Raw genomic sequence first — 230,686 nt, 5'->3', positions numbered from 1 at the left:
TTAATCTTGGTAGCGGCAAAGATAAAATGATCCGCTTTCTGATATACCCTGGTAACCTTTAACGCTCAATATAGAGATTTAAAAACAGCACCCTGCGTCCAATATATTGACGATTGATGCCTTACGTTCATAAACGATTTGATACCCATCCAGATCCTGGGCATTGAAAGTTTCAGTCAAAAGCCCCAATTACTTGCCTGTCCTTCCCTTTGTAACGTCTTTTCTTACTGAAAGCATATTATATTTTTTTCAAAAGAACGTTCAAAATAATGGATTTGGACCGCTTTTAATTTGATTGATAAGTTCACCAAACAACGCTTCGGTACTTCCACGTTTACTTCGAGAAGCAGACTGGCCAGCCCAGAGCGAAATAATATCGGCGATTCCGGCGGATTTGCCAAAATCTCTGAGAGCTGAGGTTAAACTGTTCTGATAAGTGTAATACGGAATAGTCAGTCCTGAATTTTTGAGTTCTTTCATGAAACTGTTCCTTACTCCCCTTGCCCATTTCCCTGTAAATGCCCTGGTAAGTTCAGTGGAGATATCAGTTGAGTTGAGTATACTTTCCTTGTAAACTTCGCTGGCTGCACTTTCCTCTGCCGCGATAAAATAACTGCCCAGTTGTGCACCTGCTGCGCCAAGGGCAAAAACCGCTTTAATCGTCCGTTGGTCGAAAATTCCCCCGGCAGCAATCACGGGAACCTTCACCGCATCCACTATTTGCGGAACAAGTGATAGCAGCCCGACCTGCGGCAGAGATTCATCCTCTAAAAAACCTCCCCTGTGTCCCCCGGCCTCAATACCCTGCGCTACGATAGCATCCATTCCTGCTTTATCCAGTATCGTTGCTTCCTTGATGCTCGTTGCCGTTCCAATCACTTTGATACCCTTTTGTTTTAGCTTTAACGTTACGTCCGCATCTGGTACGCCAAAAGTAAAGCTAACAACCGGCACCTGTTCATCCAGAAGGATACCGATCTGGTCAAGGTGATTATAGAACCGGTAAGAGGAAATTGGCTTACGTTCAAACGGTAAATTATATCCCTTATGGAGCGTTTCGAGATAGTTCTCCATTTTTTCAATATCGTCTACACTTACTTTAGCTGCCAGCGAATGAGCGAAGAGATTTACAGCGAAAGGCCTATGGGTTTTAGATTTTGTCTCTCTAATCAGGTCCAATGTTTTTTCCGGTGATAATCCCCCCAATGGGAGGCAACCCAGCCCACCTGCATTCGCCACTGCCGCCACCATCGCAGGGGTGGATACCCCCAGCATAGGTGCCTGAATGATTGGATAACTAATATCCAGTATTTGTTTAAGATTTTTCATAAATTACATCACAAGCTTAACTGTTAATTGGCTTAAATATTATTCTGCTACCAGAATAACATTGATGTAAAGCTACTTAAACCTTAATGTAACACCACCTGTATAAGTTATATCATTACCATTAATCTTTGCAAACTATTCTGATACTAAAAGTGGTTTGGAAAACCTATCTTTTCCAAATAGGTATGTAGATTATTTCTTTACATTTAGCCTGATTTTTTAGCCGACCCGAATGTTTAAACTTTTAGAACACTACCTCAAAAGCATCGCGGATATTGATCAGCGTTCGCTGGATACTATTTTCAGCAAGTTCAGCCTGATTAAGACCAGTCGCAACCAGATATTGCTAGATTACGATGAAGTTTGCAAAAACCATTACTTCGTAAACAAGGGAGGCGTCAGGGTTTATACCGTTACCCGTGAAGGTTGCGAAAGTATCCGTTATTTTGCGCTCCAAGGGGAATTCGGTACCGCCTTGCCCAGCTTAATTGAACAAAAGCCTGCATTCGAATACCTGCAAACCATTGAAAAGTCAGAACTATTAACAATCAGCAGAGCAGATTTTTATTTATTGGTAGACCAAATTCCAGCATTTGCGCTCGTATATCGCAGGATATTGGAAAAGGGTTTTATCGTAGCTCAGAAAAGAATATATGGATTTCAGGGTTTAACTGCCATGGAAAAAGTAATCTGGATAAAAAGCCATCAACCACGCTTTTTACTCAGAGTTTCAAATAAAATGGCAGCCTCCTATCTTGGCATGTCTCCATCTACGCTGAGTAGAATTAAGGCGAAGCTTTAAAAACGTTGACCTGGAGCAACGTTTTTAGAGGGAACATCAAGCTATCTTTGTAAAAAAAAGGTTCGCATGAAATCAATTATATATATTGCTTTGCTCTCATTTGTAGTGTCTAAGTCCTTCGGACAGGTCAAATCAGGCAATGGCTCGTTATTTCTGGTAAAAACGGAGCAAATAACATTAGAGACAGCTCTTCAGCTTACTCATATGGCAAGGGCGAAAGCCACCCAGCTAGGTAAAGAAGTTGCAGTGGCAGTTCTGGATGCAGATGGGCAGACGATTGTTCTCAGCCGCGGTGAAGGTGTCGGCGTACATAATACTGAAGCAGCAAGGCGAAAAGCATTTACCGCAGCCTCAACAAAAACTGCGACACTTGTTCTAGCTAGAAATGCAAAATCCAACGCCGATACAGAAAACCTGACCAGTCTGGGAGAACTTCTATTATTGGGCGGGGGACTTCCACTTTATCATGACGGCAAAGTAATCGGTGCAATTGGTATCGCAGGCGGAGGAAGCCCAGAAAATGACGATCTTATAGGAAGATCCGCCAGCATTCCGCAAGCTGACATTACAGCCAGATAGTAATTTCAATAAAAAAAACAAAAAAATAAGCATATGAAAAAAATGATTTTAGGATTGTTGCTTGGCTTAACCCTAAGCTTTGCCCACGCACAGGCGCCAGAATATCGCCTCTCCAGTCATATCCTGGATATTTCTACCGGGCTGCCCGCAGAAAATGTTCCTGTTAAATTAGAAAAATTAAATCGGGATACTAATGAGTGGGCATTGATAGATCAGAAGAAAACAGATAAAAATGGCAGGATCGGGAATTTTCTGCAAGAAACCAAAACCGACAAAGGAATATACCGGTTGACATTTTTGATAGCAGACTATTTTGCAGGTAAAGACACGAAAAGTTTTTATCCTTTTATTGAAGTCGTTTTTGAAATCAAAGATGATAACCACTACCATGTGCCGATCACCTTATCTCCATACGGATACAGTACCTACAGAGGCAACTAACATCCTGATTGAAAAAAATATGAGCTGAACTTTTTAAACATACACGGCAACTTTAAAGTAACTAGATACGGACTTTTGACTATTCTCAACTTATCTTCATGATCAAAGATCCAGCACAATTCATGGAAAGCAGCTTAATTTTCCAGTGGAGTTAACGGGTTACGTTTTGTATCAGCAAACGCGTGATATTAGGGAAGCATCAATGATAGGCCAATAACGGATTGAGGCAGTTGAAGACTAAATAATGTACAAAGATAACCACCTAACGCTGATTATACTTCGAAAAGCTTTTGTAATCCTTGCCAACCCTATATTTAGATCACTACTCTAAAATCATCAAAAACTAAAGAAGCATTGATATATTTAATAAATTTGATTTGAAGAGAATCACCAATCATCGGTTCTAAATGGTCCTGCGGGCAGTCCAGATTTGTTGATCAGGACAGCATCCGGGAAGTTGGCCCAGGCATACCTCGCCGCCACCGGAATTTTTACCTCACTGCTCATTAGAACTACTTTCCCATTTACAATAGTGGCAGAAGCGGGATAAAAAACCCGATCATTGCCAGCAATGGAAAATGCCCCATTTGCTCCACTGGCTTTCAACACCAGATTTTGGCCGAAATCGAAGCTTAATATCAATTCATTCTTGTTTTTCCTCATTGACTTAAATACAGGACCGGAAAAATCGACTTGCTTTCCATAAGTTTTGGCCAAGGCAATAAGCGCTAATCTCTTACCCACATCCTGCTTATTTTTTGGGTGAATGTCCTGTTCATCACCAATATCAGCCGTTACGGCCATCGCTGTAAAGGGCAGTCTCGAGGCATTTAGCTGCGCTTCGCGAAGTAGTGGCCAGGAAGTTGGGTCTCCCTCACCCCTTCCATAACCCGCAAGTTGGGCAAAATAAAATGGAAGCACAGGATTGTTGAATTTAGTTCTCCAATCTTCGATCAAAGCCGGAAAAAGCGTATTATATTGTTTAGCCCGACCGGCGTTGGCCTCTCCCTGATACCAGATCACACCTTTAATGGGCAAACAAACAAAAGGATGGATCATTGCATTGTATAAAACCGTTGGCCTGTTCGAGCCTGAATTGGCCTGTGGCATCGGTTTAAAATCCCTCAAATCGAGGCTAATGTTATATTTCCATAAACCCTGCAGACTTTGTTTTTGGCTTGACGATTGCATAAAAAGAGTTGTAGCATCGCCATAAATACCACCTCCACCGCCGCCATCAAAAACCCTAACTGTTATTGTATGCGCTCCAGGAGAAACGTTATCTTTCGGCACAACATATTTACGTTCCCGATCATAGCCCTGTGTGTTGCCAATTTCTTTGCCGTCGAAATAAGTGATGTCGTTATCATCAATCGTCCCAAGGTTCAGGATTAAATCTTTTCCGCCCCATTCTCGCGGAATAACTATATTTTTTCTAAACCAAACTATCCCATCAAAGTTGGGCTTTTCGGTTGAATCGAAAAATGCCGGCAATTCCATTTTTTTCCAGCTGGTATCATCAAAACTTTTGTTTGCCCAAACTGCTATACCTGATTTAAGTCCTTTATCCTGAAGATTTAATTCATTGTTCCAAAGTAAAATTTGTTCTGCGTAACCTGCTTGATCATCCGATTGTTGAACACGTTCAAGAGCAGCCCGAAAATCAGGTATTTTGGAGATCGTTTCTGCACTGGTCCACGCTTCGGCCACTGTACCACCCCAAGAACTGTGAATTAAACCGATTGGAATTCCTGTTTTTTTGTAAACTTCTCTGGCAAAAAAATAAGCGGTTGCAGAAAATTCCGGAATATTGGCTGGAGTGCATACATTCCAGCCCCCATTTTGAACGCTGATTTCATTTGAAGGAAAATTGCTTGTTTTATGATCAACCTGGAGCAACCTGATATTTGGATAATTTGCCTCGGAAATTTCTGTTTGATAATTATTGATTTTTCCCCATCCTGCCAGCGGCATTTCCATATTGGATTGACCAGAGCACAGCCAAACATCACCGAGCATTACGTTATTTAATTTTATAGCCATGCCCTCTCCCGATATCACCATCGTATATGGTCCACCATAGGAAGGCGTTTTTATTTTTATCTTAAAGTTCCCAGCTTGATCTGTCCATACTGCATATTTATTGTTTTTATCCCAAGAACAGGCTAACATGATCTGGTTACGGGGGCTTCCCTTTCCTTGCATCAAAACTTCTGCATTTTGCTCTAGCACCATATTTGAAGTGAAAAAAGCAGGTAAAGTGATTTTTGCACGTACTTGCAAAAAGCAAAAAATGAGCAAGAGTGCCAATACGATGTGCTTCCTTTTCATTATTTAACCTCCTCAATTTTAATAACTACACTGGTTCTATCAGATTTTACATTTGGATTAAAACCCACTTTCATTAAGAAATCGCCACTGTATACCATACTCGAATTCAAAGTTGAATTTGTTCCTGGATACAAATTGATCTCTTTTAATCTATATCTTTTTTCACTATTGAGTCCCTGCATTTTGATCGGCAATTTACTACCTTCATCATAACGATTGTTTACCAGATAATTGAAACTTACCGCAGCAGACTGATCGCTTGAAACATATAACATGGAGGCGACGCTACCTTCGGAGGGATTCGCCAGACGATACTGCTCACCTTGCCAAATGGTTTTCTTAAGCTCGTTGTAATTTTTAATCGCCAGCTGGCAAAACTTCAAGTCATTTTCCGGCAATTTACTCACCACAATATCAAAACCCAATTTGCCCATCATGGCTACATCCGTACGGAATTTGATAGGTTGCTTGCCCCAATCGGTAACATGATTGGAACTGGCAATTGACGGATAAAAATAAGAGTATTCCCACTGAATAAATATTCTTTCCATCGGATCGGTATTATCGCTGGGCCAAAATTCAGTAAAATATTTAAGGGCGGCGTAATCTACCCGGCCACCCCCACCCGAGCAAAGCATCATCGGTACTTTTGGATATTTGGCTCTGATTCTTTCCAATACCTTATATAAGCCCTCAACGTATTGGATGTAAAAAGCGGCCTGATCTTTAAGATGTAAAGAATAAGCATTATAAATTACGGCATTGCAGTCCCATTTAATATAGGCCAGTGATGGGTTTTTTGTAAATAGATCATCAACTACACTAAACACAAAATCTTGCACTTTTGGATTGGCTAAGTCCAGAACCAACTGGTTACGGAAGTAATATTCTTCTCTTTTAGATTGCTTAACAATCCAATCTGGATGCTTTTCGTATAGTTCGCTTTTCGGATTCACCATTTCAGGTTCAATCCAGATTCCAAATTTTACGCCATTTTTATCGGCTTCTTTTACTAAAGAACCTATGCCGTTAGGTAATTTCTGTTTGTTTTCCTGCCAATCGCCCAATCCTGCATGGTCATCGTTGCGGGGATATTTATTTGCAAACCAACCATCATCCAATAGAAACATATCCACGCCCAATGCTTTTGTATCTTTTAATAAACCAGCCAGCTTTTGCTCATTAAAGTCAAAATATGTCGCTTCCCAGTTGTTCAACAAGGTCAAACGATCTCCCTTACCATCTAAAAGCTGATAATTTCGAGCCCAGTTTTGTAATTTTCTACTGGCATCTCCCTTACCTTGACGGGAAAAAGTGTAGAGGAATTTTGGCGTAAGAAAACGTTCGTTAGGCTTAAGTTTAAAATTGGAGGCATAGTTATTTATACCTGCAATAATGCGCAGGTTATCCTGATAATCCAATTCTAAATCAACTCGAAAGTTACCACTCCACTCCATTGCACCATACAGCACTTCGCCCTGGTTTTCAGTTGCCGGAGCATTAAGCGAAACCATAAAAACGGAAGGTTGAAATAAGTTTGCACGGGTACCTAGTTTGCTATCCAATGTTTTGATACCATGGGTAATCCGGCTTTCTTCTGGTTGCATTTCCTTCGCCCAGTCGCCATGATATTGCCTTAAGTAAAAGCTTTTCCCTTTCAGATATAAGTTTGCGGAAGCAAATTTTTCTAATGTCACCGCTTTTTTTTCCGCGTGGCTAATTTCTGTCCATTGCTCAATTACATCCTCTTTATAAAAACTCTTATAAAAAAGCTTAACAGTAAAATTATAAACCGGATCTTTTAATGTGAGAGTGGTTAAACGCACATTCGCATCGATATTTTCCACCTCCTTTTTAACAAAGATGAGGTTTAGACTTTTATTCCCGTCGGAATGAGTTACGCTGATAGCTGGCTCAACTAAATTACGGGAACCGGATGGTGTATAAGCAGAATTTAGCTGACCTGTATATTCAGTAGTTTGTTTATATGTTGCGTTAACCTGCGTATATTCGGCAGCCGAATGCAATTTTTGCCCGAAGTAGACCGTATTTACATCTTTGCCTTTTACCGCTTCGAGTACCATAGCATTATGGGCGGTTTCTATCGCGATAATTTCTTGCGCTTTTGCAAGATGAACCATGCCCAATAAACAGCATAGCAGGATCTGACTTTTCAATTGAGGTACCTTTGGTTGTTTCATTTCTATTCGCTTTGACTAATTCTTTAATGTAATTTTAAGCATGGTTGCCTGTGCCGGACCGAGTTCTTTTTGATGATAATCTTTCGGAAACACCACTTGATTTTCAATTAAATCCTCTATCATAGAAATAGCCTGTTCATTTATGCCCAGTCTCGAAAAATCTATTGTTGCTGCCGTATTTTTATCCTCATAATTAAAAAGTGCCAGATACTTAATGTTGCCCTGATCTTTTATAAATTGACCAGAAGCACTTTTGCCCTTATCACCATCAACAGGTTTAAAGGCTTTTCCATCTGTAATTATTTTCAGTAGGTCCTGATTTTGGAATAACTTTTCTGCTCTGGCTTTCCACTGCCCCTCGACAGAGAAATCATCGCCAACAATTAAGGTTCCGGTTACTATTGCTGATAAAGTTCTGGCGGTATTAGCAGCCTCGCTTTCATTAGCCAGCACCACATGGTCAGCATCAATATAATTATAAAGATAGGTTTGCCACCAGCCATTAGTAACACTATTCAACGTGTATTCTGTATCCTTAATGGTTTTGAAAGCATCACAGGCAATTCTTCTTACATGGACGTACCTACCAGAGGCTAAACTAGGAGAAATTGCTGCATAGATAAGCATTTTACCATCCAGGCATTTAATCAGATACTCCATTCCCAGGCGGTAAGCCTGCATTCCTGTTGTAATTTTTGGATCATAAAATTGTGTAGATTCTGCCGCTGCATGGCCAAGAAAATCGATCTTGATCATTTCGAAGCCACAAGATTTTAGATTCGAGATTACAGAATAGATTCTTTTTTGCGTTCCCGGATGAGTGGGATCAAGCGCCCGTGCCCCATCAAAATCATGGAAACCATTATTTACTTTTGTCCACATTTGGTCAAAGGTATAATCACTACCCGGAGCTTTCCTTTTGGCGCCGCCCTGAAAACCCCAGTCGGTAAATGGTGCCCAGTAAATGCCCGGTTTTAAACCCTTGCTTTTGCAATAAGTTGCAAACTTTTTCAAAGTAGCATAATCATTGCCCTTAAGCATATTATCCCAATAAGAATCCAGATCGATATAGGCGACATTTCCCATTCGGAAACCTTTGAGGTTTTCAGCAAAAAAATCTACTACTTCAGTTGCCTTTTTGTAGGATAATTTTTCCTGCATCACGCCCCAGCTATTCCAACCCACAGGCGTGGGGCCATTCCAATTAGCTACTATCGGGATTTCAGTTGCCCTGACGGTTTTAGCGTAGTTTTCCATTCCGTTACGCCAATCGTTAAAATAACCGAAGAAAATGTTGGATGAAATAATGGATCTGCCTGAAAGGTAGCCGTGTTCGATCTGATCGCGGGTAATATCATAACTGGTAAAACCACATTCGGTTGTCAGTTCCAGCCTGTTCAAATCCATCAGTTTGGTTTTAACTGCTGTTTTCCATTTATCATGATTTAAGGTACCGATAATAAAGCCCTTGCGGTTGGTATTGTGGTAAACTGCGGTCACTTCTGCACTTACATTTTCCTTCTTCAATACTAAAAGATTAGCCTCGTAACTGATAAAAGTATCATTATCAAAGGGTACAAATAAATTTCTGCAGGTTGTGAAATCTGCATAACCGACCAATTCTCCTTTTAAAGGGATCATTTTGTTGGTTTTCAAGTTCGATCCGGAAACGGCTACATTAACGGTAAAGAAATTTCGATTGGTGTAGGCATAAATATTTTGGGTCAAAGTAATACCTGACTTGCTTTTTGTAGTAAAAATATAGTGCGAGCCACCCCCTATCTTGTTTTTGAATGCATTTTTTTTAACCGAACGATTTGTAAAATCGTTTGAGCGTAGGAATTTTTCATTGACTAAAACTTCCGAATAGGCGTTTTGCAATACCTGTCTTCCATTAATATAAACATTGAAAGTACCGCTATTAACATTATAATCGAGATAAGAATTTTCGCCAAAGTTGATTTTTTGAGCAAGAATTGCTATCGGGCTAAAGAGCCCTGCTACCAATATTAACGCCGGAATGATAGGGTTTACATATTTCATGAAGTTTAAGATTTTTGGCTGCTTACTTCGATAATTTTTCCGTTAACCCTTAATTTTATCCTTTTAGCAACAGGGCTGTATATCTTATATGCAGTAATTTCCCCATTTTTCCATTCAAAATCCAAAGTGAGGTTTCCTCGGGCCCTCACCCCTTTAATTTTACCTGATGTTTTCCATTCTTGAGGGATAGATGGTAATAAATCGATAAATCCATCATGACTTTGAATAAGCATTTCGGCAATACCTGCTGTGCCGCCAAAATTACCATCAATTTGAAAAGGTGGACCAGCCGACAATAAGTTTGGATAAATTCCGCCACCTGCACCATAATTAATATCTGTCTTAATGGTTGGTTTCATCAATTCGTGAAGCAATTTACCAGATCGTTCGCCATCATGTAACCTGGCCCAGAATAATAATTTATAAGCGATAGACCAACTTGGTCCGTCATCGCCACGTACCTCTAAAGTTTTCTTCGCTGCTTCTGCCAGTGCTGGTGTTTTAATTGGTGTAATTAATGAAGCAGGATAAAGACCATATAGATGAGAAATGTGGCGGTGTTGTGGTTCGGTTTCTTTATAATCTCTAATCCATTCCATCACTCTTCCATCTTTGCTAATATTTCCTGCAGGTGGAACTGACTTCAGCTTTTCGGCAAGAAAGCTACTAAAAGCACGATCAATACCTAATGTTTTAGCCGCATCGATCACATTATTAAACAGTTCTCTAACAATCTGATTATCAATAGTTGGGCCCATTGATATACTGGCCGTTTTTCCGTTAGGGAGGTAAAAGCTATTTTCGGGCGAAACAGATGGTGCGGTAACCAACCATCCCGTTTCCGGATCTTTGATTAATGCATCGGCATAAAACTCTGCAGATCCTTTTAATATTGGATATATCTTTTTTAAGTATTCCTTATCGTTACTAAATGCATAATGATCCCAAAGGTTATTACATAACCAGCCGGAACCTGCGTTAGAAGCACCCCAGGAAGCACTTTCACCAGGCTCGGTAAAACCCCAAACATTCGTAATCACATGGGCAATCCAGCCTTTAGAATTATAGTAAGCTTTAGCAGTTTTTTCTCCATTTTTAACCATTCGGCCTACTAAATCGGCCAGCGGCAAATTCAATTCTGATAAATTACTCACCTCTACCGGCCATTGGTTCATTTGAATATTCACATCCAAATGATAATCGCCATTCCAAGGAGTATGGATTTGATTGGCCCACAAACCTTGCAGATTAGGCGGCAATAGGCCAACACGGGTGCTGCTGATACTTAAATACCGGCCGAATTGGTAAAACAGTACCGGAAAACCAACATCGGCTTTCGGGTTTTTATTGTAATTAACCAGGCGTTCATCCGTTGGTATATCATCCTGATTGCCACCACCTATCTGCAGGCTTAAACGGTTAAACTTTTTTTGATAGTTACGTATATGATTTTGCAGTTGCACATCAAATGTTTTGGCAACAGCCGATTTCAGATCGCGGTTTATTTTCTCTTCAAATTCTGAGTTCATAAAATTGGTACCCGCGGCCATATAAACAATTACACTGGTTGCGTTTTTAATAGTAATCTTATTGTTTTTAAGCTCTTGGGTACCCCCGGTTAATACAGCCTTAACGCGACTGGAATATTTCATTCCTTTACCATCAATGCCATTATCCAATTGTCCGCTCATTACAAGTTCGCCATTGGCAGCCGTTACTTCGGCCCGTTCCGGACGAGAAGTTTCAATATCAAAATTTAATTTCCCAGGCTTGGATGCCGTTAATGCGACTACGTTTACATCATCATCAAAACTGGTTAAATACTCGCGGGTGTACCTCACCCCATCAAGTATAAAGCTTGTTTTCGCCAACGCATTATTTAGCGAGAGTTCGCGATGATACGCTGTCGCTTTGGAGTCCGCATTTTGTTGTTTAGGGTAACTGAAGCTGAAAGATAAATTGCCCAGAACCTGAAAACAGCCATAATTCACACCTCCAGAACCTTCGCCTTTACAAATGAAATTTTTATTGACTAAATCTTGAGCAAGGTCGTTTTTACCTTCTAAAATAAGCTTCCTAATTTCTTCCAAACTCTTATGAGCTTCGTAATTATTGGCATCTTGTGGCGCACCAGACCATAGTGTAATATCATTAAGCACAATATTTTCACGAGTGACTCCGCCGTCAGGCATCATACCCAGGCGGCCGTTTCCAAGTGGAATAGTTTCTTCCCACCGGTTAGCCGGTTTATTGTACCAGAGTTTTAAATTTTGCTGTGCGGAAGCACGTTCGAAAAAGAGAGAGAGGAATGATAAAATTATTAAAATTTGATTTCGCATATCTAAATGGTTTCTAATTGATTTACTTTTTTATAGCCCAGCTCTGCCCCGCCACTTACAGGCATAATGATTCCAGTAATAAACCGGGCCTTATCTGACGCCAGAAATACACAGGCATCTGCCACTACATCGCCCTGAGGACAGTAACCGAGTGCATGGATTCCGTCGAGATAGTTTTTAATTCCTTCCATATCATTTTGCTCCTTACCCCATTCCTCCAGCATTTCTGTCCACACCCCCGCAGGAGCAACGGCATTTACCCTGATTTTGTATTTCGCATAATCCAGTGCCATAGATTTGGTAAGCGCATTTACAGCACCTTTTGTTGCAGCATATACCGCATGGTTTTCCTGCCCTATTTCGCCAACAAGGCTACTCGTATTGATGATACACCCTTTGGAATGGATTAATGCATTTAAACCATATTTTGTAGTATGATAAATTCCTTTTACATTGATATTGAAAAGATTATTCCACTCCGTTTCATCCGTTTGGTGAACATTTTTTGAGGGATAAGCAATGCCAGCGTTATTATGAATGACATCAATTTTTCCAAAATTCAGCAGTGTATCTTTTACGGCCTGCTCCATATCGTGGGCACATGATACATCTGCTAACAAACCCAAATGCTGTTCTCCCAAAATGGAGATGGCATAAGTGAGCGAAACCTGATCATTAGAAATGATGGCAAGTTTAGCACCCTCTTCTGCATATTTTAAGGCGCATTCCAGTCCAATTCCCTTCGACCCACCAGTTAAAAATATGACCCTGTCTTTTAATAATCGCATCATGTATACCTAAAAGTTAATTATCTGAATAAATAGAATAAAATAGCCATGCTGACAAATAAAATGGCTGATAAAGTTTTATAATTGCCAATTCCTGACCAGCCTCCGGATGCTAGAGGCGCACGCCACGATTTCCAATAAAGCGCATCACTTTCTGCTGTATGTTTTACAGGATAAATAATGGAAAAGGTTATCTGAAGAAATACACAAACACAAAAAAGATAAAATGCCATCATCATAAATGGTATGGAAGCCAACCAGGTATCAATCCAAAGTTTATTGATTATAAATACAATAGCACCCAGGGCTGAACCCAGCCATAACGTAAGTTTAGCAGATTGTGCCGAGGCACCTCTCCAAAAGATGCCCAGTAAAAACACGCAGGTAATTGGCGGTGCAATGTGGGCGATAATATCGTTTAGTCCGTTAAAAATGCTTTCATATTTATTTAATAGTGGCAGTAAAAAAAGAGAAAAAACAAGCGCAATACCTGCAGCAACTTTACCTACATTTACCAATTTTTTATCATCAAGGTTTGGCTTATACCGGGCATAAATATCATAACTTACCATTGTTGATATGGAATTTAAAGCCCCGGAAACCTGGCTCATCAAGCCCGATAGTAAAGCCGCTACCAATACGCCAATTAATCCGCTGGGCAATAATTGTGTAATCATCAGCGTGTAAATACCCTTACTGTCTACTACTTTTTGTCCACTTGCGCCAAGGGTGGTAATACTGGATAGATCGAGCTTGCCAGTTTGTGCCAATGTATAGGCAAATAGCCCTGGGATGATAAAAATAAATACGGGCAGGATTTTGATGAAACCACAAAACAAAGTGCCTACTCGGGCATGATTTTCATCTTTAGCTCCTAAAACCCGCTGTACAATGGTTTGGTCGGCACACCAGTACCAGATCCCCAGAACCGGGTAACCCAAAAAAACGGCATACCAGGGCATCCCCGAGGCATCGTTTGAAGAGCGCAGCATAGAAAGTTTTATGCTTTGTTGCTCGCTGTGCAGCACATCAACCATCGCATTCCAGCCCGACATTTTATGGTAACAGGCAATGCAGATTACCCCTGCGCCAATCAGTAAAATCACTGTTTGTATAGATTCGGTAACGACCACCGCCTTTAAGCCACCAATAATGGTGTACAATGCCGTGATGATAGAAATTAAAATAACGCTTACATAGATATTTACCCCAAATAAAGTTTTTAGTACAATACCCCCTGCAAGCATGGAAAAGGCAATATGAATGATGATTGCTGAAATAATGGAAACGAAGGTTAACCAATCTCTGCTTGAACGGTCGTAACGTTTCTCCAGAAAATCGGGCAAAGTAGCCACGCCAGATTTAATGTAAAATGGAACAAAGAACAAAGCCAGCAAAATCAAGGTGAAAGCAGCCATCCATTCAAAATTACCACTCAGCAAACCGGTATCGAAACCACTTTGTGCCAGACTAACCAAATGGACGGTTGAAATATTTGTAGCGAAAAGCGCTAAACCTATAGCAGGCCATTTAAGCGATTTGCCTGCCAAAAAATAACTACTGGCTTCATTTTTTTTACTTTGATTGCGATGCCTTATGCCTACCCATAATCCTATTAAAAGGATAAGAAGAATATAGCTGGCACTTATCATGATATCAACGGTTTGGATCATCTCGAATTGACTAGTAGGTTAAAATATTACCATTTAAGATCGCAACTGCTTCCTATATTTTGCGGCGTTAAATAATAGCCGTTTTCCAATTGTACAGGATTTACAAAATTTTGCTTCAAATGCGGAATATGTTCTAAAAACAAAGCTTCATGACCTAAAGCAATGTGATTAAATAGCACCAGATGCTGATGCAACTGTCCCATATCGCCCACATGCGGCACTACCGGAACATCAAATTTTCTACATAATAAGCTTACTGCTAAAAATTCGCTGATGCCTCCAACCCTCACTGCATCAACCTGTATAAAGCCAGCACATTTTACCTGCAAATAATTTTTAAAAATAATAGCATTGGGTACATGCTCTCCCAGCGCAAGTTTAACTGGAGTAATTTTTTCGGCCAGAATTTTATGTGCTAAAACATCATCAGGATGTGTGGGTTCTTCTATCCAATAGGGATTCATTTTGCTCAATTCCGGACAAATGGATAATGCCTCAGGTAAATTCCATTGTTGATTGGCATCGAGCATAATTTTAATATCATCGCCTGCTACTTCCCTTACCATATTGGCCCGGCGGATATCATTATTCGGATCCTTTGATCCTACTTTTAGTTTCATTGCTGTAAAGCCTTTTTCTATAGCACGTTTAACGTTGGTTTTTACTTGCTCGTCCGGATAATTAAACCATCCGATTGAGGTATCGTATCCCGGATAACCCACATCTACAATTGAGGTGCGTGAAGATTGTGTGCGCTTATTTTTAAGCAGTAGTTCAATGGCCTGTTCGCGGGTTAATTCGTCTTCCAGGTAAGAAAGATCAATGGTATCTACCAAATTTTCAGCAGAGAGATCGATTAATAGTTTCCAAAGCGGAACTCCTCTTTTTTTTGCCCACAGATCCCAACAGGCATTGGTTACCGCAGCTAGCGCCAGATGAACAATACCCTTTTGGGGTCCAAGCCATCTAAATTGCTGCTCATTGGCAAAAGCTTTATATGTATCGCCAAAATTAGCCATCAGCTCTTCTATATCCTTCCCTTTTAACTGGCTGGCATAAAAATGGGCGGCTTTACAAACCAGATCATTTCCCTCACCCAACGTAAAAGCAAAACCACTTCCAACTATACCACTGTCGTCTTTTAGATTTACCACGGCGTAAGAGTAGATGGGATCACGGTGGATGGCATCGCTACCCGCACCTTTGCCTAAGGGATATCTCGCATCTCTGATCTCGATACTTTTAATCATAATTTATTGCTTGTTCCAGAAAGTAAGTTCGCTCATGTTGCTGTAGCCTGATCCGGTAACGGTGTGCAACACACGGATGCGGATATAACGAACAGGAGGTGGATTTGCAATTAAATCGAACTTCATGGCGTTTTTACCATCATCGGCACGTGTTACATCTTTCAATAAAATCCAACCTTTGGCAATTGCTTCAGCTTTCCAGCCCGAATTATCGGCCCTTAAAGTGGTGGAGGCATTTGTTAAATCGTTAATTCCCCAAACCTCGAAGCGATCAGGATTATTGCAACAATCGCGGCCCACTTCTTCCATCTGTGCCAGGTTGGTATATGTTTTACCCATATCAAATGTGAGTACATGCGCTATATAACTGCCATCACTGTGGAAAATATTTGGATAGCTTTGCGGGCCATTGCTTCCGTCCCACAGCTTACTGATACTTGTTCCTGATTCATAGGTATTCACATCATTAGGTAGACGAATCTCTTTAAAAAGTGATTTATCGCACTGTACCAACGTAAATATCTTAGGAAAAGTAGAAAATTCGCTGGCGTTAAATACGTCCAATGATCCTTTTGATGGTATATACGAAGATCTGTAAAGGATGTCTGTTCCTGATTTGTAATCATTCAATACAGTTGACATTTCCGTCGCTGACAGTACCTTATCGACCTGAACATTAGCTGTATTGGTATACCTGATGGTAGTACCAACATTTATGGTATCTGGAGTATTGAAATTTAGCTGCACTGACCCATTTGCATTAACTACATAAGGTTCGGTAGCGTTAAAAGGACGGTTTAATAATCCACTCTGATATAACGGCCCATATACTCTTACGTTCGGTGCCTCAATTGGTATGGATTTTCGCCCTTGTGCATCATATGAAAAAACAGTAAAGGTGTAGGTATATTCGCTCAGGCCTGGAATTATCACTTTGATGGTATCCAAGGGATTATGTGAGCTTGAATTTACCGCGATGGAATCAACATTATTGTTCCATTTAATTACATATTTCGTTACGCTGGGATCTGGACTTGGATTGAACCACAAACCTGTTCGCAGGTTACCTGCTTTAGCAACAATTTTGGATACCTTGCCAGGATAAACTGTTTCTCCGTTCTTTAGATATTCTTTGAACGCCAAATCATCCTTTGTACAGCTGCTAACGACAATAGTTAGCAAAAATAGAAATGCCGGTAATTGATATATTTTTCTCATTTGATTAAAATTTAGGTGGATGAATGACTATCGGGCATCTCCATAAAATGCCATTTCCATTGCATGCGCAAATGTTCCGTTAGACCATGTTGTGGAAACGGAGAGGCGAACGAAACGTACTTTCGGACTTACTAATGGAACATTAAAACTGACACCCGCCTTAACAAAATCATTATCGGCTGTAGTATGAGCCACAGGCAAAGCGCCAGAGGGAGGAGGTGGATAATTATAGTTACCTAAATTAATCCAATCGCCAATGATCGTTCCTTCGGGCGCTGACATCGGCAGGTTGGCATCACGTGGAGAAGTAACATTTGATCCCCACAGCGAAAATACTTTCGGATTTCCATGTCCATAGGCGAACTTATCTCCGCCATCAGGACGTTCCCACAGTATGAACCGGCTTAGCTTAGCGCTCACCCCTAAACCGAAAGTGGCAATAGCGGGCATTGTTCCACCTGGAGCCGTATGCCAGCCATTCGAACTTCCGTCTGTCCGACCATCCCAGAGGTAAGGCAGGTCCCAACCATAGGCAATTACTCCATCAGAGGGTAAACGATAGGCCGAAAACTTAGATCTATCGAGAATTGTCTCGAAAAGCGGTGTAATCGTTTTGTAGGTGGTGTCGGAAATATTCCCGAAATTATCAATAACATAGTAACCAATTCGTTTTTCTACCGGTTGATAGCCTCTGACAGAGTAGTCAATGGTCGGTAATTTTGAAAAATTCTGATCAATCACGTCAGAGACATTCCCTTCGAAACCCAACAGGATTATTCCCAAATTGGACTTGCTCGGATTTGTCCCGGTAATCTTGATTCCCCCAAAATCTGCCTGTGCATTTATTGTAGGCTTTACCAACAAATATGGTGGCGTATCCGGATTAACTTTAACCACAAGCGGATCAGATTTTACATTTGCACGGTTCACTGTGTAAAGGGTAACGTCATAGGCTTGCTTTTTGGCAAATCCCTCTACCACAATCGTATCAGAATAGTAGCTAGATTTGGTTTCGCGGGTTGTAATTCCATTTATTTTATACTGAGCAAGCACGTAGAGTATATTGTTAGAGTTGGGAAGTGAATAGGTAATATTTGCACCTCCGCTAAAATTCTGGACTTTGACGTTACTCACCACACTGGGCTTGGTCATGTCGGTAGAAGCTGGCTCATTATAAGACTCTTCTTTTTTGCAAGAATGTAAAGCTATGCACACCAAGAGCAGAAGCAAGATCCATTTATTTATATTTTTCATTTTCTTATACTTAAGTACGGATGATTTTTTATTTACCAGAATGGGTTCTGAACCAAATTAGGATTGATTACCAAATCATTACTTTTGATTGGCCAGAGATAATCTTTGATTCCAAAAACAGGAATAAATTGCGTAGACGGACGGTAATAGTTAACCGCTTCGGCGTTATTGATGCTCCAGCCCTGCAATGGCACAGTAAGCACCGATTGCAGCTCTTTCCATCTCCTAAGATCCCAGCCACTTTGTCCCTCAAAACACAACTCAATTCTTCTTTCCTGATGGATAATCTGCCTCAAACCATCTTTGGAGCTGAATTTATTCGGATTTCTGGAAAAGTTTGTCCATGCTACCTGTACGCCTGGTAAACCAGCTCGTTGGCGTACTTTGTCCAGATAACTAAATACTTCGTTCGTTGGCCCGTTCACTTCATTTAGTGCTTCTGCATACAACAGATAAAGGCCTGCAAGCCTGATAATGGGCAAACGATATGGTGAAGGCTGGAAACCATCATCATAAACGGAAACATAACTCACCAGTTTTTTAGGCCAGTATCCCGTAATGTTCAAACGAATGTTATCACTTGGTGCCGCAAGACCCGATCCCCTGGCCGCAACGTGGTATAATGGAAACTGTGCGCTGTTTTGATCAACCCTTCCATTCCCAAACCAGATACCTCCATCGAAAGCGAGATCGGCATAAAATCTCGTCTCCCGTGCAAAATGCCCCTTGATGGTTTCATAACCTTCTTTTATATAATACCTGCTGGCATTATCACCAGCTTTAATGGTATTTCTACCCGCATAATCCCAGGTTTTATCTTCATTAATCGGCACACCGTTTACCGTATAAAAGAGTTCTTGTGTGGCTATCGGTGCTGAGAATGTAGATGGATTAGAGAATGCATTGACTGCAGAGTTAACCGTTAACCTCGGTGTAGCAAAGCCCTGATAGCTGAAAGCTGGATTGGAGGCCCAGATGACTTCAGGATTCAGCTCCCATTTTTCGGTTACCGCATTATGAACATCCAGTTGTTTCTTTAAAGAGTCAGAAAGCACACCAATATTTGCTGGAGGCGCAAAAGTGTATAATCTAACTCCATTTGATTCTGCAGCTAAGATGGCAGCCTTCGCTGCATCAGCAGCCTTCACCCATTTTTGCGGATCAACACGCTGGGGAAACAGGCTAACCCCATCCTTATCTTTGAAACTGACATAATCTGGATTACCATTAAATAACGGACTTGCCGAAGTAGCCAAAACTTCTGCTTTTACCGCAAGTGCTATTAAACTCGTCACCCGGCCAAGCTCCAAAGTCTGATTGGAGATGGTTGCAGGAAGATCCGGAATGGCTTCATCCAGAAGAGACACAATATAATCGACTGATTCATCGACAGTAGACCTTTTAATGCGAACCTCATCAGTACTTGCAGAGATGGAGAGATTATCTTTAATCAAAGGAATAGGGCCGTACATTTTCAGCAGAACATAGTGGTAATAGGCTTTTAAAAATTTAGTCTCTGCAGTCCATCTTTTCTTATCAGTCGGCGATAAATCGATTGGTTTGTCAATATTTTCGAGCATAATGTTACATAACCTGATGGAGCGGAAGAAACTGTAACTGCCTTCATTACCATCCCATGCGTTAAGGCCGGGGTTTGCCGTGTTCTGAGCACCACGCAGCAAGTTGAAGCCTGTACGGTTGAAACCCAGATAATTATCAAGCGTATTGGAATAAATCAATTCGCCTGAAGTTGTAAAACCTGGATTTGAGGCTACATCAGTTGACCGTTGCAGATAAGCATAACAACCATATAGGTAATTTTCGGCCTCGTTTCTGTTTCTGAAGGCATAATCTAGCGTACCCAAATTTTCAGGGGTAATGTCAAGATATTTTTTACAAGAATAAAATGAACATAGCAATACTGCCGCACAGATATATGTTGAATATTTTTTAATTAATTTCATTATAATGTTACGTTTAAACCAACATTGAATACTTTTTGGATAGGATAGGCAAAACCATTACCTCCCTGTTCGGGATCCCACATCTTGAATGGAGACCAGGTCAATAAATTCAAACCATTGAAGTACAGACGGGCTGAACTTAACTTGATTTTAGTCGAGATACGCTGTGGTAAAGTATAGCCGATCTCTACTGATTTTAATCTAATCAACCGGCCGTTTCTCATCCACCATGTACTGGTTTGGCGGTTATTTTCCAGATCCTCTTTGGTAACCGATAAACGGGGGTACAAAGCATAGAGATCCTGATTCTCTGGTGACCAGTGATTATTCGCAAAGTCTTTTAACAATTGCGTATTGCCGAAAAAATCGCCATCACCACCATCGAAAGGATTGACCTTTCTTCTCTCATCAATAGGAACAAAAGGGCTTATCTTCTCTGGTTTAATAAAAAATGTCATTCTTCCCTGGCCAGTTACAAACGCAGATAAATCAAAACCCTTGTAAGACGAACTGAACCCGAAACCATATACTAATTCAGGAGATTGCGGAAAACCAATATAAGCCTTGTCGGCATCATCAATCTTCCCATCGTTATTTAAATCCTTATACTTAATATCTCCTCCCCTGGGAGCTTTGCCACCATTAGAAAAAATCTGGGCTGGTGAGTTAGCTACCTCTTTATCGTCAACGAACAACCGCTCAGCTATGTAACCATAATTTCTACTAATGGCCTGGCCGGTTGTATAACGATAAGCTTCTGCCCACTGCGGCTCTTCAAAGTTTACGTATTTATTTTTTGCGAAAGTCATGTTGCCACGAACGGCAAAAGAAAACTCGTTGGCATTGAACTTGTAATCCAATGATAGATCCATACCTCGGGAACGGGCGACACCAATATTTGCGCCAATGTCAGGTAGGTTTGTATTTGGATCAATGGCTTCCAATCCCAGCGTCGAGGGAACATTCCTCCTTGGCATATAGATATCATATCTATAATTGTTGTACACCTCCGCAATCAGACTCAGATTTTTGAAAAGTGTAGCCTCCAAAGCGATATTGGTTTGTTGCGAAGTTTCCCAGGTGATATTGGTATTTTCATAGCTATTGATATATACGCCCTGACGCTCTGAGGCACCATTAAAACCAAACTGTGCATAGTTTCCTCCGCCGTTCAGATTGACATCCGATTTATAGAAGAAACGTTGCGAGCCAATAGCATCATTGCCCACAATACCAAAACTGCCGCGTAGCTTTAAGCGGCTAACCACATCGGCGATTCCGCCCTTCCAGAAACCTTCATTGGATACGATCCAACCACCGCCAATGGTTGGGAAGAAACCAAAACGATGATTTTCGGAAAACCTTTCAGAGCCATTATAGCCAAAGTTTGTTTCAAGAAAATAACGGTTTTTATAGGAATAGGTTAAACGTCCGGCTAAGCCGATGTTACGGTAAGGTAAAGAATATTGTAAAGTAGGCTGGTTGTTTTTAGGATCTCTTGCATTATTATACCGTGTTTGCTGGGCGGTCCCGATTAATGTACCGCTTACAGTATGATTTCCAAAAGTGCGGTCGTAATTCATTGATGCCTGGGCATATAAAAAGGTGTTTACCGTTGGAGAACCTGGATAGTAGCTTAAATATTCACGGGCCACATTTAGAGGTGCTGTTACCGATGGATTTAGCCAGTTAAGTGAATATTGATTGGATTGTCTGTCATATGAACTTACATTGTAATAAAAAGGGGCATAAGCCATTGAGGAATCAAAATAAGAATATCTGTTGGTACTGAATATAGACCGGAAGGTGAGACCTTCAGTTAAAAAATCCAGTTTTTGGTTTACCTCAAACTGTGCTGACATTCTTGATTCTGAAGAGTTTTTATGTCCCATCAGCATTGCTGCATAGGGGTTTACATTTCGGATATCATTAGCGGCATTACCTACCGTATTACCGAAGAGGATGTGTTGTGCATTCTGATTTGCCTGATCGGCAGGAAAATAGGCTGGAAATAATACCGGACTTGTATGCACAGCCGCATTATACAAATCAGTCGAAAACCCACCGTCTGATGCAATCGGGCCATTGTATTCACTAAAATTTCCCGAAAGACGAACCACCATTTCAGTAGTCTTAGTCAAATCTATATTTACATTCGAACGCAGCTGGTAGTTACGGAATTTAATATTATTATCATTGTTGTTTCTTTCATCCTCTTTCAGTACCCCATTATCCAGATTGTAGGAACCGGCAACGTAATAGCGGGCAACGCCACCTCCACCGCTTATACCAAGATTGGCCCTCTGGGTTGATGTGCGCTTTTTGAACAACATATCGAGCCAATCAACGGCAGGATAAACATATTCATTGTATCCCGGAGAACGGTTTATCGTGTTTAGGGTATTGTTGATTTTATTTTGGTTAAATACCGGATCCATGTTCCGCCCGATTGCTGCTTCATTGAAGAGCCTCATATAGGTAACAGGATCTGCCAGTTCCAGATTTTGAGTGGATTGGCTGGCGGATTGCTCCACGCGGAAACTGATTTTTGCCTTGCCAACTTTACCAGATTTGGTAGAAACCAAAATTACACCGTTTGCACCACGTGCTCCATATAACGCCGTCGCACTGGCATCTTTTAAAATTGAGAAACTTTCAATGTCGTCAACCTGCAAACGTGCCAGATCAGAAGAAGTCAGTTCCACATTATCAATTAAAATGAGGGGGTCTTGTTTATAACCAAAAGTAGTTACCCCACGAATAAAAAACTGGGAATTGTCCTGTCCCGGCTGTCCGCTTCGCTGATAGCCAATTACTCCAGCAATCTGCCCGGATAGTGCATTTGTTAAATTACTCGATGGAATTTTAAGGTTGGCTACTTTGACAGTTGTTACCGAGCCGACTAAGGCTTCTTTCCTTTGACGTTGGCCCAGGGCAGTAATTACTACCTCGTCAGCGAGGATATTATCCTCAATCAACTTAATATTGATTACACTGTTATCTCCTACCGTAACACGCTGCTCTTTGTAGCCCACAAACGAAAATCGGATTAATTGTCCCGGACTTACATCCAAAACGAATTTACCATTATTATCAGTTTGTGTACCCACATTTGCCTGATTGACCGCCGCTACCACAACACCGGGTAGGCCTATGCCGAGCGAATCGGTCACCTTACCTGTAATTGTTTTTTTTACCTGGCCTTGGGCATGGGATAAGTTGCCCATAAATAAAAGCAGTAAAAATACCAGCCCATAAAGAAGCTTACATTTTTTTTGTAGAGTTTGGCTCATACTTTATTTGAAATATTTGGTTAGTAAAAGTTCTCAATCAGTATTCAGTTCTATTTTGAAAAACCCAATCTGTTTGATTTGCTTTATATATTCAAAACTAATGCTATTGTATACAGACTAAAATAGTATATTCATCTATTATGATGAACTATTCAACTATTTTCGACATGTTTCTATCCACTATTATTATATATTTACCTTCACTTACCTAACTCCAAATTAAATGAAGAGAAAAGACGGCTTTCAGGGCGAAAAGCATATCTATGTTCCTGAGGCGGCCTGGAAGGCTGCCGCAGATAGCAATATTGTGATGAACCAGCTTTACATCACCTCAATGGGCTACTTTCCCAACGCAACATTTCATTATCGGGAACGGCCAAATGGATGCAGCGAAAATATATTAATTTATTGCTTACGGGGAAAGGGTTGGTTTCTGATTGACGGGCAACGAATGGATGTATCGGCCAATGAATTTATTATTGTTCCTACCACCAAAGCAAAAATGAGTTACGGCGCAGATGACCATGATCCCTGGTCGATTTATTGGGTTCACTTTTGTGGTGAGAATTTAAAGGGATTCAATGATGGCTTTGACTTAGGTCTTTACGACGGTGCCAAGCCGATCCATCTCAATGAGAAAGGAATTCAAATCTGGGAATCTATGTACGAAAACCTCCAGCTGGGATATGGCAAAGAAAACCTAAGTAATGTTAATTTATGCCTTTATCATTTCCTGGCCACTTTCTTATATCCAGAAAAGCATACCAGTATAAAAGCACAGGATGAGCGGGACATGATCAAAAAAACGATCGATTACATGCAACAGGGATTATCAAAAAAAGTCTCTGTTGAGCATTTTGCGGAACTCAATAAACTATCGGTTTCCTATTTTTCAAGTCTTTTCAAAAAATCAACCGGAATGCCACCCATGGATTATTTTATCCATCTGAAAGTGAGAAAAGCTTGTGCACTCCTTTACAGTACCGAAATCAAGATCCGGGATATTGCCATAGATTTAGGCTATGAGGATGCTTTCCATTTTTCGAGGTTATTTAAAAAAAGCATGAAAGTTTCCCCACAAACGTATCGGATCTTGCGCAGAAAAAAAACCGAGGGCCCGGAATAGATTTTCTTAACCTACCGACTCCTACCCCAAACTAGATCTAATAGTCCAGTGTTTATTCAGAATGAGTTAATTTAGGCGGCATCAGCCAAACTGGATAAGCCGAAGTAGATTGACCTCGTCTCACCAGTAAAACATTTATTTCAACTTCTTGCCTATCTTCATAGATGTAAATTGGCGAGAAGGAGTCAAATTTATTGGTATGTTCAAATACGACGTAAACACAAACTTTATAGAGTATATTTCAAATCTATATCAGACTATACTCAAATCTTGCGACAAGCCAGTTGCTTTTCGTAATTGGTCAGTTCAAAGATCTGTTTTTTCAATTTTTCGTTTTCCTCCTTCAGTCGTTTTGCTTCCTCTATCTGGTCTTGCAAAGCTTCCTGAACTTCCTTATGGATAAATCTTGGAGTGATGTGCTGGGGACAATTCCAGTCATAGCCTTGAATCTTGAAAAGCATAATGCGCATGGGCTTATACTTATAATTCTCCAGGCTGAGTTTTTCAAAAAAATCCGGACGATTGGACAAAGTGACTATTTCGACCTCGGCGAACATTTTTAATCTTGCACTCGCAGCCTGATCCAGAAAAAATAAAGCAGCCTTGTTATTGGTGGTAATATTTCCCGTAGATATATATTGTTTGTTTCCTTAAAAATCAATAAAACCTGGGGTTGAAGGATCAAGAACTTTTAAAAAACCTTTCGGGCCTCCCCTGAATTGAATATAAGGGTAGCCGCTTTCGCTGATGGTTGACAAATAAAAATAATCCTGTTGCGCGATAAAAAATTAATGCGCTTTTCCAATGGTTCAAAGTTAGCTAAAAAGTGTAGATAAGAAAAGATTCGACTCTCAGTTTTGTGTTACAAATTTAAATGCTGTTTTCTGAAAAGTAACCATTCTGGACAATGAAACAACGAAAGAATATCTCAGAAATTAACGAAATGGTTACTGCATCAATCGTTATGAATCTGCACATACCTGACGATGAAAAGGCAAAAAAAATAGCAAATTATTAAATGATAGACGAGAAATTAATTTATGCACGCCCTTGATCTATTTGCCTAACAGCACGCTTCTAATGAGGCTGTTACTGTTTAATCAACAATTCTAGTCTTGAAATATCTGATTTAAATTTACTTGATTTTTCTTTATAATCTTCATTCTTAACAGCCAAATGATCGAGCGCCCTCTGGAGTGATCTTAGGGCATCAGAATATTTTTTTGACTTTTCTTCTGCCATGCTCAAATCAGCATTAAAGTCGCTGTCTTCTGGATTTAGGTCAACTGCTTTCTTTAGATATGGCAAAGCTAACCCGTACTTTTTTGCAGTAAATAATTCCTTACCAATATTGTTTTGAATTCTGTCCTCAGTTGGGTCTTCATTGAAGCCATATAAGGTTTCCATTGAGACCCGTCTTCGTTCATAATATTTGATCGGATCTCGAACCTTGCCTGCAAATAGTTCCCGGTACCAGGCAGAAATGTTCCAGCGCTGAAACAGGAAATTCATTGAGCCAAGCATTGAATACAATGGCGTCAGGTTATGTGATCGGCCAGGCAGGTCGATAAACTTAAAATCGAACCTTTTATTAGGTTGTTTATCAAATATTTCTGTCAGTTTCTGAGAGCCCGCCCTAAATGCCTTTTCATTTACACCCTCTGTTCCTGATGCCCAGCAAAAATAAGTATGCTTTTTTAGATCACTTTTTAATGTATTTTCAAGATTAGCAAACAAGATACTGTCCCTGCCTAACTCGAGAGCTGGGCTTACGGCCACGATACCATTGAAGAAAGAAGGATCCTTTGTAAAGCTATTAAGAAGAAAAAGGCCTCCCAATGAGTGTCCGATTGCTATTTTTAATGGCTGTGTTCGATATTTTCGTTCCAGTGTCGGGGTCAATTCCTCTTTAATGAACTTAAAAAATATATCTCCATTTACTTTTTCACTATTTGGCAAAGAGCTGATTGCATATAAGGGGCCAAAATCAAGTGCCCGGTTTCTTTGTAAGATTCCCACGATTATGCAGGGCGGCATCTCCCCAAATCGGGTCAATTGGTCAACATCAGCTAATATTAGGTTTTTTAAATAGTCTTCATCGCCATCAAAAAGAAACAATAACGGATATCTATTTAAAGTCTTACCGTAATCTTTTGGAAGGCTGACCCAATATTTCCTGCCGGTGGGAATAAGTTTTGGTGGCATTTCATATGTTTCAGGCACTGAATAGGTCATAAGTTCCTGGGCAATCGCATTACTAAAATAAATTTGAAGTAAAACAACGATAATTAATGATCGGAAAATTTTCATGTGATCTTGCGAAAGATGTAAATATTTGTAAAATTCTGTTCCAAAACTAATGTCTGTTGATTATGATTATGTTAACCAGCAAACAATTTTGAAAGTGATGAAAGTCCTCAAAAGTGTTTGAGAACAACAAATATTTTTTAGCTTATTTCGGAAGAATTAAGCATCGGAACTGGTCGATATTTGATAGATCAAATAATCGACAACCTATGTGTTGTCTCAAAAAACGAATATTGTAAATGGCAATTTCAGGAGAACACAACAGGCAATAAACTTGATATTTCTTGTTGGTTTATTGCAGGAAATTTGAAGGCAAAATAATACTTTTAAATGGCTTAAAGAACAAAAAATTTTATCACGTCAGAGAAGGATAAATTGCAATAAATCTTACCTTTAATACCTTTACGTATCAAAATTTACATTATGAACATAAAGTATGCGCATACCAACATTATAACAAAGGATTGGAAGGAACTTGCACGTTTCTATGAAACCGTGTTTAATTGCATAGCGGTTCCACCTATACGAAACTATCAAGGGGATTGGCTTGAAAAAGGCACCGGCGTCTTTAACGCGAATTTACAAGGAGTACAATTACGGCTACCTGGCTATGGGGATAATGGACCGACATTAGAAATCTATCAGTATTCAGAAACGATTAATGCTGAAAGACACTTAGCTAATCAAAAAGGATTTGGACATATCGCATTTAAGGTAGAGGATATTGAGGGGGTTTTAGCAATAGCATTAAAGAATGGAGCATCGAAAATTGGAGAGTTAAGCGAAAATCATTTTGATAATATCGGTGTATTTAGGTTTATTTACATTTCAGACCCAGACGGGAATATAATAGAACTCCTAAACTGGAGTTGATATTAATTTCGCAAAGTTAGAAATTCGAAATTGAACGCTTTTCGGTTAGAAATCTTCAACCATTGCGACCTAAATATTATAAATTATTAAAGAGTTTCGAGCTAAAATTTCAATAGAATGCTTTCAGATTAGGCATTTTATTTTAAAACCTGCTATTCATTAATTCCTGAAATGCCTCTTTGCTTAGAAATTGGTAAAGTCAGAAGTAGCTACCTAAAGAATATAGAACGAAAGAAACTTTGCTAATTTAATTTTCCTTTACTTAAAGCTGAAGGCACCCAATGAGCTAATTAATTTCCTTGGTGGAATATCAATATTCCACCATTTAATGGTAGGAGTTTACAATAAACATACATGGCAAATTACTTTGACAAAATAGATTTAAGAAAGATTTGAGCGAATCCTTAGATTGACCCTTTTCATATTTCTTATCCATGATAAAACGTTTAAAAAATAAACGCAAACCTATAGATCCAACTAAATCAGTTACCGTTTGCATAAACTAATTCATTTAAACCCCTTCGCCAATTCTGTAAAATACAGAAAAGCAAATTTTTACACCAAATTTATTTTCCGGTGAGATGGGGTCAATATAGTCTGGTTTTTCCACCCATATGGGGCTCGAACCAAAAATCGGTCGCTATCGCTTCAATTCAACGATTTAAAAATCGCCAAAAATTAAAAAGCCCTTTAAGTTACCTTAAAGGGCTTTCGGGTGGCTGATGGGGCTCGAACCCACGACCCTCGGCACCACAAACCAATACTCTAACCAACTGAGCTACAGCCACCGTGTTTTTTAGTGTCACAAAAGTACGACTTTTAATATTCCTTGCAAATATTTTTTTCAAAGATTTAACAACAAATTTTTAATTAGTTATTATTCAATTATTTGAAACGAAATATTTTTTTCAATCTTGAACTAAACAGCACATTTCAAAACCAAAAACATAACTTTACAATCTTTATGATCGAAATTTATACAGACGGAGCAGCAAGTGGAAACCCAGGACCTGGGGGTTATGGTACCATATTACGGGCAGGCAAACATTATAAGGAGTTAAGTGGGGGTTACCGCATGACTACAAATAACCGCATGGAATTAATGGCTGTTATTAAGGGCTTAGAAGCTTTAAAAAGCCTAAACCAGGAAGTAACTGTGTACTCCGATTCAAAATATGTAGTGGATGCAGTTGAAAAGAAATGGGTTTTTGGCTGGGTAACTAAAAACTTCAAAGACAAAAAAAACAAAGACCTTTGGATTCGGTTTCTCGAATTATACAAACTTCATAAAGTAAAATTCATTTGGATAAAAGGCCACAACGATCACCCGGAAAATGAACGTTGTGACAGATTAGCGGTTTTTGCTTCTCAAGACAAACAAAACTTAGCCATTGATACTTTTTTCGAAGCAGAACGAAAGAAAGCAACGCTTCTCTAAACAGCACATTTAAAAATTAATCTATTCCACCTACAACACCCATATCCTCCAATTTGGCTTCCACTTGTGTTTGAGGAGCTGTAGATTTATTGGCATAAATTAACATCATTTCCTCGGCTTTCTCTACCATTTTTACCGATCCGATAAACACCGGCACACGCTGGTGAACTTCTGTAGGCTGTATCTCCAGTATTCGCTCAAAACCGGTACTCGCCTTTCCCCCGGCTTGCTCAATAATAAAAGCCATCGGGTTACATTCATAAAGTAAGCGCAACTTCCCTTCCGGTGAACGAGCGGTAGTTGGGTAAATGTAAATCCCCCCGTTTATTAAACTTCTATGAATGTCTCCAACCATTGAACCAATATATCTTGAAGTATAGGGACGATCAGAAGCTTCATCCTCTACCTGACAATATTTAATGTATTTTTTCACCCCTTCAGGAAAGTGAACATAATTTCCTTCATTGATGGAATAAGTTACGCCAGTTTCAGGGATTTTCATTTCCGGGTGAGACAAACAAAACTCTCCGATTGATGGATCTAATGTAAAACCATTAACCCCCTTGCCCGTGGTGTAAACCAACATAGTAGATGATCCATAAATAATATATCCAGCTGCTACCTGCTCAGTCCCCTTCTGTAAAACATCATCAATACCAGCTCGTCCTTCTAAAGATTTCCTGCGGTAAATAGAAAAAACGGTTCCTACCGCAACATTAACATCCGTGTTTGACGAGCCGTCCATTGGATCGATACAAACAATATACTTTGCATTTTGTGAAACAGGAGATTCGATATGAATGATTTCCTCTTCTTCTTCACTGGCGATAATACAACACTCACCACCACTGGTTAGTGCAGCAATAAACTGTTGATCAGCATAAACATCAAGCTTTTTTTGCTTTTCGCCCTGGATGTTTGTTGTACCTACGTGACCGATCATATCAACCAGACCCGCTTTGTTAATCTCCCGATTTACAATTTTTGCAGCAATCGCAATATCCCTTAACAACCTCGAAAGTTCACCTTTGGCATAAGGGAAATCTGCTTGTTTTTCTATAATAAATTGTCCTAATGTTTTCACGCCGCAAACCATACTTAGTGTAAATTTTACATTATCTACCCGATAACTCTATAACCTCTAAGGTATGAATATTTTCGTCAGTTATGCAAAAACGAACCAATGTTCTCACTTTATGCCAGCCGTGTTTTCCCGCTGCACCGGGGTTAATATGCAAACATTTTATCTTTTCATCGAACATTACCTTTAAAATATGGGAATGACCGGTAATAAATAATTTTGGTGGGTTAGTGTATATTTCTGGCTTAACGAAGGAAGAGTAACGGCCGGGATAACCGCCGATATGTGTCATCCACACCTCTACCTGTTCGCATTGAAACCTATTATGTTCCGGAAATTCATTCCGGATTATAGCATCATCTATATTCCCAAAAACACCCCGAAGCGGTTTAAACGTCGACAGTTCTGTTGCGACATGAGGACCAAAATCGCCGGCATGCCATATTTCATCTACCTGATCAAAGTGCTTAAATACAGCATCATCTAAAAACCCATGTGTATCAGAAATTAAACCAATCTTTTTCATTATGTAAAGTGAATTGTAAAGCAGTGTGTGAACTTCTGCGCATATTTATTGAACATTTTTTAAAAGTCAGCCTAAATTTTATTTGCGCAATCTATTAAACAACAAATTTGAATTTTATTTTTTGAAACAGATATTTCTCTTCTTCGACTTGATTTCTTTTGTACGATATTATCATTAAGTGGGATCAAAATGCCAAGAAAAAATCTTTCAGCAATTCCTTATATTTTTCAGTATTTTTTCCTTGCGATTCGTACATAAAAAAATTGCTCTTTAAAGTAAGTAAACCATAAGATATTATCATCAATATAAATATGCTTTTATCTATAGGATAATGTCAAACTAGCCAACCAATTACTTTATTTTTTCCTTAAAGCCTTAAACGTTCCGTTCGGCTGGATAAAGGATAATGAGCTCGCTTTCTGCCTGGGTTCCGCAGCGAACTTAACGCTATAGCCTTTCAAAATTTTAAGATCAAAAGTATAATCATCAACGGGAACAGTTTCATATTCTGGCTGGCCAGGAACTAATACATACAAAATGTCTCCTTTTAAATATACTTTAGCAATCACTGCTCCTAAAGTATAATCGCCAACATAAAGCGCTAACGTTTTAAGCTCAACTTTTTTTACATCTGGCTTAAAAGCAAACAAAATTGGATTTTTATCCGGATCTAATTGAATAGTTAATCCTTGTATTTTACCCTGATTATCACTCGAAAAGTTAAATAACATTTTACTCGAGGCTGTGTCTATTTCGCCATTTTTCTGCACAGACTTAGGCTCGAAAACATCATAATACAAGTGTTTAAGTAGCATTTTATCATTACCAGCTGCTGCATAAATCGCATTTTTATCAAACGAAACCTTGATTGTGCCATAAGCTGGATTTTCGAAAGAGCCCGCATAATTGTTTAATGCATGCGAGGGATTAGTATTTAAAATCGTAATCTTTTTGGCGTTGCTCGCGAGTTGCTTCTCACTTAAACTCGCAGTCTTTGATTTTAAAACTGCCTCGCCATTCCAATCAATCGGTTTCAATTTAAAAATCCGATCTGCAATCGAGCTGGTAACTACATCAGGAACTTGCGACACATTCTGATTGGTTAAAACCACTATGCCTATTTCATCGGTTGGATAGAATGCAACATTAGCCGAAAAGCCGTTGATATTACCTCCATGCTCTACCATAAAGTGTCCACGATAAGAGCTGAGCATCCATCCTAACCCATAATTAGCAAAAAAAACATCTTTGTGCTGGCTCGGCAATCCGCCAGACATTACCATTTGAGAACTAGCAGCCTCAGCAATATAACTACTTGGCAATATCTCCTTATCCTTATAAAATCCGCCACTTATCCACACCTTTAACCAATTGGCCATATCGTTTACACTACTATTGATGCTACCAGCTGGCCCCATTCCATTAATATTGTAATATTCGATCTTCTTGATGACTGAATCTTTAACTGTTAAATAAGGTAAGGCTGCGTCGCTATCATTTTGAAAAGCTTTAATATCGGTATTGGAACGTTTCATCTCTAATGGATCAAAAAACTTTTCCTTAATATTTTGTTCCCAAGTTTTACCGCTGATTTTTTCGACGATCATACCCTGCGCCAAGAACATAAAGTTATTATAAAACCATTTTTGCCTAACACCAGCGCTTGGCTGCATATATTGCACTCGCTTAATTATACTATCTCTATTGGCCGTGTTAAATAAAAGCCAAGAATAATCATATCTAGAAAGTCCGGTTCTATGCGCCATCAAATCACGAATTGTGATCTGATTGTTCATTTCATCATTATAAAAACGTAATACGGGAAGATGGGAAGTTGCTTTATCATCTAGCTTCAGTTTGCCGTCTTTTTCTAATAATCCAATTAGCCCCGCAGTAAATGCTTTAGTACTTGAGCCAATGGCGAAAAGGGTATTTGGTGTAACAGGTTTTTTATTTTCTACATCGCGATAGCCAAAACCTTTGCTATAAATTACCTCTTTTCCTTTTACAATAGCTACTGCAAAGCCTGCAATGTGTTGATCTTTTAAAACGTGATTTAGCACAGAATCAATTTCGGTGAATTGATTTACACTCGTATTTGTTTTTTGAACTTGGGCAAACGAGGTAATTGCGCTCAGAAATGTGCATAGATAGATTATGGAAGACTTCATAGTTAAGGTAGTTGTAGCCCGAAACTACATATTATAGCTTTAAGAACCCAACTAATACCCTAAAAAGAAATCCTTAAGTAAGGCTTTGTAACTTTGGGTATAAACTTTTTCACTCTCATAAAGATAAAGATGTTCAACAACTGGCTTTTCATTGGTTTTTGATAAACAAACAATCCGTCTAAACTCTGGTTTTCTTTCATCTGAGTGTAAATGGATCAATTTATTTAACACCATATTAAACGGTTTCGCTTCTTCTACCAATAATTCTGCTTGCTTAACAGGAAGAACAAACCAAAAGCTCCCATCTTCACTTAAAATGGTTACTACTTTGGCAATAAGAGCATCAAAAAAATGTTCATCAGCATGTCGTGCAATTCCTTTTCTAACCCCCTCACTCTTTAAATCGTTTACGAAAAATGGAGGATTGGAGACAATAAGGTCGAATTTTTGAGAAGTGTTATATTGCTCAATTGCTATATGGTTAATGCTTAACCGATCAATAAATATGGAATTCTTAAAATTTTTTCCAGCCGTTTCAGCGGCCTGTGCGTCAATTTCGACAGCATCAACCAGGGCATTCGGAAATCTTTGTGCCAACATTAATGCGATTACACCGGTGCCAGTGCCGATATCCAATATTTTTTTTGGTGCTGAATGATTTGCAAGAGCAGCAATTAAAACCCCATCGGTATTAATCTTCATGGCACAACCAGTCTGATCTACTTCAAACTGTTTAAATTTAAAAATACCCATACTAAACTTCGTACAATTCCAACGGCAATCCATCTGGATCTGCAAAAAAGGTAAATCTTTTCCCCGTAAATTCATCAATTCGTATAGGTTCGGTAACAATGCCTTGATCACTCAGTCTTCCAATTTCTAGTTCAATATCATCTACTTCAAAAGCCAGGTGCCGTAAACCTTGAGCTTCTGGTCTGGAAGGACGAGCCGGCGGATTTTCAAAAGAAAAAAGCTCAATTTGATAAAGGCCGTTTACCGCTAGATCTAATTTGTAAGATTTTCGCTCCGCCCGATAAACCTCAGCCAGGATGGTAAATCCCAGTTTCTTTACATAAAAGTCTTTCGATTTTTCGTAATCAGAACAAATAATAGCAATGTGATGAATTCGGTTGAACATTTGAAGTAACGTAGAATGAGTGAGTTTTGAACGATAGAATGTAGCAAAGTTGCAGAAAATGATTGAAATTTAAATAACAGAAGTCTAAAGTAGCTCTAAATAAATCACAATTTTGGTACCTACAATTATTTTACATTTAACCGTCCAAAATTCTCTCATTCAATCCTTCATTCCTTCACGCATTAAATTTAAAAAAGCTATTTTTGCACTTTCAAAAAAAAAGCATGATTCATTTCTTCCTTAGTCAATCGCAAGCGATTTTTGTACTTCAAACAGATAAAGCGCTTTCCCCAGATGATATTACTAAACTTGAATGGTTATTTGGCGGCGCCAAAATTTCGCAAGATGCAGCTTTAAGCGGCTTTTTTGTTGGACCAAGAGCTGCAATGATTACGCCGTGGAGTACCAATGCCGTTGAGATTACTCAAAATATGGACATTCAGAGCATCATCCGGATAGAAGAATTTAAAGCAGTTGCTGAAGATTTTTCTGATTACGACCCAATGCTTTCCCAGAAATACGACAAGCTTGATCAAAGCATTTACACCATTAACATCAAGCCTGAACCTATTTTAGAAATCACTGATATTGCTGCTTACAACAAACAAGAGGGTTTATCATTAAGTAATGAAGAAGTTGAATACCTAAATAATCTTGCTAAAAACCTGGAAAGACCACTTACTGATTCTGAGGTTTTTGGTTTCTCGCAGGTGAATTCGGAACATTGCCGCCACAAAATTTTCAACGGTAAATTTGTAATTGATGGTGTAGAACAACCAACCTCACTTTTTAAGTTGATTCGCAAAACTTCGGAAGAAAATCCCAACGATATTGTTTCTGCATATAAAGATAACGTGGCTTTCATTAAAGGGCCGAAAGTGCAACAATTTGCACCTAAACGTGCTGATGTTCCTGAATATTACGCAACAAGTGATTTTGATTCGGTAATATCTCTAAAAGCTGAAACGCACAATTTCCCTACTACTGTTGAGCCTTTTAATGGTGCTGCAACAGGTTCTGGTGGCGAAATCAGAGATCGTTTAGCAGGCGGCCAAGGTTCCTTACCTCTAGCCGGAACGGCGGTTTACATGACAGCGCTTTCGCGTTTGGAAGAAAATCGCCCCTGGGAAAATGGTGTTGAAGAAAGACAGTGGCTGTATCAAACGCCGATGGACATTCTGATCAAAGCATCAAACGGTGCTACAGATTTTGGAAACAAATTCGGTCAGCCGCTTATCACTGGTTCGGTTTTAACTTTTGAGCATGAGGAAGATTCACGCAAATTAGGTTTCGATAAAGTAATTATGCTTGCGGGCGGTATTGGTTATGGAAAGGCTAGTCAGGCGCAAAAACAAAAACCACAGGAAGGAGATAACATTGTTGTTCTCGGTGGTGAAAATTATAGAATTGGAATGGGTGGCGCAGCAGTATCATCAGCTGATACCGGCCAGCATGGATCAGGCATCGAATTAAATGCCATTCAACGTTCCAACCCGGAAATGCAAAAACGTGCTGCAAACGCTGTACGTGGCATGGTGGAAAGCGAAGAGAACTTCATTGTTTCTATCCACGATCACGGTGCAGGCGGACACTTAAACTGTTTATCAGAACTGGTAGAAGAAACTGGCGGTTTAATCAATCTGGATAAATTACCTGTTGGCGATCCTACCCTATCTGCTAAAGAAATTATCGGCAACGAATCTCAGGAAAGAATGGGATTGGTAATCGGCAACGAACATATTGAAACTTTACAAAAAATTGCCGATCGCGAACGCTCCCCAATGTATACGGTAGGTAAAGTAACTGGCGATCATCGTTTTACTTTCAAATCGGAAACCACAGGTGCTAAACCAATGGATTTTGAGCTTAAAGATATGTTTGGTAGCTCTCCAAAAATTGTAATGGAAGATCAAACGATCGACCGTAAATATGAAGAGGTAAGTTATCAAAAAGCGGAATTAAGCACTTATTTAGAGCAAGTTTTACAGTTGGAGGCTGTGGCATCCAAAGATTGGTTAACAAACAAAGTAGATCGTTGTGTGGGTGGCCGCGTAGCAAAACAACAAACTGCAGGTCCATTACAATTGCCTTTAAACAATTGCGGCGTAATGGCATTGGATTTTCAGGGTAAGGAAGGAATCGCAACTTCAGTTGGTCATGCTCCACTTTCGGCTTTGATTGATCCGGCTGCTGGTAGTCGCAATGCGATTGCAGAATCACTATCAAACATCGTTTGGGCTCCGTTAAAAGATGGTTTAAAAAGCGTTTCGCTTTCTGCCAACTGGATGTGGGCCTGTAAAAATGAAGGTGAAGATGCCCGTTTATATGCTGCCGTTAAAGCGTGTTCGGAATTTGCTATCGATTTAGGAATCAACATCCCGACAGGGAAAGATTCACTTTCGATGAAACAGAAATACAAAGATGGTGATGTAATTGCACCAGGAACAGTAATTATTTCTGCAGGTGCAAACTGCGATGATATTACTAAAGTGGTGGAGCCAGTACTGCAAAAAGATGGCGGTTCAATTTATTACATCAACCTTTCTAATGACACTTATAAGCTTGGTGGTTCATCTTTCGCACAGATTTTAAACAAAATCGGTACTGAAACGCCAGATATCAAAGATGCGGGTCAATTCTCGAAAGCCTTTAATGCTATTCAACAGCTAATTAAAGAAGGTAAAATACAGGCCGGACATGATATTGGCAGCGGTGGTTTAATTACTACCCTACTGGAAATGTGCTTTGCAGATCGCGATTTAGGTGCATCAATTGATTTAACGGCACTAAACGAGCAAGATATTATCAAATTATTATTTGCGGAAAATATTGCCATTGTTTTTCAAGCGGATTCATCAGTAGAAAGCACTTTAACTACCACTGGTGTAACTTTCCAGAAAATCGGGGAAGTGAAATCATCAGCTACGCTGGAAGTAAAAAATGCAGCAGATCGTTTCAGTTTTGATATTGATCATCTACGTGATGCTTGGTTTAAAACATCTTACTTATTAGATAGCAAACAAACGGGTAATGGTTTAGCCAAAGAACGTTACGATAATTATAAAAATCACGTTTTAAAATACAGTTTTCCATTACAGTTTGATGGAAAGAAACCGGTAATCGATTCCTCTAAACCTCGTCCGAAGGCAGCGATTATCCGCGAAAAAGGAAGTAACTCTGAGCGCGAACTGGCCAACGCAATGTATTTAGCTGGTTTTGATGTAAAAGATGTGCACATGACGGATTTAATTACCGGCAGGGAAACATTAGAAGATATTCAGTTTATTGGTGCCGTTGGTGGCTTCTCTAACTCTGATGTTTTAGGATCGGCAAAGGGCTGGGCCGGCGCATTTTTATACAATGAAAAAGCGAGAGTAGCACTTGAGAAATTTTTCGCCCGTCCTGATACTTTATCTGTTGGTATTTGCAATGGCTGCCAATTATTTGTAGAGCTTGGTTTAATTAACAAAGATCACGAAGACAAACCGAAAATGTTGCACAACAAAAGCGGCAAACACGAAAGTATTTTCACTTCATTAACGTTACAAGAAAACAATTCAGTGATGTTATCAACTTTAGCTGGCAGCACCTTAGGCGTTTGGGTATCGCATGGCGAAGGAAGATTCTCTTTACCATACGCAGAGGAAAAATATAAAATTGTAGCTAAATATGCTTACGAAACGTATCCGGCAAGCCCGAACGGTTCTGATTATAACACTGCCATGATGTGTGATGAAACAGGTCGCCATTTGGTGATGATGCCACACATTGAACGTTCTTTATTCCAATGGCATTGGGCAAACTATCCGGCTGGTAGAAAAGACGAGGTTTCACCATGGATGGAAGCTTTCGTAAATGCCAGAAAATGGACTGAAGAAAAGGCATAGGGTTAAACATATTTATTTATATAAAGGGCTTGAGTTTTACTCAAGCTTTTTTCGTTTCGGCTATTTTGAGGCGGCTATTTGTTCGTCATTCATGTGAAGGCGGGAATAGTATAGCGTGAGAAAGAAAGCGTAGTAAGATCCCAAGTCAAGCTGAGGATGACGACCGTTTATAGTTACTCCTAATGGAATTGCAATTACCCCTAATGTTTGGTGTCCTCACCAAACATAATGCTATTACTAACCCAGCCCGTCATTCCCGCGAAGGCAGGAATCGTAAAGCATGAGAAAGGAAAGCGTAGTAAGATCCCCAGGCAAGCTGAGGATGACGACCGTTTATAGTTGGTGTCCAAATTCAACAGCCAATAATTGCTATCATTAATCTTACCCCTAATGGTTGGTGTCCTCACCAAACATAATGATATTACTACCCAGCCCGTCATTCCCGCGAAGGCRGGAANCAATAATTGCTATCATTAATCTTACCCCTAATGGTTGGTGTCCTCACCAAACATAATGATATTACTACCCAGCCCGTCATTCCCGCGAAGGCGGGAATCKTAAAGCATGAGAAAGGAAAGCGTAGTAAGATCCCCAGGCAAGCTGAGGATGACGACCGTTTATAGTTACTCCTAATGGAATTGCAATTACCCCTAATGGTTGGTGTCCTCACCAAACATAATGCTATTACTAACCCAGGACGACCGTTTATAGTTACTCCTAATGGAATTGCAATTACCCCTAATGGTTGGTGTCCTCACCAAACATAATGCTATTACTAACCCAGCCCGTCATTCCCGCGAAGGCGGGAACCGTAAAGCATGAGAAAGGAAAGCGTAGTAAGATCCCCAGGCAAGCTAAGGATGACGACCGTTCATGGCTGATGTTCAAATTCAACAGCCAATAATTGCTATCATTAATCTTACCCCTAATGGTTGGTGTCCTCACCAAACATAATGATATTACTACCCAGCCCGTCATTCCAAAGCATGAGAAAGGAAAGCGTAGTAAGATCCCCAGGCAAGCTGAGGATGACGACCGTTCATAGTTGGTGTCCAAATTCAACAGCCAATAATTGCTATCGTTAATCTTACCCTAATGGTTGGTGTCCTCACCAAACATAATGCTATTACTAACCCAGCCCGTCATTCCCGCGAAGGAGGGAATCGTAAAGCATGAGAAAGGAAAGCGTAGTAAGATTCCCCGGGCAAGCTGAGGATGACGACCGTTCATGGCTGGTGTTCAAATTCAACAGCCAATAATTGCTATCATTAATCTTACCCCTAATGGTTGGTGTCCTCACCAAACATAATGATATTACTACCCAGCCCGTCATTCCNTTCAAATTCAACAGCCAATAATTGCTATCATTAATCTTACCCCTAATGGTTGGTGTCCTCACCAAACATAATGATATTACTACCCAGCCCGTCATTCCTGCGAAGGCAGGAATAGTATAGCGTGAGAAAGAAAGCGTAGTAAGATCCCCAGGCAAGCTGAGGATGACGACCGTTTATAGTTACTCCTAATGGAATTGCAATTACCCCTAATGGTTGGTGTCCTCACCAAACATAATGCTATTACTAACCCAGCAAGCATGAGAAAGGAAAGCGTAGTAAGATCCCCAGGCAAGCTGAGGATGACGACCGTTCATAGTTGGTGTCCAAATTCAACAGCCAATAATTGCTATCATTAATCTTACCCCTAATGGTTGGTGTCCTCACCAAACATAATGCTATTACTACCCAGCCCGTCATTCCCGCGAAGGCGGGAAYCGTAAAGCATGAGAAAGGAAAGCGTAGTAAGATCCCCAGGCAAGCTGAGGATGACGACCGTTCATRGTTGGTGTCCAAATTCAACAGCCAATAATTGCTATCATTAACCCTCTGCTCTTCCCGTCATTCCCGCGAAGCTGGAATCGTAAGCGACAGTAAAATCTTTAAACGCAGTATCTATACAAAACAAAGGCCTGAATTTCCATCCAGGCCTTCAACCAATCATCCATCACACCTTCCCTATTTTGAGCATTAAATATTTAACTGATCCCAATGCCTTACATTAAATTAAAATTAATCGGCATATTATACCTCACCCTAACTGGAATGCCTTTATTTTTTCCGGGTTTCCACAAGGGTGATTTCTTGATTACTTTCATGGCCTCTTCATCGCAGCCAAAACCGATGCCTTTAAGCACTTTTACATCAGTTATGGAACCATCCTTCTCTACCACGAAACTTAAAAACACCTTACCTTGAATACCATCCTCTTGCGCTTGTGATGGATAGCGTAGATTACGCTCCATGTATTTGGTAAAAGCTTTCATCCCGCCGGCAAATTCTGGATATTCATCAACTCCACCTCCTGTATAAATCTCTTTATCCTCTCCAGTTCCAGCAACCTCTTTTTCTAATCCGTTGCCATTACCATTTAAAGAAGGAGTTACCATGGTTAAATCAGGTTTGATTTCGCCATCCTGCGTTACATTGCTCACTACAGCATTCTGAATCTCTTTAATAGTAGGCGGATCTTTAATTTCAGTTTTATCAACCACCACAATGTTCGAAGTCATTTTAACTGTTTTTACTTTCACTGGCTCTGATTTTGCCGGCTCCACTTTTTTTTCTGGCTCTGGCTTCTTCATTTCATGGATCACATCACTCAAATCAATAACTTTTGGAGGAGCAACTACTTCAACCGCTGTTGGAAAGATTTTGCTATACACTAAAGGCGCAAAGGCAAGCAATAAAAAGAGACTTACGGATACCAATAGTGCCCGGGTCATGATTTTTGACGATTTGGACCTTAACTCATAAGCACCATAAGTTTTGTTTCTGTTTGCGAATACAAGATCGAGCCACTCGGTTTTGTACACATTGATTGAGGAGTTGAACATAGCTATTGATTTTTATAGCATGATGTAGCAAATTTCACAATTCCATAAACCAACTGAAAATTCCATTTTCTTTACGAATAATGAAAAATTCCATTTGAAAAACATTTTTTTATTTCATTTTCAATAAAATTGCTCTAAAACTTACGATTGTTTTATAAAAAACAATAAAATATACTATTTTTGACAAAAAACATAACAAATTAATGAAAAGCTTAAGAACCATCGCATTAAAAGAGGCTCAAAACAGAATTTCGCCAGAAGTAAAATCACCATCTGCAAAAATTTCTGATTTTTTTGGCGCTAATGTATTTGATAAGAAAAAAATGAGAGATTTCTTATCTAAGGACGTGTATGAAAAATTAATCTCATCTATTAATCAAGGTGAATTAATTAATTCTGACGATGCTAACCAGATTGCAACTGCAATGAAAGCATGGGCTATGGCTGCTGGAGCAACACATTACACACACTGGTTCCAACCATTAACAGGTACAACTGCTGAAAAACACGATTCATTTTTTGAGCCTAGTGGCGAAGGTGCTATAGAAAAATTTGCTGGTAGCGCTTTGGTTCAACAAGAACCGGATGCATCAAGTTTCCCTAACGGCGGTATCCGTAATACTTTCGAAGCTCGTGGTTACACTGCCTGGGATCCATCATCTCCAGCATTCATTATGGAAAGCAAAGCTGGTAAAACTCTTTGTATTCCTACCGTTTTCGTATCCTACACTGGTGAGGCTTTAGATTATAAAGCTCCATTATTAAAAGCATTAGCTGCACTTGATAAAGCTGCTGTTGATGTTTGCCAGTATTTTGATAAAAGCATTACTAAAGTAAATGCGTCTTTAGGTATCGAGCAAGAATATTTCTTGGTTGATGAATCATTGTTTAATGCCCGTCCTGATTTATTGTTAACTGGTCGTGCTTTATTCGGACACATGTCTGCTAAAGGCCAACAGTTAGAAGATCATTATTTCGGATCAATTCCTGAGCGTGTTTTCACCTACATGGTTGATTTTGAAAACGAAGCATTGAAATTAGGTATTCCTTTAAAAACCCGTCACAATGAGGTTGCACCTTCTCAATTCGAATGTGCTCCAATTTATGAAGAAATAAACCTGGCCATCGATCACAATCAGTTATTGATGGATTTGATGGAAAAAGTTGCTCGTCGTCACCATTTCCGTGTTTTATTACACGAAAAACCATACGCTGGCATCAACGGTTCAGGTAAACACAACAACTGGTCGTTAATTACTGATACTGGTAAAAACTTATTGGCTCCGGGCAAAACGCCTAAAAACAACTTAATGTTTTTAACTTTCTTCGTAAATACGATTAAAGCAGTGAGCGAACATGCAGATTTATTACGTGCGAGTATTGCTTCGGTAAGTAACGATCACCGTTTAGGTGCTAACGAAGCACCACCAGCAATTATCTCCATCTTCTTAGGTTCTCAATTAAACGATGTTTTAGATGAAATTGAGCACTCACGTATCAGCAAAAAAATTAAAGAGGATAACGCTCTTTGGTTAGGTATCCCTAAAATTCCACAAATTTTGTTGGATAATACTGATCGTAACCGGACTTCACCTTTTGCATTTACAGGTAACAAATTCGAGTTAAGAGCGGTTGGTTCTTCAGCTAACTCTTCGGCTCCAATGACGATCTTAAACGCCATTATGGCTGAGCAATTGGTTAAATTCAAAGCTGAAGTTGATAAATTGATCAAAAAAGGTGATAAAAAAGACATCGCTTTATTAACGGTAATCAAAAAATACATCAAAGAATCTAAATCGATTCGTTTTGAAGGTAATGGCTACAGCCAGGAGTGGGAAGATGAAGCTGCAACACGTGGTTTATCAAACATCAAAACTACACCAAAGGCTTTAGATGCTTATTTAACTGAGAAATCTGCAAGTTTATTTGAAAGTACTGGTATTTATAGCAAACGTGAAATCCATGCCCGTCATGAAATCATGTTAGAAAACTTCTACAAAAAATTACAAATTGAAGCTCGTGTAATGGGCGAAGTGGCAAACACAGCCATCATTCCTGCTGCTATCGCTTACCAAAATTCTTTAATCGAGAATGTAAAAGGTTTAAAAGAACTTGGTGTAGAAAGCAAATCATCTTTGGACATCGTTAAAAAACTTTCTGAGCATTTAGATATCGTTAAAACCAATATCGATGCGATGCTGGAAGAACGTAAAGTAACCAACAAAATTGAAGACACTCGTGAGAAAGCAATTGCTTACGATGAGAAAGTTAAATCTTACTTCGATACCATCCGTTACCATGCTGATAAATTAGAGCAAATTGTTGACGATAGCGTTTGGCCTTTACCGAAATTCAGAGAATTGTTATTCATGAAATAGTTTTTAAGCCGGAAGGTTTAAGGTATAGGGCGTAAGGTGTAAACTTTACGCCCTTTTTTTGATCATGACTTTTTGGATTTAAGAATTTTAAGATCGTTCTCTTTAAACGTATATTGTATACCTGCATCGTCATTGCCGCGTAGGCGGGAATCTTAAAGCCAATTAAATCGTCTGTTAGATCCCCCCAATCAATTTGATGATGACGACCGTTCATAGTGAGTAAAATCTCCACGAAGAAAACCATTACTTTAACCATCAAAAACTTCTGACTCCTCACTTCTGACTCCCGACTTTTTCCCTTATCTTTGCGCCAACATGAGTGATAACAGGTACAATCAACGTGGCGTTTCTGCCTCAAAAGAAGATGTGCATAATGCCATCAAAAATATCGACAAAGGAATTTTCCCGAAAGCATTCTGCAAAATCATTCCCGACATTTTAAGTGGTGATCAAGAATTTTGTAATATCATGCATGCCGATGGTGCCGGAACAAAATCATCTTTGGCTTATGTTTATTGGAAAGAAACAGGAGATATCTCTATCTGGAAAGGCATCGCTCAAGATGCAATCATTATGAATATTGATGATTTAATATGTGTGGGAGCCACTGATCAGATCCTCTTATCATCTACCATCGGACGAAATAAAAATTTAATACCTGGAGAAGTAATTGCTGCTGTAATTAACGGTACAGAAGAAATTCTGGCTGATTTAAGGGAACAAGGAATTTCTATTTATTCTACCGGTGGCGAAACTGCCGATGTTGGCGATTTGGTGAGAACCATCATCGTAGATTCTACGGTAACCTGCCGCATGAAACGTGAAGATGTAATCAGTAACGATAACATTAAACCAGGTGATGTAATTGTAGCTTTAGCTTCTTACGGACAAGCAACCTACGAAACAGAATACAATGGAGGAATGGGTTCTAACGGATTAACCTCTGCTCGTCATGATGTTTTTGAGAAATCTGTCGCCAATAAATATCCTGAAAGTTTCGATCCTGCTGTACCTTTTGATTTGGTTTTTTCAGGACAAAAGCAGCTAACCGACGAGATTGAAATTGAAGGTTTCGGTAAAACTACTGTTGGTAAGCTCGTTTTATCTCCTACACGTACTTACGCACCTGTTATAAAAAAAATATTAACACAATACCGCAAACAAATTAATGGAATTGTGCATTGCAGTGGTGGCGCTCAAACAAAAGTGCTCCATTTTATCAATGATGATATCCATGTGATTAAGGACAATTTATTTCCTGTTCCACCCCTATTTAAGCTAATCCAAGAGCAATCCGGTACAGATTGGAAAGAGATGTATAAAGTTTTTAATATGGGTCATCGCATGGAATTATATGTTCCACAAGAAATTGCAAAAGATATTATAGAGATTTCAAAAAGCTTTAACATTGATGCGCAAATTATTGGTCGCGTTGAAAAAGGTAACCAAAAACAGGTGACCATCGAAAGTGAAAAAGGAACTTTTATCTATAATTAAGAAATAGCTAACCATGGCGCTTGAAAAATCAAGCGCCATTTTTGTTTTCTTTAGAATTGTAATTTTACACCCATTGATAAATTATAATTTTTATCAAGATTTAAATTAAACTTCCAATTCAAATCCAGCCTCAAAGTTTGCATCGTAAACTTTAAAACAAATCAACCATTCGTCTTTAACAAGTTGAGGAATAAAATCACGGAAAATCTTTTCAAAAGAATGAAATTCTATATTGGATTTGGCTACAATAAGATACATAGATTCTGATTGAACAATAACCTCCTCTACCCACATTGGCCAACGATCTTTTATCAGTTTGGGTAATTTTAAAAACTGTTGTCCTTTTAAAAATTTGCCAATTGATTGTACAAATTGTTCATCAAGTTTTTGGTCGCTCAGGTTTCGCCAATCTCCGTTAATCAATTCTATCTGACCCAATATTTCATCATCATTTAAAATTAAAAATGATTGCTGGTTTTCTTCCTGTAACAAAAGATAAGCACAGAAACCTAAACTTTCAGTTGGGTCTTCGTATATATAATGAAGCTTGATCATATTGAAGGATTAATAATTTTTCTAAAGGTGAGGTTGATTCTGGGCTTCATATATCGTTTGGATTTCGCAATCCGATGATCCCACTTTTGCTGTAAATTACCTTTCATCAAAAGCAACGAGCCATGTTCTAATTTAATAGAATATTTTTCTGAGTGGTTTGCTTTTAGGCGAATATCAAAAGACCTAACCTGGCCAAAAGACAAAGATGCAATCACAGGATGCGAGCCCATCACGGTTTCATTATCGCTGTGCCAGGTTACAGAATCCTGCCCATCTCGATAATAATTAAGCAATACCGAATTAAAGGTGATGCCCGCGGCAGGTTCTATCATAGCTTTTAGCTGCAATAGTTCATCGGTCCAACACAAAGGAATCGATTTGCCTAATGCTGCATAATCCAACTGCTCTGCATCACCATACCAGGCAGATAACCTGGGCGTAGTAATCTCTTTATCGTAATACCGCACTACTTTTTGTACCCATGGCGTATTCTCTATTAAATGAATTAAAAGTGAATCGCTTTCCGTTTTCCCTATAAAGTTGTTTTTATAGGTTAAAATATCCGATGGCAAGCCAATGGATTGTCCTGCTTCAGCAAAAAAACTTAACTGTTCCATAACGTATACAAAGGTGCAAAACTTTTTATAAATTACTAATATTTTTAGCATTATATTTGCCTTTACTAAATTCAAAACAGGAGGTTGATTATGGAAAAGGAATCTAAACGGCACTTAATTGAAGATTTAAAGAAACAAATTTTAGGTTTGCAGGGCTATACCACATTAAGCATTCAAGAAAATAGTTTACCTAAATTGAGTTTGTTTGCAAATGCATTTCCGAATAAAAATTTTCCATTGGAGGGCATTCATGAATTTATTGCTATTGAAACTGAAGATACAGCGGCAAGTGTTGGCTTTATAAACGCATTACTTTCTGCATTAATGGAAACCGGTAGTCCATCAATCTGGATTAGCAGTTCCAGAAATCTTTTCCCCCCTGCTATGCAGCGTTTTGCATTAAAACCCGATCAAATTATTTTTATCGATCTTAATCATCAAAAAGAAATTTTATGGGTTTTAGAAGAAGCTTTAAAATGTGAAAACTTAAGCGCTGTAGTCGCAGAAATTTCTGAGCTTAGTTTTAGCCAATCTCGACGGCTACAATTGGTAATTGAAAAAAGCAAAGTACCTGCTTTTATTTTACGAAATAACCCGCAGCAGGTTAACAACACCACTTGTTTGGCCCGATGGCAAATTAAGCATTTACCAAGTTTGTTGCCCGACGGCATGCCTGGTGTAGGTCATCCTTCCTGGTCGGTAAATTTACTTAAAGTTAGAAATGCACAGCCTGCAAGTTTTGAGGTGGCCTGGAATGGCACCACATTTCAACACCTCAACCAGGTTCAAAAAGTTCTTCAACCTCTTAAAAAACTTCAGGCAAGTTAATATGGAAAAGCGTTTTGCAAGTATATGGTTTCCGTTTTTACTAACGGACTGGCTTTGTATCCGCCGCCCGGAGCTAAAAAAATGTGCTTTCGTTTTTACGGCACCTGTACACGGTCGCATTATAATTACCGCCTGTAACCCTTTAGCAGCAAGCCAGGGCGTACATGTTGGCATGCCCTTGGCTGATGGCCGGGCACTGGTACACGAAATTGAGGTTTTTGATGATAAACCTGACCGGAATATCAAACTGTTAAAAGGACTTGCAGAATGGTTCATCAGGTTTACGCCCTGGGTAGCCATTGACGCTCCTGATGGACTTGTGCTTGATATTACCGGATGTGCGCATTTATGGAACAATGAAGCGCATTACCTTGCCCAGATCAGTAATCGCATGCTTGAAATTGGATACACTACCAAACTGGCCATTGCCGATACCATTGGAACTAGCTGGGCAGTTGCTCGTTTTTCGAGCCAGGAAAACATCGTTCCCGCCAGGAAACAATATTATGCTTTATTGCCACTGCCAGCCGCATCACTCCGCCTGGAGCAACCTACCATAGAGCGTTTGAATAAACTTGGCCTGCAAAAAATAGCGCAATTTATTCAAATGCCGCGAAGTGTGTTGCGTCGCCGGTTTGGAGAAAATTTATTAAATCGCATTGGCCAGGCCATTGGTGATTTACCTGAAGTTTTTGATCCTGTAATAATTATTCCTGAATATGAAGAAAGATTGCCTTGCCTTGAACCCATAAGAACTGCTACCGCGATAGAAATAGCCATAAAAAAGCTACTGGAACAAATTTGTACCCGATTAAAAAATGATGGACTCGGTTTACGCAAGGCAGAATTAAAAGGTTTTCGGATAGATGGAAAAATTATCCGTACAACAATTGGAACCCATCAAAGTAGCAATGATACTGATCATTTATTCAAACTGTTTGCTTTAAACATTGATAAACTGGCGCCAGGTTTAGGCGTAGAGCTTTTTACCTTATCAGCAAGCAAAACTGAACCTGTAGTACAGCCACAGGAAAAATTATGGCTTACTAAATCAGGGCTTCAAAATCCCTCACTTTCTGCTTTACTAGATCGGGTAGCCGGAAAAGTGGGACCGAAAGCTATTCGCCGCTTTATTCCTGAAGCCAATTATTGGCCGGAACGTGCTATAAAAAAAGCAGATTCTCTTACTGAAAACAATGATTTACCCTGGCATAATCCATTAGGCAGACCGATCCAATTGCTGCATCAACCAGAACATATTCAGGTTACTGCACCTATTCCAGATTATCCCCCTTTGTTATTTATTTACAAAGGGAAACGTCATCCCATTAAAAAAGCAGATGGACCAGAACGGATAGAGCGTTCATGGTGGCTTGAAAGCGGAGAGCACCGCGATTATTATATTGTAGAAGATGATCAGGGTTGCCGTTACTGGCTATTTAGGGCCGGTCATTACTCTGCCCAGAATTCCCGTTGGTTCATTCATGGTTTTTTTGCTTAAATAGTTATGGAATATGCAGAACTTCAAATCACCAGCAATTTTAGCTTTTTAAGAGGTGCTTCACACCCTGAGGAATTGGTAGAAGAAGCCGCAAAAATGGGCTATTCTAAAATTGCCATTACTGATCACAACACGCTGGCCGGTATTGTTAGAGCACATGCCGCAGCCAGAAAATATGAAATCAGTATTATCCCGGCTTGCCGGTTAAACCTGCAGGATGGCCCGAGTTTGCTCGCTTACCCTACAAACCAGGCAGGATATGCTACATTATCAGCGCTGCTAAGTCTTGGCAACCTCCGTACCGAAAAAGGAAGCTGTTTGCTTTACAGGGAGGATGTATATCAACATTCATCGGGCATTTTATTTGTCGCCATTCCTCCTGATACTTTATCTGCAAATTTTGATTTTGAAACCGATTTCCAAAATTCTTTGGCAGAATATAAACATAACCTTAATGATCAGCTTTATTTAGCTATCTCCAGGAATTATCAGGGAGAAGATCAAAAGCGGATGTTTCGTTTAACAGCGCTTGCTAACCAATTGAAAATTCCTTTAGTGGCAACCAATGATGTGTATTACCATAGGCCAGAAAGACGCGAGCTGCAGGATGTGCTAACTTGTGTTCGTGAGAAATGCACTATTCATACTGCTGGTTTTCATTTGTTTAAAAATGCAGAACGACATCTTAAAACTCCAGACGAGATGTTAAGACTTTACCGGCAATATCCACAAGCCCTTCAAAATGCCGTACATATTGCGCAAACTTGTCAGTTTAGTTTAGATAGCCTCAAATACGTATATCCGGAAGAGATAACCAATGGAGAGCGTTCTCCTTTTGAAGAATTAACCCATTTAGCCTGGAAAGGTGCACATGAAATTTTCGGTGAAAATTTGCCCCAAAAAATTGTTGACAACATTACCTATGAACTGAAATTTGTAAAGGAAATGGAATATGCTTCTTATTTTCTTACCGTTTATGACATTGTGAGTTTCGCCCGCGGACAAAAAATTCTCTGTCAGGGTCGCGGTTCTGCTGCAAATTCTACCATTTGTTATTGCCTGGGCATTACCTCGGTAGACCCAACAAAATTCGATTTGCTTTTTGAACGTTTCGTTTCTTCGGCCAGGAATGAACCACCAGATATAGATGTAGATTTTGAGCATGAACGCCGTGAGGAAGTGATTCAATATATCTATAATAAATATGGCAGAGATCGGGCTGCGATTGTTGCAACCGTTACCCAACAGCGACAAAAAGGAGCCATTAGAGATGTTGGCAAAGTGATGGGCTTATCTGTTGATACCATTAACAGGCTATCGGCATCCATTTGGGAATTTACCGATGAATGGTTTGAGGGGAACAGGTTAACAGAGCAAGGGCTTAATCCTAATGATCCACTATTAAGAAAAGTACTTTCACTTACTGCACAAATGATGGGCTTCCCTCGTCAGCTGGGGCAACATACAGGCGGCTTTGTAATTACGCAGGGTAAACTGACCGATCTTTGCCCGATATTGAATGCCCGCATGGCTGATCGAACCAATATTGAATGGAACAAGGATGATATTGATACACTGGGCTTTTTAAAAATAGATATTTTGGCTTTAGGTATGTTAACCTGCATTAGAAAAGGTTTCGATTTAGCAAAACAACACTACAATCTCGATCTTTCTATGGCTAAAATTAACGAATACGATGATCCGGAAGTATATAAAATGATTAGCCATGCAGATACCATTGGCGTATTTCAGATAGAAAGCCGGGCCCAACAATCTATGTTACCCAGATTGAAACCAGAATGCTTTTACGATCTGGTAATTGAAGTGGCAATTGTACGTCCTGGTCCTATTCAGGGCGACATGGTTCATCCTTATTTGCGCAGAAGAAACAAAGAAGAAGTGATAGAATATCCTTCAAAAGAACTGGAAGAAATTTTAAATAAAACTTTGGGAGTTCCACTATTTCAGGAGCAGGCGATGAAAATTGCCATTGTAGCTGCCGGTTTTACACCTACTGAAGCCGATGAATTGCGTAGAAGCATGGCAACCTTTAAACTGAAAGGTATGGTTACGCAGTTCGAGAAAAAATTAATCTCTGGAATGGTAGCTAAAGGTTACGATGAAGAATTTGCGAAAAGGATTTTTAAGCAACTGGAGGGTTTTGGAAGTTATGGATTTCCAGAAAGTCATGCTGCAAGTTTTGCACTATTGGTGTATGTTTCCTGCTGGTTAAAATGCTATTACCCCGATGTATTTGCAGCGGCTTTATTAAATAGTATGCCCATGGGATTTTATCAGCCAGCGCAAATAGTAATAGATGCCCGAAAGCACAATGTGGAGGTTCGCCCGATTGATATCAACTACTCTTATTTCGATAATACCTTGGAAGAACTGGTTGGGAAATATCACGCTTTGCGTTTAGGTTTCAGACAAATTAAAGGCATTAGAACAGAAGATATTGAAGCGCTAACCACGCATCGGATAAAGCATTATCAGAATATTCATGAACTGCTGGATGTGGGTGTATCGTTAGCCACAATGGAACGTTTGGCAGACGCTGATGCTTTTCGTTCTTTAGGTTTTGATCGTCGCCAGGCTTTATGGGAAGTTTCTGCCCTGGCCGATAGACCAATTGCACTCTTTAAAGATCAGGCGGCAGAAAGTCAGCTGGAAAAACAAACATCCCTCCCGCTCATGTCTACCTCCGAGCATGTGATTCAGGATTATGCTTCTACTTCACTTTCATTAAAAGCACATCCGGTTAGCTTTGTACGGGAGCAATTGAATTTATTAAGGGTATCAGCCAATAAAGATTTAACAGAAATTAAGGATGGAACAACAGTAAAAGTTGCCGGACTTGTATTGGTAAGGCAAAGACCTGGAACAGCCGGTGGAGTTTGTTTTATTACTATTGAAGATGAATCAGGATTTTCAAATCTTGTTGTTTTTGAAAGCTTATTTGAAAAATATAGAAAAGAAATTCTACAGGCCAGGTTACTCATGGTAGAAGGAAAATTACAAAGAGAAGGCGAAGTGATCCATGTTATTGTAAAACGTTGCTTTGATCTTACTCCGCTATTAAGAAAATTAAGCAAGGTAGAGAATGATCATTCATCTTTGTTAACGCTTTCCCGTTCTGATGAAAAAACGGCTCCTTTTCCTGTCGAAAATAAAAGAACTCAGGTACGCAAAACAGAACAGGAAATTTCCATTCCGCAAGCCCGTAATTTTAGATAAAAATAAACGCCTAAAATTTAAGGCAAAAAAAACCTCTACTTGATGGTAGAGGCTTTTACTCACTTTTATTCTCTTTCTACAAACTTATGGAAAGTACTTTCTTCTCCATCAGCCTTCTTTTCCTGATAAAGAAAGTCGAGCTTGTGATCATCAAATACTTTAAAAAAATTCTCCCAGTCGGTTTCTTCCAAATCAGTGCTATTACTATTTTTAGGGAAATGAATTCTTAAAAGTCCTCCGCCTTTTCCATCAGCTGTATCTGCAACTACTGCAGGTACGCCATCATGTTTTTCTACCCACTTTTTAATGGTATCGTGGTCATGGGTTTGTTTTGAACTGCTCATATCGTTGTATTTTAATTTACAGTATATGTATATACAATTCTATTGGGTAGAAAAGGTTTTGACTTTTTAAAAATCTTTAAAAAATAAAGCCCCGACTTTTCAGTCGGGGCTTATAAAGTACTATTTAAATTAAGTATTAGTTGAAGTTATAACGAACACCGAATTGCATGTAGTAAGTAGAAGAAATCGTTTGTGAAGTACCAAATGTATCTCTAACGATATCACCTTGTGCTGCAGCCAAAATAAATGTTGGTTTAGTTGTTGCTGTAACTAGAGTTGGATTTTGAGGAACCAAAATATTAGCATTGTTCACAAAATTTACATTACCCCATTTACGGTTTAACAAGTTACCTACGTTAAAGATATCTGCTGTAAACTCAAAGCTATTTTTAGATTTACCAAAGTTTTTGAATACTTGTTGAGTAATTCTTAAATCGAATTGATTTCTCCAAGGAGATGTTGCAGCATTACGCTTTGCATATTCGCCTCTGTGTTTACTTAAATAAGGATCTTGAGAAATATAAGCCTCAAAAATAGCAGTTTGTTCTGCAGCAGTATATGATCTTGGATACGCTCTAGTTGTAACCACACCAGCAGCATTAGTAGAAGTCACTAAGTTTGCAGGAACAGCTACAAAGTTCATTTCAGATGCATCTTTAGGAATATAAATTAAATCATTTCCGTTAACACCATCTCTGTTATAATCAGCCCCGTAAGTGTATGAATATCTACCTTGTTGAGAACCTTCATAAAATAATGAGATTGACGTTGAAAGGTTTTTTAAATATTCTTTTCTGTAAGAGATATTAGCGATTATACGATCTGGGTTCAAGTTACTAGAATAACTTAAAGTTGGTGTGTTTGGATTTGTCGAGGTAGCTGGAATTGACCATAAGTTTCCTAATTGATCACCTGCGCCATCGCCATAGTTACGTTGATCAGAACGTGTATAGGCAATCATTGCTGATACACCGTTTGAAAATTGCTTAGTCAACTGTGCAGTTGCTTGCCAGTTGTAACCACCTTTAGCGTTAGTCATCTCGGTAACGTTTAATAAACCAGTAGCGTTAGCCGTTGGAATACCAGCACTGTTAATATCAACTTCTTGTCTTCCAGGAACAGAACTTGGAAATAATGGTCTATTATCTGGGAAACCAGTGATATTAATTACGGTTGGATCAACTAAGTTGATGTTTCTGGCAACAGCTACATTTAAGTCTTTACCGTAAATTCCTTCTAACGTTCCAACAATACCTAATGGTAATTTAATATCAAATGCTAAACTTGATTTCCAGGTTTGAGGGAATTTCAAATCTCGCGACATCACACTAATCGTTGATGGAATACTAGTACCAGCGGCTGGTTTAGTTGATGTAAGCAAGTTTGGAGCAATACTTGGATTAAATGAAGGAACAATTCCACCATTAGCACTAGAATAAGTCTGCAAGTACTGCAACAAACCAGCATCACTAGATTGTGAAACGATCCATACAAAAGGAACACGACCTGTGAAGATACCTGAACCACCGCGTACTTGTAATGAACGGTCTCCATTCACATCCCAGTTAAAACCAAATCTTGGAGAATATGAAATTCTGTTTTCCGGCAATACACCGGTATCTACTTTTTTACCACCCGCAAAAGTTTGTGCAGCAACTAATGGGTGCGTTATAATACCTGGAGAATTAGGATAAGTTGCTTGTTCGAAACGAATACCTGCAGTTAACTTCAAACGATCAGTTACAGTAAACTCATCTTGTAAATATGCTGAATATTGAGCAAACTTAAAGCTTGGGAAAGCCTGAGAGCCATCAGCAGTTAATGGATAGGTTACCGAATATTGCAATGGTTTTGCACCATTTTTAAAATCATCCCAAGATCTGAAACTATAAAACCCTGTTCCAAAACGTTGGAAACCATTTGTTGTAGTACTCAATTCTGCCTGTAAACCTAAAGTGATGTTATGTTTACCTAAAGCTAAACTTAAGTCATCACTATATGTATAACCTTTAACATCACGTAGGTTTCCATAAGTAAATGGCTCATAACCAAAAGTAGTTAATACGTTCCCTGCATTTGCAGAAGTAGGCGATTGTGAACCATCTAAAATATCTACTAATGGAAATGGCGAACTATCCGAGTTTCTAGGATCATTTTGGTGTGAATAAGTCACACGGGCTACGTTAGTTAACTTACTTCCAAAGTTTGAAGTTAATTCAGCTACTGCTGAATACAAATTTGCTGCCTGATAGTAGTTTGAGTTAAAGAAAGGTAAACCAGCATTAGGAGTTATACCAGATCTTGAATTGTTATAACCTAAAGAACCAGTAACAGCAGAGTTAGTTACAGAAGTACTAGCAGATGCTGGAGTTTGACTTTCTACCTGATTGTAACGAACACTGAAACGGTGATTTTTAGAGATATTCCAATCTAAACGAGCAAACATTTTTTCGTTGTCACTAATATTAGAATAACCTTGGTAAGGACCAGTAGAATATCCGTAAGTGTTAAATAAATACGAAGAAACTTCATTTAAGAATGATGCTGAAGCTTGCACAACCGTGTTAGGAGATCCAGGGGCACCAAATGGTAAAGCTGGAGTAGAAGCAATTCTTGTAGTTCCTGGTTGGATAGTGTGTTTTTTCTCGTAGTTAACGAAAAAGAATAATTTATCTTTAACGATTGGACCACCTAAACTGAAACCATAATTTTTCTCATCTAATTTTTGGATAGCTGCATCAGGAATTCTATAAGTATCACCAATTCTTTTACCTTGATTTTCTTCGCCACGCATCGTGTAAAATGCGTTACCTTGAAAAGCATTTGTACCAGAACGGGTTACAGCACTAACAGAACCTCCTGTAAAACCTGTCTGACGAACATCATAAGGTGTTACATTGATAGAGATCTGCTCCAATGCATCAATTGAAATCGGTGAACCACCCGCCGGGATATTCTGACCAATACCAAATTGATTATTGAAGTTAGCACCGTCTACAGTGAAGTTGTTCGAACGATAGTTACCACCACCTATAGATTGTCCGTTGGCTTGTGGAGTTAAACGTGTCAAATCATTTACACTACGTGTAATGGTAGGCAACGATTGGATTTGTTGTCTTGCAATTACAGTAGAAGTTCCATTTTTGTTTGAGTTTAAAATACTGTTTGCGCTTTGGCCTACTACTTTCACTTCTGCTAAAGTTGAACTGTTATCAACTAATGTGAGATTTATTACATAAGGCTCGCCTATTTTCAAATAAACATCAGTCAAAGTTGAAGGCTTGTAACCAACAAAACTCACTTCAATTGTGTAAGGACCACCAACACGCATCGCACCAATTGTAAAACGGCCATCGTTGTTGGTAGAAACAGAGTAAACTGTTCCGGTTGGCGTATGTGTAGCTTTTACACTTGCACCAGGTAAGGCGCCTTTGGCATCCTTAATTGTTCCTGTCATTGATGATGTGGTAACCTGTGCACTAGCACCGAAAGTAATACCTACAACTGCAACAATAACGAGTACTAATCTTAAAAGTAAAGATTTGTTCATACTTTGTTTTTTAAATGTTTTTTGTTTGTTGAATAATAATCGGGGGTGATTTTATTGGCGCAAATGTACTTAATAATATTTAACACATTTTAACATTCAATGTTAAATTATCGTTAAGCATTCCAAAACTTTTCAACAATTAACATCATTAATAAGTCCTTTAACTTTCACTTTATCAATCGTTTGTAAGCAACATTAAATTTTTCTTAAAGAATCACATATAATCTTGCCATTATCGAATCAAAAAAAGATCTATTACTGAATCTCGCAAAAAAAGCCTGTAAACATTTACACCTTTAGCGCTCTAAATCTTACAAATTGTTGACTAATACCGAATGAAGCGATTAAATTATCCCGAAAAATAATATTCGGACTATGGATTTATTACTTAGCCTTCAAAAGCTCGTTTTTATATGATGATTTAACATTTTAGAGATCTTTTTTAACGATAATTCAACCAGGTTATGAAAGTAATATGTCAAATTCCGAATTTTGACACGGGATCTCATATTCATCAGTGCCAATTAACATTTTTTTTTTAGTTTTGGGGATTATAAGAAACAAAAGTTTTTTAAGTGTAATGCTGATATAATTTATTAAAGCGAGGGAAATCTGTTTCAAAGAGCCTTCTCCTAACCGGGAGATTACCAACAATAAAACAGCTTAAAAGAAATCTTTTTAGATATGAACAGTTCATAATTAAATCGCAAAACATCACTTAGTGATGTTTTAATTATGAAAAGTTCCATCTGACAAATAAAAAATAAACTAAAAAAAACAGATGAATTACGACGTTATTGTTTTAGGCAGCGGCCCAGGTGGCTACGTAGCTGCAATCAGAGCTTCACAATTGGGAATGAAAGTTGCAATTGTAGAGCGTGAATCATTAGGTGGTATTTGTTTAAACTGGGGTTGTATCCCAACTAAAGCATTATTAAAAAGTGCTCAGGTTTTCGAATATATTAACCATGCTGCAGATTACGGAATTACTACAGCGGGTGCTACAGCAGATTTCGCAGCAGTTGTAAAACGTAGCCGCGGCGTAGCCGATGGCATGAGTAAGGGCGTTCAATTTTTAATGAAGAAAAATAAAATTGACGTAGTGATGGGTATCGGTAAAGTGAAACCCGGAAATAAATTAGAAGTTAAAGGTGCAGATGGTTCTCAAAAAGAACTTACAGCAAAAAATATCATTATCGCAACTGGTGCTCGCTCACGAGAATTGCCAAACTTGAAACAAGACGGTAAAAAAATTATCGGCTACCGCCAGGCAATGGTTTTACCAGAATTACCAAAAAGCATGGTTGTGGTAGGTTCAGGCGCTATCGGTGTAGAGTTTGCTTATTTCTATGCTACAATGGGCACAAAAGTAACTATCGTAGAATTTATGGAAAACGTTGTTCCGGTAGAAGACGAAGATGTATCTAAACAATTATTGCGTAGCTTGAAAAAAGTAGGTATCGATGTAATGACCTCAGCTTCGGTTGAATCAGTTGATACTGCTGGCGCCGGCTGTAAAGTTTCTGTTAAAACGGCATCAGGCATGCAAACTATTGAGGCTGACATTGTACTTTCTGCAGCTGGTATTGTCGCAAACATCGAGAATATCGGTTTAGAAGAAACTGGAATCAAAACTGAAAAAGGTAAAATCGTTACTGATGAATTTTATAATACCTCAGTAAAAGGATATTATGCCATTGGCGATGTGGTTGGTGGGCAGGCATTGGCACACGTAGCATCTGCCGAAGGCATTATCTGTGTGGAGAAAATTGCTGGTCAGCATGTGGAAGCCTTGGAATACAACAACATTCCAGGTTGTACTTATTGCACTCCAGAAATCGCTTCAGTGGGTTATACGGAAAAAGCAGCTAAGGCAGCTGGATACGAATTGAAAATTGGTAAATTCCCGTTCTCAGCTTCAGGTAAAGCAAGTGCTGCTGGCGCAAAAGATGGTTTTGTAAAATTAATTTTTGATGCCAAATATGGTGAATTATTAGGCGCACACATGATTGGTGCTAACGTTACTGAAATGATAGCAGAAATTGTGGTTGCCCGTAAATTAGAGACCACTGGTCATGAAATGATAAAATCTGTACACCCTCACCCAACCATGAGTGAGGCCATTATGGAAGCTGCTGCAGATGCTTACGGTGAAGTTATCCACTTGTAAGTCGGGTTCTTTAGTCTTTAGTCTTTAGTCAAAGTACGAAAACCCTTTAGTTAGTTCTAAAGGGTTTTTGTATTTTTAAAACTTAATAGCCAACTCACATCTTGATACCAAATACTTGATACTAAATACTAGCAGATGAAACTCCATACTATAAACACAGGTCTATTTAAATTGGATGGCGGCGCCATGTTCGGTGTTGTTCCGAAAGCAATATGGCAAAAAACCAATCCGGCAGATTCGAACAACCTTTGCACATGGGCCATGCGCTGCCTTTTAATTGAGGATGGAAATAGGCTCACCTTGGTTGATACCGGAATTGGCGATAAACAGGATGACAAATTTTTTAGCCACTATTATTTGCATGGCGATGATTCAATCACCACATCACTAGCTAAATTGGGTTTCGGATTGGATGATATCACCGATGTATTTTTAACACATCTGCACTTTGATCATGTAGGCGGCGCTATTAAGAGGGAGAATGACCAGCTATCCCCTACTTTCAAAAATGCCCGGTATTGGAGTAACGAAAAACATTGGCAATGGGCTGTAGAACCAAATGCCCGTGAAAAAGCATCATTTTTAAAAGAAAATATTCTACCTATCCAAGAAAGTGGGCAACTTCAGTTTGTAGAAGAAAAAGAAAATATAGAATGGCAACCCAACATTAACATCTCTTTTGCTTACGGCCATACCGATGCGATGATGTTGCCGAAAATAAAATATAAAGGAAAAACCATCGTTTACATGGCCGATCTTTTACCATCTGTTGGTCATTTACCCCTGCCCTATGTAATGGCTTACGATATGTTTCCACTGCAAACATTAACCGAAAAACAGGCCTTTTTAAATGAAGCGGTAGATAACGACTACATTCTTTATCTAGAACATGATCCTTTGAACGAGTGCTGTACTTTGCAAAGAACTGAAAAAGGGATACGGGTGGATCAAACATTTAAATTGAGTGAAATCTAGATGATTAGGCCAGCAAAACCAGGTGATGCAGATGCGGTAGTTCCATTAATTGTTTCAGCGATGGATGAACTGGCGGCTAAGTTTGCCAACTCTAGTAATCCAAAAGTGATATTCGAATTATTCAAAAATTTCTTTCAGCAGCACGGCAATCAATACAGTTACGAAAACACAATAGTATATGTAGAGGAAGACAAAGTTCTTGGTGCATTAAATGCCTACAATGGCGGCGATTTACTTGCATTGAGAAAAGGTTTTCTGGAATATTTGGCAGAGAAGCACAATTTAAAAAACTTTGAGCCGGAGCCGGAAACTCATTCAGGAGAGTTTTATTTCGATACCTTGAGCGTTGTTCCAGAAGCACAGGGGAAAGGAATTGGCAAAGCATTAATTCAGGCTGGTATAAAGTGGGCCTCAGCGCTCGGACATCAAAAAGTAGGACTGCTAGTAGAAAAACAAAACCTGATTGCACAAAACCTTTATAAAAAGTCTGGCTTTAAAATGCAGAATGCTCAAAAATTTATGGGTGGAGAATACGATCATCTTATTTACAATACTTAAATGAACAGCTTGATGTCAGTTCGAAAATTTATTTTTGTTTTTATTTGTATTTAATCTAAATAATGCCAATTTTTGCAATACATGGAAAAAGCTTGTATTGATATTAATGAACTGGTTAACGTATTCTCAAATGCACATGGCTCTGTTTATCAATCAGATAAATTAAATTGCTTTTATGTTGACTTTGGTGGAAAGTTTGCCAAATATAATTGCCTGTCGTTACAAAAACTAAAAAAGGTAGTGGAGCAAATCGACATCGAAGAGCTTTTACTAAATACACTCCGGGCTGATTTCGAGTTGGTAACTTTTAATGGTTGCGAGCATATTTACTTATTAAGTGCACTGGAAATTGTTGCTTTAAAAGATTTACTGCAAGGCGCATTTACCATGTTCAAACTCAACCACCTGCTTAGCGATTGTCTTTATAGATTAGTTTATTAGATCATTGGTTTAATCGCCGGTAGTTCATTTGTTGTTCATTCATTGAATCAATACTCACTAGTATATTTCTGAATAATCAATTGGTGCTTTATATCCGTTAGAAAGTAGTCGATTTTCTTCTTTATCCCCGGCGTTTACCTGTTCACCTTCCTGCTCAACTAGTCAATCTCTAATATTTTCGCCTTCATTTTTGCATCTTCATCCTTAACTTGTTCGTTGCGCTATCGGGCTTTTACTTCAAATCAAAGTACTATCTCCCTGTCTTCCAATCGGTATCCGTTAAACGTTATTCAGCAAAATACGCCGAACATTGTCATTATTTAAACTCATTACAAATAACTTATTATCAGCAATTTAGACTAATTTCATATAGCAAATAAATAGTATAATTGAACAATTTCGTTTTACATTTGTATTGTTATTAAAGCACAGAAATTATGAAAGATCTTATGCGTATAAAATGTTTAATATCTCAGGATATCGAAACACTTTTAAATCAGCAAATAAAAAAAGAAGCTCACTCTTCATCACTATATTTATCAATGGCGTCTTGGTGTAACCAACAAGGCTACGATTTCTCTGCAGATTATTTCACAAAACAATCTGAAGAAGAAAGAATGCACCAATTAAAATTGTTCAAATACGTTTTAGATATGGGTGGCAATGCAATCTCTCCGGAAGTTACAGGAATTAAAACAGACTTTGCAGGTTTTAGAGAAGTATTTGAAGATGCACTTGAGGCAGAAATTGCAATTACGCAAAGTTTTAAAAATTTAGCGGCGAGATGCCATAAAGAACAAGATTTCGTAACCATGGAATTCTTGAACTGGTTCTTGAAAGAGCAACGTGAAGAAGAATATAAAGCACGTAGAGCGCTTGAACTATTCGAAGTGATTGGTGAAGAAGGAACTGGAAGATGGGAAATAGACAAACATGTGAATAAAATTACCTATTCGGAAGATTAATAATAACAATCAACAAAACATATCTTTAAAAGACCATCTTGATTAACCTCAAGATGGTCTTTTTTTTTGTGCATTATTCCCAAACTAAAGCCTTATTAAAAAAGAAAGCTTCCAAGTGATCACTTGAAAGCTTCTTTTAGTTTAGTTGGTTTGGTTTTATGTTGATTATGAATAAGTCTGAAGAGTTTTATAAAAAAAGCGCCGTTGCCAGCGCTTTTTTTAAACCAAATATATAATAATAATTAACGAGCATTACAAAAGTACAAACTTTATTCATATAAGCAAGTAATATTTATAAATAAATTAAAATATTCATAAAGAAATAGAAAATACAACTACAAAACAGACTATAATACCTCCAAAAAATACCATAAAAACATTTAATTACAATTTTTTATTAGAAAAAACTCATTTTTTACTTTCAAAATCATACTTTAACAAAATATTTAAGTCAAATGATAGAAGATTTTATAAAAAATTACTTAAATCATCCCCAAACTTATGATGAAATGTTTTTAAATAGTGACAATTACAGAAATCACTATTCAAACTTCATCAATAATTTCTCTAAAGAATCTCTCGAAAACCTAAACAAAAAAGAAGAGTTGGCAAAAAAACTCTTCATGAGTCAGGGTATTACTTTCACCGTGTACGATAGCGGTGAAGGAATTGAAAAGATTTTTCCTTTCGATATCATCCCCCGCATCATCACCTCGAGTGAATGGTCGTTTATTGAAAAAGGAATTAAACAGCGTTTAAAGGCTTTGAATCTTTTCTTAAAAGATGTGTATAGCAATCAATTTATCATCAAGGATCAAATTGTACCTATCAATGTAATTTATTCGTGCCCACACTTTTTAAGAGAGATGCACAATGTGAATGTACTTCACGACATTTATATCCACATTGCTGGCATTGATCTGATCCGGGACCACGACGGCACCTTCTATGTACTTGAAGATAATCTGCGGACCCCATCAGGGGTGAGTTATATGCTTGAAAACAGGGAAATAACGAAAAGACTATTCCCTGATTTGATTCCGCAATGCGGCGTAAGAAGTGTAACCGAATACCCCGCCATCCTTTACAAAAACCTGGTGGCGCTTTCCCCAAGAGCGGTATCAAACCCGACGATTGTGCTTTTAAGCCCGGGAATGTACAATTCCGCCTACTACGAACACACTACGCTAGCCCGATTGATGGGTGTTGAATTGGTAGAAGGCCGGGATTTAGTGGTTAAAAACCAGAAAGTTTTCATGAAAACCACCACAGGCCTGCAACAGGTTGATGTAATTTATCGCCGGGTAGATGATGATTACCTCGATCCGCTGGTGTTTAACCCCAACAGTGTTTTAGGCGTAGCAGGATTAATGGGCGCTTATCGAAAAGGCAATGTAGCCATCGTAAATGCCGTTGGAAATGGCGTTGCTGACGATAAAGCAGTTTACACCTACGTGCCGGATATGATTAAATATTATTTGAACGAAGAACCCATACTAAAAAATGTACCCACGTACCAGTTAAGCAACCGCGATGAATTGGATTATGTTTTTCAGAACATCAACACGATGGTGATTAAAAAAACCAATGGAAGTGGCGGTTACGGCATGTTAATGGGGCATGCAGCTTCGGAACAGGAAACAGATGATTACAAACTGGAAATTCTAAAAGATCCCCGAAATTTCATCGCTCAGCCAACTATAAGCCTATCATCTGCTCCCTGCTTTATTAACGGAAAACTGGCACCAAGAAGAATCGATTTACGCCCTTTTGCACTAAACGGACCGGATGGAATTTCCATTGTTCCCGGTGGATTAACCCGGGTGGCCCTGAAAGAAGGCTCTTTGGTGGTAAACAGTTCGCAAGGCGGCGGCAGTAAAGATACATGGGTTTTAACTTCTTAGAATAAAAATATGTTAAGTAGAGTAGCATCAAGCTTATATTGGTTGAGCAGGTATGTGGAGCGTAGCGATGGTATGCTTCGCATGCTAAAAATAAATTATGCCTCATCGCAAGATACCATCCAGGAATTTACCTGGAAACCCGTGATCAGGATTTTTTCTGCTGATGATGAAAACGAACTATTAAACATTCAGCACGATAGCAGAGCCGTGATTGAATATTTATTATTGAACCGTGAAAACCCAAATTCGATTTTAAATATTGTAACGTTGGCCAGAGAAAATGCAAGAAGCGTACAAGAGCACATTCCTAAAGATTTATGGCAATGTTTAAACGAATATTACCACACCGTAAAAGACGAAAAGTTGTTGTGGTATGTACAAAAGGATGATCCAATTACAGCGCTGGATATTTTGATTAAACAAGTAATGCTTTACCACGGAACGGCAGATAGCGCTATGGAACGTGGCGAAAGCCGAAGTTTTATGAAAATCGGGAAACATTTGGAAAGAAGTATTCAATCTGTTGATATTTTAGATATTAAATTCAGTTCCATCAGCGACAACCCGGATCTGTTAACTGATATCTCTTACTGGAAACATTTACTTTTATCGTTAGGTGGTTATGAGCTTTATTTGAAAACCTATAGACAAGGCTTTGATGCTAAGAATATCATCGAATTAGTGATGTTAAATAACGATTTTCCTCGATCGGCACTTTACTCGATGCACAATATCGAAAGGTATTTTAGCAGGTTAAAAAGCGAAAGTAATATTGAACATTACAACAACTTGTCGTTTAAAATAGGTCGCTTGAAAAGTATGATTACCTATAGTTCGGTTAACACAATGGAAGAAGAGCAACTGCATGATTATTTAACTGAAATCCGGGCTGAACTTTTTGGCATCGGAAACCTTTTAAACGAATATTATTTCGCAAATTCATAGTCTTAAATAATCATCCCGATAGATAATAACCAACATCACTATGCCAATTTTTAAAATTAAACATATCACCAATTATAAATACGAGTCGCCGGTTCGGGATAGCGCTAATCAGATTATTTTGTTTCCTATAAAAGACGATTTCCAAAAGGTGGTTAAACACGACCTTAACATTTCAGGTAGTCCGGAGATTGAAATTTTCATAGATTATTATGGAAACGAGGTAGGAACTTTTACGCAAAATGAACCCCACACACAGTTGAAAATATTTTCAAAGGTTAGTGTAGAAACTTTCCCTAAACCACTGCCTCAAGATGATATGTTTAGCAGCGAACAGTGGAATAGTTTAGCGGCCATCAGATACGAAGTGCCTTATATTGATTATTTGAGACAAGAATCTTTTACGGGAATAACTCAACTTAAAGAAACCGCTTTATCCATTAAAGCAGCAGAAGATACGCCATATCAAACAGCAGTTAAATACTGTGCACACGTTTTCAGCAATTTCGAATACATTAAAGGAATTACTGCAGTAGATACCACCATTGAAGAAATTTTAAAATTGAAAGCCGGTGTTTGCCAGGATTTTGCACATGTGCTTACTGCTATGTTAAGGTTAACGGGTATCCCATCGCGATATGTAAGTGGATACATTTGCCCGAACCGAGATGGCATGCGTGGTGAAGGCGCAACCCATGCCTGGGCAGAAGCCTATTTGCCAGAATATGGATGGTTAGGTCTCGACCCTACCAACAATTGCATCGCCAATGAAAATCATGTTCGTTTGGCAGTTGGCCGAAATTTTGCCGATTGCTCACCTGTAAAAGGCGTTTATAAAGGTGGTTTTGAGCACATTATGGAAGTAAATGTATCGGTAGGTTATAACGATGAAGATTTTAATGACAATGAGAATTATTTCCAACCCAAAGAAGTAAATTATACCAAACCATCAGGATTAGCGACTACCGTTAGAAAGCAAAACAGCTACCAGCAATATATGGAAGCCATGCAGCAACAGCAACAACAATAGAGATCAGGATTTTCAAGATTTAAGGACCAGGCAAGATTGCCGGCATAAAACAATTTGTTCACCTGATTGATATCTGCGTTTTAGACGTATTCATCCGATAAATTCATATAGTTAGATCTTTGTTTTGCTTGCATTGAAATACCTTCATTAATGAGTCATTGGAGGAATATCTCCATTTTGCTTATATTCATCCGATGACTTATTTATTAATCGCACAATAATATGAGCAAAATTAAAATATTAAGCTTAGCTGCATTGAGCATCGCTCTCATTTTCGGCTGTAAAGAAGAAAAAAAATCTAAAAGCTTAGGCCCCATAAATCCAGAAACAATAAAACAACACCTTGCTGTTTTAGCTGATGATTCACTACAAGGCAGGCGCCCATTTACGGTTGGCGAAACTAAAACTGTAAATTATATTTCTTTGGCACTAAAAACAGCCGGAGTAGAACCTGGCAACAATGGCAATTACATTCAAAAAGTGCCCATGGTAGAAATCACTTCTACCCCATCAGAAAAAATGGAAATTACTGGCGGGAAAGAAAAATTGGAATTTAAAGCGGTTGATGATTTCGTTGCATTTACCAGACGAGAACAGGATACCATTCAATTAAAAAATTCACCGCTTGTTTTTGCGGGCTTCGGTATTGTGGCACCAGAATTTAACTGGAATGACTACAAAAACCTGGATGTAAAGGGTAAAACAGTCGTGGTATTAATCAGTGATCCTGGTTTTAACGCAAAAGATAAAATGTATTTCAGAGGCGACACCATGACTTATTATGGCCGCTGGATGTACAAATACGAAGAAGCTGCAAGGCAAGGCGCTGCTGGCGTAATCATTATACATCAAACAGAACCTGCTAGCTACGGCTGGTCGGTGATTACCAATAGCAATACGGGTGCAAGGTTATACCTACAGGCTGCCGACAAACACAAATCAAGATGTAAACTCGAAGGCTGGATGACGGAGCAAGCGGCAACAAAGTTACTGGCTAATGCTGGAATCGCCGGAGATATTCGTGAGTATGCCCGACGAAAGGATTTTAAAGCTGTTCCGCTAAACCAAAAGGTAACTGTAACTTTAAACAATAAATACAAATATTCCACTTCGCAAAATGTAATCGGAATTATTAAAGGAAGCAAGCGACCAGAAGAAACGGTTATTTACTCCGCACACTGGGATCATTTCGGCATCGGACCAAAAGTTAATGGCGATTCTATCTACAATGGCGCTGTAGATAATGCAAGCGGTGTTGCAGCAATGCTGTCTATCGCCAAAGCTTTTCAGGAATCAACAGAAAAGCCAGAAAGATCTATTGTATTTCTGGCAGTAACTGGTGAAGAACAAGGTTTGCTAGGTTCGGAATATTATGCCTTAAACCCAATCTATCCATTAAATAAAACGGTAGCCAACTTAAATATGGATGCGCTAGGGTTCTATGGCGAAACGAAAGACATTTCTATTAAAGGAAAAGGCCAAAACGAAGTGGAAGATTATATCATTAGCCTACTCAAGGATAATAATTTGGAAGCAGTTGGCGACACCCGCCCAAGTGCCGGAAGCTACTATCGTTCTGATCATTTCAATTTTGCAAAAGTGGGTGTACCCGCAATCGATATCGTGAATGGCTTCAACAGCAAGGAACATGGCGCTAAATGGGGACAAGAACAAAGACTGGGCTATAATGAAAAACATTACCACCAACCTTCAGATGCTTACTCGCCACAAATGAACACGAAAGGCTTTGCGCAAATTGCCAACATCCTATTTACTGTAGGTTACAAATTAAGCAACGAAACTACTTTTCCGCAATGGAAAGCCGGATCAGAGTTTAAAGCAGCAAGAGATAAGTCGATGGAAAAATAAATTCATTGATAGTTTTCGGTTATCAATTGGCAATGTAAAGTTACTAACACTAAAAGGCAGTTTGTTTATTAGCGTTAGTAACTTTCAACAATCAAACAATTTAGCAATACAACAATTTAACCTCATTTTTTTTCATAAATTTGCGGCTTTTACAAATAACAATATGATTAAGAGACAGCAAATTAAAGATTTATTAAAGTCGACAGCATTTGACACAGAAGTAACGGTTATGGGATGGGTTAGAACCTTCCGAAATAATCAATTCATTGCCTTAAATGATGGATCTTGCATGGGCAATATCCAGGTTGTAGTTGATTTTAATAATTTACCAGAAGAGCTGTTAAAAAGAATAACTACCGGTGCAGCTATCTCTGCAACTGGTAAATTGGTCGAGTCGTTAGGAAAGGGCCAATCGGTTGAAATCAAAGCAACAACGGTTGAGATTTTGGGAGATAGTGATCCTGAAAAATTTCCATTGCAACCAAAAAAACACAGCTTGGAGTTTTTACGTGAAATTGCCCACTTGCGTTTCCGTACCAATACTTTTAATGCCGTATTTAAAGTTCGCCATGCTTTGGCTTTTGCCATTCACCAGTTTTACAACGAGCGTGGTTTTGTTTATATGCACACGCCAGTGATTACCGCAAGTGATGCCGAAGGAGCGGGAGAAATGTTTAAAGTAACAACGTTAGATTTCGACAACACTCCTCGTACTGATGAAGGGAAAGTCGATTTTTCACAGGATTTCTTCGCCCGTGCCACCAACCTAACCGTTTCCGGTCAGCTAGAAGGCGAATTGGCGGCAATGGCATTCGGACAGATTTATACCTTCGGTCCTACTTTTAGAGCCGAAAACTCAAATACTACCCGCCACCTGGCTGAGTTTTGGATGATTGAGCCAGAAGTGGCTTTCGCTGATTTGGAAGATAACATGCAACTTGCAGAAGACATGATGAAGTATGTAATTAGATATGCTTTAGATAACTGCAAAGAAGAACTAGAATTTCTAAATACGCGTTTAGCTGAAGAGGATAAACAAAAACCTCAGAATGAGCGCAGTGAATTTAGTTTGTTGGAAAAATTGGATTTCTGTTTAGCTAACGAGTTCGAACGTTTAACTTATACAGAAGCGATTAGAATTTTGAAATCATCTAAACCAAACCAAAAGAAACAGTTTAAATATTTAATTGATGAGTGGGGAGCAGATTTACAAAGTGAACACGAAAGATATTTGGTGGAGAAACACTTCAAAAAACCAGTGATCTTAACCGATTACCCTGCTGACATTAAATCTTTCTACATGCGTCAGAATGAGCCAGATGCTGAAGGCAGACAGACTGTAGCAGCTATGGATATTTTGTTCCCAGGCATTGGCGAAATGATTGGCGGTTCTCAACGTGAAGAACGTTTAGATCGTTTAACAAAACGTATGGAAGATATGAATATCCCACAGGATGAGTTGTGGTGGTATTTAGATACCCGCCGTTTTGGATCGGCACCACATGCAGGTTTCGGTTTGGGCTTCGAACGTTTGGTATTGTTCGTTACCGGGATGACAAACATCCGCGACGTGATCGCATTCCCTCGTTTCCCTAAAAACGCAGAGTTTTAATTGAAGCGAAAAGGATAAAAACGAAAATCCAATTGTACAAAAAGTCCGTTTGAATTGCTCAAACGGACTTTTTTTTTACTACTAACTAATCATCATTTCGAATAGAGCGCAGGGGCACTGAGAAATCTTTGTACTTTTCAAAACCTTTCCTGGTCGTAGCGTCTCGCTAAGACCCTAACATTAAATGCCGAACGATCATACTTGAGTCTTAGCGAGGCGCTAAGACTAGAATCCGGCAAGACGGATTATTGAATAGCCCTTCGACTACGCTTTTCTGGTCGTAGCGTCTTGCTAAGACCTATCATTAAATCCCGAACTATCGTACTTTTGAGTCTTAGCGAGACGCTAAAACTAGAATCAGAAACAGTAGCATCACTACCTTCTATGGCGGTCGTCATTTCGAATGGAACGCAGCGGAACTGAGAAATCTTTGTAATTTTCAAAACGGATTCAGAAGATTTCTTCGTTTGAAACGACGCATAGCAAGCTAATTTATCTTCATCCATCAGAACGCTATTAGTCAAAAACATCAAAAACAAAAAAGCCAGGTTTTAGAACTTGGCTCCTTATTAAATTTCAAAAAAAGCTCAACTATATTCCTTCTTCACTCATGGTATCATTATAAGAGTTAGCATGTTGATAATCAACAGCAGAAACTTTATAATCGGTTGGCGCAAAACTTTTTGATGTGCTCAGTGCCATCCCCAATTCAAACCGTGTTGGATAAGGGGTTTGCAGCAAACTTCCGGCAGGAATATAGGGGAATGTTTCCAGATAAGACTGCATTACATTCTGGCTTACCCTCCTGTTAATATAAGCTCGGCTTAACTGTGACGGTTCGCGAAGCCCTGCAGCGCCTAATAATTCAACTGCGCTAGCTACTGTTAAATTATGAAAGTTTTTCACCCGTACAGTTTTATCTTCTACAACCAAACCTTTCATTAAACTTTGATCTTGCGTGGCCACACCCGTTGGGCAAGTATTGTTATTACACTCCAAAGCCTGAATGCAACCCAAGGCAAACATCATTCCGCGGGCAGCATTACACATATCGGCACCTAATGCGATGTTTTTTACCAAATCAAATCCGGAAGAAACCTTGCCCGAAGCTATGATTTTGATGTGTTTTTTGAGGTCGAAACCATTTAATACATCATAAACAAAAGCTACACCCTCTCTCAATGGCATACCCACCGAGTTAGAAAACTCTTGTGGCGCAGCACCTGTTCCACCTTCACCCCCATCCACGGTAATAAAATCTGGATAGATACCGGTTTCAATCATCGCTTTGCAAATGGAATAAAATTCGCTCTTGCGCCCGATACACAATTTAAATCCAACAGGCTTTCCGCCAGAAAGATCCCTTAACGTTTTTACGAATTCTAGGAGTCCGATTGGTGTATTGAATGCGGAGTGAGCTGGTGGTGATAAGATGTCTTTGCCCTGTGGAACCAAACGAATCCGTGCGACCTCTGGCGTAACCTTTTTTGCGGGCAACATCCCACCATGGCCTGGCTTCGCACCTTGTGATAATTTAATCTCCACCATTTTTACCTGGTCGGTTACCGCTCTTTCGGCATAGGCTTCATAATTGAAAGTCCCATCCTCATGGCGGCAGCCAAAATATCCGGTTCCTATTTGCCAGATCAGATCTCCACCGGGCTGACGGTGGTAGTCGCTGATTCCGCCCTCACCTGTATTGTGAGCAAAGTTGCCCATTTTGGCACCACCATTCAACGCTAAAATCGCATTCTGGCTTAAAGAACCGAAACTCATCGCTGAGATATTATAGATACTTGCTGAATATGGTTTCTTACAATCAGGTCCACCCACCAGCACACGTGGATCAGAATTAAGCTCGTGATGGGAAATGGCAGCAATACTATGGCTTAACCATTCGTAGCCATTATCATAAACGTTAAGCTGCGTTCCAAATGGAATAGTATCGTTATCTTTTTTAGCACGTTGATAAATCAAAGACCTGTTTAACCTGTTATAAGGCGTACCATTCGTATCACTTTCTACAAAGTATTGATAAACTTTTGGTCTTAATTCTTCCATGAAATACCTCAACCGCCCAAATACCGGGTAATTTCTTACAATACTATGTTTGGGTTGATATAAATCATAAACGCCGAGAATTACAAAAGGACCAGTGAAAAGGAATGTCCACCATAAAAACGGATGATAAAGGCCCAACATAATGGTAAGGGCAACTAAAAATGCTGCAATAGCAACGAAAGCTTTTCTCATATTTTGTTCAAATTAAGTATGATATCTACATTGCAGAATAATAATAGCTGAATTTTCTACCTTGTAAACCAGTCTGTGTTCTAAATTTATTCTTCGAGACCACCAACTCGAGTATTGATGTTTTAATGGTTCAGGCTTTCCTCTGCCTTCAAATGGTGTACGCTCAATTTCTTGTAATAATGCATTGATTTTTTTCAAGATAACGCTATCAACCTTTTGCCAATACAGATAATCCTCCCATGCAACATCAAGAAATAATTTATTCATTATCAAGCAATTCTTGTGGTTTGGCTAAGCCATTTTCATAGTCTTTTAACCCCTGCTCTAATCGTAAAGCATTTTTTGGACTTCTTAATAAGTAAAAAGTTTCCTGCATGCTATCATAATCTGCTTTTGATAATACCACCACATCTTCGCCCTTTGCACGTGTTACAAACAAAGGTGTGTGATCAGAAAAAACTTTATCAAGATAAGTTTTTAAACTTTGCCTGAATGAGGTGTAGTTTGTGATTTCCATTTTTATACTTTTACGCTTCAAAATTAAAAATAATAAAATTACTGTACAAATTTTTGTACATATTTAGAATTTTTATGATTAGACCATCTCGTAAACAACTAACGTCATTATTTGTTATTTTTACGCTATGCTTATTAAGATCTATCCAGAAAATCCAAATGAAAAGGCCATCGAACAAGTGGTTGAAGTGCTTAAAAAAGGTGGTTTAATTATTTATCCTACGGATACCATATATGGTTTGGGTTGCGACATTACCAACCCTAAGGCGATCGAGAAAATTGCCCGGATAAGAGGTATCAAACCAGAGAAAGCTAATTTTTCTTTTATTTGCCACGACCTGAAACACATTTCTGATTACATTAAACCGATTGACAACACGACGTTTAGGGTATTGAAAAAAGCCTTGCCTGGCCCATTTACTTTTATTTTTAATGCCAATAATAATGTACCCAAGTTATTAAGCGCTAACAAAAAAACCGTTGGTATTCGGGTGCCAGATAATAATATCGCTCGCTGCATTGTAAAGGAACTGGGCAACCCCATTTTATCAACGTCAATTAAAGATGACGACGACGTGGTAGAATATTCAACAGATCCTGAATTGATTCATGAGAAATATGAGAACTTAATTGATCTGGTAATTGATGGTGGCTTTGGAGACAACGAAGCTTCAACAGTGATTGATTGTACCAATGGCGAATTTGAAGTTATCCGTGAAGGCAAAGGCAACATTGAAGATTTTCTATAAATACCATTGTCGATCTGAACGAAACGTAATAACTAGGCATAAATTATTCCATATAAAATCTATTTTTCCACATTTTAGCGAATTAACATTAAATTAAACTGACTATTAGGCTTTTGCATATACATTTGTTCTAAACAAAACAAACTATATGAAAAGAGCTTTACTTCTCATTTTATCCATTGTATTTTCCTTTTCAATTTCCGCCCAGGTAACTTTAACAACATCTCCTTATGTTGAAAATTTTAATGGAATTGGAGCTGGATTACCTAATGGCTTCAGCATTAGATTGAGTTCTAATGCAACGAGTTTGGGTACAGCGGCAGCATTAACGACTGCTCCAACTGCCTGGAATAACGCAACAGGCGCCTTTAAAAATTTTGCTTCAGCAACTGGCTTAACTTCAGCAAGTAGCACCACAGACCAAAATGCTGCAACAAACCGCAGCTTGGGAGTTAGGCAAACAGGTGCTATTGGCGACCCGGGAGCAGCATTTGTATTTCAGATTGCAAACACCACAGGGAAATCGGCACTAAAATTAAGTTTCGATTTACAATCTTTAGATAGTTCTTCGCCAAGAGCTGCAGCCTGGGTGATAGATTACGGTTTTGGAGCAAGCCCAACAACCTTCACCCCTGCTACGAGTACAGGAACATTAATTACCGGCGGAAGTACATTTTCAAGCAATGCCATCACAGTAGATTTTGGTGCAGCTTTAGACAATAATGCCGGGCCAGTTTGGATCAGGATTATTACGCTTAATGCAACTACAGGATCTGGAAACAGACCTTCTTCGGCAATAGATAATTTTAACCTCACATTTACTTCCGGTAGTGCGGTAGTGCCCACCCTTGCCGCTAATCCGAATAATCTTTCATTCGGCAATCAAAACGTAGGTTCAGTTTCTGCATCGCAATCTTATAACTTAAGCGGAGCCAATTTAACAGGAAACGTGAGTGTGAGTGCAACTGCCCCATTTTCCATCTCGAAAGACAATAGCACTTTCAGTAACTCGCTTAGCTATACCGCTGCAGAACTTAGCGCATCTCCGTTAGTTTATGCAAGATACAGCCCTACAGTGGGCGGCAGCTCAACTGGTAATATCGTAAATACAAGTGCTGGCGCATCAACCGTTAATGTTGCCCTAACCGGAACTGGCCAAACATCAATCTTAACCGTTGATAAAACCTCATTGGATTTTGGTAATCAGAATGCAGGTACAAATTCTGCTCCGCAAACCTTTGTTTTAAGTGCTGCAGGCTTGACTGATGCAGTAAATTTAACTTCAACTGCACCTTTCACCTTATCAAAAGACAATGTAAGCTTTAGCGCTGCCATTAGTTATTCGGCATCAGAATTATCTACAAGTAAAACAGTTTATGCTCGTTTTAGTCCCACAGCAGCAGTAGCATCAAATGAAAACATTTCGGTTTCAAGCACAGGTGCTGGCACACAAACTATCTCTGTAACTGGAACGGGAACAACACCGCCGGCCGCCCCCACCCATGTTGTGATTTCGGAGGTATATGGTGGCGGAGGAAACGCAGGTGCAACTTATAAAAATGATTTTATCGAACTCTATAATCCAGGCAATGCGGCAGTAAATTTGGCCGGCTGGAGCGTACAATATGGTGCTGCAACTGGAACATCATGGCAGGTTACCCCTTTAACAGGTAGTATTCCGGCCAAAGGATTTTTCTTAATTCAACAAGCAGCTGGTGCTGGTGGAACAATTAATTTGCCAAGCCCAGATGTAACGGGAACCATCAATATGGCTGGAGCGGCATTCAAAGTAATTTTGAGTAATGCTACTGCTCCTTTAACAGGTGCAAATCCATCCGGCGCAGCCGTTGTAGATAAAATCGGTGTCGGTCCTACTGCAACCGGATTCGAAACCACACCTACTGCCGTATTGACCAACACAACATCAGCAGAAAGAAAAGCGACAGCAACTTCTACTGCAACTACTTTAGCCGTTGGTGGCCCTGAAGAATTTGATGGAAACGGATTCGACTCAGACAACAACAGCACCGATTTTGTGATTACAGCACCAAACCCTCAAAACTCAAGTGTAAAAGAGCCAACGGGTGCTAACCATGTGGTGATTTCCGAAGTTTACGGTGGCGGAGGTAATTCGGGTGCCATTTACAAGAATGATTTTATCGAACTATATAATCCAACTTTATCAGCAGTAAATTTAACTGGCTGGTCTGTTCAATATGCAAGTTCAACAGGTACGAGCTGGCAGGTAACCACACTTGCAGGTAGCATTGCACCTAAAAGTTTTTATCTCATTCAGCAAGGTGCCGGAAGTGGCGGCACGACGAATTTGCCCACACCTGATCGGGTGGGTACCATTAACATGGCTGGTGCAGCTGGCAAGGTTTTATTAAGCAATGTATCTACTGCACAAACTGGCGCAAGCCCTACCGGAACACAAATTATTGATTTTGTAGGTTTTGGAACGGCTAATGCATTTGAAGGTTCAGGCCCAACAACTGCTCCATCAAATACTGCATCCATTGAACGTAAAGCAACGGCAACTTCTGATGCGACAACATTGGGCGTAGGAGGAACCGAAGAATTTGCTGGTAACGGTTTTGATAGTGATGATAATGCGTTTGATTTTGTGGCGAAAGTGGCGAATCCTCAAAATTCTACCATAACCGAACCCGCTTCAACCTCGGGTCCTTACTTAATCACCACACCTAAAACCCTTGCATTTAGTAATCAGGCGATTAATACGATTTCAGCATCAAAAAGCTATGTTTTATCTGCCGGAAATTTAACTGCCGCAACTACACTTACCATAAGCGCACCTTATGCGATCTCAAAAAACAACATCACTTTTACGAACACTTTATCTTACACTGCGGCTGAATTAACTACCAACCAAACGGTGTATGTGAGGTTTAGCCCAACGGTTGCTGGCAATACCACTGGGACAATTTTGCATACCAGTACTGGGGCAACCGCTGTTTCATTGGCACTTTCAGGACCGGCAATTGACCCAAATCAAACCGTTTTTAATTTCGAAAATTGCACAACAGTTGGAAGTGCTGCACTATCTGACGGTTTTTACCAATATAGCGTTACCGGGCCACAAACCTGGGGCTGTACAACTACTTTTGGTCACGATGCAAATGATGCTACCGGTACGGCAAGCGCTGGAAATGCCTTGCAAATAAATGGTTTTGCCAGCGGAAATATCTTAAACGAAGACTGGTTGATTTCTCCAGCACTCAATTTATCGAGCATGAATTATGCGGTGCTTTCCTTCTGGACAAGATCGGCCTTCGCAGGAGATAAATTGCAGCTAAAAGTTTCTACCAATTACACTGGAAGTGGAAATCCTGCTTTGGCGACGTGGATTAATTTAGATGGCAAGTTCCCTGAAACAGGTTCAGATGTCTGGACGAAATCAGGAAACATCGATCTTTCAGCTTACAAAGCTACCCCGGTATATGTGGCTTTCGTTTACAATTCTACCACCTCATCGGCAAGCCGCTGGACCGTTGATGATTTTGCGGTAGTCAATTCAAATACTCCTCCACCGGTAGATATCACCACTTCTACAACGAGTGTTAATTTTGGTTTCCAGGCAGCAGGCACCACCTCGACAGAGAAATCATTTACATTCTCTGCCGGTAACTTAACTGGAGATGTTACGGTTACCGCCCCGGCCAACTTTAGTATTGCAAACAGCAGTAATGGTACTTTTGGCTCAACACTAACCTATAACAGGGCCGCAATTAACAATACCTCCCCTACTGTTTATGCCAAATTTTCGCCTACAGCGGTCAGCACCACTTATTCTGCCAATGTAAATATCACTACAGCAGGTTCGGCTACGAAAATGGTTAACCTGGCTGGAAATACTTTTGATGTGGCAAATACTTTAGAAGTAGTGAACTGGAACATCGAATGGTTCGGTAGTCCGGCACAAGATCCGGCAAACGATACACAACAGGCAGCGAATGTGAAGACAATAGTTAATAACATCAATGCAGATGTTTATGGCTTCGCCGAAGTGGTGGATACCACTTTGTTTAGAAATACCGTTTTGCCTGCGGGATACAATGTTGTTTTCAGCTCGTTCGGTTCTTATGCTGATAATAAACAAGATATTGATTATCCTTTGGCACAGAAGCTCGCTTTTATGTACCGTACTGACCTGTTAAAACCTGTTAGAACCTTTGGCGTACTGGAAGATACCTACAATCCTTCCATCCCATCAACGAGTGTAGATGGAACACCTTACAAAAACTGGTCATCGGGTCGTTTTCCTTTTGCAATGGAAGCGGAGGTAACTATTAACGGCAAAAAGGAAACGGTTTATTTTATTGAAATCCATGCAAAGGCGAACACAGGAACTCCGGCCGAACAGATTGATTCTTACAACAGAAGAAAAGGTGGAAACCTACAATTGAAAAACTGGATCGACGCTAATTTGGCTGGCAAAAAGGTAATCATTTTAGGTGATTTTAATGATGTACTTAATCCTGATAAAACCATTGCACCGATGCCGGCTGGAACTGCTACTTCGTATTCTGATTTTACCCTGGATGCCGCCAATTATTTCCCCATTACCTTGCCTTTGAGTTTAGCTGGCAAACAATCTACCGCAGGTTTCAATACCGTGATAGATAATGTAATCCTCACAAAAAGCCTGAATCTAAATTATATACAAGGAACGGCAGAAGTTTTGGATGCCGTTAAAAATCTGGTAACCAATTATAGTTCAACTACAACGGATCATTATCCAATAAAATCCAGGTATCTTTTCGGAAACGGCGCTCCTGCCCTAAGCGCAATTGCCAACCAATCATCTTGTTTTACCACAACAAACAAAACAATTGAACTAAGCGGAATATCTGCTGGTCCGGAAACTACACAAACCACCACGCTAAGCATCACTTCTGATAATCCGAATTTATTCGATGTGTTAACTATTGCGGCCGGTGGAGTGGATAAAGGAACCATCACCTATCGTTTTAAAAACAATGTAAATGGTTCGGCGAACATTACAGTAACCGTAACAGATAATGGAGGAACCGACTATGACGGAATCAATACAGTAAGCAGAACGTTTAAGTTAACGGAGCTTTCTGCAGCTACGGCTACCATTTCTGGCAATACTGCCGTTTGTTTAAATGGTACTTCACCTGCAATCACATTTACGGGTGCAAATGGTACTGCCCCTTACACCTTTACTTATAATGTAAACGGTGGCGCAAGCAGAACGGTGAGCACGACAGGAACAAATGCTTCTGTTGCGGTATCGGTTTCAGCGAATACAGCCGGAAGCTTTGCCTATAATTTAATAAGTGTTACCGATGTAAACTGTGGTCAGCCGCAAACGGGAACAGCTACCGTAGTTGTAAATCCACTCCCTGTTGTTGCCATTACCGCGAACAAAGCGCTTTCGATTTCAAAAGGTGATGCTTTAATTCTTAGCGCAACTGGTGGAAACCAATACAGTTGGACGGGTGCCGATATCATCAGCGGTCAGGCGAATTCATCAGTGACAGTACGCCCTAGGCAAACGGGAATTTACAAGGTAACTGTTACCAATTCAAGCGGTTGTGTGAATGAGCAAACCATCACCATAACGGTTGTAGAGGATTATAAACTGGAAGCCAGCACAGTAGTTACTCCTAATGGCGATGGATACAACGATAAGTTTATCGTGAAAAACATCGATTATTACCCAAATAACACGGTTAAGATTTTTGATAAAGCGGGTCGGATTTTATACACGAAACAAGCTTACGCCAATGATTGGGATGGAACGGTAAACGGAAGCCCGCTGGAGGAAGGAACTTATTATTACATTATCGATTTAGGTTCTGGAATCGGCACTTTTAAAGGTTACATCAATATTATTAGAGACTAATTACAGACATGAAAGCAATTACAAAAAACATAAAGCAAATGCGTCGAGTAACGTTTCTATTTGCAACTGGTATATTTATTTTCAGCACGGCGAAGGCGCAGATCTTACCTTTAAACGCTCAGTATTTTCAAAACCGCTATCTGGTAAATCCATCAATGGCAGGTATTAACGAAGGCTTCAATATTAACGGGAGTTTCCGCAAACAGTGGTCGAACATTCCCGGTGCACCCCTCACGCAAAGCGTAACTTTAGATCAGCAAGTTGGAAAAGTGGGTTGGGGCGTTAACGTTTATAACGAAAAATCTGGCGGTTTACAACGCACAAAGGCCGTAGGAACTTTTGCCTATCATTTGCCTCTAAGCGATAACGAACAGCAATTGAATTTCGGCGTTTCCTTTGGAGTAAGCAAAGATCGATTAGATTTAAGCAGTATCAGAAACAGCGATATTAACGATCCATCAATTGCCCGTTTCAACGATCGTGGCTCTTACCTTGATGGAGATTTTGGCGTTTCGTATACTTCGAAAGGATTAACAATAGAAGGCGCCGTTCCAAATATACGCTCGGTTTTTAGAAAGGATGATTTAAACTATGCCAATAAACCTACTTTTTATTCGGCTATAGGATATAAATTCAGTCTTGGTGAAGGAATGAACGGCATAAGCCTGGAGCCAAAAGGGGTTTTCAGAGGAATTAAAAACTATAAGAATTTGTGGGATGCGGGTGTAAATGCCAACTTCGCAAACGATAAACTGTATGTAATGGCCATGTATCACAACACGCAAAATGCCACGGTTGGCTTCGGCGTAAACTACAAATCGTCTCTATATTTTATGGCCTATTACAACACAGCAACTTCAGCTATTAGCGGCTATACCGATGGCGATTTTGAGGTGAACATTCGGGTGAATATCGGAAAGAAAAAATAAGTAGAGTAGCATAAACAAAAATTTTAGCCACAGATTCGCAGATTTAAATCTAAGAGTCTGTGGCTTTTTTGGTTAACAAATTGTCAGTAAAGTGCAGAACGTACCAGAAACTTTCCGCTAAAAGGAAACCCTTACAAAGCAGAGTCCTCCACTCCTCGCTATAGCCATACTGCTTTCGGGCATAGGAAGTGATGGAAAGAGAAGCAGGTGAAGTTTTTGCACAAATTTTCAAAATCCGAACGACTAAAACAGCGGTCAGTTCGATTCTTCATCGAACCTAATCCGCTGTTGCAATTAAAGTTTCGCATGGCTTATCCAACATCAGTTCCAAGCCTTGATTTTTTTGTTAATTTTTGATCAAGCAAAAAAGTAAGAGCCTTCCGTTTCAAACCGAAGAAAGATTAGTCAGAGCAAGCTTCAATCACGATGTCAACACCTTTATTTTTAAACTGAACTTTTTTTCAATTAAACTTATCAATTGAGACATAATAAACACAGGATCACAATACCTTGAAAAACTGATTGTTATAAAATTTTATTATATTTATTTCCTATTAATTATCCAGTGATGAAAAAAATAATTCTGCTAAGTTCAGTGGCAATAGCATGTGGAGTCTTGTTTGCAAACATCTTTAATTCGATGGTTATTGCCGCTGCCACCGACAGTGATATTCCAAATTCTGTTCTGGCTGCGAAAGCATTTTTTAAGACTGTAAATCCTGGAAATTTTTTCAAAATATTTTCAACTGCAAGTCAGTTGCTGACTTTACTATCACTCCTCATCTATTGGAAAAATTCACAAAACATGAGATTACTTCTTGGAATCGCTTTGATTTGCTATGTTTCAGGAGATATTTTTGCTTTTACTTACTTCCATCCGCGAACCGATATAATGATGTCGCAGCCAACTCCAGCCACTGAAATACTTAAAAGATTATCCTCCGAATGGAGCAGCATGAACTGGGTGAGATCACTTGTACTTCTTATAGGTGTTATATTCTCATTTGCAGCTGTCGATAAGTTTTACGCTATGAAAAATAAGTTTCCTAATCCTTAAATCATATTGTTTTACGATTTCGTTAAGATTGACTAACATTTTCAAATAAAAATTGTTCAGGTTTTAATAGTATCTCTGTTTAATATAGATGCTATTTTTTCAAATAAACCGAAAACTACTCACGCAATAATTAGCTTTGCTATTACAGCACCACTATGGCAAAGAATAGAAATACAATACCTCTTGAAAATATAACTTTTAAAGAACGACTCTCATCATTAAAAAACCTGCCAAGTTTGTTCAAGCTGGTCTGGCAAAGCAGTCCTAGTAAGACAATCATTAGTTTCATCCTTCGGATAATACGTTCCGCCATGCCGGTTGCCCTGCTTTATGTGGGCAAACTCATTATTGATGAGGTGGTGGCATTAAGTACCAGCACCACAAGCGGCAATATGCAACTGCTTTGGGAGCTGGTGGGAATACAATTTTTACTGGCGATTTTGAACGATGCGCTGGGCAGAATGATTAATCTAACGGATAGCTTGCTCGGCGACCAGTTTTCGAATTATACTTCCATTAAAATAATGGAGCATGCAGCTACTTTAGATCTGGATCAATTCGAAGATTCGGTATTTTACGACAAGCTCGAACGGGCAAGGCAGCAAACAGTCGGGAGAAGTGTCATGCTTTCTCAAGTGATGAGCCAGATACAGGATTTAATCTCCATGGCCTTTCTTTTAACCGGGTTAATTGCTTTTAACCCTTGGTTAATTCTCCTTTTAGTGCTTGCAATCATCCCTTCCTTTTTAGGCGAATCTTATTTTAATAGCAAGAATTATGCACTGTCCCGCAGTCAGACACCAGAGCGCAGGGAACTCGATTATGTACGCTACCTGGGTGCAAGCGATGAAACGGCAAAGGAAGTAAAGATTTTTGGCCTCGCTGATTTCATTATCGACAGATTCAAAACTTTGTCTGATAAATTTTATCAAGACAACAGCAGGTTAGCGGTGCGCAGATCTATATGGGGTACATTTTTCTCCATATTAGGTACTATTGGTTATTATGCGGCCTATGGATTTATTGTTTACGAAACAGTTACCGGAAAATCGACGGTGGGTAACCTCACTTTCCTGGCAGGCTCATTTCGTCAACTGAGCAGCTTGATGGAAACGATGCTTTCGAGGTTTACAATGGTTTCTCAAGGTGCCATTTATTTACAGGATTTCATTGATTTTTTTGAGATCAAGCCAAAAATTACCAAACCAAAGGCGGCATTGCCTTTTCCAAAGCCCATAAAATCAGGTTTTGTATTCGAAAATGTAGGGTTCCAATACCACAATAGCGATAGATGGGCGAATAGAAATTTAAGCTTTGAGCTCAAACCCGGCGAAAAATTGGCCCTGGTTGGAGAGAACGGTGCAGGAAAAACGACCTTGGTTAAACTCCTGGCCAGACTGTACGACCCAAGCGAAGGTCGTATTTTATTAGATGGAAAGGATTTAAAGGCTTATGATTTAGACGATCTGAGGCATAACCTCGGCATTATTTTCCAGGATTATATCCGCTATCAAATGACTTTTTATCAAAACATTGCGGTCGGCAATATTAAGGAAATTGATAATGAACAGTTGGTCAAAAATGCTGCGCAACTTAGTTTGGCAGATGAGCTTGCAAAGAAGCTGCCGGGAGCTTATCAGCAATGGCTGGGCAGAAAATTTAATGATGGAGTTGAACTTTCGGGCGGCGAATGGCAAAAGGTTGCGCTTGCCCGGGCATACATGAAAGATGCGCAAGTATTAATTTTAGATGAGCCGACCTCTGCACTGGATGCACGGGCAGAATATGAAGTCTTCCAACGTTTTGCACAACTCACTACAGGAAAATCAGCAGTTTTAATTTCACATCGTTTCTCTACAGCAAGGTTAGCCGACCGGATTTTAGTGCTAGAGAAGGGAACGCTGCTCGAGTCGGGAACACATGAGCAACTCTTGAAAGCGGGAGGCAAGTACGCCGAACTGTTTAATCTACAGGCCTCAGGTTATAAATAATTTAAAGAGTTTGCCAGTAAAACAAGAACTTATATTTTCATTTAAATCAAATTAATCCATAGCCAGAAACTAAGTTTTCCTTATTTTTGCCCCCATGCCGAAACTAATCAACCTAGCTGTATTTCAACGTTTTTTCCGCTCCGGACAAGTTGGCGGTTTCTTATTGCTAATTTGTGTAGCCATCTCCTTACTGATCGCCAATACAGCATCGAAAGAAAGTTTTGAAGCTTTTTTAGAAACCAAGCTCGGGTTTGGAAACGTTAACTATAGCATTCTTGCCTGGATTAATGATGCTTTAATGGCCATATTCTTTTTGCTTGTGGGCCTGGAAATTAAACGTGAGCTTGTAGAAGGCGAACTATCTTCATTAAAAAACGCAGCACTTCCGGTAATTGCTGCGTTAGGTGGCATGTTGGTTCCGGCCGCGATTTATGCAGTATTTAACAAAGGAGCCGAAACTGCCAGCGGTTGGGGCATCCCTATGGCCACAGATATTGCATTTGCGCTGGCCATAATTGCCATGCTTGGCAAAAACGTACCCGCTAGCTTGAAGATATTTTTAGCAGCTTTGGCTATTGTTGATGATTTAGGCGCAATCTTAGTAATCGCTATATTTTACACCAACCAAATTCATTTTGAATATTTGGCAATGGCCGGCGGAATTTTAGTGTTGTTAAGTTTAATGAATTATTTCGGTGTAAAAAGCCTGATCTTCTATCTCATCCCCGGAATCTTTCTTTGGTATTTCATTCATCACTCCGGCATTCATGCCACCATCGCCGGAGTACTTTTAGCATTCACCATCCCCACAAATGAAACGGATGTTTTATCTCCTTTAGAAAAACTGGAGCACGCTTTAAGCGTACCGGTAAATTACCTCATCATGCCAATCTTCGCCCTGGCGAACACCAACATCACCTTCGAAAAAGAGATGATTACAGGACTGGTTTCTCCTTTAGGCCTGGGCATTATAGTAGGTTTATTTGTGGGAAAAACAATCGGGGTAACATTATTTTCCTGGTTGGCCGTTAAACTTAAATTTGCCGATTTACCCACCGGAGCAGGCTGGAAACATGTTTTAGGTTTAGGCATGTTGGCAGGCATCGGTTTTACAATGTCGATATTTATCGCGTTATTATCTTTTAGCGATGCCCTACATGTATCAGAAGCAAAGTTCGCCATATTGACGGCTTCAGTTTTATCGGGTGTGGTGGGTTTTGTTTTTTTGAAATCTTTGAAGAAAAGTGAAGACTAACGCGAAGGAAATAATCAGCCTTTAAATCGCTTTAAAATTCCCGCCTACGCAAGGATGACGATGGGTAGAATGATTTTTCAATCGCGAAAAGCTCATTTCGCCTGCCTGCTGCAGGCAGGAAATGATGGATGGGCGAGCAAAACACCTAAGAACTTCGATGTCTGCTATTGATCTTTCACCCTGCTATCCGGCATAGGAGACAATGAAAGGAGAAAACGTCAAAGCTTTTGAACAAACTTTCAATACCCATCTTAACAAGGCATCGCGTATTCTGCGAGTCTTCATCGCAGCTTGTGATGCCGCCAATTAAGCTTTGAAGAATTTATCCAACATTGGATCCAGGCCTTGATTTTATTTATCGTTTATCATTTTTTTTTAGAGGTATTAATGAGCTCGCTGAAGGGCTCGGTTTTGCTTCTTTGTTATCAAGAACAAAGAAGAGGCCGCCGCCGATGAGACGAAGAAAAAATTAAAGGGGAAGCTGCAAATTCTACTGATCTTTTTTAATAATGAAGCGATTTTACAACTAAAACCTTTAGAAAAAATTTCTCCCCAGCGAACGCTCATATTTAAAATCGAACAATCCCATTTAATGTGTCCATAATTATTTACATTAGCGTAATTGAGGGATTGATCAATCCAGGATAGCAAATTTCTGCTTTTTAATCATTTAAGTTTCGTTTCAAGTCCACCTCTAGCCCGCCATTAGTCCACCTCATATCCACGTTTTACCCATACCTGCTTGCACCCTGCTCCCAGCATACTTCGGGACTGCTTCGAGAATACTTAAGTTCATGCAAAGGAATTCCCATCCTTGTGTGGTGCTTGCATGGTACTGAATAGGTGGTATTAGGTCAGGATAAGGACTATAATAGGTAGGGATTTCCCGAACAGAGGGCGAACGCAGAGGGTTTCTATCTGGAAGGGAGTAAGATGCCATTTGAGCGAAGTGTCAAATAGCAACGTAAAAGATGCGAAGACAATACATTTAACCACCCCCACCCCTCCTTGAAATAAAGAGGGGAGTTTTCCCCTCATAGTTCTATAACAAATTGCCAGATTGCCTTGGCTCGCTCAAACCCAGCCTCGCCTGCCTTCCGCAGGCAGGCAATGAAGACCTAATTTATGATAAACATGCGCTGTAGCACGGAGGGTTTAATTCCACCCCCCGCCTAAAGCATGATAAATATTCACCACTGCATTTAGCTGCTGTTTTTTGGTTTCTATTAATTCCAATTTGGATTGCAATGCATCCCTTTGGGTCATTAAAACCTCGAAATAATCAGCTCTGGCCGCTCTAAAAAGGTCATTGGAAATCTCTATGGATTGTGTTAATGCCACAACCTGTTTTGATTTTAAATCGTAGCTTTTCTGAAGATTCGAAATATTGGAAATTTGATTTGCAACCTCGATGTATCCGTTCAGGATGGTTTTTTCGTAGTTGAAAACGGCTTGTAACTGTTTAGCGTTTGCAGATAAATATTCTGCTTTAATCGCATTTCGGTTAATAAGTGGACCGGCTAAATCTCCAGCGAGGGAGTAAATCAACGATTCTGGTGTACGTAATAAATAAGAAGGGTTAAATGCCTGATAACCGATGCTGGCAGAAATCCCCAACGAAGGATAAAATTGCGCCTTCGCTACTTTAACATCTAATTTTGCCGCTTCCAAATCGTATTCGGCTTGTTTAATATCAGGTCGGTTAGCCAGTAATTGAGCCGGTAAGCCGGCCTGAACAGTAGGTGGAACTAATAGCGTAAAAGCATTTCGATCTCTAACAATTGGTTGTGGAAACCGGCCCAATAGGTAATTGATTTTATTTTCACTTTCGGTAATGTCTTGCTGAATGTCGAATTCTAAACTTTTGGAACTTAAAACTTCGGCCTCAAACTTACGTACGGCAAGCTCAGTAACCCTTGTAGCTTGTTTTTGAATTTTCATCAGTTCAAGCGCATTGCTTTGAAGAGCAATATTTTGTTTAACGATTTCCAGCTGATTATCCTGTGCCAGCAGTTCGTAATAGGTATTGGCTATTTCTGCAATCAAATTCGTGATGACGAAATTTTTCCCTTCAACCGAAGACAGATAGCGGTCGACTGCGGCTTTCTTGGAATTGCGAAGCTTATGCCAGATGTCGGCCTCCCAATTGGCCTGCAAACCAAATGCATAATCGGGCAACACTTCCGGCACACCTTTACCCGGAGTAATTTCCGTTGAGGCATCGCCGGCACCAGAACTGGTGTAGCGGCCAACTTTATCTAAACCAGCGCCTACCCGGTAGCCCACTGTAGGAAGCAATTCACCTTTTTTGGCCTTAATTTCGTTCTTAGCCACTTCAATCTCCTGCAGGGTAATGTTTAGTTCCTGGTTATTTTTAAGGGCGGTATCGATCAGGCTTACCAGATTTGGATCCGTAAAAAAACTACGCCACTGTACAGCTCCTGTATTGGTACTATCTAATGAGGTATTAAAACTAGCTGGTGTATTTTTATGCTCATTACGTTGGGCAAAATCGGGCACTTTACAAGCATTGTAAGTGGCAATAATGATGGCTAACCCAAGTATTTTATAAATTTTTTGCTTAAACATTATCTTCAATTTCTTCAGTTAACGGATGTTCTTCTTCAATTTTAATCAACTTGTGTTTGGCTGCGATGGTACCGAAAATATAGTATAATCCTGGAATCACGATCACGCCGAATATGGTTCCGAACAACATCCCTCCTGCTGCTGCTGAACCGATTGTCCTGTTTCCAATTTTACCTGGGCCGGAAGCAATCATTAAAGGAATCAAACCTGCAATAAATGCAAAAGAAGTCATTAAAATAGGTCTGAAACGTACACTTGCACCTTCCAAAGCGGCTTTTAAAACTGTGGCACCCTGACTATGCCGCTGGGTAGCAAATTCCACAATCAAGACGGCATTTTTCCCCAGCAATCCAATCAGCATCACCATGGCTACCTGAGCATAAATGTTATTTTCTAACCCCAACAACTGCAGGAACAAAAACGCTCCAAAAATACCCGCCGGCAAAGATAAAATTACCGAAAGCGGCAAAATGAAGCTTTCATATTGTGCGGCAAGAACAAGGTAAACAAAGCCCAAACAGATCAAAAAGATATACACCGCTTCATTACCTCTGGAAACCTGATCTTTAGAAATCCCTGCCCAATCGATACCGAAGCCCCTTGGAAGTGTTTTGGCGGCTACTTCAGTGATGGCATTAATTGCCTGACCCGAGCTATAGCCTGGTGCAGATTGTCCACTAATTTCAGAAGCGTTGTACATATTGTGACGCGTAATTTCAGATAGTCCATACACTTTTTCCATCTTCATGAAAGCCGAAAACGGAACCATTTCATCACGATCGTTTTTCACAGAAAGCTTTAATATATCTGCTGGCAACGCTCTGTATTGTGGCAAAGCCTGAACCATCACTTTATATTGGCGGTCATATTTAATGAAACTGGTTTCGTAATTACTCCCTACGAAAGTGGAAAGGGTATTCATCGCATTATCAATGGTTACGCCCTTTTGCTGCGCTATTTCATTATCAATATTCAACATGTATTGAGGAAAACTTGCGCTGTAAAAGGTAAATACCGACGACAGTTCTTTTCTTTTATTAAGCTCTTTTACAAAATCATTTCCAACGGTTTCCATGCGTTTGTAATCGCCACTACCGGCTTTATCTAACAATCGGAGTTCGAAACCTCCTGCTGCACCGTATCCTGGAACTGCCGGCGGTTGGAAAAATTCAATAGTAGCACCAGGAATAGATTTTGCTTTTTCTTCCAGTTCTTTTATAATTTCTGATGCAGAGTGTTTGCGATCGTTCCAATCTTTAAGGTTGATTAAACAGGTTCCGGAATTAGAGCCGGTACCTTCCGTTAAGATTTCGTAGCCTGCTAACGATGAAACTGATTTTACACCATCTATATCTTCACATAGTTTTTGCAGGCGTTCTGCAATCTGGTCGGTACGTTCAAGCGTTGATCCTGGGGGCGTTTGAATAATCGCATAAACCATCCCCTGATCTTCATTTGGAATAAATCCTGAAGGTACGGTTCCGCTTAGTCCCCAAATCCCGAAGCAAAAAGCCACAAGAATTCCGAAGGTTAATAACCGGCGCCCCACCACTTTGCTTAGTACAATTTCATACTTACCAGATAACTTATTGAAACCATTATTAAAGCTATCTAAAAATCGGTCAACGGCCGTTTTCTTTTTCGGTTTCCCATGGTTGTTTTTCAACATAATGGCACACAAAGCTGGCGTTAACGTTAGTGCAACAATACCCGAAAGAATAATTGCTGTCGCCATAGTGATGGAAAACTGACGGTAAAAAATACCAACCGGACCAGACATGAAAGTTACCGGGATAAATACTGAAGCCATTAAGAAAGTAATGGCGATAATAGCACCACTGATTTCTTTCATGGCTTGTTGCGTGGCTTTTAATACCGATAAACGCCTATCGTTTTCCATCTTCGCATGTACAGCCTCAATCACCACAATGGCATCATCTACAACCACCCCAATGGCCAAAACCAAAGCAAATAGGGTAATTAAATTGAGCGTAATGCCAAACATAGACATGAAAACAAAAGTTCCGATCAAGGATACCGGCACCGCAATAGCTGGAATAACAGTAGAACGCCAATCTCCCAAGAATAAAAACACCACCAAACCCACTAAAATAAAGGCTTCAATTAAGGTATGAATTACTTTTTCGATAGAAGCATCAAGGAACTTGGAAACATCATAACTGATTTCATAATTCAATCCCTTTGGAAAAGAAGTTGACTTAATTTCAGCCATTTTAGCTTTCACATCTTTGATTACCTGACTGGCATTACTTCCATACGATTGTTTTAAAACAATCGCCGCAGATGGTCTGCCGTTTAAATTAGAATACAAATTATAGGCTGCACTGCTGAAATCAACATCAGCCACATCTTTTAAACGCAACATTTCCCCATTCGGATTTGCCCGTAAAATGATGTTTTCGTAACCCTCTTTCGTATTAAAACGACCAGAATATTTTAACACATATTCAAAAGCTTGTGAACGCTTGCCAGAACTTTCTCCGGTTTTACCAGGTGAGGCTTCCAAACTTTGCTCATCAAGCGATTTCATCACTTCATCGACAGAGATTTTATAAGCCTGCATTCTATCGGGCTTTAACCAAATGCGCATCGCATAATCCCGATCGCCCAAAATATCAGCAAAGCCTACCCCATCAATTCTTTTTAATTCGGAAAGTAAATTGATGTCGGCGAAATTGTAAAGGAAATTCTCATTCAACTTTGGATCTGTGCTATACAAATTAATGTACATCAACATATTGGATTCTTCACGGCTGATCTTTACACCTTCACGAACCACCAGTGGCGGAAGTTTGTTGGTTACCGCAGCCACCCGGTTCTGTACATTTAAGGAAGCCTGATTGGGATCAGTTCCTAAATTAAATACCACCTGAATGGAAGCTTCACCATCATTACCAGCATCTGAAGCGATGTATTTCATCCCCGGAACACCATTTAACGCTCGCTCCAACGGGATAACTACTGATTTGATTAATAACTCGTTATTTGCTCCAGGATATTCTGCCGTGATATTAACCTTCGGTGGCGAGATAGATGGAAATTGGGTAACGGGAAGATAGGAAACCGATAATGCGCCTAGAAATAAAATAATAAGCGATACGACTATAGAAAGGACGGGCCTTTGTATGAACTTGCTAAACATAAAAAATTATTGCTGGAGTTATTCGGTTTTTAATCTTAACTGTTTGATTACTTCTTGAGGATTTTGGAATTTGAAAGTGATCTTATCATCATCTTTCACTTTTTGCACGCCTTCAAGTAAAATCTTATCTCCTATTGATAATCCGCTACCTACCACATATAAATCGGGCATTTCGCCAGTGATCGTAATATTGCGTGAGTGTACCATATTGCGATTATCAACTACAAAAACATAAGTTTTATCCTGGATTTCGTAAGTGGCTTTTTGAGGTATAACCAGTGCCTTTTTCAGGGGAACAACCATTTGAATTTTTCCCGTTTCGCCGTTCCGAAGCAAATTATCGGCATTGTTAAAACGAGCCCTGAAAGCGATGTTCCCGGTTTCATTGTTAAACTCACTCTCGATAACTTCTACTTTCCCTTTCGATTTCAATAGCTCATTATTGGCTAAAAGTAAACTCACTTCTTGCTGCGTTTTTGCTTTGGCAGCCGCCTGGTAATTCAAGTACTCAGGTTCGGAGACATTGAAATAGGCAAACACCTGACTGTTATCAGACAAGCTGGTTAACAGTGCACCTTCGTCTACAAGGCTTCCCAACTTCAATGGAATCCGATCGATGGTGCCATTAAATGGTGCCCTGATTTCGGTGTTAGATAAATGATATTTCGCTAAAGATGTCTCGGCATTAGCTTGTTGCAGTTTCGCTTTGGCCATGGCAAGCTCATTTTTCGAAACCACATTTTTATCAGAAAGCAATTTGGTATTTTCTACTTCTAATTCTGCTGCTTTGGTTTCGGCCTGGGCTTTCAAAACTTCTGCCTGTGCCATCCGAGGCATAATTTTAAATAAAACTTGCCCGGCATGTACCTGCTGCCCTTCATCAACATAAATATTTTGAAGATATCCCTTTTCCTGAGCACGTACTTCAATATTCCGAACAGATTTAATTTGCGATACATATTCCTTCGTAAAGGAGGTATCGATGGTTACCGGAGAGGTTACGGCATAAGTAATTGCTTCTTCTTTTTCTTCCTTTTGCTGATTACAACCTGCTGCAGAGAGCAAAGCACACAGGCCAAAATACATGAAACTTCTGTTCATTTTTTTACTGAATTTATCTGATTTAATTCTTTCAATAGAATTAGAAGTGGAAAATCGCTATATTCAGCAATGATTACATTTACCAAATAAACCCGGCTTCCCCTTAATTCCGATGCGAAATAAGGGTAGAATTATGAAGTTATAATGAAGTTGATTTCACGACAGATCATTTCAGCATTTAGAAGATTACTGCTGATCATTTTAATTTAAAAACATTTTTATCTTCATGCTGTTTAATCCTCAAATCGGAACAACCATTTATGATGAATAATATACCTCTAACTGTAAAGCGATCAATAGAATTACTGGGTTTAATGGCACTTGTAGCCGTTTTGGTAATTGGTCGCGATATTATTATGCCTATACTGATGGCATTTTTTATCAGCATTATGCTGTTACCTATTTATCGGTTCCTAAAAAGAAAAAAAGTTCCGGAAACCTTTTCAATCATCTTGCCTATTTTATTGGTTGCCATATTTGTGGCCCTCATTGTATGGTTTTTCTCCAACCAAATCGGAATTTTGGTTAAAGATTTTCCTCAAATTAAAAATAATGTTACGCAGCATATTAATTCTTTAAGCGATTGGATTAGTAGAATTTCGCAGTATGACGCTAAAGAGCAAAAAGCCTTTATTCAGGATAAAAGTGATGATATGATGAATATGGGTACCTCATTGGCAGGTGGTGCAGCGGTTACTTTGAGCGGCATTTTCGTGTTTATCGGTCTGTTACCCATCTATATTTATCTGATGCTTTTTTATAAAGATATTTTATTGCGGTTCATTTTTATGTGGTTCAAGCCAGATCATCACTCAAAAGTGAAAGAGGCTATTTATGAAACCGAATCGATCATTAAAAGCTATCTGGTTGGTTTATTAATCCAGGTGACCTATATGACGGTTTTATTAGGTGGAATTTTAATGCTAATTGGTATTGAACACGCACTGCTCATTGGAGTGGTTTTCGCAATATTAAACCTGATTCCTTATGTGGGTGCTTTAATTGGGAATGTGATCGGTGTATTATTAACCTTGGCTTCGTCGCAAGAGTTGTGGCCTGTTATTACAGTATTAGGTGTTATCGCTGGGGTTCAGTTTTTAGATAACAATATTTTAATGCCACGAATTGTGGGTTCAAAGGTTAAAATTAATGCCTTATTCTCTATTCTTGGAGTATTTATTGGAGGTAGCGTTGCTGGAATCTCAGGGATGTTCTTAGCTTTACCAATTGTTGCGGTATTGAAAATTATTTTCGATCGTACAGAAATGTTTAAACAATGGGGTGTTTTATTGGGAGATGAACGTCCGGCTAGAAGCCCGATGACATTTCCATCTTTTAGAAAAAAGAAACCCGTTCCGATAAAAAGCGGCACAGAAAAAGAATAGTTAACAATTATTATAAATGAGAAAATTAAGCACAATCCTTTGCGTGAGCACTATTATTTTAGCCGCTTGCAGTTCATCCAATCAACAGTCTGGTGAGAAAAAAACCGACTCCATGACTGTAAATGAAACATCCAATAAGCCGGTAGATGCGATAACCGGAAAACTGACACTTTTATCGACTCCAAAAATAGGTGAGCCGATTAATATAAAATTTACCGTTTACAACAATGCAGATACCGCTGCAAAATTCTGTAAATGGCATACCCCTTTCGAAAACCTGATGAGTAAATATGTTGATGTTATCATGGAAGATGGAACGGAATCAGCTTATAAAGGTGCGATGGCCAAAAGGGTAATGCCACCTCCGGCTGATAGTTACATCACTTTAAAACCTGGTGACAGTACCAGTGTCGATTTCGACTTAAATAACGCTTTTACCATTGACAAGAGCGGTAAGTACACCGTTAAATATAATTCGGCTGGTATCAGCGGGATAGTGATTAAAGACAGTTTACAACTTAACATTGTAAAATAATTTTAATTCGTTGTAATTAAAACCATTATTGTTAGTCAAATGTTATATTGATAAATTAAATCGAAAATAAAATGGGACTATTAAAAACAGCAATAATTGGTGCCGCAGTTTATGCAGGCTTTAAATATGTGACGAAAAAAGATCCAATAACAGGTAAATCTATTGTAGATGACTTGAAAGATCAGGCACCTGAATGGGTTGAAAAAGCAAAAGGATACAAACGTGAATTCGAAACACGTGCAGATTATGCTAAAGAAGATCTTGGGATCTAGTCATTAGTCATTAGTCATTAGTCATTAGGATGGAATGCAAAAGGCACCGCTGGTTTAACCAAGCGGTGCTTTCTTTAAATTTTCTTTTTATTGGCAGGTTTCCGCTCCTCCAGATAGTAATGCCAAATCATCATTAATCCGATGGTGCGAAAAGGTTTCCAGTCTGCTACCGCACTTAACAACTCATCTTTATTTTTATCTTTTGCGATGTTCTTCAAGCTTTTCAAAGCATTGACTGCAGCTAAATCGCCAGTAGGAAAAACATCGGTATGGTGCAAAATGAAAATCAGGTAAATATCTGCAGTCCAATCGCCTATACCTTTTACTTTTTTCAGTTGATCTCTAATTTCATCATCAGGAAGTATTTCTAATTGTAAAAGATCTAACTGACCGTTGCTAATTTTCTCGGCTAGGTCACGTACATAAACGGCCTTCTGCCTACTGAAATAACAAGCCTTCAATTCCTCATCCTTGAGTGTAAGGAAATTCGCAGGAGTGATTGCCCCTATTTTAGCTTTAAGCTTTTGCATAGCCGCAAGCGCAGACGCTAAAGATACCTGCTGCTCTAAAATAATATGAACCAACGATTCAAAAGTGTTGGGCCTCGTCCAAAAGGGTGGATAACCATATTTTGCTAAAACGCTTGCCAATTCCTGATCTTTGCTGGCCAGGTAGTCGCACAACTCATAAAAATTATGTTGATTAAAAGTTTCAAACATAAAGCAAATTACCGCAAAAGAATATCATACGCAAACCTCAATATCGTCCCGAAAACTACAATTAAGAAAAATATGCGTACAAATTTATTCCCTTTTAGCAACGCCAGCTTGGTACCAAAATAAGCGCCGCCCAAATTAAAAATAGCCATTGGTATGGCATATTGAAAGAGGATATGGCCGGTAGAACTAAAATAAATTATAGCCGCCAAATTGGTTGCAATATTTACAATCTTGGCATGAGCACTTGCGCCAATGAAATCAAAACCTAAAACTGCAATAAAAACCAAAATCAAAAAAGAACCTGTGCCAGGGCCAATTAAACCATCATAAAAACCAATAAGCAAACCAAAAATAGCGGCCATTGAAACCTGTTGTTTAACAGTATGGTTTTTCTCCTGATGGATACCAAATTTTTTGTTAAAATAGGTATACAGTGCAACAAAAACCAGCACCACCAAAATAATGGGTTTGATAACTGAATTATCAATCCGGCTGACTAAAAAGGCCCCAAACAGTGCGGCAAAGAAAGCAGTGCTGGCACAGGCCGCCAATACTTTTAAATTAAATTTTACTTGTTTTGAATACTTGAAGGCTGCTAAAGTGGTCCCTGCTATCGACGGGATTTTTGTCGTTCCGAGTAATGTAGCTACGGGATAATGTGGTAAAATTAATAAGGTGGCAGGAGTTTGTAATAACCCACCGCCACCCACAATAGCATCTATAAACCCTGCTGCAAAAGCAACCAAGCAAAGCAATAACAGTTCATTAATCATTGATCAGGATTAAGGGATTTAAGGATTTTAAAATCATCTTGCTCGTTGATTCTTCCATATCAATTTTTCTCTTCCCTATTTCCCATTCTCAATTACCTGTTCTCAAATTTCCTATTTCCTAGTTCCTATCCTACATTCTTTCCGGCGAAGTAATCCCTAAAATCAGCATCCCTGAATGAATAATATCAGCTGTTTTCTTGCTTAAATTCAAACGGAACTGTTTAGTTTCTCCTGCTTCGGTTTTAACAATTGGAGGCACTTCGTGATAAAATTTGTTAAATAACTTCGCCAACTCATATAAATAATTAGCCAAACTCGCCGGACTATAAGCTTTAGCAGCAATCTCAATTTCTGCCGGATATTTTGCCAACAAAAGAATCATTTCCAATTCCACAGGCAACATTTCTCCATCCTTCGGAATTGTTGACTTAGCGGTATATTCAGCTTTAGCTAGTAAAGATTTAATCCTCGCATGCGTGTATTGAATAAATGGACCCGTATTGCCTTGAAAATCGATACTTTCTGCAGGATTAAATAATAAACGCTTTTTAGGTTCTACTTTCAAAAGAAAATATTTTAAGGCGCCTAAACCAATACTCTGATATAAAGCAGCCTTATCTTCTTCGCTGAAGTCATTTGTTTTTCCCAGCTCTTCGGTTTTTTCACGGGCAGTAGTCACCATGCTTTCAATTAATTCATCAGCATCCACCACCGTTCCCTCACGACTTTTCATTTTACCGTTTGGTAAATCGACCATACCGTATGATAGGTGATAAAGTCCTTTAGCCCAGCTTTTACCTAATTTCTCCAAGATTAAAAATAACACCTTAAAGTGATAGTCTTGTTCATTACCAACCACATAAATCGACTCATCCATATTGAAATCGTCGTGTTTCATTTCTGCAGTGCCTAAATCCTGGGTAATATATACAGAAGTCCCATCAGCACGTAGAACCAATTTCTGATCTAAACCATCAGCCGTTAAATCAATCCAAACCGAACCGTCTTCTTTCTTGAAGAAAACACCCTTTGCCAATCCTTCATCAACTGTATCTTTCCCTAATAGATAGGTATTGCTTTCGTAATAAAACTTGTCGAAATCTACACCAAGGTTTTTATAAGTTACGTTGAAGCCTGCATAAACCCACTCGTTCATGGTTTTCCAAAGTGAAACCACCGCCTCATCGCCTTGCTCCCATTTCAAAAGCATTTGTTGTGCTTCTTTAATTAATGGTGCATTTTTCTTCGCCTCTTCCTCGGTTTGTCCTTCTGCTTTTAAAGCTTCAATTTCTTTTTTGTATTCCTTATCAAAAATCACATAGTATTTTCCAACCAAATGATCGCCCTTTAACCCAGAACTTTCAGGCGTTTCACCATTGCCCCATTTTTGCCAGGCCAGCATTGATTTGCAGATGTGAATGCCACGATCGTTAACCAGGTTAACCTTTACTACATCGTAACCATAGGCTTTTAGCAATTCAGAAACCGAATAACCCAATAAATTATTACGAACATGCCCCAAGTGAAGTGGCTTATTGGTATTTGGCGAAGAATATTCTACCATCACCTTTTTCCCGTTGGATGGATAAACACCGAAATCAGAAGCTAAAATCTCATCATTAAACTGATTTAAAAAGTAGCTTTCAGAGATGCTTAAATTTAGAAACCCCTTCACCACGTTAAATTTGGTTACGTTTTCTACGTTAGCCACCAGATATTCACCAATTTCGTTTGCAGTTTGCTCAGGCGATTTTTTAGATATCTTGGTAATCGGAAAAACAACTATTGTTACCTGGCCTTCAAATTCTTTGCGGGTTTCTTGTATATTGATCAGGCTTTCAGCAACTTCTTCCTTATAAAGTTCAAGGATGGCTTTCTGCGCTTCGGAGATAATAAAATTCATGGCGTAAAAATAAGAAAAAAGTCCGAAGTCAGGAGGCGGAAGTCCGAAGTTCAAAAGCAGGTTAAATTTTAGTTTTTTGGAAAGGTGCTGTTGTGCTTATCGGTTTCTATGGCCTTGCTTTTCCTGGCCGTCCGGCAGGTGGGCGCTGCAGTCCCGATTGATTTCGATGAAAAATCGAAAACCGGGAGATGCCGCTGCGATGAGGTTTAAGCTGTCAGGTTTTTGTAAGAAACAGTCTTCTCTATGGAAGCGGCTATCAAATCTATCATCTCCATTCTCATATCTAAATTTTTCTAATAGATTTGCAATAACTAACTTATTTATGAGCGAGCAAAATCCAAATTTTAAAGTGAGCGTAAACACCGAAATCGGCAGATTGCGTAAGTTGTTAATTCATAGTCCAGATAGCGGATTGGGGAAAGTGGTTCCATCGAAAGCACAAGATTGGCTTTTTGAAGATATTGTCCACCTCGATACCATCCGAAAGGGAGAATACGATTACTACATTAAACTCCTGATGTACTTCTTAGATCCTGAAAAAATCAAGGGAAAGCTTGCTTTAATAGATTCTGAGGAAGGAAACAGAAATTTTTACAAACCCAATCATCCCGATTTTCACAACTCAAATTCAGTAATAGAAATTCAAAATCTATTAAGTGAAATGTTGGAAAACGAATCTATCCGCAAAAAATTAGTGGCAGCTGTTTGTGCCATCGAGGGTTGTACTTATAAGGTGCAAATGCAATTGACGAATACCGACCCTAAGGAATTGGCGGAGATTTTTATTTCCGGAACTTTGGCCAACGACACAATGATCTTTGCGCCTATTCCGAATTTAATTTTCACTCGAGATGTAGGTACAACCATCAATAATCATATTTTATTAAACAAACCGGCAAAAAAAGCCCGTGTTCGCGAAACGCTTCTGATGCGTTACATTTTCTTCAACCATCCGTTGTTTGCCGACTATCAAAACAAAGTTCTCGAGATTCCTGATGTTACCATGCATTTCCTGCGTCCGGGCGATGAACCGGCTTTTAGCACCACACTAGAAGGTGGCGATGTGATGATGGTGAGTGAAAACCATGTTTTGATCGGTTGCAGTGAACGTACTTCTGAGCATGGCGCAAACGAGGCGATAAAATTATTGTTTGATAACGATGTGGTGGAAAAGGTAACGGTGGTGAAAATCCCAAGCAAACGCGATTACATGCACCTGGACACGGTTTTTACACAGGTTAAACGCAATACATGGGTAATTTTAAACTCTATTGCCCATTCACCAAAATATAATTTATACGAACCAATTAACTTTTTAAAAGACCCTGAAAAATTGGAGGCCACAACTGCAATTCAATTTACAAAGGCTAATCCACAAGAGCCAAAACACTTTGAACACGTAGAGGCTTTGTTGAACGACATTAGTCAGAACGATTTAAAGAGCAGCGAACCAACCAAAATTATTTATAGCGGCAATAACCAATTCCCATACGATTCCAGAGAGCAATGGACGGATTCCTGCAATCTGCTAGCCATAAAAGAAGGTGTTGTTTTAGGTTATGATAGAAACGATAAAACTGTAGAAGCATTTAAAGCAGCTGGTTTTAACGTAGTTGATGTGAAAGATCTGATTCAGGATTTGGAAAGTGGAAAAGTAGACGCAGAAACCATCACCGATACTTTAATTTTAATGCCATCAGCAGAACTTTCTCGTGCCCGTGGAGGTTTCCACTGTATGAGCTTACCGGTATTGAGAGACAGTTTAAGTTGAAAGTAAAAAGTTCAAAGTAAAAACACTAAGTCAAGAATCTTTAAACTTTTAACTTTACAATTTAACTCCTATGCAAACAACCAATCACCTCCTAATGATTCGCCCGGTTGATTTTAAATTCAATGAGCAAACTGCGGGCAATAATAAATTTCAGGTAGCCTCAACTGAAAGTGATGTACAAAGCCAGGCTTTAAAAGAGTTTGATGGTTTTGTAGATCTGTTGAGAAAAAACGATGTTGATGTTACCGTTGTAGATGATACTTTGCAACCTGAAACACCTGATTCTATCTTCCCGAATAATTGGGTTTCTTTTCACGATGATGGTAGCATTTACCTCTACCCGATGTTTTCTGAAAACCGGAGATTGGAGCGTAGAAATGAAATATTAGATGGCTTGACAGAAAAATTTCAGGTAAATAATGTAAATGATTTAAGTTTCTACGAAACTGCGAACATTTTTCTTGAGGGCACTGGTAGTATGGTTTTAGATCGTGCTAACAAAATTGCATATGCTTGCCTGAGCATTCGTACAGAGGTAGAGGCATTTAACAATTTCTGTCAGTTAGCTGGATACAAATCAGTTATATTTAACGCTCTTGATTCGAGCGGATTTCCGATATACCATACCAACGTGATGATGTGCATCGGAGATCGTTTCGCCGTTGTTTGTCTTGATTCAATTGCCAATTTGTATGAACGCGATTTTGTACGCAAAGTACTTACATTAACTAACAAGGAAATTGTTACGATTAGTTATGATCAAATGAATCACTTTGCTGGAAACATGCTACAGGTATCTAACACACAAGGCGAAAGTCTATTGGTAATGTCAGAGCAAGCCTATTTGTCATTAACAAAGGATCAAATCAGTGTCTTGGAAAAATATTCCCGAATTATTTATGCACCGATATACACCATTGAAAAAAATGGTGGCGGTAGCGCAAGGTGCATGTTAGCAGAAATTCATTTACCGGCGAAATCAAAATAGGTTTTTCGCTTAATTTCTTTCCCGCTCACCTCCACATCATGCGAGGCACTAAGCAATCCTAATGCGACCAAAAGGCAAACCCTATTGTTATAAGATTGCTTCGTACCTCGCAATCACGAACGCATTTAAAACGCTATCGGCTGGTATCTTCACCAGCCGAAATACAATGCAGTTCATACCACAATTAATTACAGATAGTTTTAGTACTTTCGCCGAAAATTTAAAATGAATATGTCTTTAGCACAAGAATTACAAATACGTTCGGGATACAAGTGCGAACTTTGCACATCAGAGAACAGTCTAAGTGTTTATGAAGTTCCCCCAACGAGCAATGCCAATAGCGATAACAGCATTTTAGTTTGTAAAACCTGTCTAAATCAAATTGAAAAAACAGAACAGTTAGATGCCAAGCATTGGAAAATACTCACAGAAACCATGTGGTCAGAATTTGCACCTGTGCAAGTGGTGGCATGGAGAATGCTAAGCAGATTAAGAAACGAAGGTTGGGCATCAGATAGTTTGGATATCTTATACCTGGAAGACGAGACTTTAGAATGGGCGAAAAAAACAGGCGATCATGAAATGGATGGAACGGTCGAATTTCATCAGGATAGCAATGGAACTCGTTTACACGAAGGTGATACCGTTGTCTTGGTTAAAACTTTGGATGTTAAAGGTTCAACTTTGAGTGCAAAATTAGGTACAGTGGTGAAAAATATCCGTTTGGTTCATGATAATACCGAACAAATTGAAGGGAAAGTTGAAGGCCAAACCATTGTGATTTTAACTAAATACTTAAGAAAAGGCTAGTCAATCGGCATCAAATTGTAATGATGAACTCGCTATAAATTCAAGAATGTATTTGTACAAATCATTGCCCCCAAATATCATCTGACTAATCATCGGAACGTGGCTTTTGCCATTGATTTCTTTTATTTCTACAGGGACGTTATTGGCCTTTAACTTTTGATAAAGTCTCGGCGTTTGAATCTTTATGGCATCATAAGTTTTTCCGCCGTATAAAAGCAAATGTGGGTTTTTGATATTATTCACGTAGTTTAAAGGAGACGCAGACTTCCAAACCGCGGGTTTGTCGGTAAATGTTCTCAAAAAATCAAAGTAATAATCATCCTTCTCAGCTTCGGTTAAATATTCAAAAATATCGAGTCCGAAGGGATCGTTCAAAACTACACCCTTAATTGGATTTTTGATTCCAGCATGTTGAAAATATTGTGGATCTGAATTAATCAGTTCGCCTAAATGGGCACCAGCAGAATGGCCCATTACAAAAATATTCTCTGCACTCGAGGCATATTGCGATATATTTTGCTTCACCCATTTTACAGCCAAAGCACAATCATTAGCCATTTTTTGATATTGCGCTTCAGGTGCTAAAGGATAATTAATAATAACCGTAACTACTCCTTTTCTAGCGAAATTTCTACCAAGCCACCAATATGTTTCCTTTTTTCCACTGCTCCAAGATCCGCCATGTATGAATATTAAAACAGGCTTATTTTTAACACTATCATTTTTGTAAAAGATATTTAGCGTGTTATTTTCTTCGGCATTGCCAGCATAATTAATGTTTTTTACTGTCATTATTTGTGCTGAAGCGATAACGGCTTGACACAAGAGCATTGCTAAAATGAAGTATTTTGTCATGTTGAAAACGATCTAAACATTCAATGGTGAAAAAACGAAATTGTTGTTCATATAGATTTATCTAAGAAAGAACGGAAATCAGGAATAGATTAGGTTTTCAAGTCGAGTTGTGCGCTATTTAAAGCCATTAACTATTTCCTATTAGCCATTTACTATGTCTTATTAACTATTTCCTATTATCTATTTCCTTTTCCCTACGCACCCATCCGCAATTATGCCTTAATCAATGGATTTTTCTCTTTCGCAAACAAATCAAAAACCTTTTTATCTACAAAAGCCGGGAATAACTTGTTCATCCAAACCGCTAACTTACCTTGACCAGTCATTACCAATGTTCGTTTGCGTTTTTCAATTCCATCAGCAATTATGCTGGCTACTTCTTCAGAAGTCATCATTTTGCCTTCATCCATGCTCGTTTCCCCATGTGCGGCTCCATCTTTTGATAAGGCTGTTACCCGAATATTGGAAGCTGTAAATCCCGGGCAGGCCACTAAAACATTTACACCGGTTTTTAAAAGTTCGGTACGCAATGATTCCATGAAACCATTCATAGCGAATTTTGATGCCGAATAACCTGTTCTCCCTGGTAAACCGCGATAGCCTGCTATTGATGAGATGCCAACAACGGTTCCTTTCGTTTTCAAAATCTCTGGCAGGGCATATTTTGTACAATAAACAGTACCCCAAAAATTAACATCCATTAAATTTTTCAGTACCGATAAATCCAAATCATTAAATAAGGCACGCATAGATAAGCCTGCATTGTTTACCAAAATATCTATCTTTTGAAACGAAACCAGCGTTTGTTTGATAATCAATTCACAATCGGCTTCTTTGCTTACATCTGCCTGAACGGCAACCGCTCTAATGCCGTATTTTTTTTCTAAGTCTGCTGTGATTTCGCAAAGCGTAACATATTGGCGGGCGGCTAAAACCAGGTTTGCGCCACGTTTAGCAAATTCTTCAGCACAAGCCTTTCCAATTCCGCTCGATGCGCCTGTGATGATGATTACTTTATCTTTTAGGTTCATATTAGTATCTAGTAAAGGAAATCAAGTATCAAGACTTGACACCTTCTAATTCCTTTTGAAATAATGGGTTGCCTCGGCCACTTTATCCGTGTTGATGATATCTGCGCCCAATTCACTAAGCATTTTCCAGGAAATTTCATTATCTGGAGCGCCCCAAAAGCGAAAAGGTAATCCCAATTTATGAGCATTATCAATCGATAATTTCAATTTCGCTTTGTCTGCTTCTGAAATCTCTCCTACTCCTTTCCACTTCGAATATTTCGCAAAATTATCGCTGATCATCACGATTTTCTGTAAATCTGTTGCCGAGTAGTCAACATTTGGTAATCCATCAAAATGCAAATTGGCCCAGTCGAAATTAGTTTCCGGACGATTACCTGTGATGACCACAACTGAATTTCTTCCCTGCCTGCCGAAATCTTTTTGATATTTTTTTAGTGTCTTAAGTAAAGCTTTGGAAGTTAAACTCCAGTCATCTTTAATATCAATTACCAGATGGATCGCGTAATAATCTTCCGTTTTGGAAAACCTGGAAAGCGGCTTTAGATATAAGTTTTCTAAGGTATTACCAGCTCTTATTTCTTTCTTGCTATGCGCCACCATTAAAGAATCGCCTATCAGGAATACATCAGCTTCAATTGAGAACGCTTTATTTTCAATGGCCTCAAAAAAAGGACGTTTGTGCGTATAATCATTATGAGAATGGATTTTAACTTGTGCCATAACAGCAAAACTGAATCCGATGGCTACCAATAAAATAATCAACTGTTTCGCCATTATTTCATCATTGCAGTTTCATAAGGCACACGGGTAATAATCGATCGGCCTAAAGTAATCTCATCTGTATATTCTAGTTCTCCGCCAAAAGCAATTCCTCTGGCAATTGTAGTTACGGGAACATTGAAGTCCTTTAATCTTTTGTAAAGATAAAAAAGTGTCGTATCGCCTTCCATGTTCGGACTCAGCGCCAATATCACCTCCTTAATATCACCAGCTGAAACTCTTTGCACTAAACCATCAATGTATAAATCTGTTGGTCCGATACCATCCATAGGAGAGATTAAACCGCCCAAAACATGGTAAACACCAAAATATTGCCCGGTATTTTCGATTGCCATTACATCCCTTGTATCTTCTACAACACAAATCGTTTCCTTATCACGCTTGTGCGAGGTACAAATTTCGCAAATCGTATGATCGGAAATGTTATAGCAAATACTGCAGTTTTTAATTTCCTGCTTAAGCCTAATTAATGTGTTTCCAAACTGGTTAACCTCCTCTTGTTCCTTATTTAAAAGGTGTAAAACCAATCTCAACGCAGTCTTTTGCCCAACACCTGGTAATTTCGAGAATTCGTTTACCGCATCTTCAAGCAGTTTGGATGAAAAATTCATGCACAAAAATATACAAAATGGTTGATAAAAAATGTTATCAAAAACATGACAAAATTATTTTTTTGGAAAGCAATACCAGTAGTTATTAGGTTCCAACAGTCCTGCCATTTGCTGCAATCTTTTGGTAAATATTGTCATTCTGAGGAACGAAGAATCTGTTTCATCGGTGGCAGATGCTTCGTGCCTCAGCATGACCGCATATCCAAGGTTGCTGCAACCAAAAGGATTTCCGCTTCTGTCAGGTTTGAAATAGTAAGGTAAACCTAAGTAATTTAAGACCGGCCGACGCGGGCACGAAACCCAATTTTTTCGGGTGAGTAAAGCTAAGGACGGGGCTAATTAGCCGATGAAAACTGAAATCTGATTTCCAAATCAAAATATTGATTATAAAAATCGTTTTCTTTACATTTAACACCTTAAAACAAAACTATGTCGCCAACCATTCTATTGTGCTTTTTAATTGGTTATTTTTTAGTACTGATTATGATTTCTTTCGTCACCTCCAAAGATTCATCTGATAATAATTCCTTTTTTGTCGCCAACAGGAATTCGAAGTGGTACTTGGTTGCCTTTGGAATGATTGGAACAGCACTTTCGGGAGTAACCTTTATTTCAGTACCTGGCGAAGTTGGTGCACCTGCGGGAAATCAGTTCCAATATTTCCAGTTCGTTTTGGGTAACGCAGTCGGTTTTATTATCATTTGTACGGTACTTCTGCCGCTCTATTATCGAATGAACCTAACTTCAATTTACAGTTATATTGAGCAACGTTTAGGTCATTACAGCTACAAAACAGCAGCTTCTATATTTCTTTTGAGTCGTACATTGGGCTCTGCAACACGTTTGTACCTGGTAGTAATTGTTTTACAGCGCTTCATTTTCGACAATTACGGCGTTCCATTTTGGTTAACAGTATTAATTTCATTGGCCTTAATATGGTCTTACACGTTTAAAGGCGGTTTAAAAACCATCATTATCACCGATACTTTGCAAACGTTTTTTTTAGTATTATCTGTTTTTTTAACCATCTATTTTATTTGTAGTAGCTTGAATTTAAGTATCCCACAAGCCTTTGAAACGATAAAAGACAGCAGTTATTCGAAGATATTTTTTTGGGATGATTTCCTAACCAATAAGTGGTATTTCAGCAAACAGTTTATCGGTGGTATTTTCGTAACCATCGCCATGACGGGTTTAGATCAGGATTTAATGCAGAAAAACTTGAGCATGGGCACCATCAAAGAAGCGCAAAAAAACATGTTCACCTTTACAGGTGTGTTTGTAATCTTAAATGTTTTCTTCTTAAGCGTGGGTGCTTTATTGTATATCTTCGCCGCTAAAAATGGCATTGAGATTCCTCTTGATCACATTACGGGGAAACCGCGTACCGATTTGTTATTTCCTGAAATTGCATTGAACAACCTCGGCGCCGTACCGGCCGTTATATTTATGTTAGGGTTAACCGCAGCGACTTTTGCCACCACCGATTCGGCACTAACTGCTTTAACCACCTCGTTTTGTGTAGACTTTTTAGGGATGGCAAAAGCCGAAAATGTAAACGCAAAAGACGCTGTAAAAAAACGCCATACTGTTCACGTGGCTTTTTCAATTTTAATGTTTCTGGTTATCATCGTAATCAATGCACTAAATAGTTCATCAGTAGTCAGTTTAATTTTCACTATTGCCTCCTATACTTACGGGCCACTTTTGGGCCTTTACAGTTTTGGTTTGTTTGTAAAAAAACGTGGCTTGCACGATAAATTAGTACCAATAGTTTGCATTTTATCCCCTTTTTTATGTTACTTGCTTTCAAGCTATTCAAAAGAAATTTTAGGAGGCTATGTTTTTAGTGTTGAACTGATATTGATTAACGGTTTAATCACATTTATCGGCTTGCTTTTCATCAGCAAAAAAACTGATGCGCAAACCAAATTTTAATATTAGAATACAGTATATATGACGAGTGAAGAAAAAATTAGAAGCGCTTTTGAAAATAAGGATTGGCAGGAAATAAAGGTAACCGACTCTTGGCAAATTTTTAAAATTATGGCCGAGTTTGTAGATGGTTTTGAGAAACTGGCTAAAATTGGTCCTTGTGTTACCATTTACGGATCTGCTCGTACTGCAGAAACGAACAGATATTATCAGCTTGCCGAACAATGTGGTAAACTACTTACCGATCGCGGTTATGGAGTAATTACCGGCGGTGGCCCAGGCATTATGGAAGCTGGTAACAAAGGTGCACATACAAACGGCGGAAAATCTGTAGGTTTAAATATTGAGTTGCCGTTTGAGCAATTCCACAATAAATATATCGACCACAATAAGTTATTGGAATTCGATTATTTCTTCGTTCGTAAGGTAATGTTTATGAAGTACAGTCAGGGCTTTGTGGTTTTACCTGGCGGTTTTGGTACCATGGATGAGCTTTTCGAAGCATTAACGCTAATTCAAACGGGTAAAATAGCCCGCTTCCCAATTGTATTATTGGGTAAAGATTACTGGAGCGGATTAATTGACTGGATTAAAGGAACAATGCTGCAAAAGGAACACAATATTCATGAGGAAGATTTGAATTTATTCCGCCTTGTTGATACTGCTGAAGAAGCTGCCGAACACATTTTTAGGTTCTATGATAAATATGTGCTTAAACCGAATTTTTAACCAGAATCAAAGTATTATTGACCAGAATTAAAGGATTATAAGATTTCCAAAATTTTGGAGGTTAAAAAATTTAAACGAGAATTACAAGATTTTACTATGGGGTTTCATTCAATGAATTAATCATTCAAAATTCAATAATTATAAAAAGTGCTTGTTCTGCAGGCACTTTTTTTATGGTCAACATTTTGGTGTAACAACTTAGAATAATTTTAATCTAAATCGAAACATATTTCAAATGGCCAAGTTTATTGATTGGAAAGGCAATTGGTTTAACTCAAATTTCGAATTGTTTATTGAAGGAGAACAAAAAGGTGCAATTACATTTAGCACCTGGAAAAGTGATGCAGAAGCTACATTAGAAAACGAAAGCTATTTTTTCAAAAGTGTAGGATTTTGGCAGCCAAAAACAAATATAATTGACCAGAAAACGAATAAGGTTGTTGGGGTGATTACTTACGGTAATTGGAAATTCGAAGCAATAATTAATATGGAATCTGGGGGGTTGTATCAATGGAGACCGACAAGTTTTTGGAAATCGCAATCGTTGTTATCCAACGATAACAATACAAACATGATGTACAGCGCTGGCAAAAGAATGTGTTCGATCACAGCTGACACTGACAATAGATCGTTAATCGTTGCTGGATTATTTATTAAACAAATTACAATAGACGAGCGGCGGCAGCTGTTTGATAAATCGTTAATAGCAAGTTAGGATATAGGAAATTATAGCACCCTGTGGAAATGGAAAGAATATTAAATTGGAGAAAAGGGTTATTTGATAGCAATTATCAGGTATTTGAGGGTACTTACCTGAAATTTTCGATCAATTTTACTTCATTAAAAAATTCGGCTATTGCCACCACTCAAAAAGGGATTTATTTATTGAGAAGTGATGGTTATAGCAATCCCGAAACCAAAATTTTAAATAGTAACCACGAGCTTCTAGCAACCATTAGATACGATTGGCTTGCATTTAAGGCGAGAGTGACGTTTGCAAATGGTGAAAATTTTGATTGGAGCTATCAAAACAGTTGGTTAAGCAGGTGGTCGCTTAATAACCATACCGATAGGCAGATTATTTATAATTCATCAACAAGCAATGGCTTAATTCACGGCAATACCGACGATGATATGCTTTTTTTTATCGGCTTATTTATTCGAGAATATTATTCCAGAATTCTTTATGCGATGGTTTTAATCGTGATTTTCATGTCTTTTATCCGTAATGTTTTCTACTAAAATTTCTTTGATTCGCTCGGTTGGGCGGGCAATTACGGCCTTATCTCCCGAAAGTATAATCGGTCTTTCGATGAGAACAGGGTTTTTTACCATGGCATCAATCCATTCTAAATCGCTTAGGTTTTTACCCTTATAGTTTTCGATGTAAATTTTCTCTGTTTTGCGAATCAATTCAAATGGCTTAATAGCCAGCTTCTTGATTAATTCAGTTAATTGCGCCCGATTTGGTGGGGTTTCCAGATAATAGATTACTTCAAAATCTCTATTACTATTTTCGAGTTCCTGTAAAGCCTGGCGGCTTTTGGTGCATCTGTGATTATGATAAATCTGAATCATTCTTAATCGGATTATAAACCGCTAACACCACCGCTTACTACCAATTTCATGGCATCACCAGCGCTCATTTTTAAATCCTTAACCTTATCTCTCTTCACAATACAAAGCTGACCAGCAAATGAATAAGACAACGGAAAGTAAACGGCGACATCATCAGGAAGATCGAGTTTATGCAAATCATTTTGGGTTAAAAACCCAATTTTTTTCATTCCACCTTCAACTTCAACCATTACCGGATGATTAAATTTTTTCTCATCACCAACAAAAGCTTCGGTTAAATCTTTAATAGATGAATAAATAAAATTAAGCAAAGGTAAGCGATGCATCATGCGCTGAAACCAGTTATACATCGGCTCGGTTACCAAATTGGTTACGAAGATACCAGCCAGTAAAATAATGGTTACAACAGTTAGTAAACCCAGGCCCGGAATGTTTCTACTTTCACCAGTACGAGGATTTACGCCCAGAATATTGTTTACGTTTAGCCAGCTATCTACTGTTGTAACTGCCCAAACTACAATGAAAATGCTCACAGCAATGGGCACAACAATTAATAAACCTTTAATTAAATAGTTTAAAATGGCTTTCCCTACTCTGTTCATGCTGCAAATTTATTCAAAAATGTTCAATAGTTCATTAGTTGGCATGATTGATAAAATTTAAATGTTCATTAGTCATTCGTCATTGGTTCATTAGTAAGCAGGATGGATAAGTTTAAATGTTCATTAGTCATTCGTCATTGGTTCATTAGTAAGCAGGATGGATAAATTTAAAGGTTCATTGGTTCAATAGTCATTTGTTCATTAGTCAGCATGATGGATAAGTTTAATGTTCATTAGTCATTCGTCACTGGTTCATTAGTTAGCATGGTGAATAAAATTTAAATGTTCATTGGTATGTGGTGATTGGTTCATTAGTCAACATGGTAGATAAATTTTTATGGGGTATTGGCACATATGCAATGATGCATCCAGACTAATGAACTAGTGAACAAATGACCAATGAACTAATGACTAATAAACTAATCTATTCATAAAAATAAACCCGCTTCACCCGCTGTGAAATATTTGTAATGATTTCATAAGGTATAGTGTCGATATCGTCTGCAAGCTGCATAATAGTATGTTCCTGATTAAAAACAATGGCTTCATCGCCAGCTTTTACATCAAGGCCAGTAACATCCAGCATCGTCATATCCATGCAAATGGAACCTATAGTCGGCACCAAATGTCCATTGATGAGCATTTTACCTATGCCATTACCAAAAGTACGGGCATAGCCATCAGCATATCCGATTTTAACTGTCGCTATTTTGCCACCATTTGGCATCACTCCTCTCCTGCTATATCCCACTGTTTCGCCCGCCGTTAAGGTTTTAACCTGCGTTACGGTAGTTTTAAGTACCATCACCGTTTGTAAGCCGCGGTTATTAGCTAAAGCAGCGTCGAAACCATATAAGCCGATTCCTAAACGAACCATATCCATTTGTCCGTTTGGCCAGCGGCTAATTCCCGATGTATTGGCAATGTGGAGCAAAGGTTTGTAGCCTAAAACTGCTATCAGCTGTGTAGCAATGGAATTGAATTTTTCAATTTGTTGTTCAGTGAAACCATCGTGCAGGGCTTCGCCACTTGCTACCAAATGAGAAAATATGCTTTTAACGCTTAGCTTCTGCGAATTTTGTAAGCACATTGCTAAATTCTCCATATCCGCAAACTCAAACCCCAATCGATGCATACCACTATCGATCTTAATATGAATAGGGTAATCGAAATCATAATCAGAAAGAGCATTCAAGAAGCTATTCAGGATTTCGAGACTATAAATCTCAGGTTCTAACTGATGTTTAATGATGGCTTCAAAAGCAGATTCCTCAGGACTCATCACCATAATAGGAAGTGTTATCCCCGCTTTGCGAAGGGCAATTCCTTCGTCGGCATAGGCTACAGCCAAATAATCAACCTTGTGAAACTGCAATAAATTGGCAATTTCGAAACTTCCACTTCCGTAAGAGAACGCCTTAACCATGGCCATAATTTTAACACCAGGTTTTATTTTCGCACGATAGAACTGCAGATTACCAACCATGGCATTCAAATCAATCTCTAAAACGGTATCATGGATTTTTTGAGTAAGTAATTTACTAATCCTTCCAAATTCATATCGCCGAGCGCCTTTCACTAAAATGGTTTCATGACTGAATTGTAAACCTGGAAATGCTTCAATAAACGCATTTGTATTTTCGAAAAACTGGGCTTCTGACTTAAAGAGGCTTTCATATTTTGCAATATGCGGGCCGATCCCGATCAAACGACTCACTTTCTTCTGAATCAATAAATCAGCAATTTCGGTATATAAATCCAGATCGTCTTGACCCGTTTCAAATAAGTCAGAAAGAATTACGGTTTTGTTATGATGTTGATTTTGTTGATTGAGAAAATCTAAAGCAATGGCTAACGATGAAATATCTGCACTGTAAGAATCATCGATGATGGAGCACTGGTTAATGCCATTCTTAAGTTCCAAGCGCATACTCACATGACTTAATTTTTCCAAACGAAGATCAGCTTGTTCTGCAGAATAGCCTAAAGCGAGCAAGGTTGCCCAACAAATCATGCCATTTTCTATCGACGCCTTATCCTTAAAAGGCAACATGCATTCAATTTCCTGATCTTGATAAATCGCTCTTAAATAGCAATTCCCTTCAATCGGTTCAACTGCAGTTATTCGCAAATCGGCCATTTGGTTAGTGCTCCAACTAAAATGTTTCTTACCTGGTAAATCCTTTTCGTTGATTTCTGAAGTGTATTCTGGCGAATAGATCAGCAGATCTGTATTTGTAAATAATTTTAACTTTTCGATCAGCTTTTCTTTTCTCGAACTAAAACCCTCTGCATGAGCTTCTCTAACATTGGTTAAAATTCCAATTTGTGGTTGAATAATTGCGGCCAAACTTTCCATCTCGTTCACTGCCGAAATACCTGCCTCGAAAATCCCTAAATTATGATCTGCGTCGATTTGCCAAACAGAAAGTGGAACACCGATTTGTGAATTGTAGCTCTTCGGACTACGAACAATACTGTAATCGCTAGCCAAAAGTTGATACAACCACTCTTTCACAATGGTTTTCCCGTTACTACCGGTAACGCCGACACAGGTTAAATCAAATATATTTCGATGATAAGTAGCGAGTTTTTGTAATGCACTTAATACGTTATCAACTATCAGGAAATTACAATCACGATATTGTTGTAAATAGCTCGTATCGGTAATCACAAAATTTCTGATCTCTTTGCTATAAGCGTCCTTTATAAATTCGTGTCCATCTCGATGAGATAATAAAGCAAAAAACAAGGAATTTTCAGGAACCAAAACCGATCTACTATCGATTACCAAATGTGTAATTCGTGCTTCTGTATTGAATAAATTTGCATCAGCATTTAAAATTTCAGCTACGGTAGAAATGGTATATATCGGATTCAACATGATATTATATTCAGGAAATTATGGTAATCGTTTTTATTTTTACGAAGTTCACCAATTAATTATGAAAACGGGTAAACAAGAAGCAGCAATATTAGATAAAAAACAGGCATTGGCCAAAGCTGAAAACTTTTGCGCTTACCAGGAACGTTCGCAAAAAGAAGTAAGATATAAATTGGTGGAATGGGGAATGCGTGGCGATGAATTGGAAGAAATTTTATCAGAATTAATCACCAACAATTTTTTAAACGAAGAACGATTTGCAAAGCAATATGCCTCGGGAAAATTCAACATTAAAAAGTGGGGAAGAATTAAAATTAAGCAGGGTTTGAAACTAAAAGGCGTTCCGGATAGAATTTTACAAAAAGCTCTATATAGTTTAGATGACGATGATTATATGCAAACCATAGAGAGTTTAGCCCTAAAAAAAGCAAGAACTTTAAATGAAGTTAATCCTTTAAAACGAAAAATGAAGCTAATGGCTTATCTTCAAGGCAGAGGATTTGAAACTGATTTGATTTTAGTGGCACTGAAAGCCAGCAATTTAAACTAAATATTAAATTTTTAATAAAAAATCCCTTGACAGAAATATAAATCTGTCTATATTTGCAACACCAAAACGAAACAGCATATCGGTTTTGTTTAATGCGAAAGTAGCTCAGTTGGTAGAGCACGACCTTGCCAAGGTCGGGGTCGCGAGTTCGAATCTCGTCTTTCGCTCTAAATGCCTTCCTACCAGAGGGCATTTATTTTAAAAGGTTAATCGCCTGCTCGGGTGGTGGAACTGGTAGACACGCAGGACTTAAAATCCTGTGCTTTCAAAGGCGTGCGGGTTCGATTCCCGCCCCGAGTACTTCAAAAACAATCGAACTAAAGCCATCAGCAATGATGGCTTTTTTTGTTGGTTCAACTCCTGAAGATGGATAAAAGAAGAATTTTCAATCAACAAAAAATAATTTTTAATAATTTTTGAATCTGAAATTTATATTTCTATATTTGCAACCCCAAAGGGAATACAGCGATTGTATTATTCATGCGAAAGTAGCTCAGTTGGTAGAGCACGACCTTGCCAAGGTCGGGGTCGCGAGTTCGAATCTCGTCTTTCGCTCTAAATGCCTTTCCTACCGGAAGGCATTTATTTTAAAACATTAATCAACTCGATTTATCGGGATTGACTAATGCTCGGGTGGTGGAACTGGTAGACACGCAGGACTTAAAATCCTGTGCTTTCAAAGGCGTGCGGGTTCGATTCCCGCCCCGAGTACAATAAACAAATCGAAACTAAAGCCATCAGCAATGATGGCTTTTTTTATGCCTACATTTTTTTGAACTTACCCTACTCACTAAAATAAGTTAGTCCATAAAAAAAGGCCTTCTTGTTAGGAAAGCCTTAAACTTTTATACAATTTGATAATTTACATTTACTCTTTTGGGGTAGTTACTTTCTGATTCATTTAAGGATACAAAAGCAGCTTGATTATGAACTTCATTCTTTAGTGCATGTTCATAATGAAATTGAATAGTTTCTTGATTATTTTTTGGTAAGTTTTTTGTCGCTTCGATTAAAAGGTTCCTATCATTTAAATTCTCTGGCAATAAAGTGATATCGCAATTTCCTTCACTTATTTCTTTAACTAGATATTTCATTTGTTTTTAACATTCGGCTCTTGTGTTAGTCTATTTCAAGAACGGGGCAAAATTAACGCTAGTGAATGTTTTATATGTAATCTAAACGTTAATTTTAAGCTAAGCATGATTACATCGGTTCTACAAAAATTCATCCTATAATAAAAAAACTCCAGATGGTAGATCTGAAGTTTTCAAATGTTTTTCGGTAAATGTTTTTATTTAAGCAAATATCCTATACCTCTTTCTGAACCTTTGGCTCTTCTGTACCCTCTTGTCCGTTTTTGAATTCTTTGATGCCTTTTCCTAAGCCTCTCATTAATTCTGGAATTTTCTTTCCTCCGAATAATAAAAGGATAGCAACCCCAAGAATTATCATTTCTGGACCGCCAAGTATTGCTGCAATGGTTGAATGTGTCATGTTTTATGGTTTAAGGTTTTTCTGAATGAATCTGTTTGTATATACGTTGATTAAACCATTATGGTTTCCAACAAAAATTAGGATGGAAGATTTATTTGATAATCCACACGCTTCAACAGATCATAAATATCAAAAGGTTTGGAAATAAATCCCTGAGCATTACAAGTCTTATTAATTTCTCCAATTTTTGCATGAGCACTCATCATGAGAACCGGAATATTTTTAGTGCTATCAGCCGTCTTTAAACCACTACAAATATCAATACCGCTTCCATCAGGAAGCATTACATCGAGCAAAAATAAATCTGGTTTAAGATTTTTAGCATTTAAATTGAAGTCTTCTATACTTGCGAAACCTGTTACATCGTAATTCTCTTCTTGTAATAAAAGAATAATTACATCCCTAATTCCCTCATCATCTTCTAGCACACACACACTTTTTCCCATCTCATTAATTTTATTCTAACCTGATCAATTTTAAATATTTAGAAACCAATTAATTAACCAACAATGAAATGAATTGTTTTTAAAATTTTAGCGCCTATTAGAATAGAATAAGAAAACTGCAGATGAAGCCACTACTTTTTGTTCTTTAATGTCTCTTCGAACATTTTAATAAAGAATCCACCAATTACACTTCGAGCGGTAAAATTTTGCCTTCTGGCATCTTTGGTTTCATGCCAATCGCTCATTGGTACCCTATCTGGCGTTTCAATAGCATAAGTATACACTGGCTCAATTATAGCTTCAAAATCTTTTCTATCCGAGGCTAAGGTAGCTGTCCAGGTGATCCAATCAGCTTTCGTATAAGTTTTACGACTATCCAATGGCAAGCCGTATTTTGTCTGTTTTGTTAAATAGAATTTAATTTCTTTATCATAAACCGATTGCGGGAATAAGCCAAGATTTAACACTTTATCCCAAACCAGATTATATTTCTGGCTCCATGTATTTTTGTCGTTAAAAGTTAACGCATAATGATCACCCGCATCGGCTAACTCCATCCACTTTTTAGCCATATCTTTGGCCATTTCAGTATATTTATTCCCTATTGCCGTTTCGCCAAGCATGGTGGCCAACATCCCATATCCACCTAATGCCACGATAGCTTTAACCGATAAGTTTGCATTTCTGGCCAGGTGACCAGCAAAATCATCGGTGGATAACTGGTTCGCTGGATCTAAACCTTCTTTGCTTAAATACTCTGCCCAAATGCTCAGGGTTTTCCAATGCCTTTTCGCATACCTGGCATTACCTTCGGTTTTAGCAATGGCAGCCATTAAAATTAACATGTTTCCCGATTCCTCTATCGGCATATCTTCTCCATAAGTTTGGCCATTTGCCAGTGGATAAGTCCCTAAATCATGCGCTGAATAAGGTTTGGTCCATTTGCCGCTTTCGCTGAAATAAAATATTCCGTTCATCATGCCTTTAACCAATTCGGGATTATAAATTAAAAACAAAGGTGCTGACGGATAGGTAATGTCTACCGTTCCGATAGATCCATTGCTAAAATTTTCTTTAGATAGGAACAATAACTCACCACTTGGGCTTTGCACCAATTTGTGTGCAGAAACCGCTTGCCTGTAAGCCAAAATACATAACTGTGCATATTTCTCTCCTCCACTTTTTAAAGCATCCTGATGTAATTTCATATCAAAAACCTTGCATTTTTGCATAACTTCCGAATATTGGGCACTGGCCTTTTGCAGCTGGTTCTCGATCGTTTCCTTGCCGCTTGTATTCCACCATGGTCTTAAATTGGTATGGAAGTATTGTAAAGAATAGAGGTCATCGTAGCCCAACATCACAAAATTTTCCCTTTCTGTAGCCCCCACTTTTCCTAATGGAATAATAGTATTCAAAACCAATTGTTCGCCCTGTAATTCATTTTGTTTGAATTGTTTGCCCGTTAAAAATGTGGTTAATGCATTGCTGACGTTTGAAATGTTTTGAATGCTTTTATAACTGGATGGCGCAGCAACATACATATAACCCCAATCTATTCTCACATCGTCGCCCGCTCTTTTTAGAATGGGTTGCTCAATGGTACCCGCTCTTAATATAGAAAGGGTTGCAGTGCCATATTTCTTTGCTTCAACCTTCTGGAAAGCACTATGCGTTGCGATATTGGTTGATGCACCGTAATACAATTTTACCTCATGTTGTTTTCCATCATTGGCTTTCACTTTAGTGGTGATATAGGAAACTGGTCTTGAAAGAAGATCAAGATTGTTCATTAAAAGTGGAGACGTGAATGTTAGTGTTAGATCAATTTTACCACACTTAAATGTATAAATCGTTTGCGTGGCATTAAAGGTTAAGCTTTTTTGTATTGCTTCTTCGATCTTTGTGGCATTCGCATTCGTCGGCTCCTCTACTAATCCATAATCTAAAAATGATGGCCCTCCGGTATTTCTGGCATAAACGGCAAGCACATTTCTCCCGGTTTTCAAAAGTGCTTTATCCAACGGGATATAAACAAACTTACCCTCAACCTTGGGTACATTATAAATTTCCTGACCATTTAAGTAAGCTATGGCGTTGTCATCATGTTTAATTTTAAAGAAAAGCTTATCGCTGTTCATATTTTCTAGTGTAAAAACACGTCTGGTCCAAACTTCATCCTTGCTCCATAATGTCCTTGCCTGCGATTTTTCACTACCAACTGGCCCCATGCCCTTCTTCCAATTACTGTCGTTAAAACCTACATTAAACCAATCTGCATCTGGCCTGGCTTCTGTAAATGATAATTCCATTGGTTTTTCATCGGCTGTAGGCAAAATAGAGCGATAAACTTTTTCTGATTGACCCAGGAAATTATAAATTTTTCCATCAACATTAATCATCCCAGTGAGTGATTGGTTGGCACCAGTCCAGTGTTTGGTGGTACTTTTGTTCAAAGAATCTGATGAAGACCAAATACTAAAATAAGGATCGTGGGTAATTAAAGGATAAGCTGGTGCCGATCTTTGTTGTGCAAAAACAGTTGTGTAGCTTACTAAAAGTAGCACTAAAATTTTTCTCATAACATATTTGGTAAAACGTTTAACTAGCACCCAAAGTAAGTAATCAAAGTTTACTTTTGCATTTGTTTTCAATTTGTTACGAAAGAAAAAATGATTCAAGAAAATTACACCGGTAATTTGTCGCATCCGCCCTTGCCAGAATGTGATTACTTCAATTAGCTTTACATAAAAATTAAATCTCGAGAAATGGAAACTAGAACACCAATAACAATAGAAGCAGCTATTAATGCGCCAGTAGAAAAAGTTTGGCAATATTGGTCGGAACCAGCGCACATTACAAAATGGACTTTCGCAGCGAGTGACTGGCATGCGCCTTATGCCGAAAACGATTTAAAAACCGACGGGAAATTCAAAACCCGAATGGAAGCAAAAGATGGCAGTATGGGTTTTGACTTCGAAGGAATTTACAGCAACGTAGAAGAGTATAAACTTATTGAGTATGGCTTGGGCGATGGAAGGCAAGTGAAAATCACTTTTGAAGAAACAGATGGCATAACAAAGGTTATCGAAACATTCGATCCAGAAAATCAGAACCCGATAGAAATGCAGCGAGACGGCTGGCAGTCCATTTTGGATAATTTTAAAAAATATACGGAAGAGAACTAAAATAACGAGCGCTTTCAAAATCAGGAAAGCGCTTTTTGTTAACCTATTTTTAGCCAGCCAGTAATGCTCATCCTTTGTTTGTTGGTTACTAAAACTTCATGAGCCAAATCGGCACTTTTAAAAAAAACACCTTTGCCGCTAACTGGAGAAATATTCTGCTGTGCATCATTTTGGTAAATGCGAAGCTCTCCTCCATCCTCAATTTTCCAATCTGCATTTAAATACAGAATTAGTGAATATTGCCGGCTGCCATTGTTTTGAAACTGATCTATATGTTTCTTGTAAAATGCTCCTGGTTGATAAAGAGTATAGTGGAATTCGTAGCCAGTAATGCCCGTGTAACAAGTATTATTTAAGTGAAGCACAAATTTATCCATCAAATCGAAAAACTCATTTTCGTATGGGTTATTATGTTTCCTATCCAGCCAATAAATTACATCACTTCTAACGAGTTTGTCCTGAACAACAATTTCATTGTTACCAACACCAGCGCTCAGAAGTTCATTATTTTGAAAAAGATGAATTAAATTGGCCTTTAATTGAGCAGCGAGAGCGATACTTAGGAAATTTTCTACAACACCAACCTTATCTTCGATATAACTATCAATAAGGCAATCGAATATCTCTGTCAATAAGTCAACGTTAATTAGAACAACACGTTCGAAACATTACAAGGTAATCTAATTAAAGTAGTGCCACGATTTTAATCTTATATATTTGGTAGATTTTAATTCCGAAGCAATGAATTCTATTTTCCCGGCTCAATATTCTACCTTATCGGCAACGGCCCTAAATAAATATCTCATTGACGTTTATCAACTGGAACAGGATACAACTTGTAGCTTACTAATTAGAAATGTGAGCGATACTTACCTGGTAGAGAACACAAAAGAGCGATACATATTTAAAATTTATCGTGATTCGCATCGCAAAATAAGTGAGATAGAAGCCGAAGTGGAGTTATTAAATATTTTAAAGTCAAATGGAAATTCTGTTTCTCATCCATTAAAAGATAGAAGTGGGAAACAAATACAACAATTTGATGCCATTGAAGGGACAAGAAATGGCATACTATTTTCTTGGGCTGAAGGAAATGTAATCATTGACTTGAATGAAGATCATTTAATCACACTTGCTAGAGACATTGCCAAATTACATCAAACCACTGTAAATCTAAAACTTGAGAATCAGCGACAACAATTCAACTTCGAAAACACGCTATTATCGCCATTGAGAACTTTGCAGCCTCATTTTAGAGAAATGGCTGATGAATATGAATATCTGAATGCACTATCTAAAAAGGTAATAGATAAATTTTCATCATTTAATACCTCAAATTTTTCTTATGGTTATTGCCACTACGATTTTTTTCCAAAAAACTTTCACTTTGACAAGGATGGTAAAATCACTTTCTTCGATTTTGATTTTGCAGGAGAAGGATTTTTAGTCAATGATTTGATGTCGTTTTTGAATCATTTTTTCTTCCATCAATTAAATAACCGGATTACCAAAGAGCAGGCGGAATCAGATTTCAATATTTTTTTAAAAGCTTATCAAGAAATTAGGACGTTAACCGATGATGAAATATTGGCAATTCCCTATCTAGGAATTAGTTTCCATATCTTTTTTTTAAAATTCTTTTACGATAATTACGATGATTGGTCTAACACATTCTTAACGCCAAGGTATGTAAAGCATCGAGTAGAATTGATAAAAAAATGGGTAGCGCTTTATTGTAACTTTTAGCAATAAATGTATTAAATATCGCAAGGCTTGGCTATCTTGTGTATAAAAAATCAACCTAAGATGGATCAGAAAATCATTACCCTTTACGACGAATATACCCACAGCCAGGTAAGCAGAAAAGATTTCATGAAAAAGCTTGCGCTTCTTGCTGGTAGTACGGCATTAGCGTTGACTATATTACCTATGTTAGAAAATAATTATGCTGCTGCAGCTGATTTTAATAGTGATGACATTGAAGTAGAAAATATTACTTACGCTGGTGTTGATGGTGATATGAGAGCGGTTTTAGCAAAACCAAAAGGCAAAAAAAAGTTGGGTTGTGTTTTAGTTATTCATGAAAACAGGGGCTTAAACCCACATGTTATCGATGTAACTAAACGCATTGCAGCCGAAGGTTTCTTAGCGCTTGGTGTAGATGCACTTTCTCCGCTTGGGGGAACACCTACAGATGAAGATAAAGGGCGGGAACTAATTGGTAAGCTTGATCAACAAAAGAACCTTCAAAATTATTTGAAAGGCCTGGAATATCTGCGCAACAGGAAAGATGGAAATGGTAAAGTAGGTTGTGTAGGTTTTTGCTGGGGCGGTGGAATGGCCAATAAACTGGCTGTTAACGATCCGAAATTGCAAGCGGCTGTAGCTTATTATGGCGCACAAGCTAATGCAGCCGATGTACCGAAAATTAAAGCCAGTTTGATGTTACATTATGGTGGCTTGGATGAGCGCATAAACGCTGGTATTCCTGCCTATGAGCAAGCATTGAAAGACAACAAAATAGACTATAAAATTTATATTTACGATGGCGTAAATCACGCTTTTAACAATAACACTTCGCCAACTAGGTACAATGAAGCTGCAGCTAAATTGGCTTGGCAACGAACTATCGATTTGTTTAAAAGTAAGCTCTCTATTTTAACTAGATAGCGGTTTAGAAAAGATCTGTACGTAGCATTTCTTTTAAAATATTCGATTGTACATCGAAATTATTGAGGTGATTTAGAAAGTTGATATCAGAAATTTTCTGGTAGCTGCTTTCTAATAAATCTTGCACATCTTTAGACATGGCCGTTTTCATCACCGCAGCATTACTTTTCAACTTATCATTTTTGTATTCTAATTCCTGAACAATTCTTTCCCGTTCTGAAAGATTGTTGGACGTATCGAGATCTTTAAAAACTGACAAATCACATATCAGGAACAGATTTCTGCTGGGATAAAACAGAAAATAAGTCTTGTTATCCAAAAACTTATATACCTCGATAATTAATTCGCCAGATTTTAAACCCAGATGAAACTCTGTTCTAAAATCGAACTTACAAAGTCTTCCCATTAATTTCTTTTCAATCACGGCGTATGCATTCGAATAAACATTTTTGCCTTGATAATCCACCAGTTGCGATAACTGTTCGGCTGTTAAATCGAAATAATAATCGTTTGCATACTTGGCACTGAATACGTTAATATTTTTCGAAAATGGAAAATCAGTACTTAGATCAGAGAGATTGTTATAGAGTCGCCTAAGCGATTGGTTTACTTTTAGTGTTTGCTTCTGTCTATCTTGCGTGAATTTATTTTTATCATCGAGCGAGGCTGAAATTTTATCGATCAAGGCTTCATTCAGGTCAATTTCATCATAAATTAAGGCCACATTTTTCTCATTGCTTTTCTTAATTTTCCGAAGTAAGGCAATAACACTATCTGTAAATTGTAAATGAAAAAGATCGAGTTTTTCTATTTCCAAATCTTCATTATTGGAAAATAGTTGATGAATAACCTGCGTTCTTAAGAAGATTTTATAAATAATTTCATCATCAAAAAACGCAGAGAGCAACTGTAAACGGTTGATCTCTGCGTTTGATTTATTTAAAATATTTAAACGGTATTCATCCATAGTTTAGTTTAGCTCACCCTCGTCACGTTCTTTTTCAACTCTGCTTCTAAAGTTTTCAATTCACCATCAAGCACTTTTCTGCTTTGTGCTCCAGCTTCATGAATCTGTTTCACTTCGTTTAATGTTTCGATTAACGAAGAGGTTGTCATTTTTAAGGTCTCCAAAGAAACAACAGTTTTTTCGTTTTCTTTAGCAACATCGATACTATTTTGTTTTAACATCTCTGCATTCTTCTGCAAAATGGTATTTGTTGTATCCGAAACTTTCTTTTGCATTTCTACATTGGCTTTTTGCCTTTGTAGCGCAACCGCAATGGTTAATTGGTTTTTCCAAACCGGAATAGTTGTAGAAACAATAGATTGTGCTTTTTCTGCAATTGATGTATTGTTATTTTGCACTACCCTAATCTGAGCCAGAGACTGTAACATAATGAAACGAACAATTTTCATATCCGCCAAACGTTTATCTAGGCGGCTGGTAAAATCTCTCAAATCAGCTATCTCATAATCTTGGTAATCTGCAGATCTGCCTTCCATTTCGGCAAGTTTAAGCTGCAGTTCGTTGTATCGCAACTGACCAGAAATAATCAAATCTTCCATTTGTTTGATGTAGCTTACATTGCTATCAAACATGGTTTGCAAAGCGGTATTGTCTTTAATTGAGTTTAATCGACCAGCTTTGATTTTGTTGGTGATCTTATCAATATTATTAACCACTACATCATATTTCTGAAACAGTTTTTTCACATCAACGACCAGATTTTTTAAAAATGGAATGCGAGAGATAAAACTTTTGAAGCCACTTTGCTCCAGTTCAGAAACATCAATATAGTTCAGTTCGGTAAGCAGTTCGTTAATAAGACCGCCCACTTCACCACTGTTGTAAGTTCTTACCGATGCTAAGAAATCGTTACTGTATTTCTCCATCGAATTTTGTGCTTCACTTCCATAATTTAAAATGGAATTCACATCAGATGGTTCTAAAGATTTTGCAATCTCTCTATATTTTGCAGTTTCTTCAGTGGTAATTACTTCGAGATTTACATTGCCATCTTTATCCAGTTTAACTGGCGTTAAATTCGGGATCGCTTCGTTTGGGTTGGTTTCCATAGTTATATTTAAGCTGTAAACTATAAATAGTTTTGAGTTACAGTTTTAACCGTTTCTTCTAATTTTTTATCCCGGGTTGGTTCTCCGATAGCATTGAATTTCCATTCGCCATTTTTTTTGTAGAAAACGCCCATAACCATAGATACTGAGCCTTTAAAGGCAGCGTCATTCGCAATATCGTAAGTAGCGAAAACCTCATTTACACGTTTGCTGGTGCCTTCGTAAATACGGATAGAAGCAAATGGAATAGTACCAAAGTCATGTCCTCTAAAGCTATTTAAAACAAAAGCTGCGTAATTAACATTGGCATCCAATTGAGCTAAATCCAAAGTAATTACTTCGTTATCCAGGCCATCGTCGCCACCCATGTCGCCAGTTAAATCATCGCCACTGTGCTTTACCGATCCGTTTTTAGATTTTAAGTTACCGAAATAAACCACCTCTAGAAGTTGCTTGCTGTCGTTATATAAAACACAGCTGGCATCTAAATCTACGGCTTCTTTTGATGAACCGAAACCAAACATTCCTTTCTTTTCAATAGCGCCCCAGTTAATACCAACACAAACATTTTGCAGCTTGCTTCCGTTTGATTTTTCTAAATTGATTCGCTGACCTTTTTGAAGATTGATTGCCATAATTTTATTGATATTTGTTTAAATAATCCTGTAAACCACCTTTCATACCCATTCCAACCGCTTCAAATTTCCATTTGCCTTCACGTTTGTAAATTCTGCCAAACTCAACTGCTGTTTCGATTGAAAAATCTTCTTCTAATTCATACTTCAAAATCACCTCATTGGTTGTGGCATCGAATATTCTTACAAAAGAGTTTCTTACCTGACCAAAGTTTTGTCTTCTCGTTTCAGCATCGTGAATAGTAACCACCACACAAATTTCGCTTACTCTTGGATCAATTTTAGTCAAATCTACTTTCACTTGTTCATCATCACCGTCGCCATCACCAGTTAAGTTATCGCCTGTATGTTCCACTGCTCCATCAGGAGAAGTTAAGTTGTTGTAGAAAACAAAGTTTTCGTCAGAAACCAGTTTTTTCTGATCGTTTAAAATAAAAATAGAGGCATCTAAATCGAATGCAGCACCAGTTGAAGAGCTGTTGGTATCCCAGCCTAAACCGATTGTAAATTTAGGTGCATCAATGTTTTCTCTTTGTCCTTTTTGCAAGTTAATAGCCATATCTTAAATTAATTTATAGTTGTTATTTTTGATGTAATCTTTAATTTGATGTAAATTTTTAGCGTAAGCTTCTATGGTATGATAGCCGTTTCCTAGTGCCAAATCGTACAATTCGTTTATAAAATTGCCATTTCTACGTTGGAGGAAGATGCTAAAACTTTCTGAAGCGGTATTGAGAATGTATTTAACAATCCTGGTGTTGAAACAAAAATCCCCTCCATCGATAATTTCCTCTAAATCGAAAATCGACTTGATTTGGTGGTAATTTAAGAAATTCTCTACGTTTGGATGAATGTTTTTATTCACCAGCTCGGCAAAGTAGAGCATATGCATTTCATTTGATAGGCCATACTCTTTAGCCATTTTCAAAATCATTCGCTCATGGCTACCCGTTATCCTGATATCATCTAGAAATAATAAGGTTTTCCCAACAAGAAAATCTTTATCAATATGAAAAGAATCATTACCGATCAGGCTTAAACGTTCTTCAGCACTTAGCTCGCCGTAATCTTCCTTGTAAGTAACCGTTCTATGCACTTTGGTTTCTTGTACCTGTAAGCCGCCGTTTTCTACCAACCAGCGATTTAGCTGAGAAACGAAATAGTTTTTCATTGCAAAGGTAGCTGTGGGAATAAAGCTATACGGACTTGAAATGACTACAATTTGATCAGTAATCAAATTATCAGCCAGGTAATATTTAATAAATCCATCTGCTAAATCCTTACCAAACGATTTTGCAATGAAGTTATCACCAAATTTAAAGCGACTGTAATGATCGGGATTGAAGCCAAAATCGGCTGTGTTATCAATTTTGTGAAGTGAGTACGTGTAAGGAATCATGAAAGTAACGTTAAAATAGATTGATTATTGGAGTTGATCAACATACTTTGTATACCCATTGCATTAGCGCCCCGAATATCAGCATGCGGATTATCCCCAACATGAATAATGTGTTTTAAATCAAGTTCGGGATGTTTGCTTCTATCAATGTTGTTTAACATCAATTCGAAAAATTTATGGTTTGGTTTTGATAGCCGTACCTCATCAGAATACAATTGAAAATCGATAAATTGATCTATTTGTAAATGATGGAGCACCTTTTTTAAGGTGTTACCTTTGATGAATCCGGTATTACTTAAAATATTGGTAGAACTTAAGTTGCTTTCTTTTATTTGAGAAAGAACGGGCAAACAATTTTCACAATATACAAGCGGCATGTGTTCAAAAAGCAGCTCTTCCATATCATTGTAAATCTTCTCTAAATCTACCTCGTTAAATTCGAAACTGAAATCGTTGATCATGCTAATCACCATGAGGTACATTTCATCAGCATCAACATTTTTACCGGTTTTTTCGTTAATGGCATTTACCATCAAATCTACCTGGCGAAAAATAGCACCCACCTCATCAATACTTTTTTGCTTAGCATTAAACTTCGCATGAAAGTACCTGGTTCTTTCGAGTTTAAACGTTGGGTTTGATTTAATCAACGTTAACCAAAGATCGAATGAATAATGTTTGTAAAAAGCCATTGCGCCTATTTCCTAATCTGTGTTATAAAATTCTAATATTACAAAATTGATCGTAGAACTAGAAATATTTGATTGTAAGTTTTATCACAGATAAGCTTTGTTTTTGATATTTAGATAGAGCAAAGAAACAAAATTATTGAACTTAAATGCACTTAACCAAAAATTTATTATACCGTTTAGAACGAAGATTGGCCCTTCTGTTACAGTTTAACAATAATTTAATTTAGGCTTAACTGATAGACAGATCCTTTTTCTCCAGTCAAAATAATAGCCTTGCCTTTTTTACCTTTTTGAACAGTGTTGAAACTCTGATCAGAAATATGTTTCCAATTCTTACCGCCATCAACGGATAAATCGGTACCTGATGTGCCTGTAGCTACCAGCGTCTTTGCATTAATGTAAGTTACGCCAGATCGATAACCAAAGACAGGTGTAATAGGCTTTTCCCAAGTTTGGCCACCATCACTGGTAAGCAACACATTGTTAGTGTTTATTTTATCCTGAACATAATCGCCGCCTACAACAACACCTACTTTTGAATTATAGAGATCCATAGAAAATGGACCTGTAGTTTCTTTACCTTGCAAAATTGGGCATTTAAATACATTCCAATTTCGACCGTAATCATCAGAATAATAAATATTAGAAACCATTCCGCCTGTAGAGATCCAAACTTTGCCACCCGCTAAGGTTTTAATGGTGCTTCCACTTGCAGCAAAACCAGCCTCACCTTTTGCTAAGGATACTTTTAAATTAGAAGATATATCGTGCCAGGTTTTCCCCGCATCTACAGTTTTGAGTAGCTGCATTTTATTCTTGATCGGATCGCCAAAAATAATGCCTTTGTTTTTGTCCCAAAATCCTAATCCATCCAAAAAAATGGCAGAATCTACGTTTTTATAATGTCCAGTCCAATTTGTGCCGCCATCAATTGTTTTTAAAACGTAAGCCGGTGAACCTGCGTTGACAATAATAGCTTGTTTATCGTCAAAGGCTTCAATATCTCTAAAATCAAGTTTTTCGTATCCCTTTGGTTCAATCCATTGCCAGTTTTTACCACCATCAATAGTTTTTCCAACTGATCCATTGCTTCCACTTACCCAAATTATCTTATCACTTACCACACTTAAGCCACGTAAACTGGTTTTGGTGTTTTCATTTAGTGGTTTCAAATAATACGATTGTGCAGCGCAAAAAAAAGGTGCCATTAAAAGGCACCATAAAATTTTTTTCATCTTAACTATTTTACTCTTCTAAAGGTTTCCGAACGTCCAAGTAGTGAAATTCCTACATAACCGCGAACGTTTAACACATCATTTCCTTTTAAAGTCATGTTACAGCTATAAGTTTTACCACTTTTTGGATCGTATATCGTACCATCAGTCCACTTGCCATCTTCATAAACAAAGTTTTTCAAAATCTCTAAATTAAGCAATGGTCTTTTTTGCAAACCAGCATCCGGATTTCTAGCATCTAACTTTGGTTTTCCATTTAGATTTGGTTCTTTCATCCAGGCCAATTTTCCATAATATTTATCTCCTTTTTTGAAGATCTCTATTTGTCCTTCGCCAGATGAATTAAGCCATTTACCAACTATAGCATCTTTGCTTTGCGCAAAAGCTGAAAATGAAACCGCCACAAAAAGCAGCAGCAAAAAGGGAAATTTTCTCATATTTTATTATCAGTTAGTTTAAAGATAATTAATCATCTTTTATATTGAAACAATAAATAAAGCAAAAAAGTATGAGAAAGTTTTAATAAGGGAAAATATTATTTCGAAATGATGGGCAAATATTTTTGGCAGTAAGCGTAGAATAAAAACAAGTTAAATAATAACATTACACCAACAATAGGCAATTCTTTAGGGCCTAAAAAAGCATGATATAAGAAAATATTTAAGGTTATTGGAAAAATAATTATTGCTGCTAATGGTGCCGTTCTTCCTATCAATAACATCAGGCCAGCTATTAACTCTGTAACTTTAATTAAAGGAAATAAGTATTTCGCTACCATAATTCCCGACATAAAGGTGGTTTGATCAGCCGTCATTTTGGGCATTTCGCCCATTGAAATATTAAATAGAACTGGTACTGAAGCAAAAATATACATGCCTCCTAATAATACGCGGATAGTAATTACTGCAATTTTCATGTTTTAGTTTATTAAGTTTTATGTGGCCTGTTTTATAAACTTAACCAGTCGTTTACAAACTGCTCCAATGCAGATCGCTTCATTTTGATGTCTTCCACACCATAAAACCGAGCTTCTCTTCTATCTTTCCAACTTCCTTGTAAAAACGATGGATCTTCAATCATTTTGCCATCGTGAAAGATAAATATAATTTGAACATATCCCTTGGCCCTAAGATTAAACGCAGCCATATCCTTTTTGCTATAAAAGCTTGGCGCATTCCATTTTACCCTTTCCGCTATATTGCTGTTAGCATTGATTATGATGGAACGCAACAACAATATTTCTTCTTTATAAGGATGATTCAACTGGTTGATAAATTCATCAACTTCGGCTTTGCCACGTAAACTAAGTTTCTTTAACGGCATGATGTCTTTGTTAGTTGAATATCCATCCAATGCTGCCACTCTCCATTAACTCTTTGTTCCCAAGTACCTTCTATTTTATTAAGCTTAAATTTACCCTGAAAACGCTCACTATCGGCAAAAATGAGAATGATGTTATCAAATATTTTATTGTAGATATTGATATTGACCCATCACTTCCAAAGGCTTGTGTCCTGAAAACATCTTCCAACTCATCATAATGAATAATTTCTACCGAGCTAGTTTTCACATCCGCAAGATTGACATCCACATAATGTATCATAAAAAAAGCACCGTCTATCCATTTATACACGTCGGTACCAATAATGCTTTTTCCATCAACTGTTCGCCCCTGGGTAGTCCAATTTCCTACAAAGGGCTGTAAAAGCTCCAGTTTTTTGTTCCTCATTAAAGTTATCTTTTGAATTCAATTGATGCAAACAAGTGCAATTTTAGCTAACAATTACATATAACTCATTCCTGCGTAGCCCAGCAACCTTCTCCATAGTGCTATTTGTCCGATGCAATTGGCTTCGCGATAGCTGGTAAAACTAATCATATCAAACAAAGTCATTTCCATGCCTGGCATTTCTATTTTTTGATTCAATTTTTCTTCTGATGCATTAATCAATGCATCATGCAGCAAGGATGAAATCGATTTCCAATCTCTTTTAAAATCAGCTAGTGAAGGATAAGTAGCGTCATCAATTATGCCGTGGTTATCTTTAAAAAGTTCACCTGTTAAAAATTCAGCATCTATACCCAATAAGCTTGCAAGATAATAGCGACCAGAAACCACACTCCCCGTTATCCAAGCGATGTGGTTTGCTTTCGTATCCAACCGTTTTTGCGCATCTGTTTCCTTGATTCCGTCTAGCGCTCTTAAAAGAAAATCGGTCTGCATTTCATATAGCACCATAAAACCATAAAGTTTGCTGCATTTTGGCTCTACACTCATAATTAAATTCCTTTATTAATGACAAAATAAAATTAGCCAATACTATAAAATTGAAGTGTTGCTATTTAGGTCATATTAAGGGGGTAAATCAGACAGGCGAACTTCTACAAATAAGACAATTTAAGAATAATTACGGCGAATGTTCAAGTAGATGCTAGAATAACAAATCAACTAAGTAAACAGTTTTCAACATTATTTTTGGAAATGTTTATAATTATTGAGATTATTTAACGTTTCTACTATAATATTTATCATAACTTAATGTTATAATTACACTAACCAAATAATCAACATTATGAGCACTTTCCTAATTATCACCGCAGCATTTTACATATTATCTTTTGGACTTATGTTATATTGTTATTTCTCAGCTGAACAAATTCCCAGCGAAGACGAAAAATTTTAATACATTCCAATCTAAATTAACGCTCATCAAGTATCTAATTAAAATTGAATAGTCATACCTGGATTACAGCTATCCAAAATCAGATCGATTACTTCCCATCAATCCACTTTAAAATACTCGTGGTTGTTCCTGTATAGTACAGAATTAGAAATACTACAAGAAGTACAAGTAAAATCCAAATAATTGGCCAACCTTCAAATTTTCGTTTTGAGGTTGATTGATAATAATCATCAAAATTCTTATGCTCATTTTCTACCCTATTTACCCCATTTTCAGATTTTGGATCAGACAGATTGCTCATAAAATATATTCGGTTAGTATACAAAACTAACTTTTAAACTCAACATTAAAACATATGCTGCAATATCAATAAGATTTTGCTGCCTTAAAATTTAAATGGATAATCCCATCATACATTAAATTTTGCATAATGTGTCTCTATATTTTAATCTCACAAAAAAATTAGATAAATTATTAATGGGTATTCATCAAACAATCTTTGTAAATGCAAAAACCCATTCAACAAATTTGTTAAATGGGTTTTTCGATATGTGTTAGATGGAATTAAGCTCTGAATCCACCAGATACTTCAATTCTCTGTGCATTAATCCATTTTGAATCATCTGAGCAAAGAAATGCAACAACGCTTCCAATATCACCAGGCAAACCAACTCTTCCTAAGGCAGTTTGTGAAGAAATAAGCTGGTTATATTCTGCACTGTCACGAACGGCACCTCCTCCGAAATCTGTTTCGATAGCTCCAGGAGCGATAGAATTCACTCTGATTTTTCTGCTTCCCAATTCTACAGCCTGATATCTTGATAATGAATCAATAGCCGCTTTCATTGCGCCATAAGCTGAATAACCTGCAAAAGAGAACCTTGCCAACCCAGAAGAAGTATTCACCACGCTGCTTCCATCATTTAATAAAGGCAATAACTTTTGCGTTAAGAAATAAGGCCCTTTAAAATGGATATTTGTCATTGCATCCAATGTTTCTTCAGTTGTAGTTTCGAAACTCTCGTTAATTCCGATTCCGGCATTATTTACTAACGCATCTAATTTTGCTGAAGAAAATTGGGTATCTAAAAGATTTTTTACCTCCGAAACAAACTGATTAAATCCAGCAGTTGAAGAGATATCCAAATGTAATGCAAATGCTTTTTGCCCTAATGCTTCGATTTCTTTTACTACTTCGTCAGCAGATTCTTTCTTTGTTTGATAGGTTAGAATAATATCAAATCCTCTATTTGCTAATGCGATAACCGAATCTTTACCCAACCCGCGGCTGGCACCTGTTACTAAAGCTATTTTACTTGTCATTTTATTTCGTTTTAATTACTATAACAAAGATCATCAACAAAGCCAATGAGGTGTTTGTACAAATCAAACGAAAATTTGCGAAAATCAAACAATAGCTAATTCTCTGAAATGTTGTGGCGATTGGTTTCCATATTTCTTGAAAAAATTTGAGAAATGTGCTACCTCTTCAAATCCTAATGTAAAGGCAATTTCAGAAACATTCCAGGAAGTTTGTGTAAGCAAAATTTTAGCTTCTCTAAAAATGCGACTGCCGATGATTTCGCCGGTGGTTTTACCTGTGGTATCTTTCAAAACTCTGTTAAGGTGATTGATATGAACGCCTAAAATCCCAGCGAAATCTGCTGGGGTTTTTAATTTTAAGATTTGACTAATATTTTCAATCGGAAACTGTCTTTCCAATAGCTCGATAAATAAGGTTGTGGTTCTCGAAGCGGCAGTTTTAATGTTTTCTACCGGCAGAATAGGCTTTAATTTTTGCCCAAAATGAATCAGCTCCATCAGATAGTTCCTTAACAAATCGTACTTATAAATATAATCAGATTGTATCTCCTCATGCATTTTTAAGAAAACAGCTTCAAATTTTTGATACTGTTCTGTTGATATTTGATAGACGAAATCGCTTTGCGGCGAAAAAACAGGCAGATTGTCGAGTTCTAATCCAATCTTTGAGGCAGGAAGAAAATCTTTGGTAAAAACGCAAAAATGCCCAGATTGATCTGTACGAAGATGGGTGTAGTTATAAGGGATTTTAGGAGAAGCAAACAGCACAGCGCAATCGTCAATCACCACCGTTTTGTCTGCATATTCCACTCTATTTTGCCCACTAATCAAGCTTATCTTGTAATAAGTTCTCTTATTGTAAGGCACACCTGTTTTCGAGGTGCAGGTCTTGGCAATTTCTGAAATATCAAAAACATTGAAATGGCCGACATCTTTATGAATGTTATCCGTTAGAAATTGATTTATATCAGGACAGCTTTCTCCCAATATATCCTGATAAAATTCTTTGATCGTGATGGAGTTCATTTTATTTGTAAAAATCAAAGATAAGTGTTTGGAATATAAATTACGATAAAGTCTTATGCTTTTTAAGTATCTGCAAAAATTGTTATCAGGATAATTGAGGTTGAATATCTTTCAAGCCTTTGCAGCTTGTCAGGGATTATTTTTTTTATGTCTTCTATTTTAGAGATCCTAATTAATAAATCATTAATTGTGTATTCTTTCTATCCAGTCTTATTTCAGACATTACCAATACAAACGGTAATCATAAAGCTTAATAATGGGATAGCAATTTGCATGAAGTTTTTTGCCCTATTAATCATCAAATTTTGGTGCCGAAGTAGATATTTTTTATTAGAATAAGCCATGTTGCCCAAATCCGTTGAAAAGAATCCGTTTTGGCCATTAGTATTATACACCTTGATTTCGTCAGCTTCTAGTAGTTCTGAAAGAATAAGTGGCCACCTCTTCCCATCATTACCCAGAAATTCTATGATTCTTGATCTTTCGACAAAAATATCTTTATTCCCTTCATTAATAGAAGCTAAGCTTTTTGCTGAAAGTAGTACTAAGAGGTCATGTCTTAATTTATCGATTTTCATAATCAAATAATCTATCTTAAAAAGATTTAGGAAAAAAGCCCTGTAGATATTTAATTTACAGGGTTTTACATTAAAAAAAAGCACCGATTAGCAAAAATACATTAAACATTTAAATCGCTTTTTGTTGCTTATTGAGCCTATAATCGAGATTTGGAGAGAAAAAACTCATTTAATCCGACGTCAAAAATCAAGGTGATTTTAGATTAGGTCACCTTGACCAGATGATAATAGAACAAATAATTTGGCAAATATGAAAAATTATAAGTAATGCGTATTTGGATACAACGATGGCCAGTAATTCAAATGATTTTTCGGATAAATTGATTAAAACAGTATTTCAAAGTACAAAAAAATACAGCTTATTTAAGTGAGAGATAGCCGAACTCAATGCTTAAAGCTACCTATATAAACGCACCTTTCTCTATTGAAAATAATTGAGAAGTGATTGGTAGAATAGCAGATAATTAGGTCCCTAATATCACTTCTTTTTTATAGCATAGTCAAAGATTATACATTCGATGAGACTGATTGATAGAAATGATATAGAATTGTGGGCTAGTAAAATAGATTCCAAAGGCTATTTTCCTATCTTGATCTCTAGACTTGTTTAGGCAACTACGCCTTTGAGTACATTAACAGACTTTCCTTCCGGCACTGCTGCGAATGTGGAAGGTTGGGATGGCATTGTCAATTGCCGAGAGAATTGCGGTTATGTTCCTGAAGGCATTTCACTTTGGGAACAAAATTGATCCTCATCAATAAGCATAGCTCAAGTGTAGAAACGCTGATGAGCAAGGAATTCAATAAGCAAAAGATAATAAATTGAGGTAGAAGTGCTACTAAAAAAAAATCTATTAAAAATTTAAGTTGAATCTGGCTATTGACCGCTAAACGATTCTGATGAGAGAATGCTCTCAAATCGGATAATCTATTCTATAGTCATGATAAGAAAACTGACTATCCACTGCAAACGAACCTAGGAACATTGCAGACTAACCCTAAAATCATATCGTGGATTAAAGCCGTAGAATTCGACCCTTATGAATTATTTGGAAAAAGGTAGCGAGGTGTTATCTTGCTACCTTTTGAGAGAAACTTAGCTATGACTATTAATCCAAACCTTCATCCTTGCATTTGCATACCACAGAGAATCTTGTAATCCAAAGTTATGTGACATTGCATATTGGTATGCCTCAGACCATGCAGCTAATGCATTAGTTGGTTCAGGCGCGGACATGGCCCTGTTTGCTGTACTCTGAGCTCCGGAAGTACTTGGAGCTTTCGGAGTAGTTTGTGCTTTTGAGGAAGTTGGCAAAAAAGCTAGTGCTGAAAAAGCAAAAATTGCTGATAAGATGACTTTTTTCATGATTTGTGATTTGAATTTATGTTTAACATTTAGTATTTGCATTGATAAATAATACGGCTAATCAATACCTGTAATTGCAATCCAGTGAATCTGCGGTCTAACGCGATGAAAAGCCATAGCACAAGTATAAATAATTTATATCACATATATGTGATATAAATTATATTTTATTAACTTTGACAGATGGCCAGTGCAACTTTGATATCTTCCATAATCATAACATCAGGAGATTTTAGTCATAGTTCTGATTCCTGCGAAAGCCGAAAAAGAATTTTCATCATCAGAGGCATGGGTCCTACCGCTGAGTTTTAACCATAATGGGATTTACTCAGTGAAAAATCGGATAGCAAACAACATATGGACGGCAAAACGATTGGAGCTAAAACCTGGATCAAAACTGAGATATCACCAAAGTTTTTAATCGCATAGAAAATAAATGGAAACAGTAATTATTAAACCACTCAGCGAAAGCTTAAAGAGATATGTGCAGTATTTTCTATTCTTAAGGAAGTCAGATAGCAGCCAGGTCAACTACACCACTTTCCCCAACAGCAATCTATGTCTGGCGATCTACAAAGAGAACTCGGTTAATTACACCAGCAGTACTTCCATCAACCGGTGCATCATTGAATCGGGAAGCATGAGTTTTACCAGCCGTATTTACGGCTACCACGCTATGCCATTTAACGTCAGCATAGATACCCGTATTAATCAAATCTGCATCATTTTCCATCTTGCCGCCATACGCTGGAAAAACCAATTCAATTGACCCCTCTTCGCCAAAATACTAAAACAAAGACAAGCAATAATTTACAACAAATATATTTCTGGTGAGATGGGGTTATTCTATTCTGGTTTATTCAGCAGTATGAAGGGATCTATTATCAGAACTGCTGATTCTTATAATAGATTAGGATATAATATAGTTATCCTTAAAGATCCCCTTAATACGTAATAAGCAGCCCCTGAAAGATAAAACTTCAAAAAATTTGTGTTACCTTAATACTAAACTAATAGAGAGTGAGGTATCGTTATGGATTAACTACACTGCTTTCAGAATTTACCATACGCACCAACTTGCTATCAATGTAAACGCCATCTTGTTTAATATTGGTTGCTTTAAGCTGTTTCACATCGTCTAAATAAATCATTGGGAGCAAATCTGGTTGGTGTAGGCTAAGCTGAAAATTATCTATTGTGATATTTTTTGCATGGCGGATAAACAACCCAGATGCAGGCAAACTCCAGCCAAACATACGGTTCTCTAGATACTCCTTTTCACTTTCCGGCACCTTGCGATCAGCATCTTCTTTAGTACCACCACCCACACTGCTCACAAAAATATCTCTCAAAACAACATTCTCGATATCAAAACCTGGCAAACCTGCAATAGTGCTAGAAATGCGACTATGAGAAGTAGCAATCACATTGCTGATGATGACATTCTTTAGGCTTCCTGTAGGATTTTTTCGACTACCCAATCTCATAAAATTGGCGTTTGTACACCAGTCATACTAATATTTGTAATCGTTACCTGATCCATTAGGCCTCCATCCACAATCTATAGAGCGATGCCCGAAATTCCAGTAATTTTTTCTGTCATACTAGCGTAATTCCTCAAAATTGAAAACCGGTGGTTTTATGAGATTTTAAAATCTGTCTAGGATTTAATCAATATTCTAAAACCCCAGCTTCCCAAAAACTTGTATCATAAAACAAAGTCTATTTTATTTACAAATAACGCTTTTAGTGATACAAAAATGAAGATAGGCTGCGCCAGAATTTCTAGTAAAGAAACAAGTTAAATAATGGATTTAAGCACTTCGTCAGGCTGAATGTGATGTAATTTAAAATAAGACAATTTCCGGAGCGCCGGCGATTAGTAGCGAATCCGATAAGACGATTTGTTCAACTTCAAAAAGGTGATGAACTAGTTATTTGGAGATTAGACCGTTTAATAAGAAGCTTAAAACACATTATCGATTTGGTTTTAAGGCTAAGCGAAGCGGGAATTGTTATCAAAGGTTTAACCAATGGGGTAGATACATCGACAATGGCTTCATTAGCCGAGTATGAAAGAGAATGAGGAAATTTTAAATAAAGCCAAAATATTTCTGCTGATGGTGTGGACGTTTCAGATATTAATATGCTCGATATCATTGCTAATGATTCAATAACATTTCCTCTAACAATCTAACTTCTGCGTCGACCAATAATTATTAAAATAATGCCGGTAACTATGGTAGGTAACCAAAGAACAAAAGAATACATCCCCGCTTTATTTACTAAAGAATTTAAATTGTTTCCTTGGTAAGTAAACATAGATACTCCGAAAAAAAACATGACTATGCCTAATAAGATAAGGCATAATCCAACTGTACGAGTTGTTGTCATTGAGGGATTTGGTATCAGGTATGTGTTAAATATATAGCTTTCTGAATGTTTTGAGATATGTTAAGTATCAAAAAACGGACAATTGGTTTAACCAAAAATTACACACACTTTTTTTATTTAAACTTTGACGCATATCCACTCTCATCTAGGAACTTTCTAAAGTCTTTTATGTGAAGGATATCTGAAATAGCTTTTTTCTTATCGGATGCCTTGTTGTAATAGGATTCTGTAATTTTATATCCGATCCAATAACCTAGATCAGGAGGATAACCATTTTTAGGTTTATAGTTATACATCCAATCATGGCTATCCTCCCTATCATTCATGATTTGCTTGAACTCCAACCATAATTTAGCTTCATTAGCATTGCCATAATTATGTGTCTGCTTATTTGGCCCTCCACCGGAAATAAGTTCTCCTATGAAATCAGCACTACCTTCATTAATACAAGCGGCCAGTAGATCTAGGTTTTTCTTGGGAATACTATCCTGTTGATAATGGATGAGTTCATGGGCAACCATATAGGGGACTGTGGCTGATTGAATCATTTCGGCTCCTATAACTAAGCCTGTTGGATTAGAGTGTCCCCCAGAATTAAATCTACCAATCACAAAATATATATTTGGATAGACTGCTTCAGGATAAAGATATTTTAACGCCATAAATGCCGCCCGGCATTGCTTCTCGTTGTCCAACATTTTTAGGCTGTTCAGCCTGGCTTTTTCATAGTCATTCTTCCGTTCTCGAACTGTGTTCATCAGAGACGTTGCGTTTTCTATTCTGCCTTTTGTAAATGCTTGCACACCAGCGGAACCTTGTTTTAAATAGATGTTTTCAAAAGGGTTAGACTGTGGCTCAGTATCAATCTTATCAAACGCTTCCCAAAAGTTAGTTATATCACTTGTTACGAATGATGCCTTAAGCGGATCAGAAACGGACTGCGCAGAGGAAAAATTGAAAAGAGTTATAGTGGTAAAAATTGCTAATAGCGCATTTTTCATATTAATCGAGTGAATCAAAGATAAGATGACATAAACCTAAAATAGGTATTCAATAATCAATAAACAAACAGCTATTCAAATATAATCATACTCTCAATGAAAGGTGGCTTTTTAATAGGCTACGAATTCGTGAGTAAATTTTCGTCTCAAAAACGAACTTTAATTTGTCATTGTATTTTATCATTTCTTCATTATAAAACTAAAAATTGAGTTTGATTAATGAAATGAGTTTATGATAATATAGGAAAAAAGCGGAGTACAGCAGTATAATCGTAGGCAACTCTGCTAACTATAATCCATTCTTAAGCCCCACCTCCTGAAAACTTATTAAATAATCAGGGAATAGCGAGAAAGATTATTTGCTGCGCCCTATCAGAATCAAGTATCTCTCAAAATAACTAATGAACAAAGAATTAGATCTATACGTAGCTCTATTCTTTAAGATATTTTACTGGGTTTATTCTGATAGCGATAAGTATTTGTGAGGCAATTGCTGTCCAAGCCATCACAAAGGCTAAAAAGCCTGCAAAAGCAAAATGCCACCACTGCAAAGATATTCTGTAGGCAAAGCTTTCGAGCCAATTGCCCATTATCAAATATCCTATCGGAAAAGCTATGAAAATTGCAATAAAAATAATTCTGACAAAAAATGTCGATAGCAGAGATATAACACCTAGATCGCTACATCCCAGCGTCTTTCTAATCGCAATCTCCTTTGATCTTCTCTCCACCATAAATGCCGCCAGTCCAAACAAACCGAGACATGAGATGATAATTGCAGTACCTGCAAAATACCTCGATAAGATAGCTATCTTGTTTTCGAACGTGTATTGCACCTGATAGTCATCATCTAAAAATTTATATTCAAAAGGAAGATTTTCGTTAAATTCTTTATATAGTTTTTCAATATTTTCTATGGCCATCTTTTCTGACCCAGATTTAATACGCACTAATATATTGCCACCATTTTCATAGTCAATCTTAAAAAAGAAGGGCTTAACTTTTTCAAAAAGTGATTCGAAATGAAAGTCATCGACAACACCTATTATCTGTCTATTCCCGTAAAAGTTCACTGTTTTACCGATAGGATCCTTTATCCCCATTGTCTTTATTGCAGCTTTGTTAAAAACGATTGCCGAGGTGTCGGAGCCAAATTCGGGCGAAAAGCTTCTACCTTGCTCTATTTTTAGATTAAGCGTCTCAATAAGGCCAAAATCAACATCCAGATAATCAAATTTTGTGTTTTTCTGATCTAATGCTTGTCCCTCCCATGACAGTCCACCTGAACGGGAGCTGATACCACCGGCTAAACTTCCATACATATATGATGCATTTACCACTCCAGGCGTACTTTTTAGTTGGGAGATAAACGACTTAAAGTTTTTATCTAATTTTCCCTGTTTGTCAAAAGAAATAACATTGTCTTTTTCGTAGCCCAGGTTTTTGTTTTTTACAAATTTTATTTGGTTGTATATTACAGAAACAGATATGATTAATATAATAGAGATAACAAATTGGAATACAACCAATCCCTTTCTAATTAAAAGTTCACTTTTTGTACTGTTTAATTTGCCTTTTAGGGCATTCGCTGGATTAAATCCAGAAAGGTAAAATGCTGGATAGCTGCCAGCAGCCAAACTGGTTAATAGGCTGATGCTGAATAGCGCCAATATTAGCTTCAGGTCAAAATGTAGACTTAAGGATTTACCTGTTATGGAATTGAACTGTGGTAGTAATAATTCTGTGGCAAGCAAAGCAACGAACAGTGAAATAGCTGTTAGTAACATTGACTCTCCAATATATTGAACCATTAGCGCTCCCCTTTTTGCTCCCAATACTTTCTTTATGCCCACTTCCTTCATTCTTCTGGAGGCCTTTGCGGTAGAAAGATTCATAAAGTTGATGCATGCTATGCCAAGAATGAACAACGCGATTACACCAAATAGACGCACATAAACCATTCTTCCGACTATTGGAACTCCGTTTTCATAACTACCATAAAGATATCGTTCTGAAAAACGCTGTACGAATAGGGTTTCTTTTGTGTTTTGTCGTTTAGTAAGAAACAGCTCAGTAATTTTGTCATTCACACTTTGGATATCTGCATCTTTCTTTAAAATTAGAAAGGTTGACGGGCCGCCATTAGACCACTCCTTTACTTCAGGCCGTTTTTCTAAAAAGAGGTCATAGCTGAATAGTACATCAAACGTAGTTGAGGCACTAGGCTGAGACTTGAAAATTCCGGATATGATATATTGACCTGCAAAATATTCGTTCTCAAATGCTATGGTTTTCCCGATAATGTTCTTCGTCGTTTTAAACAGTTTATAAGCGGTTTCCTCCGAAATTGAAATTGCGCTTTTATGCAATAACACTGAATTCTTATCTCCTTCAATAAATTGATAAGTAAAAACGTCAAAAAAACCCTGATCAGCAAACTGAGGGATAGTGAAAATTTTTGATCTACCAGCCGAAAGTGCACCCTTGTAGGAAATGTTGGGAGGTACGACTGCTACAGCACGCTCGACTTCTGGAATAGAAGATGCAAGGGCACGGGCCAGGAGTCCAGGAGTGTATTCTTCGGTATTTACCGTATTGTTAAGTGGTTCATTTCTTAATACTTGATATAGATATGTATCATTGTCATTGAACTTGTCAATGTTTAACTCATCCCTGATCCAGAAATAGATTAAAAGAGTACATATCAATCCTATAGATAATCCGATAAGATTTACAAAAAAGGAAATTTTAAACCTCTTAAAATTTCTGTATATAAATAATAAATGATGTCCTATCACAGATTTGAAAGTTTAAATGTCACTAATCAAAAGCACTTAAATATGATGTGCAAGTTCTATAGTTCGTTTCTATTATTATGCCAAGTAATGCTTACTTCAAACATACCTCCCAAGAGCCTATTTGTAATGCTACGAAAGCGTTAGGTGTTCAATTTCGGACAGTCAGATGAACGCTATCGAACATTCCTTCCAAAATATAGGGAGCGGTTGAGCAGTTTCCATTCAGCTTTAATATGTTAAAATTTTGATTTAATTAGATGAAGTTAGGCGTTTAGAACATTTTAGTTAGTAAAATATCATTTATAAAAAAACGGTGAATTTTTGATAGGCGTTCACATTCGCTTTTAAATTTGTCTCAAAAAAAACGAAGTTATGCATCCCCCTTGTATATCTCTCGTTCAGTTGTAAGTTTAAATGCACCAAATTCGGCAAAGAAAAAAATTAAAAAAAATTAATTGAATGCAACCTCAAATGGCTAATTTTCATCTCAAGTTTTATGAAACGAATTTTAGCAGTAATTATATTTTTGACGCCTTGGATAGTAAAAGCTCAAAATGACAAATCATTGATTGCCGATAGCGTAAGAGCTTACTTAGATAGCAGCTTAAATATAATTAGAAAGCACTCCTTAAATACTAAAGTAAATTGGAATGATTTACGGTCAAATGTTTATGCTAAAGCTATTGGAGCAAAGCGGTATGAAGATGTTCTACATCTATATCCTTATATATTCGAGCAAATTGATGATCATCACGGCAGTTTAAAATTTAGAGAAAAAACATATAGTTGGAATAAAAAGGCAGCCAATCCTATAAACAATATTATAGCCACCGCTACAAAAAAATATCAATCCGTTCATGCAGAAAAGATTACTAAAGATATTGCCTACATTTTAATTCCTGGAAACAACGATTTTAGAGGAAAGCAAATGGATAGCATCGCTAAAGAAATTAAAAATGCACTATCTAAAGTCAATGACAAGAATATCAAAGGATGGGTTATTGATTTGAGAGTAAACACTGGAGGCAATATGTATCCAATGATCGCGGGTTTAAGCGATTTAATAGGAGAAGGAAAAGTTGGTGGATTTCTCACCTCCACATACGAGCCTGATGGATCCTGGATTATTAAGAATGGCACTTTTTATGTCGACTCAGTTAAAGTTTCGCCTATAAAATATAGTGGCTATCCTGTGGGTAAAGATATACCTGTCGCAATTTTGATCAGTGGAAATACCGCAAGTTCTGGTGAAATGACCGCAATCTCATTCATTGGCCGAACGAAATCTGTTATTATTGGCGAGCAAAGTGGCGGTTATACGACGAGTAATCTAGGCTTTAAATTAAATAAGTATTCAGGACTCAATTTAGCTGTAGATTATGCGGCAGATCGTAATGGAAAAATCTATCCAAAGTATCTTGAACCAGATTTGAAAGTTGTTAATGGTGATAACTTCGAAAACCTGAAGGATGATTTAAAAATCAAAAAAGCATTAATTTGGCTCAGAAAGAATAAATAGTTCATAACTGTCTCAAAAAAAAAGTATTCATCCCCTACTGCTTATCTTTCAGCTGAAAGTTTAATTGCACAAATTGCGGCAAAGAAATAAAATTGTCTCAAAAAACGAACTTTAATTTGTCATTATATTTTATCATTTACTCATTATCAAAAACTAAAAATTGAGTTTGATTAATGAAATGAGTTTATGATTATATAGGAAAAAAGCGGAGTACAGCAGTATAATCGTAGGCAACTCTGCTAAGTATAATCCATACTTAAGCCACGCCTCCTGAAAACTTATTAAATAATCAGGGAATAGTGATAAATTAAATTCTCAACACCTACTTTAAGATTTTGCACGTTATTTTATTAGTATTATATTTGTAATACGGAAATGGTGTCCTTCCGATTCAACCGCTTTTAAGAGCTAATGGCGCCTACAATAACCTATAGGTAATTAAACCTACAGGATCAAACTATTGTAGGTGAAAATATTAAAATCAACATTTCAACAATACATCTTATTTTCAACCATTCCGGTTGTGATGAAATTTTTCTGCTTCTCATCCCTTGAAAAAGGAATTCTACAATCTAAATCTTCTAATAAGAACTATTACCAAAGGCCTTGGTATAGGATTATCTCATTCTTGGTTGATAAGTCTTTCTGTTTAATAAGAATACATTTTTTGTGTCTGAGTTTTTTAAGGCAAAAAGATGAAATATTCCATTTACCAGTGCCAGCTAACCTTCGGAAAATGTTACTCTTATTGCAATTCATTTGTTATCAAACTGAACAAACACTAAAATTCAATATCAAACAAAAACTATGAAATTATCAAAAATTCATGCCCGCGAGATCTTAGATTCCAGAGGCAATCCAACTGTAGAAGTTGAGGTTACAATTAATGGTACCACATCAAGAGGTATCTCCCCATCTGGCGCCAGTACTGGCGAAAAAGAAGCAGTAGAGCTTCGTGATGGGGATCAGTCCCGTTACCAGGGTAAAGGAGTTGAGATTGCTGTATCTGGCTTAAATAAGGAGGTTAATAGCGCAATGGCTGGACAAACATTTGAAAGCCAGGAAGCATTTGATAAAAGACTGATTGAACTCGATGGAACGGAAAATAAATCCAGGCTGGGTGCCAATTCCATGCTTGCAGCTTCAATTGCTTTTGCACGTGCTTCTGCTAGTTCAAAACAAATTCCATTGTACAGACAGTTAGTAGAAAGAGACCAATACATTATGCCGGTACCCTGCATGAATGTAGTCAACGGTGGCCGTCATGCCGATAATAATGTGGACTTCCAGGAATTTATGATTGCACCACACAATGCACCTACATTTAAGGAAAGCATCCGTATGGGTGAAGAAGTATTTCATACTCTTAAATCATTGTTAACAGGTAAGGGTTATTCTACAGGTGTTGGTGACGAAGGTGGATTTGCGCCAAACTTAAAATCCAATGAGGAAGCAGTTGAAGTCATCATGGAGGCAATAAAAAAGGCTGGTTATAAGCCTGGTGAAGATATTTCAATCTGCCTTGACCCAGCAACGAGTGAGCTATGGAAAGATGGTAAATACAGCCTGTTTAAAAGCACGAAAGAAAACTTTACCTCTGATCAGTTGATTGACCTTTGGGAGCAGTGGATTGATAAGTATCCTATCGTTTTACTGGAAGATGGTTTGGGTGAAAATGACTGGGAAGGCTGGAAAAAAATGACAGACCGCCTGGGCAAGAAAGTAGAATTGGTAGGTGACGATATTTTCTGCACCAATCCAGAGATCATCCAACAAGGTATAGATGCAGGTATTGGTAATAGTGTGCTAATCAAATTAAACCAGATCGGAACCATTTGGGAAACATTGCAGGCTGTTGAACTGGCACAGAAAAACAATTATCATTGTTTTATTTCCCATAGAAGTGGTGAAACAGAGGATACGACAATTGCTGATCTTGTCGTGGCCACCAATGCTGGTCATATTAAAACTGGTAGCGGTTGCCTCTCCGAGCGAGTATCTAAATTCAATCAATTGCTTCGCATAGAGGAAGAATTGGGTGGTCAAAGCTCGTTTGCAGGTAAAAATACTTTCAAAAAATCATAATCTATTTCCAAATCATATGAAAACAAAAATAAGAATAGCCCTAGCTGCCCTCATAGTATTTACTTCATTCGCTGCAATGGCGCAAACATTACCACAGACCGCAAAGTCTTATCTTCAAAAAAAATTTCCAAAAGAAAAAGTCAGCCGGGTCGAACGTGATGACAATAAATACGAGGTACATCTCAGCAGTGGTTACGAACTTGAATTTAGCAGTTCAGGGAAAATCTTAGAATTGGATGGAAATGGAAATATGATACCTGCAAGCATCCTGCCCGCCAAAATAAATGCTTACTTAAAAAAAAATTATGAAGGCGAAAAAACAGAAAAAATCGAACTCGAGTCAAACGGTTATGAGGTCAGTCTTTCTAATGACTTAGAAGCGAAATTTGATAAGTCGGGAACTTTTAGGAAAACTGATAACTAAGTATAAAATAACACATGAAAGCTCAAACAATCCGGACAGCAACCTTTCCGGATTGATTGTAGCTTTTGACATATCTATATAAGGCAGTATGCTTCACAATCGCAATTAATCACATCTTTTAGTTATAATGACAACAAACAATAAAATCCCTTTACATGAACATTACGCGATCATCAAACACCTGATCAGGTGGACAGTCCTGGTTTTACCGGTTGCTGTTGTAATTGGTAGCATTGTCGCTTTGTTCCTTGGGTTACTTAATCTGGCAATTCATTTTCGTTTTCAGCATACCTGGCTACTTTTTCTGCTACCGCTATCCGGGATAGTTATTCATTTCATCTATCAATCTGTCGGTAAATCTTCTGAAAAGGGAAATAATTTGATTATGGATGAAATTCATAGTCCAGGTGGCGGAGTTCCCAGCTATATGGCTCCTGTAATTTTAGTGACTACGGTAATTACTCATTTGTTCGGTGGTTCAGCAGGAAGAGAAGGTACTGCTGTGCAAATTGGTGGCAGTATTGCCGGTATAGCCAGCAGATTGCTTAAACTTAATGAAACCGACACCAAGGTGCTTCTTACCGCAGGAATTGCGGCTGGATTTGGCGCTGTGTTTGGTACACCACTTACCGGTGCCATATTTGCATTAGAGGTGCTGGCTATTGGAAGAATAGAATATAAGGCCTTATTACCAGCACTAATAGCCAGTATTGTTGGTGATTTAACTGTTTCAGCCTGGGGCATTCATCACACTGCCTACCATATTGATGTGATTGCTAAAAGCGCCTATTTTTTATCAGCATACTTACCAATAAATCTTTTACTGCTTGTTAAGATTATCTTTTCATCAGCTTTATTTGGTCTGGCAAGCTACTTATTTGCAATAATGGTACATCAAATAAAGGGCTTCTTCTTAAAGGTTTGTAAAATAAAATGGCTGATTCCAGTTTTAGGTGGCTTAATTATTATCGGGCTAAGCTATGCCATTGGGAAACCGGATTATTTAAGCCTGGGTATTGATGCAGAATATCCGGGTGCAGTAACCATTCCATCTGCTTTCCAAACTGGCGGGGCAGATACTTGGAGCTGGTTATGGAAGACCATTTATACAACTTTGACCCTTGGAACAGGATTTAAAGGTGGTGAGGTAACCCCTTTATTTTATATTGGCGCAACATTAGGCAATGCACTTTCGACCTTATTAAATGCTCCAGTTAGTTTGTTTGCTGCCCTTGGATTTATTGCAGTTTTTGCTGGTGCAACTAATACACCCCTTGCCTGTACGATTATGGGTATAGAACTTTTTGGTAGTGAATACACCATGTTTTTTGCGGTAGCCTGTTTTACAGCCTATTTTTTCAGTGGCCATTCGGGTATATATTCTTCACAGCGTATTGCGGTACCCAAAATATTTACGGGAACATAAAATATTGCCTTATCCTGTTCCGGTAAATTATCATAAAAAGGTGAAATTTTCATAAGACCCTTGACCAATGCAGTCAGCAACCTGTAACAAAAAACAACGCTTAAATTTTAGGTTTAAGTCATAAACTGCACTATTATGGTATATCGACCGTTTTCATTCCTCTCTTTTTTAAAGCATCAAGTACAGCAAAGAGAAAACAGCTCCTCAAAAAACGAAATTACTACTTACTTGTACTCTCTGCAATAAGAGATGAATATCGTTCCAGAACATTGATAAAGCAGTACTGCCAGTAGAACTCGGCTCCATTTACTACAGTAACTTATTGTATCAGCTTTTGCAGATGCGCTGAAGCCAAAACAAATATTACCTGTACATGATGTTTATGCAAAATACCTTTTTAGAACAACGCTATAAACTTATAGCGAGCATTTTGAAATTCCGGTATTATTTTTCACAAAATAAGCCTACCCGGAGATGTTATTGATATATGATGAATTTAACTTCCTATGTTGTTTTAATAAGGTAGAGCAATAAAAGTATACTGGCTATGAAAACTAAAGCGGTTAAAACTTTAACAAAAAGTGTTGAGTGGTAATACACCCCCTGATTCAGTTGTTCTTTCGTTGAATTATATCTTAAGTAAGAACAAATGATAGTAATTGCTCCCAAGGCAACTAGAAAAATCCCGATAATGCGGGAATCTCCGGTTTGGTGCAGTGGTACTTTACTCCCCAGTGCAGCACTGATCTGCTTGATAAATAGCGAGAATTTCATTACCACGAAACCAAATCCCATGATACCAATACTGGTTCTGATCCAGGCCAAAAATGTTCTTTCATTAGCCAAATGGTCTCCTGCATGCTGTTTGGTATTTTCTTGTTCTTGAATTTTCATCTTGTTCTGTATCGGTATATAAGCAACATATTTTGCATGTTATGTCAATATCGATGCCAGTTTGGAGATGATAACCCTGGTATCCCGGATGCAAGCAAGCCTGTTTGATTCAGTGCCGGCAGGATAGCAGGTAACTGCAATTTCTTCGATAAACGATAAGCCTGATAGGTCAATAGATTCTTTAACCTCTTGTTCAATGCTTTTCATTAGGATCATGATTAATCGGGGTTGATATGTTCTGATTTTATGAGCTAATTGCTCTATTCCACCCTGCCTTTGGTTCTTTCTGATTTTCACTGACGATTTATCAATAGGTGTACAAGTTAGATGTTCCAAAAAGCATCCAGTGCCCTTAAAGAACTGCAAAAAATCTTCTACAGATTTAAAATCGCCAAATACCTCACTAAATGCAAGATAAATTGTTCGAAACAGATTAGTATTTCCCAGGTAAAAATGTTTATCGCCACCTCCAGGAGCTTCAGAAACAAAGAGCAGCAGCACTTTAGCTGGCTGATATTTCCTCGAAATTTCGGTAACACTATACATTGTAGTTGTAGCTTTTAGCGAAGCGCATAAATAGTTCCGCCAGAGCGTCCGGCTGACCATGAAGCTGAATGAAATGAAACGGCCTTTCGATAACCATATCCTTGATATCTATGATGCGGCATTCATTGTTCTTGAGCTCTTTCAATATGGAGTGGATAGATAAAAAAGCCAGGCATTTGCTGTGAATCAGATAGGATTTAATGCTTTCGGTACTACCTAACTGCATTTCTATATTTAAGTCCCCCACCTTTATCCGGTGTGCTTTTAAAGCATATGCAATAACATCTAGTGTACCAGAACCAGGTTCACGAAGTAATAAATCATAATCCTTCAACTCATTCGGTTTGATTATTTCCTTTTTCATGGCATAATTGTGACCAGAACACACCAACACCAGCTCATCTTTTAGATATTGTTCGTATTTAATCTGTGGGTTCCGGGAGATGCCTTCAATGATTCCAAAATCTATTTCCTTAGCAATCAAACGCTGCTCTACATCTTCTGTATTTCCGGTAACCAGTTGGATTTGTATATCCTTAAACTTATTGTGAAACTGTGCCAATACAGGTGGAATGATATATTGTGCCACAGTACTGCTGGCACCAATCCTCAATATTCCTTTATGCTGTTTAGTAAGTAGATTCATATCATATTCCAGTTCCCGGTAGGTTCCAAAAATCTGTTCTGCGTAATGCAACAATAATTCGCCGGCTGGGGTGAGGCTGATTTTTTTGTTTCCACTGCGTTCAAATAATGACATTTTGAACTCCTGCTCTAATTCTTTAATGTGTTTGGTTACAGCAGGCTGACTGATAAATAACTCTGCCGAGGCCTTTGTAAAATTCAGCCTTTTAGCGACAGCATAAAATACTTGCAAACGGAAATCTATCATACACGGTTTTAGTAGATAAGCTAAGATACAAACAATTTGTTTCAACAGGTACTGACATCATAACCTTATGTTATCATCAATAACTTTTTATGCTTTTTCTGATGCGTAGAATAAATGCACATTTGTAACAGAAAAACATTGGTTATGAATAAGGAATCAAAAGAAAAAGAAATCAGACAAGCACTTATATATACAGCCAGGACAACGGCTATCATTGCGATTCTATTTGTTGCTTGTGGAACTATTTTCATCTGCACTTTATTCTTTAATGGGCAGCCAGATGTAGAATTGACAGCAAAAACCAAACAGGATGTGGAAACCGGTATAGCTGCTGTTAAAGTCAAAAGCCAGGTTGTACCTGCTGATGCCTGGAAAGCGCCTGATGAAAATACGATTCCGGCGGACACCAAGTACGGCCAGATGATTAGGTATGGCAAAGAATTAATAGCACATACGAGCAAATATTTTGGGCCAAATGGATCCATAGCCCGTATTACAAATGGTATGAACTGTCAGAATTGTCACCTCGAGGGTGGAACCAAACTGTTCGGAAATAATTATGCTGGTTTTATTTCCAGTTTTCCTAAAATGAGTGGCAGATCAGGAAAGGTTGAACCTGCATCGGCACGTATTGCAGAGTGCTTCAATCGAAGTCTTGCAGGCAAAGTACCAGACGAATCTAGTAAAGAGATACAGGCAATGCTGGCTTATATGAAATGGCTTGGAACTGGTGTAAAAAAAGGGGAGAAAGTATTTGGAACGGGAACCGAAAAATTAAAATACCTGGATAGGGCAGCGAATGTCAAACATGGAGCGATTTTATATACCAGTAAATGTCAAAGTTGTCATGGTGCAAAGGGTGAGGGAATACTCGATGAAGACAAACTAACTTATGTTTATCCGCCATTATGGGGCAAACACAGCTACAATGATGGCGCAGGGATGTATAGACTCAGTAACTTTGCGGGGTTCGTAAAGAACAATATGCCATATGGCGCCAGATATGGAGATGCGCAGTTAAGTGATGAGGAGGCCTGGGATCTCGCTGCTTTTGTGAACTCACAGCCAAGACCACATAAAGATCAAAGAAAAGATTACCCTGATTTGTTAAAAAAACCTTTTGATGCGCCATACGGACCATATGCCGACAAATTTTCTGAAAATCAGCATAAATATGGTCCATTTGCACCAATTGTAACCTCCGAAAAACAAGTAAAATTAACAACTAAATAAATTATCAAAATCTAAAATCATGAAAAAAATAACCTTAATCTGTACATTATTTTTGCTGATCGCAGCAACCTCGGCCACTTTTGCCCAAACTACACCTGCTAATTTTACAGGGGCAAAAGCCACCCTTAAAAATTATAAGGCACTGTATGTAATCAATAACGGTGATGAGAAAAAGATTGCAGGAACACTTCGAAACCTAAAAAATGCACTCGACGATCCCAGGTTAAAAGGGAAAATCAATGCAGAACTTATTGCCTTTGGAGATGGCGTAGCTGTTTACCAGAAGAACGGATCTTTTGAAAAAACATTATTAGAACTGCAGTCCAGAGGAGTAATTCTTGCACAATGCGAAAATACCGTCAGAGAAAGAAAGATCGAAAAAAATACCTTATTTGATTTTATCAGTTATGTACCCAGCGGCAATGGTGAAATCATCATCCGTCAATATCAGGGATGGGCAGTTGTACATCCTTAAACCAAATAATTAGAAAATCATGAAATATATAAATCACACCTTTTTAGCCACAGTTGCATTTTTATTGCTTTGTGGAAATGTTAAGGCCCAGGATCATCGCTTTGATCCGCCCTGGAATACTCCACCTGAAAGTAAAGTTCAGTTCACAGTACCTGGAGTAGACAATGTGCCTGATCTTTTTGGAGACATTAATGATCCCCAACTGGTGGTTTTCTTTGCCGGTAACCAGTTTATGTGCATTGACGAATTAATTGCAGCCTTTAAAAAGTCATATCCACAGTATCAGCGGGTATTTGCCGAAACGCTTCCCCCAGGCATTTTAGCCCAACAAATAAAAACCGGTAGCATTGTGGTGGGCAACATGAGAATTACCTTAAAGCCGGATGTTTATACAGCTGGTAAGAACCGGATAGACATGACCCCTGAATGGTTTAGCAAAACGACTTTATATGCTAGAAACAGGTTGGCAATCATGGTCCAAAAGGGAAATCCGAAGGCATTGAAGTCACTCAAAGATTTAGCAGATAAAGAGCTGAGGATCAGTATGCCAAATCCAGAAAATGAAGGGATTGGTAAACGTATTGAAGAAGCCTATCTGAAAGCTGGAGGAGAAACATTAAAATCTACCATCATGGAAGATAAAGTTAAAGATAAGACTACTTATCTTACCATGATCCATCATCGCCAATCACCAATGAGGATCCTATACAATGAAAGTGACGCCGCTCCAGTATGGTATACTGAGGCCTACTATCAGAAAATGATTGGCCATCCTGTTGAGCTCATTGAAATTCCTGAAAAAGAGAATATCCATGCGCAATATATAGCCGGACAGTTAAAAGATGCGCCACATCCGGCCGCTGCAAAAGATTTTATGGATTTTTTGATCAGTCCGCAGGCTGCTGCCATCTACAAAAAGTTTGGTTTTGATTTACCTTAAACATAAACACAATGAAAAATATATTTTTAACCATATTGTCAGTCGTTGCTGTAGTGACCATTGGGAATGCACAAATTCCAAATGATACTTTATATGTCTATGGTCCCGGTGGGCCGCTCGGACCGATCAATGAATGTGCGAAGGTTTTTGGAAAGCAGCATGATATCGTAATTAAAGTCACTGCCGGGCCAGATAATGAATGGATGCCGGATGCAATGAAACATGCAGATCTGTTCTTTGGAGGAGCAGAATACATGCTTTCAAAATTCATGTCTGACCACCCAAACATGATAGTGGCGAACTCTCGGACAGAGTTATATAAACGTGCGGCAGCGATCCTTGTACGGCCCGGCAATCCTAAAAACATCAAAAATCTGGGCGATCTCTGTAAACCAGGTGTGAAAATTCTTGATGTGAATGGGGCTGGGCAAATGGGGCTTTGGGAAGATTTGGCAGGTCGACAAGATCTGATTGCAAACATACAGCAGCGTATAGCAGGTACATTTGCAAATTCGGCATTGGGTATTGCTGCATGGAAAAATGATCCTCAATATGATGCCTGGATAACATTTGGCTCCTGGCATAACCGTTTACCAGACCTCACCTCAATGGTTAGGATTCCTGTTACACAAACAGTCTATAGAGGTACACCTGTAGTGAGGGGTAGCACTGGTACGCATAAGTCGGAAACTGAGGATTTTATCAAGTTTATGCAATCCGATAAAGGACATCTCATTTTCAAAAAATGGGGTTGGGAATAAATAATGTCTAAAAACTTATCTTCTATAACATGAAGTTATGGAAGATAAGTTTTAATGATTTGATCGGGGTTTATTAGTTATGGATCTTTGAATTAGAAAATAAAGACAATCAAAATCATGACACAAATCAAAGACAATTCAAATTCTTCTAAAATAAAGGCGGGTAACCTGCTAAACTTAAATTTAAACACCCGCAAAATTATCTTCATCCTGGCAGTTTTGCTGTGCCTCTTTCCATTTATGTCGCCTCCTTTAGCCTTATTGCTAGGATTAGTATTGGCGCAACTAATGGAACATCCCTATCTGCATTTAAATCACAAGGCCACAAACCTGCTGCTAAAAATTTCTGTTGTCGGGCTAGGATTTGGAATGAATGTATTCAGTGCAATGAAAGCAGGAAAAGAAGGCGTACTGTTTACCGTAGTTTCTATTTTCGGAGTGCTTATCATTGGTTTTATCCTGGGAAAAGTATTTAAAATAGAACGTAAAACATCTTTTTTGATATCAGCTGGAACGGCGATCTGTGGTGGAAGTGCTATTGCTGCATTGTCGCCTGTAATGAACGCAGAAGAAAAACAGATCTCCGTTGCAATGGGTACTGTTTTTATACTCAACTCGGTGGCCTTATTTCTTTTCCCCGCTATCGGACATGCGCTTAACTTGTCACAGTCACAATTTGGTATGTGGTGTGCCATTGCTATTCACGATACCAGTTCTGTTGTTGGGGCAGCCAGTAAATATGGTGAACAAGCACTACAGATAGCCACAACTGTTAAGTTAGCCAGAGCACTATGGATTGTTCCCGTAGCGTTTGGTACATCTTTCCTATTCAAAAGCAACAATAGCAAAGTTAGTATACCCTATTTTATAGGGCTATTTATCCTGGCAATGATCGCCAACACCTACTTACCTTTTATTAAGCCTTTTGCGCCCTACTTTGTAGCATTAGCAAAAGTAGGCTTAACTTTAACATTGTTCCTGATAGGAAGCGGACTCTCATTTACTATCTTGAAAGCAGTGGGGATAATGCCACTGTTACAAGGCGTAATTTTATGGATAGTAATTTCAAGTGCTGCATTATGGGCAGTTATATCTTTGGTTTAAAATACATTAGTTACTGATCATCACCAGCTTTTTTGAAAGATCATCAATAAGAACCACATGTTTATAATCGGCGCCACCTGTTCCTACACTCTTAATTATCCCCGAGGATTGACCGCTAAAAGCTCCTTTTTCATCGGTCTTAAAAGAATTGATGACATAATCTGCGTTAAACGTATCATTTGAGGAGTTGGTTAACGCTAAAGTATACGAAGTATTTGGCTCGAGTTTTTTAAAGTCCTGTTGGACAAGATCAGTCAAGCCTACGCTTCTTACGTTTAGCATGCCTGATGACATTGAATTATCCTTATTCATCAATTTAATCACCTGACTTTTGTCTGCAAGATTAAGCGGGGTTAAATTTTCTTTTGAGGCATTTGCAGGGCTGGCATTAGCGGCGTACAACAATGCTTGCGGACATTGTCCAATAGCAATGGTTTTTACAACGGCCATTTTTACCAGATCAACCACTTGTACCTGGTCATCATTTTCTAATCCGACATATGCAAATTTACCATCTGCTGAAGTCCAGACGCCATGTGGCAATGATCCTGTCGCAATGCTATCAGTAAGCTTGAAATCTTGTGAAACACTAAATACTTTTAAGCTGTTTTCTCCGCCAATGGTTGCCAGCATCACAGGTGAATTATTAACTAAAGTAAAAGTGACATGGTTGGTAATTGGACCTGTATTTAGTACTGTATGTATAGTATTTGTCTCCGTGCTGATGACAGTGATCTTCCCTACATCCTTATGTGTCAATGCAATCCATTTCCCGTCAGGACTACAGAATATATTTGGAGAAAATGGACTAACTACTGGAATACGCTTTACAATAGCATAAGAAGTTGCATTCACTACATCCACTTCTGCAGTAAAGCTGGAACAAATATAAGCCCATTTTCCATCTGGAGTAAAAGCAACCATTCCCGGGCCGTCGGCTACTGGGATTTGCTTGATTTCAATCAGTTTATTTGCATCAATTACGCTGATATACGATTCTCCTCTTACCGATATCCATGCCTGTGATCCTGAAGGGTTAAAGGTTGCCTCATGCGGTGAACGTCCGATATAAACAGTTTTTAATACTTTATTTTTTGCTGTTGAAATAAAGGTTACTGAATTTGATCCAATGGAAACCGCTGCTAGTAATTGCTTTTTAGGGGAATAACCCAGGCCATGAACCAGGGCCTGTCCCTTATATAGAGGACTTAAGATATCAGGTTGGGGTTTACCAAGAACAATATTTCCTAATAGCGTTTGTGTTGAGGGATCTAAGACAGAAACCGTATTAGATATCTGATTGCCTGTATAAACCCTGTCTTGGGCATAGATTGATTGTGCTTTTGATTGTAGGACAAAACTGGATATAAATAGCGTAAACAAGGATATCTTTTTCATATGTTAATGGGAGGTTGTAAATGTCTTCATTTGTTGGATTTCTATCTGTTCATCTGAGATAATATTCTCGGCCAGTCTTTTTACATTTTTATTTTTTCCATACCGCAACTCAACTTTAGCCATGTCGATGGCAGCCTGATGGTGAGGAAGCATTATTTTTGCAAAGGACAGATCAGTATCCGTCAATTGTTTTTCTTCAGGCATTTGTTCCATCATCACTTTCATCATCTTCTGGTTAGCGTTTTGATGTTGGTTGCCTGTAGCGATAAATCCTTCAGGATGGCTGAGCAGGAGTTGCATTTGCTGAATCTGGGTTTGTTGCTCAGCTTTGATACTTTTAGCCAGCTGAATCATTTCTTTATTTTTTCCGGTCTTAATCTCTTCTTCTGCCATATCAATAGCACCCTGGTGATGTGGGATCATCATTTGTATGAAATCTCTGTCTGCAGATGTGGTAGCTGATATTTCATCCATCTTCATCATCATATGGGCCATTTGCCCAAGGAAGATATTTTTTTTAGTTGCCATTTGCATGTGTTCATGTTGTGCTCGTGCAGAGAAACTAGCAAATAGTAAAAGTATAGACGTGAATCTGATCATGGTTTGATGTAGAATATTAAATGTGATAAACTGTTTATGCCAGACAAGCCTTATGCGATAACCGCAAGATCCTGAAATTTGTTCTTATTGAGCTATATTACATCTACATCAATTGGCGAGATAAAATTAACCATGTAAGTTCTTCTGTCTAAATCATGCTCCATGGGTTGCGTTTTGCCATTTTGATCTGTCGCTCTAGCCATTAAACTATATCTTCCAGTCTTAGCAGGAACCACCCATTCAAATTCAAATAGCCGCCAGGCGAAACGGATAGCAGGACCAATTAATTTTGCTGGTTGCCATGAATTGCCTTTATCCGTGCTTATTTCTACTTTCGATAGGTTACTATCACCTGACCATCCTGCACCCCTTACTTGATAAGGTTTTCCAGCCGGCACCGCTTCAAACAATACCGGCCTTGATATTTCAGACTTAACCAATGTAGTGGTTACGGGCGTCAAGGTAGGTAGTCCTTCAACACGCTTCCAGTAAGCATATTCAATCGTCTGCCAATAGCCATCAAACGGCTTTTCAGATGCAGTAATTTTCATCAGCCATTTCACAGATGCCATACCATACCATCCTGGAATAATTGCCCTTGCCGGGAAACCATGTTCAGCACTCAATGGTTTTCCATTCATTTCATAGGCGATGATGATGTGATCCTGCATTGCTGTTTTTAAAGGAATGCTCCGGGCGAATTTGATTTTCCCTGGTGATTTCGGCTCTTCTGTAATCATCCCCTCATCATTCCCTTCCAAAATAATGTCTACCGTACCCACCTTTATCCCAGCCTTTTTTAACAATACGGATAAAGGTACTCCTGTCCATTCAGCATTGCTGATCCCACCTTGTTCCCATCCTAAACCCTTCACTTTTGGGGCGAGGTTAGCACGTCCGTTTCCGGCACATTCTATAGTAGCCATTACCTTTTTTGCAGGAAGCTTTTTAAGTTCGCTCAGATTGATCTTTATGACCTGATTGGTGTTGCCGCCAATCTCTAATTCCCAATTTGCAGCATCAATATTGGGGATGTTAAAATGACTCCTGATGAAGAACTGGTTATTTGGAGTAATCCTGTTTTTTAACGTAGGAAATGGAAACTCCATATTTAATGGCTTTTTCTCTCGCGTAATAAGTCCTGGAAATTCACTGTCTTGACTGGTTTGTTGAATCTCCTTCGCGGAAGCCCAGGATGGTATTGTCGCACCAGCTATCACCGGGATAATTCCAGTAACAAAATTACGTCTGTTTAACGTGTAGTTTTGTGATGTTTTGTCGTTTTTCATTTCAATAAATGTAAGTGATTACAATATAGCTAAAAATCTCTCATAGGATAACTTATATTCTTCCATTTTCTTGATGGTTGAAAGGAAACATCTGTAGACTTTACTTCATCGCTGGCCTGCTAGAAAAGACATAATAATTCTATAACTGTTTATCAAATACTCATCTCAATTTCTATCAAAAAATGGTAGATTTGTGATAAGCCAAAAAATCTATAGCGTAAATTTAGTCTCAAAAAAGGAAGATATTGTGAAAGTCAAGAACGAAACGGACGCAAATTAAAGAAGTTTCTCATGTTTATAAGTTATAGCGAATTTTGAGTGACAATTAGGAAAGAATTTCTATAAATAATAATATTTGCGTTTTTTATATTTTATTATGATTGACATCAGATTTTTGTGTTAGATTTTATGTAAAATCGACACTTACAGCATCTATACAGGAGTATAAACCATTAACAAAGTTTTATAAATATGATTACCAGATGTACGTTATTGATTTACTTATCTTTGGTATCTCTTTTTGCCGCTGCACAAAGGGTACAAATCTCTGGTAGATTAAAGGAATCAAGTGTTCAGTCCATGTCTTTTGGTCAAATCATTTTAAATGATACCCTCCAAAAGTTTTCAAAAGCATATCTCGCCTCGCCGGAGCCTGGTGAAGGAGCAAAGTTTTCAGAGCATTATAAAGAGTTTTTAAAATTATCTCAGGATACTGTTTATATTGCTAGGCCAAATACGATGCACCGCTTTTCAATAACAGCGGATCTCAAGGATTCTCTCATCTTTAAATCCTATCAACATATTACTCAAAGACATGCGGTATCGGACTTGATAAGGAAGGACTCCGTCGAAATTACTTTACTAAAACAGCCATGCCTGCCATATCAAAACTGTGATCAGCCAGCCGAAAAACTCTACGTTTTTATTGCTGAAAAAATTTCTGTTAATTATGCAAGAGACACTCTGTATTGCGACAGGTTTTCCATGGATTCAAAATTCGACGCATCGTACAAAATCATCAAAAACCTCTATGGTGATTTTAAAGGGGATTCCATAAAATTTACTGCCTATGATCATTACGGAGTGCCAGCGTTCTCCCATCATAAATACGTACTGCTTTTTGTCTCGAAGTATTGTGGCAAGCTGTTTCATGAGAAATACCAATATTTTGATGTCTATCCCACCACAAACGGAAGGTGGGCAAGTCCCGGCGACCCAAGACGCTTCAACAGTTCTGATACCTCCAGAGTGCAAATAGAAAAAATCCCGTTCGGAACACTAAACTTTGATAAAATAATAGACGGCGTTTACCACAATATGACTTTTACCTCTCCATATTTTAAGATAGAGGGAAACTGTGTAGAGCCAATAATGGGTGCCTATGCAGAAGAACTTTTTGAAATTAAGAAAAAAACCGTTCTAAAGGCAAGGGGTTTCTTTTCCGAAAAGCAATAGTCGTAAGATAAGTTAAGACTATTCCCACCGCGAGAATGCCGATCATGATGTGAGCTTGAAACCGCCATCACTTAGCGTTCAAATAACACAGTTTCCATTAAGACTAAATTTGGAGCTCATACATGTGGTATTAACTTTGTCTCAAAAAACTAAGGTTCTAGTGATTCAATTTCAAAAATTTAACTATCTATAATTTCTTATAAAAACATTACATCTTTAAGTTTTATTAGCCTTTATTAGAAGCTTTCCATTCTCCTTAAGTTCCAAAACATCAAAATTTTCACTGCCATTTGAACTAGAAAATTGAACTTGAATATTCGGGTTTGACAGAAGAAAAAAGGTATGATTCCCTACGTGATATAGTTGTTCAGGAGCATTACCTGTCATCATCAGCTTTCCATTATCTAGGGTAATAGGAAATTTAGCCTCTCCACTCGTGTAATTTCCTATCACTTGTTTGATAAGCGCATCATCAATCTTTACCAATTCCTTTACTAAGGGACCGTAAAACCCCTTCCAATTATATACAATTGCAACGCTATTGACAATTTCATTTATAAGCATTTCGCCGTTTTCCGAATTGGTTAAGACAACTATACCCTTTCCAGATTCCATGCTACCATAAAACACACTTCGGTATCCATAATTTGCCCCTCTATGTGAGAAATAGGTTTCTCCTGGTTTCTTCTCTACAACAAAACCTAAAGTGTAATTTGAAGATGGTAGAACTTTGGTAAACATCTTTTGAGTTGTTGTTTTATTCAGATATGTTGACTTCCCCTTAAGAGACTTTTGAACTTCTATTATAACCGCTCCAATTTCAGTCGCATTGCTCCATAAGCCATCAGGGGCTAGCTCTGGGAAAATATGATAGCCGCCCGGTACAGCTTGACCATCTCCAATATAACCACGAGCATAGTTTAACGCTGAGGCCTGCAAAGGCTGGCTATAAGTGCTCCGCTTCATTCTAAGCGGATTCAAAACAGTAGTTTGCATTAGTGAGGAATAATTCGTTTTAAGTTTATCTTCCAAGATCTTTCTAATAACAGTAGTACCACCTCCTGAATAATAATATTCATTTCCCGGTGCATTAATTGACCTCACAGCATCGCTATTTGCAGGATGGATTCCGTCAAGAATTTGATTTAAATTTGGTATGGTATCATTAATTTGATATCCAAAGAAGCCGCCTGTACCTAAACCAGCTGTGTGGCTAAGGAGCTGGGAAATTGTAATTTTTTTTGATTTAGAAAAGTTATTTTCTGGAACCTTCCAGCTCGTCAAATATTCTCTTATGTCTTTCTCTAGCGAGATCTTACCTTCCTGAGCTAGTCGCAAAACTGCTATAGCATTAATAGATTTACTTATAGATGCCGTTTGATACAGCGTGTTCACATCGGCCTTGCTTTCTGATGAAAGCTCACGATTGCCATAAGCCTTTGACCATATGATTCTTCCCCCATCAATAACCGCTATAGAAACTGATGGCACCTTATAGTGCTTCATTCTTTCAAGAATATTAAAAGTCGTTTGAATGCTATCCTTAAAGATTACGCCTAATGGCAATCCCTTTTCAAACTCCGCTATCTTATCTCTTTGCAGATTTTCCTGAGAAAAAACTGGTGATAAACTAAATAAACTTATGGCTAATACATACAGATAGGATCTTCTCATATAATATATCTAATGATAATAAGACGACAGTTATAGATGATTGGTTGCAGGGTAAATCAAATCGTTAAATTACAACTTAGAAACAATTTTGAGAAGACATCTATTTTTACTCATCGCAATGAATGTTATAGAAATATTAATTGTTAAATAAATTAAAGGATAGGCGTTTCAAAAAACGAAGACTTTACTAAACTATCCAAAATGCTTAGATAATATGCCTGCGGTAAAATCAATCCAGCAAATATTGTCACCAATCTCTTATTTTAATTTCCCGACATAAGTCGATCAATTTTTTTAAATGTATATTTGCTGCAATTGGCAATTTCATCCACAACATATCACCAGTTTCTTCCGTCCTCAGTTAGGGCATTTCTGCTACTGATCTTGTTTCTGTCTGCGCTAATAGTGCAAGGTTTACACCACCATGAGCAAGAACTTCTCGATCAAAGTGTTCACAACAAAGAAAAAACTTCGGTATTGTTCAAGTATTCAACAGCCAAAACAAGTTGTAAACTTTGCGACCTGATCAAAAATCAGTCTCATGAATTTGATTCGCCGAATCTTCCGGTTTTAGCAGCAAAAACAGCTAAATACCCTGGTCATATTTTTGGCTATCTTTTTGGCCATACGGCTAATTATATTCTTTCTGCGGCCAATAAAGGTCCGCCCGCTTTAGTCGCCTAACTTCTAAAAGGCTAATTATTTCATTTTATTTTTTCGGTTTATCAAATGCATGGCATTCGCGTATGCGTTAATAATTATTTTTATGCTTGAAGCTATCTCACTATCTAAAAACTATCGGGACTATCATGCCCTGAAAAACCTAAACCTCATTGTTAATGCAGGCGAAGTATATTGCTTGCTTGGCCAGAATGGGGCAGGTAAAACCACCACCATCAATTTATTTCTGGGATTTATAGAGCCATCTGAAGGCAAAATATTAATTAATAAACAGTCTGTATCTTCTGGTGATGAGTTAAGAAGGCAACATCTCGCCTACATCCCGGAAGTTGTGATGCTTTACGGAAATTTGAGTGCTGTAGAAAACCTCGATTATTTTTCAAAACTTGCTGGTTTTAATTACAGCCGTAATCATCTGCAATCATTACTGACCGAAAGCGGGTTACAAGAAGCTGCTCACAACAAGCGCTTAAACGGTTTTAGCAAGGGAATGCGACAAAAGGTTGGGATAGCAATAGCTGTAGCAAAAGATGCAAAGATTATTCTGATGGATGAACCGACAAGCGGCCTTGATCCTAAAGCAACTGCCGAATTTAGTTTGCTGATTAAAAAACTCGCAAATGAAGGTCGCTCCATACTGATGGCTACTCATGATATTTTTAATGCAGTGGAAATCGCGACCCATATCGGGATCATGAAACAGGGAGAACTGATTCATACCCTTAAAGCAAACGAAATATCTGCGACTGATCTTCAAAAACTGTACCTGCAAACCATTTAAAGTTTTAAGATGTATCACATAAATAAATCAGGTTATTTCCTGCAATTCGTTTTTATTTCACTTCTGCTGCTAGCCGTTTTACCGTCCGCAAATGCGCAATCGAAACTAAGCGGAAAGGTGACCGACAGAACGGGCTTAGCGATTAAGGGTGCAACACTCCTTTTCAACAAAAATGATAAACAGTTAGTTACCAGTACCGATACCCTTGGCCTGTTTTCGATGGTTTTGGAAAACAACCGTACTTATCAGCTCCGCGTAACGGCATTGGGCTTTACTACTTACCAGGCAAATATTAAAACTGCATTGGCTGATAGCTTAATCAAAAATCCAATAATGCTGGATGCCACCAACCAGGAGCTACAAACAGTTGAAGTAGTGGGTACCAACGGTAAAAAATATTATGGCAACTACTCCTTTTCTGCCACTAAAACAGCGAGTTTAAACAAGGATATTCCACAGGCGATATCCTCAATTTCTAAAGAGTTAATTGCCGATCGGCAGGCGGGTGTGCTATCTGAAGCGATCAAAAACGTAACGAGTGTATCACAGAGTAGCTTTTACAATCAATTCGCTATCCGCGGAATTAATCAGAATGAAGAGGGCGTGATTATTAATGGAATGCGTACCCGCCAAAATTATTTCAACCAGCCACTTACGAGTAATCTGGAGCGAATTGAGGTCATAAAAGGGCCTGCCAGCGCTACATTCTCTAGCGTAGATCCTGGAGGAAGTATTAATCTGGTGACCAAAAAACCTTTGCCTCAACAACGCCGTGAAATCAGCATTTCAGGCGGTAGCTTTAGCACCTTCAGTGGTGCCCTTGATTTTACAGGCCCGCTGGATGAGGGCAAAACCCTATTGTACAGACTTAATGTCGGGTATGAAAACAGCAGAAGCTTTCGCGATCTCCAGTTCAGGAAAGGATACATCATTGCACCCTCGTTCTCCTATATCCCAAATAATAAAACCAGTTTAAGTATTGAAGTGGTGGTTAACAATAGTAACTCGAGGCTGGATCGCGGGCAAGCGATTTTCGGTGCCACAGCCGGCCAGACAGATCTGACCAGCACACCCATCCGCTTTAATATGGGTGCCAGCAATGATAAGTTTAACACACGTGATATAATGCTGATGGCCAACTTTTCTCATAAGCTAGGTAAAAACCTATCTTTCAATTTAGCTTACATGAAACAGGACTGGAACGAAGATCTGGTAGAGCACCGCACAAACAATGCCTTTGCCCTCGACGAAAATACCCAGCCGATCCGCAGTCTGGCAGGAATGATTGCTGTACAGAGACAACAAAAGTTTAGTACTGAAAACTTGAGTCCATATTTCTCTCTTTCAGCTAATAGTTTCGGTGTTGAACATCAGATTGTTGCCGGGTATGACCGCATCAGCACACAAAAACTTCGTGGTGGTGGGTCGAGTACCGCGCAGGGATACCGTTTGAAAGATGGTACGGTAACGCCGAGATATGATGCAGCAAAAAAAGATCTTTATCAGTTTAGCATTGTCAATGGTGTAAATGCGCCTGTGCCAAATGTAGAAGATTTCAACCTGCTTAATCCCTCCTACACACTTAAAAACCTAAGCGATTATACCTTTACCAAAACCGAAATAGCACCGGCATACTATCTGGTAAATGCCGTTTATCTTCAGGATCAGGTTACAGTGGGCCGGTTTAAACTTACCATAGGTTTAAGGCAGGAATGGTATGAAGACTATGCCAATTATCAGCTGGCTACCGAGCGGAAAATAAACTTTGCGAAACTGCTTCCCAGACTGGGCGCAACTTTCCGCATTAATCCACAGATAAATGCTTACGCAACCTATCTGCAAGGTTATCAGCCACAGGGTAATACGTCTTCTCTGGTCATCACTCCTCCGCCTTCCGGCTCAAATTTCAAACCATTGGAAAGCGATCTTCGTGAATTCGGCATCAAATCAGAGTGGCTCGATGGAAATTTGATGGTCAATGTTGCCGCATTTGAAATCAACCAAAAAAACCTGCTTATGAACGCCAATGATCCTTTGGATGTCAATCGTCTTATCGAAAGGGGTGCACAGCGAAGCCGCGGAATTGAGATCGAGTCTTCAGGTTTCATCAAAGATAACTGGCAATTTAATATTGGCTATAGCTATGTAAACGCTATTGTAACAGATGATTTCAATCCTCTGATCATCGGTCAGCGTGTTCAGAATACACCAAGGCACAGCGCAAGCGTTTGGACAAGATATGATCTTCGCCAGGCAAAACTTAAAGGTCTGGGTTTTGGTGCAGGGCTACAGTATAGCGGCAACAAACTACCGCTTTACATACGAAATTTTACTCTGCCTGCTTATACCGTGGTTGATGCTGCAGTTTATTACTCACCAAATACATCGAAGGTGCAACTTTCTATGAACCTCAACAACATCCTGAACAAAACCTATTGGGTGGGTGCACAAAATTATCTGCGTCTTTTTCCGGGCACGCCAAGAAATGTGATGTTTAATATAACTTATCGTATTTAATGAAAAATATTGTTTTTACCATATCCCGGCAAACCTACAAAAGTATAATAGCCAATAGGGCAACGTTGGCCTTAGCGGTTCTTCTCGGCCTTTCGCTTTGCCTAGCAACCTATGTAGGATGGCAGAATTTTAAATTGCAAAATAGCCAGCGTCTGCATTACAAACAACTTGTTCGGGCACAATGGCTGGCAAAGCCAGACAAACATCCACACCGGATGGCCCATTACGGATATCTTGCTTTCAGGGAAAAGCATGAACTGAGCTTTTTTGATTTTGGAATAGAAAGTTTCGCGGGTGTTTCTATTTTCCTGGAGGCACACAAACAAAACACGGTCAACTTTAGCGAAGCTGGATTTTCTAACGGTATGCTGCGATTTGGAGAAATAAGCGTAGCCATGGTGCTGCAGCTTCTTGTTCCACTGCTGATTATTTTTCTTGGATACAATAGCATTGCTACAGAAAGGGAATCAGGAACGCTGAAGATTTTGCTGTGCCAAAAGGTAAGCTGGAGAAAACTTTTATGGGGTAAAACCTTTGGAATTTTAGCTATAGTGCTTTCTATATTTATTCCGCTGATTTTATTGACCATATTGCTATGGGCATCTTTAAGCGATTGGGCAGTAAGCGGCGATTCGGCCATTAGGCTACTGATATTGATTATCTGCTACTCCGCATATTTTTTCATCATAGTGGCGATAACCGTTTTGGTTTCTGCATTTTCCAAAAGCTCCAGAACAGTATTAACTACGCTGCTTGCTGCCTGGATTGTGCTGATCATCATCGTTCCGAGGATTACACAGGCCGTTGGGAACAGGATTTTTCCGGTTCCATCCAAGCTTGAATTTTTGGACCAGATTGCCTCCGATGTTCAAAAGCAAGGTGATAGTCATGATGCGAATGACCCTCACTATGCCGGAATAAAAGATTCTTTGCTCAAAGCTTACAGCGTAGATGACGTGAAAAAACTGCCTTTTAATTATGGCGGCTTCATCATGGCAGAAGGAGAACGGATCACGGCAGGCATCTATTCAGCTCACCAAAAAAAACTGAACGAGAAATTTCAGCGGCAAAACGGTATTACCGCTATGGTAGCCCTGCTTAATCCATACCTGGCATTAAAGCAGGTTTCAATGGCTTTAACTGCTTCAGATTTTGAGACTTTCGTTGATTTCCAGAATCAGGCCGAAGCCTACCGCTATGGATTGGCGCAAAAAATGAACAAGCTTCAGATCGATAAAATCAGTAATGAGAAGCCAGGTGAACACGACAAACCGCTTTCCATCAGCCGCTCCAACTGGGCAGAACAGCCCGATTTTAATTATAAGTTTAAGATTTACGGTAAAGTATTGCAACAGGAGGCCGTTGCACTTGCTGCCCTAGGGCTTTGGCTATCAATGGTTATTCTTTTACTTCAATATTCCCCTCGGTGGATCAAAAATGTTTAGCATAATGAAAAATACCTATAAATTGGAATTTAAACTTTTCTTCAGAAGTACTTCAGCATGGATTGGCATATTGGTGTTGCTGGTTACCGGATTTGCTGGCTTGTATTTTGGCAAAACCTTTATCGATAAGCAAAACCGGGCAATTGAAAAGGCCGCAGTGCTCCAGCAGAAGAATACTCAAAATAATTTAGAACACTTTGGCAATGACATTGGCCTTTTCTTCTTCCACAATAAATTTTCAATGGCCAATGTACCTCAGCCATGGGCAGCATTTGCCAATGGCCAGCGGGATGTGAATCCATACCTCATTTCTGCCACGATGCTGGCGCTGGAGGGCCAAATTTATGATACCGAAATCAGCAACCCTGTGAGCCTATTATTTGGGAATATGGACCTGAGTTTCGTATTCATCTATCTTTTTCCTCTCGTGATTATTGCTTTAGTATACAGCTTAATTGCGGAAGAGCGGGAATCGGGAATCTGGCCACTGTTGAAATCACAGACTAACCAACTTTCGAAATTAATTTGGAAAAAATTTATGGTCAGGATGGTGACGATTTACTTCACTTCTATCGTTTTGTTTTTAGCCGCCCTATTATTCCTTCATTTGCCGATTGATCAAAATTTGTTTGCAGTAAGCGTTATCATCTGGCTGTATCTTGCCTTTTGGTTTGCCGTATCATTTTTTGTAATTAGTTTAAGCAAGTCTTCCAACTACAACGCTTCCGTTTTAGTTGCCCTGTGGGTATTATTATGTGTGGTATTACCGGCCAGTTTGAATCTGGTACTCACCCAGAAATATTCAGTTCCCGAAGCGCTGCAAAATGTGATCAATCAACGTGAGGGCTACCATGAAAAATGGGACATGCCAAAAGAAGTCACCATGAAACCATTTTTTGAGCATTACCCTCACTTGAAGCAATATCCATTTCCCGCTGATAAGACGTTTAGCTGGTTTTGGTATTATGGCATGCAACAGATGGGCGACGACCAAGCGGTTGAAAGCAGAAAATCAGTAGCCGAAAAGCTTAAGCTAAGGCAGCGTTTTACTTCAATTGCAGCACTTTTTCTACCAACCGTTCAAACTCAACTGGGCATCAATGAGGTTGCCGGAACAGATTTGAATGCTCATCTCGCTTTTCAAGAGGCATACCGATCTTATCACGAGAAAACCAGACTACAGTTTTACCCTGCAATATTTTTAGAACATGGAATAGAAACAACTAAGGTAAGCTCCACTAAACTTGAGGCATTTACACCAGGTACCATTAAAGATTGGACAAGATTGGCATCATTGAGTTTGCTCACCATACTGTTTCTGATATTAACGTTGATAAATCTCAGGGAAATCCAAATTGTTAAATAGTTCTGATATGCATTCCATGGTAAACAAGGTAAAAAATCATTATGATCAGTTTCGAACTCATGACTGGTATTCATGCGGCCGGTCCGAGCATGCAAAACGTATTTCGAATGCTTACATTGGAATGATTCAATAAACGCGATAAGGGACTGTGGCGGACAGTCATAGTCTCCGCGTATTTATTTTATAATAGATGTTATCCGTATTCATATGTATTACTTTCAGCTATAAGCTTGCTTGGTTTATTAAAGGCGAAATCCATTAAAATAGAATAAAGTAAGTTATTAATTACAGTCCTTAGATTAAATAGGACTGTAATTTGCGCATTATCTCAATGACTACAACAAATACCAACGCCAAGGCTGACTTATACAGATATTTGTTTTCTTTTGGATTGCATAATTATTAAAATCATATTAAAACATCAGGAAACGGTGAATTTTTGTTAGGTATTCAGATTCGCTTTTAAATTTGTCTCACAAAACGAAAGTATCAATAGACTAATATTATTTTTTAGTAAAAAAAATTGTATTAGCTGCCATTTAATTTGTAGAGAATTAATTTTGAAAACAGAAAGTTATCGAAGTTACTTTCACTAAAGTATTCAAATCTAAAATCTTACTTCGAAGGCAGCATCCTTTATTACAATTGAATCTTGCAAGTCTCTGGTATTATATAACACACCATTTAAATTCCCTCCGACAAAAGGAACGGATCCATCCTTTGGTTTTTTTGATATTTTGAAATTGAAATTTTAAATGCCGTTTTGCTTTCAGTTGTTGTAAAGGTTTTTGAAGCTGAAGTTCCTAGTTCAGTTACAAGATAAATGTGGGTTGAAAAATCTTTTTGAAATGCATTTTTACTATTTATCAGATATTCGCGGGCTTTAATATCAAAGATCTGAAATTGAAATTTTGAACTAATTGTAGTATTAAGTACTTCTTTTGGAACCTTTACATTCACTGTATACATTTCATTGCTTGTTCCATCGCTGTTTCCGAGTATAGTCCAACTTCCATGGAAAATATCACGATTAGTAGCAATAGGCCCCTCTATATTAATTGGTTTACCAGCAATATTAGCTTGAAAATATTGTATGTAACTATCTTTAGCAATCACTTCGGTGTGTTCTTTTTCACAAGCTGTAAATAAAGAAATTATTACACAGAAAATTATAAGTTTAGATTTCATAGTAATCAAATATAGTATTCATTCTTCTTTAATTGCAATTAGTCTTGTTATCGTTTTCTAAATTGAACTCGAATTTAAAGAATGTATAATTAAGTAACCTCAAAAATGAAGATTTGAACTATCGATAAGATGTTAACTAATTCCAATATAATATTCCGACCGCCAAGGTTTTATTTTAGCAATGACTATCCTTACAATTGCAACTACATCAAAAAACTTTTAAAGATTGCAGAAAATGCATATGTACCATATATTTGGAACAATGAATACTAAGATAGGGATGGTAAATCTTGTTTTTTGGAATTACTCATAAAGACAAAGTAACCACTAGACTCACTGAAGGAATTACCTTGCTGCTTTCAATTTCACTAATTTATTGGGCAGTTGACTAACACGACTCATTGAAAGTCAACGAAAAAGGCCTGCTCATTTACGAGCAGGCCTCTAAAAAATTAACGAAATCTTCGTTATGTACCCTCTCGGAGGATTACTTTGAACACTTAAGTGCCTTCTTACAGGTTCTTGGGCCAATTGTTGATGACCTAAAAAGCAAAGGATTTATATAAAAATCTAGTTTTTAGGAAAAGTGGCAACCGTAGTGCTGAAAATTTAGAACACAAAAACTTGGCAAATATGAATGAGAATAGTTTGCTTTTTTCGTTGACGAGGACGAACCAATGAATTCGATCTGAGATTCCACTAGGATTAACAAGTCATTTTGGAACTTAAGATCAGAAAACCCAAATGTGAGTAAAAGGTTATATCTGGATAAACCGTAGGAGATTGACCCCGTCTCGCCAGTAAAAAATATATTACAACACACTATTTACAAAGCATTTACAAATAATTAAAAATTGGTGCAAAGGGGTCAAATAAATAGGTTTGTGCAGCAAGTACACCCAATTTTGCTATAAAATGAATGAGCTTAAGAGCAGGCAACCCTCTCTTAGGCCGAAATCCATGGGCCCAATACTAGTAAAAACTGGTCACCGACAAGATTATCACTGATGCTATACATGGAGCCCAATGATCTTAAAGCTGATGATAGGGATTTTCTAAAGCTTTTATTTGAAAAATATCCGCAAATGGAAAAAATGGAAAAGTTAGTAAAAGGCTTTAAAAATCTATTTAAGACCAAAAAGGATGGGATGCTTAAAGCATGGATTGAGGAGGTACTTGAATCAGAATGTGGCTTGAACAACTTTGGGAAAAATCTTTGAAAGATTATGATGCAGTAAGTAATGCGGTCATTACAAGTATAAGTAATGGACAGGTAGAAGGACAAGTTAATCGAATAAAAACAATAAAAAGAAGGATGACCGTCACCCTCCTTCCCTCAACTTTAAATTTAACATCATTGGAATAGCTCAGCATATTCAATACATCGCTTATATTTTTATACCGTGAAATATTACCATTGAATTTCTCACCGGATGCTTTACCTGTATATACTACGTCGATATTGTACCAGCGGATGATTTTTGTCATCACCTCCTCAATCGGCTCATTTCTGAACCGGAAATAACCATTTTTCCAGGCCATCACATTTTTGATGTCAGCAGGCGCAACGATGATAGGCCGCCCATCCTGTATTACCGATTGCTCTCCTGGTTTGATGATTTTTTCCTGTCCCACATGATCTGATACGCGCACGCTCCCTTCAAGTAATGTAGTTACTGTCCTGTGATGATCAGCGTAGCTATTTACATTGAAATGTGTACCCAGTACCTTTACTTCCTGGAGGTTGGTTTTTACTATAAAAGGATGTGTTTTGTCTTTTGCAATTTCAAAATAGGCTTCACCTGTAACTTCAACCTCGCGCAATTTCGACGAAGCAAATGAAGAAGGGAATTTTATAGAGGAAGATGCATTTAGCCATACTTCACTTTGGCCTGGCAGGCGGAGTCGGTAAGTTTCCCCAACAGTAGTTGACAGGGTATGAATATGCGTACCTGCGGCCGATTGATCATCTTTTACAGCATAAACCACTTGACCGTCTGCAGTTTTACTGATCACTATTCCAGCCTCATTAGCTAGCTCACCATTAATGGCTACAGATAATAATATTTTTTTGCCGTTATCCAGCGTAAGTGTTGCTGTGTTCCTGCCGGGAGGGATATCATTCCTGATGATGTTGACCAATTTCTGTGAATAATCCTGACCATGATAAATAAAGCCGATCCCTACCAGAAGAAAAACTGCGGCAGCAGCACTGCTAAACCAAAGTTTACGCAGCTTGGCCCTGCTCCGCACTGCAGACGCTAGTTCTATTTTCGCTTTTAATTCGTCCCACTTGTTATTGGTATGAAAAGCAGAGTAGGTTTTCATTGCATCAGCAGATTCATCCCTGATGGCACGAAGTTCTGCTAAAAGCAAATGCTCATCCGCGTTTAGGGCATTTGGCGACTGTTCATCTGATTCAAGTTTATCTAAAAGCCTGTTCCAGTCAGGAGTAAAAGGGCTGAGATCTTTATCCATATCAACACACTGTCGTAGATATATCGAAAATGGGTGACAGTAAATCGGGAAATTTCTATTTTTTCCTAAAAATAAATTTAAAAACGCCCTGACAATAAAGAATAGGCAATAAAAAAAAGAATTAGGTGATTACGAAGCACTGAATAAGCCCTACTTAATTGCGTTTTTACTGTATTAATTGAAATATTTTGCTTTTTAGCAATATTTGCATAGCTCATTTTATCTACAGCATGCATAATAAAGATGGTTTGTAGGTTTTCAGTTAGCTTTTGAATCAGTTCTACAATTTTTATATAACGCTGATGCCTGATTTCGTTATATTCTGTCTCATCGTTATGTTCTTGTTCCTCTTCAAGAGCGGCCAGCATCGAATTCCTTTTTTCAGTTACTGCAGTTTTACGCAGGAAGTCGATGCATTTATATTTCACTGCCCTGCGCGCATAGGCTTCAAAACCTGTAGTCAGTTGAATGGTGTGGCGCCTTTGCCAAAAGTCTATGAAAAAGTCCTGAACCATATCTTCCGCTGCGAATTGATCATGAACGTATTGCATAGCCACAGCACACAAAAATTGATGGTTCCTTCGAAACATCGTTTCGAATTCGTCGATATGGAGTATTTTACTTTCTTCTCCTTCCATTAATTAGAATCATAAATACACGCTGATAGTGAACTCAGCATTGATAGTGGGCCAATACTCATTAAAGTAAACAGACATTTAATGAATCACATAGTTAGCTAAAAGCTATGAATATACGAAATGAATTGATCATGCATAAAATCGGTTCCTTACATATTTATGAAATGAATCATAACATGTCACCGGTCCATGGAAGTACATTCGCTGGGTAAATGATCGGAAGCCATTCATTCGGATACAGAACATAGACAATAGTACCTTTAATCTAAAATACAAAGCCAGCACAGTGATATTTCTGTCTACTTTAAATAAATTTCATATTACGCTAACTTCCTGAAAACGATTATAACTTACAATGCCAGTCGATAACCCATCCATTGGATTTTAGAAAACCGGAAAGCTTTTTTCTATTTCCGTCGAACAAACTATTTAGAATTCGATGCATCTGTTGATCAACAAATGTATCGCATTCGAGCCTGGCATGATAGGTGTAAATTTTTCCGATCTTTAAATGTCCAATCATGCCTTTATGTTCTAAAGTCCTTAAATAGAAAGATAGTGTACTATAAGCCAGATTAGTTTTTGAAATTCCCTCAAAAATATCTTTTGCTAGAGAAGGCCCTTTTTGCCAAAGAAAAATTAGTATTTTTATTTCCAGATCATTCACACCAGTAAGTATTTACTCAAATATAACAGGTTGGTTTTCAACAATCAATCATCGTTAATCTAATGGTGATTTATTAAGATAAATCACGTTTTCACCAAAAATAATTCGGGAATTACGCTATTTTCGGACAGCATTCCGAAAAATATATGACAACGAAATATTCCCATGTAATTACTGAATAAATATCCATTGAAGTTCGATGGATAACATATGAATGTACAATTGAGATTGTTTGCTGATTACTCCATACCTAGCTGATCAATATTGAGTTTCGTTTAAAGGCACATCCAAGCTAAATAATAGAATCTGCTTTTATAATTAATAGAATAAAATCAATTTTATTGTAGAAAACCTTACTCTTGTGTTATACGAACTCGCACCACAGCTTTTACAAACAGAGTGTACTAACCTAAAATAGAGTTATAATCCTTATACGGAGACCATAATTATCACCCCTCGCCAGTTGTTTTAAATAATGGAAATCGAATAACTGTCTCTGATGTGGAAGGCAATTATTACTTTAATTTTTATCTACCTAATTTCTAGTCAATTTGAGTTGAAAAGGCAAAATGAATGAATGTATAAAATAGAATTGTATTTGCGAAAAGGACCGAGCAAAATTCTCGAGCAGTTTAAACGAGTTGCAAAAGCTTCTTCAAAAACTTTGATAGTTTATCAATTCCCTATTATACTATCTGGTGACCATTCTACTGCTTTGGGTACAACCAGCGAAATCAGGACGATAAATCCTCATGAAGATTTAGGCGTTGTCCGGATTGACGCACATGCAGAAACACATTTGAGATTCATTTTTCCCTTCATGCAATATCTATGGCAGGCTGCTTGCTCCAGCGCTGGTAACAGGCAAGGGAGAAAATCAAAATAACAGCCTCCGGAATGAAGCATTAGGCTATGGAACAAAATGAAATAAATCGGGTTGGGGGGAAACTAAAGTTATTCCCGGGAATCTGGTTTATTTTGGCGTAGCAGTGACATTGACAGCATATCTGACAGGAAGGGGTTTTTCGCTTTCAAATATTCTTACGGTCACCAGGCAGCTAAATCAACACTGTAAAATTTATGCTTTTACAACCCAAATGATGTGAAATGGAATGAAATAGTAGTCAAATGTTTCAAAATTTCCGGAAGAGTGATGGAATATTCGCTGGTGATTGATAGTGAACGGCAACAGTATGAAATTTGTAAAACTAAAACAAGTTTAATATAAAATCATGATCATGAACCAAATTGCCTATCTGGATAATGCTGCAACTACTCAAGTTGACCCGGAAGTACTTGAAACAATGATTCCTTACATGAAAGAATGTTATGGCAATCCATCCTCAACTTACGCCCTGGGCAGGGATAGCCGCTCTGCGATCGAATCAGCAAGAAAACAGGTAGCCGAAATACTCGGAGTTAAGGCAACCAGTATTTATTTTACTAGCGGCGGAACTGAAAGTAATAATACGGCAATCGCAGCCTCGGTAAATGATTTGGGCTGTACCCACATTATTACCTCTCCTATTGAACATCATGCGGTGCTGCATACTGTGAAACACTATGCTAAAAACAGCAAAATCAGCTATTCGTTTGTCCGGTTAAACGCAGCAGGAGATGTAGATCTGGATGATTTGGAGCGTCAGCTGGTTGAATACGCTAAAAATGGTCATAAATGCCTGGTAAGTCTTATGCACGCCAATAATGAAATAGGCGTCATGTTGGAAATTGAGTCAGTTGGCACCATTGCACGACGGTATGGAGCAATCTTTCATTCTGATTGTGTTCAGACCATCGGACATTACCCGATAAACCTGATTAACTTCGGTGTTCATTTTGCATCAGCATCAGCACATAAATTCCATGGTCCTAAAGGCACCGGTATACTTTATGTTAGCGACGGAACCAAGTTCGGCGCACTCCTTCATGGTGGAGGTCAGGAACGAAAGAAACGGGCTGGCACAGAAAACGTTCACGGGATTATAGGATTCGCAAAAGCACTTAAACTATCTATGGAAAACTTCTTATATGATCATTCCTACATCAAATCGCTAAACAAAAGAATGAGGATAGGACTTAAAGAAATAGCAAAGGAAATAACCTTTAATCATTCAGAAACGTCTCTTTATACGGTTTTAAGTGCCAATTTTCAATCTGGCAGCAATACAGATCTAATGTTGTCGCTGTTGGACAGCAAAGGTATTTATGCATCAGGTGGAAGTGCTTGCAGCAGCACGGAAGATGAAGGAAGTCATGTCATTAGCGCTTTAAATAGAAACCTTCCAGGTGCAACCATTCGTTTTTCTTTCAGTAAGATGACCAGTGTGGAAGATATAGACTTCGCAATTGAATCAATTAAGGGGATTTTGACCCCCACAAATCATGCGCTTAGTATCTAATGGAGTTGATAGGTTATTTATTATCTGGCTTGATTGGAATCTCTCTGGGCCTTATGGGCGCTGGAGGAAGTATACTGACCGTACCTTTATTGGTGTACTTTTTCAATATTGATTCTATTCAAGCCGCCAGGTATTCACTTTTTATTGTTGGAGTTTCAAGCGCATCGGCCATGATACCTAAAATCAAAAGAAAGGAAATTTTAATGTTACAGGGTTCACTTTTTTCGATTATTTCATTACTTGTTGTGTGTGTGATAAGAAGATTTATTACGCCACAAATTCCAGCTGTTGTTTGGCATTCAGAGAAGATTTACCTCACCTATAGTTCGCTGAGTATGATTTTGTTTTCGATACTGATGTTATACGCATCGGTGTTAATGCTGAAGCGGGAGAAAATCAAGTGTGGTAAAATATTAAAACCAATAAATGAGTTCGTTTTATTTGGTACAGCAATTTTTACTGGATTGGTGACCGGATTTCTCGGAGCCGGGGGCGGCTTCATTATTGTTCCTGCACTGATTTTATTTTTTAACATGGAAATCAGAAAGGCTATCGGTACTTCGCTGTTTATTATTGTGATTAATTCATGCGCAGGCTTTTTGTCGGAAATTGATCAACAAAGTACCGATTGGACATTAATTCTAAACATTACCTGCATTTCACTTATTGGGAGCTTTATCGGAAATAAAATATCGCTTCAGGTAGATACCATGAGGTTAAAGATATATTTCGGGTGGCTTATTATTTTAATGGCTATTTGCATTTTATCTACTCAGCTTAACAATGTTTACAACCTCTCTTAAACAAATCCAGCAAATCACCATATGATCATTAAGCAATATTACGAAAAGTGTCTTTCGCAAGCATCTTATTACATTGAACACAATGGAGCAGTGGCCATCATTGATCCAATAAGAGATACCAGTCAATATATCCATCAGGCTTATCTGCATAAGGCAAATATTCTGTATATTTTCGAAACTCATTTTCATGCTGATTTTGTTAGCGGACATTTGGAACTGGCCAGAAATACAGGTGCAAAAATTATTTTTGGGCCTGGAGCGGAGACAGCCTTCGAAAGTTATAAAGGCTTGGACGGAGAATATTTTGATCTAAATGGCCTTAAAATCAAACTTTTGCATACTCCGGGACATACATTGGAAAGTTGCTGCTATTTACTGGAAGACGAATCCGGTAAGGATTATGCACTATTTACCGGCGATACGCTTTTCCTGGGCGATGTAGGCAGACCTGACCTTGCACAAAACAGTAAAATAAGTTTGAGTCAGCAGGATCTTGCAGGAATGTTATATGATTCGCTTAAAACAAAGATTGGTCCGCTTTCCGATGAATTAATCATATTTCCTGGACATGGGGCAGGAAGCGCCTGTGGAAAGAACCTGAGTGCTGATCGTATGGACTTACTAGGCAACCAGCGCAAAACGAATTATGCATTAAATATCAGTCTGAGTAAATCAGGATTTATTTCACTGGTATGTAATGGTCTTTCAGTTCCGCCGCCCTATTTTGGAATGAATGTGAATTTAAACAAAAAAGGTTATCATTCGCTTTTGAATGCATATGATCGCGGGGAAAATGCCATGTCAGTTGATGAATTTGAAGCAAGTATGAAAGACAAAAATGTTTTGGTGCTGGATGTAAGGTCATCAGAAGATTTTGCAAAAGGGCATATCCCTGGAGCAATCCACATTGGCTTGGATGGAAGTTTTGCACCATGGGTTGGCTCATTGATTCCGGTTGATCAACCACAGATCATCTTAATTTGTGAGACTGGAAGGGAAAGAGAAACAATTACCCGTTTGGCCAGAGTCGGCTATGATCAGTGCAGCGGGTATCTGGACGGAGGGATGAAAAAATGGTTAATTGCAGGAAAGTCCATTGATGTGGTGAAAAATATTGATGCAGAAGACTTTGAAGCATATACTATGCAACAGAACATTCCATTCATAGATATCAGAAATGAGTCAGAGCGGTCGAAGGATCAGATTAGCGGATCAGTAAACATTCTCCTGGAGAAAAATTTTGAAATTTCTGGTAAGCTTGATACATCCAAAGAGTATTTGGTATATTGCGCTGGAGGATACCGTGCTATGATTTTTATTTCATTATTAAAATCGAAAGGGTACCATGGGTGTATAAATGTATCGGGGGGACTGAGCGCCATCCGTTCGGTAAAAAATAAGTGCTTTCTCAATAACAAACAAATCAGCTAACCAGATGACTGACCTAGATATAACAGATAAAGAAATTCTTAGAATTCTTCAGGTAAATGCCGCCATTACGCACAGACAGCTGTCCGATCAGCTTTATAAATCGGTGGCTACGATTCATGAAAGAATCAGGCGGTTGAAGAAGCTTGGGTATATCAAACGAACCGTCGTAATCCTTGATAGAAGAATGATAAACAGAAACCTGATTGCATATAGTCAGGTTCTACTCAATGATCATGCTGCAGAAACCTTAAAGGGTTTTGAGGACGAGGTCATTAAATTCCCGGAAGTAATGGAATGCCTCCAAATGACCGGAAGTTTCGATTTCGTCTTAAAGATTGCTACCCGGGACATGGATTCTTACCATGATTTTTATCGCCAAAAACTTGCGACACTACCCAACATCACTACTGTTCAGAGTTTTTTTGTACTTTCAGAAGCTAAAAGTGATACCGCCTATCCAATCTCATAAATAGGGGGTTCTGATGTTTATCCTCTTAAACGCAGGACATCGGAAATCCCCGCCTACAATTGAGACTTAGACCATCTGATCTCCTGTTATCACTTCCATTCATTGTCATCATCCTGCTTTCGACTTAAACTATTGTTTTTATTAAAAAAGATCAAAAAAACAATAATCACCAGAAGGCCAACCGATAACGAATCGGTGGGTCTGAAAACCGAAAGCATCCTAAACAACACAGTCATCACGCGCTATTAATGCCTGAATATTCATCAGTAATCCGAATGGAATCTTTGGGTCAATGTAACTTGATTTTGGAGGAAGAAATTTGCCATCCTCTGCCATTTCCATTAATTTATTCATGCTTAATGAAAATACAGTTAAAATTATGGAATCCAGTGATGTTGCACCATCTTCCAGCATCTCCGCAAAGGCAGATTCCGGATAGTAAAATAGATTTTCTGCAGATTGGGGATCGCTAATACCCAACAGTTCATCAAGAATTTTATCCTGAATAATGATAACATCAGGTAGCTGTACCAGTTCCATTAGCGCAGGTTTAACATCAAGTTGATACCATTCACCTTTGAAGCAAAGCCCTAATCGGTGCAATCTGTCTGGTTTGTATGGTATATTGCCCGGAACCGGAGATACAAAAAAGTATTTTTTTATGTGTTGAAAAAAGCATTCCTTATCTAGTGGCTCAGATGGGAATACTAAGCGATTGAAGGCAGATATTTTTAACTGGTTTGTAGCAACATATAAAGAATTTATATATGGCTTGGTAATGGATTTACTTGCTGCAGCTGAAGCCAGGCGATGATGTCCATCTCCTATGTATACATTGCCGATTCTAGTGAATAATTCGGTTATCTCTTCAATGATTTCTACATCTATTATTCTCCATATGTAGTGGGTTTGCGCCGCGTGGTCATATATTAACGGTGCGGATTGCAGCGTAATATCAGCGATAATTTCATTAAGCCTCCAATGCGGCCGGTGTATCAATAATACAGGGCTGCCCTCAATCCCGATATATTTTCTGTAGTCTGTTAACCTGGCTTGTTTCTCTAATATTGTTTTTTCATGTTTATGGATATCTTGATCTTCGTAATCTGCTACATCAGTTAACATGCAAAAACCATAAGTAGTCTTATCTCCAGTTTGTTGTCCATATAAGTAAATACATTGATAAAGATCATTTTCAAATAACTTTTCATCCATCAGCTGGTTCAATTTCAATATGATTTCATCCCTATTTCGTTGATCTATCTTCAATGATCCTCGCGCTTCAAGACAGTATCGCAGATCAAAAAGTCCCTGCTCTTCATTTTTAAGAATTTCATTGAACCAATGTGGTTGTGGTAGTGTAGCTTTAAATGCTTTGATTTTCGCCATTTCTAAAGAGATTAAATAATAATGCTACTATTTTCTTGGATAACCATTTGTTCAAACTGTTTCATGAGTGAAACCAATACTTGGACACTAGCAAGGGGAAGAGCATTGTACAGGGATACGCGAAAACCGCCAACCGTTCTGTAACCCCTGATCCCGATTATGCCTTTGTCTGCTATAAATTTTAGAAACCCGGATTCAATCTCCGGATTACGGGCGGTGAAGGTAACATTCATTCTCGACCGGGATGTACCGTGCACTGTAGCCTGGAAAATTTTACTCTGATCAAGTTCATCATACAATAGCCTTGCCTTTTCAATATTTAATTTTTCTATCTCCTCTACTCCTCCTATCTCGCTCAACCATTCAAGATTCAACATTGCTGCATATATAGAAAAAACGGGAGGTGTATTGAACATGCTTTTACTATCCCGGAAGATTCTGTAATCGGACATTGATGGAACTAACTCTTTTGCGGAGTCAAGGAAAGAATTTTTGGCTATGATAAGCGTCATTCCCGCAGGACCCATGTTTTTCTGAGCACCAGCATAGATTAAATCAAACTGGGATACATCAATAACCCTTGAAAAGATATCTGAAGACATGTCACAAATCAATGGTACACTCACCTGTGGAAAATCAAAGATTTCTGTACCCTCAATAGTATTGTTAGAAGTCAGATGTAAATATGATGATGAAAGACACACCTCATATGTTTGTGGAATATAAGTATAGTTTTTTTCCCGGGATGATGCCACAACCTCGACCGCTCCAAAGAGCCTGGCTTCCTTGATTGCCTTTTGGGCAAAAAATCCGGTATCCAAATAACTGGCCTTCTGTGCTAAAAAATTCAGTGGCAACATCGAAAACTGCGTACTTGCTCCACCCTGAAGAAATAAAATAGCATAATCATCCGGCACTTTCATCAAATCTTTTACCAGTTGCTCTGTTTTTTGTATTACAGCCTCAAACTCTTCTGAGCGGTGTGATACTTCGAGGATAGACAAACCATTTTGGTTCCAATTGATTACGGCTGATGCCGCCTTTTCCAATACTGAGGCAGGAAGAATGCATGGGCCGGCCCCGAAATTGTGCTTTTTTATCATGATGATGTTATTTCACATAAAGATCAGCCTCTGAAGCATTTGCTTCAAGTAATTTGTTTTTATTGGTAAAAATTGTTTTTTAATCATATACTGACCGCTATAAATTTGGTTGTCATGATCAAAGTAAGATCATGACCAAATAATATTTTTCAGTAAACTTTTATTCTTTACTCAAATTACACTATGCCAGGTAAAATTTTTACCTATTTAACACCTTAAATATAATTAATTGGTTATTTTTAGTTTTATTACAAACAATTGAAATTGTGTTAATTTTACACTAAGTAAGCAATGAGCAACTATCTTCCAGATGAAATCGATCTATTAATAATGAATTTGCTCCAAAAAGATGGATTGATGACTTATAAAGAAATTTCAGGTCATTTGAAGAAAAGCATGACCAATGTCGTAGATCGAATTAAGAACCTAAAAAAAACAGGATATATCAGGAAAACGGTAGCACAACTGGAGATCAATAAACTTAAAAGCTTACTGGTGGCCTTTCCCCACATTCAGTTAAAAGATCATTCGGGAGAATCCATAAATGCATTTCAACAGGAAATGCAGAACCTTCCAGAGGTTATGGAATGTTATCATTTAACTGGCAACTTTGATTTTATGATTAAGATTGCCATTCCGGATATGTTTAGCTACAATGAATTTTTACGAAACAAAATTAGTCCATTACCCTATGTGGGTGCAATACAAAGTTTTATAGTGCTATCAGAATTGAAATACGAAACAGCATACAAACTATAGCGGATACTTTTTTATTTGTCATACTAAAATTGATAAAGGAAAATTATGCATCTTAATTTGACAACAGGTTCTCAAATATCTTAAGGTGATCAGCGTAATAGGCAAATCAAGCTACAATGTAACTCCGAAATGTTTGCGACGCCTGAACAATCCATAAGCCTGCGATGTCTGGCTTATAAAAAAAGGGACAGGCCATCCAGCCGGTCCCATCAGTCATCATTAATTAACAAAAATCTCGTGCTACTTCTACAAAGCACGAGTTAACCTTTCTGAAAAGCCAACAAGCCAGCCTCCAGGAATTTTTTATAATTCGAAATATCGTAATCAGCGCCTTGTGGGCTAACCAAAGGCTGCGCCGTTACTGGATCGAGAAGAACATAAAACGGCTGGGAATTGGAATTAAATTTCGAAGCCTGAAGGTCGCTCCATTTTTTTCCGATCGTATTTAATTTTCTACCAGCTGAGCTTATTATAACGTCTGCTGGTGCCACATCACTTTTATCATCAACATAGAGTTGTATCAGCACATAATCCTGACTGATCATTTTATAGATATCAGAATCAGGCCAAACATTTGCCTCCATTTTCCGGCAGTTTACACAGGCGTGCCCTGTAAAGTCAATTAATACCGGTTTTTTCATTTTCCTTGCATATTCTATACCTTCCTGATAATCAAAAAATGCATTCAACTTTAGTGGGGAATGGAAAATATCTGAATATTTATGAGGCTTATCAAGTAGTGTGCCTTGCTGAGTTTCGGGAGATCCGCCAATTAGCGATGGCGTATAAAGATCAAAGTCCTGTGTCTCCATTGGTGGGAGAAAAGCAGATACGGACTTCAGCGGTGCTCCCCATAAACCTGGCACCAGGTAAACAGTAAAAGATAAAACAATAACCGAAAAGAATAATCTTGGCACCGAAATATAGGCTAATGGACTATCATGAGAAAACTTCAGTTTACCCAACAAATAGAAACCCATCATTGCGAAAATTACAATCCACAGCACCAGAAATATCTCTCGATCAAACCACTCCCAATGATAAGCCAAATCAACATTGCTCAGAAATTTGAAAGCAAAAGCAAGTTCCAGAAAGCCCAAAACTACCTTTACGCTGTTCAGCCAGCCTCCTGATTTTGGCAGCGCATTCATGGCCGAAGGAAAAAGTGCAAACAAAGCAAAAGGAATAGCAAGCGCCAGCGAAAAGCCAAACATTCCTATGGCCGGACCTAGTAATGCACCTGTTGTGGCTGCCTGAACAAGCAAGGTTCCAATAATCGGACCTGTGCAGGAAAAGGAGACCAGGGCCAGCGTTCCTGCCATAAAAAATAGCCCGGCAATACCACCTTTATCAGATTTGGCATCCATCTTATTCACCCATGATGAAGGAAGTGTCAGTTCAAAAGCACCGAAAAAGGAGGCTGCAAAAACCACCAGCAGCAAAAAGAAGAAGAAGTTGAATAGTCCATTTGTTGAAAGACTGTTGAGCGCATCGGCGCCGAAAACCACCGTTACTAAAAGGCCCAGTATAACATAAATTAAAATGATAAAGAACCCATATAGAGCCGCTTTGCTAAAAGCCTTTCCCTTTTCGGCACCTTTAGTAAAAAAACTTACCGTTAAAGGAAGCATAGGGAATATGCATGGCATGAGTAGTGCGGCAAGACCGCCTACAAATCCGGATATGAAAATACTCCAAAAAGTAGTTTTTTCAACCTTTTCAACAACTTTTCTGTTAACATTAGCCAAAACCGGCTTGTAGGGTTTTACACCTACACTATCATTAATTTTTGTAGCGGAATCAACTGAGGTCTTAATTTCGGTGAAAGCTGCATCATCAGGCACACTTGTTTCCTGGGAGAAACCGTGGAAAGAGAAGGCCAAAAAACAAAAAACTAATATAGAAACATATTTAATTTTTCTCATATCCCCCATTACTTCACTGCTACACTAAACTCCACTTCACTTGGCGGAAGGCATTGCTTGTCGTTACATATCATAAATTCAACCTTTCCTTTTACCACCGTAGACTTTGCAATCAACTTTAACTTTTGCTGAAAAACTACCGTTCTTTCAAAGTAGCTTACTTCCATCGAAAATGCAGGCTCATTCTTAGTAATCGGTTTAGGTTCAATAGTTTTCCCGACCAGGATGTAGGTTTTGGATGGCGCAAAAGTGAATGCAGTAGGCACTGGCCCACCTTCTTTAACAAATTGCGAATATAGATGCCATCCAGGGTTGATAGTTGATTTTACATACACTACAGCCTCTTTGTCATTTACTTTTTTCGCAGCGTAGCTCCATTTCACTGGTTCAAGTATTTGAGCATGCACACAAAAATTTGTCAGAAACATAAATGCAGTAAAAATAAATAGGTTCTTTTTCATCTTGGTTTGTTTAGGTGATGTCAATCTTTAGCGTCATCTTTTGATACGCCCAATACATATTCCATTCAGGTGGTTATGGATGAATTGGGACATATGATATAAACGAGATTAGACTGACTATCGCAAAGATGACAAATCGGATTCCGAAGAACAACATAGGCCTGAAATTCCAATAAAAAGCAACAAAATATCGCGGAATACCGGAAAATTTATGATTTGCAAGATAGCTAATCAATACAATCTGAAAAAAAGGAGTTTTATAGCATACCAAATAGGAAAAATTTGCGATCAAATATATTTGGTTTGCAAAAAGTCAGCAGGCATAAAAATTTAGATCAATCTAAACATTTAACAAGAACACTGCATTAAGTTGACATCAGTCTTTTTAATTGTTTCTTTCGATGCGTGCAGGGTGAATAGTTTTCCTTTAAGATAGTATCAAAACATAACTCCTACATGTCTATCAGAAAGTCACCCTGTTTAATAGTTTGAAAACTTCAAAGCAGCCTTAAAGATCAAACCCGAACAAGAAAAAAGGCGTAATCGTTATCGGATTTGGCATGCTACACATAAAAAAATGTAAATAAGTCCCACTAAAGCGAAAATTTATCGGAAAAAATTGAATGTATTGATAAGTGAGGTGGAAAGCGCGATTTTTACAGTCTCCACATCATTTGCAAAATCTGTGGGTTGAAATCAATCGATCAGATTAACATCATCATAATCACTTATAAAACAATCAAATGAAAATCAAACTATTTACTTTAATTAGTTTCTTAGTTGTGGGTATTGTTGTGCAAGCACAAAATACCTATCAATGGAAAACAGGAACATCTGCTGGTTACAGTTACAAGTATGTAACAAATGACCCAACCAAAACCAGATTTTACACGCTAAAAAATGGGCTAACTGTTATTTTATCGCAGAATAATAAAGAACCGAACATTGTGTACAAAATGGCCGTAAGGGCTGGCAGTAACACTGACCCGAAAACCAATACTGGCCTGGCGCACTACCTTGAGCATTTATTATTTAAGGGAACTGATAAATTCGGAACGCTAAATTACGCGAAGGAGAAACCGCTTTTAGACAGGATTGAAACACTTTATGAAACCTATTCAAAAACGACAGATCCGGCAAAGCGCAAAGAAATATATGCGGAAATTGATAAGGTTTCCGGTGAGGCTTCAACCTATTCTATTGCAAATGAATACGATAAAATGACTAAAGCTATCGGTAGCAGTTCAACCAATGCCCATACATCCGTTGAAAAAACCGTTTATGAGGAAGACCTTCCATCGAATGCGATTGATAAGTTTCTGGCATTACAGGCAGAACGTTTCCGGGCGCCTGTTTTTCGTATCTTCCACACGGAACTTGAAGCCGTTTATGAGGAGAAAAATCGGGGGCTGGATGATGATGGACGTAAAATGTATGAAAAAATGCTCAATGTCTTGTTCCCTACCCATAACTATGGTCAGCAGACCACCATCGGTACCGTTGAACACCTGAAAAACCCTTCGCTAACCGAAATTAGAAAATACTATAACAAATATTATTTGCCAAATAATATGGCATTGATTATGTCGGGTGATATAAATTATGATGACCTGATTAAGAAAATAGACAAAGACTTTTCTTACATGGTAGCAAAACCGCTATCACTTTATAATCCTGCCCCGGAGAAACCACTTACACAAACTCAAAAAGTTGATATTTATGGGCCAAGTGCGGAAAGCCTTTATTTAGCCTACCGTGGCTACGCACAAAATACCCGTCAAAGCCTTTTACTGGACTTAATAAGCAGTATTCTTTCTAATGGAAAAGCCGGTTTGATGGACATTAACATCAATAAACAACAGAAAATGTTAAGGGCTAATGCTGGCTATAACCAGATGAAGGATTATGGAATCTTTATCCTTTCAGGTTCTCCAAAAACAGGGCAAAGCCTGGAAGATGGACAAAAGTTGTTGCTGGAACAAATTGATTTGCTAAAAAAAGGTGCTTTTGATGAGCGACTAATCAATGCAACCGTTGCCAATATCAAACTGGCTGAACTGGAAAATTTTGACAACAATGATGTTCGTGCCAACTATACAATGACTGCCTTCATTCAGAATCGGGGCACCGAGTGGGATAAAATGTTGGCTTCAACTGACGCTATGGCTAAGGTGACCAAAAAAGAAATTGTCGATTTTGCGAATCAATTCTTTGTTAATAACTACGCTGCAATTTTTAAGCACAAAGGTGAAGACAAAAGCATCATCAAAGTAGAAAAACCAGCGATAACTGCTGTTCAAACCAATGCCAATGAGGTTTCACCATTTGCAAAAAACATCATATCTGCTCCGGTAAAGCCAATTGCACCGAAATTTATAGATTATACTAAAGATTTAAATTTTGGCAAAGCCGGTATAGCCGATGTCATCACAGTACAAAATACTGAAAACGGAATTTTCAGCATGAGCTATCGTTTTGATATGGGCTCATATAACTATAAACTATTGCCTTATGCTGCACAATATTTATCCTTCCTGAGAACAAACAAATACTCTTCTGAAGACATCAGTAAGGCTTTTTACGACATTGCCTGTAGCTACAGCATAAATGTTGGTACCGATGTAACAACGGTCTACATTTCAGGCTTACAGGAAAATTTTGAAAAAGCTGTTTCTTTAGTGGAAGATGTTCTGGCAAACTGTAAACCGAATGAAGAAGCATTGGAGAACCTTAAAGGCAGAATTTTAAAGTCAAGGGAAAATGCAAAGTTGAACAAATCATCTATCCTCAGTGGTTTAATGAGTTATGCGCAATATGGCTCAGACAATCCATTTACCTATGGATTGACAAATGATGAGGTAAAAAACATCAAATCGTCTGATTTAATTAACCTGCTGCACAACTTAACCAACTATAACCACACCATTACTTACTATGGCCCAAAAACGCTGGGATCGCTTTCTACTGATTTGGTAAAGCTGCATCCTTTGGCCAAAGAATTCACGACGGCAGCTCCGTTAAAAAAATTCGTCTATACAAAAACAGATTCGAACAAAGTCTATTTTGCAGATTATGATATGGTGCAGGCTGAAATTCGCTGGGTACGCAACGGCGGACTTTATGATCCATCACAATCGGCAGAGATATCCTTGTTTAATAAATATTTCGGAGGCGGCATGGGATCGATTGTCTTCCAGACCATCCGCGAATCCAAAGCTTTGGCTTACTCTACTTTCGCCGGATATTTAGTTCCAGCCAGCAGGGATAAAGAAACGACAGTTATGGCTTATGTTGGTGCACAGGCAGATAAGATGAATGATGCAATTGCCGGCATGAACGAACTCCTCTCGGAAATGCCGGAATCAGAGAAATCTTATGATCTTTCCAAAACATTTGCCCTTAATGAAATCCAGACTTCACGCATAACAAAAGATGGCATCATTAGTCATTATCTGGCAGATAAAAGGCTGGGAATGGATAGGGATTCCCGAATTGATGAATATGAAAATTTGAAACCACTTAATTTTTCGGACATCAAAAACTTTCATCGTCAGAACTTTTCCGGGAAAGCCTATAATTATTGCATTGTGGCTTCTGAAAAGAAGATCAATCCGGCAGATCTTGCAAAACTCGGTCAATTTAATAAGCTAAACCTGAATCAGATTTTTGGCTATTAATCCAAATTAAACGAGCGATCATTTATTGCGGATCGCTCGTTTTAATGATTTTTGTAATTAAACCTGCTGCCGAACCAATAATGGAATTGAGGCTGTTATATAGGAATTTCAATTCTGGCCAGACGATAGATGGTTTTGTTGCACTCGCTAAAATCAAATAACACATCAATGTTCTATCCTAAACGATTGCGCAAACAAGTTTAAGGTAGTTTATAAATAATGTGCTTTAACGTGACAGGTCTATCATAGCAGACAATTGCTTCACAGCGAAGTCATTCGGCATAAGCAAACCCATTTCCCTGAATCGTATTTTACCATGTCCATCGATAATAAACTTCGTAGGAATTCCTGAAACATTAAAGGCAGTTACAGCGGGGTTCGTCTTTGTATTAGAATCTTTTAAATCCATATACAAAGGCAGGTCGAAATTATGAGTCAACAAATAATTTACAGCATCAGATTTAGGTGTTGATGAGGTTTCCCAGGTATGTATAAACAGAAACTTTACAGTCGGATCATTTTTATATTTATTAACCATCATTTGCATTGCCGGAAGCGACTTTTTACAGGGTCCGCACCAGGTTGCCCAAAAGTCAATAACAATCGTTTTTCCTTTAAAGTCTGACAAGGATACTTCTTTACCATTTATATCTCTGACTTTAAATTCCGGTGCCTGCTCCGATATCATTTTTGCTGCTAATTCTGCTTTATATTTGGATTCAAATTGAGTTGTTAATTTATTAAGGTAGGCATTTGAATCCTCATTAGGATATACCTTTGAATAAGCATTTTTCAGTTCGATTTTCAGACTATCACTGGCTAAACCTAATAACACTGCTTTTTCCAATTCTGGAAGCGCCTCCTGATACCTACCGGTTTTGCTCATCAAATAAAAATATTGCGCAGTCAAGCCTGCAGTTTTTTTATTAGCCTGCTCATAGCACTCTTTAATAGCAGCAAAAGCTTTTTCATGGTCGCCCAGTTTATCCGCCACCTGACTATAAAGCTGTAATAAATACAACCGCTCTTCCTTTGCGTTTGTTGAGTTGTTTAATTCTTGCTTAACCAAAGTTTCAGCGGCTTTCAAATCGTAAGCCATTAAACCGGTAGCGACATTTTCAACATACATAATTCTTGCGGTTTCCTGAATCTGGTTAAAATAATATAAAGCCTTCGCAGAATTTTTTGCCACTACAAAATTATCTACGAGTATAGCTCTGTATTGGTCAAAACTCTCGTTTGGGTGCGCTATTACCAGTCGGTTAAGAATGTTTTCTTTTTCTGAAAGATCGATGAAGAGCTTCATAGAATCAAGGCTCGCCTTGTAGGCTAATTGTGGTTTTTGAGCGTACAATGAAGACCCTATCACAATTAGCGTGAAGAACAAAAATATTTTTTTCATGGTTATATATATTTTTAAAAAGGATAATAATTTAATGAGATATGTTAAAGATTTTGTCTGGCAGGTGCTATTTGTATAATTTCACCGAAGCCTGTAAATTTCTTAGCATAAGTAGCATTGGTAAATTCTCCCTGGCCATTGATGCTGAAATAATACACTTCACCCGCGGTACCATTGTTAACGCCGATTACCAATTGCTTACTGGTGCTACGCAACATTTCAATATCTTTAATCACGTAGCCTGATGGGAAAGTATAAATCAAACGCGCAGCATTTGCAAGCATATCGTACAAATAAACCTTGTTACCAACGGTGTAATAAAGTTGTTTTAGTATTGATGAAGTCGCGAAGTTCGTTGCGCTTCCTATTTCCGGACTGTTATTCATTTTCTGGTTCACCCCAGGGAAACTGTTGTCCGAGTCACCTGTTAAGGACATCAGGTAACGACCACCATTGTCTTCCATAATGTAATACCACTCAATCCCTTCTTGTGACAAAGTAGTTACCCCACGATCATAAGCAATCATTTTCTTACCCACATTTGCCATATCGAAAGGTCTGGATGGTGTTGCCCGTGATGGTTGTAGTACTCTTGACAATATGCCCATCTCCATAAAACTCATTGTTGTGTTATCATAAAAATAGGTTGTGTTAAAATTGCCGGGGAAAACGCCAGGGAATAAATCATAATTACCGGGAATGCGTTGTGATAAAGGCTTCAGATTCTCCGCGTTTGTTCCTGAAACGCCAACATACAAATTACCGTCGGCAACAACATACTGCTCAAATTTTGAGGTATTCATGATAAATGCCGGTGCTGCCTTAAATGGAAGTGATGTTGCCAATCCCGGAAGTATCGAACTTTTATCACCGAGTTCCAGCCAGTCGTTCATGTTAAAACGATACACATTTTGGTCAGTGAAATAATAAAAGAAGCTACCTTTTGCAAAATTATATAAAGCTAATGGTTTCCCCGGATAGGTTTTATTATTGGCTACTTCCATTGGGTTATCAAAAATCACATCATCCGTACGAATTAAAGAAGCTTTACCTTTTCCATCCTTGCTGTTAAGAACATACCAGCCATCCGGATAGGCGCCGTTGACGGTAATGGTATATTGCTTTAATGTATAAATACCATTTCTATTGCTCGTCACCTTGTATACTACCGGATAAATGCCGGGGCTTAATGTTACTTTGGTGCGTAGATTTCTTGTTTTAGCAATTGTTGTGGTATCTGTTGCTGTATTAAGTTTCCAGCTATAGGTAAATGAATCACCTTCGGGCATTGTTTGCGACAAAGTTGGTGTGATGATTAATGAATCCAGTTGAGAAACCGTAAAAGCGATCGTTGCATCAGTGATCTTAATGTCGTTGATTTGATCATATTTAAACGATTGATTGTCTTTTTTACAGGCAGCAAATGCCAGCATGATGACAATAAAAACCGGGCTGAGCTTTAAAAAGTATTTTAAATACATAATATTTTAAATTAAGGGAACGATATCTCCTGACCGTTCTCATCTAACAATGGACCATTTGCAGCCTCATAAGCGGCCAGTGCATTCCTTAGTGTAACCGGAAAATTCAATAAACCATCAGAACCAATTTTATCGTAATTAAAATCAGTAATACCTAATGTTTTCACCATGAACTTGTATTTTACGGCGCTGAATTCCCCAAAATCCTGAAGGAGGTAGATCCAATAAGCTGGTTCGATGTATTGGCTGGTTACATCCACCTTCAGGTATCTGAAGTTTTCCTCCGGCTGGGCAGTGGTTGTCCTTGGTGTCTGGCCCAAAGTACCTAAAATAAAGTCTTTAGTTTCTGCGGGCTCCAGCACAATTCTATACACATTTTTGGCCATTCCGGCAGAATTAAGCAATATCAGGGGATAATTAAATTTCGATGCCCCTATCGGAACGGTGAATTCTTTCAGCTCAAAATCTACTCCCGCAGTAGCGGTTGTTCCCTGAGCAGTTTTCAGCAATACCGTACGCGGCTGATCGGTTAGCTTCCCGGTAATGCGCATGGGTATAAACAGGGTGTCTCTCTGCTTTTGAGTTGCCTGTAAGGCAAAAGAGTAATTTCTAACAGCTGTGGTATGTAAAAGTTCGAAAGTGTAGGCAAAGAAACTCACGCCATCCTTTCCCTGATAGGTCTCAACTGTTTCTTTCTTGCATGAAAAAAGACAGACCACAATCATTATATATAATAAGTATTTCATAATACGAGTTTGATTAGTTTCCATAATTCGGATTAAATTGAAGTTCTCTATCTGGAATCGGTAGTTTGTAGTCCGCCGGTGTCATATTGATGTTGCGAAACAACATTCTCGTTGCTTTAATACGTTTGTAGTAGAAAAACAACTGTCCTTCTGCATAAAATTCTTTCTGGTATTCCTTAGTGATTGCAGCTGTGAGATCGGTAGCTGTAATGGTTGTTGCCAGGTTAGATATGCCCCTGTTTTGACGCACCGTATTTAAATAGCCTACTCCTATACCTGGTGTTTCAGCTGTTTCAGCGAGGATGTAATACATTTCTGCAAGGCGTATGCCCGGAACATACTGATCCAGTAAATTATCACCAATTGTAGTGGTAGCGCTTGAGGCTTGCCAGAATTTAGAAGGGAATAAATTTCCGCCATCCTGTTCAATACGGTAAACGAACCTGATGTCTGAACCGCCGCCGGATGTAGTTTCAAACAGCGTAGCAAAGTTAGCAGGGCTACGGGTAAGGCTTTGATCTAAACTACCTCTAAACCTGAAATAACGCTGTACAGTAGGCAATATATCCCTAACCCGGATCATAAATATCTGTTCATTGAAATATAGCCGGTCGCGTACTGTTAAACCTGAACTAATGGCACCTGCCGCAGCCTGGGTTACGAAGGCATACTTACCCGAACCGATTACTAAATTTGCAGCAGCAGCCGCGCCTGGTTTATCGCCACTGTATAACCTTATCCTTGCTTCAAGTGCTTTTATACCGTAGTAATTCAATTTGTTCCGTCTGCTTCTTAAATCACTGGTCACGATCGGGTCGACAGGTTGTAATAAATCCGCTGCCTCTTTCAAGTCGGCCAATGCAAATTTAACCACATCAGCAGTTGTAGCAGGAATAATTGCATTTTCGTTTACATCCTTTTTGTAAGGGATGGCCTTCAGGTTTGCACCTGCCGTGTACTCCGGACCGAACATGCGCAGTAAATCAAAATGTAAAAATGCCCTTAATGCTAAAGCTTCACCGCGCAGCTGTGCATATGAATTATTGCTGAGTACAGAACGGTTTGCTGCTGTATTTTCTATGATTTTATTTGCTGCAGCAATTGCGCTGTAACTGGACGACCAGATGGAATCGGTATAACTTATTACTTCGTTTGAAGCATAGTTCAGGAGTTGTGTTTGTTGCAGCGAAATGGATGCGCTGGTATTAAGTGTCGAATAATTTTGTGCCAGGGCAGAAACGAAGCCCATAGACAGGTTATCTCCGTAAAGATTAGTTCCAGCCAATTTGCCGTAAACACCCGATAAAGCCTGTTGAAAGCCAGGTTCTGAAGTATACAGCTGTTCTTCAGCCAGACTTGTTTTGGGAGTTACATCCAAAAATTTCTTACAACCGGAAAACACCGCAACTATTGCCATGATTCCTATAAGTAATGTTGTTCTTTTCATTGGGATATGAATATGTTTTGAATTAAAATCTTGCACTTAAACCAAATGTATATTCTCTGGCAAAAGGGTTATCTGTACCACGTTCTATTTCAATAGAGCTAAAGGTGCCCAGGTTATTTGTCGTGGCACTAACACTAAGGTTCTGCAAGCCTAATTTTTTTACAAACTGGGTTTTGAACTGATAACTTAAATTAATTGAACTGAGCTGGATGTTATTATCGCGTTGTACAAAGCGTGAGGTAAGCTTTGTCGGGGTAGGGAAAGTTGCAATCCTGCGATATGGGCTCAAACTTCCGGGGCCTGTCCAACCCAGGTCGTATGCTCGGCGGTCTACGTTATTGCGTGCATCAACGGCTTCAACACGATTTAATAAGGTAGTGTTATATAAATCAGCACCATAGTTATAATTGAAGCTAAAATTCAAACCAAAACCTGCGTATAAGAAGTTTGAATTAATGGCACCTGTCCATTTAGGCCTTGTGTCGCCAACATAGGTCTTATCATTAACATCCCATACAAAAGTTGGCGTACCATCTGCTTTCAGGTAAACTTCCTGGCCTGTAACCGGATCAATACCCAAAGACCTCACCGCATAAATGGCTGTGGTCGAACGGCCTTCAATAAACTGCGCATTTTCAGTTGTCTGAGCAGAATTACTGGTATTCAATGCAGCGTTAAGGGCTTTAAGCTTACCTGAAAGTTCTTTTAATATCGACTTATTAGTGGCTGCGTTCACTGAAACATTCCATTTTAAACCTTTACGAGGGTTCGAGAATACGGTATAACCGAGGTCGACTTGCATTCCCCTGTTTTGAATCTTCCCTAAATTTTCGGTGTATGAAGGAAAACCGGTACTGGGTGCCAGCGAAACTGTGGTCAGCGCATTCTGCGTCACTTCATTATAAAATTCTGCATTGAAAGTTAAACGGTTGTCCAGAAATGCTGAAGCAATACCAATGTTCGACTTCAGTACCTGTTGCCAGCTTAGGTTCGGGTTGCCCAATGCGCCGGGAAAAGCGCCCACTTCGCCGAAATAACCGGTCGATGTACCCAGGTTATACCTGAATTGTGCGGCATAAGGATCCTGTACAGATGTACCTGTAGAACCGTAACTACCCCGAATCCTCAACAAGTTAATTATTTCGCTATCCTTAAGGAATTTTTCATTGTTAATGTTCCATCCTAAACCCGCAGACCAGAAATTACCAAATTTATTATTCGTTCCATAAGCAGAAGAACCGTCTCTTGTGTAGGTAAAATCGGTAAAAAACCGGTTATCATAAGAGTAGTTCGCACTCCCTGTATAGGAAAGGTTATTAATTGTACTTTCAGTTCCTGTAGGTCTGCTGTTCAAATACTGCGCAGCGAAAAGGATGTTATCCAGACGATCGAAAGGGAAACCCTGAGTTGATACGTTATATGAATTGAAGTTGGTGCTGGCAAGCCTGAATCCTGCATACACGGTAACACCATGCTTTCCAAAATTCTTGTTGTAGTTCACAGCACCTGTTCCATCCATGGTAAAGGCATCACTATTGTCTTTCGAATAGGTACCTCTTGCACTTATATCTGAAATGCCATTAAAACGACTGTCTAAAGCGGAGTAGAAATTATCTATCGTACCATTCACTTTAGTGATGCCCAGTGCGCCGGTGAACCATAAGGACTTGCTAAAGTCGTAACGAACGCTGGTGTTGTTCCTTAAATTAAAGTTCTTATTTCTGTTATTAATGGTGTTATAATTAATATCCATTAAGGGATTTAAGACAACAGAACTGCCTATACCGAAGCCCAGATTGATGTTCTCCAGGTATTGGTTTATATTACCATTTTCATCATAAGGTTTCCAGTACGGATTCAAATTCAGGTACTGGCTAAATTCCCCGTAAGGCGAGTCATTAGAAATAACCTGTGTCGCGATCGTATTATTCTGGAACGTTAATTTATTGGTTTTATAACTCAAGGTAAAACTTCCTGCATAATTTTTCCTGTCCTGCTCTTTCATTACACCCTGTAAAAAATTGCCGCTGAAGGTAAGGTTAAAAGTCAGCGACTGGTCACCACCACGTAATGAAAGGTTGGTTCTGTTGTTAATGCCTGTTTGAACGGGAATAGACTTCCAGTCTGTATTTACCCCGCTCACCACAGCTTTATATCGTTCGGCATTAATAGCCTGCCCAAAATAAGTGTTTAGAAAACCTACACGACGTTCAAAATCCAGTTTCTCTTCTGCATTCAGCATATGGTAAACAGAAAGGTCTGGTGATGCTAAAGTGAAGTTATTGGTTATGGAAACTTCGACCTTTCCCCTCGGCGGAAGGATTGTGGTTACAACCATTACACCATTACCCCCACGGGAACCATACATTGCGGTAGCAGATGCATCTTTTAACAAAGTAACAGATGCAATTTGATTCATGTCTAAATCTGTGATGGCTTGTAATGAAACCTGAAATCCATCAAGAATAAATAATGGTGTATTTGGATTTCCAACAAGTTCTGAACCCAGTGTTGGGTAGGAGTTTTGCCCACGCATGGTAATTTCAGGCAAAGCATTGATGTTACCTCCAATTTTATTGTTGGGAATAATTCTGAAAGATGGATCGAGGGCAGCAATACCTGCAAATACATTAACCGGACTTACAGCCTTAAGTTCAGCTCCAGTCATAGTTTTAGCAGCACCGGTATACGTACTTACCTTCCTGTCAACCATACCCGTAATTACGGTTTCATTCAATGTCAGCCCTTCCTCACTCATGTAAATTGAATAGTTCGAATTTGGAGAAATGGGCACAGCGACGGTTTTATAACCTAGAAAACGGAATTCCAGTGATTCCGCACCTGCGGATATACTAATGGTAAACTTTCCGTTTTTATCCGTCTGAACTGCAGATTTCGTACCTTTAATCGAAACGGTAACCCCGGGGATGGGCTTGCGGTCTTTTGCATCGCCAACAAAACCGGTAATAATTTCCTGGCTGGCCCTTTCACGTGCTTTGATAACCACGGTTTGATTGCGTATAATAAAATCCAGGTTTTGCGATGCAAAAATCTGGTTAAGCACAGCAGGTAGTTCAGCATCTTTAACGTTGATGCTCACCGGAAATGAATTCTCCAAAAGGCTATCAGCATAAAAAAAGTTGTAACCAGTTTGTTGGTTAAGTTCCTTAAAAACAGATCGAAGTGAAGCATTTGACTTCGTTAAAGACACTTTTTGAGCGAGGCTCGACGCACTTACCTGCATAAGGCACGCCATTATTATTACGATGGTTAAGCGCATAGTTAACAATAATTTGAGGTACAGCCGGTTAGGCATACCAAATTTCCTTGATTTTTGATACATTAGTTGTTGGTTTGGTTAACAGTCTATGATGCGTTGGACCGTAGAAAGACTGTGGTTGTAATTTGGTTTTCAATCGAATAGTCCAAACCATTATCAGGTCCCGTCAGTTAAACGGGGCCTGTTTCTTTGGACCTTTCCCTTTATTGTATTTCTCTTATCATGTGGTTCGGTTAAAAGGTTAAAAATTCAGTTGATTATTCGTTATTAATTATCTGGATACGTATACGGTTCTACCCTTCACTTTAAAATGAGCTTCCCCGGTATATTCTACAATTTCAAGGACTTTAGACAGTTTATCAAACCTCGATACTTTACCACTGAAGCGCTGATTGGTTTTTTCACCGAGGTAAACCACTTCAACGTTGTACCAGCGCTCAACCATCTTCATGATGTTTTCAATGTGCTCACTTTCCACCACAAACTCATTATTTTTCCAGGCCACAGCCAGGTCAGTATCTGTTTCACTAACCTGTATCTTTCCCTCATGAAGCTTAGCTTGTTGGCCTGGCTTTAATATTTTGGTATTTCCTGATGCGGATACCTTTACGCTTCCCTCCAATAAGGTCGTTTTTTCCGTTTCGTCATCTGCATAACTGCTGATGTTAAAATGCGTACCCAACACTTCTATCGTCTGCTTATTCGTTTCTACTATGAATGGGTGCAGTTTATCCTTTGCCACCTCAAAATAGGCCTCCCCGTTTAGCTTAACCATACGCTTTCCATTTTGCATCAGCGAGGCAGAATAAGTGATACTTGAAGCTGCATTCAGATACACCAGTGAACCGTCGGGCAAACGCACCTGGTAGGTTTCTCCCCTTGCGGTAGACAATGTGTTTAAGGCATTTGGATCGGATACGTTTCCAACAGATTCATAAACAAGTCGTCCGTCATCTGTCTTGCTGATGACAATACCCGATTCCCGGCTTATCTCTCCATTTGAGGCGCTACCCAGATTAACCTTCTGGCCATTGGCCATGGTCAACGTAGCACCAAATTCACCTGGCTGAACCTCCTGCGGTAGCACTTTGGCAACAGCGGGAAGCTTTGCTGATTGGTTATTAAAAAAATAAATTCCGGAAAATATGATGGTCACCATGGCGGCGACAGCCGCAATCTGCATCCAAACCTTAAGCTTCTTATGCTTGGCTTCTGGTGCATACTTTTTCGTGTGTTGAATCTGATCAAATAAATCTTTATCAACCTTCACTAAAACATTTGCAATAGCTGAGTTATTTTCATATGGCTCGTCCCAATCTTCCAAAGCATCAGAGATGAGTGATTTCAACTGGGTCGGATTTTCACCAAGCTCAAAATAATCCATCAATTGCTGCATTTCTATCGCATCACAATTATTGTTCAGGTACTTTTCGAAGAGATTACGGAGTTGATCGGCTGTTTTCAAGGTCAAATTTTACAGCTAATACGGAGTTGAGCGAGAATATCCTTAGTCGCTTAACAAAAAATTAACAATTAATTTATAAAAAGAGCGATTTGATTATAAACCCTTGAATAAAACACCTAAAACTATAGAAATGCTTAAGGTTGAGGCCTCTCCAAAGTGGTTTTTGAGGAATCTATTGGCTTGTAGCATGTGGCTACTTATGGTTTTGGTATTAATACCCATAATTTCCTCCACTTCTCTATAAGATTTGCCTTCTAATTTACATAGTGTAAATACCATTTTGCGTTGAGGTGGCATCAGACTTATAGCATGCTCTAATTTTTGGGCATCTTCTTTACTTAACATATCTTCTTCAATATGAAAATACAGCTCAGAACTCGAGGCCATGAGTTTAGTTAGTAATCGTTTATCTTTCGCAACCTTCCGAAAATAATCATACACGAGGTTCTCCGCTATTCGAAACAGGTAAGATTTAAAAGACTTATCAGGGTCTATCTGCGCCCGCACTTCCCATATTTTAAAAAAAAGTTCCTGGAGTACTTCTTTAACAACATCGTCAGATTTGAGTAGTTTAAATAAATTTCCGGCTATACGGGTTTTATAGTTATTGTATAGAATTTCGAATGCACGCTCATCCCCATCTTTCAACTGAAGCAATAGAGACTTTTCATCGATTTGATTAAGTTTAGTCATGCTCATCACAACATCCATTACTTGTTAAAATTTCTACATATACTTGGCAATGCTATTTGAGTGATTCCACATCCATATAACAAAATCAATAAATCAACATTTACTTGTTTTGATAACATTGGTTTACAAATAATATTAAAGCTACTGGCTTCAATAATAATTTAATTTCAATCAGAAGTTAATCATTATAAATTTGCCATTGAGAAAATTATCAAGTAAACAGACAAGCCATCTTTGGGTAAAAGTAAGTATTTAATTATAATTATATTGTAGAAGATAAAACTGTATAATAGGTATCAAAATGAGAATTTAGAATCTTATTATCGTTAGTTAAATCTTTTCAAAATGAAAGATAGAGATTTAATTACTCCAGAGGATAGTTGAGATCAGAGAGAAACTGCCCAGGACCGGCTGCATAAAGCTTTACAAGGAACTCAATAATGGTTTTCTGCAGAACCTTGGCATCTCTATGGGAAGGGATGCGATATTCAGGCTGGTCCGCTCGAATGGCATGCTGATCCGGTCCAGGAAAAGATATGCACGCACAACCGACTCCTACCACAGGTTCAGGATACATCCGGATCTGGTGCAGAGGAGGCATGCGCAAAGAGCCGGGGAGATATGGGTGAGTGACATTACCTACATCAGCACCCTATCGGGGTTCAATTATCTTTCGCTGGTCACCGATGCGTATTCTAGAAAGATAATCGGACATCACCTGTCAACAGACCTCAAAGCCTCTGGATGTATAAAGGCACTCGATAAGGCCGTGAACAACAGGATATATCCAACAGTGGTACTTATCCACCATTCGGATAGTGAAACCAAGTATTGCTGTGACGATTATGTGTCCAGACTGAAACAGGAGCATATCCTGATCAGCATGACCCAAACTGGAAGCCCATATGACAATGCTATTGCCGAACGGGTTAACGGAATACTTAATATGGAGCTGAATCTATATGAAGTTTTTAAATCGTATAAACAGACGGGCAAGGCCGTAGAAAGTGCAGTAGAAAGGTACAATAACATTAGGCTACATGCCAGTTGCGACTACCAAACTCCAGAAAACGTTCACAAAAAGGATTATGTAAACAAATACCAGTAAGAAATCTTAACATTGTAAACCAGATACAGTAATACTAAATTCAATTGTAAACAAATAGCAGTAACACGAATTCTATTGTAAACTTATTCCAGTATAGGACAATCTCCTCCTCGTTCCTAATTGGCTCGTCCCTAAATGATACAGATTTAACCATTACGAGGGGGTTTAGACGGAGTTGCGTCGGAGTTTGTTCGGACTTGTGACAATTGCACCCGACTACATTGCGAGCCAACATTGTATCAATGCCATATAAAATATAAGCTATAAGATAGCTTGATATAAACATATCATCAAGGTGAAGCGAACCGTTAATGGTTTCTGACTTTGTGGAATTGACGGCGAGAAGCTTTGTGAAAGACGTGATCTTAAAGCGAAAAGTGTTTTAGGAATAAGAAAAGCCTCTTGCCAGTTAAAGATACCAAGATACACTAAAGTATTGAGCTTTTTTTAGGGTATATTTTGAGCGGGATACTTTGGTTAAAACAATTGAATTTACCTTTTTTTTTTACAGGAAAAAGTCAGTCTTTCGTTAAGAAGATCGCCTTTGAAGCACTACAAAATTTATAAACTATTTTAGCTCATTAACTCCGTCTTTTTTTCAAGCAATTTCATGTAGATGATTTTTCTATCAGAAGTGAACTGGTGGAAGAAGAACATCCCAAGTTTGATTTTAGCCCGAATGGATATATCGACAGAGGAACAAATACTTTCTTACTAACTATCAATTTTGATATTAATGACTCAAATGAGGCTTATAATATTACCTGTAACTGCATTGCTTTTTAGTTTTCCATATGTCAGGTCATATATTTCAGCAGTAACTGCTTCGTCTGAATTACCTGCAATTAACCTTCCGCTGCTAAATTTTCCTAAGAAAATTGGCGATGAACTTAGAAGTAATACTCAAGAAAACAACAGTCTTGAAAGTTTAGAAAAGTAATTACTAAAAAATAAAATGCGGCAAAGAGATTCCGAATAAAAAGCTAGTTGGTCAGTGGAAAGAGAAGAACGGTATCGAAAAGAATGAGAAAATAGTCTATTTGGTACCAGACAAGGAATATCTATTAATGATGATGATGTCTACCTTACTGAGATTGATGAAAAAACCTAGCGTAATGAATATTAATAACCCAGAAGCCATGTGGTTTGAAATTTAATTAAAGTTTAAAGGGCTAAGCTAGCCAAATCGAATTACATTCCCTTTGCTTAACCCAGCTTACCCAACATGGTGGCTCTTAAGACACACAACTGAACTGTGTCAATTTTATTATTGGGTGCCTGAGTATCACAATATAAAAAAAATCAACACTTTTCTTAAAGTATGTATGATTAATCATTCAAAATAACTTACAACTTGTGTGTTTTTTTAATTATTTTCAAAAACAATAAGAAGTTATTCTGGTTTAGAATGGGTAATTAACGTCTATACCTATGATCAAAATAACTCACGAAACTCCAGTAAGAAAGTTAAACTCAATTACAGTTGGCGACAAAATTATTGACGGATACGAAAGTTTGTTCTACACAATAAACAAATGATTTACATTCTTAGTTCGCGTAATTAATTGCAGGAATGGGCGCTAAAATGCACAAAACATTTCATTGACCCTTTCGCCAATTCATTAAAACGCAGACAAATAAAACTTTACAGCAAATTTATCCCTGATAAGACGGGGTCAATCTAATCCGGTTTATCCAGCCCGACCACCAATCGAGAACTTTTATTTTGCGACAAATTTTTCCTATCTTGTATCTATGATATCAACCCTTTGGGTTATCCTTGTATTCTGTCTATTCCATAAACAGATTGGAGTTGGAAGGGTTGTAAGGCACTATGAAACGCCAGAAGAATGGCAAGATGCAACCCTTAAAGTTGCGGTCTGGGGAATTCTTCTACTCGCAAGTACCGGCGCGGTGCAATGGTATTTCGGGGAGTGATTAAGACAATTGCGTTCGTCTTACAGCAACCACCCCCACTCCCGCAAGTCCAACTAACATCATTGGAATGTAGTCATCAATAGGACAATTTGCTATTCGAAAATTAACCAATCTTCCGTTCTGATAGTAATTAAATGGCTGCGTCGTATTTCCTGAACCCATATACTCAACAAAGCATTGCGTATAAGGTACATATTCTGAAATATTGGATGCATATATCGTGCTTGATGATGCTCCTGGGGGGCAACTAATATCATAAGGTGCGTTATTGGAATAAAATCGAACTGGATTTGTATTTGCCCCTGTTTGTTGATTGACATAAATTTTGGAAACAGTAAATCTGCCAGCAGAACCATCACGATCAACCCGACAACCGTATTGACCAAAACAATTAATTGCACAGCAAGCCAACACGACTAGCGTGGCTAAAATTTTAAAAGGGATAGACATTTTGCAAAAATGCAGCAAAAAAAAGCTTTTGCAGACCTAGAATTAGAAAAATACAACAACTGAAATGTGTTAAAATCATTTATGTGTCAGACATCCCCCAACTCAATACAAACAATAAGATTAAAAATCCAAGGGATAATTTCCATAGTATTTTAAGCCTCAAAAGTTCTATCTATCATAATCAAAATAACTCACAAAACTCCAGTAAGAAAGTTAAACTCAATTACAGTTGGCGACAAAATTATTGATAAGTTTGTTCTACACAATAAACAAATGATTTACATTCTTAGTTCGCGTAATTAATTGCAGGAATGGGCGCTAAAATGCACAAAACATTTCATTGACCCCCATCCGCCAATTCACAGAAATGCAGCCAAGCGAAACTTTACGACAAATTTATTGTCGGTTGAGACGGGGTCAAAGTATATTAGTTTATCCCTATAGTGGACAAACCGATATATTGAATCCTCCTTGCTAATCTATATTATATGTGAGCTCATTAATAAACAAAATTGTGAAAAAAAATTTTTGGTAAGAAGGGGTCGGTTGGCATCGGCTTATCCATGCAGTCTATTACACAATAAAAAAGGTAAACTAAGGATTCAGTATTCCATCCAGTTGCATATATCTTTTACCATTTTTTTCAGATAAAGATTTACTTTGCCCATCAATAATCATGACTTTGGGAATAGTGCTTTGAAGGCCAAACCACCTGGGAAGATCGTCTCCGTTGGGATTGCCCGTTTTGATAAAGTTAACTAGGTAAGACTGAAAGAACTTTGAAGTTTCAAAATCTTCACGTTCCCATTTATAATTTTTGTTTAGGCTTAGATTTCCTAGAGCGTACTCTATATCCGAAGCATGTACTGCGCCCAAGATATCTGCATTATAAGATCCTTGTCCGATAAAAGCAGGACGTTTTCTAGAGAACAAATACCGATAAACAGGATGTCCGTTTGTTTTGCTGTGTACATCAATCCATTTCCAGGTAGAATAGGATATAAAGCGATCGCTGGCGAGATCAGTCGCCAACTGTGGTACCTGCTCATTTGTGTTCGCATAATACAGAGCAAATATTTCTTTGCTCTTTAAAGCAAAGACCCTATCCACTCCGGCTTTATAATTTTCGACAGTAGGTTTCTGATTAGACAGAATAGAATTCATACTTCGCTCTGCAGTATTCCATCCTGCCAGGAGCGGCACATCCATTTGACGACCATAGGTATAGGTAGTTAGTGGTTGTTCTACAAAAAAATAACCGTCTACTGTTAAGGGGAACCAGTAATCTTTTGACCGTTTTAATACCTCCTGGATTGGGATATTACGTAAGTCAGAGATGCTGTTTGCTCCGCAGGCTTTTACGAATTCGGCACCTATTTTTTCCGCATTTGCCAGGCTCACAGGAGGTTCGAACCCAAGTATTGAACCGCTTTGGCCGATCGCACCTTGAAACAATCCTTTTGAAAGCGGTGAACATAGCTGAGCAGAAACTGACATAGAACCCGCTGATTCCCCGGCAATGGTGATCTGATCTGGATTTCCTCCGAATGCTGAAATATTACGCTTGATCCAACGCAACGCTTCATTCTGATCCTGCAATCCATAGTTGCCAGAACTCCCCTTTTTACTTTCTTTGGAAAGATCAGGATGTGCTAAAAATCCAAAAACGCTGAGCCGATAGTTTATAGTGATAAAAATCACCCCTTTGCGGGCCATATTTTCTCCGTCATACCTTGGTTCTGATCCATCCCCACTGGAAAAACCTCCTCCATGAATGTAGACCACCACCGGCGAAGACTTACCATCCTTTGTCTGGGGTTTCCAGATATTAAGATATAGACAATCTTCACTTTCTTCAGCACTCCTGAAAACCATGTCATCATAAGTATTGCGCTGAGGCGATCGTGAACCAAAAGCCGAAGCATTTTTAATACCACTCCATTTCTTTTTGGGCATAGGAGATCGCCATCTGCGTTCACCCACCGGAGGTTCCGCATAAGGAATACCTTTAAATGCCACCACATTACTGGAGAGAACAGTTCCCCTGATTTTACCTTCCTTAAGCGTGACCAATGATCCATTGTTCTTTAAAATACCATTCTGAGCGAATGAAAAGCTTGAAGAAAATAAGAAAAGCAACAGAATTGGATATTTTTTCATTTCTATCATAATGACCAGATATGGGTAAGCGATGACCCTCTATTTATAGTGTAAGAGAAAGACTGATCGCCCTCAACGACTTTTACCAATTGGGGCTCAGCTGAATTATTAGAAATGATAAGCACACGTTTTCCCTCCGGAGTTAAAAAGGCTACATTACTCACCTTTGTGGTAAGGCTGCTTTCAATTCTATACGATCCGACAGGGACAAATTTAGATGCATGCGCAATAACATAAAAGGCAAGGTTCCGTACGACATAGTCCCCATCTATGGTCACTGCTCCCTGGCATATAGAACAGCCTCCATTGTCTGTATGAGGGTTATAGCCTGGATCTGCCGCGAGATTCCACAAAATCACATTCTTACTCCAGTTCCGTAAGGCACCTATTAATATCCTTCCTACAGGATAGGCGGTATTAAATCCACCATCCTTGCTTACTGCCATCATTTCAGTAAAATAAAGGTTTTTCCCGGGGAAAGCATCATGAACCTTGCTCATAGCAGCCGTCTGACCGGCATATAAATGAAATCCTGAACCATCAATATAAGCTGCTGCTTTCTGATCTGCCAATATTGAAATGGGATATTCCGGAGCATCGCAATTGTGGTCGTAAAGAACGATTTTAGTTTTTATATTTTTGCGTTTAAAATTTGGGCCCAGATGATCGCGGATGAAACGCAGCTCTTCTTTGGCCAGAAACTGCATGCTGGGTGTATTGCCATCATTAAAAGGTTCATTTTGAACAGTCAATGCATCAATAACAATCCCGTGCTTTTTCATGGCCTCTATATATTTTACAAAGTAGTCCGCATAAGCACTATAATATTCATCCTTTAATCTCCCACCCTGAACATTCTGGTTTGATTTCATCCATACCGGAGCGGACCATGGAGAACCCATAACCTTTATATTCGGGGATATCGCTAAAATTTCCTTTAATACAGGCACCACATCTTTTTCATCCTGCGATAAGGAAAAATGCTTTAACTCTGGATCAGTTTCCCCTGCTTTCAGGTCATCATAAGAAAATACATATTCATTCAGATCAGATGCTCCTATACTCACGCGAATATAACTGATCCCCACCTGGCCAGGCCCATTTCCAAAAAGCTCATTCAGAAGCTTTTTTCTTTCCTGTGCAGACATCCGGATGATGTGCTGAGCGCTTCCACCAGTCAGCGCAAAACCAAACCCATCAACAGATTGATATTTTTTTGATGCGTTGATGGCAATGACTTCTGCTGCATCATTTGCTGAGCTGACAATATTCTTTTTTGATAAAAGCATCGTTTTATCATTGCTGGTCTCCCAACTCTCCACCTTAAGTTGTGCCAGGAGCAGAAAAGGAAATGCATTTAAAAAGAAAATTAACAGGAATGCATTATTGAACGGATAATTTGAACGGGGGTATCGTGGCATAAACTTATACTTGGTTTATACAAAATTAGGTGTAAGCCTCCATTACTTTAATAGGATTTTAACATTTTATAATCTTTTGGATCTAAAGAATATCACCCGTCAATAGATCTAAAGCCGTCATGATTAATAAGCTAATATTTAATCAATTTCCAAACGCCTCAATCTTGAGATGATTTCCATACAGGCCCTGCTGTTGTGATAGGGACATTTCCATAAACCTGCCTTATCCTGTTTTGCCATTAAGGAACCATCCGCCTTTCTCCCCCAAAACCACTCACCATTTTGATGGTCGACTATCTGCTTTTTTGTATAATTCCATAATTTATCAAAAAGTTCAAAAAAAACTTGATTCTTGGATAATTCGAATGCATTTAAGAAACCAACCATGGCCTCCGCCTGTACCCACCAGTGCTTATCATCATTCCTGTGATTATCCACCGGAGAATATTCATAGATCATGGCCTCCTCATCCATACCATCTGCAGATGCTTCTGCAATTTTAATGGCCATGCTTCTAAAATGTGAAATGAGCTCCTGATGTTCAATCATTTCGGCCGCCTCAAGCAGTAGCCATGATGCTTCAATATCGTGACCATAAGAAATTTCACTGGATTTCCTGTTCCATTTCTCATCAAAAAACAGGTCCAAGTGTCCGTCTGTATTTATAATGTGTTTACTAAAAACACCTAACAGACCAATGATCTGATTTTTTAAATGTTCGTCAGGCCATATTTTGTAAAGCGTGGTATAGGCCTCCAAAATATGGAGATGCGTGTTCATTGTTTTCTTTTCGTTGGCATCTTTCTGACTTAACCTTAAATCCGGAACTTGATCCCAATTTTCTGCAAAAGCCTCAAAATAACCGCCATCTACCAGATCGAAACTATGCAGTTCGATATCTCGAAATAATGCTATTGCCAGATCCAATGCCTCATTATCTCCTGTTGCCACATAATATTCAGAAAGGCCGTAAATGGTAAAAGCGATGGCATAAATCTGTTTTTTTCGATCCTGAGGCATTCCTGTATGGTCAAGCGACCAGTAAGCGCCTCCATATTTTGTATCAATGAAGTGTTCTTTGATATACTGGAAGCCATATTGGGCTAAAGATAAAACCTGCAAATCGCCATTGAAATTGTATGCAGCGGAAAAGCTCCACAAGATTCTTGCATTCAAAACCGATCCCTTTTCAGCACCAGGATTTATTAACTCACCTTCGGCTATCTGACCAACGAACCCACCAAAATTTAGGTCTATAATATTGGTCTTCCAGTAATTTAGTATATTATCAAGTTCAGTTTTGAATTCTTGAGATAAATGCAATAGCGTATGGTCCATTAAAATTATATTTTAAACAAAAATAAATTTTCGAGTAATAATTTGTTAATACTTTTTTAACATATAAACATTAAATAGCTACATAGCAGCATCAATACATTTTTATCAAAATCAAATATTTATTTAACATTAAATAACCGCCTAAAATCCGATTATTGCAATGATTATCATCTAAACTGCACTATAAGTCCAATTTACATTGGTATTTATTTACCAATCTTCCTCCATTTTCTTAACATAGATATTTTATGATGATGAGATTTTGCTTAATTTAGCATTATACCAAATATGACACTTTAAATAATATGATAAGGGAAATCACGCCTTTGACACAAAGCGACTGTTTTACAATTTTTTCACGTACTAAAACCGAATTCGATTTTCCGCTACATAACCATGATGATATGGAGCTCAACCTTGTGCTCAATGCGCCAGGCGCAGAACGTATTGTCGGTGACCATATCGGCGAAATTAATGATATGGATTTAGTTCTGGTGGGATCCAACTTATCCCACGGATGGTTTACACATAAGTGCCGGAGTGCTGAAATTAAAGAGGTAACGATTCAGTTCCACAAGGATCTGCTAGATGAAAAACTCCTGAAACGCAACCAACTTTCTTTTATCAGGAATATGTTTGAACAATCTAAAAGAGGGGTGTTGTTTTCCGGTGATACCATCAGTAAAATTGCACCAAGACTTCTTAATTTAAGTAACAAGAATGGCTTTCATTCTATGCTTGAACTGTTATCGATCTTGCATGACCTTTCTGTTTCTAAGGACAATAGAATGCTCTCCGATTCTACCTTTACAAACGAGGATTTCAATTACAATAGCAGGCGCATCGAAAAGGTATTTGAGTATATGAACAATAATTTTGATAAGTTGCTTACCTTATCAGACGTGGCCAAAATTGCTAACATGCCAGAGGCTTCGTTCAGCCGGTTTATTAAAAAAAGGACAGGCTATACCTTTGTTGACAGCCTTAGTGAAATCAGATTGGGTCATATCAGCAGAATGCTTATTGACACCACCCAATCTGTAGCGGAGATTGCCTATAAATGTGGTTTTAACAATATGGCCAATTTTAACAGGACTTTTAAAACCAAAAAAGGTTGTACCCCAAAGGAATTCAGGGAAAACTATGGTGGAAAGCGTGTATTTATTTAAAATATCCTTTGCATAAAGCCATGAAGTTGTTCACGCCAGAAACGCCATTCATGACCGCCCTGGCTATCATGAAACTCATGAATTATGCCTTTTTCTTTTAGGGTATAATCCAGCGCCAGATGCCCCTGATATCTTGGATCGTCTTTGCCACAGGCGATCCACAATAATTTGATATTTTGATTAACTTCTTTTGGATTCGAGAATACTGATGGCACTCTTTCATTTATGTCAAAGGCAGCATCACTCAGCAGCCCTGCACTGAACTCGCCTATGTAAGAAAACTTATCCAGATTTTTCAGCCCTATAATGTAAGCCTGCCCCCCGCCCATGGAAAGGCCAGCAATGGCCCTTGACTTTCTATCCGCCATAACCCTGAAATTTTTCTCCATATAAGGTATAACATCAGCCAACAATTCTTTTTCCAGTTGCGCAACGCCATCTTTTGAACTTCCACCCCCCAACTTCCATCTATAAGGCCATTGGTCATGACAATAATGATTGGTTTAGCTTTTTTTTCAGCGATTAGATTTTCCAGGATGACATCTGCTTTGCCTGCGGCCTGCGTCCAGCTTGTTTCATTATCCCCGCCTCCATGCCTTAAATATAACACGGGAAATTTCTGGTGTTGATTTTGCTGATATTCTTCTGGTAGAAAAACCGTCATTCCCCTTAATTTCTGAAGTGAAGATGAATGATATTTAATGTTTTGCAAAATGCCATGAGCAACCTGCTGAACCTCATCAAACCTTGGAACAACCCCTGGAACTTCAACAATACTGCCATAAAGTTCTGTACCTGATTTTACCACCGGATTTTTGGGATCCAAAATAGTGATGCCATCAACCCAGAACTGATAGGAATATACACCTGGCTGTTGAGCAGGAAGTTTAATTTCCCAATTACCGGCAGTATCTTTAGTCATTGCAGCAGGCTTCACTGCCCATTCCCCGAAAACCAGGTTTACCTTTGACGCCTTCGGTGCCTTGAGACGGAAAGTTATACTTTTATCATTTGCAACCACTGGTGAGTAAGGTGGTGAAGCTGGCCCCCACCAGCCCTGTACGCTATAAGTATTTTGAGGCTTCTGTGCGTATGACTGGAATCCAGCCAACAATATCAGCATGAACAAATATCTTTTCATCTTTCGGTTTACCAGCCTTTCATCTCATCAAGGGTGATGACATTTTCAGCATTTATTAAATTATTGATTTCTGCATTCGTGTTATGCTCAAAGACCAATTCCGACCACCCCATAAAAAAAGTCCATTTTGGCTGTGTTTTGAGCTGCCCGGCACTCGGCAATTTTTGACATTCACCGATAGCAATTGGCTTGTTCCCTCCCGCTTTCACCATGATATCATACTTATCCTGACTAAACCCACTTTTATCATCATAGATATCCAGCGCCGCAATATCCCAATATTCGGGGCCTGGATTATAATCGACTGCATCTTTAGCCAAAGATTTAAAATCCTGGATATCCCATACCCAGATCAGGTTTGTCAGTTTCTTGTTCTTGGATAAATAGTCGTGCGTGAGCTGGTACAATTTTCGCGTACCTGATGCTCCCGGCCTGCCACCCCACCAGAAAACGCCCTGATTCATCTCATGCAACGGACGGAAAAGTACCTCAACATCTTTCTCCTTCAATTGTTGCAGATAAACTGCAATTTCATCCATCATTGCTTTCCAGCGTAAATTGATAACGGTTCCTTCGGTAAGCAGTTCCGTCCATTGTTGATCTGTTAATTTACTAAGTACACCTTTCTTGTCCCAACCACAAGGTTGCTCCAGTGCAGGATTACAGGCATGCCACATGACATTAATGACTGAACCTTTGCTCCACTGTTTGGCTGCTTCGTTAATCATCGTCTGTCGGTTGGAAATATTTTCCTGCTGAAAAAGGAAATCGCCGCTCCATAATCCCGGGTATCTTCCGGTCGTGACATTTATCTGATCAGTCCATTTCGCGGGTTCAGCATTCGGCTCCCGGTTATGGATGCCGGCAATGGTATACTTTCCTGAAATGGCATACAGATAATTCAGGCTTTTGAACCTGGTTGGTGCGATTGTTTTTTTCAGTTTCGGAATCACTGCCGTTTTCTGGGACTTAACCTGCCCGATCAAACTGAGGTTTACAATAAGGCAAAGTGCGTATTTGAGTATTTTCATAATTTATTTCTTCTTTAAAATATAAACAGCATCGGTACCGGGATTTAACATCACTGTAGCAATCTGACCCTTATCAGCAATAGATGCAATATCATTTAATACAGAAGATATCCCACTTTCACAATCATACCTTTCTGCAGAATAAACTGCCGATTCTAAAAGTAAAGTGATCTCGGTTGTGAGCTTTTCTTTTTTAGGGTTATACAGATAGATATAATACTCATTTCCGCATTTAACGCTATATAGCTCCATGTCTAAATTAGATAGCGAAACAGAAAAAGTATCAAAATTACCTTTCCCAGCCATCATCATCCTGTCTTGTATGGTCCTCACCTTACGAATGTAAGTATCAGTCCCCCGGTTGTCGAAATATTCCCACCACCAGGACAGTGGCAAGATAGGCGTTGGAGAAAACAAACCATACCAAAGTCCCCTTTTGAAGTCACTGTCCATCTCCTGGGCAAAAAGATCGAAGTTTTTCGACCAGTCATATTCATAACCATACTCACCGATCACATATGGTTTACTGAATTCATGGGTATAATTCACAATTGTCGTTGGGAGTGCCCTGTTGTTTTTATAGATATGCTTTTGATTGAAATCAATATCACTGATACTGTTTAAACCTTTTAGATCCCTATGGGATATACTGGTGGTGACCAAATGATTAAAAGGATCAATTTTTTTCAGGTATTCGGCCATTTCTTTGTGCCATTGCACAATATCTTCAGCTGGTATGGGATTGTTCTTATCACGGAATTGAACATTGTCAATTTCATTAAAAAATTCCCATGCACCAATTGCAGCGCTATATCCCCAACGGGCAACAATAAAACGCAGGCGGTTATAGTACTGCTTTTTAGCTTTTGGATCCTTAAAAAACTCAGCGGTGGAAACCTGATAGCGACCATTCTTTGCATTATAAGAACCTGGACCCAAGGTGAGCATTATGTATAAACCCAGCGAATCTGAAAGGTTAACCAGCCTATCCATTTTTGCGATCGCACTGGGATTGAAATAAGCTGAAGAATTGGTGTAGCGTTTATTATTAATACCGCTCTTCCAGTCCAGTGGTAAATTCCAGGAACATATCCAAGTCCGAAAATAATTACCACCATGCCTGGAGAGTGCCGGCAACATATATTCATAATTGTACTTAGGATTCTCATGGAGTGCCTTGAAGAATTTAGAATCATCATCATCTCTTGATTCCCAGCAAATATTTTCACCGATACCACGGAAAGGATCACCATTATCAAATCGAAATGCCCAGTTGCTTCCAGCATGCAAAATTCATTTGTTTTTGGAACCTGTAATATTGAAAGTTTTAGTAGCCGTGGAGAAAGCAAGCTTTTCGTTCTTTTTCAAATGAAACGTATATGTATACTTTCCTTTTTCCTGCGCCATAAATCTTGCTTTCCAGGTCGATTTTTTATTAGTTCCAGATTCATAGTAACATGGCAGGACCAATTGCTTTCCTGAAGGAGATTTCAATTCCATATCCATCGAGATGTCCTCCTGAAGGTAAGGATTATCAAAATCAGCAGTAACATCAATTCTCCACTCTGCTTTTTCATATTGCTTCGCGTTTCTGTTCTCTAAAGAGAAAGCGGTAATTTTGTTCTGTGCCTTCAAGCTAATCACAGCGAGCATAAATCCTATAGTGCAAAGGCCTTTTATTATTCGTTCTTTAATCATTATAATTTATTTTGTTAGCGAATTATACTTTGGTAGCGGTTCAAGTTTTAGGGCATTCACATCGATAATTACGATTACTTTATTGTCGACTGCATTCAGGCTATATCTACTGGCATTAGATGCCGCTATAGCTGATGCAACTCCTTTACCACTATAATTTGCTTTCAAAAACTTGAGCATAGGTATGCAAATTATAATACTGCAAGTTTTCAAGTGTAATAAACGTCTAATGATGGATTCATATGGACAATAGGATTTTGAAAATATTTCAGAATATTTTTAATTGGCATTTTAGTTTAATATTGTTGTAAATAATTTATTTAGCTAAGGGCGTCACATCTTAAAATTCACCTGCAAAGCCCATCAATATCCGCCTGATATTTTATAGAAAGATTATGATTTACCATTTCATGATAGGAGCTTAACCCTAGCTTGATGTCAATTGATCTGCGCTAATTATAGAAATAAAATATTTGTTTTTAGTCAATGGGTGTTCCCTAAAATTTATCCACCTATAACTTGTAAACAAGTTACATCTGTAGATATACCTTCAAAATATTGAAAGTTCATTTCAGAGAGATCCTGATATTTACAATTATAATTCAGGGCGCAAGCTGAGGAAAATATCCAAAGGTTTCAGCATTCAAATCTGACTTCTGGATATTTCCGGGGTGATGCCTTATAACTCTTCACCTTCCAAACCGTATATTTTTTATTGCAGGTAAGTTTTTTAGTGATTATGAATATTTTACAACTCCTATTCTACTCTCTTCACAAAATTTGCTAATAGGATAAACTTTTGTTGTTCTGCGGTTCTGCAAGAGTTGTTGCTTTATTTTTGTTAACAAGATTCACAATTGTCTCGACAGTTAAGGATGATTTCAAGCCATCTTCTGGAGTGTTGATTACATAATCACTAAGTTTTTCCAAAGTTGAAGTTGCAACATGCATACGTGTATCAGATGAGGCATAGTAAATAAAAACTTTCCCGTCTTCATCCAAAATCCAACCATTACAAAACGCAACATTGGAAACATCACCAACTCTTTCCTCACCTTCTGGAGCGATAAAATATCCTCCAGGCTTATGAATAACTTTGGTAAGATCATTTAAGTCAGTCATGAACATATACAAGACATACCTCAACCCAGCGGCAGTATTTCTTACGCCATGCGCTAAATGTAGCCAACCTTTTTCGGTTTTTAATGGAGCTGGACCCTGTCCGTTTTTGGCTTCGTAGACGGTATGGTACTGTTTCTTAAAAAGAATAAATTCGTTGTCGATTTCGGCATTTTCTATAGATTTTGATAAACCAAAACCAATTCCACCACCACTGCCTGCTTCTATAAAACTGTCCTGTGGCCTTGTGTAAAAGGCATATTGGCCATCTACAAATTCTGGATGTAAAACCACGTTTCTTTGCTGTGGAGAGGGAGTTTTAAGATCTGCCAACCGATGCCAATTTTTTAAATCTTTAGTCCTGATTATACCACACTGTGCCAACGCTGAGGTTTGGTCTCCAACATGAGCAGACGGATCACGCTTCTCTGTGCAGAATAGACCATAAATCCAACCATCCTCATGCTCCACAATACGCATATCATAAACATTAGTATCCGCATTTTCGTAGGCATCGAAAACAATGGGATAATCCCAGAACCTAAATCCATCTATACCATTATCACTTTCTGCAACAGCAAAAAATGACTTTCTATCAGATCCTTCCACGCGGGCAACCATAATGTATTTCCCTTTGTACTTTATCGCTCCGGCATTGAACACTGCGTTGAAGCCAATGCGTTCCATAAAATATGGATTAGAAGTCGGATCGAAATCATACTTCCATGTTAATGGCACATGTGCCGCGGTAAGTACTGGATATTTGTATCTTTCGAATATTCCATTGCCCTCTTCTTCTTTCAGGTTTTCTTTGTTTATCAGTAAATCCTGTGCTTTTTCTAAAAGCGCTATACGATTCTTAAAAATGGATGTCATGCTCTTATTATGTATTTATTTTACTTGTGATAGTATATTTCTATACATTCTACTATTATTCAATTAATTGGTTATCAGATTTTTAAATAGATAACGAGTTGTTAATTTTCTTGCTCTATTTTATCTTTTGTTCTTCTCTGTTCCAGTTCTCCGGATATTGTATTCATTAATGAATCATTTAATTTGTAAAAACCAATGAAAACTGCCGAGAGGGCTGCACCTGCTGCGGGTATAAAACTTAACATCATCCTGATGCCACTTTGTGTCTCTATTGTTTGAGAAACATTTGCTTCAAAACCATAAATTGCAAGCATCCATCCGGTTAGGGCACCTCCGAGTGTCCAGCCTAACTTTTGCGACATGGAGGACGAGGAAAAGATTAGCCCGGTTGCGCGTCTTCCGGTTTTCCATTCAGAATAGTCCGCAATATCAGCGTACATGGACCATAGTAGTGGAAAAATACAGCCAGCACATATACTAATCAAAAATTGAAAAGCGAAAATTAATATTAGGTCGTTTTCTTTGAAGAAATAGAACACACAGCTTAAAAGTGCAGCAATCATCATTGCATAGAGAAAGGTATTTTTCTTACCAATTTTATCCGAGATTGGTTTTGCCAAAATGACTCCAACAATGTTGGCCGCCTGTCCCAAAACCAGGTAAAGTGTGCTGTAATTAATGGCGACCTTAAATATGGGTAATTGGAAGGCCTGTTGGCTTTGAAAATAATATTTGAAATAATAAATGACTGATCCATCTCTTAAGGAATTGAATATTAGCGTTGACACCCCGGCTCCCAGCAAAATGAACCAAGGTTTGTTTGTGGCTAAATTTTTCAAATCATCTTTAAGGGATGTCTTCTGTTCCTTTGGTGGACTTATTCTCTCTTTTGTCCATGCAAATGTGAAGTAGAAGAAAACGGCAGCAATGCAAGCATATAGAATCATGGTAAACAACCAACCCCGTTGAGAATCAACTCCTGAAGCTGTTTGGCTGAAATAACTCACCAAGGGCTCTGCTGAAGCTAACACCAGGATACTACCCGCAAAAGCGAAAACAAACCTAAAGGTAGAAAGCGCAGTTCGGTCTTTGATGTTTGATGTCATCACACCCATTAGAGAGGCATATGGCACATTGATTGCTGAATAGACCATCATCATTAGGGTATAGGTAACATATGCATAAATTACTTTACCTGTTAAACTTAGATTAGGTGTAGTGAAAGTAAGTACGCCCACTACCCCAAAAGGGACAGCTACCCACAATAAATAAGGTCTGAACTTGCCCCATTTCGTATTGGTTCTGTCAGCTATAACCCCAATAATTGGATCCAAGGCCGTATCCCATATTCTGGTGATCAGGAACATGGTACCAACTACAGCTGCCGATATCCCAAAAACATCTGTGTAGTAATATAGGAGATACACCGAAAAAATTTTCCAAAACATGGATGAGGCAAAATCCCCAAATCCGTAAGCAGCTTTTTCTTTGAATTTTAATTTTTGATCCATTCTTTTTAATAAATTCCTTACTTTTTTTATTTTGACGATTATCCTATTTTAAGTTGCTTAAAATAAATATGCAGTGCTGAAATTTATCTATTCCAACCAGGCATTTCGTCGAGTGTTACCACATTTACCGCGTTGTGTAATGCTTTAATCTGCGCCTGGGTATTGCTCTGTTCTTTAAATACCAATTCAGACCATCCCATAAAGAAGGTCCATTTAGGCTGCTCTAATAACTGTTGGGGAGTAGGATATTTTTCGCATTCTCCAATTGCAATTGGCTTGCCCTTGGCTATATCAAGTATTGTTTTGTACTTTGATGCAGTATAACCTGAGCCATCAGAGAAATACATGTCCATTGACACCACATCGAAATAATTATCACCTGGATTATAGGTATTTACATCACTTGCCAAACTACCAAAATCCTGTATGTTCCATACCCAAATCAAATTCGACAAACCTTTTGTTTTGGTCATATAATCATGTGTAATTTGATAAAGTTTTCTAGTGCCATTGGCTCCAGGCCTTCCCCCCCACCAAAATTTCCCTTGGTTCATCTCGTGCAACGGACGCCATAAAACTTCCACACCCTTATCCTCTAATTGCTGAAGATAAACAGAAACCTCGTCCATCATCTGTTTCCACTTGGTATTTATTGCAGTTCCATCGGTAATTAATTGTGTGAACTGTTCATCATTTAAAGAACTCATTACCCCTTTGCCATCATCCCAGCCACAAGGCTGAGCATTGGCTGGATTGCAAGCGTGCCACATGATATTGATAATTGCTCCCTTTTTCCATTGGTTAACAGCTTGGTCGATCATAATCTGACGATTATTAATATTATCTGCCTGAAAAAGAAAATCTCCACTCCAAAGTGCAGGATATTTGTCGGTCACCGTTTTTACTTCCTCGGTCCACCTGGTTGGATCTGAATTTGGTTCGCGATTGTGCATGCCTGCCACCGTTTTATTTCCAGAAATCCCATTGAGGTAATTAATTGTTTTAAAAGGTGAAATTGATACCCCAACTGGTGGTTTGATACCATCACCACCCGTCTCTGGAATTATATCCTCACCACCTTTACATGAAGTACAAACGAGTAAGGCTAGAAATATCATTCCGTTAACAATCTGTGTTCTCATAATTTTTTATTTTAAAAATATAATTTTCATCCAGCGGATCTAGATGATATTTAACTTTGACTCGTTACTTATAGCTTTTTCACATCGACCCAAAATCTTCTAGGCTTTCTGACAACCTTGTCGTAATCGGAGTATATCTTGCTATAGTCATCCACCCCTTCCAATGGAAAGTCAAAAGAACTATCTGTGATAGTTTTATTGTTATTGTTTCCAAGAGACAAGCTACCAGCTCCTCTGAAAGTTGCGACTGAAACGATGCCTGTTGATGAAGTAAATTTCACAACATTCGCTGTATAATCTCGTTCCCACTTACCTTCGCCAATCGGAATTTTTCTATAAAAATTGTTTACGTCTGTTTGAGGATTTCCTATAAATACGTAATTGGCATACTTTCCGTCTGCACCTGCACTATTTGTTACTTTACCATACGTTTTGCCTTCAGCAGTAACGCCTTGGAACTCAAAAGTGAGCCTGTTATCCAATTCTAATGAAGGACCAGTAGTCGCTGACCATAACCAGGGCTTAGCTGAAAAATCTATTACTTCACCACCGCCATATTCAGGCCCGGTCCCTCCATAAACAACCTGTTTTTGAATTGTATAAGTTCCAAGGAGTGTTTCTGTAAATGGAATAAGTTCAACTGTCCATTCTCTTGATTTTCCAGATTCTGAGGTGATTGTATATTTATATTTATTATTGTTGGCTGCAAAATTTACTTTCTCACCAGATAAAGGTTTTATTTCAGATTTATAAGATGTTTGAATCTGGGCTGAAACAGCTGAAAGATTTGTGCCTGCCTGAACCAGTACCTTAACTGCTACGGTTCCCGCCTGTCTATCTACAACTGCAGGTCCTATTTGTGCCAACCCATCTTGTAAGGTCACCGCTTCGATGGAGCGTTCATTGCTAACAACATCATCATAGGGGTCTTTTTGGCAAGCACTGAATAAAATTGTTGTAATCATTAATATTACAACCACTAGTTTATTGTTCCTTTTCATTGTTGAATATTTATGGTTTCATTAACGGATTAGTATCTAATTCTCTTTGTGGTATAGGAAAGAAATATGCTCCACTGGTAATTGTTTTTCTGTAATCCTGCGCCATTTTTTCCATGCCATTTGTACGGCGTAAATCAAATAGACGATTACCCTCAAATGCAAGTTCCCAAGCCCTTTCTAGTATTACAGCATCACGGAATGCTTTTACACTCAGAGATGGTGGCAAATCACCAAGTCCAGCCCTAGCCCTTATCCTATTTACAGCTGAATATCCTTCACTTGGTCCAGCAGCCTCCGCATAAACAAGAAGTATATCGGAGTAGCGAATAATAGGAGAGTTTGCATTCATTTTATCGGCATCACGTCCTGGGTCTATAAATTTTCTAGAAAATGGTCTTGAAGCAGAATTGATATCAAGATTGTAAACAGTTCCAGAATTAGTATAGGAAGACACTATAAGATCTGTTTTACGCCTGTCATTGTTTGCATAACTATTATAATGACCGGCTTCTGTCCTAAAATGATTCCAGCCTTGTCCAATGTTGATTACCGGACTGGAAGGATTACTTGGATTATAGGGAATAGACATGGGGCGATCAGAGCCAAGAAACATATTTGGTAATTTTGTATATTCACCTTCTCTTACACCTAATCGGTCAACAGCAGCATCAAAGATATGCTCGGTTACACTTCCAGATGTCTTATATAGGGCCGTATTCCAAATGTCAACCAGTGTATTGGTGAACCCAAAAACAGACTGTTCATTAATCACTTTAGCAGCATAAGTCTTTGCATTTGTATACTTTGTTTCTGCATCATCAACAAAAGCATATCCGGGAGAATTATAACTTTTAGAGGAGGCTAAATGCAGGTATACTTTGGCTAATAAAGCCTGCGCAGCAACTTTGTTCGCTCTACCCTCTTTATTTTTAGCAACACTCATTAAACCCTCTGCGTTCTTTAGATCACTTTCTATGAGATTGTATATATCGCTTATAGATGATTTAGCCATTGGAACCTGCCCTGCATCAGCAATAACATCTGTTCTTAACGGAACTGCTCCAAACAATCGCACCAGATTAAAATTGTGCAAAGCTCTCAAAAAATACCCTTCCCCAATAATTTGGTTTTTGTTAGCAGCAGTGATACCTTCTACATTTGGAACATTTGCGATCACTGAATTAGCTCTTGCGATGCCTCGGTATAAATAGGTCCATAAATTATCCAAATCCGCATTTGCCGGTGTCGTCCTGATCTCATCCAATTCAAAATTAGAGACTCCTGCATCACCTTTTTGCGTTAAGTTCTCTGTAGGAAGTTCAGTAATGATGTAATAACCCCGGGAGTAATAACCGACCTCGGGAAGTATCGAATAAGCATAGGCTAATGCTGAATTTGCGTCTGCCTCTGTTTTATAAAAGGAACTGGTATTCACTAACCCATAAGGCTTTTCTTCTAATTTCTGACAGCTTGATAAAACTGTTGCAAAAACAAATGCACTGTATATATATTTTTTTACTTTCATGATTTTAAAATTAAAAGCCAACATTTAACCCTATTGAAATTGCTCTTGGTCTTGGATACGCACCCTCATTAACACCATTTTCTCCAAGTTCTGCATCAAACCCTGGATTAAACTTGGTGAAGGTGTAAAGATTATTACCAGAAAAGAATACCCTTAGACTTTTTATCCCCTTTACAGGGTTGGCCTTAAAATTATATCCAAGAGTTATATTTTGAATACGCAAGAAAGAGCCATCTGTGATGAAAAAATCTGAAGCTAGAAAACCTCTTGTATTATTTGCTCTAGGAATTTCGTTACTCGGATTATCCGGTGTCCAACGCATGATCTGCCTGCTTGGTGTCAGCTTTCTAAAATCAAATACATCATTACCATAAATCCCGTAAAACTGAGCGGAAAGGTCAAATCTTTTGTACTTTAAGTTTGTATTAAAGCTATATAAAAAGTCCGGAGTCGGATTTCCTATAATGGTTCTATCATTGCCATCAATAACTCCATCAGGAGTTCCGTTTGGTCCAGATATATCAAGATATTTTATCTCACCTGGTTGCGCAGCAGCTCCTGTTAAACCTGAGGCAATACCTTCCTGAACCGTTTGTATTATCCCATTTGATTTATAACCATAATAGGCAAACATCGGCTGTCCTACCGTGTAGGTTAGAATTCTTTGTCTAACCAATTCATAGAGGGTTCCCACATCAACCCGGTTTTTTTCTCCCATGCTGACCACCTTATTCCGATTGCGCGTGAAGTTAACCCCAACGTTCCAAGAAAATTCACTCTTTCTAATAATATCCGCGTTAAGGCCAATCTCAATACCTTTGTTATTAATCTCACCATCATTGATCCATTGTTCATCAAAGCCTGATGAAGGCGCGATAGTTCTCAACCTTAGAAGATCATCAGTATTTTTGTTATAATAATCAATAGTCAACCTAAACCTCTGATCCATGAAACCAATATCCACACCCAAGTCTAGTGAGGTGGTAGTTTCCCATTTTAAGCTATTGTTCCCTAAGCCTCCAACGATTGTTAAACCCTGCTCATTATTTGCACCTGATAAACCTGGACCAAATCCTGTCTGAAAACCATCTCCAGTAAAATATCTGGCTGTTCCAAACCTATCCAGTGTTTGATATGGGCTAATGCCCTGATTTCCTGTAAGCCCATAACTCACTCTAAATTTAAGTTCCGAGAAAACATTGAGTGATTTGATAAATTCTTCTTCGCTTGCTTTCCACGCCACTGCACCAGATGGAAAATAACCCCACTTGTTATTGGATCCGAATTTACTTGAACCATCAGCTCTGGCTGTTAAGGTAAAAAGGTAACGGTCTTTAAAGACATAGTTAGCTCTTCCAAACCATGATGCAAGTTCTGATCTTGAGAGTCCATTAGAGATAATCCTGTTTGCTGCTGTGCTTAAGTTTTCGTTTTGAATATTATCGTTAACAAAACCATTTCCTATCAAGTCACTGGTTCTTGTATTAAATTTTTGAAAAGAGTATCCTGCAACAAAATTAATGCTGTGGTCTTTCCCAAAGTTCTTAATTGCGGTTAGGTAATTTTCGGTCAGCAATTCTGTAGTGTTAAAATTATTTATTGCACCATAGCCATTGCTTTCAAATCCTCTAAAGGTCACAATTGACGGCTCATATACGTCTCCTATTGAATTACCATATTTTGAGCTTAGTTGCGTTCTGAATTGTAACCATTTGGTTATTTTAGCGTTGGCATAAACTGTTCCCAGTACATCAATTGTTTTACTAGTGTTCAATACCTCATTGGCATTTGCCAATGGGTGTCCAAAATCTGTGGGACTTGTTCTGAAATAATTTCCCTTATCATCATAAACTGGAAAAACCCTTGTGCGATCTGCATTAACCTGTACACCGTTGTTTTTCGTATAGGTAAGAATTACGTTAGTACCCACATTAATAGCATCGGTAAGTTTTTGGTCTAAGTTTAATCTAGTGGCGAAGCGATCATAGAAATTTTTAATGACCAAACCTTCTTCTTTGTAATAATTTCCTGAAATAGCGTATTTAGTTTTTTCACTTCCTCCATCTGCAGTTAGTGTATAACTTTGAGAGAATGGTTTGCGATACACCAAATCAACCCAATCGGTATTGTGTGGCCACTTTGGCTTCGAAGGGTCAAGGCCTCGTAATTCTGCTATGGAAGGAAAATAAACTCCCCCTCGTATTTCACCAAGATATGGCAGTTGGTTTGCAGGGGTACCTCCTGTTAAAGCTGCTTCATTAGCAAAAGTTGCCTCATCAATGGCATCTCTCCAAAGGTCAGGCTTGGCAGACATAGCAGATACCGTATTAAGTGTGCTTAATGAAATGTTAGACTGCCCGAGCTTACCTTTTTTTGTGGTGATCAGGATGACTCCATTAGCACCTCTTGAGCCATATATAGCTGCGGATGAAGCATCTTTTAATACTTCAATCGATTCGATATCATCAGGATTTATCTGCTTCAAATTACCAGCATCACCCCAAGGAAAGCCGTCTACAACCATTAGTGGACTATTTGACCCGTTTAATGAACTTGTTCCGCGTATACGTATAGTGGCTCCAGCACCTGGTCGTCCTGAACCGGATATAACCTGAACCCCAGGTATTTTACCTTGCAAAAGTTGATCTACAGAAGCCGAAGGCGTTCGATTGAGTTCACTTCCTTTTAATGTCGAAACAGAACCCGTGAGGTCGCTTTTTTTAACCGTACCATATCCAACAACGACAACCTCATCCAGATTTTTAAGATCGGGTTGCAGTCTAGCTCTAACAGTGTTTTCACCTGAAGCAACCGCAATTTCTTTAGTTATCATGCCCACCATTTTGAAAATAAGTGTATTGCTTTTTGCAGGCAATGTTATTGTATAATTTCCATTATCATCAGAAGAGGTTTGGATGTTTTCTCCTTTGACAGAAATTATAACACCAGGCAAGGGCTTGGCAATTTCGTCTACTACATTCCCTTTTATAGTTCTTTGTTGCGCAAGCACTGTATCAGCGCTCATCAGTACAAAAAGAAAGCAAGCAAATGTGATGTAAAAAATTCTACTCATAAAGTTTAATTTGGTTAGTAAATGATATGTCCAACTAATTATTAATTGATAAATCAAAACTAACTCATATTGAATAAACCCATTAATACTATTTTAACATTTGATAGTATTAATAATTTCAAATCAAGATTTGTAAGGTACCGGCATACAAAGATCTACCGGAAAAATTTGTGAAAGTTAATCATGAGCCAATTATCACAGAAGCTGAATATTGGCTCGCGTAGAGATTACCAAGTAATAAGCAACCAATGAAATTGAGGACTGATGAAGGGTTTCCACTTAGAGGCGTCTTAAAATGCTGGTGTGGGAAAAGTATGACTGCCGGATGGTCAAAAGGGAAATCGAAAATACTACTTGTACTATAAATGTGTTGATCATCCCAGTATAAATATTCCTGGAGAAATCATGCATAAGAAATTTGAAGAATTATTAAAGAAAACTACACTGCAAAAACACCTATTTCACTTACTGAATAGCTCACTACTAAGCTTATCAGATGAATTATTAAAAGACGAAAACAAGAAACAGAAAGAAAAAGCAAGGCAGCTTCGACATCTAAAAGAAAAGACTACAAAGTTAGACCAGAAATTCATAGCCGATCAAATTTCAGTATCCGTATATCATAGGTACAGAGAAGAGTTTAAAACTGAAAAAAAACAAATAGAAAGTATGTCTAATAACCTATTGCTCGACAAAGTAAATATTGAAAATGTATTGAAGGTATTTAAGTTTGGCAGATTCAATTTCTACAAAGTGTATAGAAGATCGGATATCCTACAAAAACATCTTTTGGTTAGAATAATATTCAAAGATTACTTAACATGGGACCAAGGAATATTTACTTCTAGTTATTTTAATGAGCTCTTACAATTTAATCTCAAAAAAGCAGGTATAAAAAAGCTATTGGTAATAAAATCAACAAACGAGATGTTAAATAATGGCAGCAGTAGGAAAATAGAGGTTACACAAATAAGAAGAGCGTTAAGAAAACCGACATTGAAAGAAACTGAAATTAACGCCATAAACGACTTTAAATTTATAGGCTCGATACGCCAAATTATATATGAAATTTTAAAATCCAACTTCAAAAATGAACAAAAGTGTTCTAAAGTTGAAGCCTAAGGTTAATAGCATTCATCTAATTTTGAGTAAAAACAACAAAAACCTTAACGGATTGTAGGTCAAAACGTTAGAAAAAATTAATGTAAAAGGCCCAAAAAACACCGTTTCACAAGCGCTTAAGGATCAAAATATTAGAAAATCAAAAAGTTAAAAAATGAACAGATTAGGTTAAAAAAAAGAGCATTTTTAAAATACAAACAGCTAACAATCAGAATGTTAGCTGTTATAAGCGGTACTCGAGAGGAGATTCGAACTCCCACACCCATACGGGCGCCAGCCCCTCAAGCTGGTGCGTCTACCAATTTCGCCACCCGAGTAAGTGGAGTGCAAATATAATTTTTTTTTATGTTTTGGAAACAGAGATTTACAATTCAATTTTCAAACCATCGTAAGCCAACCTAATGTTAGTTGGCAAATGCTTTTCTACAGATTCGTGCAAACCCAAATTGTGACTGATGTGCGTTAAGTAAGTAATCTCTGCACCAACCTTTTGCGAAAATTCCATCGCTTCGTTTAAGGTAAAGTGAGAAATATGTGGTTCATGCTGCAAGGCATTTAGCACCAATATTTTTGTTCCCTTTATTTTTTCAAAACTAGCTTCGGGAATAGTTTTCGCATCAGTAATATAAGTAAAATCGCCAATCCGATAACCAGTGATCGGCAATAAATGATGCATGACTTCAAATGGTATAATCGTAATCTCCCCTATTTTAAAATCTTCGCCGTTGTTAATGGTGTGAAGATTAATTTGCGGCAAACCGTGATATTTAGTTTCTGCAAAAATGTAATAAAATTCTCTTTTTAAAGCAGTTTGAACACGTTCTGTAGCGTAAACATCTATAACCTTATGTAGCAAATAATTAAAAGGGCGAATATCATCTAAACCAGCAATATGATCTTTATGCTCGTGGGTAAATAAAACCGCATCCAAATCCTTCACCTTTTCACGCAAGAGCTGATAACGAAAATCAGGACCACTGTCGACAACAATAGTTTTATCGTCAGTTTCAATTAAAATTGATGTTCTTAACCTGTTATTTTTCTTATCGGTAGATATACAAACTTCACAGTCACATGCAATTACAGGAACCCCTTGTGATGTACCGGTGCCTAAAAAAGTAATTTTCATCGTAATGAACCTTCCTTTCTACATCTATAATCTGCTACCTGCGCTTGCATTAAAATAATTCGGTTTGTTGTAAAGAATGAAAAAATTGTCGTTGCTTTTCGTCTAATATATTTTCATCAGGATTGGTTTGTTTAACCAAAGCAACTAAAGCTGCTATTTTTCCTTCCAAATTGGAGAATTTATTAACCACGATAATCTTATTATGCTCCAGAAGACACGAGCCCGTTTTAAAGTTACCTTTTTCATAGCGAACCTTAAAACCCATTGCAAAAAGCAATTGCTCTAGCTTCTCTAAAGTATGGTTTGTTAGTGGCAACGACATTGCAACAAACTTAGAGAAATCTATGCAGCATTCATAAAGACAGGCATGATTTTTTTAATCGCATTTGTAATGGCTTATTTGAACGATTACAGTCACTCCAAGCGACATGCTACCACATAAGAGTTCCTCATTGGGTTAGAATGACAAACGGAAATTGGTACATCTTGCAACAGAAAAAGGTTCAGCTGTTTCCAACTAAACCTTTTCAAAATCACTTCCCGCTCAGCGGAAAAAATTATCTTAAATCTACCACTTCAACACCTGGATATTTTTTTGCATCGAATGCAAAAGTAGCCTCCGGGATATTTACGTTAGGAGAAAAAGTTTTCACATTGTAAGTGTATTTGTTTCCATTTTTATCAAACAACACCACATTCGCAATTTGCTTAGCTGCTTTATCAATGCTTAAACGAACTTTAAAAATTGATTTCTTTGCATCTACCGGAGTCAAATCTATCATTTGATAGGTTTTCGCTCCAACTTTTTCTTCGCCAGTATAAATGTATTTAAAACCTTTTTCGTAAACGGTAAAGATCTTTGCAGGATTAATGGCATCGCCGCTGTTATCTACATTGCTCACTTGCACTTCTTTGTCCTTTTTAAGGTAAGTCCATTGGCTTTTACCATCGCTAAATAACTCTTGATTTGTCATTGCGACCTTGTACTTATTAGAGTTGGCTTTTACATACAAAGTACCTTGCTGTGTTTCTTTTACCTTAGCTTTTGGATTATCCAAAGTGAAAGAGAAATCTGTTTTAACAATGTTATACGATTTGTATTTTTTACTTACTTCTGCTAAAATCGCCTTCGCCTTTGCATCAGTTTGAGCATAAGTTGATGTTGTAAAAGCAACTACAACCAATAATGCTGAAATTAATTTCTTCATCTTGTATATTTAATTTTTTTCTTTGAAACGTTAGAGCAGAATTTTCAGTATTGGTTTAATCTAGCTCTTGTCATCCATACCATTCAAGAACTGTTCCAAAGAATATTCATCAGGATATAAAACTTCCCGAGCTTTACTTCCTTCAAACGGACCAACAATTCCGGCAGCTTCCAACTGGTCGATAATTCTACCAGCACGGTTGTATCCCAACTTCAGTTTACGTTGAATTAAAGATGTAGAGCCTTGCTGATGCATCACTATCAATCTGGCAGCATCCTCAAAAAACTTATCACGCTCGTTCGGGTCGAAGTCGGCCTTACTGCCCTCGCCAGCCTCATCTATATATTCTGGCAATTGATAGGCATCCGAATAGCCACGTTGATTACCGATAAATTCAGAAATCCGATCTACTTCCGGTGTATCAACAAAAGCACACTGTAGCCTGATTAAGTCGCTTCCGGTAGATAAAAGCATATCTCCACGGCCAATTAACTGATCTGCACCACCACTGTCTAAAATTGTTCTTGAGTCAATTTTTGAAAGCACCCTAAATGCTAACCTTGCAGGGAAATTGGCTTTAATGGTACCGGTTATAATGTTTACAGATGGACGTTGAGTAGCTAAAACCAAATGGATACCAATGGCACGAGCCAACTGCGCTAAACGGGCAATTGGTGCCTCTACTTCTTTACCAGCCGTCATCATTAAATCGGCAAATTCATCCACAACTAAAACGATGAAAGGTAAAAAACGATGTCCGTTGTTTGGGTTCAGCTTCCGCTTGATAAATTTATCGTTATACTCTTTTAGATTTCTAACCTGAGCATCTTTCAATAAATCATAACGCTGATCCATTTCAATACACAGTGAATTCAGTGTATTAACCACTTTCTTGGTATCGGTAATAATCGCATCAGCTTCTCCAGGAAGTTTAGCCAAAAAATGGCGCTCTATTCTGTTAAATAAAGTTAACTCTACCTTTTTAGGGTCGACCAATACAAACTTTAATTGTGCCGGGTGTTTTTTGAATAACAGCGAAACCAAAATGGAGTTAATCCCAACCGACTTACCCTGACCCGTAGCCCCGGCAACCAATAAGTGAGGCATTTTAGCCAAATCAGCTATAAAAACTTCATTGCTGATGGTTTTACCTAAAGCTATCGGCAAATCCATTGTATTTGATGTCCATTTTTCGGTATTCAAAATACTACGCATTGGCACCATTTCCGGGTGTTGATTTGGAACCTCGATACCAATTGTTCCCTTTCCAGGCATTGGCGCAATAATACGAATACCCAGCGCAGCTAATGAAAGCGCAATATCATCTTCCAGATTTTTGATTTTCGAAATCCTTACGCCTGGAGCTGGAATAATTTCATAAAGTGTAACCGTTGGCCCGATAGTAGCTTTAATCTTATCAATTTCAATATTATAATGATTAAGCGTTTCTACAATTTTGTTTTTATTGGCTTCCAGCTCTTCGGCGTTGACAGAAATTTTATTGGTGCCATAATTCTCTAGCAAATCGACTGTCGGGTATTTATAACCCGCTAAATCTAACTTCTCATCGTAATTACCAAATTGTTCAACTAAATCTTCCGATTTTTTCTCTTCTTCCGTTTTTTCAATTGTAAAAGCAGGTTCCTTTTCTTCCTCCTGAACAGTCGGCTCCACTGTTAAAGGCAAAGAAGTGGCTACTGTTGCAGCCGTTGATAACGGCAAATTCGTAGCCAGCGGCGATAAAGTTACAGGAGCAATTACCTCTTCTTCTTCCTCTTTTCCTTCGTAACGGTTAGGTTGTATCACTACATTTTGCTGTCTGCGTTCGGTGCTTATGGGAGCTTTATCACGCACAGGAAACTCGATCGGTGCCGATGCTTCCTCCACTTCTTTATTTTGAGAAAATTTTTCCCTCACCTCATTTACATAATCAGGCGTTTCGTTATCCAGATAAACTTCTTTCTCCTTACGCTCCGGAAATTTAAAATCGATGTTATAAGCGATGATCAAAATAGTTAAACCGGCGAAAGCAATTAAGCCAGCTACACCAGCTGCCCCTATTTGCGCCGCCAATAATTTATTGCTCCAATAACCGAACTCCCCCTCCACATAATGTGGCGACTCCGACCAAAAGCCGTGAGCAAAACCTAGGGTAAGGGAGATGAACAATAAGAAGAAAAAACTGTAACCTAGAGTTTTAGAAATGGAAAGAATTTTAACCTTGAATAACAATCTATATCCAATAATGAAGAAAGCTAACACAAATAAAAACGAAGCAATACCGAACCATTCGTAAATAAATTGATGAGATAATAAGGCACCAAATTTACCTAACCAGTTTTGTACAACCGGAATAGTAACGCCCGAATCTTTCAGCTCTTCAGCGGTTTTAAACAAATTTCCCCAGCCTCCGTTAGCATCAATTACATAGCTCTGGTCATCTTGCCAGGTAAATAAATAAGATGTAAAAGCTATTAAAAAGTAAAGTGAAAGGATAACAAAAAACAGACCTACAATTTTTATTGCACGTCCATCCTGCAAGTCGAAACTTGGTAAATATTCTCTTTTTTCTTTCGGCTGGCGATTTGACGATGGCCTACCTGACGCATTTTCTGCACCTTTATCTCTGAATGTGTTGGTTTTAAACTGGTTTCCCCTTACCGCCATTTTCTGTACTAATGTTAATATTGAACAAATATAAAATATATAGTTGTATCTCTTGCGTTTTTAAATCAGCCTTAAAATAAATAAAATTATTAAGCCAGTATTAAACCTTAAACAGAAAAACTTGTCTATTATTTCAACAACACACAAGTTGTACGTTTTGTCAAATGAAACGGATTTTGTTTTAGGTTTTATCCCGTTTTACCTGGAGAGGTTAAACGGGATTTTTATTTTAGAAAAAGAATGTTCGTTTTTTCATCGCAGCTGTCGCCCTGCCATCCGCTACAATCTTGATCAAACTTCTGTCATTCTGAGGCACGAAGAGTCTGTTGCATAGCTTGCAGATTCTTCGTGCCTACAATTGACGTTATTTCTTAACTATCTATAAATAATCGACTTAAGCTTGACTTGTTTTTGCAGTTTTTAAGGCCAAAGTACTGTTTCTCCGTTCTACTTTAAACCGGCCTAACAAATTTTTGGGGCTGTACTGTTCAAGCCTTTGCAGAAACTTTAAAACAAAAATTTTCAGCCGGCACTTTTGTTTCTTTTAGTGCCAAAAGAAAGAAGCCCGTCTGGCTAAGACAAATAAATACCCCGCTGTAAAAACGTCATTCATATTGATTTTTATGAAATAAGTTAACCCTCAGAATGACAATGTATTTAAGATTGTAACAACCAAAAAGTATTTCCGCTTTTGTCGGTTTTATTTAACCAACGTTCTAAACTCTATCAAAAACCTTCTCCTAGAAATTGCATATCTTGTATTTTGCCTGTTACTTAGATATATTTAAACCTGATATGTAAAACTCCATTAATTTTTTGTTAATTTAAATCGATAATTTGTACTAAAATCAATAACATGAGTATAGCGGAACTCGAAGAACAAATTGAAGCAGGAAATTTGGAGGCTGTAAAAGAGATTTTGATTCAAAATCCACAACTGGCTAACACGAATACTTCTCACCACATTTCTCCATTGCTACTAGCCTGTTATTATAAAAAGCAAAGCATAGCAGATATAATTGCAGAATTTTCTAATCAGCTGACTTTGTTTGAAGCTTGCGCCGTAGGTAAATTCGATACCGCTACCCTACTCATTTTCCAAAACCCTGATGATGTTAATAAGTTCTCTGATGATGGTTTTACGCCATTGGGTCTAGCGTGTTATTTCGGTCATGAAGAATTAGCTAGATTTTTGGTACTCAAAGGTGCCGATGTGAACTTAGCATCTAAGAATGGATTTAACGTTTTTCCGATTCATTCCGCAGTTGCGGCTAATAACATAAACATCACGAAGATGCTTTTAGATGCCGGTGCTTACCCTAACGTTTGTCAGAAAGCTGGCTTGGCGCCGCTACATACCGCCGCACAATTAGGAAACATAGAATTAATTATTTTGCTCTTGGAGCATGGTGCAGAAGTAGGCTTACGCATGGAAGGCGGAAAATTGCCAGCAGATTTAGCAGCAGAAAAGGGCTTTAATGAAATTGCAGAGATTTTGAGGGAGGAGTAACGCCCTTGCCCCTAAAGTGGGAAAGAAAAGCAAGAAGTATAAGGTTGAAGATACCTGTTCTGAAATGAAGAGGTATAACTGAGGCGCATTAATCAAACACTAGAAAGGGAAAGCCCGTTCAGGGGTTTGGGGTTCTATTCCCAAATCCTTAACCTAATCTTTTTCATATAGGTTCTAATGTCCAAAACAACCGCTGCCAGGAAATAAAACAGAATCGGAAAACCAACAGCCAGGAAAGATGAATAAATAAAAAACAAACGTACTTTCGCCGTACTCATATTTAGTTTATTGGCCAGGTATGTTGATACGCCAAAACTTTGTTGCTCGAAATAGGTGATGATTCTTTGAAACATGGTTAGCTCATTTTATTTATTGTTTATCAATATCAAAAGGGAAAGCGAATTATCAGCACTAATTTAACAATTTAATTTCGATTAAATTCGAAGTTGCCCTATTCTAAAATGAGCTTTTCGAAGTCTTGCCTGTTTTCATGTTTAATGAATAAAATTTGTTGTTCTTGTAAACCTGAATACTTTTTCTTTAAATCATCTTTAAATTTTTCTATATCAACATCGGCATTCAATATCACTGTCAAAGCATCGGCGTTGCCTCTCACTTCGATAATTTTATCGGGATAAAGCTCTTTAAGTTCGTGTGGAAATTCCATAATGGATAAACCAATTTATAAGGTAGAAAGTTTGGTTAAATTTAAGTAGTTATGCCTGCTTTAAAATTTTTATACCAATACCACAAGATAGACATTTTTTCTGATCGCAATATTGTTTTTTCAATTGCAAAATCCCTTGCGATGCAAAAGCGTTTTCTATTACTACACCTGCAGCGGTAAATTTTTCAGTAATTGCATTTTGCTCTGAGGGTAAACTTTCTAATAACTTAATCGCCCTGCTCACATAGGTTTGTGTCGCGGTATGTTTACCATAAGCAAATAGAAACAAAGCGACAGTGTTAAGCAAAATATTATCAATTGATGTTTTACCTATTTGAATACTTACTGCCTCCGTTTCTTTTTTAAAATGGTAGTGTGTTTTCCAATAGTCGTTTACAGGGAGGTTTTCGAATAATCTACGAAGCTCAGCAACACCACTGATCGCCATCACTTTCGAAAATAGATGATTTGCTTTTACAACCAGTGCTGCAAATTGCGCCAAACGAATGGTTGGGAAATTTTGAGGGCGCATTCGCATAAATTTCCAAATGGAAACCTCAATGGGTTGTATTTTATATTTCTTTTGGAGAAACAGGAATTCTCGTTTAAGCCTTGCAGGATATTCTTCTTTAAAATTATCATTTAAAAAACCGGCTGAACCGAACACTAAAGCCTCAATTAACAGGGGATTATCTTTATGCTTGCTATAGATTTGCTGTGGTATCGCCTTCGCGAAGAGTTCGAAAGGTAAAGAATTTACCTTGAAACCAAAGTTTCGGGCCATGAACCGATAGAAAGTTTCATCCCAATTGCCATTTAATTCGTTGAGTGTTTCTATTACTGCATGTGTTTTCTGCTCAAATCTCTCGATTAATGTTCTCGATAAAAATGAATCGACAATTAATTTATCTACAGTTTTAATTTGAGCAATGCAGGGAAAATCAGTTAACGTTAGAAACAAATTTTCGTACTTCTCAATTAACTCATCCGCAATGCGATTTTTTAATTCTAAAACAGGCAGAACAGACCCATCCATTCGTTTAATTTCTACATCATTCTCATAAACCACATGCAGTATTACGTTATCATAACTTGCATCGGTTTGATGATTGTGCTTTAACCAATCTGAAGCCTTGATGTGGATTTCAATATTCCCTGCCCAAGTCGTTTCACCAAGTTGTATTTTACTGTTACTAAAATCAGGACCAGCATTCCTATTTAAAAAACCTTGATGAATAATCTTCAGATTTTCTCCATCAGCCGTTTTCAAATCATTATTGTCAAACGATCTAAATTGCCAAACATAATGAAGAAAATCTTCAGGAAAATTCATTATTAAAGATACTGAAATATTCCCTAAAGTTTTGGTTTAATTTATTCTGCGCTGTGAATATAGTTCAGTTTTCGTTTAAAGATTTCTCCACTATGGTGGAAATAACGACAAGAAAATTACACTACTTCCGCTTTCTTCTTATAATTCGTAATAAAAACACCGGCAATAATCAAAACAGTTGCAACAATTAAATCTACACCAACATGTTCATTTAGAATTAACCATCCCAAAGATATTGCGATAACTGTATTAAAATAAGTTAGGATAGATACCTCGGATGCAGAAACCTTTTTCAACGCGTAGTGATAGCAGAAATAACCCAGCACCGAGCCAAATACCGCAAGGTAAACCGCAGCAAAGATACTTTCGGTTTTCCAGGAGCTTACCTCAGCCTTGCCAGAAAAAATCAAGGCTAAACCCAATTGAACAATTGCAGAAAATACAAATTGATAAAAAAGATTTAAAAATATGTACTGCGGTTTTCCGCTATGTTTTTTCGAATAAATGGTACCGATTGTCCACCCTGAAACGGCGATCACTAATGACAGGATTCCATTTCTATAGCCGGGTTCGAGTAAGTCGCTAATACCATCCCGAAAAATGAAGACGATTCCAAGGAAACCAACAAATACACCAATAAAACCTTTTAAACTCGGCTTTTGAATCCCCAGAAAAACGCATCCTAGAAAAACCAAAAGAGGTGAAGTGGCATTTATCAAAGAAGTTAATCCACTTGGAATTGTTTTTTCGGCAACGGTGGTCATACCATTCGCAATTACAACCATCAAAATAGAAAGCAATATTTGCCTTTTAAAACTTGCCCACCCTATCCACTTTAATTCTTTCTGCTTGATAAGGATGATTAGAATAATTAAAGATGCAATTGTTTGCCTAATGGCTGTTACGTACCAGGCAGGAATACTTTCTACGGCAACACGAATACCCAAATACGTTGTTCCCCAAATTAAGGCAACGCCAGTTAAGGCAAGGATAAGTTTTAAATCTATTTTGGATTTCATGGTTGGTTAGAAGTTTGCCCCAGAAACACAGAAAACACGGAAATAAATTTAAGTTTTCGTTTTTCGTAGCTAATAAAAATTTTGATTGGAAAAATCTGTGAAGCTGTAGCTAAGCAATATTTGCGTTGACCAATATTTCTTCCATTTCCTGCTGCAATTTTAAAGCCTCTTCTCTTGCCTTTTCTGCAAAATCTTCGCCCTTACTTGCATAAATAATTCCCCGTGAAGAATTAATTAATAATCCGCATTGCGAATTCAAACCGTATTTGCAAACTTCCTGCAAATCTCCTCCTTGTGCACCGACACCCGGAACTAAAAGAAAATGGTTTGGAGCCAGTTTGCGTACATCTGCGAAAGCAGAACCACGGGTTGCGCCAACCACGTACATCATTTGTTCATCGCTTGCCCATTCTTGCGACGTTTTTAATACCTTTTCAAAAAGTCTATCCTCGCCAATTTCTTGTAATTGGAAATCGGCATGACCAGAATTTGAGGTTAATGCCAAAAGAATAACCCATTTATTTTTAAAAGTTAGAAATGGTGTAACCGAATCGCTACCCATATACGGTGCAACGGTAACCGAATCGAAACTCATTTCAGATGATTGCTGATTAAAAAAAGTTTCTGCGTACATAGCAGAAGTATTACCAATATCTCCTCGTTTTGCATCAGCAATAGAAAAAATATCTTGTGGAATATATTTCCAGGTTTCGATTAAAGTTTCCCAACCTTTCTTACCATAACACTCATAAAAAGCGGTGTTTGGTTTATAAGCAACACACAAATCTTTTGTCGCATCAATAATCTGTTTATTGAATTCCAAAATCGGATTTTCATATTTCAGCAAGTGTTTTGGAATTTTATCCAATGAAGAATCCAATCCGACACATAAAAATGAACGCTTTTTTTGTATCTGCTCGAAAAGTTGTTGCTTGGTCATATAAGGGCTTATTTGCTGCAAATATGAGGTTTTTTAAGTTTTTGCAACTACAAAAATATTTTCACATACATTATTTTTATAAACATTTTAAACTTTTTCTTGCGGATTACGTTTCAAATACATACAATTGCAACATAATTCTCAACCGTTTATCTGAATATCCCAGAAAAATTTTATCAAGATTTGTTTTTTGTTACCATTTTTTAAAAGCGAAAATCGTTTTTATTCAGCTTGTAAACATTTATGAAACATTTTGAGTATATCTATTAACCAACTCATCACAGTTTTATAGCCTTAAGAATTTATACACAAAAAAAACCGCTGGGCTTACGCAATCACAAGAGAAGCCTTTGCACATTTTATAACAGGAAGCATCCGTTGTAAACAAATGAAAAATTTCTTGAAACATATATATTTAGAATGTTTAGTAAAACAGAATTAAATGATAAGCTCACACCAGAATTACGTGAGCTTGCAAAATCTTATGGCATTGAAGGTGCCGAATCCCTTAGAAAAATTGACCTTGTTGAAGTACTGTTACACCAGCAAGAAATTATAAATGCAGCTAAAGCAGGCACTGGTGCAGACCCATACAGCGAAAGCGAACCGGTTGCTGTTGCTCCTGCTCCAAAAACTAAAGCAGCTAAAGCAGAAAAAACTCCGAAAGTTGCTGCATCAGCTACTGCTGCTCCTTCTACTCCAGAAAAACCGGTTAAAAAAAGAGCAAGATTAAGTAAAGATGAACCTGCAGCTCCAATTGAAAGAAGAAGAGATTCGGTTACTTTGTTTGATGAGCCGCAACACCAACAACAACCAGAAAGACAACCAGACAGGGTTATTGAATCGGAAGACGGTGGAAGCAAACCAATTTCTGCTTTAATTGAAGAATCGGCTGAAGTGATTCCTGCGGCTCCGAGACAAAAACAAGAGCCAAGAGAAAAGCAAGAAAAACCACAACGCGAAGATAACCGCCAGCAAAAACAACCTGGAGGCGGTAACCACCACAAAAACGAAAACAGTTATTCTAACTTAGATTTCGATAACGTAATTACAAACGAGGGCGTTTTAGAAATTATGCCTGATGGTTACGGTTTCTTACGCTCTGCGGATTATAATTACTTAACCTCTCCTGATGATATTTACGTATCTCAATCTCAAATTAAACTTTTTGGTTTAAAAACCGGTGATACCGTAAAAGGAAGTATTCGTCCACCGAAAGAGGGCGAAAAATATTTCCCTTTAGTTCGTGTAGAAACCATTAATGGAAGAATCCCTGCAGAAGTTCGCGACCGCGTACCATTCGATTATTTAACACCACTTTTTCCAACCGAAAAATTAAATCTTTTTACGGATAACAGCAATTATTCTACTCGTATTATGGATTTGTTCACACCAATTGGTAAAGGACAACGTGGGTTAATTGTAGCGCAACCGAAAACTGGTAAAACTAATTTATTAAAAGAGGTTGCAAATGCAATTGCTAAAAATCACCCAGAAGTTTATTTAATTATTCTTTTAATTGATGAGCGTCCGGAAGAGGTTACTGATATGGCTCGTAGCGTAAGGGCGGAGGTTATTGCCTCTACTTTCGATGAGCCAGCTGAACGACACGTAAAAATTGCCAACATCGTTTTAGAAAAATCCAAGCGTTTGGTAGAAAGCGGACACGATGTGGTTATCCTTTTAGATTCGATTACACGTTTAGCACGTGCTTACAATACCACTGCTCCTGCATCAGGTAAAATTTTATCCGGTGGTGTTGATGCTAATGCATTACATAAACCAAAACGTTTCTTCGGCGCTGCCCGGAACATTGAAAACGGCGGTTCCTTGACAATTTTAGCTACCGCATTAACCGATACAGGTTCTAAAATGGACGAAGTGATCTTCGAAGAATTTAAAGGAACTGGTAACATGGAGTTACAATTAGACCGTAAATTATCGAATAAACGTATCTTCCCTGCTATTGATATAACAGCTTCGAGTACTCGTAGAGATGATTTATTGCTAGACCGTGATATTTTACAACGTGTTTGGATTTTGCGTAACCACCTGGCAGATATGAATAGCCAGGAGGCGATGGAATTTGTACAAGCTCAGATAAAAGGTACAAAAAGCAATGAAGAATTTTTAATTTCGATGAATAGCTAGTAGAGTGTTAAAAGTTAAAGGTTTAAAGTTGAAAGTTTTCCAAATAAGGATCTAGTCACTTTAAACTTTTAACTTTGTACTTTCAACTCAAAATAAATGAAAAGGCATATCCCTAATGCGATTACCTGTGCAAATCTGTTTTCTGGTTGTATCGGAATCGTTTTTGCTTTTAAAGGCGATTTACAAACCGCTGCCTATTTCGTCATTCTTTCGGGCATTTTCGATTTTTTTGATGGAATGGTTGCCCGATTGTTGAATGTAAAGTCGGCGATTGGAAAAGATTTGGATTCGTTGGCAGACATGGTAAGTTTTGGTTTTTTACCAGGCGTGATTATGTTTCAGCTGCTAAAAACCAGTGATTATACTTCTGAATATTTACCCTATTTAGGTTTCTTTATTACTGTTTTTTCAGCCTTGCGATTAGCAAAATTTAATAATGATGAGCGTCAAACCGAAGATTTTATTGGCTTAAATACGCCAATGAATACGCTGTTTATCTGTTCGTTACCGTTTATTGCGACCGATTATCCTCAGGTAATTGGTTCCACTATGCTATTAGTTGCTATCACCGCGATTACCAGCTTTCTTTTGATTAGTGAGATCAAAATCTTCTCTTTGAAGTTTAGCGATTTGAGCTGGGCAAAAAATAAAATCAAGTTTATCTTTCTAATAATATCAGCTGTGCTAATTGCAGTTTTACAAT

General features: G+C 38.2%; 188 protein-coding genes, 6 tRNA genes and 1 riboswitch (1 of these 195 running past the window's edge). Of the genes, 77 read left to right on the top strand and 117 right to left on the bottom strand.

Annotation, left to right across the window (positions count from 1 at the left end; translation table 11 throughout):
* Window positions 1–261: 261 nt before the first annotated feature.
* Entirely contained in the window at window positions 262–1,329 is a 1,068-nt protein-coding gene (locus tag ASE92_RS09790) for a nitronate monooxygenase family protein (RefSeq protein ID WP_056849905.1), read from the bottom strand.
* Window positions 1,330–1,561: 232 nt separating this feature from the next.
* On the opposite strand from ASE92_RS09790, the gene ASE92_RS09785 reads away from it, so the two are divergent.
* From ASE92_RS09785 to uraH, 3 genes are all read left to right on the top strand, one after another.
* On the top strand, window positions 1,562–2,131 hold the full coding sequence (locus ASE92_RS09785) for a Crp/Fnr family transcriptional regulator (RefSeq protein ID WP_056849904.1): 570 nt from the start codon (window positions 1,562–1,564) through the stop codon (window positions 2,129–2,131).
* A gap of 66 nt (window positions 2,132–2,197) precedes the next feature.
* Window positions 2,198–2,710, top strand: coding sequence for a heme-binding protein (locus ASE92_RS09780; RefSeq protein WP_056849903.1), 513 nt, complete (start codon window positions 2,198–2,200; stop codon window positions 2,708–2,710).
* A gap of 33 nt (window positions 2,711–2,743) precedes the next feature.
* The gene (gene uraH, locus ASE92_RS09775; RefSeq protein WP_056849902.1) at window positions 2,744–3,151 is read left to right on the top strand and encodes a hydroxyisourate hydrolase; all 408 of its coding nucleotides are present in this window, start codon (window positions 2,744–2,746) and stop codon (window positions 3,149–3,151) included.
* Between the two features lie 387 nt (window positions 3,152–3,538).
* On the opposite strand, the gene ASE92_RS09770 is transcribed toward uraH, so the two are convergent.
* The 11 genes from ASE92_RS09770 to ASE92_RS09720 are packed head-to-tail and all read right to left on the bottom strand — an operon-like array spanning window position 3,539 to window position 23,439.
* Window positions 3,539–5,482 carry a sialate O-acetylesterase gene (locus ASE92_RS09770; protein WP_056849901.1) on the bottom strand — a complete coding sequence of 648 codons (1,944 nt, stop codon included), beginning with the start codon at window positions 5,480–5,482 and terminating at the stop codon, window positions 3,539–3,541.
* On the bottom strand, window positions 5,482–7,683 hold the full coding sequence (locus ASE92_RS09765; protein ID WP_082455003.1) for an alpha-galactosidase: 2,202 nt from the start codon (window positions 7,681–7,683) through the stop codon (window positions 5,482–5,484). Before ASE92_RS09765 ends, ASE92_RS09770 begins: the two co-directional genes overlap by 1 nt.
* Window positions 7,684–7,698: 15 nt before the next feature.
* Window positions 7,699–9,726 (bottom strand): hypothetical protein, encoded by a 2,028-nt coding sequence (locus ASE92_RS09760; protein WP_056849900.1) that lies wholly within the window; start codon window positions 9,724–9,726, stop codon window positions 7,699–7,701.
* Window positions 9,727–9,731: 5 nt separating this feature from the next.
* The gene (locus ASE92_RS09755) at window positions 9,732–12,065 is read right to left on the bottom strand and encodes a glycoside hydrolase N-terminal domain-containing protein (RefSeq protein ID WP_056849899.1); all 2,334 of its coding nucleotides are present in this window, start codon (window positions 12,063–12,065) and stop codon (window positions 9,732–9,734) included.
* A 2-nt stretch (window positions 12,066–12,067) separates the two neighbouring features.
* On the bottom strand, window positions 12,068–12,856 hold the full coding sequence (locus ASE92_RS09750) for an SDR family NAD(P)-dependent oxidoreductase (protein ID WP_235527330.1): 789 nt from the start codon (window positions 12,854–12,856) through the stop codon (window positions 12,068–12,070).
* Between the two features lie 17 nt (window positions 12,857–12,873).
* Window positions 12,874–14,505, bottom strand: a complete 1,632-nt coding sequence (locus ASE92_RS09745; RefSeq protein WP_235527329.1) for a sodium:solute symporter — start codon at window positions 14,503–14,505, stop codon at window positions 12,874–12,876.
* Window positions 14,506–14,552: 47 nt separating this feature from the next.
* Complete coding sequence (locus tag ASE92_RS09740) at window positions 14,553–15,776, bottom strand: enolase C-terminal domain-like protein (protein ID WP_056849897.1); 1,224 nt, start codon at window positions 15,774–15,776, stop codon at window positions 14,553–14,555.
* 3 nt (window positions 15,777–15,779) lie between these two features.
* Complete coding sequence (locus ASE92_RS09735) at window positions 15,780–16,994, bottom strand: DUF4998 domain-containing protein (RefSeq protein ID WP_056849896.1); 1,215 nt, start codon at window positions 16,992–16,994, stop codon at window positions 15,780–15,782.
* Between the two features lie 27 nt (window positions 16,995–17,021).
* Window positions 17,022–18,248, bottom strand: coding sequence for a DUF5000 domain-containing lipoprotein (locus ASE92_RS09730; RefSeq protein ID WP_056849895.1), 1,227 nt, complete (start codon window positions 18,246–18,248; stop codon window positions 17,022–17,024).
* Between the two features lie 32 nt (window positions 18,249–18,280).
* Complete coding sequence (locus tag ASE92_RS09725; protein WP_056849894.1) at window positions 18,281–20,212, bottom strand: RagB/SusD family nutrient uptake outer membrane protein; 1,932 nt, start codon at window positions 20,210–20,212, stop codon at window positions 18,281–18,283.
* A complete protein-coding gene (locus tag ASE92_RS09720) occupies window positions 20,212–23,439 on the bottom strand; it encodes a TonB-dependent receptor (protein WP_056850037.1) in 3,228 nt (1,075 codons plus the stop codon). The genes ASE92_RS09725 and ASE92_RS09720 overlap by 1 nt, the downstream gene beginning before the upstream one ends.
* Window positions 23,440–23,728: 289 nt before the next feature.
* On the opposite strand from ASE92_RS09720, the gene ASE92_RS09715 reads away from it, so the two are divergent.
* Window positions 23,729–24,631: an AraC family transcriptional regulator gene (locus ASE92_RS09715; RefSeq protein ID WP_056849893.1), complete on the top strand. Its 903-nt coding sequence runs from the start codon at window positions 23,729–23,731 to the stop codon at window positions 24,629–24,631.
* Between the two features lie 263 nt (window positions 24,632–24,894).
* Here ASE92_RS09715 and ASE92_RS09710 read toward each other — a convergent pair whose 3' ends face one another.
* The 3 genes from ASE92_RS09710 to ASE92_RS09705 all read right to left on the bottom strand — a co-directional run bounded on the left by ASE92_RS09710 (window position 24,895) and on the right by ASE92_RS09705 (window position 26,941).
* Complete coding sequence (locus tag ASE92_RS09710) at window positions 24,895–25,188, bottom strand: hypothetical protein (RefSeq protein WP_056849892.1); 294 nt, start codon at window positions 25,186–25,188, stop codon at window positions 24,895–24,897.
* 93 nt (window positions 25,189–25,281) lie between these two features.
* Complete coding sequence (locus ASE92_RS21720) at window positions 25,282–25,413, bottom strand: hypothetical protein (RefSeq protein WP_157255709.1); 132 nt, start codon at window positions 25,411–25,413, stop codon at window positions 25,282–25,284.
* Between the two features lie 307 nt (window positions 25,414–25,720).
* On the bottom strand, window positions 25,721–26,941 hold the full coding sequence (locus ASE92_RS09705) for an alpha/beta hydrolase-fold protein (RefSeq protein WP_056849891.1): 1,221 nt from the start codon (window positions 26,939–26,941) through the stop codon (window positions 25,721–25,723).
* Window positions 26,942–27,361: 420 nt separating this feature from the next.
* Here ASE92_RS09705 and ASE92_RS09700 point away from each other — a divergent pair, with 420 nt between their 5' ends.
* Complete coding sequence (locus ASE92_RS09700; RefSeq protein WP_056849890.1) at window positions 27,362–27,811, top strand: VOC family protein; 450 nt, start codon at window positions 27,362–27,364, stop codon at window positions 27,809–27,811.
* A gap of 714 nt (window positions 27,812–28,525) precedes the next feature.
* Here ASE92_RS09700 and ASE92_RS09695 read toward each other — a convergent pair.
* Window positions 28,526–28,599, bottom strand: a tRNA-His gene (locus ASE92_RS09695).
* Window positions 28,600–28,775: 176 nt separating this feature from the next.
* Between ASE92_RS09695 and rnhA the strand changes: the two genes are divergently transcribed.
* Complete coding sequence (gene rnhA, locus ASE92_RS09690; RefSeq protein WP_056849889.1) at window positions 28,776–29,249, top strand: ribonuclease HI; 474 nt, start codon at window positions 28,776–28,778, stop codon at window positions 29,247–29,249.
* A gap of 16 nt (window positions 29,250–29,265) precedes the next feature.
* On the opposite strand, the gene fbp is transcribed toward rnhA, so the two are convergent.
* The 5 genes from fbp to ASE92_RS09665 all read right to left on the bottom strand — a co-directional run bounded on the left by fbp (window position 29,266) and on the right by ASE92_RS09665 (window position 34,165).
* On the bottom strand, window positions 29,266–30,345 hold the full coding sequence (gene fbp / locus ASE92_RS09685) for a class 1 fructose-bisphosphatase (RefSeq protein ID WP_056849888.1): 1,080 nt from the start codon (window positions 30,343–30,345) through the stop codon (window positions 29,266–29,268).
* A gap of 19 nt (window positions 30,346–30,364) precedes the next feature.
* Window positions 30,365–30,856 carry a metallophosphoesterase gene (locus ASE92_RS09680; protein ID WP_056849887.1) on the bottom strand — a complete coding sequence of 164 codons (492 nt, stop codon included), beginning with the start codon at window positions 30,854–30,856 and terminating at the stop codon, window positions 30,365–30,367.
* Between the two features lie 356 nt (window positions 30,857–31,212).
* The gene (locus tag ASE92_RS09675) at window positions 31,213–33,027 is read right to left on the bottom strand and encodes a serine hydrolase (protein WP_056849886.1); all 1,815 of its coding nucleotides are present in this window, start codon (window positions 33,025–33,027) and stop codon (window positions 31,213–31,215) included.
* A gap of 51 nt (window positions 33,028–33,078) precedes the next feature.
* On the bottom strand, window positions 33,079–33,780 hold the full coding sequence (locus ASE92_RS09670) for a tRNA1(Val) (adenine(37)-N6)-methyltransferase (RefSeq protein ID WP_056849885.1): 702 nt from the start codon (window positions 33,778–33,780) through the stop codon (window positions 33,079–33,081).
* A gap of 1 nt (window position 33,781) precedes the next feature.
* A complete protein-coding gene (locus tag ASE92_RS09665; protein ID WP_056849884.1) occupies window positions 33,782–34,165 on the bottom strand; it encodes a VOC family protein in 384 nt (127 codons plus the stop codon).
* A 149-nt stretch (window positions 34,166–34,314) separates the two neighbouring features.
* Between ASE92_RS09665 and purL the strand changes: the two genes are divergently transcribed.
* On the top strand, window positions 34,315–38,052 hold the full coding sequence (gene purL, locus ASE92_RS09660; protein ID WP_255352344.1) for a phosphoribosylformylglycinamidine synthase: 3,738 nt from the start codon (window positions 34,315–34,317) through the stop codon (window positions 38,050–38,052).
* Between the two features lie 2,050 nt (window positions 38,053–40,102).
* Here the strand turns inward: purL and ASE92_RS09655 are convergent.
* A complete protein-coding gene (locus tag ASE92_RS09655) occupies window positions 40,103–40,942 on the bottom strand; it encodes an energy transducer TonB (protein ID WP_056849882.1) in 840 nt (279 codons plus the stop codon).
* A gap of 203 nt (window positions 40,943–41,145) precedes the next feature.
* Between ASE92_RS09655 and ASE92_RS09650 the strand changes: the two genes are divergently transcribed.
* On the top strand, window positions 41,146–43,320 hold the full coding sequence (locus ASE92_RS09650) for a glutamine synthetase III (RefSeq protein WP_056849881.1): 2,175 nt from the start codon (window positions 41,146–41,148) through the stop codon (window positions 43,318–43,320).
* Window positions 43,321–43,635: 315 nt separating this feature from the next.
* The gene (locus tag ASE92_RS09640) at window positions 43,636–44,817 is read left to right on the top strand and encodes an AIR synthase-related protein (protein WP_056849879.1); all 1,182 of its coding nucleotides are present in this window, start codon (window positions 43,636–43,638) and stop codon (window positions 44,815–44,817) included.
* A 105-nt stretch (window positions 44,818–44,922) separates the two neighbouring features.
* Here the strand turns inward: ASE92_RS09640 and ASE92_RS09635 are convergent, their stop codons facing one another.
* Window positions 44,923–45,372 (bottom strand): hypothetical protein, encoded by a 450-nt coding sequence (locus ASE92_RS09635; protein WP_056849878.1) that lies wholly within the window; start codon window positions 45,370–45,372, stop codon window positions 44,923–44,925.
* Entirely contained in the window at window positions 45,369–45,989 is a 621-nt protein-coding gene (locus ASE92_RS09630; protein ID WP_056849877.1) for an alpha-ketoglutarate-dependent dioxygenase AlkB, read from the bottom strand. Before ASE92_RS09630 ends, ASE92_RS09635 begins: the two co-directional genes overlap by 4 nt.
* A 90-nt stretch (window positions 45,990–46,079) precedes the next feature.
* On the opposite strand from ASE92_RS09630, the gene ASE92_RS09625 reads away from it, so the two are divergent.
* Genes ASE92_RS09625 through ASE92_RS09615 form a run of 3 tightly spaced genes read left to right on the top strand, consistent with a single transcriptional unit; the run spans window position 46,080 to window position 51,555 of the window.
* Window positions 46,080–46,817 carry an ImuA family protein gene (locus tag ASE92_RS09625; RefSeq protein ID WP_056849876.1) on the top strand — a complete coding sequence of 246 codons (738 nt, stop codon included), beginning with the start codon at window positions 46,080–46,082 and terminating at the stop codon, window positions 46,815–46,817.
* A 1-nt stretch (window position 46,818) separates the two neighbouring features.
* Window positions 46,819–48,318, top strand: coding sequence for a DNA polymerase Y family protein (locus ASE92_RS09620; protein WP_056849875.1), 1,500 nt, complete (start codon window positions 46,819–46,821; stop codon window positions 48,316–48,318).
* A 6-nt stretch (window positions 48,319–48,324) separates the two neighbouring features.
* The gene (locus ASE92_RS09615; RefSeq protein ID WP_056849874.1) at window positions 48,325–51,555 is read left to right on the top strand and encodes an error-prone DNA polymerase; all 3,231 of its coding nucleotides are present in this window, start codon (window positions 48,325–48,327) and stop codon (window positions 51,553–51,555) included.
* Window positions 51,556–51,620: 65 nt separating this feature from the next.
* On the opposite strand, the gene ASE92_RS09610 is transcribed toward ASE92_RS09615, so the two are convergent.
* Together ASE92_RS09610 and ASE92_RS09605 are read right to left on the bottom strand one after the other, a co-directional pair.
* Entirely contained in the window at window positions 51,621–51,899 is a 279-nt protein-coding gene (locus ASE92_RS09610) for a hypothetical protein (RefSeq protein ID WP_056849873.1), read from the bottom strand.
* 136 nt (window positions 51,900–52,035) lie between these two features.
* Window positions 52,036–55,449, bottom strand: a complete 3,414-nt coding sequence (locus ASE92_RS09605) for a TonB-dependent receptor (protein WP_056849872.1) — start codon at window positions 55,447–55,449, stop codon at window positions 52,036–52,038.
* Window positions 55,450–56,230: 781 nt separating this feature from the next.
* On the opposite strand from ASE92_RS09605, the gene lpdA reads away from it, so the two are divergent.
* The 10 genes from lpdA to asnS all read left to right on the top strand — a co-directional run bounded on the left by lpdA (window position 56,231) and on the right by asnS (window position 67,915).
* On the top strand, window positions 56,231–57,619 hold the full coding sequence (gene lpdA, locus ASE92_RS09600; protein ID WP_056849871.1) for a dihydrolipoyl dehydrogenase: 1,389 nt from the start codon (window positions 56,231–56,233) through the stop codon (window positions 57,617–57,619).
* A gap of 135 nt (window positions 57,620–57,754) precedes the next feature.
* On the top strand, window positions 57,755–58,594 hold the full coding sequence (locus tag ASE92_RS09595; RefSeq protein ID WP_056849870.1) for an MBL fold metallo-hydrolase: 840 nt from the start codon (window positions 57,755–57,757) through the stop codon (window positions 58,592–58,594).
* Window positions 58,595–59,152 carry a GNAT family N-acetyltransferase gene (locus ASE92_RS09590; protein ID WP_056849869.1) on the top strand — a complete coding sequence of 186 codons (558 nt, stop codon included), beginning with the start codon at window positions 58,595–58,597 and terminating at the stop codon, window positions 59,150–59,152. It abuts the gene before it with no gap.
* An 81-nt stretch (window positions 59,153–59,233) separates the two neighbouring features.
* Window positions 59,234–59,593 (top strand): hypothetical protein, encoded by a 360-nt coding sequence (locus ASE92_RS09585; RefSeq protein WP_056849868.1) that lies wholly within the window; start codon window positions 59,234–59,236, stop codon window positions 59,591–59,593.
* 437 nt (window positions 59,594–60,030) lie between these two features.
* Window positions 60,031–60,558 (top strand): ferritin, encoded by a 528-nt coding sequence (locus tag ASE92_RS09580; protein ID WP_056849867.1) that lies wholly within the window; start codon window positions 60,031–60,033, stop codon window positions 60,556–60,558.
* 455 nt (window positions 60,559–61,013) lie between these two features.
* Window positions 61,014–62,462: a circularly permuted type 2 ATP-grasp protein gene (locus tag ASE92_RS09575; RefSeq protein WP_056849866.1), complete on the top strand. Its 1,449-nt coding sequence runs from the start codon at window positions 61,014–61,016 to the stop codon at window positions 62,460–62,462.
* Between the two features lie 9 nt (window positions 62,463–62,471).
* The gene (locus ASE92_RS09570; protein ID WP_056849865.1) at window positions 62,472–63,407 is read left to right on the top strand and encodes an alpha-E domain-containing protein; all 936 of its coding nucleotides are present in this window, start codon (window positions 62,472–62,474) and stop codon (window positions 63,405–63,407) included.
* A gap of 40 nt (window positions 63,408–63,447) precedes the next feature.
* Entirely contained in the window at window positions 63,448–64,434 is a 987-nt protein-coding gene (locus ASE92_RS09565; protein WP_056849864.1) for a transglutaminase family protein, read from the top strand.
* Between the two features lie 222 nt (window positions 64,435–64,656).
* Window positions 64,657–66,303: a M28 family metallopeptidase gene (locus ASE92_RS09560; RefSeq protein ID WP_056849863.1), complete on the top strand. Its 1,647-nt coding sequence runs from the start codon at window positions 64,657–64,659 to the stop codon at window positions 66,301–66,303.
* A gap of 163 nt (window positions 66,304–66,466) precedes the next feature.
* Window positions 66,467–67,915: an asparagine--tRNA ligase gene (gene asnS, locus ASE92_RS09555; RefSeq protein WP_056849862.1), complete on the top strand. Its 1,449-nt coding sequence runs from the start codon at window positions 66,467–66,469 to the stop codon at window positions 67,913–67,915.
* Window positions 67,916–68,506: 591 nt separating this feature from the next.
* Here asnS and ASE92_RS09545 read toward each other — a convergent pair.
* Genes ASE92_RS09545 through ASE92_RS09535 form a run of 3 tightly spaced genes read right to left on the bottom strand, consistent with a single transcriptional unit; the run spans window position 68,507 to window position 70,685 of the window.
* On the bottom strand, window positions 68,507–70,168 hold the full coding sequence (locus ASE92_RS09545) for an FMN-binding glutamate synthase family protein (protein WP_056849860.1): 1,662 nt from the start codon (window positions 70,166–70,168) through the stop codon (window positions 68,507–68,509).
* Between the two features lie 12 nt (window positions 70,169–70,180).
* Window positions 70,181–70,435 carry a Txe/YoeB family addiction module toxin gene (locus ASE92_RS09540; RefSeq protein ID WP_056849859.1) on the bottom strand — a complete coding sequence of 85 codons (255 nt, stop codon included), beginning with the start codon at window positions 70,433–70,435 and terminating at the stop codon, window positions 70,181–70,183.
* Window positions 70,428–70,685, bottom strand: a complete 258-nt coding sequence (locus ASE92_RS09535) for a type II toxin-antitoxin system Phd/YefM family antitoxin (protein WP_056849858.1) — start codon at window positions 70,683–70,685, stop codon at window positions 70,428–70,430. The genes ASE92_RS09540 and ASE92_RS09535 overlap by 8 nt, the downstream gene beginning before the upstream one ends.
* 127 nt (window positions 70,686–70,812) lie before the next feature.
* Here ASE92_RS09535 and ASE92_RS09530 point away from each other — a divergent pair, with 127 nt between their 5' ends.
* From ASE92_RS09530 to nhaA, 6 genes are all read left to right on the top strand, one after another.
* Window positions 70,813–71,433, top strand: coding sequence for an L-threonylcarbamoyladenylate synthase (locus tag ASE92_RS09530; protein ID WP_056849857.1), 621 nt, complete (start codon window positions 70,813–70,815; stop codon window positions 71,431–71,433).
* Window positions 71,434–71,581: 148 nt separating this feature from the next.
* On the top strand, window positions 71,582–77,326 hold the full coding sequence (locus tag ASE92_RS09525; protein WP_056849856.1) for a lamin tail domain-containing protein: 5,745 nt from the start codon (window positions 71,582–71,584) through the stop codon (window positions 77,324–77,326).
* 38 nt (window positions 77,327–77,364) lie between these two features.
* Entirely contained in the window at window positions 77,365–78,255 is an 891-nt protein-coding gene (locus tag ASE92_RS09520; RefSeq protein WP_235527328.1) for a PorP/SprF family type IX secretion system membrane protein, read from the top strand.
* A gap of 568 nt (window positions 78,256–78,823) precedes the next feature.
* The gene (locus ASE92_RS09515) at window positions 78,824–79,312 is read left to right on the top strand and encodes an anthrone oxygenase family protein (RefSeq protein ID WP_056849854.1); all 489 of its coding nucleotides are present in this window, start codon (window positions 78,824–78,826) and stop codon (window positions 79,310–79,312) included.
* A 311-nt stretch (window positions 79,313–79,623) separates the two neighbouring features.
* Window positions 79,624–81,303 carry an ABC transporter ATP-binding protein gene (locus ASE92_RS09510; RefSeq protein WP_235527327.1) on the top strand — a complete coding sequence of 560 codons (1,680 nt, stop codon included), beginning with the start codon at window positions 79,624–79,626 and terminating at the stop codon, window positions 81,301–81,303.
* A gap of 94 nt (window positions 81,304–81,397) precedes the next feature.
* On the top strand, window positions 81,398–82,558 hold the full coding sequence (gene nhaA, locus ASE92_RS09505) for a Na+/H+ antiporter NhaA (RefSeq protein WP_056849852.1): 1,161 nt from the start codon (window positions 81,398–81,400) through the stop codon (window positions 82,556–82,558).
* Window positions 82,559–83,713: 1,155 nt separating this feature from the next.
* Here the strand turns inward: nhaA and ASE92_RS09500 are convergent.
* Genes ASE92_RS09500 through ASE92_RS09490 form a run of 3 tightly spaced genes read right to left on the bottom strand, consistent with a single transcriptional unit; the run spans window position 83,714 to window position 89,411 of the window.
* Window positions 83,714–85,147: a TolC family protein gene (locus ASE92_RS09500; RefSeq protein ID WP_056849851.1), complete on the bottom strand. Its 1,434-nt coding sequence runs from the start codon at window positions 85,145–85,147 to the stop codon at window positions 83,714–83,716.
* Window positions 85,140–88,310 carry an efflux RND transporter permease subunit gene (locus ASE92_RS09495; RefSeq protein WP_056849850.1) on the bottom strand — a complete coding sequence of 1,057 codons (3,171 nt, stop codon included), beginning with the start codon at window positions 88,308–88,310 and terminating at the stop codon, window positions 85,140–85,142. Before ASE92_RS09495 ends, ASE92_RS09500 begins: the two co-directional genes overlap by 8 nt.
* 18 nt (window positions 88,311–88,328) lie before the next feature.
* On the bottom strand, window positions 88,329–89,411 hold the full coding sequence (locus ASE92_RS09490; RefSeq protein WP_056849849.1) for an efflux RND transporter periplasmic adaptor subunit: 1,083 nt from the start codon (window positions 89,409–89,411) through the stop codon (window positions 88,329–88,331).
* A gap of 260 nt (window positions 89,412–89,671) precedes the next feature.
* Here ASE92_RS09490 and ASE92_RS09485 point away from each other — a divergent pair, with 260 nt between their 5' ends.
* The 3 genes from ASE92_RS09485 to ASE92_RS09475 all read left to right on the top strand — a co-directional run bounded on the left by ASE92_RS09485 (window position 89,672) and on the right by ASE92_RS09475 (window position 91,603).
* Entirely contained in the window at window positions 89,672–90,796 is a 1,125-nt protein-coding gene (locus tag ASE92_RS09485) for an AI-2E family transporter (RefSeq protein ID WP_082454999.1), read from the top strand.
* A gap of 16 nt (window positions 90,797–90,812) precedes the next feature.
* Window positions 90,813–91,331 (top strand): hypothetical protein, encoded by a 519-nt coding sequence (locus ASE92_RS09480; protein ID WP_056849848.1) that lies wholly within the window; start codon window positions 90,813–90,815, stop codon window positions 91,329–91,331.
* A gap of 71 nt (window positions 91,332–91,402) precedes the next feature.
* Entirely contained in the window at window positions 91,403–91,603 is a 201-nt protein-coding gene (locus tag ASE92_RS09475) for a hypothetical protein (RefSeq protein WP_056849847.1), read from the top strand.
* Window positions 91,604–91,677: 74 nt separating this feature from the next.
* Here the strand turns inward: ASE92_RS09475 and ASE92_RS09470 are convergent, their stop codons facing one another.
* From ASE92_RS09470 to argS, 3 genes are all read right to left on the bottom strand, one after another.
* Complete coding sequence (locus ASE92_RS09470) at window positions 91,678–92,322, bottom strand: DNA-3-methyladenine glycosylase (RefSeq protein ID WP_056849846.1); 645 nt, start codon at window positions 92,320–92,322, stop codon at window positions 91,678–91,680.
* 8 nt (window positions 92,323–92,330) lie between these two features.
* Entirely contained in the window at window positions 92,331–93,095 is a 765-nt protein-coding gene (locus ASE92_RS09465; RefSeq protein WP_056849845.1) for a TSUP family transporter, read from the bottom strand.
* Window positions 93,096–93,225: 130 nt separating this feature from the next.
* Window positions 93,226–94,998, bottom strand: coding sequence for an arginine--tRNA ligase (argS, locus tag ASE92_RS09460; RefSeq protein WP_056849844.1), 1,773 nt, complete (start codon window positions 94,996–94,998; stop codon window positions 93,226–93,228).
* A gap of 322 nt (window positions 94,999–95,320) precedes the next feature.
* Here argS and ASE92_RS09455 point away from each other — a divergent pair, with 322 nt between their 5' ends.
* The 3 genes from ASE92_RS09455 (at window position 95,321) to ASE92_RS09445 (ending at window position 98,567) form a co-directional block, all read left to right on the top strand.
* A complete protein-coding gene (locus ASE92_RS09455) occupies window positions 95,321–96,769 on the top strand; it encodes an arginine deiminase family protein (protein ID WP_056849843.1) in 1,449 nt (482 codons plus the stop codon).
* A 70-nt stretch (window positions 96,770–96,839) separates the two neighbouring features.
* A complete protein-coding gene (gene ctlX / locus ASE92_RS09450; RefSeq protein WP_056849842.1) occupies window positions 96,840–97,757 on the top strand; it encodes a citrulline utilization hydrolase CtlX in 918 nt (305 codons plus the stop codon).
* Between the two features lie 231 nt (window positions 97,758–97,988).
* Complete coding sequence (locus ASE92_RS09445) at window positions 97,989–98,567, top strand: alkylphosphonate utilization protein (RefSeq protein ID WP_056849841.1); 579 nt, start codon at window positions 97,989–97,991, stop codon at window positions 98,565–98,567.
* Here ASE92_RS09445 and ASE92_RS09440 read toward each other — a convergent pair whose 3' ends face one another.
* The 4 genes from ASE92_RS09440 to recR form a co-directional block, all read right to left on the bottom strand.
* Window positions 98,568–99,422: an alpha/beta hydrolase gene (locus tag ASE92_RS09440; protein WP_056849840.1), complete on the bottom strand. Its 855-nt coding sequence runs from the start codon at window positions 99,420–99,422 to the stop codon at window positions 98,568–98,570. It abuts the gene before it with no gap.
* Between the two features lie 212 nt (window positions 99,423–99,634).
* Window positions 99,635–100,453 (bottom strand): SDR family oxidoreductase, encoded by an 819-nt coding sequence (locus ASE92_RS09435; RefSeq protein ID WP_056849839.1) that lies wholly within the window; start codon window positions 100,451–100,453, stop codon window positions 99,635–99,637.
* A gap of 45 nt (window positions 100,454–100,498) precedes the next feature.
* Entirely contained in the window at window positions 100,499–101,230 is a 732-nt protein-coding gene (locus tag ASE92_RS09430) for a phosphatidylinositol-specific phospholipase C/glycerophosphodiester phosphodiesterase family protein (RefSeq protein WP_056849838.1), read from the bottom strand.
* A complete protein-coding gene (recR, locus tag ASE92_RS09425) occupies window positions 101,230–101,847 on the bottom strand; it encodes a recombination mediator RecR (protein WP_056849837.1) in 618 nt (205 codons plus the stop codon). Before recR ends, ASE92_RS09430 begins: the two co-directional genes overlap by 1 nt.
* Window positions 101,848–102,276: 429 nt before the next feature.
* On the opposite strand from recR, the gene ASE92_RS09420 reads away from it, so the two are divergent.
* The 4 genes from ASE92_RS09420 to ASE92_RS09405 all read left to right on the top strand — a co-directional run bounded on the left by ASE92_RS09420 (window position 102,277) and on the right by ASE92_RS09405 (window position 105,753).
* On the top strand, window positions 102,277–103,785 hold the full coding sequence (locus ASE92_RS09420; protein WP_056849836.1) for a sodium:solute symporter: 1,509 nt from the start codon (window positions 102,277–102,279) through the stop codon (window positions 103,783–103,785).
* An 18-nt stretch (window positions 103,786–103,803) separates the two neighbouring features.
* Window positions 103,804–104,511, top strand: a complete 708-nt coding sequence (locus tag ASE92_RS09415) for a TIGR00730 family Rossman fold protein (protein WP_029289075.1) — start codon at window positions 103,804–103,806, stop codon at window positions 104,509–104,511.
* A gap of 235 nt (window positions 104,512–104,746) precedes the next feature.
* Entirely contained in the window at window positions 104,747–105,226 is a 480-nt protein-coding gene (locus ASE92_RS09410; protein ID WP_056849835.1) for a hypothetical protein, read from the top strand.
* Window positions 105,227–105,255: 29 nt separating this feature from the next.
* On the top strand, window positions 105,256–105,753 hold the full coding sequence (locus ASE92_RS09405; protein ID WP_056849834.1) for a hypothetical protein: 498 nt from the start codon (window positions 105,256–105,258) through the stop codon (window positions 105,751–105,753).
* Here the strand turns inward: ASE92_RS09405 and arsC are convergent.
* From arsC to ASE92_RS09390, 3 genes are all read right to left on the bottom strand, one after another.
* Window positions 105,709–106,089, bottom strand: a complete 381-nt coding sequence (gene arsC, locus ASE92_RS09400; RefSeq protein ID WP_056849833.1) for an arsenate reductase (glutaredoxin) — start codon at window positions 106,087–106,089, stop codon at window positions 105,709–105,711. The genes ASE92_RS09405 and arsC overlap by 45 nt on opposite strands.
* An 11-nt stretch (window positions 106,090–106,100) precedes the next feature.
* Window positions 106,101–106,691, bottom strand: a complete 591-nt coding sequence (locus tag ASE92_RS09395; RefSeq protein ID WP_056849832.1) for a DUF502 domain-containing protein — start codon at window positions 106,689–106,691, stop codon at window positions 106,101–106,103.
* 424 nt (window positions 106,692–107,115) lie between these two features.
* Window positions 107,116–109,575, bottom strand: a complete 2,460-nt coding sequence (locus ASE92_RS09390) for a bifunctional UDP-N-acetylmuramoyl-tripeptide:D-alanyl-D-alanine ligase/alanine racemase (protein WP_056849831.1) — start codon at window positions 109,573–109,575, stop codon at window positions 107,116–107,118.
* On the opposite strand from ASE92_RS09390, the gene ASE92_RS09385 reads away from it, so the two are divergent.
* The 5 genes from ASE92_RS09385 (at window position 109,574) to ASE92_RS09365 (ending at window position 110,836) form a co-directional block, all read left to right on the top strand.
* Window positions 109,574–110,125, top strand: a complete 552-nt coding sequence (locus ASE92_RS09385; protein ID WP_369817406.1) for a regulatory protein RecX — start codon at window positions 109,574–109,576, stop codon at window positions 110,123–110,125. The genes ASE92_RS09390 and ASE92_RS09385 overlap by 2 nt on opposite strands.
* 94 nt (window positions 110,126–110,219) lie before the next feature.
* Window positions 110,220–110,292: transfer RNA gene (locus ASE92_RS09380), tRNA-Gly, on the top strand.
* Window positions 110,293–110,341: 49 nt separating this feature from the next.
* Window positions 110,342–110,425, top strand: a tRNA-Leu gene (locus ASE92_RS09375).
* 182 nt (window positions 110,426–110,607) lie between these two features.
* Window positions 110,608–110,680: transfer RNA gene (locus tag ASE92_RS09370), tRNA-Gly, on the top strand.
* Between the two features lie 72 nt (window positions 110,681–110,752).
* Window positions 110,753–110,836, top strand: a tRNA-Leu gene (locus ASE92_RS09365).
* A 134-nt stretch (window positions 110,837–110,970) separates the two neighbouring features.
* Here the strand turns inward: ASE92_RS09365 and ASE92_RS09360 are convergent.
* The 4 genes from ASE92_RS09360 to ASE92_RS09345 all read right to left on the bottom strand — a co-directional run bounded on the left by ASE92_RS09360 (window position 110,971) and on the right by ASE92_RS09345 (window position 114,647).
* A complete protein-coding gene (locus ASE92_RS09360; RefSeq protein ID WP_056849830.1) occupies window positions 110,971–111,219 on the bottom strand; it encodes a hypothetical protein in 249 nt (82 codons plus the stop codon).
* Window positions 111,220–111,433: 214 nt separating this feature from the next.
* Complete coding sequence (locus ASE92_RS09355; protein ID WP_056849829.1) at window positions 111,434–111,619, bottom strand: twin-arginine translocase TatA/TatE family subunit; 186 nt, start codon at window positions 111,617–111,619, stop codon at window positions 111,434–111,436.
* Window positions 111,620–111,696: 77 nt separating this feature from the next.
* On the bottom strand, window positions 111,697–112,065 hold the full coding sequence (locus tag ASE92_RS09350) for a PleD family two-component system response regulator (protein ID WP_056849828.1): 369 nt from the start codon (window positions 112,063–112,065) through the stop codon (window positions 111,697–111,699).
* A gap of 131 nt (window positions 112,066–112,196) precedes the next feature.
* Window positions 112,197–114,647: a glutaminase family protein gene (locus ASE92_RS09345; protein WP_056850034.1), complete on the bottom strand. Its 2,451-nt coding sequence runs from the start codon at window positions 114,645–114,647 to the stop codon at window positions 112,197–112,199.
* 186 nt (window positions 114,648–114,833) lie between these two features.
* On the opposite strand from ASE92_RS09345, the gene ASE92_RS09340 reads away from it, so the two are divergent.
* Window positions 114,834–115,253 carry an SRPBCC family protein gene (locus ASE92_RS09340; protein WP_056849827.1) on the top strand — a complete coding sequence of 140 codons (420 nt, stop codon included), beginning with the start codon at window positions 114,834–114,836 and terminating at the stop codon, window positions 115,251–115,253.
* A gap of 38 nt (window positions 115,254–115,291) precedes the next feature.
* Here the strand turns inward: ASE92_RS09340 and ASE92_RS09335 are convergent, their stop codons facing one another.
* On the bottom strand, window positions 115,292–115,885 hold the full coding sequence (locus tag ASE92_RS09335; protein ID WP_056849826.1) for a 2OG-Fe(II) oxygenase: 594 nt from the start codon (window positions 115,883–115,885) through the stop codon (window positions 115,292–115,294).
* A 109-nt stretch (window positions 115,886–115,994) separates the two neighbouring features.
* Here ASE92_RS09335 and ASE92_RS09330 point away from each other — a divergent pair, with 109 nt between their 5' ends.
* Window positions 115,995–116,999 carry a phosphotransferase enzyme family protein gene (locus ASE92_RS09330; RefSeq protein WP_056849825.1) on the top strand — a complete coding sequence of 335 codons (1,005 nt, stop codon included), beginning with the start codon at window positions 115,995–115,997 and terminating at the stop codon, window positions 116,997–116,999.
* 60 nt (window positions 117,000–117,059) lie between these two features.
* Complete coding sequence (locus ASE92_RS09325; protein ID WP_056849824.1) at window positions 117,060–117,923, top strand: dienelactone hydrolase family protein; 864 nt, start codon at window positions 117,060–117,062, stop codon at window positions 117,921–117,923.
* Window positions 117,924–117,927: 4 nt separating this feature from the next.
* On the opposite strand, the gene ASE92_RS09320 is transcribed toward ASE92_RS09325, so the two are convergent.
* From ASE92_RS09320 to ASE92_RS09230, 19 genes are all read right to left on the bottom strand, one after another.
* Window positions 117,928–118,890, bottom strand: a complete 963-nt coding sequence (locus ASE92_RS09320) for a hypothetical protein (protein WP_056849823.1) — start codon at window positions 118,888–118,890, stop codon at window positions 117,928–117,930.
* A gap of 8 nt (window positions 118,891–118,898) precedes the next feature.
* Window positions 118,899–119,999, bottom strand: a complete 1,101-nt coding sequence (locus ASE92_RS09315; RefSeq protein WP_056849822.1) for a toxic anion resistance protein — start codon at window positions 119,997–119,999, stop codon at window positions 118,899–118,901.
* 20 nt (window positions 120,000–120,019) lie between these two features.
* On the bottom strand, window positions 120,020–120,634 hold the full coding sequence (locus tag ASE92_RS09310) for a TerD family protein (RefSeq protein WP_056849821.1): 615 nt from the start codon (window positions 120,632–120,634) through the stop codon (window positions 120,020–120,022).
* A gap of 4 nt (window positions 120,635–120,638) precedes the next feature.
* Window positions 120,639–121,193 carry a TerD family protein gene (locus ASE92_RS09305; RefSeq protein ID WP_056849820.1) on the bottom strand — a complete coding sequence of 185 codons (555 nt, stop codon included), beginning with the start codon at window positions 121,191–121,193 and terminating at the stop codon, window positions 120,639–120,641.
* 3 nt (window positions 121,194–121,196) lie between these two features.
* Complete coding sequence (locus tag ASE92_RS09300) at window positions 121,197–122,033, bottom strand: phosphoribosyltransferase family protein (RefSeq protein ID WP_056849819.1); 837 nt, start codon at window positions 122,031–122,033, stop codon at window positions 121,197–121,199.
* On the bottom strand, window positions 122,030–122,725 hold the full coding sequence (locus ASE92_RS09295) for an HAD family hydrolase (protein WP_056849818.1): 696 nt from the start codon (window positions 122,723–122,725) through the stop codon (window positions 122,030–122,032). The genes ASE92_RS09300 and ASE92_RS09295 overlap by 4 nt, the downstream gene beginning before the upstream one ends.
* Window positions 122,726–122,943: 218 nt before the next feature.
* On the bottom strand, window positions 122,944–123,960 hold the full coding sequence (locus ASE92_RS09290; protein ID WP_056849817.1) for an oxidoreductase: 1,017 nt from the start codon (window positions 123,958–123,960) through the stop codon (window positions 122,944–122,946).
* Between the two features lie 5 nt (window positions 123,961–123,965).
* Window positions 123,966–124,397 (bottom strand): DUF2147 domain-containing protein, encoded by a 432-nt coding sequence (locus ASE92_RS09285; RefSeq protein ID WP_056849816.1) that lies wholly within the window; start codon window positions 124,395–124,397, stop codon window positions 123,966–123,968.
* A gap of 98 nt (window positions 124,398–124,495) precedes the next feature.
* Entirely contained in the window at window positions 124,496–124,876 is a 381-nt protein-coding gene (locus ASE92_RS09280) for a DoxX family membrane protein (protein ID WP_056849815.1), read from the bottom strand.
* 32 nt (window positions 124,877–124,908) lie between these two features.
* On the bottom strand, window positions 124,909–125,283 hold the full coding sequence (locus ASE92_RS09275; protein WP_056849814.1) for a DUF1801 domain-containing protein: 375 nt from the start codon (window positions 125,281–125,283) through the stop codon (window positions 124,909–124,911).
* A 70-nt stretch (window positions 125,284–125,353) separates the two neighbouring features.
* Window positions 125,354–125,689 (bottom strand): hypothetical protein, encoded by a 336-nt coding sequence (locus tag ASE92_RS09270; protein ID WP_056849813.1) that lies wholly within the window; start codon window positions 125,687–125,689, stop codon window positions 125,354–125,356.
* Window positions 125,690–125,743: 54 nt separating this feature from the next.
* Window positions 125,744–126,238 carry a hypothetical protein gene (locus ASE92_RS09265; protein WP_056849812.1) on the bottom strand — a complete coding sequence of 165 codons (495 nt, stop codon included), beginning with the start codon at window positions 126,236–126,238 and terminating at the stop codon, window positions 125,744–125,746.
* Window positions 126,239–126,732: 494 nt separating this feature from the next.
* Window positions 126,733–126,945 (bottom strand): hypothetical protein, encoded by a 213-nt coding sequence (locus tag ASE92_RS09260; RefSeq protein WP_056849811.1) that lies wholly within the window; start codon window positions 126,943–126,945, stop codon window positions 126,733–126,735.
* 263 nt (window positions 126,946–127,208) lie between these two features.
* Window positions 127,209–127,967 carry an SDR family NAD(P)-dependent oxidoreductase gene (locus ASE92_RS09255; protein WP_056849810.1) on the bottom strand — a complete coding sequence of 253 codons (759 nt, stop codon included), beginning with the start codon at window positions 127,965–127,967 and terminating at the stop codon, window positions 127,209–127,211.
* Between the two features lie 84 nt (window positions 127,968–128,051).
* A complete protein-coding gene (locus ASE92_RS09250) occupies window positions 128,052–128,993 on the bottom strand; it encodes an AraC family transcriptional regulator (protein WP_056849809.1) in 942 nt (313 codons plus the stop codon).
* Window positions 128,994–129,208: 215 nt separating this feature from the next.
* Complete coding sequence (locus ASE92_RS09245) at window positions 129,209–129,571, bottom strand: hypothetical protein (RefSeq protein ID WP_056849808.1); 363 nt, start codon at window positions 129,569–129,571, stop codon at window positions 129,209–129,211.
* A 1,096-nt stretch (window positions 129,572–130,667) separates the two neighbouring features.
* On the bottom strand, window positions 130,668–130,937 hold the full coding sequence (locus ASE92_RS09240) for a hypothetical protein (RefSeq protein ID WP_157255699.1): 270 nt from the start codon (window positions 130,935–130,937) through the stop codon (window positions 130,668–130,670).
* Window positions 130,938–131,493: 556 nt separating this feature from the next.
* A complete protein-coding gene (locus tag ASE92_RS09235) occupies window positions 131,494–131,670 on the bottom strand; it encodes a hypothetical protein (RefSeq protein WP_157255698.1) in 177 nt (58 codons plus the stop codon).
* Between the two features lie 298 nt (window positions 131,671–131,968).
* On the bottom strand, window positions 131,969–132,424 hold the full coding sequence (locus ASE92_RS09230) for a hypothetical protein (RefSeq protein ID WP_056849805.1): 456 nt from the start codon (window positions 132,422–132,424) through the stop codon (window positions 131,969–131,971).
* A gap of 365 nt (window positions 132,425–132,789) precedes the next feature.
* Here ASE92_RS09230 and ASE92_RS21715 point away from each other — a divergent pair, with 365 nt between their 5' ends.
* Complete coding sequence (locus ASE92_RS21715) at window positions 132,790–133,023, top strand: recombinase family protein (protein WP_082454998.1); 234 nt, start codon at window positions 132,790–132,792, stop codon at window positions 133,021–133,023.
* Between the two features lie 421 nt (window positions 133,024–133,444).
* On the opposite strand, the gene ASE92_RS09225 is transcribed toward ASE92_RS21715, so the two are convergent.
* Together ASE92_RS09225 and ASE92_RS09220 are read right to left on the bottom strand one after the other, a co-directional pair.
* Window positions 133,445–134,332, bottom strand: a complete 888-nt coding sequence (locus ASE92_RS09225; RefSeq protein WP_056849804.1) for a DUF2268 domain-containing putative Zn-dependent protease — start codon at window positions 134,330–134,332, stop codon at window positions 133,445–133,447.
* 431 nt (window positions 134,333–134,763) lie between these two features.
* Entirely contained in the window at window positions 134,764–137,130 is a 2,367-nt protein-coding gene (locus ASE92_RS09220; RefSeq protein ID WP_082454997.1) for an ABC transporter permease, read from the bottom strand.
* 496 nt (window positions 137,131–137,626) lie between these two features.
* Here ASE92_RS09220 and ASE92_RS09215 point away from each other — a divergent pair, with 496 nt between their 5' ends.
* From ASE92_RS09215 to ASE92_RS09200, 4 genes are all read left to right on the top strand, one after another.
* Entirely contained in the window at window positions 137,627–138,649 is a 1,023-nt protein-coding gene (locus ASE92_RS09215; protein WP_056849802.1) for a S41 family peptidase, read from the top strand.
* A gap of 362 nt (window positions 138,650–139,011) precedes the next feature.
* A riboswitch (Fluoride riboswitch) is annotated at window positions 139,012–139,077 on the top strand.
* Window positions 139,078–139,456: 379 nt separating this feature from the next.
* A complete protein-coding gene (gene eno, locus ASE92_RS09210; protein WP_056849801.1) occupies window positions 139,457–140,734 on the top strand; it encodes a phosphopyruvate hydratase in 1,278 nt (425 codons plus the stop codon).
* 16 nt (window positions 140,735–140,750) lie between these two features.
* On the top strand, window positions 140,751–141,158 hold the full coding sequence (locus ASE92_RS09205) for a PepSY-like domain-containing protein (RefSeq protein WP_116170610.1): 408 nt from the start codon (window positions 140,751–140,753) through the stop codon (window positions 141,156–141,158).
* Between the two features lie 127 nt (window positions 141,159–141,285).
* Window positions 141,286–142,584, top strand: a complete 1,299-nt coding sequence (locus ASE92_RS09200; protein ID WP_056849799.1) for a voltage-gated chloride channel family protein — start codon at window positions 141,286–141,288, stop codon at window positions 142,582–142,584.
* A gap of 504 nt (window positions 142,585–143,088) precedes the next feature.
* Here the strand turns inward: ASE92_RS09200 and ASE92_RS09195 are convergent.
* The 3 genes from ASE92_RS09195 to ASE92_RS09185 are packed head-to-tail and all read right to left on the bottom strand — an operon-like array spanning window position 143,089 to window position 144,916.
* Window positions 143,089–143,478 (bottom strand): YidH family protein, encoded by a 390-nt coding sequence (locus tag ASE92_RS09195; RefSeq protein ID WP_056849798.1) that lies wholly within the window; start codon window positions 143,476–143,478, stop codon window positions 143,089–143,091.
* 39 nt (window positions 143,479–143,517) lie between these two features.
* Window positions 143,518–144,024 (bottom strand): hypothetical protein, encoded by a 507-nt coding sequence (locus tag ASE92_RS09190; RefSeq protein ID WP_056849797.1) that lies wholly within the window; start codon window positions 144,022–144,024, stop codon window positions 143,518–143,520.
* A complete protein-coding gene (locus ASE92_RS09185; protein WP_008245460.1) occupies window positions 144,017–144,916 on the bottom strand; it encodes a LysR family transcriptional regulator in 900 nt (299 codons plus the stop codon). Before ASE92_RS09185 ends, ASE92_RS09190 begins: the two co-directional genes overlap by 8 nt.
* 144 nt (window positions 144,917–145,060) lie before the next feature.
* Between ASE92_RS09185 and ASE92_RS09180 the strand changes: the two genes are divergently transcribed.
* The 5 genes from ASE92_RS09180 to ASE92_RS09160 all read left to right on the top strand — a co-directional run bounded on the left by ASE92_RS09180 (window position 145,061) and on the right by ASE92_RS09160 (window position 149,429).
* A complete protein-coding gene (locus tag ASE92_RS09180) occupies window positions 145,061–146,149 on the top strand; it encodes a c-type cytochrome (RefSeq protein ID WP_008245462.1) in 1,089 nt (362 codons plus the stop codon).
* Window positions 146,150–146,168: 19 nt separating this feature from the next.
* The gene (locus tag ASE92_RS09175; protein WP_056849796.1) at window positions 146,169–146,624 is read left to right on the top strand and encodes a DsrE family protein; all 456 of its coding nucleotides are present in this window, start codon (window positions 146,169–146,171) and stop codon (window positions 146,622–146,624) included.
* A gap of 19 nt (window positions 146,625–146,643) precedes the next feature.
* Window positions 146,644–147,564, top strand: coding sequence for a substrate-binding domain-containing protein (locus ASE92_RS09170; protein ID WP_056849795.1), 921 nt, complete (start codon window positions 146,644–146,646; stop codon window positions 147,562–147,564).
* A gap of 11 nt (window positions 147,565–147,575) precedes the next feature.
* Window positions 147,576–148,325 (top strand): substrate-binding domain-containing protein, encoded by a 750-nt coding sequence (locus ASE92_RS09165; RefSeq protein ID WP_008245473.1) that lies wholly within the window; start codon window positions 147,576–147,578, stop codon window positions 148,323–148,325.
* 117 nt (window positions 148,326–148,442) lie between these two features.
* The gene (locus ASE92_RS09160) at window positions 148,443–149,429 is read left to right on the top strand and encodes a YeiH family protein (protein WP_056849794.1); all 987 of its coding nucleotides are present in this window, start codon (window positions 148,443–148,445) and stop codon (window positions 149,427–149,429) included.
* A gap of 6 nt (window positions 149,430–149,435) precedes the next feature.
* Here ASE92_RS09160 and ASE92_RS09155 read toward each other — a convergent pair whose 3' ends face one another.
* From ASE92_RS09155 to ASE92_RS09145, 3 genes are all read right to left on the bottom strand, one after another.
* A complete protein-coding gene (locus ASE92_RS09155) occupies window positions 149,436–150,827 on the bottom strand; it encodes a beta-propeller fold lactonase family protein (protein WP_056849793.1) in 1,392 nt (463 codons plus the stop codon).
* Between the two features lie 3 nt (window positions 150,828–150,830).
* Entirely contained in the window at window positions 150,831–151,427 is a 597-nt protein-coding gene (locus ASE92_RS09150) for a DUF305 domain-containing protein (RefSeq protein ID WP_082454996.1), read from the bottom strand.
* A gap of 92 nt (window positions 151,428–151,519) precedes the next feature.
* The gene (locus tag ASE92_RS09145) at window positions 151,520–152,716 is read right to left on the bottom strand and encodes a sulfite oxidase (RefSeq protein ID WP_056849791.1); all 1,197 of its coding nucleotides are present in this window, start codon (window positions 152,714–152,716) and stop codon (window positions 151,520–151,522) included.
* Between the two features lie 471 nt (window positions 152,717–153,187).
* Here ASE92_RS09145 and ASE92_RS09140 point away from each other — a divergent pair, with 471 nt between their 5' ends.
* Window positions 153,188–154,171: a hypothetical protein gene (locus ASE92_RS09140; RefSeq protein WP_157255697.1), complete on the top strand. Its 984-nt coding sequence runs from the start codon at window positions 153,188–153,190 to the stop codon at window positions 154,169–154,171.
* A 216-nt stretch (window positions 154,172–154,387) separates the two neighbouring features.
* Here the strand turns inward: ASE92_RS09140 and ASE92_RS09135 are convergent, their stop codons facing one another.
* Window positions 154,388–155,845, bottom strand: coding sequence for a serine hydrolase (locus ASE92_RS09135; protein WP_056849789.1), 1,458 nt, complete (start codon window positions 155,843–155,845; stop codon window positions 154,388–154,390).
* A gap of 405 nt (window positions 155,846–156,250) precedes the next feature.
* Between ASE92_RS09135 and ASE92_RS09130 the strand changes: the two genes are divergently transcribed.
* The 5 genes from ASE92_RS09130 (at window position 156,251) to ASE92_RS09110 (ending at window position 162,635) form a co-directional block, all read left to right on the top strand.
* On the top strand, window positions 156,251–156,529 hold the full coding sequence (locus tag ASE92_RS09130; RefSeq protein ID WP_056849788.1) for a hypothetical protein: 279 nt from the start codon (window positions 156,251–156,253) through the stop codon (window positions 156,527–156,529).
* Between the two features lie 82 nt (window positions 156,530–156,611).
* Complete coding sequence (locus ASE92_RS09125) at window positions 156,612–157,307, top strand: ABC transporter ATP-binding protein (RefSeq protein ID WP_056850033.1); 696 nt, start codon at window positions 156,612–156,614, stop codon at window positions 157,305–157,307.
* A 9-nt stretch (window positions 157,308–157,316) separates the two neighbouring features.
* A complete protein-coding gene (locus tag ASE92_RS09120) occupies window positions 157,317–159,824 on the top strand; it encodes a TonB-dependent receptor (protein ID WP_200926388.1) in 2,508 nt (835 codons plus the stop codon).
* Entirely contained in the window at window positions 159,824–161,269 is a 1,446-nt protein-coding gene (locus tag ASE92_RS09115) for a DUF3526 domain-containing protein (protein ID WP_056849787.1), read from the top strand. The genes ASE92_RS09120 and ASE92_RS09115 overlap by 1 nt, the downstream gene beginning before the upstream one ends.
* Window positions 161,270–161,273: 4 nt before the next feature.
* Complete coding sequence (locus ASE92_RS09110) at window positions 161,274–162,635, top strand: DUF3526 domain-containing protein (protein WP_162237753.1); 1,362 nt, start codon at window positions 161,274–161,276, stop codon at window positions 162,633–162,635.
* Window positions 162,636–163,242: 607 nt separating this feature from the next.
* On the opposite strand, the gene ASE92_RS21710 is transcribed toward ASE92_RS09110, so the two are convergent.
* A complete protein-coding gene (locus ASE92_RS21710; RefSeq protein ID WP_369817410.1) occupies window positions 163,243–163,314 on the bottom strand; it encodes a hypothetical protein in 72 nt (23 codons plus the stop codon).
* A gap of 5 nt (window positions 163,315–163,319) precedes the next feature.
* The gene (locus ASE92_RS09105; protein WP_056849785.1) at window positions 163,320–163,823 is read right to left on the bottom strand and encodes a DUF5025 domain-containing protein; all 504 of its coding nucleotides are present in this window, start codon (window positions 163,821–163,823) and stop codon (window positions 163,320–163,322) included.
* A gap of 1,094 nt (window positions 163,824–164,917) precedes the next feature.
* Here ASE92_RS09105 and ASE92_RS21605 point away from each other — a divergent pair.
* Window positions 164,918–165,043 (top strand): hypothetical protein, encoded by a 126-nt coding sequence (locus ASE92_RS21605; protein WP_255352340.1) that lies wholly within the window; start codon window positions 164,918–164,920, stop codon window positions 165,041–165,043.
* Window positions 165,044–165,047: 4 nt separating this feature from the next.
* On the opposite strand, the gene ASE92_RS09095 is transcribed toward ASE92_RS21605, so the two are convergent.
* The 3 genes from ASE92_RS09095 to ASE92_RS21705 all read right to left on the bottom strand — a co-directional run bounded on the left by ASE92_RS09095 (window position 165,048) and on the right by ASE92_RS21705 (window position 167,606).
* The gene (locus tag ASE92_RS09095; protein ID WP_056849783.1) at window positions 165,048–166,301 is read right to left on the bottom strand and encodes a FecR family protein; all 1,254 of its coding nucleotides are present in this window, start codon (window positions 166,299–166,301) and stop codon (window positions 165,048–165,050) included.
* A gap of 77 nt (window positions 166,302–166,378) precedes the next feature.
* A complete protein-coding gene (locus ASE92_RS09090) occupies window positions 166,379–166,939 on the bottom strand; it encodes an RNA polymerase sigma-70 factor (protein ID WP_056849782.1) in 561 nt (186 codons plus the stop codon).
* A gap of 343 nt (window positions 166,940–167,282) precedes the next feature.
* Window positions 167,283–167,606, bottom strand: coding sequence for a BlaI/MecI/CopY family transcriptional regulator (locus tag ASE92_RS21705; RefSeq protein ID WP_056849781.1), 324 nt, complete (start codon window positions 167,604–167,606; stop codon window positions 167,283–167,285).
* Between the two features lie 577 nt (window positions 167,607–168,183).
* Here ASE92_RS21705 and ASE92_RS09080 point away from each other — a divergent pair.
* The 5 genes from ASE92_RS09080 (at window position 168,184) to ASE92_RS09060 (ending at window position 172,708) form a co-directional block, all read left to right on the top strand.
* Window positions 168,184–168,492, top strand: coding sequence for an arginase family protein (locus ASE92_RS09080; RefSeq protein WP_056849780.1), 309 nt, complete (start codon window positions 168,184–168,186; stop codon window positions 168,490–168,492).
* 352 nt (window positions 168,493–168,844) lie between these two features.
* Window positions 168,845–170,005: a cysteine desulfurase family protein gene (locus ASE92_RS09075; protein WP_056850031.1), complete on the top strand. Its 1,161-nt coding sequence runs from the start codon at window positions 168,845–168,847 to the stop codon at window positions 170,003–170,005.
* Complete coding sequence (locus ASE92_RS09070) at window positions 170,005–170,808, top strand: sulfite exporter TauE/SafE family protein (protein WP_056849779.1); 804 nt, start codon at window positions 170,005–170,007, stop codon at window positions 170,806–170,808. The genes ASE92_RS09075 and ASE92_RS09070 overlap by 1 nt, the downstream gene beginning before the upstream one ends.
* Window positions 170,809–170,829: 21 nt before the next feature.
* Window positions 170,830–172,239, top strand: a complete 1,410-nt coding sequence (locus ASE92_RS09065; protein WP_056849778.1) for a rhodanese-like domain-containing protein — start codon at window positions 170,830–170,832, stop codon at window positions 172,237–172,239.
* Between the two features lie 4 nt (window positions 172,240–172,243).
* Entirely contained in the window at window positions 172,244–172,708 is a 465-nt protein-coding gene (locus ASE92_RS09060) for an Lrp/AsnC family transcriptional regulator (protein ID WP_056849777.1), read from the top strand.
* Window positions 172,709–172,927: 219 nt separating this feature from the next.
* Here the strand turns inward: ASE92_RS09060 and ASE92_RS09055 are convergent, their stop codons facing one another.
* Together ASE92_RS09055 and serC are read right to left on the bottom strand one after the other, a co-directional pair.
* Window positions 172,928–174,097: a DUF1015 family protein gene (locus ASE92_RS09055; protein WP_056849776.1), complete on the bottom strand. Its 1,170-nt coding sequence runs from the start codon at window positions 174,095–174,097 to the stop codon at window positions 172,928–172,930.
* 11 nt (window positions 174,098–174,108) lie between these two features.
* Window positions 174,109–175,200: a 3-phosphoserine/phosphohydroxythreonine transaminase gene (gene serC, locus ASE92_RS09050; protein ID WP_056849775.1), complete on the bottom strand. Its 1,092-nt coding sequence runs from the start codon at window positions 175,198–175,200 to the stop codon at window positions 174,109–174,111.
* Between the two features lie 291 nt (window positions 175,201–175,491).
* On the opposite strand from serC, the gene ASE92_RS09045 reads away from it, so the two are divergent.
* On the top strand, window positions 175,492–175,959 hold the full coding sequence (locus tag ASE92_RS09045) for an Lrp/AsnC family transcriptional regulator (protein WP_056849774.1): 468 nt from the start codon (window positions 175,492–175,494) through the stop codon (window positions 175,957–175,959).
* Between the two features lie 260 nt (window positions 175,960–176,219).
* Here ASE92_RS09045 and ASE92_RS09040 read toward each other — a convergent pair whose 3' ends face one another.
* Window positions 176,220–177,884, bottom strand: coding sequence for a protein-disulfide reductase DsbD (locus ASE92_RS09040; protein WP_056850030.1), 1,665 nt, complete (start codon window positions 177,882–177,884; stop codon window positions 176,220–176,222).
* Between the two features lie 8 nt (window positions 177,885–177,892).
* Complete coding sequence (locus tag ASE92_RS09035) at window positions 177,893–178,345, bottom strand: protein-disulfide reductase DsbD domain-containing protein (protein ID WP_056849773.1); 453 nt, start codon at window positions 178,343–178,345, stop codon at window positions 177,893–177,895.
* A gap of 743 nt (window positions 178,346–179,088) precedes the next feature.
* Here ASE92_RS09035 and ASE92_RS09030 point away from each other — a divergent pair.
* Window positions 179,089–182,022, top strand: coding sequence for a pitrilysin family protein (locus tag ASE92_RS09030; RefSeq protein WP_056849772.1), 2,934 nt, complete (start codon window positions 179,089–179,091; stop codon window positions 182,020–182,022).
* Between the two features lie 226 nt (window positions 182,023–182,248).
* Here the strand turns inward: ASE92_RS09030 and ASE92_RS09025 are convergent, their stop codons facing one another.
* The 7 genes from ASE92_RS09025 to ASE92_RS08995 all read right to left on the bottom strand — a co-directional run bounded on the left by ASE92_RS09025 (window position 182,249) and on the right by ASE92_RS08995 (window position 192,536).
* Window positions 182,249–183,424, bottom strand: a complete 1,176-nt coding sequence (locus ASE92_RS09025) for a TlpA disulfide reductase family protein (protein WP_082454994.1) — start codon at window positions 183,422–183,424, stop codon at window positions 182,249–182,251.
* A 44-nt stretch (window positions 183,425–183,468) separates the two neighbouring features.
* Window positions 183,469–184,905 carry a PKD-like family lipoprotein gene (locus ASE92_RS09020; RefSeq protein ID WP_056849770.1) on the bottom strand — a complete coding sequence of 479 codons (1,437 nt, stop codon included), beginning with the start codon at window positions 184,903–184,905 and terminating at the stop codon, window positions 183,469–183,471.
* Window positions 184,906–184,916: 11 nt separating this feature from the next.
* Entirely contained in the window at window positions 184,917–185,651 is a 735-nt protein-coding gene (locus ASE92_RS09015; RefSeq protein WP_162237752.1) for a DUF4843 domain-containing protein, read from the bottom strand.
* A gap of 13 nt (window positions 185,652–185,664) precedes the next feature.
* Window positions 185,665–187,098, bottom strand: a complete 1,434-nt coding sequence (locus ASE92_RS09010) for a RagB/SusD family nutrient uptake outer membrane protein (protein ID WP_157255696.1) — start codon at window positions 187,096–187,098, stop codon at window positions 185,665–185,667.
* A 22-nt stretch (window positions 187,099–187,120) separates the two neighbouring features.
* Window positions 187,121–190,441: a SusC/RagA family TonB-linked outer membrane protein gene (locus ASE92_RS09005; RefSeq protein ID WP_082454993.1), complete on the bottom strand. Its 3,321-nt coding sequence runs from the start codon at window positions 190,439–190,441 to the stop codon at window positions 187,121–187,123.
* Between the two features lie 208 nt (window positions 190,442–190,649).
* The gene (locus ASE92_RS09000; RefSeq protein WP_056849766.1) at window positions 190,650–191,843 is read right to left on the bottom strand and encodes a FecR family protein; all 1,194 of its coding nucleotides are present in this window, start codon (window positions 191,841–191,843) and stop codon (window positions 190,650–190,652) included.
* Between the two features lie 93 nt (window positions 191,844–191,936).
* Window positions 191,937–192,536 carry an RNA polymerase sigma factor gene (locus ASE92_RS08995; RefSeq protein ID WP_235527326.1) on the bottom strand — a complete coding sequence of 200 codons (600 nt, stop codon included), beginning with the start codon at window positions 192,534–192,536 and terminating at the stop codon, window positions 191,937–191,939.
* A gap of 376 nt (window positions 192,537–192,912) precedes the next feature.
* Here ASE92_RS08995 and ASE92_RS08985 point away from each other — a divergent pair, with 376 nt between their 5' ends.
* Together ASE92_RS08985 and ASE92_RS08980 are read left to right on the top strand one after the other, a co-directional pair.
* Window positions 192,913–193,644: an IS3 family transposase gene (locus ASE92_RS08985; RefSeq protein WP_157255695.1), complete on the top strand. Its 732-nt coding sequence runs from the start codon at window positions 192,913–192,915 to the stop codon at window positions 193,642–193,644.
* Window positions 193,645–194,389: 745 nt separating this feature from the next.
* Entirely contained in the window at window positions 194,390–194,584 is a 195-nt protein-coding gene (locus ASE92_RS08980) for a hypothetical protein (protein ID WP_157255694.1), read from the top strand.
* Between the two features lie 998 nt (window positions 194,585–195,582).
* Here the strand turns inward: ASE92_RS08980 and ASE92_RS08970 are convergent.
* The 4 genes from ASE92_RS08970 to ASE92_RS08955 form a co-directional block, all read right to left on the bottom strand.
* The gene (locus tag ASE92_RS08970) at window positions 195,583–196,032 is read right to left on the bottom strand and encodes a hypothetical protein (RefSeq protein WP_056849761.1); all 450 of its coding nucleotides are present in this window, start codon (window positions 196,030–196,032) and stop codon (window positions 195,583–195,585) included.
* A gap of 594 nt (window positions 196,033–196,626) precedes the next feature.
* Window positions 196,627–198,201 (bottom strand): carboxylesterase/lipase family protein, encoded by a 1,575-nt coding sequence (locus ASE92_RS08965; protein ID WP_056849760.1) that lies wholly within the window; start codon window positions 198,199–198,201, stop codon window positions 196,627–196,629.
* Entirely contained in the window at window positions 198,198–199,613 is a 1,416-nt protein-coding gene (locus ASE92_RS08960; RefSeq protein WP_082454991.1) for a glycoside hydrolase family 30 beta sandwich domain-containing protein, read from the bottom strand. Before ASE92_RS08960 ends, ASE92_RS08965 begins: the two co-directional genes overlap by 4 nt.
* A gap of 138 nt (window positions 199,614–199,751) precedes the next feature.
* Entirely contained in the window at window positions 199,752–200,951 is a 1,200-nt protein-coding gene (locus ASE92_RS08955; RefSeq protein ID WP_056849759.1) for an AGE family epimerase/isomerase, read from the bottom strand.
* Window positions 200,952–201,355: 404 nt separating this feature from the next.
* On the opposite strand from ASE92_RS08955, the gene ASE92_RS08950 reads away from it, so the two are divergent.
* On the top strand, window positions 201,356–202,120 hold the full coding sequence (locus ASE92_RS08950) for an AraC family transcriptional regulator (protein ID WP_235527325.1): 765 nt from the start codon (window positions 201,356–201,358) through the stop codon (window positions 202,118–202,120).
* On the opposite strand, the gene ASE92_RS21600 is transcribed toward ASE92_RS08950, so the two are convergent.
* The 12 genes from ASE92_RS21600 to ASE92_RS08900 form a co-directional block, all read right to left on the bottom strand.
* Window positions 202,117–202,509 carry an alpha/beta hydrolase gene (locus ASE92_RS21600; RefSeq protein ID WP_369817404.1) on the bottom strand — a complete coding sequence of 131 codons (393 nt, stop codon included), beginning with the start codon at window positions 202,507–202,509 and terminating at the stop codon, window positions 202,117–202,119. The two genes, ASE92_RS08950 and ASE92_RS21600, sit on opposite strands and share 4 nt — an antisense overlap.
* Window positions 202,422–203,261: an esterase gene (locus ASE92_RS08945; protein WP_200926378.1), complete on the bottom strand. Its 840-nt coding sequence runs from the start codon at window positions 203,259–203,261 to the stop codon at window positions 202,422–202,424. Before ASE92_RS08945 ends, ASE92_RS21600 begins: the two co-directional genes overlap by 88 nt.
* A gap of 8 nt (window positions 203,262–203,269) precedes the next feature.
* Complete coding sequence (locus ASE92_RS08940) at window positions 203,270–204,292, bottom strand: glycoside hydrolase family 26 protein (protein WP_082454990.1); 1,023 nt, start codon at window positions 204,290–204,292, stop codon at window positions 203,270–203,272.
* 3 nt (window positions 204,293–204,295) lie between these two features.
* Window positions 204,296–205,582, bottom strand: a complete 1,287-nt coding sequence (locus ASE92_RS08935; RefSeq protein WP_056849757.1) for a cellulase family glycosylhydrolase — start codon at window positions 205,580–205,582, stop codon at window positions 204,296–204,298.
* A gap of 3 nt (window positions 205,583–205,585) precedes the next feature.
* Window positions 205,586–205,990 (bottom strand): DUF5060 domain-containing protein, encoded by a 405-nt coding sequence (locus ASE92_RS08930; RefSeq protein WP_082454989.1) that lies wholly within the window; start codon window positions 205,988–205,990, stop codon window positions 205,586–205,588.
* A gap of 6 nt (window positions 205,991–205,996) precedes the next feature.
* On the bottom strand, window positions 205,997–206,170 hold the full coding sequence (locus ASE92_RS21140) for a hypothetical protein (RefSeq protein ID WP_157255693.1): 174 nt from the start codon (window positions 206,168–206,170) through the stop codon (window positions 205,997–205,999).
* Window positions 206,171–206,773: 603 nt separating this feature from the next.
* Window positions 206,774–207,985, bottom strand: a complete 1,212-nt coding sequence (locus ASE92_RS08925) for a glycosidase (protein WP_056849755.1) — start codon at window positions 207,983–207,985, stop codon at window positions 206,774–206,776.
* Between the two features lie 101 nt (window positions 207,986–208,086).
* Complete coding sequence (locus tag ASE92_RS08920) at window positions 208,087–209,496, bottom strand: MFS transporter (protein WP_056849754.1); 1,410 nt, start codon at window positions 209,494–209,496, stop codon at window positions 208,087–208,089.
* Between the two features lie 83 nt (window positions 209,497–209,579).
* A complete protein-coding gene (locus tag ASE92_RS08915) occupies window positions 209,580–210,638 on the bottom strand; it encodes a glycosyl hydrolase (RefSeq protein ID WP_200926376.1) in 1,059 nt (352 codons plus the stop codon).
* A gap of 68 nt (window positions 210,639–210,706) precedes the next feature.
* On the bottom strand, window positions 210,707–211,639 hold the full coding sequence (locus ASE92_RS08910; protein WP_056849753.1) for a hypothetical protein: 933 nt from the start codon (window positions 211,637–211,639) through the stop codon (window positions 210,707–210,709).
* A 10-nt stretch (window positions 211,640–211,649) separates the two neighbouring features.
* Window positions 211,650–213,164, bottom strand: coding sequence for a RagB/SusD family nutrient uptake outer membrane protein (locus ASE92_RS08905; protein WP_162237750.1), 1,515 nt, complete (start codon window positions 213,162–213,164; stop codon window positions 211,650–211,652).
* Window positions 213,165–213,174: 10 nt separating this feature from the next.
* Window positions 213,175–216,237 carry a TonB-dependent receptor gene (locus tag ASE92_RS08900; protein ID WP_082454988.1) on the bottom strand — a complete coding sequence of 1,021 codons (3,063 nt, stop codon included), beginning with the start codon at window positions 216,235–216,237 and terminating at the stop codon, window positions 213,175–213,177.
* A gap of 405 nt (window positions 216,238–216,642) precedes the next feature.
* Between ASE92_RS08900 and ASE92_RS08895 the strand changes: the two genes are divergently transcribed.
* A complete protein-coding gene (locus tag ASE92_RS08895) occupies window positions 216,643–217,359 on the top strand; it encodes a hypothetical protein (RefSeq protein WP_056849750.1) in 717 nt (238 codons plus the stop codon).
* 233 nt (window positions 217,360–217,592) lie between these two features.
* Here ASE92_RS08895 and ASE92_RS08890 read toward each other — a convergent pair.
* From ASE92_RS08890 to ASE92_RS08870, 5 genes are all read right to left on the bottom strand, one after another.
* Window positions 217,593–217,676, bottom strand: a tRNA-Leu gene (locus ASE92_RS08890).
* 47 nt (window positions 217,677–217,723) lie between these two features.
* A complete protein-coding gene (locus ASE92_RS08885) occupies window positions 217,724–218,488 on the bottom strand; it encodes an MBL fold metallo-hydrolase (RefSeq protein ID WP_056849749.1) in 765 nt (254 codons plus the stop codon).
* A gap of 49 nt (window positions 218,489–218,537) precedes the next feature.
* Window positions 218,538–218,810, bottom strand: coding sequence for a hypothetical protein (locus ASE92_RS08880; RefSeq protein ID WP_056849748.1), 273 nt, complete (start codon window positions 218,808–218,810; stop codon window positions 218,538–218,540).
* Between the two features lie 235 nt (window positions 218,811–219,045).
* On the bottom strand, window positions 219,046–219,696 hold the full coding sequence (locus ASE92_RS08875; RefSeq protein ID WP_056849747.1) for an outer membrane lipoprotein carrier protein LolA: 651 nt from the start codon (window positions 219,694–219,696) through the stop codon (window positions 219,046–219,048).
* A 60-nt stretch (window positions 219,697–219,756) separates the two neighbouring features.
* Entirely contained in the window at window positions 219,757–222,363 is a 2,607-nt protein-coding gene (locus ASE92_RS08870) for a DNA translocase FtsK (protein ID WP_056849746.1), read from the bottom strand.
* 856 nt (window positions 222,364–223,219) lie between these two features.
* Here ASE92_RS08870 and ASE92_RS08865 point away from each other — a divergent pair.
* Complete coding sequence (locus ASE92_RS08865; RefSeq protein WP_056849745.1) at window positions 223,220–223,873, top strand: ankyrin repeat domain-containing protein; 654 nt, start codon at window positions 223,220–223,222, stop codon at window positions 223,871–223,873.
* A 134-nt stretch (window positions 223,874–224,007) separates the two neighbouring features.
* On the opposite strand, the gene ASE92_RS08860 is transcribed toward ASE92_RS08865, so the two are convergent.
* The 5 genes from ASE92_RS08860 to pyrF form a co-directional block, all read right to left on the bottom strand.
* Window positions 224,008–224,226 (bottom strand): PspC family transcriptional regulator, encoded by a 219-nt coding sequence (locus ASE92_RS08860; RefSeq protein ID WP_056849744.1) that lies wholly within the window; start codon window positions 224,224–224,226, stop codon window positions 224,008–224,010.
* Window positions 224,227–224,324: 98 nt separating this feature from the next.
* Complete coding sequence (locus ASE92_RS08855; protein WP_056849743.1) at window positions 224,325–224,540, bottom strand: hypothetical protein; 216 nt, start codon at window positions 224,538–224,540, stop codon at window positions 224,325–224,327.
* 49 nt (window positions 224,541–224,589) lie between these two features.
* On the bottom strand, window positions 224,590–225,873 hold the full coding sequence (locus ASE92_RS08850) for a DUF2851 family protein (protein ID WP_056849742.1): 1,284 nt from the start codon (window positions 225,871–225,873) through the stop codon (window positions 224,590–224,592).
* A gap of 116 nt (window positions 225,874–225,989) precedes the next feature.
* On the bottom strand, window positions 225,990–226,892 hold the full coding sequence (locus ASE92_RS08845; RefSeq protein WP_056849741.1) for a DMT family transporter: 903 nt from the start codon (window positions 226,890–226,892) through the stop codon (window positions 225,990–225,992).
* Between the two features lie 109 nt (window positions 226,893–227,001).
* On the bottom strand, window positions 227,002–227,832 hold the full coding sequence (gene pyrF, locus ASE92_RS08840; protein WP_056849740.1) for an orotidine-5'-phosphate decarboxylase: 831 nt from the start codon (window positions 227,830–227,832) through the stop codon (window positions 227,002–227,004).
* Window positions 227,833–228,252: 420 nt separating this feature from the next.
* Here pyrF and rho point away from each other — a divergent pair, with 420 nt between their 5' ends.
* Window positions 228,253–229,983: a transcription termination factor Rho gene (rho, locus tag ASE92_RS08830; protein ID WP_056849738.1), complete on the top strand. Its 1,731-nt coding sequence runs from the start codon at window positions 228,253–228,255 to the stop codon at window positions 229,981–229,983.
* A 96-nt stretch (window positions 229,984–230,079) separates the two neighbouring features.
* Window positions 230,080–230,686, top strand: partial view of a CDP-diacylglycerol--serine O-phosphatidyltransferase gene (pssA, locus tag ASE92_RS08825; RefSeq protein ID WP_056849737.1) — the 5' portion only. 95 nt of this gene lie beyond the right edge of the window; only the first 607 of its 702 coding nucleotides appear in the window; the start codon lies at window positions 230,080–230,082; its stop codon lies beyond the right edge, outside the window.

Origin of the sequence: Pedobacter sp. Leaf41, assembly GCF_001422545.1 — a bacterium.
Classification (GTDB): domain Bacteria; phylum Bacteroidota; class Bacteroidia; order Sphingobacteriales; family Sphingobacteriaceae; genus Pedobacter.
The sequence above is the reverse complement of the archived record's forward strand: the minus strand, read 5'-3'. Positions and strand labels throughout refer to the sequence as shown.

Coding starts and splice junctions, on each gene's coding strand:
- ASE92_RS09125 (WP_056850033.1), top strand. CDS start 156,612: ATGCTTGAAGCTATCTCACTATCTAAAAACTATCGGGACTATCATGCC.
- ASE92_RS09475 (WP_056849847.1), top strand. CDS start 91,403: ATGGGACTATTAAAAACAGCAATAATTGGTGCCGCAGTTTATGCAGGC.
- ASE92_RS09725 (WP_056849894.1), bottom strand. CDS start 20,212: ATGAAATTAATTAAAAAATATTCAACATATATCTGTGCGGCAGTATTG.
- ASE92_RS09140 (WP_157255697.1), top strand. CDS start 153,188: ATGATTACCAGATGTACGTTATTGATTTACTTATCTTTGGTATCTCTT.
- ASE92_RS09235 (WP_157255698.1), bottom strand. CDS start 131,670: ATGGAAAATGATGCAGATTTGATTAATACGGGTATCTATGCTGACGTT.
- ASE92_RS09485 (WP_082454999.1), top strand. CDS start 89,672: ATGATGAATAATATACCTCTAACTGTAAAGCGATCAATAGAATTACTG.
- arsC (WP_056849833.1), bottom strand. CDS start 106,089: ATGATTCAGATTTATCATAATCACAGATGCACCAAAAGCCGCCAGGCT.
- ASE92_RS09565 (WP_056849864.1), top strand. CDS start 63,448: ATGCCAATTTTTAAAATTAAACATATCACCAATTATAAATACGAGTCG.
- ASE92_RS09065 (WP_056849778.1), top strand. CDS start 170,830: ATGATCATTAAGCAATATTACGAAAAGTGTCTTTCGCAAGCATCTTAT.
- ASE92_RS09185 (WP_008245460.1), bottom strand. CDS start 144,916: ATGATAGATTTCCGTTTGCAAGTATTTTATGCTGTCGCTAAAAGGCTG.
- ctlX (WP_056849842.1), top strand. CDS start 96,840: ATGCAAACAACCAATCACCTCCTAATGATTCGCCCGGTTGATTTTAAA.
- ASE92_RS08865 (WP_056849745.1), top strand. CDS start 223,220: ATGAGTATAGCGGAACTCGAAGAACAAATTGAAGCAGGAAATTTGGAG.
- ASE92_RS09040 (WP_056850030.1), bottom strand. CDS start 177,884: ATGAGAAAAATTAAATATGTTTCTATATTAGTTTTTTGTTTTTTGGCC.
- ASE92_RS09175 (WP_056849796.1), top strand. CDS start 146,169: ATGAAAAAAATAACCTTAATCTGTACATTATTTTTGCTGATCGCAGCA.
- ASE92_RS09640 (WP_056849879.1), top strand. CDS start 43,636: ATGAGTGATAACAGGTACAATCAACGTGGCGTTTCTGCCTCAAAAGAA.
- ASE92_RS09160 (WP_056849794.1), top strand. CDS start 148,443: ATGACACAAATCAAAGACAATTCAAATTCTTCTAAAATAAAGGCGGGT.
- ASE92_RS09445 (WP_056849841.1), top strand. CDS start 97,989: ATGTCTTTAGCACAAGAATTACAAATACGTTCGGGATACAAGTGCGAA.
- ASE92_RS09260 (WP_056849811.1), bottom strand. CDS start 126,945: ATGAGCAATCTGTCTGATCCAAAATCTGAAAATGGGGTAAATAGGGTA.
- pyrF (WP_056849740.1), bottom strand. CDS start 227,832: ATGACCAAGCAACAACTTTTCGAGCAGATACAAAAAAAGCGTTCATTT.
- ASE92_RS09630 (WP_056849877.1), bottom strand. CDS start 45,989: ATGGAACAGTTAAGTTTTTTTGCTGAAGCAGGACAATCCATTGGCTTG.
- ASE92_RS08965 (WP_056849760.1), bottom strand. CDS start 198,201: ATGATAGAAATGAAAAAATATCCAATTCTGTTGCTTTTCTTATTTTCT.
- ASE92_RS09755 (WP_056849899.1), bottom strand. CDS start 12,065: ATGCGAAATCAAATTTTAATAATTTTATCATTCCTCTCTCTCTTTTTC.
- ASE92_RS09265 (WP_056849812.1), bottom strand. CDS start 126,238: ATGAGTGTAGAGCCAAAATGCAGCAAACTTTATGGTTTTATGGTGCTA.
- ASE92_RS08910 (WP_056849753.1), bottom strand. CDS start 211,639: ATGAAAAGGAACAATAAACTAGTGGTTGTAATATTAATGATTACAACA.
- ASE92_RS09305 (WP_056849820.1), bottom strand. CDS start 121,193: ATGGCTATTAACTTGCAAAAAGGACAAAGAGAAAACATTGATGCACCT.
- asnS (WP_056849862.1), top strand. CDS start 66,467: ATGATTAAGAGACAGCAAATTAAAGATTTATTAAAGTCGACAGCATTT.
- ASE92_RS09320 (WP_056849823.1), bottom strand. CDS start 118,890: ATGGATGAATACCGTTTAAATATTTTAAATAAATCAAACGCAGAGATC.
- ASE92_RS08915 (WP_200926376.1), bottom strand. CDS start 210,638: ATGAGAACACAGATTGTTAACGGAATGATATTTCTAGCCTTACTCGTT.
- ASE92_RS21605 (WP_255352340.1), top strand. CDS start 164,918: ATGGAAAAGTTAGTAAAAGGCTTTAAAAATCTATTTAAGACCAAAAAG.
- ASE92_RS09770 (WP_056849901.1), bottom strand. CDS start 5,482: ATGAAAAGGAAGCACATCGTATTGGCACTCTTGCTCATTTTTTGCTTT.
- ASE92_RS09315 (WP_056849822.1), bottom strand. CDS start 119,999: ATGGAAACCAACCCAAACGAAGCGATCCCGAATTTAACGCCAGTTAAA.
- ASE92_RS09350 (WP_056849828.1), bottom strand. CDS start 112,065: ATGGGAAAAAGTGTGTGTGTGCTAGAAGATGATGAGGGAATTAGGGAT.
- ASE92_RS09090 (WP_056849782.1), bottom strand. CDS start 166,939: ATGGAAGGAGAAGAAAGTAAAATACTCCATATCGACGAATTCGAAACG.
- ASE92_RS09675 (WP_056849886.1), bottom strand. CDS start 33,027: ATGAAGTCTTCCATAATCTATCTATGCACATTTCTGAGCGCAATTACC.
- ASE92_RS09280 (WP_056849815.1), bottom strand. CDS start 124,876: ATGAAAATTGCAGTAATTACTATCCGCGTATTATTAGGAGGCATGTAT.
- ASE92_RS09150 (WP_082454996.1), bottom strand. CDS start 151,427: ATGATCAGATTCACGTCTATACTTTTACTATTTGCTAGTTTCTCTGCA.
- ASE92_RS09105 (WP_056849785.1), bottom strand. CDS start 163,823: ATGAAATCTAAACTTATAATTTTCTGTGTAATAATTTCTTTATTTACA.
- rho (WP_056849738.1), top strand. CDS start 228,253: ATGTTTAGTAAAACAGAATTAAATGATAAGCTCACACCAGAATTACGT.
- ASE92_RS09715 (WP_056849893.1), top strand. CDS start 23,729: ATGAAGAGAAAAGACGGCTTTCAGGGCGAAAAGCATATCTATGTTCCT.
- ASE92_RS09490 (WP_056849849.1), bottom strand. CDS start 89,411: ATGAACAGAAGTTTCATGTATTTTGGCCTGTGTGCTTTGCTCTCTGCA.
- ASE92_RS09200 (WP_056849799.1), top strand. CDS start 141,286: ATGACAACAAACAATAAAATCCCTTTACATGAACATTACGCGATCATC.
- ASE92_RS09415 (WP_029289075.1), top strand. CDS start 103,804: ATGACGAGTGAAGAAAAAATTAGAAGCGCTTTTGAAAATAAGGATTGG.
- ASE92_RS09045 (WP_056849774.1), top strand. CDS start 175,492: ATGAGCAACTATCTTCCAGATGAAATCGATCTATTAATAATGAATTTG.
- ASE92_RS09115 (WP_056849787.1), top strand. CDS start 159,824: ATGAAAAATATTGTTTTTACCATATCCCGGCAAACCTACAAAAGTATA.
- ASE92_RS09520 (WP_235527328.1), top strand. CDS start 77,365: ATGCGTCGAGTAACGTTTCTATTTGCAACTGGTATATTTATTTTCAGC.
- ASE92_RS09255 (WP_056849810.1), bottom strand. CDS start 127,967: ATGACAAGTAAAATAGCTTTAGTAACAGGTGCCAGCCGCGGGTTGGGT.
- ASE92_RS08880 (WP_056849748.1), bottom strand. CDS start 218,810: ATGTCGTTGCCACTAACAAACCATACTTTAGAGAAGCTAGAGCAATTG.
- ASE92_RS09270 (WP_056849813.1), bottom strand. CDS start 125,689: ATGAGGAACAAAAAACTGGAGCTTTTACAGCCCTTTGTAGGAAATTGG.
- ASE92_RS08875 (WP_056849747.1), bottom strand. CDS start 219,696: ATGAAGAAATTAATTTCAGCATTATTGGTTGTAGTTGCTTTTACAACA.
- ASE92_RS09020 (WP_056849770.1), bottom strand. CDS start 184,905: ATGTATTTAAAATACTTTTTAAAGCTCAGCCCGGTTTTTATTGTCATC.
- ASE92_RS09110 (WP_162237753.1), top strand. CDS start 161,274: ATGAAAAATACCTATAAATTGGAATTTAAACTTTTCTTCAGAAGTACT.
- ASE92_RS09010 (WP_157255696.1), bottom strand. CDS start 187,098: ATGAAAAGAACAACATTACTTATAGGAATCATGGCAATAGTTGCGGTG.
- ASE92_RS09730 (WP_056849895.1), bottom strand. CDS start 18,248: ATGAAAAATATAAATAAATGGATCTTGCTTCTGCTCTTGGTGTGCATA.
- ASE92_RS09495 (WP_056849850.1), bottom strand. CDS start 88,310: ATGTTTAGCAAGTTCATACAAAGGCCCGTCCTTTCTATAGTCGTATCG.
- ASE92_RS09590 (WP_056849869.1), top strand. CDS start 58,595: ATGATTAGGCCAGCAAAACCAGGTGATGCAGATGCGGTAGTTCCATTA.
- ASE92_RS08945 (WP_200926378.1), bottom strand. CDS start 203,261: ATGAAAAGATATTTGTTCATGCTGATATTGTTGGCTGGATTCCAGTCA.
- ASE92_RS09060 (WP_056849777.1), top strand. CDS start 172,244: ATGACTGACCTAGATATAACAGATAAAGAAATTCTTAGAATTCTTCAG.
- ASE92_RS09310 (WP_056849821.1), bottom strand. CDS start 120,634: ATGGCAATCAATCTTCAAAAAGGTCAGCGAATCAATTTAGAAAAATCA.
- ASE92_RS09245 (WP_056849808.1), bottom strand. CDS start 129,571: ATGAAAATCGATAAATTAAGACATGACCTCTTAGTACTACTTTCAGCA.
- ASE92_RS09135 (WP_056849789.1), bottom strand. CDS start 155,845: ATGAGAAGATCCTATCTGTATGTATTAGCCATAAGTTTATTTAGTTTA.
- ASE92_RS08885 (WP_056849749.1), bottom strand. CDS start 218,488: ATGAAAATTACTTTTTTAGGCACCGGTACATCACAAGGGGTTCCTGTA.
- ASE92_RS09075 (WP_056850031.1), top strand. CDS start 168,845: ATGAACCAAATTGCCTATCTGGATAATGCTGCAACTACTCAAGTTGAC.
- ASE92_RS09790 (WP_056849905.1), bottom strand. CDS start 1,329: ATGAAAAATCTTAAACAAATACTGGATATTAGTTATCCAATCATTCAG.
- ASE92_RS09225 (WP_056849804.1), bottom strand. CDS start 134,332: ATGAAAAATGCGCTATTAGCAATTTTTACCACTATAACTCTTTTCAAT.
- ASE92_RS08870 (WP_056849746.1), bottom strand. CDS start 222,363: ATGGCGGTAAGGGGAAACCAGTTTAAAACCAACACATTCAGAGATAAA.
- ASE92_RS09405 (WP_056849834.1), top strand. CDS start 105,256: ATGGAAAGAATATTAAATTGGAGAAAAGGGTTATTTGATAGCAATTAT.
- ASE92_RS09070 (WP_056849779.1), top strand. CDS start 170,005: ATGGAGTTGATAGGTTATTTATTATCTGGCTTGATTGGAATCTCTCTG.
- ASE92_RS09710 (WP_056849892.1), bottom strand. CDS start 25,188: ATGTTCGCCGAGGTCGAAATAGTCACTTTGTCCAATCGTCCGGATTTT.
- uraH (WP_056849902.1), top strand. CDS start 2,744: ATGAAAAAAATGATTTTAGGATTGTTGCTTGGCTTAACCCTAAGCTTT.
- ASE92_RS09595 (WP_056849870.1), top strand. CDS start 57,755: ATGAAACTCCATACTATAAACACAGGTCTATTTAAATTGGATGGCGGC.
- ASE92_RS09330 (WP_056849825.1), top strand. CDS start 115,995: ATGAATTCTATTTTCCCGGCTCAATATTCTACCTTATCGGCAACGGCC.
- ASE92_RS09430 (WP_056849838.1), bottom strand. CDS start 101,230: ATGGCGAAACAGTTGATTATTTTATTGGTAGCCATCGGATTCAGTTTT.
- ASE92_RS09780 (WP_056849903.1), top strand. CDS start 2,198: ATGAAATCAATTATATATATTGCTTTGCTCTCATTTGTAGTGTCTAAG.
- ASE92_RS09295 (WP_056849818.1), bottom strand. CDS start 122,725: ATGGCTTTTTACAAACATTATTCATTCGATCTTTGGTTAACGTTGATT.
- ASE92_RS09080 (WP_056849780.1), top strand. CDS start 168,184: ATGTATAAAATAGAATTGTATTTGCGAAAAGGACCGAGCAAAATTCTC.
- ASE92_RS08940 (WP_082454990.1), bottom strand. CDS start 204,292: ATGAAAATACTCAAATACGCACTTTGCCTTATTGTAAACCTCAGTTTG.
- ASE92_RS09165 (WP_008245473.1), top strand. CDS start 147,576: ATGAAAAATATATTTTTAACCATATTGTCAGTCGTTGCTGTAGTGACC.
- ASE92_RS09455 (WP_056849843.1), top strand. CDS start 95,321: ATGAGCGAGCAAAATCCAAATTTTAAAGTGAGCGTAAACACCGAAATC.
- ASE92_RS08995 (WP_235527326.1), bottom strand. CDS start 192,536: ATGACTAAACTTAATCAAATCGATGAAAAGTCTCTATTGCTTCAGTTG.
- ASE92_RS09435 (WP_056849839.1), bottom strand. CDS start 100,453: ATGAACCTAAAAGATAAAGTAATCATCATCACAGGCGCATCGAGCGGA.
- ASE92_RS09290 (WP_056849817.1), bottom strand. CDS start 123,960: ATGAAAAAAATTTTATGGTGCCTTTTAATGGCACCTTTTTTTTGCGCT.
- ASE92_RS09705 (WP_056849891.1), bottom strand. CDS start 26,941: ATGAAAATTTTCCGATCATTAATTATCGTTGTTTTACTTCAAATTTAT.
- ASE92_RS09005 (WP_082454993.1), bottom strand. CDS start 190,441: ATGTATCAAAAATCAAGGAAATTTGGTATGCCTAACCGGCTGTACCTC.
- ASE92_RS09560 (WP_056849863.1), top strand. CDS start 64,657: ATGAGCAAAATTAAAATATTAAGCTTAGCTGCATTGAGCATCGCTCTC.
- ASE92_RS21140 (WP_157255693.1), bottom strand. CDS start 206,170: ATGCTCAAGTTTTTGAAAGCAAATTATAGTGGTAAAGGAGTTGCATCA.
- ASE92_RS09570 (WP_056849865.1), top strand. CDS start 62,472: ATGTTAAGTAGAGTAGCATCAAGCTTATATTGGTTGAGCAGGTATGTG.
- ASE92_RS09285 (WP_056849816.1), bottom strand. CDS start 124,397: ATGAGAAAATTTCCCTTTTTGCTGCTGCTTTTTGTGGCGGTTTCATTT.
- ASE92_RS09030 (WP_056849772.1), top strand. CDS start 179,089: ATGAAAATCAAACTATTTACTTTAATTAGTTTCTTAGTTGTGGGTATT.
- ASE92_RS08925 (WP_056849755.1), bottom strand. CDS start 207,985: ATGACATCCATTTTTAAGAATCGTATAGCGCTTTTAGAAAAAGCACAG.
- ASE92_RS09625 (WP_056849876.1), top strand. CDS start 46,080: ATGGAAAAGGAATCTAAACGGCACTTAATTGAAGATTTAAAGAAACAA.
- ASE92_RS08860 (WP_056849744.1), bottom strand. CDS start 224,226: ATGTTTCAAAGAATCATCACCTATTTCGAGCAACAAAGTTTTGGCGTA.
- ASE92_RS08855 (WP_056849743.1), bottom strand. CDS start 224,540: ATGGAATTTCCACACGAACTTAAAGAGCTTTATCCCGATAAAATTATC.
- ASE92_RS08955 (WP_056849759.1), bottom strand. CDS start 200,951: ATGGACCATACGCTATTGCATTTATCTCAAGAATTCAAAACTGAACTT.
- ASE92_RS09340 (WP_056849827.1), top strand. CDS start 114,834: ATGGAAACTAGAACACCAATAACAATAGAAGCAGCTATTAATGCGCCA.
- ASE92_RS08920 (WP_056849754.1), bottom strand. CDS start 209,496: ATGGATCAAAAATTAAAATTCAAAGAAAAAGCTGCTTACGGATTTGGG.
- ASE92_RS09510 (WP_235527327.1), top strand. CDS start 79,624: ATGCCGGTTGCCCTGCTTTATGTGGGCAAACTCATTATTGATGAGGTG.
- ASE92_RS09750 (WP_235527330.1), bottom strand. CDS start 12,856: ATGATGCGATTATTAAAAGACAGGGTCATATTTTTAACTGGTGGGTCG.
- ASE92_RS09580 (WP_056849867.1), top strand. CDS start 60,031: ATGAAAGATCTTATGCGTATAAAATGTTTAATATCTCAGGATATCGAA.
- ASE92_RS09025 (WP_082454994.1), bottom strand. CDS start 183,424: ATGAAAAAAATATTTTTGTTCTTCACGCTAATTGTGATAGGGTCTTCA.
- ASE92_RS09205 (WP_116170610.1), top strand. CDS start 140,751: ATGAAAACAAAAATAAGAATAGCCCTAGCTGCCCTCATAGTATTTACT.
- ASE92_RS08950 (WP_235527325.1), top strand. CDS start 201,356: ATGGAGCTCAACCTTGTGCTCAATGCGCCAGGCGCAGAACGTATTGTC.
- ASE92_RS09530 (WP_056849857.1), top strand. CDS start 70,813: ATGCTTATTAAGATCTATCCAGAAAATCCAAATGAAAAGGCCATCGAA.
- ASE92_RS09620 (WP_056849875.1), top strand. CDS start 46,819: ATGGAAAAGCGTTTTGCAAGTATATGGTTTCCGTTTTTACTAACGGAC.
- ASE92_RS09325 (WP_056849824.1), top strand. CDS start 117,060: ATGGATCAGAAAATCATTACCCTTTACGACGAATATACCCACAGCCAG.
- ASE92_RS08930 (WP_082454989.1), bottom strand. CDS start 205,990: ATGATTAAAGAACGAATAATAAAAGGCCTTTGCACTATAGGATTTATG.
- ASE92_RS09055 (WP_056849776.1), bottom strand. CDS start 174,097: ATGGCGAAAATCAAAGCATTTAAAGCTACACTACCACAACCACATTGG.
- ASE92_RS09665 (WP_056849884.1), bottom strand. CDS start 34,165: ATGTTCAACCGAATTCATCACATTGCTATTATTTGTTCTGATTACGAA.
- ASE92_RS09385 (WP_369817406.1), top strand. CDS start 109,574: ATGATATTATATTCAGGAAATTATGGTAATCGTTTTTATTTTTACGAA.
- ASE92_RS09190 (WP_056849797.1), bottom strand. CDS start 144,024: ATGTATAGTGTTACCGAAATTTCGAGGAAATATCAGCCAGCTAAAGTG.
- ASE92_RS08980 (WP_157255694.1), top strand. CDS start 194,390: ATGAGGCTTATAATATTACCTGTAACTGCATTGCTTTTTAGTTTTCCA.
- ASE92_RS21600 (WP_369817404.1), bottom strand. CDS start 202,509: ATGGAGAAAAATTTCAGGGTTATGGCGGATAGAAAGTCAAGGGCCATT.
- ASE92_RS09360 (WP_056849830.1), bottom strand. CDS start 111,219: ATGAAATATCTAGTTAAAGAAATAAGTGAAGGAAATTGCGATATCACT.
- ASE92_RS09410 (WP_056849835.1), top strand. CDS start 104,747: ATGGCCAAGTTTATTGATTGGAAAGGCAATTGGTTTAACTCAAATTTC.
- ASE92_RS09395 (WP_056849832.1), bottom strand. CDS start 106,691: ATGAACAGAGTAGGGAAAGCCATTTTAAACTATTTAATTAAAGGTTTA.
- eno (WP_056849801.1), top strand. CDS start 139,457: ATGAAATTATCAAAAATTCATGCCCGCGAGATCTTAGATTCCAGAGGC.
- ASE92_RS08960 (WP_082454991.1), bottom strand. CDS start 199,613: ATGCCACGATACCCCCGTTCAAATTATCCGTTCAATAATGCATTCCTG.
- ASE92_RS09170 (WP_056849795.1), top strand. CDS start 146,644: ATGAAATATATAAATCACACCTTTTTAGCCACAGTTGCATTTTTATTG.
- ASE92_RS09035 (WP_056849773.1), bottom strand. CDS start 178,345: ATGAAAAAGAACCTATTTATTTTTACTGCATTTATGTTTCTGACAAAT.
- ASE92_RS09230 (WP_056849805.1), bottom strand. CDS start 132,424: ATGAGATTGGGTAGTCGAAAAAATCCTACAGGAAGCCTAAAGAATGTC.
- ASE92_RS09250 (WP_056849809.1), bottom strand. CDS start 128,993: ATGAACTCCATCACGATCAAAGAATTTTATCAGGATATATTGGGAGAA.
- ASE92_RS09215 (WP_056849802.1), top strand. CDS start 137,627: ATGAAACGAATTTTAGCAGTAATTATATTTTTGACGCCTTGGATAGTA.
- ASE92_RS09240 (WP_157255699.1), bottom strand. CDS start 130,937: ATGAAAAAAGTCATCTTATCAGCAATTTTTGCTTTTTCAGCACTAGCT.
- ASE92_RS09420 (WP_056849836.1), top strand. CDS start 102,277: ATGTCGCCAACCATTCTATTGTGCTTTTTAATTGGTTATTTTTTAGTA.
- argS (WP_056849844.1), bottom strand. CDS start 94,998: ATGAATTTTATTATCTCCGAAGCGCAGAAAGCCATCCTTGAACTTTAT.
- lpdA (WP_056849871.1), top strand. CDS start 56,231: ATGAATTACGACGTTATTGTTTTAGGCAGCGGCCCAGGTGGCTACGTA.
- ASE92_RS08845 (WP_056849741.1), bottom strand. CDS start 226,892: ATGAAATCCAAAATAGATTTAAAACTTATCCTTGCCTTAACTGGCGTT.
- rnhA (WP_056849889.1), top strand. CDS start 28,776: ATGATCGAAATTTATACAGACGGAGCAGCAAGTGGAAACCCAGGACCT.
- ASE92_RS09300 (WP_056849819.1), bottom strand. CDS start 122,033: ATGATTCCTTACACGTACTCACTTCACAAAATTGATAACACAGCCGAT.
- ASE92_RS08905 (WP_162237750.1), bottom strand. CDS start 213,164: ATGAAAGTAAAAAAATATATATACAGTGCATTTGTTTTTGCAACAGTT.
- ASE92_RS09540 (WP_056849859.1), bottom strand. CDS start 70,435: ATGAATAAATTATTTCTTGATGTTGCATGGGAGGATTATCTGTATTGG.
- ASE92_RS09095 (WP_056849783.1), bottom strand. CDS start 166,301: ATGGATAAAGATCTCAGCCCTTTTACTCCTGACTGGAACAGGCTTTTA.
- ASE92_RS09120 (WP_200926388.1), top strand. CDS start 157,317: ATGTATCACATAAATAAATCAGGTTATTTCCTGCAATTCGTTTTTATT.
- serC (WP_056849775.1), bottom strand. CDS start 175,200: ATGATAAAAAAGCACAATTTCGGGGCCGGCCCATGCATTCTTCCTGCC.
- ASE92_RS09700 (WP_056849890.1), top strand. CDS start 27,362: ATGAACATAAAGTATGCGCATACCAACATTATAACAAAGGATTGGAAG.
- ASE92_RS09545 (WP_056849860.1), bottom strand. CDS start 70,168: ATGAGAAAAGCTTTCGTTGCTATTGCAGCATTTTTAGTTGCCCTTACC.
- ASE92_RS09275 (WP_056849814.1), bottom strand. CDS start 125,283: ATGCCGTTAAAGAAACTTAGTTTACGTGGCAAAGCCGAAGTTGATGAA.
- ASE92_RS09440 (WP_056849840.1), bottom strand. CDS start 99,422: ATGACAAAATACTTCATTTTAGCAATGCTCTTGTGTCAAGCCGTTATC.
- ASE92_RS09345 (WP_056850034.1), bottom strand. CDS start 114,647: ATGAGAAAAATTTTAGTGCTACTTTTAGTAAGCTACACAACTGTTTTT.
- ASE92_RS09735 (WP_056849896.1), bottom strand. CDS start 16,994: ATGAGAAAAATATATCAATTACCGGCATTTCTATTTTTGCTAACTATT.
- ASE92_RS09355 (WP_056849829.1), bottom strand. CDS start 111,619: ATGACACATTCAACCATTGCAGCAATACTTGGCGGTCCAGAAATGATA.
- ASE92_RS08895 (WP_056849750.1), top strand. CDS start 216,643: ATGCATAAGAAATTTGAAGAATTATTAAAGAAAACTACACTGCAAAAA.
- ASE92_RS09195 (WP_056849798.1), bottom strand. CDS start 143,478: ATGAAAATTCAAGAACAAGAAAATACCAAACAGCATGCAGGAGACCAT.
- ASE92_RS09500 (WP_056849851.1), bottom strand. CDS start 85,147: ATGTTTAAGCAAAAAATTTATAAAATACTTGGGTTAGCCATCATTATT.
- ASE92_RS09610 (WP_056849873.1), bottom strand. CDS start 51,899: ATGAGCAGTTCAAAACAAACCCATGACCACGATACCATTAAAAAGTGG.
- ASE92_RS09470 (WP_056849846.1), bottom strand. CDS start 92,322: ATGTTTGAAACTTTTAATCAACATAATTTTTATGAGTTGTGCGACTAC.
- ASE92_RS09740 (WP_056849897.1), bottom strand. CDS start 15,776: ATGATTAAAAGTATCGAGATCAGAGATGCGAGATATCCCTTAGGCAAA.
- ASE92_RS09585 (WP_056849868.1), top strand. CDS start 59,234: ATGGAAAAAGCTTGTATTGATATTAATGAACTGGTTAACGTATTCTCA.
- ASE92_RS09615 (WP_056849874.1), top strand. CDS start 48,325: ATGGAATATGCAGAACTTCAAATCACCAGCAATTTTAGCTTTTTAAGA.
- fbp (WP_056849888.1), bottom strand. CDS start 30,345: ATGGTTTGCGGCGTGAAAACATTAGGACAATTTATTATAGAAAAACAA.
- ASE92_RS09575 (WP_056849866.1), top strand. CDS start 61,014: ATGATAGAAGATTTTATAAAAAATTACTTAAATCATCCCCAAACTTAT.
- ASE92_RS09390 (WP_056849831.1), bottom strand. CDS start 109,575: ATGTTGAATCCGATATATACCATTTCTACCGTAGCTGAAATTTTAAAT.
- ASE92_RS09535 (WP_056849858.1), bottom strand. CDS start 70,685: ATGGAAATCACAAACTACACCTCATTCAGGCAAAGTTTAAAAACTTAT.
- recR (WP_056849837.1), bottom strand. CDS start 101,847: ATGAATTTTTCATCCAAACTGCTTGAAGATGCGGTAAACGAATTCTCG.
- ASE92_RS09155 (WP_056849793.1), bottom strand. CDS start 150,827: ATGAAAAAGATATCCTTGTTTACGCTATTTATATCCAGTTTTGTCCTA.
- ASE92_RS09650 (WP_056849881.1), top strand. CDS start 41,146: ATGAAAAGCTTAAGAACCATCGCATTAAAAGAGGCTCAAAACAGAATT.
- ASE92_RS09525 (WP_056849856.1), top strand. CDS start 71,582: ATGAAAAGAGCTTTACTTCTCATTTTATCCATTGTATTTTCCTTTTCA.
- ASE92_RS09515 (WP_056849854.1), top strand. CDS start 78,824: ATGAAAAAAATAATTCTGCTAAGTTCAGTGGCAATAGCATGTGGAGTC.
- ASE92_RS09015 (WP_162237752.1), bottom strand. CDS start 185,651: ATGAAATACTTATTATATATAATGATTGTGGTCTGTCTTTTTTCATGC.
- ASE92_RS08850 (WP_056849742.1), bottom strand. CDS start 225,873: ATGAATTTTCCTGAAGATTTTCTTCATTATGTTTGGCAATTTAGATCG.
- ASE92_RS09720 (WP_056850037.1), bottom strand. CDS start 23,439: ATGGGCAACTTATCCCATGCCCAAGGCCAGGTAAAAAAAACAATTACA.
- nhaA (WP_056849852.1), top strand. CDS start 81,398: ATGCCGAAACTAATCAACCTAGCTGTATTTCAACGTTTTTTCCGCTCC.
- ASE92_RS09605 (WP_056849872.1), bottom strand. CDS start 55,449: ATGAACAAATCTTTACTTTTAAGATTAGTACTCGTTATTGTTGCAGTT.
- ASE92_RS09145 (WP_056849791.1), bottom strand. CDS start 152,716: ATGAAAAACGACAAAACATCACAAAACTACACGTTAAACAGACGTAAT.
- ASE92_RS08970 (WP_056849761.1), bottom strand. CDS start 196,032: ATGTCTATCCCTTTTAAAATTTTAGCCACGCTAGTCGTGTTGGCTTGC.
- ASE92_RS09635 (WP_056849878.1), bottom strand. CDS start 45,372: ATGATCAAGCTTCATTATATATACGAAGACCCAACTGAAAGTTTAGGT.
- ASE92_RS09760 (WP_056849900.1), bottom strand. CDS start 9,726: ATGAAATATGTAAACCCTATCATTCCGGCGTTAATATTGGTAGCAGGG.
- ASE92_RS09680 (WP_056849887.1), bottom strand. CDS start 30,856: ATGAAAAAGATTGGTTTAATTTCTGATACACATGGGTTTTTAGATGAT.
- ASE92_RS09745 (WP_235527329.1), bottom strand. CDS start 14,505: ATGATAAGTGCCAGCTATATTCTTCTTATCCTTTTAATAGGATTATGG.
- ASE92_RS09465 (WP_056849845.1), bottom strand. CDS start 93,095: ATGATTAATGAACTGTTATTGCTTTGCTTGGTTGCTTTTGCAGCAGGG.
- ASE92_RS09765 (WP_082455003.1), bottom strand. CDS start 7,683: ATGAAACAACCAAAGGTACCTCAATTGAAAAGTCAGATCCTGCTATGC.
- ASE92_RS09480 (WP_056849848.1), top strand. CDS start 90,813: ATGAGAAAATTAAGCACAATCCTTTGCGTGAGCACTATTATTTTAGCC.
- ASE92_RS09180 (WP_008245462.1), top strand. CDS start 145,061: ATGAATAAGGAATCAAAAGAAAAAGAAATCAGACAAGCACTTATATAT.
- ASE92_RS09655 (WP_056849882.1), bottom strand. CDS start 40,942: ATGTTCAACTCCTCAATCAATGTGTACAAAACCGAGTGGCTCGATCTT.
- ASE92_RS09670 (WP_056849885.1), bottom strand. CDS start 33,780: ATGGGTATTTTTAAATTTAAACAGTTTGAAGTAGATCAGACTGGTTGT.
- ASE92_RS08900 (WP_082454988.1), bottom strand. CDS start 216,237: ATGAGTAGAATTTTTTACATCACATTTGCTTGCTTTCTTTTTGTACTG.
- ASE92_RS09785 (WP_056849904.1), top strand. CDS start 1,562: ATGTTTAAACTTTTAGAACACTACCTCAAAAGCATCGCGGATATTGAT.